Raw genomic sequence first — 196122 nt, 5'->3', positions numbered from 1 at the left:
CTAATCCACCCCGAAGGGCTTCATCGTTCGACTTGCATGTGTTAAGCACGCCGCCAGCGTTCGTCCTGAGCCAGGATCAAACTCTCCGTGAATGTCATCCCGTAATCGGGATTGCATCACGAGAGCGGAACCAGGAAGAGGAATAATCTTCCGGTTCACAGCGTCCTCGCTGATGTTTTCTTCAAAGGAACCTCAACTCACCGAAGTGAGTCGGGGTATCAACATATCTGGCGTTGACTTTTGGCACGCTGTTGAGTTCTCAAGGAACGGACGCTTCCTTTGTACTCACCCGCAGAACGTTGTCTGGGGCTTTCCTCCGGGCGCTTCCCTTCGGTATTTCGTGTTTCCAACCTTACCAGATCCGTTTTCCGTTCCGTTTCCGGTTCGGATTTCATTTCCGGTGGCCGTTGGAGGGCCTTTGCCTTTCGGCGTGTTCACTACTTTAGCGGATCCCCTCCGCAACTCATAATCGAGTTCCTCGAGTTCGAATTCGGGCATGCGGGCACGCCGAATAAGACCCCGCCGAGGGGAAGTTGTTAGGTAGTGGTTGGCCGCTTCCGTGCCGACAGATTGCCGAGCCCGGTTCAGGCGACTCGGACCACATTACGGAGGGGCCAGGGCCGCGTCAAGTTCGTCGGCGTCGGGGCGTATGGGCCCGATAAGGGCTCACCGTAGGGTCGTTGGCCGTCCAGAAGCGCCAGGGGTGGACACCGCCCTCCCCCGACACTCCCGTACGCGGGCCGCTCATGACCTGGTCGGAAGAGGGAGGGGTGCCCGTAAGGACGGTGAACGGGGAGTCCGGGTCCGCGCAGACGTCGCTGCCGTCGAGGCGGCGGTCCACGTCGAGGGCGGTGGCCAGGCGTGCGGGGCCTTTGGCCAGTTCCCTGTCCTTGCGGGCCGAGAGTCGACGGGTGCGGGCCAGCTCGGCGCCCTCCGTGATCTCACCCGCGCGCAGCAGGACCGCACCGGCCTTGCCCTCCGGACCGCACACCAGGTTCATGCAGTGCCACATGCCGTAGGTGAAGTAGACGTACAGGTGACCGGGCGGTCCGAACATCACGCTGTTGCGGGCGGTGCGGCCGCGATACGCGTGTGAGCCGGGGTCGGCCTCTCCCGCGTAGGCCTCCACCTCCGTCAGGCGGACCTCGATCGGGCCGTCCGACGAATCTCGTACGAGGATTCGGCCGAGCAGGTCCGGGGCGACCTCGAGGACAGGGCGGTCGAAGAAGTCTCGGGTCAGGGGCGTACGGTCAGTGGCCACGATCATGCCGTACGAGCGTAATACAGGTGGTGTCGGAACGTCGGTGGCCTTCGGGCCGCTCGGTCGTCAGGGTGACATCAGGGTGATGGCGCGGAACCGGGCACGGCCCCCTCGCGTTTGTACGGATCAAGGATTCAAGTCGAGACGAACCACAGGCGGCTGCCTGGGGGAGGAGAGTCATGGGGTTCAAGAAGCTGCTCGCGAGTATGGGGGCCGGCGGTGCCTCGGTCGAGACCGTGCTGACCGAGGTCAACGTGGTGCCGGGTGGCGTGGTCCAGGGTGAGGTGCGGATTCAGGGCGGGTCCGTGGACCAGGAGATCGAGGGGCTCTCCGTCGGCCTGCAGGCGCGGGTCGAGGTCGAGGGCAACGACCAGGAGACGAAGCAGGACATCGAGTTCACCAAGGTGCGGCTCGGCGGTGCCTTCACGCTCAAGGCGGGCCAGGTGCACGCGGTGCCGTTCGGGCTCGAGATCCCCTGGGAGACGCCGGTCACCTCCATCGACGGGCAGCAGCTGCGCGGGATGAACATCGGTGTGACCACCGAGCTGGAGATCGCGCGCGCCGTGGACTCCGGCGACCTTGACCCGATCAACGTGCACCCGCTGCCGGCGCAGCAGGCCATCCTGGACGCCTTCATCCAGCTGGGCTTCCGCTTCAAGAGCGCCGACATGGAGCGCGGTCGCATCCGCGGTACGCGGCAGAAGCTGCCGTTCTACCAGGAGATCGAGTTCTTCCCGCCGCAGCAGTACCGCGGTCTCAACCAGGTCGAGCTGAGCTTCGTCGCCGACGACCGGGAGATGGACGTCGTCCTGGAGATGGACAAGAAGCCGGGCCTGTTCAGCGAGAGCAGCGACTCCTTCCGCTCGTTCAAGGTGGGACTCAACGACTTCCAGGGCACGGACTGGGCCGCGTACCTGAACGAGTGGCTGTCCCAGGTCGGCAGCAAGCGGAACTGGTTCTAGGCTCGAAGAGGATCAGCGAGGTCCAGCAACCAACCAGGAGGTGCCGACGTGACCGAGCTCAAGAGGCCGCCGCTTCCCCATGACTTCCACCCGTCCGTGCCGTCGTTCACGGTCGTGAGCGAGGACTTCGAGCCGGGTGCGGTCCTGCGGGACGCGCAGGTCCACGCGGCCGGGAACACCTCGCCGCAGCTGCGGTGGGAGGGCTTCCCGCCGGAGACCAAGAGCTTCGCCGTGACGTGCTTCGATCCGGACGCCCCTACGGGGAGCGGGTTCTGGCACTGGACCGTCTTCGACATCCCGGTCTCGGCGACCGAGCTGCCGGGCGGTGCGGGCAGCGGCAAGTTCGAGGGGCTGCCCGAGGGCGCGGTGCAGGTGCGCAACGACTTCGGGACGAAGGACTTCGGGGGTGCGGCGCCGCCGCCCGGCGACCCGGCGCACCGCTATGTGTTCACCGTGTACGCGGTGGACCAGGAGAAGCTGGGCCCCGATGCGGATGCCGCTCCCGCGTTCGTCGGGTTCAACCTCCGGTTCCACACGCTCGCGCGTGCGCAGGTGATCGCCGAGTACGCCGCTCCCGCGGAGAGCTGAGCGTTCACCGATTGTTTGCCCGTCTCTGGTCATGGAAGTGATCGGAGGCGGGCATTTTTATTGCGTTGTCCATCTCGGCGCGCCCGGCCAAAGTTGATCCAAGCCCGCCAGGCGGTGGGCCGGTGCATACGGGAGGTGGGCAGGTTGATGCGGGACACGCTGGTGCTGAACGCGAGCTTCGAGCCGCTCTCGACGGTGTCGCTCAACCGGGCCGTCGTTCTGGTGCTCCAGGACAAGGCCGTGGTCGAGTACGCCCACCCCGGGCTCCGTGTGCGCGCGGCGGCGATCGACATACCCGTGCCGCAGGTGATCAGGCTCTGCAGGTATGTACGGGTGCCGTTCCGAAGACAGGCTCCGTGGTCGCGGCGGGGTGTGCTGGTCCGCGACCGGCACCGGTGCGCGTACTGCGGCAGGCGTGCGACGACCGTGGACCATGTGGTGCCGCGGTCGCAGGGCGGCGCCGACTCCTGGCTCAATACGGTGGCTTCGTGCGCCCTGGACAATCACCGCAAGGCGAACCGGACTCCGGACGAGGCCGGGATGCCGTTGCTGCGGCAGCCGTTCGAGCCGACGCCCGCGGACGCGATGCTGTTGTCCCTCGGGCGGGATGACTTGGCCTCGCTGCCCGAGTGGCTGGCGCAGCCTGCGGCGTAATGCCCTCGGGACGCTACGCGGAACGCCCGCTCAGTCGATCGTCGGCTGCTCGCGGCGCTCCTTGCCGGAGGAGCCGCTGCCCGAACCGCCGCCCATGGGGTTGAAGTTGCCGAGGGCGCCGCCCAGGCCCTTGAGCGCGTCGCCGATCTCGCTGGGCACGATCCAGAGCTTGTTCGCGTCGCCCTCGGCGATCTTCGGGAGCATCTGGAGGTACTGGTAGGAGAGGAGCTTCTGGTCCGGGTCGCCGGCGTGGATGGATTCGAAGACCGTGCGGATCGCCTGGGCCTCGCCCTCGGCGCGCAGGGCGGCCGCCTTGGCCTCACCTTCGGCGCGCAGGATCGCGGACTGCTTCTCACCTTCGGCGCGCAGGATCTCCGACTGCCGGACACCTTCGGCCTGGAGGATCGCGGCGCGCTTGTCGCGGTCGGCGCGCATCTGCTTCTCCATCGAGTCCTGGATGGAGGTCGGCGGCTCGATCGCCTTGAGCTCGACGCGGTTGACGCGGATGCCCCACTTGCCGGTGGCCTCGTCGAGGACGCCGCGCAGGGCCGCGTTGATCTCCTCGCGGGAGGTCAGCGTCCGTTCCAGGTCCATGCCGCCGATGATGTTGCGAAGGGTGGTGACGGTGAGCTGCTCGATCGCCTGGATGTAGCTGGCGACTTCGTACGTCGCGGCGCGTGCGTCGGTCACCTGGTAGTAGATGACGGTGTCGATGTTGACCACCAGGTTGTCCTGGGTGATCACCGGCTGGGGCGGGAAGGGGACGACCTGTTCACGGAGGTCGATGCGGTTGCGGATCGAGTCGATGAACGGGACGACGATGTTCAGTCCCGCGTTCAGCGTCCGTGTGTAGCGGCCGAATCGCTCGACGATGGCGGCGCTCGCCTGTGGAATGACCTGGATGGTCTTGATCAGGGCGATGAAGACAAGGACCACCAGAATGATCAGGACGATGATGATTGGTTCCATCGTGGCTCCCCGTACCCTTCATGCCTCGGCGTGTGTCCGCGGGATCTCAAAGATCTTGCTGGTCGAGTCTGTCAGACCGCTGTCCTGCCCGTGGGGCATTCACATGACGACGGCCGTCGCTCCGTCGATCTCGACGACGTCCACTTCCTGGCCCGCCTCGTAGGCGCGGTCGGTGTCGAGCGCGCGGGCCGACCAGATCTCCCCCGCGAGCTTGATGCGGCCGCCCGAGCCGTCGACCCGTTCAAGGACGACGGCGGATCTGCCCCTCAACGCGTCGATCCCGGTGGCCAGTTCGGGGCGTTGGGCGCGGTGTCTGGCCGCCACGGGGCGTACGACGCCGATGAGCGCGACGGAGACCGCCGCGAAGACCACGACCTGCAGCACGGTGCCGCCGCCGAGGCCCGCGGTCACGGACGCCGCGACGGCGCCCACGGCCAGCATGCCGAACTCCGGCATCGCGGTCAGTACCAGCGGAATTCCGAGCGCGACGGCGCCGATCAGCCACCACACCCATGCGTCGATGTCCACGAGGCCATGGTAGGACCGCCGGTCCTGTTCGGGACAGGGCGCCGATCAGCTCAGCGGAAGGCCCGTGGCGGTCCAGCGGTCGTTCTTCTGGTCGACGACGAGCGGGAGGCCGAAGCAGAGGGAGAGGTTGCGGGAGGTGAGTTCGAGCTCCAGCGGGCCCGCGGCGAGGACCTTGCCCTGCCGGATCATGAGGACGTGCGTGAAGCCGGGGGCGATCTCCTCGACGTGGTGCGTGACCATGATCATCGAGGGGGCGATCGGGTCGCGGGCGAGGCGGCCGAGGCGGCGTACGAGGTCTTCGCGGCCGCCGAGGTCGAGGCCGGCGGCGGGCTCGTCGAGGAGGAGCAGCTCGGGGTCGGTCATCAGGGCGCGGGCGATCAGGGTGCGCTTGCGCTCGCCCTCGGAGAGGGTGCCGAACCTGCGGTCCAGGTAGTCGCTCATGCCGAGGCGGTCGAGGAAGGCGCGGGCACGCTGCTCGTCCACGTCCTCGTAGTCCTCGTGCCAGCCGGCGGTCATGCCGTACGCGGCGGTGAGGACCGTCTGGAGGACGGTCTGGCGCTTGGGCAGCTTCTCGGCCATCGCGATGCCGGCGACGCCGATGCGCGGGCGCAGCTCGAAGACGTCGGTGCCGGGCTTGCCGAGGGTCTCGCCGAGGACGGTGGCGCTGCCGGTGCTCGGGAAGAGGTAGCTGGAGGCGAGGTTGAGGAGGGTGGTCTTGCCCGCGCCGTTGGGGCCGAGGATGACCCAGCGCTCCCCCTCCTTCACCGACCAGGAGACCTGGTCCACCAGAGCCCGGCCCTCGCGGACCACAGATACGTCCTCAAGCTCCAGTACATCGCTCATGAGCGCGCTGTCTCCCATTGCAGTCTCGGTCGTCGCTCGCGTCGGTGGACGCGGCCCCCGGATAAAACCTACGCCACCGGCCGACCGTTCCTGTCGTGAGCCCGGTCCTTAGGCTGTGTGCATGCTCTCGGAACCACGATCAGGACGCCTGGCCGCTTGGGGAAATGCCCTTTTGGCCGGACTTGTTTCTCCGGATGACGCGGTGCTCGCGATGGTCGGCGAGGACGCGGTGCACCGGGTCGAAGGACTGCCCGGGGAGTCGGGCCCGGTCGGGCTCACGCTCGCCCTGGGGCGGCTGCGCTCGCTGGGGGTGACCGGCCTGCGGGTGGCGCTGCCCGCGCCGGGGCATCCGCTCGGGCTGAGCGGTCCGCCCGAGTTCAACGCGCGGGCCCTGGAGGCGGAGGAGGCCGTCGTCGCGTTCGGCGCGCCGTACGGGCTCGTGCCCGAGGTGTACGAGGCGGGGCCGGAAGGCGACGTACACGTGGAGGTCGTCTGGCACTGCCTGCCCGTGCGCGAGGGGCCGCCCGCCGACGTGCCCTCGCTCGGGGAGGCGGAGCGCGAGCTGGCGGAGGCGCTGCGGGAGGCGACGGAGGTGCTGGCCCGGCTCGATGTCGCGGGGTCGGGTCCGGTCGCGGAGGCGGCGCTCGACGCGTACCGGGCGCGGGCGGAACGGGGCCGTGAGGTGCTTGCTCCCGGCTATCCGCCGCGTGCGGTGCGGGTGTTGGAGCTGGCGCAGCGGGTCGGTCTGCTGATCTCGCTGGCGTACGGGAACGGGCACGGCGGGGCCGTCAGCGCATCGGAGATGGCGGCGCGGGTGGAGGCTCTGCGGCCGGTGGAGCGGACCGCGCGCCGGGCGCAGGTCGCGGCGTACGACTCCGCCGTCGAGGAGCGGGAGCGGGGCGGGCACTGAGGAGCGGGAGCGGGGCGGGCACTGAGGGCGCACCCCCGGCGCGGGCACACGGCGCGTCCGCGGCGCGGGCACACGGCGCGTCCGCGGCGCGGGCACACGGAACGCCTCGGGCCCCGCGGACCTCAGTGGTCCGCGGGGCCCGTGCCGGGACCGGTGCGTCAGCGATTCACGGTCGCGTTGGCGAACGCGGGGTTGAGCAGGCCCACGACGTTCACGCTGTTGCCGGTCACGTTGACCGGGACGTGGACCGGGGCCTGGACGAGGTTGCCGGAGCCGACGCCCGGCGACTTGGTGGCGACGCCGTTGGCCTGGGCGTCGGAGGTGGCGGACGCGACTCCGGCGGAGGCGCCCGCGGCGAGACCGGCGGCGACGACGGCCAGGGCGGTCTTCTTGGCGATGCTGTTCATGGGAAGTGCTCCTCCTGCTGACATGGCGACCCCGGCTACGGGGTCAGAGCTGCGGGGTCAAAGCTGCGGGGTCAAAAGGGTGCGCGGCGCGCTGGCGCTGCGGAGAACGGGACCTCCCGCCCGGACCGGCCGCCAGGGAGCGGCCGGTGGGTCGGGGGGATGGTCAGACGTTCGCGCAGACGTTCCCGAACGTGGGGTTCAGGGCGCCGATGACCGTGACGGTGTTGCCGCAGGCGTTCACCGGGATGTGGATCGGGGCCTGGACCAGGTTGCCGGAGCCGACGCCGGGCGACTTGGTGGCGACACCGTCGGCGTGCGCGCCGCCGTGGCCGTGGGCCGAGGCCATACCGGCGCCGGCCGCAACCAGGCCACCGGCCACCATCGTGACAGCAGCGGCCTTCTTCAGGTTCTTCACTTCTACGTTCCTCCTGAGCGGAAACTGCGGCCAGCCGCCGCAGCACGCACTGGAGAACGCCGGAGCGCCCCAAGGGATACGCCAATCGGGGGACATCTACACGACGGTATGAATCTCAGTCCGGAAGGCGACGCTCCGCTCGCGGTCCGGTCAGCCCGCCGCACCGTTGCGGACGGCCCAGAGGGCGGCCTGGGTCCGGTCGGCCAGGTCCAGCTTCATCAGGATGTTCGAGACGTGGGTCTTGACGGTCTTCTCGGAGAGGACGAGGGCGCGGGCGATCTCGCGGTTCGAGCGGCCGTCGGCGATCAGGCCGAGGACCTCGCGCTCGCGCTCGGTGAGCGACCCTCCCCTGCCGTGGCTGTTGCCCGTCTCCTCCTGGGACAGCAGCGCGCCCGCCACCTCCGGCTGCAGCAGGACGTGGCCCGCGTGCACGGACCGGATGGCGCCGGCGAGGGCGTCCGGGTCGACGTCCTTGTAGACGTACCCCGCGGCGCCGGCGCGCAGGGCGGGGACGACCGTGCGCTGCTCGGTGAAGCTGGTGACGATGAGGACGCGCGCGGGGTTGGCCAGCTCGCGGAGCTTGCGCAGCGCCTCCACGCCGTCCATGCCGGGCATCTTGACGTCCATCAGGACGACGTCCGGCTTCAGCTCCTCGGCCTGTACGACGCCTTCGGCGCCGTCCGACGCCTCGCCGACGACGTCGATGTCGTCCTGGATCTCCAGGAACGTACGCAGACCGCGGCGGACCACCTGGTGGTCGTCGACCAGCAGTACCCGGATCCCTGTCTTCGTATTGAGCACGGCGTCAGCCACCGGGGACCTCCATCTTGATCGTTGTGCCCTTGCCGGGCTCCGATTCCACGGTCAGCCGCCCGCCGACCCCGCTCGCCCGGTCCCGCATGGAGACCAGGCCCAGATGCCGCCCCGCGCGGCGTACGCCCATGGGTTCGAACCCCGTGCCGTCGTCGGTGACGCACAGGACCGCGCCGGATCCGCGCTTGTCCAGGGTCACCTTGACGTGCTCCGCGCCGGAGTGACGCAGGGCGTTGTGCAGGGCCTCCTGCGCGACCCGCAGCGCGGCTTCCTCCTGCGAGGCGGGCAGGGCCCGCACGCCGTGGCTCTCGAAGGTGACCTGTGCGCCGTGGGCGCGGTGCAGCACCTGGATGTGGGTGCGCAACGTGGCGACCAGGCCGTCCTCGTCGAGCGCGGCGGGACGCAACTCCACGACGGCCGCGCGCAGTTCGTCGGCGGCTTCCGCCGCGAGCGCCGCCACCTGCTGCAGTTCGCCTTTGGCCCGGGACGGATCGCGGTCCACCAGGGCGGTGGCGGCCTGCGCGGTCAGGCGCAGCGAGAACAGCTTCTGGCTGACGGCGTCGTGCAGTTCGTGGGCGAGGCGGGAGCGCTCCTCGGCGATGGTCAGCTCGCGACTGCGTTCGTACAGGCGGGCGTTGGTGAGGGCGATGGCGGCGTGCTGGGCGAGGATGGAGAGGAGCTGCGTGTCGTCCTCGGTGAAGCCGCAACCGCCCTGCGGCTTGGGGCAGTTCTTGTTGGCGAGGAAGAGGGCGCCGAGCGTCTCGTCGTCGTAGTGGATGGGCACGCCGAGGAAGTCGGACATCTCCGGGTGGGCGGAGGGCCAGCCTCCGAAGCGGGGGTCCTCGCGCACGTCGCCGAGCCGGACGGTCTCGCCCTTCTGCAGCATCGAGGCGAGGATGCCGTGCTGCCGGGGCAGGGGGCCGATGGCCTTCCACTGGTCCTCGCTGACGCCGTCGACGACGAACTGGGCGAATCCGCCGTGGTCGTCCGGGACTCCGAGCGCGGCGTACTCGGCATCGAGCAGCTCACGGGCCGAGGCGACGATCGTCTTGAGGACGTCGCGCACCTCCAGGTGCCTGCTCATGGCGAGGAGCGCGGAACTCACCGCGGTCAGGCCGGATCGGGGTCCTTGACTCATGGTCACACCGTACCGGCGGGGTGTGACAGTCCGTATCCGACCTGTGGCGGCCTCCGCCTAGGCCGCGGGCCCTAGGCCCATGGTCCGGGACCAGGGCAAAGGGCTCCGCGCGGTCCTGGGCGTACCGCTGCGCGTGCCCGACGGGCGGTGGGCGGTCGAGCTGCGGGATCCGGACGGGAGCGGTGGCGGGCCGGGCGGCGATCGAGCGCGGTGATACGCAGGCGGTACGGCGTCTCTGCCTCTGGCACGAGTTCGGCGACAGCCACCTCATCCTCCCGGAGGAGACTCCTCACGGAGAGGGTTGCGTCGGCAACTCGCGGTGAGGCTGTTACGTGTCCGATGTGAGCCCGCGCATAGGACGCACATCACGTACGAAGGCTCCTAGTGGATGAGAGTTCCCTTTATGGGTAGGGGATCCGGGCTTGCTGCGGGCATCGTCGGATTCCTGATCCACTACCTGGCATCGTACGTCACTGCTTTGCCTCCGAATTTTGCGCCCGCTAACAATTGCTCCCGTCGCTCGGCGCCGCGGTCTGACCACCGCGGCGTTTGTGCCGGAGAAGCAATCTGTCCCCCCGCCGGACCAGAGCGACCTCCGCTATTCGAAGAGGTCCATCTCGCATGTCCAAGCACACCACCCCTGGTCATGATCGCGCTGCCGTGACCAAGACCCAGAAGTTCTCGATCGCCGGTGTCGCCACGCTCGGCGCCGCCGCCCTCGCGTTCTCCCTCGTGCCGGGCAGCGCCGATGCGGGTACCGAGACCCAGAGCCTCGATGCCGCCCCGGTGGCCTTCAAGCAGAACGTCGAGGCCGAGCAGGCCGTGCGCGCCGGTGTCATCAAGCAGCACGGCACCGCCGACAAGCAGGCCAAGGACGACGCCGCGAAGGCCGCCGAGGAGAAGAAGAAGGCCGAGGACGCCAAGAAGGCGGCCGACGAGGCCGCCGCGAAGAAGAAGGCCGAGGACGAGCGCAAGGCCCAGGAGGCCGCGAGCCGCGCCGCCGCCCGCAAGCCCGTCTACACCAACAACCTCGACGGCTGGATCCGCCAGTCCCTGGACATCATGAAGTCCAAGGGCATCCCCGGTTCCTACGAGGGTCTGCACCGCAACATCATCCGTGAGTCCGCGGGCAACCCGCAGGCCGTGAACGGCTGGGACATCAACGCCATCAACGGCACCCCGTCGGTCGGTCTGCTCCAGGTCATCAAGCCGACGTTCGACGCTTACCACGTCGACGGCACGTCCACGAACATCTACGACCCCGTCGCCAACATCACGGCCGCGGCCAACTACGCCGCCGACCGGTACGGCTCGATGGACAACGTGAACGGCGCCTACTGAGCCTTGATCGCCTGATCAATGGACCTCTTCAGCCGAAGCTGAGGCCCACGGACGCCGAAGGGCGGCACCCCGCACGGGGTGCCGCCCTTCTTCGCGTACGGAGCCGGGTCCGCTACTTGCGCATGACTTCCGGCTCGTGCCGGCGCAGCAGGCGCGCGACCGCGAAGCCGCAGATGACACCGAGCGCGAGCAGGATCGTGATGTTCATGCCCCACTGTGCGGCCGAGTGCTCCCACAGGGGGTCGAGGTCGCCCGGCTTCTTCGGGTCCCACGGCGGCATCAGGTGGGCGAGGTCGAGCGTGGCGCCCGAGCCCGCGATGGCCCAGCGCGACGGCATCAGCCAGGCGAACTGCTCCAGGCCCGGCGAGCCGTAGACCTGGAAGAGGACGCCGGTGAAGACGACCTGGACGATCGCGAACATCACCAGGAGCGGCATGGTCTTCTCGGAGGTCTTCACCAGCGAGGAGATGACCAGGCCGAACATCATCGACGTGAAGCCGAGCGCGATGATCGTCAGGCAGATCTCCACGGCCGGGGGCATGATCAGGCCCTCTGCCGGAAGCTCGCGGGGGGCGAAGCCGATGCCGCAGATGATGACGCCCTGGATGGCCGTGATGATGCCGAGGACGATGACCTTGGACATCAGGTACGCCGAGCGGGAGAGGCCGGTCGCCCGTTCCCGCTCGTAGATGACCCGTTCCTTGATCAGCTCACGTACGGAGTTGGCCGCGCCGGAGAAGCACATGCCGACCGCGAGGATCAGCATGATGGTGCCCGCGTCGGCGTTGAACTTCACCGGCGGCTTGGGCGGTCCCAGGCCGAAGTCGGCCGGGATCACGACGCTGACGATGCCGAGGACCGCGGGCAGGATCACCATCAGGCCCATGAAGCCCTTGTCGGAGGCGATCACCGACACATAGCGGCGGATCAGGGTCCACAGCTGCGAACCCCAGCCCTGCGGCTTCGGCGGGCGCACCGCCTGCGGCGGGGGCATCGGTACGGACTGCGCGGCGACGGCGTCGATGTCCGCCGCGTACATCTGGTAGTGCTGCGAGCCCTTCCAGCGGCCCGCCCAGTCGTAGTCGCGGTAGTTCTCGAAGGCGGAGAAGACGTCGGCCCAGGTGCTGTAGCCGAAGAAGTTGAGGGCTTCCTCCGGCGGGCCGAAGTACGCCACCGAACCGCCCGGCGCCATCACCAGGAGCTTGTCGCAGATCGCCAGCTCGGCGACCGAGTGTGTGACGACGAGGACCGTGCGGCCGTCGTCGGCGAGGCCGCGGAGCAGCTGCATGACGTCGCGGTCCATGCCCGGGTCGAGGCCGGAGGTCGGCTCGTCCAGGAAGATCAGCGAGGGCTTGGTGAGCAGTTCCAGGGCCACCGAGACGCGCTTGCGCTGGCCACCGGAGAGGGAGGTGACCTTCTTCTCCTTGTGGATGTCCAGCTTGAGCTCGCCGAGGACCTCGTCTATCCGCTGGTTGCGCTCCGCCTCGGAGGTGTCCGCGGGGAAGCGCAGCTTGGCCGCGTACTTGAGGGCCTTCTTGACGGTCAGTTCCTTGTGCAGGATGTCGTCCTGCGGGACCAGACCGATGCGCTGGCGCAGCTCGGCGAACTGCTTGTACAGGTTGCGGTTGTCGTAGAGGACGTCGCCCTGGTTGGCGGGCCGGTAGCCGGTGAGCGCCTTGAGCAGGGTGGACTTGCCGGAACCCGAGGGGCCGATGACCGCGATGAGCGACTTCTCCGGGACGCCGAACGAGACGTCCTTGAGGATCTGCTTGCCGCCGTCGACGGTGACCGTGAGGTGGCGGGCCGAGAAGGAGACGTCACCGGTGTCGACGAACTCCTCGAGCTGTCCGCCGACGAGGCGGAAGGTCGAGTGGCCGACGCCGACGATGTCGTTCGGGCCGATGAGGACCGTCGAGGACTTCGCGATGGGCTGGCCGTTGACGTACGTGCCGTTGTGGGACCCGAGGTCGTGGATCTCGAAACGGCCGTCGGGCGTCGCGGTGAACTCGGCGTGGTGGCGCGAGACCTGCAGGTCGGAGACGACGAGCTCGTTCTCCAGGGCGCGGCCGATGCGCATCTTGCGGCCGAGCGCCAGCTGGTGGAACGTCGTCGGACTGCGGTCGCCGTAGACCGGCGGGGCCCCCGCAGCCCCGCCGGAACCCGGAGTCTTCTGTGCGTACGCCTCGGACGGGCCGCCCTGTTGCTGGGGCACGTGCGACTGGTGCTGCTGCTGGGGCTGGTGCTGGGGCGGCTGATGCTGCTGGGGCTGCTGCTGCGGCCAGCCCTGTTGCTGCGCCTGGTACGGGGCCTGCTGGTGGGGTGCGTGCTGCTGGGGTGCCTGCGGCTGGGCGGCATGCTGCTGAGAGGCCTGCGCGGCCCAGCCGGGTGCCTCCTGCTGGTGCTGCTGGTGCTGCTGGGGCGCGTGCTGCGGCGCGACCTGCTGCTGGGCGTGCTGCGCCGCGGAGACGGCGGCCGCGCCCGCGGCGCCGCCGGACACGTTCACCAGCGGACCGTCGGTCGCGTTGCCGAGGTGCACGGCCGAACCGGGGCCGATCTCCATCTGATGGATCCGCTGGCCCTGCACGAAGGTGCCGTTGGTGCTGCCGTGGTCCTCAATGACCCAACTGCGCCCGCTCCAGCTGATCGACGCGTGCCGCCAGGAGACCCTGGCGTCGTCGAGCGAGATATCCCCCTGCGGATCACGTCCGAGGGTGTACGGCCTGGACGCGTCGAGCGTCCAGGTCCTGCCATTCAATTCCAGTACGAGTTCCGGCACTCCATGCCCCACTGAGTTGTCCCCCGAGCTAGCCCCCATCGATGGGGAGTCTAGGGATGTCGAACATCGGGAGGAACTATTTCAGGCGGAGGCCTCTGACCGAAAGTCGGGCCTTGTGAAGACTGCGTACGGGCGTGAAGGGTTGCCCCGTTGACGGGGCAGATACCGCCCCGGAGAGTAGTAAGAACCCATCAGTGCATACGGATCATGCTCATTCGGCGCATTTCACCCATCGCGTTCCTCAAGGCCATGTGTCCTATGACTTCTGTGAAACGCATGAAACGCCTGCGCCGTGCGATGGGGCGGCGCACCGCGGTTCGGGGGTTTCTCATGGCGACCGGCGCATACAAAAGTGAAGGCCAGGGCGTTCGTTGGGGTGATGTGCTGCTCTCCGCGATCGCCGCGGTGAGTTGGGCGCTGATCGGTATGGCGGGGACTGCCGCGCTCGGGCTGCACCTGCTCGGCGCCGACGCGGTCGGATCGCTCGGGCCGATGACGGCGGCGACCATCGCGCTGGGCGCGGGGGGATCGGTCACACCGTCCGGCGACGTCTCGGCCTTCGGCCTGAAGGGTGCCGAGGCGACCACGACGATCGATATCGCGCCACTCGGTGTGGGCCTGGTGGGGGCGCTGCTCCTCGCCCATTTCTTCCTGCGTTCCCTGCGTGGAGCGGGGGTTGTGATCACGCCCGCCGAACTCGTCGCGCGTGCGGCGGCGGTGCTCGCCCTCTTCGTGGCGATGCTCGCGGGGCTCGCCTGGGCCGGTCACGACCTCATCACGATCGACGGCGAGCGGCTCGGCGTCGACAAGGGGATCGGGGAAGGGGTCGGGGAGGGGCTCGACCGGCTGCCGGGCGGCATCGGAGACAAGCTGCCCGGCGGGATCGGGGACATCGGCGGGCTCCTGCCCGACCGGCTCGGGGACCTGGCCAAGGCGAAAGCGTCGGTCGGGTTCACCGTGGACACCGGTCCGACGCTGCTCGGCGGGGCGCTCTGGGTGGCGGGTGTCCTGCTCATCGCGCTGCTCGCGTCGCGGCGGACGCCGCTCCCCGCCGGGCTCGGCGGACTGCACCGGGTGGTGCGGCCCGCCGCGTCCGCGCTGGTCACGGTGGTGCTTGTGGCGGTCGCCGCGGGGCTCGCCGCGGCCGCGTACGCGATGGTCGGCGACGGCCACCCCAAGCGGATCGCGGGCGCCGCGCTCCTCGGGGCGCCGAACGGCGTGTGGCTCGGCGTCCCCGTGGGGCTCTTCGTGCCGTGGGACGGCCGGGCGACCGGCGCCCTCACGCGGTTCCTGCCGGACCCGGTGGACGACCTCCTGGCAGGGCCGTCCGACAAGGCGCTCACGCTCGGGAGGCTCGCCGAACTCGACGGCAGGGTGTGGCTGTTGGGCGTCGCGGCGGCCGTGATGATGCTGTTCGCGGGGGTGCTGACGGCGGTGCGGACGCCTCGGGTCCGTGATGCGGTGTCCGCGGTCGGGTTCGCGGGGCGGTGCGGGGTGCGTCTCGGGGTCGTGACGGCGCTCGGGCTTCCCCTCTTGGCGTGGCTGACCGAGGTGTCCGCCGACGCCTCGCTCTCCGTCCTCGGCTTCGACGCGTTCGGCGCGGGGATCGAGCTGCGCGGGCGACTGGGGGCGGCGGCGCTGCTCGGGGCGGTGTGGGGGCTGGGCGCCGGGGTGCTCGGGGCGTTGCTCGCGGTGGCCACGGGGGCGGCGGGGGGCCGGGCGGCGGGCCTCGCCGCGGTCGGGAAAGGGGTCGGAGTCGGGAACGGGGCCGGGAACGGGGTCGAGGTCGGGGCGGCGGCTCGGGCGCCGGGCGGGGCGGTCCCCAGTGCTCCGTCCGGCGCCGGACCACATGGCCCCGGTGCTCCGTCCGGCGCCGGACCGTACGGTCCTGGTTCCCCGGCCGGTGCCGGACCGTACAGCCCCGGCTCCCCGCACCGGCCGCCGAACCCCGACACGAACCCCTACCTGCGGCCGCCCCGGGACCTCTCCGGTGCGCCGACCGAGGTGGGACCGGTCGTGCGGCCACCGGCGCCTCCCCCCTCGGCGAGGCGGCCCCGCTCCCGCTCGACGGACTGGCCTCCCCCGCCACCGCCTCCCGGGCCACGCAGGCCGCACTGACCGAGGACCGCGGCCACCCTCTCCGCCCCCCCGGCTCGGTGCCGGAGCGCGCGGGCGGGAACGGCTGCCCACAACGGGCAGAAGCGGTGGGACAGGGGCAAGCCGCACCCCGGCGGAACCCGTACTGTCCGGCACGCGGACCGTGCCCGCGTCCGCGAGGAGCGTGCGGATACCGTAGGGATCACCATGAGTGCCTCGCAGCCCCCTCAGCCCGCCGACATCCCGACGCTTCTCGTCAAGATCTTCGGCAAGGACCGCCCCGGTATCACCGCCGGGCTCTTCGACACCCTCGCCGCCTACTCCGTCGACGTCGTCGACATCGAGCAGGTCGTCACCCGCGGCCGGATCGTGCTGTGCGCGCTCGTGACCGAGCCGCCCGCCGGTCTGGAGGGCGACCTGCGTGCCACCGTCCACAGCTGGGCGGAGTCCATGAAGATGCAGGCCGAGATCATCTCGGGCATCGGCGACAACCGGCCGCGAGGCCTCGGGCGTTCGCTCGTGACCGTCCTCGGCCACCCGCTGACTTCGGAATCGACGGCCGCGATCGCCGCCCGTATAACGGCCACCGGCTGCAACATCGACCGTATCTTCCGGCTCGCCAAGTATCCCGTCACCGCCGTCGAGTTCGCGGTGTCCGGCACGGAGACCGAGACGCTGCGCACCGCCCTCGCCATCGAGGCCGCGAAGCTCGGTGTGGACGTCGCGGTCGTCGCGGCGGGCCTGCACCGCCGGGCCCAGCGGCTCGTGGTGATGGACGTCGACTCGACGCTCATCCAGGACGAGGTCATCGAGCTCTTCGCCGCGCACGCCGGCTGCGAGGACGAGGTCGCCGAGGTGACGGCGGCCGCGATGCGCGGCGAGCTGGACTTCGAGCAGTCGCTGCACGCGCGGGTGGAACTCCTCGCGGGGCTCGACGCGTCGGTCGTCGACAAGGTCCGCTCGGAGGTCCGCCTCACGCCGGGCGCCCGCACCCTCATCCGCACCCTGAAGCGTCTCGGCTACCAAGTGGGCGTCGTCTCGGGCGGGTTCACTCAGGTCACCGATGATCTGAAGGAACGTCTCGGCCTCGACTTCGCCCAGGCCAACACCCTGGAGATCGTCGACGGCAAGCTCACCGGCAAGGTGACCGGCGAGATCGTCGACCGGGCGGGCAAGGCGCGGCTGCTGCGCCGCTTCGCCACGGAGGCCGGGGTCCCGCTGGAGCAGACCGTCGCGATCGGCGACGGCGCGAACGACCTCGACATGCTGAACGCGGCGGGCCTCGGCGTCGCCTTCAACGCCAAGCCCGTGGTCCGCGAGGCCGCTCACACCGCGGTGAACGTCCCCTTCCTTGACACCGTCCTCTATCTCCTCGGCATCACCCGCGAAGAGGTCGAGGCGGCGGACATGCACCTGGACTGAGCTCCGTAGAGCCTGTCTTCGAACCCCGTACGTCGAGGGGCCCGGCACCGCCACGGTGCCGGGCCCCTTCAGCATGGGCGGGGAGACGGGCTACTCGGACGGGGCCCAGTAGTCGACGAGGGTGGCCACGCCGGGCTCGAGCGCCTTCCACGAGCCGGAGTACGTCAGCACGGCGAAGGCGGCGGTGGGAAAGCCCCGGCGGTTGAGGCGCTCTCTGGCGTCGCCCTCGGAGCCCCCGGCGAGGACATCCGTCAGGCCCTGGACCGAGGGGTTGTGACCGATCAGGACGAGGTTCTGCACGTCGTCCGGGATTTCGTTGAGCACGGCGATCAGCTCACCGGGAGAGGCTTCGTACAGCCGCTCCTCGTAAACGGTCTTCGGCCGCTGCGGCAGTTCCTGGACGGCGAGCTTCCAGGTCTCGCGGGTCCGGGCCGCGGTCGAGCAGAGGGCTAGGTCGAAGGGGATGCCGCTGTCGGCCAGCTTGCGCCCGGCGACGGGGGCGTCCCGGCGGCCTCGATCGGCGAGCGGCCGCTCGTGGTCGGAAACCTGCGGCCAGTCGGCCTTCGCATGCCGGAAGAGGACAATCCTGCGGGGTTCTGCGACGCTCATGCGTCCCAGCTTCGCATGAAACGCGCCATGGGGCGCAGGGAGTTGGCGCGGTCCCCCGGCAGGAGTGACGGCACCGGTGCGAGGGGGCTCACGCGGCCGTGCGCAGGACCATCGTCTGTATGCGCTCCAGGAGGTTGGTGACGGCCGGATCGCCTGCCGCGGCGTGCGCGTCCACGGGGTTCAGGACGAGCAGGAGCAGGGCCGCGAAGGCGACGGCGGGGAGGGCGATCGCCCACCACGGGAGCTGGATCTCGACGCTGCCCGACTCCGCCGGGTCGCGCCGGGTGTGCGATCGGGCCGACATGCCGCCTCCGTGGTCCTTCGAGTCTCCGTGCCGCGTCTTCGCGGCCACAACTCGAAGTTAGGTGATCGGCGACCCTCAGCCCATCCGGAGACCCACCCACTTGACCCTGACACTGACCCCCTAGGGGATGGGGGTGCTAGCCCCACCATCGGCGGCCACCATCGGCGTTCGCCATCGACGTGCCGCCATCGGCGTCGGTTCAGGGAGAGGCGATGGAGGCGATGATGCCGATGATCACGGTGATGGCCAGCATCGCGCCGAGCACGATGAGCAGTTTCTTCTGGCCGTTCTGGGGGTTCGGATCGAGGACGGGCATACGGTCAGTCTCGCACCCTTTGCCCGTCCCCCGGCCGTCGGGGTCAGGCCGCCGCGGCCCTGGCCGCCACCTCGTCCTCGACCGTGCGGTTGCGGCCCGCGAAGGTGCCGACGACGATCTGCGGCACCATCAGGCCCGCCATGAGGGCGAGCGGCAGCCCCCAGCCGCCGCTGTGCTGGTAGAGCACGCCCACGAGGAGCGGCCCGGGGATCGAGATCAGATAGCCGGTGCTCTGCGCGAAGGCGGACAGCTTGGCGACGCCCACGCTGCTCTTGGCCCGCATCCCGACCATCGTGAGGGCGAGCGGGAAGGCGCAGTTGGAGATGCCCATCAGCACCGCCCAGCCCCAGGCGCCGCCGGAAGGTGCGAGGTAGAGGCCCGCGTATCCGGCGAGGCCGCACGCGCCGAGGAAGACCACGACGGGGCCCTGGTTGGTCAGGCGCGTGGCGACCCTCGGGATGACGAACGCCAGCGGCACGCCCATGGCCATGGTGACGGCGAGCAGCACGCCCGCCTCGCCCGCGGGAACGCCCGCGTCACGGAAGATCTGCGGCATCCAGCCCATCGTGATGTACGCGGCCGTGGCCTGGAGTCCGAAGAAGACGGCGAGCGCCCAGGCGGTCCGGCTGTGGGTGATGCGCAGTCCGGCGTCCTCCTGCCGCACGGTGGCGCTGACGTGCTCCGGGGCGGCGGCGGAGACCGGGCCCCGCTCGCGGACCAGCGGGATCCACGGCACGACGGCGACGACGGCGAGCGCGGCCCAGACGACGAGTCCGCCCTGCCAGCCCTTGCCCAGCGCGTCGGCCGTGGGGACCGTGAGGGCGGCCGCGAGGGAGGTGCCGAGCGCCAGCGCCATCGAGTACAGGCCCGTCATCGAACCGACCCGGTCGGGGAACCAGCGCTTGACGATGACCGGCATCAGGACGTTGCTGACCGCGATGCCCATGAGGGCGAGCGCGGTGGCGGCGAGGAAGCCCGCGGTGCCGCCGAGGAAGGGCCTGATCGCCAGCCCCGCGGCGATCGCGATCATGCCGACGCAGACCACCGCGCTCGGCCCGAAGCGCCGGGCGAACCGGGGGGCCATCACTCCGAAGACCGCGAAACAGAGGGGCGGTACGGAGGTGAGCAGTCCGGCGAGGGTGCCGCTCATGCCGAGGCCGTCGCGCACGTCTTCGAGCAGGGCGCCGAGGCTGGTGATGGCGGGGCGGAGGTTCATGGCCGCGAGGACGATGCCCACGACGACGAGTCGCGTCGCCCACGCGCGCGTGGGGGCCGGTTTCTCCGCGGCCCCGGCAGCGGCCCCCGGAGCGGCCCCGGACGGTGCGGGAGGTGTCGCCGCCGTCGGTGATATCGGTGCTGTCGGTGCTGTCGTCGTCCCGGTTTCCTCACTAGCCATGGAGCCATCATAGAATCATGGGATGATTGGCTGTCCAATCCGAATACGTCACACCCCGTCCCGGCACCCCGCCCCGCACGACTCCATCCCGCACGAACCCGTCCCGCACGAAGGAACGTCATGCCGCTGACCACTCCTCGCCGTTCGGCACTCTCCGAGCAGGTCATCACCGAGCTGCGCAACCAGATCTCTTCGGGCGAGTGGCCGGTCGGCTCCCGCATCCCCACCGAGCCCGAGCTGGTGGAGCAGCTGGGCGTGGCGAGGAACACCGTCAGGGAGGCCGTCCGCGCCCTCGCGCACAACGGCCTGCTCGACATCCGGCAGGGCTCGGGCACGTATGTGGTCGCGACGAGTGAGCTGGCGGGCGTGATGCAGCGCAGGTTCGCCGACGCGGACCCGCGCCACATCGCCGAGCTGCGCAGCACGCTGGAGTCGAGCGCCGCCGAGCTCGCCGCGGAGCGCCGTACCGAGCGCGACCTCAAGCAGCTCGACGCGCTCCTCGTGCGCCGCGAGGAGGCCTGGTCGTCGGGGGACGCGGAGGCGTTCGTGACGGCCGACGCGACGTTCCACATGGCCGTCGTCGCCGCGTCGCACAACGACGTCATGACGGCGCTGTACGCGGACCTCGGCGAGGTCCTGCGGGACTGGCTGCGCGAGGACATCGGCGAGGAGCTGACCCCCGAGTCTCACATGGACCACACCCGGCTGGTCGACGCGATCCGTGTGGGGGACACGGAGGCCGCCGCCACCGAGGCCGCGGGCTATCCGTTCCTGTGCCGCCCGGAGCGCCGCGCTACTTCTGGTGGCTGACCCAGACCGAACGGACCTCTTTCCAGCACCGCCCGGTGAGCCGCACGGTCATCGCGGGCCCCGCCTCGACGGGGCGCGAGTCGCTGTCGATGTCCCACCACCGGGCGCACTCCACGTGCAGCCGGACGCGGTCGGTCTCGGGGTAGGGGTTGTGGCAGTACGCGACGACGTCGGGGCCCGCCACGCCCGTTCGGCACTCCGAGCCGAAGGGCCGGGGCCGGGGCTTCTCCGCCGCCCCGCGCGCGTGGGGCTGTCCCCGCGGCGCGCCGCTCGGCGCGGCGACCACAAGAGCGAGAGCCACGAGCACCGCGGCACCGGAGAGACGCACACTCCAGAGTGCGCGCCGCTCCCCCGCCGCCGCCCGGCCAGGGGGCCGTACGGGTGAGGCCCCGCCTCCCGCGCGCTGCGGGGGACGGGGCCTCGAAAACGTACCCGTTGCCGGGTCTCGTGCCTGGTCAGGCACCCATCATGTGCACGCCGCCGTCGACGTGGATGATCTCGCCGGTGGTCTTCGGGAAGAAGTCCGAGAGCAGGGCGACGATGCCGCGGCCCGCGGGCTCCGGGTCGGCCATGTCCCAGTCCAGCGGGGAGCGGGTGTTCCAGATGTCCGCGAGCTCGCCGAAGCCCGGAATGGACTTGGCCGCCATGGAACCGAGCGGACCCGCGGAGATCAGGTTGCAGCGGATGTTCTCCTTGCCCAGGTCACGGGCGAGGTAGCGGCTGGTGGCCTCCAGGGCGGCCTTGGCCGGGCCCATCCAGTCGTACTTCGGCCAGGCGTACTGCGCGTCGAAGGTGAGACCGACGACCGAGGCGCCGTCCTCGAACAGCGGGCGGCAGGCCATGGTGAGCGACTTCAGGGAGAACGCCGAGACGTGCATCGCCGTCGACACGTCCTCGAAGGTCGCCTCCAGGAAGTTGAAGGCGCCCTGCGGCGCGAAGCCGATGGAGTGCACGATGCCGTCGAGGCCGCCGAGCTCCTCCTTCACGACGCCCGCGAGGCCGTCCATGTGCTCCTGGTTGGTCACGTCGAGCTCGATGACCTTGGCAGGCTTGGGAAGCTTCTTGGCGATGCGCTCGGTGAGGGTGGGCCGCGGGAAGGCGGTCAGGATGACCTCGGCGCCCTGCTCCTGGGCGACCTTGGCCGCGTGGAAGGCGATGGAGGCCTCCGTCAGCACACCGGTGATGAGGATGCGCTTGCCGTCGAGAATTCCGCTCATGTGATCAGTGACCCATGCCCAATCCGCCGTCAACGGGGATGACGGCTCCAGTGATGTACGAGGCGTCGTCCGACGCGAGGAACCGCACCGCGGAGGCGATCTCCTCGGGCTGCGCGTAGCGGCCGAGCGGCACCTGGGCGACGATGCCCTCGCGCTGCTCGTCCGTCAGCACCTTGGTCATGTCGGTGTCGACAAAACCGGGGGCGACGACGTTGAAGGTGAGGTTGCGCGAGCCGAGCTCGCGGGCGAGCGATCGCGCGAAGCCGACCAGACCCGCCTTGGACGCGGCGTAGTTCGCCTGCCCGGCGCCGCCGAGGAGGCCGACGACCGAGGAGATGAGGACGACGCGGCCCTTCCTGGCGCGCAGCATGCCGCGGTTGGCGCGCTTGACGACGCGGAAGGTGCCGGTGAGGTTGGTGTCGAGGACGGACGTGAAGTCCTCCTCGCTCATGCGCATCAGGAGCTGGTCCTTGGTGATGCCCGCGTTGGCGACCAGGACCTCGACGTTCCCGTGCTTCTCCTCGATCTCCTTGTAGGCCTGCTCCACCTGCTCGGGGTCGGTGATGTCGCACTTGACGGCGAGGACCCCGGCGTCGGTGAGCTCCTTCGGCGGCTCACCCGAGCGGAAGGTGATCGCGACCTTGTCGCCGGCGTCGGCGAAGGTGCGGGCGATGGCGAGGCCGATGCCCCGGTTTCCTCCGGTGACGAGAACCGAGCGGCTCAACGGATCACCCTTTCGATAGCTGTCTGGTACCTCGAAAACCTATCGGTACCGTCCTCGATACGGAGAATCGACGACCGACAGTGGCGCAGAGGACTCGCTGTCAGATCCCTACAGAAAGCCCTGGCCTCCGGGCCGGAACCGCTGGCCTCCGAGCCGCCGGGGCGACATGATCGGACGCGACCGGTGCCGAAAGCAGGGGAGACACGCGTGCCTCATTCCATAGATGAAGCCTTCACGGCGCTGCCGCTGCGGGCGCTCGCCGACGCCGCGCTGGCCCGCGCCCGGGCGCTCGGCGCCGACCACGCGGACTTCCGCCTGGAGCGGGTGCGCAGCGCGTCCTGGCAACTGCGCGACGCCAAGCCGTCCGGCTCCTCCGACAGCACGGACCTCGGGTACGCCGTGCGTGTGGTGCACGGCGGCTCCTGGGGCTTCGCCTCGGGCGTGGACATGACCATGGACGCGGCGGCGCGGGTCGCGTCCCAGGCGGTGGCGATGGCCAAGCTGTCCGCGCAGGTCGGCAAGGCCGCGGGCACGGACGACCGGGTCGAGCTCGCGGACGAGCCGGTGCACGCGGACCGGACGTGGGTCTCCTCGTACGAGATCGACCCGTTCTCCGTGCCGGACGAGGAGAAGGCGGGGCTGCTCGCCGACTGGAGCGCGCGGCTGCTCGCCGCGGACGGCGTCGCGCACGTCGACGCCTCGCTGCTCACCGTGCACGAGAACAAGTTCTACGCGGACACGGCGGGGACGGTGACCACGCAGCAGCGCGTGCGGCTGCACCCGGAGTTCACCGCGGTGGCGGTCGACGGGACGAGCGGTGAGTTCGACTCGATGCGGACGATCGCGCCGCCGGCGGGCCGCGGCTGGGAGTACCTCACGGGGACCGGCTGGGACTGGGACGGCGAACTCGCCGTGCTTCCCGAGCAATTGGCCGAGAAGATGCGGGCGCCGAGCGTCCGGGCGGGCTCGTACGACCTGGTCGTCCACCCCTCCAACCTCTGGCTGACGATCCACGAGTCCATCGGCCACGCCACCGAGCTGGACCGCGCGCTCGGCTACGAAGCGGCGTACGCGGGAACGTCGTTCGCCACCTTCGACCAGCTCGGCACGCTCGCGTACGGCTCGTCGCTGATGAACGTGACGGGCGACAGGACCGCCGAGCACGGCCTCGCGACCATCGGCTACGACGACGAGGGGGTGGCCGCGCAGTCCTGGGACCTGGTGAAGGACGGCACGCTGGTCGGCTACCAGCTCGACCGCCGCATGGCGAAGCTCACCGGCTTCGAGCGCTCCAACGGCTGCGCGTACGCGGACTCCCCCGGCCACGTCCCGGTGCAGCGCATGGCGAACGTGTCGCTCCAGCCGGACCCGGGCGGGCTCTCCACGGAGGATCTGATCGCGGGCGTCGACCGCGGGATCTACGTGGTCGGGGACCGCTCGTGGTCGATCGACATGCAGCGATACAATTTTCAATTCACTCAGCAACGTGCATACGAGATCCGCGACGGCCGCCTTCGCGGGCAGCTCCGGGACGTTGCCTACCAGGGGATCACCCCTGAGTTCTGGGGCTCGATGCAGGCGGTCGGAGGCCCTCAGACCTACGTACTCGGAGGCGCCTTCAACTGCGGAAAGGCCCAGCCGGGGCAGGTCGCCTCGGTGTCGCACGGGTGCCCCACGGCAATGTTCCGGGGAGTGAACATCCTGAACACCTCCGAGGAGGCCGGGCGGTCCTGACGCGGGGCCCGGACCGGCGCGAAGTCCGCACCAGGTCGACGCGCCGGCTCACCGAACGCGATGACGCCGCAGGAAGTTGTCGACGAGCAGGTCGGTGAAGGCCCGGTCGACGGGGCCCCCGGTGACCAGGACGCGGTGGTGGATCGGCCCCACGAGCTGGTCGACCTCGGCCACTGTGTCGATGTCTGCCGGGAGTTCGCCGCGTCGTACCGCGTTGTCCAGGGGAAGCCGGTCGCGGCGGCGCTGCTCGTCGAGATACCGGGCGCGCAGGACGGTGGCGAACGCGGGGTCGTGCTGTGCGTGGCCGAGCAGTGCGGTGAAGACGGCGCCCGCGTCGGACCCGGTGAGGAACTGGGCCAGCTGATGCAGGTGGGCGCTCAGATCTTCGGCCAGGTCGCCGTGGTCGGGCGGGGTCAGGGCCTCCGTCGCGTCCAGGAGGAAGGCGTCCAGGAGGATGTCGGTCTTGGTCTTCCACCAGCGGTAGATGGTCCGCTTGGCGACCCCGGCGCCGGCGGCGATGCCTTCGATGGTGACGCCGGAGAAGCCCTTCTCCACCAAGAGGCCGTCGGCGGCCTCCAGCACGGCCTGCCGCGCCGACTCGCTCCGCCCGTGCCGGTTGCCGTGGTGCTGCCGAGCCGTCCGGTCCCCGCCGGCGCCTTCGGCCACCGTGTCTCCTCGCTCCATGTCTGCCTTCACGGGGCAAGAATAAGTCCCTTGTGGGGGGAGTTGAGAGGAAGCCCCTCCAGGTGGCGCGGGCCGGCGCTACCGTGGACGTGGCGGCCGGCGCCGCACCGTGGATACGACGCGCCGGGTCCGCTCGGGATACCGAGGGGGGAGCCTGTGTGAACAATGGTGCGACTGTGCAGGAGTTGCTGGGCAGCCTGGATTCGGCGGAGAACGAGGAACAGCGCCGGACGTGGGCAGTTGACTGTGCACATGCCCTGGGACTTGATGGCGTGGCCGTCTCCATGAGGGGCGAGCTGATCTGGTTCAGCGACCAGACCAGCGCGCGTCTGGAGGATGTGCAGTTCGTCCTGGGACAGGGACCCGGTCTGCTTCTTCCCGAGGGGACAGAGGCGCGGGAAGTACCTGACCTCGACCGACTGCTGATGAAGTACTGGCCGCAGTTCGTGCCCGAGGCGCGGGAGCTCGGCGTGGGAGCCATGTTCGTGTGGCCCGTGCGCGTGGGAGCGGCGGCCCTCGGGACGCTGACCGGCTACCGGCGTTCGGTGGGCGCGCTGACCGAGAAGCAGCTGGCAGAGGGGTGGCTCGTGGCCGACAAGCTGGCCGCACATCTGCTGGTGCGTTGGCCGAACCCGGCCAACGGCAAGAACGGCCCCGGGCACGCGGGGGCGGTGGACCTGCACCGCGCCGAGGTCCATCAGGCCACCGGGGTCCTGAGCGAGAGACTCGGCGTCGCGATGCCCGAGGCCCTCATCAGGCTGCGGGGCCAGGCCTATTCGTCCGGTCAGTCCCTGACGGACACGGCCCGCGCCGTCATCGATCGCGAACTGCCTTGGTGACCGCCCGGAACTCCGGCCCCTCGGGGCGGCGGGCATCCCCCGAGCGGGATGTGGGAAGAAGGAGCATGAGCAGGGAAGAGCACATTGCACGCACGTTCGTGGAACTGGCCGACACCCTGGTAGCAGGCTTCGACCTCATCGACTTCCTCCAGCAGATGACCGTCCGCTGCACCGAACTCCTGGACATCACCGACGCGGCGGTCCTCCTCGTCCATCCCGGGTCCCACCTCCTGTACAGCCCCGCGCCCTGCGACCCCGGCCTCGGCCTGCAGCGCGTCCTGGACGTGGCCCTGGAGGAGGGCCCCGGCGTGGAGGCGTACCGGACCGCCCGGCAGGCCGTCCCCGACGTCCCGGCCGACGAGACAGCCGACAAGACGGCCGTGCGCTGGCCGCGGTGGAGCGCGCAGGTCCAGCGGGCCGGTTACGCGCCGCCCAGCGCCGTGCCGATGCGGCTGCGCGAGGACAGCATCGGCAGCCTGCTGCTCCTGCACACCGGCGACCGGATGCTGGCACCCGACGACCTGCGGCTCGCGCAGGCCCTCGCCGACGCGGCCACCATCGGACTGCTGCACGCCCGCACCGTCGGCCGGCAGGAGACCGTCAACACCCAGCTGCACACCGCCCTGCACAGCCGCATCACCATCGAACAGGCCAAAGGCATCCTGGCGGCCCGCCGCAACATCCCCCTCAACCAGGCCTTCGACACCATGCGCCGGTACGCACGCCGGCACCAGACCCTGCTCAGCAAGGTCGCCCTGGACGTCATCGACGCCGGACTGCTGCCCGATGTTCCCCCTGCCCGGCCGGAGTCGGCAGCGGAGGGATAGACCTGTAGCAGGCTCGACCAGAGTGCTGATGCCACGGGACGCGCCCACAGGCGGCTACGCTCACCGGCATGGCTGACCGCGTGCACATAGCGACCGCGACCGAACTGGTCCCGCCACATCCGTGTTCACCGCCGAGCGGAACCCTTGGGGAGGCCGGCCGATGAGCCCGTCGATGCGCAAGCCCAGGCCGCACGAGATCGTCGAGCGCGCCCTCGAACTGTCCACCGCCGACGGCTGCGTCGTGATCGCCGAAGAGCAGTCGACGGCCAACCTCCGCTGGGCGGGCAACTCGCTGACCACCAACGGCGTCACCCGCGGCCGCACCCTCACCGTCATCGCGACCGTCGACGGCAAGGAGGGCACCGCCTCCGGCGTCGTGACGCGCTCGGCCGTGACCGCGGACGACCTGGAGCCGCTGGTGCGGGCCGCCGAACAGGCCGCGCGCGGCGCCGGTCCCGCCGAGGACGCGCAGCCGCTGGTGACCGGCACCGCCACGTCCCCGGACTTCACCGAGGCCCCCGCCGAGACCTCCTCCGCCGTCTTCGCGGACTTCGCCCCCGCGCTCGGCGAGGCGTTCGCGCGGGCCCGCGCGGGCGGGCGCGAGCTGTACGGCTTCGCGAACCACGAGTGCGTATCGAGCTATCTCGGTACGTCGACGGGGCTGCGGCTGCGGCACGACCAGCCCAACGGCACCCTCGAACTCAACGCGAAGTCGCCGGACCGCACCAAGTCGGCGTGGGCGGGGCGGGCCACGCGGGACTTCAAGGACGTCGACCCGGCGGCGCTCGACGCGGAGCTCGCACAGCGCCTGGAGTGGGCGCGGCGGCGGATCGAGCTGCCCGCCGGGCGGTACGAGACGCTGCTGCCGCCGACCGCCGTCGCGGACCTGCTGATCTACCAGATGTGGTCGTCGTCGGCCCGTGACGCGGTGGAGGGCCGCACCGTCTTCTCCAAACCCGGCGGTGCGACGCGCCTGGGCGAGCGGGTCGCGGGGCTGCCGCTGACGATGCGCAGCGACCCGCACGAGCCGGGCCTGGAGTCGGCGCCGTTCGTGCTCGCGCACGCCTCGGGCGGGGACGCCTCCGTCTTCGACAACGGTCTGCCGCTGGCCGCCACCGAGTGGATCCGCGCCGGTGACCTCGCTCACCTGGCCACCAGTCGGCACAGCGCGGGCCTGGCCGGGCTGCCGGTGACGCCGGCCGTCGACAACCTCGTCCTTGACGGCGGCGGCGACCGCTCCCTGGCGGAGATGGTCGCGGCCACCGAGCGCGGACTGCTGCTCACCTGCCTCTGGTACATCCGCGAGGTCGACCCGGCGACCCTGCTGCTCACCGGCCTGACCAGGGACGGCGTGTACCTCGTCGAGCGGGGTGAGGTCGTGGGCGAGGTGAACAACTTCCGGTTCAACGAGTCGCCGGTCGACCTGCTCGGCCGGGCCACCGAAGCGGGCCGCACCGAGAAGACGCTGCCGCGCGAGTGGGGCGACTACTTCACCCGGGCCGCCATGCCCGCGCTGCGCGTCCCGGATTTCAATATGAGTTCCGTCAGCCAGGGCGTATAACCTCGGACCTTGCACTTCCGTGCGACGCACAGGCACACCCAAGGAGACACGAGACCGTGACGGACATCGTCGACGAGCTGAAGTGGCGGGGACTCTTCTCCCTGTCCACCGATGAAGACGCACTGCGCAAGGCGCTCGCGGACGGTCCCGTCACGTTCTATTGCGGCTTCGACCCGACCGCGGCGAGCCTGCACGTCGGGCATCTGGTGCAGGTCCTCACCGTCCGCCGGCTCCAGCAGGCCGGGCACCGCCCGCTCGCGCTGGTCGGCGGGGCCACGGGCCAGATCGGTGACCCGCGGCCGACCGCCGAGCGCACCCTCAACGACCCGGAGACGGTCGCGAACTGGGTGTCCCGGCTGCGCTCGCAGATCGAGCCCTTCCTGTCCTTCGAGGGCGAGAACGGCGCGACGATGGTGAACAACCTCGACTGGACCGCGGGCATGTCCGCGATCGAGTTCCTGCGCGACATCGGCAAGCACTTCCGGGTGAACAAGATGCTGACGAAGGACTCCGTGGCCCGCCGCCTGGAGTCCCAGGAGGGCATCTCCTACACGGAGTTCAGCTACCAGCTCCTTCAGGGCATGGACTTCCTGGAGCTCTACCGGCGGTACGGCTGCGCGCTGCAGACCGGCGGCAGCGACCAGTGGGGCAACCTCACGGCGGGCATCGACCTGATCCACCGCCTGGAGCCGGACGCCACGGTCCACGCGCTCGGCACCCCGCTGATGCTCAAGTCGGACGGCACCAAGTTCGGCAAGTCCGAGGGCGGCGCGGTCTGGCTCGACCCGACGATGACGACGCCGTACGCGTTCTACCAGTTCTGGTTGAACACGGACGACCGGGACATCTCGACGTACATGCGGATCCTGTCCTTCAAGTCCCGCGAGGAGCTGGAGGAGATCGAGAAGCAGACCGAGGAGCGTCCGCAGGCGCGTGCCGCGCAGCGCGCGCTCGCCGAGGAGCTGACCACGCTGGTGCACGGCGCGGACCAGTGCGCCGCGGTCATCGCCGCGTCGAAGGCGCTGTTCGGCCAGGGCGAGCTCGCCGATCTCGACGAGGCGACGCTGGCCGCGGCGCTCTCCGAGCTGCCGCGCACCGAGGTCGCCGAGCTGGGCCCGGTCGTGGATCTGCTCGCCGAGGTCGGCCTGGTGGCGAGCAAGTCGGCCGCCCGGCGCACGGTCAAGGAGGGCGGTGCCTACGTGAACAACGTGAAGGTCGCCGCCGAGGACGCCGTGCCGGACCGTGCGGAGCTGCTGCACGGCCGCTGGCTGGTCCTTCGCCGCGGCAAGAAGAACCTGGCCGCGGTCGAGGTCACGGCCGGCTGACCGGCCCCGCGCACACGAGAAGGCCGGGTCCGTCGGGACCCGGCCCTCTCCGCGCGGTCTCGGATACGGCCTAGGCCGTTCGTCGGTTGCCCTTGATCATCTTGTACGCCGCGTCACCCAGGCCGACGACGACCACCGCGGCCACCAGTTGCAGCGCGTGGCGGCCCCAGTCGATGCCCTTGGTCTCGTTGATGCCGAACTGCGTCGCGAGCCAGTTGCCCAGGACGGCTCCGATGATGCCGAACACCGTGGTCAGCCAGAGTGGACTGTGCTGCTTCCCGGGCAGGATCGCCTTGGCAATCAGCCCCAGTACGAATCCGACGATGATCGCCCACAACCAGCCCATAGCTGCCTCCTCGTAGCTCTACATGAGCGTTACGGACAGTGTCGTCCGGTCCGCCATACGGCGCATGTCGGGCACCGCCATACGTGGCACGGCGCAGCCGGAGCACCGAGGTGAGGGCTGCCCCGGTCTCGTAGGCTGCGCAGCCGCGGCGTAACGTTGAGCCGGTCGGACCCGGGGCAGGTATCAGGGAGAGTCCGGCACAGCGGACAGGGCGGTGGAGCGTGATGCGGAAGCAGAGCAGCGGCCAGGTCTTCCGGATCACGGGGGCCCGGCAGGGTCTCGCGGAGGATGTGCGGGGCAGGCAGCGCCGGTATGTGATCTCCATGTCGGTGCGGACCGTGTCCGTGGTGGCCGCGGCCACGCTGTGGAACGTCGAGCGGCACGTCGCGCTCGTCGCTCTGGTACTCGGCATTCTCTTGCCGTACGTCTCGGTCGTGATCGCCAACGCCGGCCGGGAGAACATTCCGTCCCTGCCGTCGACGTTCGTGCCCGCTCCTTCTCGGCCAATGCTGGCGCCGCCCGCCGCGGCCGGTGCCACGGAATCAGCCCAGGAAGATCCCGTGGAGCCCTCGCACGACCAGCGGCGGGGCGCCACGAGCGAGCAGAGCTGAGCGTCGACGTTGCGCCAAGCTCAAGAAAACCTCAGATCAATCATGTAGTTCCAGTGCCAGTCACCGGGTCCCCCATGACATACTTCGTACGCGCTCCGCATCCCCCGTCGGAGCGACAGACCGACGCCGGGCAGCTCCCCCCGTGGCTGCTCGGCGTCGCCTTGTTTGAAGCACTTGGACGCGACTGTGAGTGACGAAATCCCGATCTGTTCCGCCAAGGGCTGCCGCGTCGACGCGGTCTGGGTGCTCGCCTGGAACAACCCCAAGATCCATACGCCGGAGCGGCGCAAGACGTGGCTCGCGTGCGAGGAGCACCGGGAGCATCTCGCCCAATTCCTGAGTGTGCGCGGGATGTTGAAGGAAGTCGTGACCCTTGGGCAGTGGGAAGCCCGGGAGGGCTAGGCCCGGCCCGAACGTGCTAGCCGCCGATCGCCGACATCGGGCGGTCCGGCTGCAGGAACGACGGGTCGTCCAGGCCCGAGCCCGCCTTCTTGCCCCACATCGCGAGCTTCCAGATGCGGGCGATCTCCTCGTCCGAGCCGTCCGCGGTGTCCTCGGGGGCCGCGCGCAGTGCTCCGCGCAGATCGGTCTCCTCGGTGGCGAAGAGGCAGGTGCGCACCTGTCCGTCAGCGGTCAGCCGGGTGCGGTCGCAGGCCGAGCAGAAGGGGCGGGTCACCGAGGCGATGACGCCGACGCGGTGCGGGCCGCCGTCGACGACCCAGCGCTCCGCGGGGGCCGAGCCGCGCTCCGTGGAACCCTCTTCCGTGAGCTCGAAGCGGGTGCGCAGGGACTGCAGGATGTCACCGGCCGTGATCATGCCGTCGCGCTTCCAGCCGTGCTGGGCGTCGAGGGGCATCTGCTCGATGAAGCGGAGCTCGTAGTCGTTCTCGACGGCCCAGGCGAGGAGGTCGGGGGCCTCGTCGTCGTTCAGGCCCGGCATCAGGACGGTGTTGACCTTGACCGGGGTGAGGCCGGCGTCGCGGGCCGCTTCGAGGCCTTCGAGGACGTCCTTGTGGCGGTCACGGCGGGTGAGTGTCTTGAACACGTCGGGACGCAGGGTGTCCAGGGAGACGTTGACCCGGTCGAGGCCCGCGGCCTTGAGGGCCTTCGCGGTGCGCTTGAGGCCGATGCCGTTCGTCGTCAGGGACATCCTCGGGCGGGGCTCCAGCTGGGCGCAGCGCTCGACGATGCCGACGAGACCGGGGCGCAGGAGCGGCTCGCCGCCGGTGAAGCGGACCTCGGTGATGCCGAGCTGCGTGACGGCGATGCGCACGAGGCGGACGATCTCGTCGTCGGTGAGCAGGTCGGGCTTGGCCAGCCACTGCAGGCCTTCTTCCGGCATGCAGTACGTACAGCGCAGATTGCAGCGGTCTGTCAGTGAAACGCGCAGGTCAGTGGCTACGCGGCCATAGGTGTCGATGAGCACTGCGGCCCCTCCCCGGCGGTTGGTGCTGATGTTCGGCTACTGCTTTCGACCTTACGCCAGACCTCTGACATCACCATGGGCCATTTGCCACGAGGAACGGTGCGGCCGCGTCGTAGGACTCTACGACGCGGCCGCTATGGACGTGTGAACAAGGTCCGGCCGAGGGGGTCGGATCCAGCGTGAGGACTCAGTGGGCTCCGACGCCGGTGAGGGACTTGACCTCCAGCTCCGCGTACTTGCCCTTGTCCGGCTCCTCCTTGGACAGGAGCGAGCCGAGCCAGCCGAGCAGGAGGCCCAGCGGGATGGAGATCAGGCCCGGGTTCTCCAGCGGGAAGAAGTCGAAATTCGCGTCGGGGAACATCGAGCTGGGTTTGCCGGAGACGACCGGTGAGAACAGCACCAGGCCGACGGCGGCGACGAGGCCTCCGTAGATGGACCAGAGGGCGCCCTGCGTGGTGAACCTCTTCCAGAACAGGCTGTAGAGGATCGTCGGCAGGTTGGCGGAGGCCGCGACCGCGAAGGCGAGGGCGACCAGGCCCGCGACGTTCAGGTCGCGGGCCAGGGCGCCGAGGGCGATGGAGACGATGCCGATGAAGACGGTCGCCCAGCGGGCCGCCTTCATCTCCTCCTTCTCGGTGGCCTTGCCCTTGCGGATGACGTTGGCGTAGATGTCGTGCGCGAACGAGGACGACGAGGCCAGGGTGAGGCCCGCGACGACCGCGAGGATCGTGGCGAAGGCGACCGCGGAGATCACCGCGAGCAGGAGCGCGCCGCCGGTGGAGTCGCCACCGCCGCCGATCTCCATGGCGGCGAGCGGCGCCGCGGTGTTGCCCGCCTTGTTGGAGGCGATGATGTCGCCGGGCTTGAGCAGGGCGGCGGCGCCGAAGCCGAGGACGATCGTCATCAGGTAGAAGGCGCCGATGATGCCGATGGCCCAGTTCACGGACTTACGGGCGGCCTTGGCGGTGGGCACCGTGTAGAAGCGGATCAGGATGTGCGGCAGTCCTGCGGTGCCCAGGACGAGGGCGATGCCGAGGGAGATGAAGTCCAGCTTCGAGGTGCCGCTCGCGCCGTACTTGAGGCCGGGCTCCAGGAACTTCGAGCCGTGGCCGCTGTTGGAGGCGGCGGTGCCGAGCAGGTCGGAGACGTTGAAGTTGAACTTCAGGAGGATCAGGAAGGTGATGAGGATGGTGCCCGCGATGAGCAGGACGGCCTTCACCATCTGCACCCACGTGGTGCCCTTCATGCCGCCGATGGTGACGTAGACGATCATCAGGAAGCCGACGAGGGCGACGATGAGGATCTTGCCCGCGTCGGAGGTGATACCGAGCAGGAGCGAGACCAGGACGCCCGCGCCCGCCATCTGCGCGAGCAGGTAGAAGATCGAGACGACGATGGTGGAGGTGCCGGCGGCGGTGCGGACGGGTCGCTGGCGCATGCGGTACGCGAGGACGTCACCCATCGTGTACCGGCCGGAGTTGCGCAGCGGCTCGGCGACCAGGAGGAGCGCCACGAGCCAGGCGACCAGGAAGCCGATGGAGTAGAGGAAGCCGTCGTACCCGAAGAGGGCGATGGCGCCCGCGATGCCGAGGAAGGACGCGGCGGACATGTAGTCGCCGGAGATCGCCAGGCCGTTCTGGAAGCCGGTGAACTGGCGGCCGCCCGCGTAGAAGTCGGCGGCGCTCTTGGTCTGCCGGCCGGCCCATACGGTGATGAAGAGGGTCGCGACGACGAACACCGCGAAGAGGCTGATGATCAGCGTCCGGTGCTCGGAGGCGTCGGTCGCCGCCGCCAGGTCGATGACGGCGGGGTGCGCGGGGCTCATGCGTCGCCCTCCATGCGGGTCTCCATGCGGGACTTGATCGCCTCGGCCTTCGGGTCGAGCTGCGCGGCGGCGTGCCGCGAGTAGAGCCAGGCGATGAGGAACGTGGTCAGGAACTGCCCGAGGCCGAGGGCCAGGGCGACGTTGATGTTGCCGAACAGCTTGGTGCCCATGAATTCGCCCGCGTAGTTGGAGAGCAGGACGTACACGAGGTACCAGGTGATGAAGGCGACGGTGAGCGGGAAGGCGAACGAGCGGTGCGAGCTGCGCAGTTCGGCGAAGTCCGCGCTCTCCTGCACCTCGATGAACTCCTCCGTGGAGGGCGCGTGGGGAGCGGGTTCTTTTCCTGCGCCACCCTTCGAAGGGGGCGGTGCGTCGGTGGCCACGGAGTCTCCTCATGGGGCGGGTGGGGTGGGGACGGACAGTTGTTCCATGGGCTCTCGGGCCTCGCATCCGGAGTGACGCGGATCACGTGAGCCACGGATGGCGATGCTAAGGCCACGGGACGTGATCCGACAGGGGGTTGATGTTGCTTCCGTTGTCTGCTCAACGTCCTGCCGGAGCCCGCGACGTGGCCAAACTCCCCCATTTCTTCGGTAAGTCATTGCTGGCCTGGGAGTTTCAGGGTTAGCTTCACCCTGAACCACCCGTCATGTACCTGCCCGAGCACCAGCGTGTTCGGGCAGTTCCGTATGCAATTCCGTATGCGGTTCTCGTCTCCGGATGATGTGGAGATCCCATGGCTCATCTGCGTTCCAGACGTCGTACGGCGCTCACCGTGCCGCTCGGCCTCGCCCTCGCCGCCTCGGTCGGCTTCATGCCCGGCTCCGCCACCGCGGCCCCGGACGACTCCCCCGCCCCCGTGTCGGCGCAGGCCGCGCAGGACGCCCCCGTCTTCGCGTACGTCGTCAACACCCGTACGGACCGCAAGACGATCGCGTCCGTCAAGCGGGAGATAGCCAGGGCCGGCGGCACCGTCGTCGTCACCCACGAGAAGATCGGCGTCATCGTCGTCCACTCCGCGAACCCGGAGTTCGGCGAGCGGATACGCGACGTCCGCGGGGTGCAGTCCGCGGGCGCGACCCACACGTCACCGCTGAAGGCGGCGGGCACCACCGACGACGGCCCGGCGAAGCTCCTCGGCAAGGCCGCAGCCAAGTCGCTGAAGCAGCAGGCCGCGCCGGGCGACGAGCCCATGGAAGCGGATCAGTGGGACCTCAGGGCGATCGGCGCCGACAAGGCGGCGAAGATCAACCCGGGCAGCAAGAAGGTCACCGTCGCCGTGATCGACACCGGCATCGACGACACCCACCCGGACCTCGCCCCCAACTTCTCGGCGGCGCAGTCCGCGAGCTGCGTCGGCGGCAAGGCGGACACGTCGGCCGGGGCCTGGCGCCCGGCGTCGAAGGACAGCTACCACGGCACGCACGTCGCGGGCGAGATAGCCGCCGCGCGCAACGGCGTCGGCGTGGCCGGTGTGGCCCCCGGCGTGAAGGTCGCGGGCATCAAGGTGGCCGACCCGATCGACGAGCTGTTCTACCCGGAGAACGTGGTCTGCGCGTTCGTGTTCGCCGCCGAGCACAGCGTCGAGATCACCAACAACAGCTACTACGTGGACCCATGGCTGTACAACTGCAAGGACGACCCGGACCAGAAGGCCATCCTCGACGCGGTCAACCGCGCCCAGTTGTACGCCCAGAAGAAGGGCACCCTCAACCTGGCGTCCGCGGGCAACTCCAACCATGACCTGGACTCGGACGCGATCGTCGACGCCTCCAGCCCGAACGACTCCACTCCGGTGTCCCGCACCATCGACCCGCACGAGTGCCTCGACGTGCCGACCCAGCTGCCCGGTGTCGTCACCGTCAGCGCGACGGGCGTCAAGGACCTGAAGTCGATCTACTCCAGCTACGGCAAGGGCGTCGTCGACATCGCGGCCCCCGGCGGCGACAAGTTCCAGATCCCGGCCGACACCCCGTCGAAGAACGGCCGCATCCTCTCCACCATGCCGGGCGGCGAGTACGGCTGGCTCCAGGGCACGTCGATGGCCTCGCCGCACGCCGCGGGTGTCGCCGCGCTCATCAAGTCGACGCACCCCGAGGCGGGCCCGGCCGAGCTGCAGCGGCTCCTGAAGAAGCAGGCGGACCGAATCGACTGCCCGTCCGCGTACGACCCCGACGGTGACGGCGACATCGACGCCGTCTGCCAGAGCGGTGGCAAGCACAAGAACGGCTTCTACGGCAGCGGGCTCGTCGACGCGCTCGACGCCGTGAAGAAGAAGTGAAGAGGAGACAGCTCGTGACCAGGTCCCACACCACGGCCGCCGCCTTCCTGCGCTCGCGCCGCGCGCTCGCCCTGCCCCTCGGCGGTGCGATGGTCTGCGCCGTCGCCTTCCTGCCGGGCACGGCGTCGGCGCGCCCCGCGGCGCTGCCGGACGCCCCGGCCGCCGCTTCCGCCCCGGCGTCCGCGTCCGACGCCGCCTCGATGAGCTACGTCGTGAACGTCCGCCCCGGCAAGGGGACTTCGGCGCGCGTCGAGAAGGCCATCGCCAGGGCCGGCGGCTCCGTCGTCATCGCGTACGACCGGATCGGCGTCATCGTCGTCCACTCGGCCAACCCGGACTTCGCGAAGACGATCCGCGAGGTCAAGGGCGTCGACTCGGCGGGCGCGACCCGCACCGCGCCCCTCTCCGCCCAGGCCGACGACGCCTTGGAGTCGGAGCGGCCGCTGACCGCCGCGGAGGCCAAGACCGCGGCGGGCAAGGCGGCCGCGGGCCAGGACGAGCTGGAGCCCCTGCAGTGGGACCTGCCCGCCATGAAGGCGGACAAGGCGCACGAGGTCTCGCTCGGCAGCCGCAAGGTCACGGTCGGCGTGCTCGACTCCGGCGTCGACGACACGCACCCCGACATCGCGCCGAACTTCGACCGCGAGGCGTCGGCGAGCTGCCTGGGCGGCATACCCGTCCAGAAGGGCGACGCCTGGCGTCCGGTGACCGGGGAGAGCGACCACGGCATGCACGTGGCGGGCACCATCGCCGCCGCGAAGAACGGCACCGGCGTCACGGGCATCGCGCCCGGCGTGAAGGTGGCGAGCCTGAAGGTGGCCGAGCCCGCGACCGGCATGTACTACACGGAGGCCGTCGTCTGCGGCTTCGTGTGGGCGGCCGACCACGGCGTCGACGTCACCAACAGCAGCTACTACACCGACCCGTGGCTGTTCAACTGCACGACGGACGACGACCAGAAGGCGCTGGTCGACGCGGTCGGCCGGGCCTCCAGGTACGCCGAGCGCAAGGGCGCGGTGAACGTCGCGGCCGCGGGCAACGCCTCGACCGACCTGGCCCAGGACGAGATCCTCGACGACTCGAGTCCCGACGACACCACCCCGGTGCCGCGGACCGTCAAGACCAAGGACTGCTTCGACATCCCGTCGCAGCTGCCGGGTGTCGTGACGGTCTCCGCCACCGGCGCCAAGGGCATCAAGTCGTCGTACTCGAACTACGGCAAGGGTGTCGTCGACATCGCGGCGCCGGGCGGCGACTCCACCAAGTACCAGGCTCCGCAGGCACCGGCCGTCGACGGCCGCATCCTGTCGACGCTGCCGGGCGGCAAGTTCGGCTACAAGGCGGGCACGTCGATGGCGGCCCCGCACGTCGCGGGCCTCGCCGCGCTGGTCAAGTCCACGCACCCGCACGCCTCCGCGGCGCGGGTGAAGCAGCTCATGTACCGCCAGGCGGACCGGATGGCCTGCACCGATCCGTACGACTTCGACGGTGACGGCAAGGTCGACGCGGTCTGCGAGGGCAGCCGGAACAAGAACGGCTTCTACGGCGTGGGCATGGCCGACGCGCTGGACGCCGTGCGCAAGTAAGGCCGCCTCACGGTGGTGCGGGCCGGGCGGTCAGAGGGCCGCCCGGCCCTACGCGTGCGGCGCGGGAGAGGATGTCGAACCATGTACGAATACAGGGACGGGCAGTTCGTCACTTCCAGCACGGAGGCGTGGGTGGCGTGGCCCGCCCGCCCCCGGTGGCAGCTGGTGACGCGGTTCGTGGCGACCGTGCTGTTCATGCCGCTCTGGATCGCGTTCGGGATCGTGGTCTTCTGCGCCACCCTCGCCATCGGGCTGCTCACCGAGGTCGTCGCCGCGGTGAGCAGCTCGTACGAGAAGGGGTTCGACCGGTTCATGGACCGTGCGCTTGACCGGGTCACCACGCTCCCCCGCTGGTGCGTGCTCTGGTCCGAGGCGCGGTACGAGGGGGACGCCGACCACTACCGCGCCGAGGTCGACAAGCTCCTCGCCCGGTGGACCGCACGGGCCTCGGCCCCGCGCGTGCCCAACAAGTCGCAGCCGGTCGCCGAGTGCGAGATCCCGCGCCGCGCCTATCGCGGCGTAGGCGGCCACTACGTGGTGCAGGCCGCGACCGCCCAGGGGTGGGAACTGCGGCCGTCGGAACCGGAGAAGTCGATCAGGCTGTGGTGGTCGGCAGCCTCCGCGCCCCAGTCCTGAGGCACGCTTCTGCCCCGGCGCCCGCCGTCCGTAGCACCGCTCTGGCCAGCAGGAACTGGGCCGCGATGTACGTGATCATGATGGCGAAGTCGGGGCGGGGCAGTTGGGGCCAGTCGGCGACGCCGGTGGCGATGAGGGTGTCCGAGAGCAGGAACAGCGCTCCTCCGGCGGCGGCGGTGGCGCCGAGGGTGGTCGCTCCGAAGGCCATGGCGGTGAGCAGGAGGCTGTAGCCCGCGACCGGGCCCCGCATGTCCGACGGCAGATCGGGCCAGAGCAGGGTGACGGTGGAGGCGAGGGCAAGGGCGTACACGGCGACGAGGCCCGCTCCCCGCGCGCGGGGCGAACCGGTGGCGCCGCCGTACGCCGCGTACCGCTGGATGTCGCCGTACCGCCTGAAGAGCACGAGGTAGCAGACGTGTCCGGCGGCGAAGGAGCCCATTCCGGCGAGGAAGGCGGGCTCGGTGTCGAAGAGCAGGAGCGTGTCGCCGCCCCAGCCGAAGAGGAGGGCCGCGATCAGCGGCCGGGGGCCGCCGAGGGCGGCGGCGTACGCGGCGAGCAGGGGCATGAGCAGCGGCTTGAGGGCGGCGTGCCCGGGGCCGGAGTCCACCAGGAGCGCGAGGAGGTCGCCGGACGCGGCGACGCCGAAGGCGGCGAGCAGGAGCCTCGGCGCCGGCCTGCGCGTCACGCCGCCCGCTCCGGGACCGGCACGTCGGGGGCGGGGACGGCCGCCGGGGCCGCCTCGGGCGTCTTCGGCTGCCAGCCGGGGCCGCCGAAGACGCGTCCGGCCCGCTCGCGCCAACTGGCGGCCGCCTTCAGGTCCTTCGCGATGGCGGCGTACTCGTGGGTCGCCACGCGCAGCGGATTGAACGTGTCGATGTTCTTCGTCAGGCCGTACACGGGGCGGTCGGTCTCGGCGACCCAGGAGCCGAACAGGCGGTCCCAGATGATCAGGATGCCGCCGAAGTTGCGGTCCAGGTAGCCGCCCTGGGACGCGTGGTGCACGCGGTGGTGCGAGGGCGTGTTGAGGACGTACTCGAAGGGGCGGGGCAGCTTCCCGACGCGCTCGGTGTGGATCCAGAACTGGTAGACCAGATTGACCGCGGAGCAGAACGCGAGCGCCGCAGGGTGGACGCCGCAGGCGATGAGCGGCAGATAGAACGGCCACACCGTGAGACTCGTCCAGGGCTGGCGCAGCGCCGTCGTGAGGTTGAACTTGCGGCTGGAGTGGTGCACGACGTGGCAGGCCCACAGGATCCGGATGACGTGGTGACCCCGGTGCGACCAGTAGTAGAAGAAGTCCTGCGCCAGGAGCATCAGCGGGACCGTCCACCACAGGACCGGCACGCGCAGCGGGGTCAGCTCGTAGACCAGCGTGTAGACCGCGACGATCGGGATCTTCCACAGGAAGTCGAAGACGAGGCTGCCGAGCCCCATGCCGATGCTGGTGGCGGCGTCCTTGGTCTCGTACCCCGCCGCGTCGTCGTCGGGATGGATCCGGTGGCTCACGATCTCGACGACGGTCAGCAGCACGAAGGCGGGTATGGACCACAGCACGACATCGGGCAGGTTCGGGGACATGCGTGCACCGTAGAACGGCTATTCGTCCACGACTAGGGGTTGTTACCGACAAGTATTACCGCCGGTACGGGTCCGGATGTTGGTGATCCTCACCAAAGGCGGGCTCGCTCACCACACCCGCACCGACCCTCCCGCCGCGAAGACCGGGCTCGTCGCGGCGGCGGGCGGCTCCTTGAGGGGCTCGTCCAGTTCCTGGACCGTGGGTCCCACGCGTGCGGCGATCGTCCCGAGCCGCGCCAGGTCGAAGCCGTAGACGCGGGCCGCGTTGCCGCCGACCATGGCCTCGATCTCGGCCCGGGGCAGGCCCGCGTAGGAGATGCGCAGGCCTTCGCGCGTGTAGGGGTACGTCCCCTCGTCGTGCGGGTAGTCGCTGCCCCACATGATCTTGTCGAGGCCGATCCGCTCGCGCAGGGCCGCCTCGTGGGGCCGCATGAAACTGGCCCCCACGAAGCAGCTCTCGCGCCACACTTCGGAGGGCCCCTTGCCCATCGCGTCGGCGAGACCCGTGCCGAACTTGGCCTCGGCGGTGTCCGGGGTGCCGGCCTTCCGCGCCGCCGCGACGAGCCGCCCGTGGTAGTAGTCCAGCATGTCGAGCACGCCGGGTATCCACCCCGAGCCCTGTTCGGTGAGGACCAGCTTGAGCTCCGGGTGGCGGCGGAAGGCGCCGCCGAAGACGAGGTGCCACAGGGCCCGGTGCGAGAACCACGTCGTCTCGACCATGAACACCGCGCGCGCGGCAGGCTCCTCGCCCAGGGGCGGCGAGGCCGAGCCCGCGTGGTGGTTGACCGGTACGCCCAGCTCGGCGCAGGCCGCCCAGATGGGGTCGTACGCCGCCGAGTAGAGCTCGGGCAGGCCGGAGCCCGGCGGTGTGCCGGGGAGCATGAGGCCGCCCGTCAGGCCCGCCGCCACCGAGCGGTGGATCTCCTCGACGGCCCGGTCGACGTCGTTCAGTAGGATCTGGAAGACGCCCGCCCTGCGGCCCGGGGCGGCGGCGCAGAACTCCGCGAGCCAGCGGTTGTGGGCGCGCAGACCCGCCCAGCGCTGCTCGAACTCCTCGGGGGTCGGCGCCGGGGCCATCAGGGACGCCGAGGGGAAGAACGGCGGGATGGTGTTGGGGAAGACGACCTCGGCGACGATGCCGTCCGCCTCCAGTTCGGCGACGCGGCGGTCCGAGTTCCAGTTGCGGTCGGCGGTGTCCGCGAGGAGGTCCTCGTACGGGTTGACGTAGGTGGCCGCCCACGCGTCGAACGCGTCGTGGTGGCGCGACTCCAAGTAGGGCCGGTAGTCCAGGAGATCGGCGCCCGCGTGGCAGTCCGCGGAGATGACGGTGTAGCGGTCCTCGGTCATCGGGTCACCCCTAGCGTCGGAAAGTCGTGGTCGGTCAGCCAGTGGCGGCCCACGTCGCGCGAGCGCGCCCAGGAGGCCTCTACGGCCCGCTGGTCGTCGTCCTGGCCGAGGTCGGCCGGTGTCGGGCCGATGCGGCGGGCCAGCGGCGCGAGTGCCTCCGTGTCGAAGCCGAAGACCTCGGCGGCGGCGAGGCCGAGCATGCGGCGGGACTCCGCCACCGGGATGTCGTGGAAGGTTTTCCGCAGCCACGCGCGCGTGTCGGGCCAGGTGCCCTCCGGGTGCGGGAAGTCGCTGCCCCAGAGGATGTTGTCGACGCCGATCTCGTAGCGCTGGGCGAGTTCGCGGCGCTTGGTGTTGGTGGCGCAGACGAAGATCTGCCGGTCGAGGTATTCGTGCGGCGGGCGCTTCAGCTCCGCGAAGGGGGAGAGCTTCTTGCCGCCGTGCGCGCCCAGGTAGAGGCGGTCCATGAACCACAGGAGGTTCGGCAGCCACCAGCAGCCGGACTCCGCGACACCGAACTTCAGGCCCGGGTGGCGTTCGAAGACGCCCGACCAGAGCATGAACCACAGGGGCCGGGCGGGCCACCAGGTCACTTCGGAGACGTAGATCCCGAGGTGGTCGCCGTACTCGTGGCGGGGCGCCGCTCCGGAGTGCGTGACCACGGGCATCGCGCACTCGGCGGCCGCGGCCCACACGGGGTCGTAACGCCGGTCGTGGTAGGGCGCCTTGTCGACCCACATGGAGGGGATCATCAGCGCGCCGAGCCCGGACTCCTTGGCGCGGTACACCTCGGCGACGACGCGGCCGACCTCTCCGGTGATGGGCAACAGGGCGACGCCGCAGTGCCGTGCCGCGTTTTCGGCGTGCCCGCCGACGAATTCGGCGAGCCAGCGGTTGTGCGCCTGGGCGCCCGCCATGCCGAGCTCGGGGTCCTGGTCGCCGGAGAGGCCGAGGCCCACTCCGAAGGGGGCCGCCGTCTGACTGTCGACGGCGTCCGCGTCGGGGAAGACGACCTCGGCGGCCACGCCGTCGCCGTCCAGCTCCTTGAGGCGCTGCGCGGTGTCCCAGCCGCCTCGCAGGCCCTCTTCGTTGTCCTGGAACCACTTGGCGGCGAAGGCGTCGTTGCGAATGCCGAGCCGGGTCGCCTCCTCGCGGCGGGCGCCGCGCTCGCCGAGGAACGCGTCGAAGTCCCGGTGGAAGCGGCGGTCGAGGTAGGGCCGGTACTCCTCGGTGGGGAGCCCGGCGTGGCAGTCGGAGGAGATGATCAGGTACGGGTCGTTCTGCTGAGCCGTCATCACACGTCCCTCAGTCGGTCCCGGACGTCCCTCAGTCCAGGATGAAGCTTTCCAAGTACGCCGGGTCGGAGCGGTCGAGCATCGACTGCGACCTCGCCCTGATCTGCCGGTCGCTGTGCTCGCTCGGGGGCAGCAGCCAGAAGCGGCCGGCCGCGATGCCCTCCGCCACGAACTCCGCGACCTCCTCGACGGGCGTGAACTCCACCTCCTGGCCCGCCTCCTTCATCGCGGCCTCCCACTGGCCGAGGCTGCGGTAAGGGGCCTTGCGGGGGCGGGACTTGGCGTAGCGGTCGGGCCGGTTGCGGTGCGACTCCCACAGGCCGGTGCGGAGCATGTGGGGGCCGGGGAAGAGCACGGAGGCGCCCACGCGCGCGTGCTCCGCCTTCAGGTGCGCGTACAGCGACTCGGTCATCGTCACCACGGCCGCCTTGGTGACCGCGTACACGGAGGCGGTGGGCAGCGGGGCGATGCCGCCGTCCCCGGAGGAGGTGTTGACGACGTGGCCGGGACCGCCGCCCGCGATCATCCGGGGCACGAACGCCTGGATGCCGTGGAAGACGCCCCAGACGTTGACCTCGAAGGCCCACTTCCAGTCGTTCGGCTCGTGTTCCCACATGCGGCCCTCGGCGCCCGAGCCGACCCCCGCGTTGTTGCACAGCACGTGGACGGCGCCGAACTTCTCGTACGCCTCGTCGGCGAGGGCGAAGACCTGCTCGCGCGCCCCGACGTCGACCACGCGCGCGTGCACCGTCGCCCCGTCCTCCCGCAGCGAGGCGGCCGCCTTCTCCAGGGCGCTCTCCTCGACGTCCGCGAGGACCACCTTCAGGCCCTCGGCGGCGAACCGCCGGGCCATGGCGAGCCCGATGCCGCTCGCCGCGCCCGTGACCACGGCGACCTGTCCCGCGCGCAGCTCCATCTCAGGCGCTCCCCTCGGGCGGCCCGTCGAGGATCTGCGCGGGGTCGTCGTAGCGCTGGTGGATGTAGGGCAGCAGGGCCTGGGCGTCGACGCGCTCGACGACGCGGCCCTGCTGGTCGGTGGTCTTCTCGCCGATGGTGATCTCGACGAGCGCGTGCACCGGCAGGTCGGCCACCGGGTCGTACATCGACTCGCGCAGGACGACGTCCCCGGTGACGGCCTCCAGCTTGCGGACCTTCTCGTTGCGTACGCAGTGCACGAGCACCGGGTCCGCGTCGAAGCCCGAACCGTCCACCGCGGGCAGGAACTTGAAGTAGAAGTCGGTCTTCCGGGTCGGCTCGGGCAGCGGCAGGGCGCCGCTGACCGCGCCGCGCACCTCCACGAACGCGATGCCGTGCCGGGCGAGCCGGGCCCGCACCACCAGGCCGTCCCGCTCGACCTCCACCTCGCCGAGCTTCTTCGGCTCCCCGAAGACCTCGCGCCCGCCGATCAGCGCCCGCTCATGGGTCATCGGCATCACCAGCGGATACCAGCCCCGCACTCCCCCGTGCTCGGCGGCGACGGCGACCGAGCCCGCGCCCAGCGGATAGCCCGGCAGGTCGACCTTGCTGATGTTCGCCCGCACCAGGGGGCGCCCGGTGGGCTTCAGCGGCGGCGGCAGGACCGCGGCGACCGCGTCCGGGTCGCTCTCCCAGACGGCCACCACCCCCGTCGACCAGATGTCGGGGAGCTTGGAACTCGCGGTGCGCGCGGCGGCGATCTCCGTCTCGTCGCGCGCTCCGTAGCGAATGCGTGCCATGTCGTACCACCCTTCGTCAGCGCGGAACGGGGTCCGCGGCCGGGACTTGCGGCGGTTCTGTAACACAGTTACAACAGGTCTCGTGAAGGGTAAAGAGACGCGCGCACATCTGAATCGGGAAGACGTGCTCGACGCCGCCGCGCATCTGGTGAAGCAGCACGGCCCGGGGGCCCTGACCATGCGCAAGCTGGCAGCCGAACTCGGCACCGCCGTCACCTCGATCTACTGGCACGTCGGCAACCGCGAGTCGCTCCTCGACGCCCTTGTCGAGCGCACCGTCGCCGACCTCGGTGAGATCCGGCCCTCCGGAGCCACCCCCGACCGGCGCATCGTCTCCGTGGCGCGCGCCCTGCGCCGCCAGTTGCGCGACCATCCGCACCTCGTTGCGATGGTTCACGAACGGGGCCTCACGGAGCGGATGTTCCTGCCCGCCCAGCGCGCCCTGGTCCACGAGGTGCACGCGGCCGGGCTGCGCGGCGCCCGCGCGGCCGACGCCGTCCGCGCCGTCCAGGTGCACGTCGTCGGCCACGTTCTGGTCGAGCGCAACCGTGAACGCGCCCCCGTCCAGCACCCCGGCGAGGACGAACTGTGGACGACGGAGACGGCGGAGCGGGACGGCGCGCTCGCCCGCGCGCTGGCCGTACCCCTCGATCCGGACGCCGTGTTCACCGTCTCCGTCAAGGCTCTGGTGGCGGGGCTGCTCGGGCCGGGAGGCTGAAAGGGGCCTTTGCGGGAGGCGTCCCGCGCGGGCCAGGGGCATGACTGTCAGTCGCGGGCCGTATCCTCATGGACCATGCTCGAAGACCGCACGACCGCAGCGTCCGCAGCCCCCTGGCCGGCCGCGTACCCAACGGGGTACGCGGTCGTCGACGTGGAGACCACCGGCCTGGCCCGCGACGACCGCATAGTGTCGGCCGCCGTCTACCGCGTGGACGCCCGGGGCGAGATCGAGGACCACTGGTACACGCTGGTCAACCCCCAGCGCGATCCCGGGCCGGTCTGGATCCACGGGCTCACGACCGCCATGCTCGCCGATGCCCCTCTCTTCGGGGACATCGCCGAGGAGTTCGCGGCCCGTCTCGACGGCCGCGTCCTCGTCGCGCACAACGCCGTCTTCGACTGGTCGATGATCTCCAGGGAGTACGCACGCGCGGAGCGCACCGCTCCGGTGCGCCAGCGGCTGTGCACCATCGCGCTCTCCAAGGAGCTCGCGCTCCCGCTGCCCAACCACAAGCTGGAGTCGCTGGCCGCGCACTTCGGCGTCGAGCAGCGCCACGCGCACAACGCCCTGGACGACGCGCGCGTGCTCGCCGAGGCGTTCCGGCCCAGCCTGCTCGCGGCGGCGGGCGGCAATGTCCGCCTGCCGCTCCTCGAGTGCCTGCCGCTCACCGAGTGGTCCGACGGCGCGCCCCGCATCGGCCGCCAGTCGACGGGCCCGGCGCCCGCCTCCTCGTACCGGCCGGGGAGTTGGCGCCCCTCGCGCAAGCGGCAGCCGTGCCCGCACCCGAACCCCGGGCGGTACGAACCGGGCAAACCGCTCAAGCAGGGCATGCGGGTGGCGTTCTCCGGAGACACCTCCGTGGAGCGCGAACTCCTGGAGGACCGGGCGGTGGAGGCCGGGCTGCACATCGCCACCAGCGTGTCCCGCCTCACCAGCCTCCTCGTCACCAACGACCCGGAGTCCGGCACCTCCAAGACCGTCAAGGCGCGCTCGTTCGGTACGCCGGTGATCGACGAGGCCGCCTTCGGACAGCTCCTCCAGGACGTGACGCCCGCCACGGAGTCGTAACCGCACAGGAACCGCACAGGAACCGCACAGGCGTTCCTCGACGGGGCGCGCCGCCCGGCGTCAGACGGGTGATTGCCGCACGACTCGCCCGCCGACCGCTCGCCCCGCACCGCCGCGGCGCCCCACCCTGTGGCCCATGGCACGTTGCGAGGTCTGCGGAAACGACTACGGCATGTCCTTTGAAGTGCACGCACAAGGTGCGGTGCACGTCTTCGACTGCTTCTCCTGCGCCATCCACCGCATGGCGCCCATCTGCGAGCACTGCCGGTGCCGCATCATCGGCCAGGGCGTCGAGGTGGAAGGCCACTGGTACTGCGGCGCCCACTGCTCGCGCGCGGAGGGGATGGTGGGCATCGTCGACAACGTCTGACCGGCCCCCGCCGCGCGGCCCGGCGCTCATCCCGACCCCTCTCCCAGCACCCCACGACCCTGGATGTACGGTCGTGGGGTGTACCGCTTCCTGTTGTCCCGGCAGTGGGTGATCCTCACCCTCATCGCCCTCGTCCTCATCCCCGTGATGGTCGAGCTCGGCTTCTGGCAGCTGCACCGTCATGAGCACCGCGTCGCGCAGAACCAGCGGGTCACCGAAGCGCTGGCCGCCGCCCCGGTGCCCGCCGAGAAGATCACCTCGCCCGGCCACGAAGTGCCCAAGGCGGACCTGTACCGCCGGGTGAGCGCCAAGGGGACGTACGACACGAAGCACGAGGTCGTCGTGCGGCGCCGCACCAACTCCGACGACGAGGTCGGCTTCCACGTCCTGACGCCCTTCGTCCTCGGCGACGGCAAGGTCCTGCTCGTCAACCGCGGCTGGATCCCCGCCGACGGCCCGCAGACCGCCTTCCCGAAGATCCCCGCCGCCCCCAGGGGCGAGGTCACCATCACCGGACGGCTGAAGGCCGACGAGACCTCCGCGGCCAGCGGCATCAAGAACGTCCGCGGCCTGCCGGACCGTCAGATCATGCTGATCAGCAGCGGGCAGCAGGCCGACAGCCTCGGCAAGCAGGTCCTCGGCGGGTACGTCGAGCAGACCTCGCCCGAGTCGCCCGACAACTCCCCCGAGCTGATCGCCGAGCCCGACCACAGCGGCATCGGACCGCACATGGCGTACGCCGTCCAGTGGTGGCTGTTCGCCTCCGGCGTGCCGGTCGGCTGGGTCATCCTGGTCCGCAGGGAGCGGCGCGACCGCGCGGCCGCCGCGCAAGCCACCGCCGACGAGGCCGTGCCCGCCACCGCCTGAACCGGCTGCCCGGCCCCCTCCGCGGGACCGGATCACCGCCCGGATTGGCCGGGCCCCTTCCCGGGAAACCGTTCCCCGTGCATCACCCCATCGAGGATTACGCGCTCATCGGCGACCACCAGACCGCCGCCCTGATCGGCAGGGACGGTTCGATCGACTGGCTCTGCCTGCCCCGATTCGACTCCCCCTCCTGCTTCGCCGCGCTCCTCGGCGACGAGGAGAACGGCCACTGGCGCCTCGCCCCCCAGGGAGCGGGCGCCTGCACCCGCCGCGCCTACCGCCCCGACTCCCTCGTCCTGGACACGGAGTGGGAGACCGAGGAGGGCTCCGTCCGCGTCACGGACTTCATGCCGCAGCGCGACCGCGCCCCCGATGTCGTCCGCATCGTCGAGGGCCTCAAGGGCACCGTCACCGTGCGCAGCACGCTCCGGCTCCGCTTCGACTACGGCTCGGTCGTGCCGTGGATGCGCAGGAGGGACGGCCACCGCATCGCGGTCGCGGGGCCGGACTCCGTGTGGCTGCGCAGCGAACCGGCCGTGCACACCTGGGGCCACGACTTCGGCACGCACTCCGAGTTCACCGTCGAGGAGGGCGAGAAGGTCGCGTTCGTCCTCACCTGGCACCCCTCGCACGAGCCGCGCCCGCCGCTCGTCGACCCGTACGAGGCGCTGCGCGACAGCCTGGCGGACTGGCAGGCCTGGGCGTCCCGCTGCCACTACGACGGCCCGCACCGCGACGCCGTCGTCCGCTCCCTCATCACCCTCAAGGCCCTCACCTACGCCCCCACCGGCGGCATCGTGGCCGCCCCCACCACCTCGCTCCCCGAGGAGCCCGGCGGCGTCCGCAACTGGGACTACCGCTACTGCTGGCTGCGCGACTCCACGCTCACCCTGGGCGCGCTCCTCGCGGCCGGCTACTCCGAAGAGGCCGAGGCGTGGCGCGACTGGCTGCTGCGCGCGGTCGCGGGCGATCCGGCCGACCTGCAGATCGTGTACGGCCTCTCCGGAGAGCGGCGCCTGCCCGAGTACGAGATTCCCTGGCTGCCCGGATACGCGGACTCCGCCCCGGTGCGCATCGGCAACGAAGCCGTCGAACAGCTCCAGCTCGACGTGTACGGCGAGGTCGTCGACTCCCTCGCCCTCGCCGACCGTTCGGGCCTCGACACGCCTCCCCACGCCTGGCACCTCCAGCTCTCCCTGCTCGAATTCCTGCACGAGAAGTGGCGGGAGCCGGACCAGGGGCTGTGGGAGGTGCGCGGCCCGCGCCGCCACTTCGTGTACTCGAAGGTGATGGTGTGGGTCGCCGTCGACCGCACGGTGCGCTCCCTGGAGCAGAACCCGAAGCTGTGCGGCGACGTCGACCGCTGGCGCCGGCTCCGCGACGAGGTGCACCAGGAGGTCTGCGAACGCGGCTACGACCCGGCCCGCAACACCTTCACGCAGTCCTACGGCTCCACGGAACTGGACGCCTCGCTGCTGCTCATCCCGCGCGTGGGCTTCCTGCCGCCCGACGACCCGCGCGTCATCGGCACGATCGACGCGGTCCACGCCGAGCTCGGCCACAACGGTTTCCTGCGCCGCTACACCGCGGACCAGACGGTCATCGACGGGCTGCCCGGCCAGGAGGGCGTCTTCCTCGTCTGCTCGTTCTGGCTCGCGGACGCCCTGCACATGACGGGCCGCACCAAGGAGGCCCACGAGCTCTTCGACCGCCTCCTGTCGCTCCGCAACGACGTGGGGCTGCTCGCCGAGGAGTTCGACCCCGCGGCCGGTCTGCAGCTGGGCAATTTTCCGCAGGCATTCAGCCATATCGGTCTTGTCAATACCGCCCTCGCGCTCTTCGGGGAGAACGCGGGAGGATAGGGGCCATGGATCTTGGACTGAAAGACCGCGTGTACGTAGTCACCGGCGCCACCCGGGGCCTCGGCAACGCCACCGCCCGTGAACTGGTCGCGGACGGCGCGAAGGTCGTGATCACGGGCCGTGACGGGAAGACCGTCGCCGAGGCGGCCGCCGAGCTCGGCGAGCGAGCCGTGGGCATCGCCGCCGACAACGCCGACCCCGCCTCGGCAGCGGCGCTCGTCGCCGCGGCCCGCGAGCACTTCGGCCGCTTCGACGGCGTACTGATCAGCGTCGGCGGTCCCCCGCCCGGCTTCGTCGCGGACAACACCGACGAGCAGTGGCAGGCGGCGTTCGACGCGGTGTTCCTCGGCGCCGTGCGGCTCGCCCGTGCCGCGGCCGCCGAGCTCGGCGAGGGCGGCGTCATCGGCTTCGTGCTCTCGGGTTCGGTGTACGAGCCGATCGCGGGCCTGACGATCTCGAACGGCCTGCGCCCGGGGCTCGCCGGATTCGCCAAGTCCCTCGCTGACGAGCTCGGTCCGCGCGGCATCCGCGTACTCGGCGTGCTGCCCGGCCGGATCGGCACCGACCGCATGCGCCAGCTGGACGGCCTCTCCCCCGACCCGGAGGCCACCCGCGCCGCGAACGAGGCGGGCATCCCGCTGCGCCGCTACGGCACTCCCGAGGAGTTCGGCCGCACGGCGGCGTTCCTGCTCTCGCCCGCCGCGTCGTACCTGACGGGAATCATGGTGCCGGTGGACGGCGGGGCCCGCAGCGGCTTCTGACCGGGCCGAGAGCAGAGGGCGCAGAGGGCCCTCAGGACTCTCAGGGCTCTCAGGGCTCTCAGGGCTCTCAGGGCTCAACTCACGCGTTCGGCGCGGTGCTTGACCCCGCGCAGCCGCACCGTGGCCGGCAGGCTCGCGAGCCCCGCCGAGTCACGGGCGTGCGTGAGGGCCCGGTCGGAGAGCCGGTGCAGTGCGTCGGACGGCGTCGCGTCGGGTGCGAGCACGAGCTCCACGCGCGCCTTCGGCGTGCTGCGCCGCCCGGTCAGGGCGACCCGGGCGCGGTCCACGCCGTCCAGCGTCTCGGCCTCCGCGGCCAGTACGTTCTCCATGGCCCGGCCGCGCAGCAGCGCGCCCTCCCCGTCCCCGGTCTCCACCAGGACCTCGGCGAGGCGGTGCCTGCGCAGCTGGGCGGAGAGCCACCAGAGCGCGAGCAGGACGATCACCGCGAGCACGGCGATGACCGTGGGCCAGAACCAGCCCTCGTCCCGCCAGCGCGCCCGGTCGGCGGCGCTGACGAGCACGTCGTGCCGCCCGTCGTGGATCCACCACGAGGGCGGGGACGCGCCGAGGCCGACGGCGAGCACGGAGCCGCCGATGACGAGCAGCACGAGCCCGGCGAGGGCGAGGACCACACGGTTGACGGTGCGCAGCATCGCGCTCACCCCTTCCTGCCGGGCCGGGCCACGTGGACGGAGAGGCCGGGAGCCCGCGCGAGGCCCAGCTCGTGGATGCCATCGGTGAGTGTGGTGTCCAGGTCACCGCGTACGTCGTCGAGTTCACGGAAGTGCGACACGGCGCGCACGTCCACCTTGGAGCGCTTCATGCGGACCCGTACCGACTGCACGCCCGGCACGTCCATGGCCCGGTCGCGAAGGACCATCGCGGCCGCGCCGCGGTACAGACCCGCGCGCACGTCGGAGTGCGTGCGCCGCATCGGCAGGACGGCGCGCTGCCCGGGCGTCACCGCGAGCACGAGGAGCCAGAGGCCGATGAGGGCGGCCACGGCGGCGCCGACGAGCACGGCGGTGTCGTCGAGGGGCCGCTCACCGAGCTGGTGGGCCAGTTCGCGCCGCCACCGCATCGCGGGATGGTCGGCCCTGACGGCGACGACGTCGTACAGGAAGAGCGCGGAACCGCCGAGCACAAGGAGCGCGAGGACGGCCGCGGGAACCCGGCGGGCCGACCAGAAGCGGCGGGCCCTTTCGCCCTCGGCGAGCGTGGGCAGCGGCTGGTAGAGGGACGCGGAGGCCGACTGGTCGAGGTCGCTCCCGGCCTGCTCGACGACCGGCAGCGGCTGGGTGCCGCCGCCCTGGGGTTCACTCATCGGATCCTCCCCTGTGCCGCGGCCCGTACCTGCGCGGAGTGCAGCCGCTCCACCTGGACGGCCACCTCCGGCACGTCCATCCCCGCCAACGCCTTTACCCGCTCGGCGACATGGCGACGCACCGCACCGCACTGGCCGCCGATGTCGCAGGGGTAGTCCAGTTCGAGGCTGACCCGGATGCGGGCCGCCTCATGGCGGACGGAGACCGTGGCGCGGGGCGGCGGGCCGTCGGGCGGGACCGCGTCCACCGCCTCGCGGGCCGCCTGCGCGGCGATCTTCGCGACGACCCGGTCGGCGATCCGGGTCGCGCCGCGCTCGCCCGGTGCGACCTGTGCCGCCACCGCTCACCGCCGCCGGTCGCCGCGGCCGCGGAAGAAGTCGCCGGGCTCCAGGTCCCCCTCAAGGAACCTGCCGGCCACGAAACCGATGGCGCCCAAGGCGGCCACCAGCAGGAACGCCCCGAATCCGCCGAAGTATCCGGCGAACCCGAGAGCCATTCCGGCCACCATGCCGATCACGGCCATGCTCATCATGCGCTCCTTAGCGGGACGTCCTACTGGAGGCGTCCCTGGGGCTCGTCGTCATCCTCGTCGGGCAGTTTCACATCGCTGACGGCGATGTTGACCTCGACGACCTCGAGCCCGGTCATGCGCTCGACGGCCGCGATCACGTTCTCGCGTACGTCCTGTGCGACGTCCGCGATCGATACGCCGTACTCGACGACGATCTCCAGGTCGAGGGCGGTCTGTACCTCGCCGACCTCGGCCTTCACGCCGCGCGACACGGACTTCGAGCCGCCGGGGACCCGGTCGCGCACGGCCCCGAAGGTCCGCGCGAGGCCGCCGCCCATGGCATGCACGCCCTCGACGTCGCGTGCGGCGAGTCCGGCGATCTTCTCGACGACGCCGTCCGCGATGGTGGTGCGGCCCCGGCTCGCGGGATCACCGCCGCCCCGTCCGGGCGCGGGCCTCGCCGCGCTCTCGTCCGGGGAGTTCTTCTCCGGCGTCTGAGACGCCTTGCGCTGTCCGGTCTCGGTCATCGCCGTCCCGTTCCTTTCGACAGGTCGACAGGTCGACAGGGGAATGCGCTCCGTCGAATGAGGCTGCTTCTGCGCCCACAGTAAGCGCGGCCCCGCGCCCGCGCGCCCGGGATGGGGCAGGCTGAAGCCATGACGGGCGAGGGTTTGACGCAGGCGGTACGCCGACAACTGGGGCTCGGCCGGGTGCTGCCCCTCGGCGGCGCGCAGGACGGCGCCTGGGTGACGGAATCGGCGGTGGACGCCGCGTTGCGCCAGATGGCTGACGTGGTCTCCGGCGTACGCCTCGGCACCCTCCGCATCGCGTCGGCCCGGCCGGAGCAGGCGTACGTGACGGCGGTGCCCGCACCGCCGAGCGCGCTGCCGCCGGGGCCGCTGCGGATCACCGCGGAGTTCGCGGCCGCGGCGACCGGACCACTGCCCGCGGCGGCGGACCGGCTGCGGGCCGCGCTGACCGGAGCGGCGGACGGGCTCGGCCTGGTCACCGAGGCGGTGGATCTGAAGGTGACGGCCCTGCTCGACGAGGGCGCGGACCCCGTGCCCCCGAAGCCGCCCCGCGGCGAGAGCGACGGGACGGGCGAGGGAACGGATCAAGGGACGGGCGGCCTGGGAACGGACGGCCAGGGAACGGGCGACGGAGATGCGGCGCGCGTCGGGCAGGCCGCCCTTTCGGTGCCCGGAGTGGCCCGGCTGACCGGGGTGCTCGGCCGGGCGGTCCACATCGAGGAGCGTCCGGCCACGGGCGCACTGCCGCGCCGCCACGCGCGCGTGGAGCTCGCGACGGGCCGCGGGCACCGCGCTCTGGACGTGGCGCTCGCGGTGCGCGCGGCGGTCGGCGCCGCCCTGCCCGACCACCCGTCGGTGGCCGTGCTCGTCACCGAGGTGGGCTGCCGGGAAGAGGTGGGCCGGGAATCGGACCGGACGGAGCCGGGAGAGCGGGCCTGAAGCGGCCTGTCGTCAGTCGCCGAGGCCCGCGAGGTCGCGCAGTCGGCGGCCCTGGGCGGCGCGCTCGGCGACGCGCTGCTCCTCGTACGAGCGGCCTGCCGCACCCTGAAGGAGCGCCTTGGTCTCGATGACCGCGTCGCGCGGCGCGGCGATGAGCGCGGCGGCCAGGTCGTCAGCGGTCGCGTCGAGCTGGTCCACGGGCACGACCAGGTTGGCGAGGCCCGTCCGCTCGGCCTCGTCCGCGTGGACGAAGCGCCCGGTGGCGCAGATCTCCAGCGCGCGGGCATAGCCGACGAGCCCCACCAGCGGATGCGTGCCGGTGAGGTCGGGGACCAGGCCCAGGCTGGTCTCACGCATGGCGAACTGCACGTCGTCCGCCGCGATCCGCAGATCACAGGCGAGCGCGAGCTGGAAGCCGGCGCCGATGGCGTGGCCCTGGACGGCGGCGATGGACACGATGTCGCTCCGCCGCCACCAGGTGAACGCCTCTTGGTACTCGGTGATCGTGGCGTCGAGGAGGCCGTCCTCACCGCGTGCCAGATCGATGAAGGACGGCTCGCCGTCGAAGCCCTCGGGCGTGAACGCCTGCCGGTCCAGGCCCGCGGAGAAGGACTTGCCCTCACCGCGCAGCACCACGACGCGGACACTGCCCGGCAACAGCTGACCTGCCTCCGTCAACGCCCTCCACAGCGCGGGAGATTGGGCGTTGCGCTTGGCCGGATTGGTCAGCGTCACCGTGGCGACGGCCTCGTCGATGGTGAGGCGTACGCCGTCCTTGTCGAGAACCGGTGCGAGCTCGCTGTCGGACGAAGCCATGGGTGCCTCCGATGGGGTGCGGTCGGGCGGACGCACGGGAGCGCCCGTAAGTGACTGCACAGTAACCACCCGGTGGATCGGCTGACCTACCGGGTGGTCACCATCGGACCACTGGTACAGCGTGCCGCCTGCCGTCAGCCGGCGGCGGCCTTCTTGCCTCGCGTCGCCCCGCCGCGTCCCCGCAGCGTGACGCCGGATTCGCTGAGCATGCGGTGCACAAAACCGTAGCTACGGCCGGTCTCCTCGGCCAACGCCCGGATGCTCGCACCACCGTCGTACTTCTTCTTCAGGTCTGCCGCGAGCTTGTCGCGCGCGGCGCCGGTTACCCGGCTGCCCTTCTTCAGAGTCTCGGCCACCCGTGCCTCCTCATGGGAAGTGCGCTCTGGACTTCTCATGATCACCCCTCGCGGGCTTCCTGGCCACCCATTCGACAAGGTCCATACGACGAGGTTTGCCGCTCCATAAGCGGCAGACACGAGTGGACTTAACGATTCCGCGCGCCGAATTTCGATCAATCGACCGGACACTTCAGCGAATCGGCAGGTCAGGGCCCTGCCGGGCGATAAGGCAAACGTGTGCGCAGCTCAGCGCCGAAATCCGTGTATGACACACCTCGGTACGAGGAGAGCTCACACAGATGAGGGATCACCGATCGGCCGAATGATCCATACCCAGTGGATCAGTCATTCGATCAAGCGCGGTGGACGCCTCGGCACCGGGCGACCCAGGGCGTCAGGCGAGGGCGACCAGATCCGCGTAGTCCTGGCCCCACAGGTCCTCGACACCGTCGGGCAGCAGGATGATCCGCTCCGGCTGGAGCGCCTCCACGGCGCCCTCGTCGTGCGTGACGAGGACGACGGCCCCCTTGTAGGTGCGCAGCGCGCCGAGGATCTCCTCGCGGCTTGCCGGGTCGAGGTTGTTGGTGGGCTCGTCGAGGAGGAGGACGTTGGCGGACGAGACGACGAGGGTCGCGAGCGCGAGCCGGGTCTTCTCACCGCCGGAGAGCACAGCCGCCGGCTTGTCGACGTCGTCTCCGGAGAAGAGGAACGAGCCGAGCGTCTTGCGCACCTCGACGAGGTCGAGGTCGGGGGCGGCGGAGCGCATGTTCTCCAGGACCGTGCGCTCGGGGTCGAGGGTCTCGTGCTCCTGCGCGTAGTAGCCGAGCTTGAGGCCGTGGCCCTCGATGACCTGCCCGGTGTCGGCCTTCTCGGCGCCGCCGAGGAGCCGCAGGAGGGTGGTCTTGCCCGCTCCGTTGAGGCCGAGGATGACGACGCGCGAGCCCTTGTCGATGGCGAGGTCGACGTCGGTGAAGATCTCAAGGGAGCCGTACGACTTCGACAGGCCCTCGGCCATCAGCGGCGTCTTGCCGCACGGCGAGGGCTCGGGGAAGCGCAGCTTGGCGACCTTGTCGTTCTGGCGCACCGCCTCCAGGCCCGCGAGGAGCTTGTCGGCGCGCTTGGCCATGTTCTGCGCGGCGACGGTCTTGGTGGCCTTGGCGCGCATCTTGTCGGCCTGCGAGTGGAGCGTCGCGGCCTTCTTCTCGGCGTTCTGACGCTCGCGCTTGCGGCGCTTCTCGTCGGACTCGCGCTGCTGCTGGTAGAGCTTCCAGCCCATGTTGTAGACGTCGATCTGGGCGCGGTTGGCGTCCAGGTAGAACACCTTGTTGACGACCGTCTCGACCAGGTCGACGTCGTGGGAGATCACGATGAAGCCGCCGCGGTACGTCTTCAGGTAGTCGCGCAGCCAGACGATCGAGTCGGCGTCGAGGTGGTTGGTCGGCTCGTCGAGGAGGAGCGTGTCGGCGTCCGAGAAGAGGATGCGGGCCAGCTCGATACGGCGGCGCTGACCACCGGAGAGCGTGTGCAGGGGCTGGCCGAGCACGCGGTCGGGGAGGTTGAGCGCGGCGGCGATGGTGGCGGCCTCGGCCTCGGCGGCGTACCCGCCCTTGGTGAGGAACTCCGTCTCCTGGCGCTCGTACTGCTTCAGGGCCTTCTCACGGGTGGCGCCCGCGCCGCTCGCGATGCGCTGTTCGTTCTCGCGCATCTTGCGGATCAGGGTGTCGAGGCCGCGCGCGGAGAGGATGCGGTCGCGCGCGAGGACGTCGAGGTCGCCGGTGCGGGGGTCCTGCGGGAGATAGCCGACCTCTCCGGAGCGGGAGATCGTGCCGCCGGCGGGGATGCCCTCACCGGCCAGACACTTGGTGAGGGTGGTCTTGCCCGCCCCATTGCGGCCGACGAGGCCGATGCGGTCGCCCTTCGCGATGCGGAAGGTGGCGTTCTCAATGAGGATGCGGGCGCCGGCGCGCAGCTCGATGCCGGAAGCGGTGATCACGGGGTTCTCCTGAAACAGAGTGGACGGCGGGAGGGACGACTGAGGTACTCAGGAACCGGTGTCTATGCCGTCCAACTGAGGAGAGGTGCTGCCATGGCAACCAGTCTAACGGGCCGTCGCAACTACTTTTCCGGGCCGCTGCCGCCCCCGGGGCCCCGCCGCGCGTCCCCGTTGCCCAGCGGAGTGCGCCCCGGAACGATTCTTCCGTAGTCGTCCACCGCGATGACCTGCGCCGTCCAGGACGATCCCGCGCCCGCGCAGGGCTGGGCGACCAGGAGGGCCCCGCCGCGGCGCACGGAGCGCGCCGGTTCGAAGGCGCAGCCGGGGCGGGCGGGCAGCACCCAGCGCAGATCGCCGTCCGCGGTGCGGTAGGCGGCGATGCGGCGCGGAGTGACGACGGCCAGCATGCGGGCGTCCGGCGGGAGCGGTTGCAGGACCCCGGCGCCGCCGCGCGCGGCCGGGGTGCGCAGCCAGGCGGCGCTCTCGGGGACGGCCCGGTGCCAGCGCACGGAGCCGCCGTCGCCGCGCGCGGTGTCGGTGACCAGGCCGTCGTTCCAGAGCGTGAGCGCGTGCCCCGGTGCGGGCAGGAGCGCGACGGGACGGCGCCCCTGGCGCGTGTACGTCCAGCGGAGGCGGCCGCTCGCTGTGTCGTACGCCTCGACGGCCGGGCCCTTCGTGCGCAGCGCGGGGTCGGCGACGGGGGCCGCCGCCACGCGCGCGTGGACCGTGAGGCGGTCTCCGTAGGGGGCGGGCCGGGAGTGGTGGGCGGCGGTGATGAGCGGCAGCGCGAGCAGGGCGAGCGCCACGGGCAGGGCGATACGGGTGCCGCGGCGGGCCGGGGCCGACCACGGGACGGGTGCCTCGTGCGGCAGAGAGGTCGCGTCGTGCGGCAGAGCGGCCGAGTCGAGCGGCAGAGCGGACATGACGCCCCCCTTCGGTACCCACTGCCCACGGATCAGGCGCAGAGCGTAGCGGCGGGGGCCCGGGAGGGCCGTCGTGCGGCGGGGCGACACGGCGGCGGGCGGGCCGCGTCCCCCGTTCGGACCTCCGTCCGGCGCCCGGCGGCGGAGCTCGTACCAGGATGAGGAGGCCGGTAGCCCGGCGCGGGACGACGCGCGTCGTCCCGGATGCGCGGCAGAGGGGTGCGCCCATGCAGTTCGACGACGACGCCGACCTGGACACCTCGGAGGTGCAGGATGTGCGCGGCAGCCGCATCCCCGGCGGCCGGGCGACCGTGGGCGGCGGCATCGCCGGTCTGATCGCGCTGGTCCTGGGGCTGCTCTTCGGAGTGGGCCCCGACCAGCTGGGGCTCTCCTCCGGCAACGACGACCCCTCGGCCACGTCCTCCTCCCTCGCGCAGGTGCAGCAGACCTGCCACAAGGGGCGGGACGCGAACAGCAAGGAGGACTGCCGCATCGTGGCGGTGGTCAACAGCGTCCAGGACTACTGGCGCCCCGAGTTCCAGCGCCGACGGGGCACGTACTCCCCGGCGCGGACCGCCCTGTTCACCGGCCGCGTGGGCACGGCCTGCGGCACGGCCACCTCGGCGGTCGGCCCCTTCTACTGCCCCGGCGACAAGAAGGTCTACCTCGACCTGGGGTTCTTCGACGACCTGCGGACCAAGTTCGGCTCCAGCGGCGGCCCCTTCGCGCAGGCCTACGTGGTGGCTCACGAGTACGGGCACCACGTGCAGAACCTGATGGGGACCCTGCAGCGCTCCCAGGACGGGCGCACCGGCCGCGACAGCAACGCCGTCAAGGTCGAGTTGCAGGCCGACTGCTACGCCGGGGTCTGGGCGCGGCACGCGACCCGGAGCCCGGACGAGCGCACGGGCAAGCCGCTGATCAGCAGCCTCGACGACCGCGACATCCGCGACGGCCTGGACGCGGCGGCCGCGGTGGGCGACGACCGCATCCAGGAGAAGTTCCAGGGCCGGGTCACCCCCGAGTCCTGGACCCACGGCTCGGCCGAGCAGCGCCAGGACTGGTTCTACCAGGGCTACCGCACCGGCGATATGGGGCAGTGCGACACGTTCCGCCGAGGCTGAGAGGTAGTCCTCGCGGCTCTCACTCGCCGCCAGTGTGGACCTGGAAGGCGGCGCGGCGCACCGCCTTGGCGAGGGCCGGGTCGGGGTGGGCCGCGGCCAGGGCCACCAGGACCTGGACGGTGCGGGGGTGCCCGGCGCGGCGCACCTCGTCGAGGAGGGCGGGCACGGTGGGCTGCACCGCCGACTCCAGGTGCCGGACGAGGAGCTGCGTCTCGCCGTGGTCCGCGACGGCCGCCGCGGTGTCGATCCACAGCCAGGTGGACTCCTCGCGGGTCAGCACGAGGTGGACGTCCTCGGGGTCGGCGCCCTCCTGCTCGGCGAGCCACAGCAGGGCGTAGGGGCGCAGTGAGGCCTCGTCGACGACGGCCCTGACCTCCGCCTCGGCCGGTGCGCCGACCACCCGCAGGGCCTCGAAGGCCAGGCCGCGCAGGAGGGCGTCCTCGCCGCGTGCGGCGGTGAGGAGCTCGGTGACGGCGCTGGAGACGGTGCGGGCGGCGAGCCAGGCGCGGTACTCGGCGCGGGCCGCGTTGGGGCGCAGGCGGGCGCAGCCCCGGAGCATGTCCTCGGCGGACTGCTCGATGTGTCCGGCGGGGCTCTGTGCGGCGACGCAGATCTGCTCCAGCTTGACCCAGACCGCCCAGCTGCCGAGCGGCGTGAGCACGGCCTGCCCGTCGGCGCAGGTCAGCGCGCCGACGGCGGCGAGGCCGTGCAGGGCCCAGTCGAGGAGGGCGGGGAGCGGGGCGTTCTCGGGGCAGCCTGCCGGGACGGCGGGCTCCGGCTGGGGGCCGTAGGGGATCTCGCAGCGCTCGGTGCGCAGCTCCGTGACGCGCTGGTCGAGGAGGTCGAGCAGCTGCGGCACGGGCACGGGGCCTGCCGACAGCTGCAGCAGGGAGAGGACTTGTGGCATGGCCTCGACGACCTCGGCGACCGCCGCGGGGGCGAGGGTGTCGGGCGCGGGGTGGGCCAGCGACCAGGCGTCGAAGAGGGCGACCCAGCCGCGCAGCACGGCGGTGTCGTCGCGGTTCCAGGCGCGCAGCCGCCAGCCGGGCCTCGCGGTGTCGCCGTGCACCTCGATGAGGCCCGCGAGGCGTGCGGTGTCCCAGTCGGCGCGGACCTGAGCGGGGGTCAGCCCCAGTTCGGCGGCGGCCCGTTCGGCGGTGGCGTCGGAGAGCGTGCCCTTGCCGTCGGGCGAGCCGCCGGTGCGGCCGGGGCCCGGACGCAGGGCGTCGTCGGCCCAGCGGGCGACCCGCACGGCGTCGGCGAGGCCTGCGCGGGCCGCGCGGGCCAGTTCCGACGGGGCGGGCGTGCCCTCGGGTGGCCGGGGCGCGGGACGGCGCGTGCGGCGGTTGCTCATCGCGCCGGGGGCGGCCGAGAGGGGGCGTGTCGCGTCGCGCCGGGCTTCTCCTCGCTCTTCGGCCCTCTGGTAGGGCGCACGGACAAGTCGGAGCCTGGAGTCGCGCGGGGTACGGGACGTCACGGGAACAGTCTTCCTGTTGACGGTCCGAAAACCCAAACGGAATGGGGACGGGGGCCGTTCGCACGCCGCGCGCCGGGGCCGCGCGCGGTGTGCGGCACGGTGTACGGGAGGGTGTACCGGAGGGCGTGCGCAGCGTCACAGCACGTGCGCAGCGTCACAGCAAGGGCGTGAGGAAGCGCCTGAGCACCTCTTCGTAGCCCTGCGGATCGGCGTTCCACATGGCGCCGTGCGGCGCGTCCTGCACAGGGTGCAGGGTGACCAGATCGGGGCGCTGAGCAGCCAGTTGCCGGGAGAGGCCCCAGGGCGCGACGGCGTCGTCGGGGCCGTGCACGAGCAGCGTGGGCACGCGCAGCACGCCGGGGCCCGCCGCCGCCAGGATCCGGTCGCCGCGCAGCCCCGTGCGCCCCTGTGCCGCACGGACCGCAAGCGGAAGGAGCGGTCCGGGGGTGCGGCGGGCACCGGCGAGGGCGCGCAGGGTGGTCTCCCAGTTGAGGACCGGGGAGTCGAGGACGAGGCCGCTGATGCGGTCGCGCAGCGCCGAGTGCGCGGCGGCGTGCAGACACATGGCGGCGCCGGTGGACCAACCGTGCAGGACGACGCGCTCGGCGCCCCGGCGCACGGCGTAGCGCAGGGCGGCGTCCAGGTCGCGCCACTCCGTCTCGCCGAGGTGGCCGAGGCCGTCCGGGGAGCGGGGCGCGCCCGCGTCGCCGCGGTAGGCGAGGTCGAGGACCGGGACCCGCAGGCGGTTCAGGGAGTCCATGACGACCATGGGGTGTTCGCGGGTCGTGCCCAGGCCGTGCACGGTGATGACCCAGGTGTCCCGGGCGCCCGGCACGAACCAGGCGGGCAGTGTGCCGAGCTCGCCGGGGATGTCGACGTCGGTGTGGTCGATGCCGAGCGCGGAGCGCGGGTCCCCGATGTGGACCTGCGGGGTGAGCCAGACGCGGGCGCCGGGGTCCAGGGAGCCGTGGGTGACGGCTTCGAGGCGGCGTACGACCGTGTCGGCCTCGTGCGGGGCGGACTCCAGGACGGGTCCGACGATCGCGTGGGTGCCGTTGCCGCTCAGGCCGTACGTGCCGGGGCGGCGGCTCGCCAGGGCGCGGGTCAGGCTGATCTGGCCCGCGGCCGTGGCGTGCACGGTCAGGCGTGGCTCGGTCGGCAGGGGGCGGCCCGCGGGCGCCTTGAGGGCGGCGTCGCTGGCGAACCGGCCCGCCGCGATCGCGGCTGCGGCTGTTCCTAGGGCGGCTGTTACTGCGGTGACGGCCGCTGCCGTCGCTTTGGCTGGGCGCACCGTCCCAGTGTCCGGGGGCGAGGCCCTGGAGGCCAGTGGGCGGTACCCGCCGGGTGAGTCGTGGCTCAGGTGGCCGAAGCCGTGGCTCAGGTGGCCGACTGGCCGTATCCCCGCAGCTTCTGTGCCGCCTCGTGCAGCCGGTCCGGGGAGAGGAGCGTCGGGGTGTGGCCGGGAATCGCGGCGGCGGTGAGCCAGAGGCGGCACATCCACTCCAGCTGGGCCGTGCGGTCGTAGGCCTGGTCGAGGCTGTCCCCGTAGGTGACCGTGCCGTGGTTCTGCAGGAGGCAGCCGGTGCGCTCGCGCAGGGCGTGCAGCATGTTCTCGGCCAACTCCTCGGTGCCGTACAGCGCGTACGGGGCGACCCGGACCGGGCCGCCGAGGGCGCCGGTCATGTAGTGGACGGCGGGGAGCTCCGTGACCAGCAGGGAGACGGCCGTGGCGTGTACGGCGTGGGTGTGGACGACCGCTCTCGCGCCGGTGTCGCGGTAGATCGCGAGGTGCATGGGCAGTTCGCTGGTGGGCGTGAGGCCGCCGAGGACCCGGTGGCCTTCGAGGTCGACGCCGAGGGCGTCCTCGGGCCGCAGCCTGTCGTAAGGGACCCCGCTCGGGGTGACCAGGACGGTGTCGCCGACCCGTATCGAGACGTTGCCCGAGGTGCCGACGACCAGGCCGTCCCGCACCGTCCTGCGGGCGGTCCCGACCAGCTCGTCCCAGGCCCGCGCGAGCGCGTCCCCGTCCACCTGCTGCCCCTGTCCCTGGCCATGCCGCTGCCCCTGCCCCTGCCGCTGCTCAGTCATGCGGTGATCCTGCCAGCCCAAAAGGATTCCGGTTACGGCTTCGGGCCACCGGGTGACCAGCATCTCCCCACCGGATCCGGGCACCGGACCGAGAAGTGCGCGCCGGGCCGCCGCCGGATGGCGGAACCCGACACTCCGCCCCGTTTGCGGGGATCCCGCCCACGCTCCGTACGATCGGGATCAGACACCAGCTCAATACGGAGCAAGGGCACTCCGCTTCGGGTCACCGCACCGCCCGGCCCAGTTCACTTTCCGTTCACCCTGGTTGCCTACGTTCCACATGCCACTGACGTCCAACAGAAGCCTGGGTAAATGGAACACATCACGCTTCTCCTCGGGATCGTGATCGTTACCGCTCTCGTGTTCGATTTCACGAACGGTTTCCACGACACTGCCAACGCGATGGCGACGACCATCTCGACCGGCGCTCTCAAGCCCAAGACGGCGGTGGCCATGTCCGCCGTACTCAACCTCGTCGGCGCCTTCCTCTCCGTCGAAGTCGCCAAGACGATCTCCGGCGGCATCGTCAATGAGGACGGCCTCAAGACCGAGGTCATCTTCGCCGCGCTCGTCGGCGCGATTCTCTGGAACCTCATGACGTGGCTGGTGGGCCTGCCCTCCAGCTCCTCCCACGCCCTCTTCGGCGGACTCATCGGCGCCGCGGTCATGTCGCAGGGCTGGTCGTCGATCAACGGCGGCACCGTCGTCACCAAGATCCTGATCCCGGCCGTCGCGGCCCCGCTCGTGGCGGGCATCGCCGCGACGCTGGCCACGCGCCTGACGTACCGCATCGGCCGCAACACGGACCAGAAGGCCACCGCCAAGGGCTACCGCGCCGGGCAGATCGCCTCCGCCGGGCTCGTCTCGCTGGCCCACGGCACGAACGACGCGCAGAAGACCATGGGCATCATCACGCTCGCCCTGATCACGGGCGGCGTCCTGAACCCCGGCGCCAACCCCCCGATGTGGGTCATCGTCTCGGCCGGCATCGCCATCGCGCTCGGCACCTACCTCGGTGGCTGGCGCATCATCCGCACCATGGGCAAGGGCCTGACCGACCTCGCGCCGCAGCAGGGCTTCGCCGCCCAGACCAGCGCCGCGACCGCGATCCTCGCCTCCTCGCACATCGGCTTCTCGCTCTCCACCACCCAGGTCTGCTCGGGCGCCGTGATGGGCGCGGGCCTCGGCCGCAAGGGCGGCGTGGTCCGCTGGTCGACCGCCACCCGGATGTTCGTCGCGTGGGGCCTGACCCTGCCGGCGGCGGGCCTGGTCGGCGCGGGTGCCGAGTTCCTCACCAAGCAGGGCCCCTGGGGCATCACGGTCACCGCGGCGCTCCTGATCGCGGGGTCGGGCGTGATCTGGGCGCTCTCCCGGCGCAACGCCGTCGACCACACCAACGTCACGGACGACGAGATCCGCCACGACGCCATTGACGGCATTGACGGCATTGACGGCATTGACGGCCGCACGGTCGCCGAGCCCGCGGGCGTGGTGACCACCGCGATCGCCGCCGTCTCGCCGCCCCCCGTGGGCGCGATGGCCGCCTCCGCCCCCGCGGGCGGGACCGTCAAGGCCACCGTCTCGGCGGCCCCGACCACCACCACGACCGGCGCCATGGCGGACCCCGCCCGGCCCGCGACCGTGTAAGGACAGACCAGCATGAGCATCGACTGGGCAGCTCTCGGCTCCGTCTTCGGAGTCAGTCTCGCGGTGACCGTGGCCCTGGTGGGCCTCTTCACCCTCGGCATCGTCGGACTCTCCAAGCAGGGCACGGCGACCGCCACCGCCGGTGGCTCCGCCTCCCTCGCACGCACCGGCGCGTACGCCTGCTTCGCCCTGTGCGCGGCGGCGGTGGCCTACGGGATCTTCCTGATCGTCGCCTGACGGCAGCGGCCTTCCCGGGTGGGGCGCGGAGCGTGCGAACGCTCCGCGCCCCACGCGTGTGTCCGCACCCCGTATCTGGGCCCGGCATGTGGGGCCCAACACACTCTCCCGTCGCAGGTCAACAGCGAGTTGACGGGCCTTCGCGGGCCGTGGTGGACTGCCGGGGCCAACTACGGCGGCAGAAGAGGAAGCCGGTGCGAATCCGGCGCGGTCCCGCCACTGTCACCGGGGAGACACTCCCCGCGAGCCAGGAACTCTCGCCGCCGATCACGTCGAACCAGGGCGCGGACACCCTGAGTGAGGACATATCGCCATGCTCGGCCGCCCGGTGCCGCCTCTCCCCCTGAGTACGAGTCCTCTCCTCAGCGCAGCGGCGGGCTGAAGCGCATGAGTGCCGATCGCGACTTCGCGTACGGCGCCGCCGCCGGCCTCCTCGGTGACCTGCTGCTCGGCGATCCCCGCCGGGGCCATCCGGTCGCCGCGTTCGGCCGTGCCGCGGGTGCCGTCGAGCGGGTGCTGTGGCGCGACCACCGCGGGTGGGGCACGTTGCACGCCGTGGTGTGCGCCGGGGGCGCGGCGGGTGCCGCCGCGCTGGCTTCTTCTCTCGTACGTCGCTCGGCCGCCGGATCCGTCGCGCTGACCGCCGCCGCGACCTGGGCCGTGGTCGGCGGTACGTCGCTGACGCGGGAGGCGCGGGCCATCGGCGGGGCGCTGGAGGCCGGGGACATCGAGGTCGCGCGGGAGCGGCTGCCGCACCTGTGCGGGCGGGACCCGCAGGCGCTGGACGCCGACGGGATCGCGCGGGCCGTGGTGGAGTCCGTCGCCGAGAACACCTCCGACGCGGTCGTCGGCGCGCTCGTGTGGGGCGCGCTGGGCGGCGTCCCCGGGCTCGTCGGGTTCCGGGCCGTCAACACGCTGGACGCGATGGTGGGCCACAAGTCGCCCCGGTACCGGCGCTACGGCTGGGCCGCCGCCCGCCTCGACGACGTCTTCGGATGGCCGGGCGCGCGGCTCACCGCGGGCCTCGCGGCGCTGGCCGGTGACTCGCCCTCGGGAGCGGTACGGGCGTGGCGCGCGGACGCGGACGCGCACCCGAGCCCGAACGCAGGGCCCGTCGAGGCCGCCTTCGCCGGGGCACTGGGCGTACGGCTCGGGGGAACGCTCTCTTACGGGGGGCGGGTCGAGCACCGGCCCGTGCTGAACGCGGCGGGGCGCGACGTCGCCGCGGGGGACATCGAGCGGGCCGCCAAGCTGTCCCGACGGGTCGGCCTGCTCGCTCTCGGAGCCGTGGTGGGCGCGCGCTGGGCACTGCGGTCGGCAAGAGCAGGGGCAAGGGCAGGAGCGGGAGCAGGAGCGGGAGCGGGGAGAAGAGCATGAGTGGCGGACTGCTGGTCGCCGGGACCACCTCGGACGCCGGGAAGAGCGTCGTCACCGCGGGCATCTGCCGGTGGCTGACCCGCAAGGGTGTGTCCGTCGCGCCGTTCAAGGCGCAGAACATGTCCCTCAACTCCTTCGTCACCCGCGAGGGGGCGGAGATCGGCCGGGCGCAGGCCATGCAGGCGCAGGCCGCCCGCGTCGAGCCGAGCGCGCTGATGAACCCCGTACTGCTCAAGCCCGGCAGTGACCGCTCCAGCCAGGTCGTACTCATGGGCAAGCCCGTGGGTGAGATGAGTGCGCGTGGGTTCTTCGGGGGGTCCGGGGGGCCGTCCCCCGGGGAGAGGCTGCACGGGGGGCGGCAGGCGCAGTTGCTGGACACCGTCGTGGGGTGTCTGGAGGAACTCCGGGGCACGTATGACGCCGTGATCTGTGAGGGCGCGGGCAGTCCCGCCGAGATCAACCTGCGGCGCACCGACATCGTGAACATGGGCATCGCGCGCGCCGCCCGCTTCCCCGTCCTGGTGGTCGGGGACATCGACCGGGGCGGGGTGTTCGCGTCGTTCTTCGGGACGACGGCGCTGTTGAGCGCGGCCGACCAGGAACTCGTCGCGGGCTACCTGGTGAACAAGTTCCGGGGCGACGTCTCCCTCCTCGAACCCGGGCTCGACATGCTGCACGGGCTCACCGGGCGGCGCACGTTCGGTGTGCTGCCGTTCCAGCACGGGCTCGGCATCGACGAGGAGGACGGCCTGCGGGTGTCCCTGCGGGGCGCCGTCCGCGAGTCCGTGGTGGCCCCGCCGGTCGGCGATGACGTGCTGCGGGTCGCCGTGTGCGCGGTGCCGTTGATGTCCAACTTCACGGACGTGGACGCGCTGGCGGCCGAGCCGGGTGTCGTCGTGCGGTTCGTGGACCGGGCCGAGGAACTCGTCGACGCCGACCTCGTGGTCGTACCGGGCACGCGCGGGACCGTGCGCGCCCTGCGGTGGCTGCGCGAGCGCGGCCTCGCGGACGCGCTGGCGCGCCGTGCCGCCGAGGGCCGCCCGGTGCTCGGGATCTGCGGCGGGTTCCAGGTGCTCGGCGAGCGCATCGAGGACGAGGTGGAGTCGCGGGCCGGGTCCGTCGACGGGCTCGGGCTGCTGCCGGTGCGGGTGCGGTTCGCCCGCGAGAAGACCCTCGCCCGGCCGGTGGGCGCGGCCCTCGGCGAGCCCGTCGAGGGGTACGAGATCCACCATGGCGTGGCCGAAGTCCTGGGCGGGGAGCCCTTCCTGGACGGCTGCCGGGTCGGCGAGGTGTGGGGCACGCACTGGCACGGGTCGCTGGAGAGCGACGCGTTCCGGCGCCGGTTCCTCACCGAGGTCGCCCGCGCGGCCGGGCGCCGCTTCGTCCCCGCACCCGACACCAGCTTCGGGACGCTGCGCGAGGAACAGCTCGACCTGCTCGGCGACCTGATCGAGGAACACGCGGACACGGACGGCCTGTTGGGCCTGATCGAGAACGGCGCGCCGGGCGGGCTTCCGTTCATCGCGCCCGGCGCGCCGTCGTGACCCCCGTCATGAGCATCACCACGCACCACTCGCACCACTCGCACCACTCGCACCACCGCATCAAGGAGGCTCAGTGACCACCCCGTACCCGTTCACCGCTCTCGTCGGCCAGGACGACCTGCGGCTCGCGCTCCTGCTGAACGCCGTCTCGCCCGCCGTGGGCGGTGTGCTCGTACGAGGCGAGAAGGGCACCGCCAAGTCCACCGCCGTGCGCGCGCTCTCGGCGCTGCTTCCCGAGGTGCCGGTCGTCGCCGGGTGCCGTTTCTCCTGCGATCCGAAGGCCGCCGACCCGAACTGCCCGGACGGCCCGCACGAGGTGGGCGGCGCCACCGCGCGGCCCGCGCGGATGGTCGAGCTGCCCGTCGGCGCGTCCGAGGACCGGCTCGTCGGCGCCCTGGACATCGAGCGGGCGCTCGCGGAGGGCGTGAAGGCCTTCGAGCCGGGCCTGCTCGCCGACGCGCACCGCGGCATCCTCTACGTCGACGAGGTCAATCTGCTCCACGACCACCTGGTCGACCTCCTCCTGGACGCGGCCGCGATGGGCGCCTCCTACGTGGAGCGCGAGGGCGTCTCCGTACGGCACGCCGCGCGCTTCCTGCTCGTCGGCACGATGAACCCCGAAGAGGGCGAGCTGCGACCGCAGTTGCTCGACCGGTTCGGGCTCACCGTCGAGGTGGCCGCGTCCCGCGAGACCGACCAGCGCGTGGAGGTCGTACGGCGCAGGCTCGCCTACGACGACGACCCCGAGGGCTTCGCCGGGCGCTGGCACGAGGACGAGGGCGCGCTGCGCGACCGGGTCGTGGCGGCCCGCGCGCTGCTCCCCCAGGTCGTCCTGGGCGACGCGGCGCTCCGGCAGATCGCGGCGACCTGCGCGGCGTTCGAGGTCGACGGGATGCGCGCGGACATCGTGATGGCACGCACGGCGACGGCTCTTGCCGCGTGGGCGGGCCGTACCGACGTGCAGAGCGAGGACGTGCGCCAGGCCGCGCTGCTCGCCCTGCCGCACCGCAGGCGCCGCAACCCCTTCGACGCTCCGGGGCTCGACGAGGACAAGCTCGACGAGACGCTGGAGGAGGCGCGCGAGGACGAGGAGCCGGAGCCTCCGGAGGGCGGCGACGACCCCGACGGCGGCGGCCCGGACGGCGGCCCCGACGGGGGCGGCGGGCAGCCCCCCGCCGAAGGGCCCGACGGCCCCGACTCCCCCTCCCCCGAGCTCCCCGCGCAGAACCAGGGCCAGGGCCCCGACGAGACGACAGCCCCGCAGGAGCAGGAGCAGGAGCAGGAACAGGAGCAGCAGCCGGAGCAGCAGCCCGCCCCGGCCCCCGGCGGCGCCACCGGCGAGCAGCAGGCCGTGCGGGCCGCCGAGCCGTTCCGTACGAAGATGCTGAGCGTGCCCGGCATCGGTGAGGGCGCGGCGGGCCGACGCTCGCGCGCCCGCACCGACCACGGGCGTACGACGGGTTCGCGCCGCCCCCGGGGCGCCCTGACCAAGCTGCACCTGGCGGCCACGGTGCAGGCGGCGGCCCCGCACCAGAAGGCGCGCGGGCGCTCCGGCACCGGGCTCGTCGTGCGCCGTGACGATCTGCGGCAGGCGACGCGGGAGGGGCGCGAGGGCAATCTCGTGCTGTTCGTCGTGGATGCCTCCGGGTCGATGGCGGCGCGGCAGCGGATGAGCGCCGTCAAGGGCGCCGTGCTCTCGCTCCTCCTCGACGCCTACCAGCGGCGCGACAAGGTGGGGCTCGTGACGTTCCGGGGCGCGGGGGCCGAGGTGGCGCTGCCGCCGACGTCGTCGGTGGACGCGGCCGCGGCCCGTCTCGAATCGCTGCCGACCGGTGGCCGCACCCCGCTGGCCGCGGGCCTGCTGAAGGCGCACGACGTGCTGCGGGTCGAGCGGCTGCGGGACGCCGCGCGGCGGCCGCTCGTGGTCGTGGTGACGGACGGGCGGGCGACGGGCGGTGTGGAGCCGGTGGCCCACGCGGGGCGCGCGGCGCGGCTGTTCGCCGCCGACAAGGTCGCCTCGGTGGTCGTCGACTGCGAGTCCGGTTACGTACGCCTGGGCCTCGCGGGACAGTTGGCGGGTGAGCTCGGCGCGAGCGCCGTGACCCTCGACGAGCTGCGGGCCGATTCGATCGCCGGTCTCGTCAAGGACGTACAGACCATGAACTCGCCTTCCAGGAGGGCCGCTTAATGCCGCAGGGACAGCCGAACGTCGTACCGGACGACGGGCTCACGACGCGCCAGCGCCGCAACCGTCCGCTGGTCTTCGTGCACACAGGCATCGGCAAGGGCAAGTCGACCGCCGCGTTCGGGCTCGCGCTTCGCGCCTGGAATCAGGGGTGGCCTGTCGGGGTCTTCCAGTTCGTGAAGTCGGCGAAGTGGAAGGTCGGCGAGGAGAACGCGCTGAAGGTGCTCGGCGCCTCCGGCGAGGGCGGCACGGTCGACTGGCACAAGATGGGCGAGGGCTGGTCGTGGATCCAGCGCGCCCCCGCCGAGGGTGAGCAGACGAACGAGGACAAGGCCCGTGAGGGCTGGGAGCAGGTCAAGCGGGACCTCGCGCAGGAGACGTACAAGCTGTACGTCCTCGACGAGTTCGCCTACCCGATGCACTGGGGCTGGATCGACGTCGAGGAGGTCGTCGAGGTCCTGCGCGAGCGTCCCGGCACCCAGCACGTCGTCATCACCGGCCGCAACGCGCCGCAGCAGCTGATCGACTTCGCCGACCTGGTCACCGATATGTCGAAGGTCAAGCACCCGATGGACGCGGGCCAGAAGGGCCAGAGGGGCATCGAGTGGTAGCTCGCCTCGTCATCGCGGCGCCGTCGTCGGGCAGCGGCAAGACGACCGTCGCGACGGGCCTGATGGCCGCGTTCGCGGCGGCCGGGCTCGCCGTGTCGCCGCACAAGGTCGGTCCCGACTACATCGACCCCGGCTACCACGCGCTCGCGACCGGCCGCCCCGGCCGCAACCTCGACGCGTACCTGTGCGGGCCCGACCTGATCGCGCCGCTGTTCGCGCACGGGGCCGCGGGCTGCGACCTCGCCGTCGTCGAGGGCGTGATGGGGATGTACGACGGGGCCGCGGGGCAGGGCGAACTGGCTTCGACCGCCCACGTCGCGAAGCTGCTGCGGGCGCCGGTGGTGCTGGTCGTCGACGCGTCGTCGCAGTCACGTTCGGTCGCGGCGCTGGTGCACGGCTTCGCGTCCTGGGACCCCGAGGTGCGGATCGCCGGGGTGATCCTGAACAAGGTCGGCTCGGACCGGCACGAGGCGCTGCTGCGCGAGGCGCTCGACGCAACCGGTGTGCCGGTGCTCGGCGTGCTGCGCCGGGCGCCTCAAGTCAGCGCGCCCTCACGGCACTTGGGGCTCGTGCCGGTCGCCGAGCGGCAGCCGGACGCGGTGGAGTCGGTGGCCGCGCTGGCCGCGCAGGTACGGGACGGTTGCGACCTGGACGCTCTTCTCGGGCTCGCGCGCTCGGCGCCTGACTTGCCTGGGGAGGCGTGGTCCGCCGAAACGGGGCTCGGTTCATCACCGGCTACGCCGAGTTCGTCCTCAAGTGCCGGACGGGCTGGAAGCCGCCCCCGTATCGCCGTCGCCGGTGGGGCCGCCTTCACCTTCTCCTACGCCGAGCACGCCGAGCTGCTCACCGCCGCCGGGGCGGAGGTCGTACCGTTCGACCCGCTCCGCGACGAGCAACTCCCCGACGGCACCGCCGGGTTGGTCATCGGGGGCGGTTTCCCCGAGGTGTACGCGCCCGAGCTCTCCGCCAACGAACAGCTCAGGAAGGCCGTCGCCGAACTCGCCCTCTCCGGTGCGCCCGTGGCCGCCGAGTGCGCGGGGCTGCTGTACCTCTCCCGTGAGCTGGACGGCAAGCCGATGTGCGGGGTGCTCGACGCCGAGGCGCGGATGGCGGAGCGGCTGACGCTCGGGTACCGGGAGGCGGTGGCCGTGTCCGACAGCGTGCTCGCCGTCGCGGGCACGCGGATGCGGGGCCACGAGTTCCACCGCACCGCCGTCGAGCCCGGCGCGGGTCCTGCGCCCGCCTGGGGCCTGCACGCGCCCGAGCGGCGCGTCGAGGGCTTCGTCCAGGGCAACGTGCACGCCAGTTACCTGCACACGCACTGGGCGGCGGAGCCGGGCGTCGCACGCCGCTTCGTCGGGAGCTGCGCGCGGTGACCGCACGCGGCGGCTCAGCCCGCGATGCCCACCACGAGCCAGATGAACGCCGCGCCCGCCACCGTGCACAGCAGGGTCGAGCGGGCCGGGTGGTCGTGGTGCGCCTCGGGCAGGATCTCGGCCGCCGCGAGATACAGCAGCGCGCCGCCGAAGAACCCGAGATAGCAGCCGAGCAGTTGCTCCGGAATGGTGAACAGCAGGGTCGACGCGGCGCCCACCACCGGCGCCGCCGCGTCCGCGAACAGCATCGCGAGTGCCTTGCGGCGGGCGTTCCCGTACAGGCTGGTGATCGTGTACGTGTTGAAGCCGTCCGCGAAGTCGTGGGCGACGACGGCAAGGGCCACGGCCACGCCCATGCCCCCGCCGACCTGGAAGGCGGCGCCGATCGCGACGCCGTCCATGACGCTGTGCCCGACCATCGCGGCGGCGGCCGTGAGGCCGACCTGGGGGACGCGGCCGTGCCCGTGCTCGTCGGCGCCGTGCGCGGCCTGGCGGCCCGCGAGGAGGCGTTCGACCAGATGGGCGACGAGGAAGCCCCCCACGAACAGCAGCAACGCCGCCGGAACGCCGAAGACGGGGTCGCCCGCGGCGTCCAGCGCCTCCGGCAGCAGATCGAGGCCGACGACACCGAGCATGAGGCCGCCTGCGAGCCCCAGGACGAGATGGCGCCGGTCGGTGACCCGCTGGGCAGTCCAGCCGCCCACCAGGGTCATGAGAAAGGCGCCGAGCGCCACGAGCACCGCCATGGGCCCTTGCTATCCGATTGACCCCCTGCCGCGCACATCCATCGCCCTCCATCCCCCATCCCCCTCCCTCCCGTACGAAAGGACCCGTCCCATGTCCGGTGCCGGAAAGATGACACCCGCAGAGGACGTCGTTCTCGTCGTCGGCGTCGGCGCCTGTGAGGACGCCCCGGCCCAGGAGGTGCTCGGGCTCATCAGGGACGCGGTCCGCGAGGCCGGCTTCCCCGAGCGGGCGGTCGCGGAGCTCGCGACGGTCGACGTGAAGGGCGAGGAACCGGCGATCGTGCTTGCGGCGGAGCGGCTCGGGGTGCCGCTCGTGACGTACTCGGCACGGGAACTGGCCGGGGTCACGGTGCCCAACCCGACCGCGCGGGCCCGCGCCGCGGTCGGCACGCCGTCCGTGGCGGAGGCGGCGGCGCTGTGCGGCGGCGGCCGGCTCCTCGTTCCCAAGCGCAAGTCGGCGCCCGAAGGACGTCCGCCGATGGCGACGTGCGCGATCGTGGGCCGTCCGCGCGTCACCGCTCCCCCGTCTCCGGCCCACGACCTGCGCCACCACGGGGACGCGGAGGTACGGGACGACGGCGCGGACCTCACCGACCTGGCGGTCAACGTACGGTCCGACACTCCCCCCGCCTGGCTCAAGGAAGTGATCGCCGCGTCCCTCGACGGCCTGGCCGCCTACCCCGACGGGCGGGCGGCACGCGAGGCGGTGGCGGCACGGCACGGCCTCACCCCGGACCGGGTCCTGCTCACCTCCGGCGCGGCAGAGGCCTTCGTCCTGCTCGCACGGGCCCTGAAGGTCCGTCACCCCTACGTCGTGCACCCGCAGTTCACCGAGCCGGAGGCGGCCCTGCGGGACGCCGGGCACGAGGTCGGGCGCGTGCTGCTGCGGGAGGAGGACGGCTTCCGGCTCGATCCCTCCGCGGTGCCGGAGGAGGCCGACCTGGTGGTCGTCGGCAACCCCACCAACCCCACGTCCGTCCTCCATCCCGCGGCATCGGTCGCCGCACTGGCGCGCCCCGGGCGGATCCTGGTGGTGGACGAGGCGTTTATGGACGCGGTGCCGGGCGAACGGGAGGCCCTGGCCCACCGCACGGACGTCCCCGGCCTCGTCGTCCTGCGCAGCCTCACCAAGACGTGGGGCCTCGCGGGGCTGCGGATCGGCTATGTCCTCGCCGCGCCCGACGTCATCGCCGCCCTCGCGCAGGCGCAGCCGCTGTGGCCGGTCTCCTCGCCCGCGCTTGCCGCGGCGCGGGCGTGCGTGGGGCCGCGGGCGCTCGCGGAGGCCGGTCACGCGGCGCACCGGGTCGCCGCGGACCGGGCCCACCTGCTCGCGGGCCTCGCGGAGCTTGCGCCCCTGGGGGTCCGCGCGGTGGGGCCCGCGGAGGGGCCCTTTCTGCTGATACGGGTGCCGGGGGCGGCCGGGGTGCGTGAGCGGCTTCGGGGGCGGGGGTTCGCTGTGCGGCGTGGCGATACGTTTCCTGGCCTGGGGCCTGACTGGGTCCGGGTCGCCGTCCGGGACCGGGGCACGTCGGACCGGTTCCTGGCCGCGCTTGCCCGCGTGTGCGGGTCCGAGCAGGACCGCCGCTCCGCGGCGGAGGCCTCCCACCCACCCACCCGTTTGCCCCGCGACGCACAGCGGGAGTAGGGGCAGGTGGGCGGGACAACCCCGCGGCGTACTGCGGGGCCAGAAGCCAGCCCCGCCCGAGCGCGGCCGCCCGCGTCACCTCACCGGCGGCGTCCCCTCCGCGTCAGCGCCACCGTGCCTCCGCCCGCCGCCAGCAGTGCCAACGCACCGCCCGCCACGTACGGCGTCAGCGAACTGCCGCCGGTTTCCGCCAGGTTGGCCTCCTCCACCCCGCCCTGGGGCTTCGGCTCGGGCTTCGGCTTCGCTCCGTCGTCCTTCGGCGGTGCCGACGCCGGGGTCTCGCAACCCGCCCCGGCCAACCGCACCGTGCCCGTCACCTCCGCGACGTTCAGCTTCAGCGGGTTCACGGACACCGTCAGTTCCAGCGCGGACGCAGCGGCCGTACGTGACGTCACCCGGGTCCTGGAGAGGTCGAGGCGGACCTCGCCGACGCCCGGCACCTTCACCTCGGTCGTTCCTCGGGCGGTCAGCGTGACCTTCTTGCCGAGGACCGTCACCGCGCCGAGCAGATTCGATTCGGCAACGGGCCGCTCGCCCGCCGTGCAGACGGCCTTGGACGTCACCTGGTCGACCTCGACGAGGGAGAGCAGCGGCAGCCCCGGCACGTGCAGCCTGGCCCGCGCGATGTTGCTGTAGCCCTGCGCCGTGCCGCCCCGCACGGTCGCCTTCGCCGTGGCGACGTCCGCGCGCAGCACGCTGAACGGGCGGCCGCCGTCGACTCCGTTCACGTGGGCGGTGAGCGTGGTCTTCGAGGCGCTCGCGGGGGCCCGCACCTCGTTCAGGGCGACCTTGAGCGGGACGTTCAGGGTCTTGTTGAGCAGGGAGACGTTCAGGCCGGTGCGCAGTACGACGGCGTCGGCCCGCCCGCCCCGGTGGCCGTCTCCGCCCGTGGCCTGCGCGGCCCCCGCCCCTGCGAGCGCCGCGGGCCCCGCAGCGAGCGCGGTGACGGCGGCGACGGCGGAGAGGCGGCGTGCGGGCATGCGGAAGGTGTTGCTGTTCAAAGTGGTGGAACCCCCACAAGAGTTACGGGCCACCGGCGGCGTACGCCACAAGGGGACAACACGTGCGCACCGTCCGATGGCGTCGCCCGGATAGGTGAGGGCGACGTCGGAATCTTTACGCACGGAGAGTGAACGGTCAGCAACCTGACGTCAGTTCACCCAAAAGGGCGTTCCCCGTCCCTGCATTCGAATCGCGCGACACACGCGTTCCCCCGCACCACCGGAGCATCCCGCCCGTACCACCGGAGCATCCCGCTCCCCGACTACACCCGCCCCCCGGCCACACCCGCGCCTGGCAGGCGACGGCCGACCCTCACCCCACCACCCGCCCGTTCAGCACCACCCTGCGCGGCGCCGCGAGGACCCGTACGTCCTCCCGGGGGTCCGACGCGTACACCACGAAGTCCGCCGGCGCGCCCTCGGTCAGTCCGGGGCGCCCGAGCCACTCCCGCGCGCCCCACGTCGTCGCCGAGAGCGCGTCAACCGCGGGGATGCCCGCGAGAGTCAGCTCGGCGACCTCAGCGGCCACCAGGCCGTGGGCCAGGGAGCCGCCCGCGTCGGTGCCCGCGTAGATCGGGACGCCCGCGTCGTACGCGGCCCGCACCGTGTCGTAGCGGCGCTCGTGGAGTCGGCGCATATGGGCCGACCAGCGGGGGAACTTCTGCTCGCCGCCCGCGGCCAGGTGCGGGAACGTGGCGATGTTGACCAGCGTCGGGACGATCGCGACGCCGCGCTCCGCGAAGAGCGGGATCGTGTCCTCCGTAAGCCCCGTGGCGTGCTCGATGCAGTCGATGCCCGCCTCGACCAGATCGCGCAGGGAGTCCTCGGCGAAGCAGTGGGCCGTGACGCGGGCGCCCAGGCGGTGGGCCTCCGCGATCGCCGCCCGCACCGCGTCGCGCGGCCAGCACGCCGTCAGGTCACCGGCCTCGCGGTCGATCCAGTCGCCGACGAGCTTGACCCAGCCGTCCCCGCGCCGCGCCTCCCGGGCGACGTACTCCACCAGGTCCTCGGGCTCGATCTCGTGGGCGTAGTTGCGGATGTAGCGCCGGGTGCGCGCGATGTGGCGGCCCGCCCGGATGATCTTGGGGAGGTCCTCGCGGTCGTCGATCCAGCGGGTGTCGGAGGGCGATCCCGCGTCCCGGAGCAGCAGGGCGCCGATCTCGCGGTCGGTGAGCGCCTGCTTCTCCGCGGTGTCGGCGTCGACCGGGCCGTGCGCGTCGAGGCCGACGTGGCAGTGCGCGTCGACCAGGCCGGGCAGGGCCCAGCCGTCGACGGTGCGCATGTCGTCCGCCGCCGCGCCGACGGGGCGGTCGTAGGTCACCCTCCCGCCGACCACCCACAGTTCGTCCCGTACGTCATCGGGCCCGACGAGCACCCGCCCCTTCATGTGCAGCACCGCGTGATCGTTCATGGGCAGCAGCTTAGGAGGCACTCGGAACGCCCGGTACGGGGCCGGTCGGTACGCTCAGTCCGGCAGCCCGAACGAACTCGTGAGCGAAGTGAGCAGTGACGTGAGCAGTACTGTGACGCACCCCTTTCTGGATCTGGCGCCGCTGAGCGCCCAGCACTTCGCCGCCATCGAGGCGCGGGTGGCGGGGCTGCTGGCCACCGAGCAGGACGTCGTGATCATGCAGGGTGAGGCGCTGCTGCCCCTGGAGGGGTGCATCCGGGGCGTGGCGCGGCCGGGCACGACCGCGCTGAACGTGATCACAGGGCCGTACGGCCAGACCTTCGGGAACTGGCTGCGGGACTGCGGCGCGACCGTCATCGACCTCGCCGTGCCGTTCCACACGGCCGTCACCGCCGAGCAGGTGCGCCGGGCTCTCGCCGAGCACCCCGAGATCGACTTCGTCTCGCTGGTGCACGCCGAGGCCGCGACGGGCAACACCAACCCGGTCGCGGAGATCGGCGAGGTCGTGCGCGCGCACGGCGCGCTGTTCATGCTGGACGCGGTCGCCTCGGTGGCCGCGGAGCCGCTGCTGCCGGACGCGTGGGGCGTGGACCTGTGCGTGATCGGTGCGCAGAAGGCGATGGGCGGTCCCGCGGGCGTCTCCGCGGTGTCGGTGAGCGAGCGGGCCTGGCAGCGCATCGCGGCCAATCCGCAGGCGCCGCGCCGTTCCTACCTCTCGCTCCTCGACTGGAAGGAGCGCTGGATCGACGGCGGCCGCAAGGCCCTGCTGCACGCGCCCGCCCAGTTGGAGATGCTCGCGCTCGAGGCGTGCGTGGAGCGCATCGAGACGGAGGGCCTCGACGCTCTGATGGCGCGGCACGCCACCGCCGCGGGCGCCACCCGCGCGGGCGCGCTCGCGTTGGGCGGCGGCTTGGAGCCGTACGTGTACGAGGCCATGGACGCGGCTCCGGTCGCCACCACCCTGCGGGCGCCCTCGGGCGTGGACGCCTCGGACCTCGTCGCGCGGGCGCTCGCCGCGGACCCGGTGCTTCCACTGGTCGCCGGGGGCGGGGCCCTGGCCAAGGAGATGATCCGGGTCAACCACTACGGGCCGGACGCCACCCGTGGCGTGGTGCACGCCTGTCTCGCCGCTCTGGGCGCCGCGATGGGCGAGGCCGGTCTCCCGGTCGACCTGGAGTCGGCCCGCCGCGCGGTGACGGACGCCTGGCGCTGAGCCACGCCGGACGAGGCAGCAGTTCGGAGGACCGTACAGACCACCCCCGGACTGCCGCCTCGTCGACAACCTGTACGAAATCCCTGCGGCCGCCCACCGTCCCGTGGCAACGTGCCTGTCATGAGCACTCTTCCGGACGGCCGCCGCATCCCGCCCCTGACCGCCGACGAACCGGCGATGCTGGCGGGCTGGCTCGATCTGCAGCGGGCCACCCTGGCGCTGAAGTGCGCGGGGCTCGACGACGAGCAGACGCTGCGCACGCCCGTGGAGCCGTCCGGGCTTTCGCTCTTCGGGCTCGTGCAGCATCTCGCCGAGGTGGAGCGGGAGTGGTTCCAGCAGGTGTTCGCCGGGCGTGACGCCAAGCCGCTCTACGAGGGCGAGCCGGGAGGCTTCACCCTGGACCGGACGCGGAGCTTCGCCGAGGTGCTCGGGGTGTGGGAGCGGGAGGTCGCCGTGAGCCGGGAGATCTGTGCGGGGCGCTCGCTCGACGAGACGGGGCGGTTCGACGCGGAGGTGGCGGCTCTCGTGGGCGGCGAGCAGGTCAGCCTGCGCTGGATCCTGATCCATCTGATCGAGGAGTACGCACGGCACAACGGCCACGCGGATCTCCTGCGGGAACGCATCGACGGCGTGACGGGAACGTGAATCGCGCGCGCGTGGACATGAATCGGGCGCGCCTAAAAAGCACTCACCGAACATCATCCGCCAATTCATCCGCGAATTCTCACGAATTCTTTATCAACACAGCATACCGTGTTCTTCTGCCCGCTTTCTCGAGACCTAAACACTAAGATTTCGACAGTACTAATCACCAGAATTCGGACACCTACCGGAGTGGCTGCTTCCGTGTGACGTACTCCACACCGCGCCCGTTTCGCGAAGAATCACCCAGTCAAACACGGACATACCGCCGGAGTTTCATGCGGGCGCGCACCCCCGCGCGATAACATATGAGGCGCGCTGACGTAACCCCTTCCCCCGATGCAATTCCAGAAATTGCTCGGTAAATTCAATCCGCATGACCGCTGCACAAGCCGATCTACCGACCGACCTGCAAGCGAAATTCTTGGAAATGCCTGAGGGGCTGCGACTCGACAGTCCCGCTGTCGCCGACGGCGCCGCCATCTGGCGTATCGCCCGCGACTCCAAGGTGCTTGACCTCAACTCTTCGTACAGCTACCTGCTGTGGTGCCGCGACTTCGCGGCGACCTCCGTGGTGGCCCGGGGCGCCGACGGCGAGCCGGTCGGTTTCATCACCGGCTTCATCCGGCCCGAGCACCCGGACACCCTCCTCGTCTGGCAGGTGGCCGTCGATCACGGACAGCGCGGCCGAGGACTGGCCGGCGCGCTGCTCGACGGGCTGACCGCGAAGGTCGTCGCCGGGCGCGCGCCGCTGACGGTCGAGACGACCATCTCGCCCGGGAACACCGCGTCCGAGCGTCTTTTCCTCTCCTACGCACGGCGCCACGGCGCGTCGGTCGAGCGGAAGACCCTCTTCGACGCGGGTCTTTTCCCGGATGACGGGCATGAGCCCGAGGTGCTCTACCGCATCGGTCCGATCAACCCCTGAGCTTCGCTCCCCCCACACCCGTAACCCCCCACTCCACGCCTTTCCATCTCCCAGGAGATCTGCTGTGACCATCACCCAGCCCGACCTGAGCGTCTTCGAGACCCTGGAGTCGGAGGTGCGCAGCTACTGCCGCGGTTGGCCTACGGTCTTCGACCGCGCGCAGGGCAGCCGCATGTACGACGAGGACGGCCACGAGTACCTCGACTTCTTCGCCGGAGCCGGTTCACTCAACTACGGCCACAACAACCCGGTCCTGAAACGCGCACTGATCGACTACCTGGAGCGCGACAGCATCGTCCACGGTCTCGACATGTCGACGACCGCCAAGCGCGCCTTCCTGGAGTCGTTCCAGAACATCATCCTGCGCCCGCGCGACCTGCCGTACAAGGTCATGTTCCCGGGCCCGACGGGCACCAACGCCGTGGAGTCGGCGCTGAAGCTGGCCCGCAAGGTCAAGGGCCGCGAGTCGATCGTGTCCTTCACGAACGCCTTCCACGGCATGTCGCTCGGCTCGCTCGCGGTGACCGGCAACGCCTTCAAGCGGGCGGGCGCCGGCATCCCGCTGGTGCACGGCACGCCGATGCCGTTCGACAACTACCTCGACGGCCGCACGCCCGACTTCATCTGGTTCGAGCGCCTGCTCGAGGACTCCGGCTCGGGCCTGAACACCCCGGCGGCCGTGATCGTCGAGACGGTCCAGGGCGAGGGCGGCATCAACGTGGCGCGCGCCGAGTGGCTGCGCAAGCTCGCCGACGTGTGCGAGCGCTGGGACATGCTCCTGATCGTCGACGACATCCAGATGGGCTGCGGCCGTACCGGCGCGTTCTTCTCCTTCGAGGAGGCGGGCATCACGCCGGACATCGTGACGGTGTCGAAGTCCATCAGCGGCTACGGCATGCCGATGTCGCTGTGCATGTTCAAGCCGGAACTCGACGTGTGGGAGCCGGGCGAGCACAACGGCACGTTCCGCGGCAACAACCCCGCGTTCGTGACGGCCGCCGCCGCCCTGGAGACCTACTGGACCGACGGCCCGGCGATGGAGAAGCAGACCCGCGCCCGCGGCGAGCAGGTCGAGCAGGCGCTGGCCGCGATCGTCGAGGAGAACCGTTCGGCCATCAAGGAGTGGCGCGGCCGCGGTCTGGTCTGGGGCGTCGAGTTCCTGGACAAGGCCCGCGCGAGCGCCGTGGCGAAGCGGGCCTTCGAACTGGGCCTGCTCATCGAGACTTCCGGCCCCGAGGGCGAGGTCGTCAAGCTCCTTCCGGCGCTGACGATCACCCCCGACGAGCTGGACGAGGGGCTGCGCACGCTGGCCCGCGCGGTCCGCGAGACCGCCTGACCGAAAAGCGACCCGGCAGCCCCCGGCACCGTAAGAGAAAAGGAACCAACTCACCGTGATCGTCCGTTCGTTCAAGGACATAGAAGGCACCGACCGGCATGTGAAGGCTGCTTCGGGCACCTGGGAGAGCAAGCGCATCGTTCTCGCCAAGGAGCGGGTGGGCTTCTCCGTCCACGAGACCATCCTGTACGCGGGTACCGAGACGTCGATGTGGTATGCGAACCACATCGAGGCCGTCGTCTGCACCAAGGGTGAGGCGGAGCTGACCGACGACACGACCGGCGAGAAGTACACGATCACGCCGGGCACCATGTACCTGCTCGACGGGCACGAGAAGCACACGATGCGGATCAAGGAGGACTTCCACTGCATCTGTGTCTTCAACCCGCCCGTCACGGGTCGTGAGGACCACGACGAGAACGGCGTGTACCCGCTGCTCACGGAGCCGGACGCGGACTGACGCCACCTACATCCCGAACAGGGCCGTACGAGAGGAGAGGCAGGCAACACCATGACCACCGCACCCGAACGCACCAGTGACCTGTACCCGACCCGTGGCGCCGAAGAGGTGCTGATCGAGCGCAAGGACCCCGTCGTGTGGTCCGAGCCGGGTACAGCGGGGCCGATGACGGCCGGGGATCTGGCCGGGTTCGAGCGGGACGGTTTCCTGGCGATCGACCAGTTGATCACCCCGGACGAAGTGGGCGTGTACCACGCCGAGCTCGAACGGCTCATGAACGATCCGGCGATGCGCGCGGACGACCGCTCCATCGTCGAGCCGCGCACGCAGGAGATCAGGTCGCTCTTCGAGGTGCACAAGATCAGCGAGCTCTTCGGCAGGCTGGCGGCGGACCCGCGGGTCGTCGGCAGGGCGCGGCAGATCCTCGGCTCGGACGTGTACGTCCACCAGTCGCGGATCAACGTGAAGCCGGGCTTCGGCGCCTCCGGGTTCTACTGGCACTCGGACTTCGAGACCTGGCACGCGGAGGACGGCCTGCCCAACATGCGGACCGTCTCGGTGTCGATCGCGCTGACGAAGAACTACGACACCAACGGCGGCCTCATGATCATGCCGGGGTCGCACCGGACGTTCCTCGGCTGTGCGGGCGCCACGCCGGAGGACAACTACAAGCGGTCGCTGCAGATGCAGGACGCGGGCATCCCGTCGGACGGCACGCTCACGCACCTCGCATCCGACTACGGCATCCGCCTGTTCACCGGTGAGGCCGGCTCGGCCACGTGGTTCGACTGCAACGCCATGCACGGCTCGGGGGACAACATCACCCCGTACCCGCGCAGCAACGTCTTCATCGTGTTCAACAGCGTGGAGAACACGGCGGTGGAGCCGTTCTCCGCGCCGGTGCGGCGGCCCGACTACATCGGGGCGCGGGACTTCACCCCGGTGAAGTGACGCAGTGAAGTGACGCAGTGAAGTGACGTAGTAGGCACGCGAGTTCGGCCCGGCTCCCGGTGGGAGCCGGGCCGTTCGCCGTGGGTCACAGCGCCGCGTAGTCCGTGTAGCCCTTCTCGGTGCCGCCGTAGTAGGTCGCCCGGTCCGGTGTGTTGTACGGGCCTTCGGTGCGAAGGCGGGCCGGCAGGTCGGGGTTGGCGAGGAACAGCGCGCCGAAGGTGATGATGTCCGCGGTGCCGTCCTCGATCAGCGCCAGCGCGTCGGGGCCCGTGGGGCCCTCGCTCCGCGGGTTCAGGACGAACGTGCCGCCGAAGTCCCGCCGCAGCCGTACGGTGAGCTCGCGGACGTCCCCCACCTCCATGACGTGCAGATACGCGAGGTCAAGGGCGGCCAGTTCCTTCGCGAGCGCGGTGTACACCGGCTCCGGGTCGGGTTCGGAGATGCCGTTGGCGGGGTTGCCGGGCGAGACGCGGAAGCCGGTGCGGTGCGCGCCGATCTCCGCGGCGACGGCCGCGGCCGCCTCGACGGCGAAGCGGATGCGGTTCTCGACCGTGCCGCCCCATGCGTCGGTGCGGTGGTTGGAGCCGGGCGCGAGGAACTGGTGGATCAAGTAGCCGTTGGCGCCGTGCAGTTCGACCCCGTCGAAGCCCGCGTCGACGGCGCCGCGCGCGGCGGCGGCGAAGTCGGCGACGGTGGCGCGGATCTCGTCGCCGGTCAGCTCGCGCGGGGTGATGAAGTCCTTCGGGCCTTCGGCGGTGTAGACCTGCCCCTCGGCGGCGACGGGCGAGGGGGCGACGTTGATCAGGCCGTCGGGCAGCAGGACGGGGTGGCCGACGCGGCCCGCGTGCATGAGCTGGGCGAAGATCGTGCCGCCCGCGGCGTGCACGGCGTCGGTGACCTTGCGCCAGGCGGCCACCTGCTCCGCGCTGTGCAGGCCCGGGGTGTCGGGATATCCCTGGCCGACCACAGAGGGCTGGATTCCCTCGGTGACGATCAGCCCGGCGGAGGCGCGCTGGGCGTAGTACTCCGCCGTCAGCTCCGTGGCGACACCCCCCTCACCGGCGCGGCTTCGGGTCATCGGGGCCATGGCGATGCGGTTGCGGAGTGTGCGGCCGGACAGGTCGATGGGGTCGAACGCGGTGCTCATCAGGGACTCCCGGGCTAATTTATGTGGTCGGCCAATTAATTGGCCTTAGGCCACTGTAACCCATTCCTTGGCCGACCAAGGTAAACTTTTCGAAGACGTATCACGCACGACATCCGCGGCCCGGCGCAGCAGCCGGACCGGGCCTGCGACGACCGACAGGAGCCCCAGATGAAGGCCGACACCGCGCAGGCCCCGCCGGCCGACCCCGTCTGTACCCCCGGCGCGTCCGGTGTCGCCGCGGCCGGTCCTGTGAGTCTCACCGTCAGCCGGGTGGCCCGGCTGCACCGCATCGCCGCGGGCAAGGTCCTCAAGGAGCTCGGCCTCTACCCCGGCCAGGAGTTCGTGATGATGCACCTGTGGGAGGCGGGCGCGGTGCGGCAGGCCGAGCTGATCAAGGCGGTCGACCTCGACCCCTCGACGGTCACGAAGATGCTCCAGCGCCTGGAGCAGGCCGGGCACGTACGGCGCCGCCCCGACCCCGCCGACCGCCGTGCGGTACTCGTCGAGGCCAGCGCGGCCAGTTGCGGTCTGCTGGCCCAAGTAGAGCGTGCCTGGGCGGAGTTGGAGGGTCATACGCTGGCCGGTCTGGACGAGGGTGAACGCGCGGACCTCGCCAGGCTGCTCGCCAAGGTTGAGACGAACCTCTGCAAGGAGACCGAGGACTGCCCGGAGCGCAAGGGTCGTCCGTAGGGCGTGCCCCCGGCCCTACAGCCACGCCAGCGAGGCCGCCCGGGTCAGCACGCGCCGGGCCGCGGCGGCGTCGCCCGACATGCCGCGCGGCACCTGGTCCGGCGTGCGCCTGCCGCCCACCAGCAGACAGAAGTCGACGGGGTCGAGGACGAGTTCGGCCCGTACCGGGTCGTCCGCGCTGCCGAGCACCCATTCGGTCTCGCCGCCCTCCCCCGAGACGGTGAGCGCGACGGGCGCCGCCCGCGGGCCGAGGGCGGGACCGAGCAGCCGGACGGCAAGGCGTACGAGCTGCCACAGGTGCGGGGGCGGCGGCGGGGGCACGACACGGTCGAGCGCGCCGCCGATGTCGTCGGCGTGCACCCAGGTCTCGAAGGCCCGCGCCAGGAAGTGGTCGGCGACGGGCAGCCGCATCCCCGCGACGTCTGTGGCGCGGGCGGCCCGTTCGGCGTCGTGGGCGGCCCGGGACGAGAGCAGCCCGGCGGCCTGCGCCCGCCACGCGGAGACGGTCTGGGCGGGGGTGCGGGCCCGCTCGCGACGGATCACCTCGCGGGTCCGCGCCTCCCACGCCGTACGCCACGGTGTGCCGTCCGGTGTGCGGGAGACCGGCGCCCGCGCGTGCGGGCCCGCTCCCACGTGCCGGGCGAGCGGTTCGTCGGCGGCGATGAGATGGGCGACGGTGTCGTGCACGTCCCAGTCGTGCACGACCGGCGTGCCCCAGGGGCCGCGCTCGTCCAGCTCCGCGAGCAGCGCCTGCAGTCCGGCGACCGCCGCGGCGTAGGGCGCCGCGTGCGGGGCGGTGCGCAGGGCGGGGGCGCGGGTCCGCAGGGCCAGCGAGAGGCCGTGCTCCGCGGGGGGCGCGGACGGCGCGGGGTCGGGCACGGCGGGGCCGTCCAGGTGGCGCACCGTGGCCCGCAGCCGGGCGGCCTCCGCGGTACAGGGCCCGCACTCGCGGAGGTGTCGGCCGACCTCGGCCTCGTCGCCCGGCATCAGGGCGTGCACGGCCCAGGCGCCGAGCAGGTCACGTACCGTCTCGTGGTCGGTCGTCATGGGCGTTCACCTCGCAGGGGTGGGTCCGCGAGGGTCTCGGCCAGGGTGCGCAGGGCCGTCCTCAGGCGGGTCTTGGCGGTGCCTTCGGGGATGCCGAGTTCGACGGCGGTCTGCCGGTAGGTGCGGCCCGCGAAGTAGGCCAGGTGCACCACCTGTTGCTGGGGCAGCGGGAGCCGGGCGACGGCGGAGTGCAGGAGGAGGGAGCGCTCCTGCTCCAGTATCGCCTCGTCCGGGGCGGGCGCCGGTGCCGGGGCCGCCCGCAGGGCCGCTTCGTCGGCGTGCACGGCCTTGCGGTGGCGTTCCTCGCCGCGCACCCAGTCCACGGCGCGCCGGTGGGCGAGCATCGAGAGCCAGCTGCGCAGGCTGCCCCGGCGTACGTCGAAGGCGTAGGGCCTGCTCCACAGGTGGGCGAAGACCTCCTGCGCCACGTCCTCGGCGGCGGTGTGGTCACGGGTGACGCGCGTCGCGACGCGGCGGACGAGCGGGCCGTACGCGGCGTAGGCCTCGGCGAGGGCCGCCTCCTCGCCGTAGACGAGGCGCCGGTGCAGTCCCGCGTCGGCGGGGGGTCTGCCGGGTCCGGCCCGCAGGTCCGACGTGCTCGGCTCCTCGAAGGACGGCTCCATCGGCACCACCACCTCGCGCGGGCCACCTCGTTGCGCCAAGCCTGGCGCCCCGGGGCCCGTCGCGCCAGGCTTCAGCCGGACAGGACGTCGAGGAGCCGGTCCACGTCCGCCTCCGTGTTGTACAGATGGAACGTCGCCCGCAGGAGTCCCGCCCGTGCCGAGGTGAGGATGCCCGCACGGGCCAGCTCGGGGGCGCGCTCCGCCAGTCCGGGCACCGAGACGATGGGGGTGGTACCCGGCACCGGGGCGTGGCCGAGATGCGCGAGTCCGGCGCGGTAGCGGGCGGCGAGTGCCGTGTCGTGGGCGTGGATCGCGCCGATGCCCGTCTCCTCGACGAGGGTGAGCGCCGCGGCGGCGCCGTGGTAGGCGAGGAAGGGTGCGGGCTCGTCGAACCGGCGGGCGTCCGGGGCGAGTTCGGTGAGCGGGCCGTAGGTGGAGTGCCAGCCGTCCGCCGACGCGAGCCAGCCGCCGTGCAGTGGCACGAGGGATTCCTGCGTCTCCTCGCGCACCGTCAGGAACGACACTCCGCGCGGGCAGAGCAGCCATTTGAAGGCCCCGGTCACGGTGTAGTCGTAGGCGCCCGCGTCGACGGGCAGCCAGCCCACCGCCTGGGTCGCGTCGAGCAGCGTGCGCGCGCCGTGGGCCGCCGCCGCGGCGCGGATGGCCGCGAGGTCGGCGGTGCGGCCGTCGGCGGACTGGACACAGGAGAAGGAGACGAGCGCGGTCGTCGGCGCCATCGCCTCGGCGAGCCCGTCCAGCGGCGCGTACCGCACCTTCAGGTCGCCGCGGACCACGAAGGGGTTCACGATCGACGCGAACTCGCCCTCGGGCAGCAGGACTTCGGACCCGGCGGGCAGGGAGGCGGCGATCAGCCCCGCGTGCACGGCGACGGAGGTGCCGACGGCCACCCGGCCGGGTGCCACCGAGACGAGCCGGGCGAAGGCGGCCCGGACCGCGTCCACCACCTCGAAGTCGCCGGGGCCGCCCGCCCGTCCCGCGCCGTTCTCGGCGGCGAGCGCGCAGACCGCCTCGATGGCGCGGCGGGGCAGCAGACCGCAGACGGCGGTGTTCAGGTAGGTCGACGCGGGCGCGAACTCGGTGCCGCCGCCTATCGCGCCATTGATCCCCATGGACTCCATGGGGATCAACCTATGCGGCGGTTCAGGCCTGCGGAACCGCGCATCCGTCGGGCCCGCAGGCGTCGCCGCCTTCGGTGTGGGCGAGGGTGGTCAGCGGCGCGCGGTCGCCCCACGCCTGCTCCAGGGCCTGGGTGAAGACCTCGGCGGGCTGGGCGCCGGAGATGCCGTACTTGCGGTCGAGGACGAAGAACGGCACGCCGTTGGCGCCCAGCTCGGCGGCCTCGCGCTCGTCGGCGCGGACGTCATCGGCGTACCGCTCGGGGTCGGCGAGGACGGCCCGCACGTCGCCCTCGTCAAGACCCGCCTCGACGGCGAGCTCCACGACGCGCGCCTCGTCCGCGAAGACGGACCGCTCCTCGGCGAAGTTCGCGCGGTACAGCAGGCCGATCAGCTCGTCCTGCCTGCCCTGCTCCGCGGCGAAGTGCAGGAGGCGGTGCATGTCGAAGGTGTTGCCGTGGTCGCGGCCCTCGGTGCGGTAGTCGAGGCCTTCGGCGGCGGCGTTCTCCCCGAGCCGCCGCTCGCCCTCGCGGGCCTGCTCCTCGCTCATGCCGTACTTCTGCATGAGCATCGGCAGCACGAGCCCGGTCTCGCCCTTGGCGCGAGAGGGGTCCAGCTCGAAGGAGCGGTGCACGACCTCGACGCCGTCGCGGTGCGGGAAGGCGGCGAGCGCCTTCTCGAAGCGGGCCTTGCCCACGTAGCACCAGGGGCAGGCGATGTCGCTCCAGATCTCGACGCGCATGTGTGTGGCTCTCTTCAGGTCGTACGTGGGGTGGACGCGGAGGCGGCCTCCGCTCCCGACGTCAACACCCGCGTGATGCGTCGCATTCCTCCGGCCCGCGAGAGGGCGTCGACGGCCCGTCGTCCCCCGCCCCGAACCTCCCTGTGTTCCCCCTGATCCAGGTGCGCAGGTGGGCCAGGGGCTCCAGAGCGCCGCGGCCCAGGTCGGTCAGTTCGTATTCGACGCGGGGCGGGACCTCCGCGTAGACCGTGCGCCGGACCAGTCCGTGGTCCTCCAGGCGGCGCAGGGTCTGGGTGAGCACCTTGGGGCTCACCCCCTCCAGCTTCCGGCGCAGCTCGCCGAAGCGGCGCGGGCCGTCCTCCAGGGCGGTGATCGCCAGGCCCGTCCACTTGTTGACGAGCAGCTCGAAGATCGCGCGGCCGGGGCAGAGCAAGCCGTAGATGTCGTGGCGGGTGTGGTGCTCGCCGAGGTCCTGACCAGTCATGGTTTCCAAAATATAGTTGGGGCCCTTGCGGGTGATCAGGGGGTCCCTCCTACCGTCCCGGCCATGGTTCCCTTCACCGCTCCCGCCCCCTCCCCCCTCCGCGTCGGCCTCGTCGGACTCTCCGCCCGCGGCGGCTGGGCGCCCCACTCCCACCTCCCCGCGCTGACCCGCCTCAAGGGCTACGAGCTGCGCGCCCTGGCCGCCTCCGGCGAGGCCTCCGCGCGGGCCGCGGGTGAGAAGTACGGCGTGCCGCTGGCCTTCGGCTCGGCCGCGGAGCTCGTCCGCAGCGACGAGGTCGACCTCGTCGTGGTGAGCGTGCGGGTGCCGCTGCACCGCGAGGTGATCCTCGCCGCCCTCGGCGCGGGCAAGGCCGTGCTGTCCGAGTGGCCGCTCGGCAACGGCCTCACGGAGGCCGAGGAGCTGGCGGCGGCCGCCGACCGGGCGGGGGTGCGGACGTTCGCGGGGCTACAGGCCCGCTCCGCGCCCGCGGTGCGGTTCCTCCGCGATCTCGTCGCCGACGGCTACGTCGGGGAGGTCCTTTCGAGCAGTGTCGTCGCGTCGGGACGGCGCTGGGGCCCGACGTTCGAGCCGTCCGGGGAGTACCTCCTTGACAGGCGGAACGGCGGCACCATGCTGACGATCCCCTTCGGCCACACGATCGACGCCGTCGCCCTGGTGCTCGGCGAGTTCACCGAGGTCTCGGCGACCCTGGCGACCCGGCGGCCGGTCGTGCGCGAGGAGGGCACGGGGCGCCCCGCGGCCATGACCGTCGACGACCAGATCGCGGTGAGCGGCAGGGTCGGCTCGGGCGCCGTCGCCTCCCTGCACTTCAGGGCCGGGCTGTCCCGGGGCACCGACTTCCACTGGGAGATCAACGGCACCGAGGGAGACGTCGTGGTCAGCGGCGGCTCCGGGCACCTCCAGCAGGCCTCGCTCACCCTCCGCGGCGGGCGCGGCACGGACCAGTCGCTCACCGAACTCCCCGTGCCCGCACGCTACTTCGACGTACCGGAGATCGCTGAGCTGCGCGGGCTGCCCGCGTACAACGTGGCGGCGCAGTACGCGCGGGTCCGCGCCGACCTCACCGAAGGCACCGCGCACGCACCCGACTTCGCGCACGCGGCGCGGCGCCAGCGGCTGCTCGACGCCATCGAGCGGTCGGCCGCCACCGGCCGCCGCGTCACCCTCTGAAAAGACCTCTACGAACCGTCCCGCAGCCCCTTCGGCCAGCTGGGGCGGAACTCGATGCGGTCGTACGTCACCACGCAGCCCTCGCCCACCGGTGACTGCGCCAGGAAGCCGACCAGCGCGGCGCTCGCCGACTCCTCGTCGCCGAGCGAGAAGATCCGCACGAAGGTCCACCGCTCGCCGTCCGTCGAGGCGTGGAACGCGAACGCCGACCCCGTACGGCTGATGCGCAGCCAGGCGCTGCTGCCGTCCACCACGAAGGCGTTGGCGTCGTCGGAGTGGCCGCGGGTGACGACCGTGCAGATCGTCGGCTCGTCCGGGGAGCGCTCCAGGCAGAGCTTGGCCCACTCCCGCTCGCCCACGTGCAGGTACAGCACGCCCGCGTCGAAGGCGGCGGCGAAGCCGACCGTGACGCGGGCGATCAGCTGGAAGTCGCCCTCGGGGGCCCCGAGGAGGCGCGGCGCGTCGGACGCGGGCTCCAGCGCCTCGCCCGTCGGGGGCACGAAGCGGTCCTGGCGGGCGCCCGCCCAGCCGGTGAGCACGCCGTCCTCGTGGGACCAGTGGCCGTCGGGGCCGTATGTGCGCAGCGGGAAGGGCAGTTCGGGCAGGGTGACGTCCATGGCCTCAGTGTTCCAGGCGTCCGTCGATGCGGCGCGGCAGCCCGAGCGGGTTGCCGTCGCGCAGCTCCGGCGGGAGCAGCGCCTCGGGAGTGCTCTGGTACGCGACGGGCCGCAGCCAGCGCTCGACGGCCGTGCCGCCCACGGACGTCGAGGTCGACGTCGTCGCGGGGTAGGGGCCGCCGTGGTGCTGGGCCGGGGCGACGGCGACGCCGGTGGGCCAGCCGTCGACGAGGACGCGCCCGGCGAGCGGCGTGAGCTCGGCGAGCAGCTCCGCGCCCCGGCCGCTCTCCCCCGCCGCCTCGTCCGAGGACAGCTGCACGGTGGCGGTGAGGTTGCCGGGCAGCCGGGAGAGTACGGCGGTGATCTCCGCGGCGTCGGCGTAGCGCGCGACGACGGTGACCGGGCCGAAGCACTCCTCCAGGAGCAGGTCGTGGGCGCCTTCCCGGGCGAGGCGCGCGGCCGGGACGGTCAGGAACCCCGCGCTGACGGTGTGCTCGCCGCCCGCGCCGGGGGTCACCGGGGCCTCGACGTCGGGGAGTTCGGCGCGCTCGCGCACCCCGGCGACGAAGTTGTCCCGCATCCGGTGGTCGAGGAGCACCCCGGACCCGGTGTTGCTGACCGCGTCGGTCAGGGACTTCACGAGCTGGTCGCCGCCCGATCCCTCGGGGGCCAGGACCAGGCCCGGCTTGACGCAGAACTGGCCGACGCCCAGCGTCATGGAGCCCGCGAGTCCGGCGCCGATCTGCTCGCCGCGCTCGGCGGCCGCGGCCTCGGTGACCACGACGGGGTTGAGGGAGCCGAGCTCGCCGTGGAAGGGGATCGGCACGGGCCGGGCCGCGGCGGCGTCGAAGAGGGCGCGTCCGCCGCGGATGGAGCCGGTGAAACCGGCGCCTGCGACCAGCGGGTGCCCGACGAGTCCGACGCCCGCGTCGAAGCCGTGCACGAGGCCGAGGACACCCTCGGGGATGGAGTGCCGGGCGGCGGCCCTGCGCAGCACGGAGGCGACCAGCTCGGAGGTGCCCGGGTGGTCGGGGTGGGCCTTGACGACCACGGGGCAGCCCGCGGCGAGCGCGCTCGCGGTGTCGCCACCGGGCACGGAGAAGGCGAAGGGGAAGTTGGAGGCGGAGTAGACCGCGACGACGCCGAGCGGGATCTTGTAGCGGCGCAGGTCGGGGACGGGCGGGGTCGCCGAGGCGTCGGGGTGGTCGATCACGATGCCGAGGAAGGCGCCCTCGTCGACGATGTCCGCGAAGGAGCGCAACTGGTAGCAGGTGCGGGCGAGTTCGCCGGTGAGGCGGACCGGGCCGAGCGCGGTCTCCGCGTCGGCGGCCTCCACGAGGTGGTCCTTCGCCTCTTCGAGGAGCTCCGCCGCGGTGCGCAGGAAGGCGGCGCGGACCGCGCGGTCGGCCAGTGCGGGCGCGGCGTCCCGGGCGGCGCGGACCGTCAGGTCGACCTCCTCGGCCGTGGCTTCCACCGCAACCTGCTCGCGCTGCTTCCCGGTTCGGGGGTCGACACTCCAGACTGGTGCTGCTGCCACCGCGAATTCCCTTTCCAGAGGTACTGCCAGGGCCGTACGGATCGTATGAGGGGTCTTGCCGGAGGTATGCCACTCACCAGGGCCGTTCGATATGCTGAACGCTGTCTTCGTCGGTGAATGTACGGGGACTCGGAGACTATTTCTCGGCGTTCAAAGGGGTCAAGGGCGATGTCGGCTGGCGAGACCGGAGGCGGTGCGCAGGTCAAGTCCGCGGTGCGGACGGTGGAATTGCTCGAGTACTTCGCGGGCCGCCCCGGAATGCACTCGCTCGCCGCAGTCCAGGAGGCCGTCGGCTATCCCAAGTCGAGCCTCTACATGCTGCTGCGCACCCTGGTCGAGCTCGGCTGGGTCGAGACGGACGCGACCGGCACGCGGTACGGGATCGGGGTCCGGGCCCTGCTCGTCGGCACGTCGTACATCGACGGCGACGAGGTCGTGGCCGCCGCCCGGCCGACCCTGGACCGGCTCTCCGACGACACCACGGAGACCATCCACCTCGCGCGGCTCGACGGCACGAACGTCGTCTACCTCGCCACCCGCCAGTCGCAGCACTACCTGCGGCCCTTCACCCGGGTGGGCCGCCGCCTGCCCGCGCACTCCACGTCGCTCGGCAAGGCGCTGCTCGCCACCCACACCGACGAGCAGGTCCGCAAGCTGCTCCCGGAGACACTGCCCGCGCTCACCGAGCACACCATCACCGACCGCGAGAAGCTCATCGAGGAGCTGCACGCGGTGCGCGAGCAGGGCTTCGCGGTGGACCGCGAGGAGAACACGCTGGGCCTTCGCTGCTTCGGCGTCGCCATTCCCTACCGCACGCCCGCGCGCGACGCGATCAGCTGCTCGGTGCCGGTGGCGCGGCTCACGCCCGCGCACGAGCAGATGGTCAAGGACGCCCTCTTCGACGCGCGCGACCGGCTGACACTGGCAACTCGTAGGCTCTGAAGCATGGATGTCAGCCTGCGCGAAGTACATGACAGCGATCTGCCCGTCTTCTTCCGGCAGATGAACGATCCCGAGTCCCACCACATGGCGGCCTTCACCCCCGAGGACCCCGCCGACCGCGACCGTTTCGACGCCCTCTGGACGAAGATGCGCTCCGCCGCGGACACCGATGTGCGCACGGTCCTCGCCGACGGGGACGTGGTGGGAAGCGCCGGGGTGTACGGGACACCGGGCGAGCGCGAGGTCACGTACTGGATCGACCGCGCGTACTGGGGGCGCGGCCTGGCCACAGCGGCCCTGCGCGGCCTCCTGGAGCTGGAGCGGGACCGGCCGCTCTACGCCCGCGCGGCGGCGGACAACGCGGGCTCCATCCGGGTCCTGGAGAAGTGCGGGTTCCGTGTCTCGGCCACCGAGCGGGGGTACGCCCCGGCGCGCGGGGCGGAGATCGACGAGGTCGTCCTCGTCCTGCACAGCGGCTCCGTATGAGGAGTTCCTGAGAAAACAGCCGTAAGCGCACCAGAAGGGAACGAATCCCTCCCCTCCGCTCGTCTTCCCACGGGATGAACAAGACGATCAGGCGGGCCTCGGTCTTCGCGCTGCTGCTCGTGCTCGCCCTGCTGATGCGGGCGACATGGGTGCAGTTCCACGACTCGACGGCGCTCGCGGACGACAAGCACAACCGGCGCAACGCGATCGAGCAGTACGCGAACCCGCTGGGCGACATCATCGTGGGCGGTGAGGCCATCACCGGCTCCGAGCGGACGACAGGATCAGATCTCGCGTACAAACGCACGTACAAGAACGGCGACCTCTACTCACCCGTCACGGGCTACAGCTCCCAGGTCTTCGGCGCCACTCAGCTCGAAGGCATCTACAAGGACCTGCTCGACGGCACCGACAACCGCCTGAAGACGCCCCTCGACACGCTCACCAACAAGCGTGCCGACCCCGGTGACGTCGTGACGACGATCGACCCGGCGGTGCAGAAGGCCGGGTACAAGGCGCTGGGCGACACCAAGGGCGCCGCAGTGGCCATCGACCCCGAGAGCGGCAAGATCCTCGGCATGGTCTCGACGCCGTCGTACGACCCGTCGAAGATCAGCGGTTCCACCGACTCCGAGGCGTGGCAGAAGCTGACCACCGACAAGGAGAAGCCGATGGTCAACCGCGCGATGCGCCAGCCGCTCCCGCCCGGCTCGACCTTCAAGCTGGTCGTCGCGGCGGCGGCCCTTGAGGACGGTCTCTACGACTCGGTGGACGCGAGGACGAGCAGCCCGAACCCGTACAGGCTGCCCGGCACAAGCCAGGACCTCAACAACGAGAACCGGTCGGCCCCTTGCGAGAACGCGAACATCCGCACGGCGCTGCAGTACTCCTGCAACAACGTCTTCGCGAAGATGGCCGTCGACCTGGGCCAGGACAAGGTCAAGGACATGGCGGACAAGTTGGGCTTCAACACCGACAAGCTGGACGTCCCGGTGCGCGCGTCCAAGAGCGTCTACCCGTCCGGCATGGACAAGGCGCAGACGGGCCTCAGCGGCATCGGCCAGTTCGACGTGACGGCGACGCCGCTGCAGATGTCGATGGTGTCGGCGGCCATCGCCAACGGCGGCGAGCTCGCGAAGCCGCACATGGTCTCCCAGATCAGCGACTCCGGCGGCGACGTCCTGGAGAAGTACGACGACAACGAGTCCCAGAGCGTCATGGACAAGTCCACCGCCGAGGGCCTGCAGTCCGCGATGCAGACGGTCGTCGAGAAGGGCACCGGTTCGAACGCGAAGATCGCCGGAGCGACGGTCGGCGGCAAGACGGGCACGGCCCAGCACGGCGAGAAGAACAGCAAAACGCCGTACGCCTGGTTCACGTCGTACGCCAAGGGCAGCGACGGCAAGCAGGTGGCGGTCGCGGTGATGATCGAGTCGTCGAGCGCGGCCCGCGACGAGGTCAGCGGCAACGGCCTTGCGGCCCCGATCGCGAAGGCGATGATGTCGGCGGCGCTGAAGTCCTGACGCGCGCTCTTCACGCCTGACGAGCGCGCTGCACGCCTGACGCACGCATCGCACGCCTGACGACCCCCGAGGCGTCGCCCCGACCCGCCCTCCCCCGGGTCAGGGGCGGCGCCCGCGCCGCATCTGCAGGGCCCACACCACGGCCGCGACCGCTCCCGCCCCGGCGAGCAGCCCCACCACGAAGCCGATGCCCGAGTTCGCGTCTCCGTCGTCGACGGCCACCGCGACGCCTGCCGCGACCGCCGCGACGGTGAGCACGGCGAGCAGCGCGTAGAACTTGCCGCTGAAGAAGCTGGTCCGCTCCGGCACCGGCGGCGGCGACGCCACCCGGGCCGCGGGCCCGAGGCTCGCCGCGCGCGGGCGCTTGAACCACGCGTAGATCACCCAGGTCCCGCACGCCTCCCAGCCGTCGGGCGCGAGCCGCTCGTCGAGGCCCTCGCGCCCGCGCGTGACCAGCTCGCGCCGGTACTCCCAGCGCTGCGGCTGCGCCAGGTCGCGGTGGCTCACGAAGCGCCCGACGGCGTCGACCCGCTCGACCTCCCAGCCCTCGTCGCCGAAGCGGTTCAGGAGCTCCTCGTCGACGTAGGTGTCGGCGGTCCAGCGCCAGGTCTCCACCGTCTCGTCCGGCGCCGCCGGTGCCCGCTCCCCCGCGGTGGGCACCAGCTGCCGGGCGAACTCGTCCGCCGGGCCGAACTCGGCCTCCGCGTCCTCGGTCCCGGCCTCCTCCAGGTGGGCGGCGAGGTCCGTGACGGTCGCCTCGACGCGGTCGGCGGGCAGGCCGTGCGCCCGCAGCAGCTCGGCGAGGCCGATGAGGTAACCGTCGTTCTCGTACCGCGTGTTCATCGTGGGGTCACTCCCGCCTTCGCGAGGACGTCGCGTACGGATCCGTCGAAGGCGAGCCAGAGGCCGCCCTGTTCGCCGAGGGTCTCGCGGCCGGCGTCGGTGAGTTGGTAGTAGCGGCGGCCCGGCCCCTTCTCGGTCGCGCGGAACTCCGCGGAGACCAGTCCCGCCTCCTCCAGGCGGTTCAGTACGGGGTAGAGCGTGCCGCCCTTGATCTGGCCGAAGCCGGCGGCGTCGAGCAGCTTGGCGATCTCGTAGCCGTAGCTCTCGCCGTCGGTGAGACCGGCGAGCACGAGGAGGTCGAGTACGCCCTTGAACCAGCTGGCGCGGCGGTCGGTCACTTCACTCTGCCTTTCGGAGGGCGGGCCTCTCAGACGGCGGGCCTTTGGACGGCGGGCACGGCGTGCGGCTTGTCCGGCGCGGGCAGCGTCAGATCGCGTACGGAGAGGGCGATGTGCACGGCGACGGGGAGCAGCAGGCTGCCCGTCCCGAGGTAGAGGCCGGTGAGCACCGCGCCGAAGAGCGCGAAGCCGAGGACGCCCCGGCGGCCCTGGTAGAACCCGGCGACCGCGTAGACGAGGACGGAGAGGGCGGCCGCCGCGTAGAGGTCGAGCCCGAGGGCGCCGACGCCGAAGGCGATGAGGAGGCCGCGGTAGACCAGTTCGGAGCAGAGGCCGTCGCTGACGGCGACGGCGACGGCGAGCCTGCGCTCCTCCGCGGTGCGCGGCAGCATCGCCTCGATGGCGGCGAGCCCCGGCACGTTCTTGCCCTGCCGTGCGAGGTCGTGGAAGTTGCGTCCGGAAGCCACGGCGACCGCGGTGCAGACGAGGATTCCGGCGACGGCGTAAATGGGCCGCTCGGGCAGGGCCAGGCCGAGGTCGGCGGCGTCCGTGCCGGGCGAGAGCAGCAGCGCCACGACGGCGAGGGCGGCGAAGGCCCAGGTGAGGGCGAGCAGGAGGCCGAAGTAGCGGACGAGGGCGCGGGGTTCGGTGTCCCTGCGGCGGGCCAGCGAGCCGTACACCCGGCGGCCGGTCCAGGGCTCGCCGAGCAGCAGGTAGGCGGCGAGGGTGGCGGTGACGGCGGTCGATGCCGTCGAGAAGTCCGGCGAGATGGTCATGGGATCCCCGTTTCCCGAAGGGGCCGCGCGGCGCGTGCGATGGGGCGCACGCCGCGCGGTCCCCGAGCGTCTGAGCTACCTAGACCGTATGGCGACCTAGTCAGGAATGCAACCTATCCTGCTCACCCCGCGTAGCCGGCTCAGCCCACGTAGTACGTCGGGTTGGGGAGCTTGTACGTCTTGTCGGCGTAGCCGCCCGCGAGGTCGGACGTCTGGTCACCGAAGCTGCCGACGATGTTGTAGCCGGTCGACTCGATGTACTTGCGGGTGCCTTCCTTGAACTGGACGGTGGTGCAGTTCCAGGCGGTGGCCGTCGCGCAGTTCTTGAGGTACGCGGGCGGGTTCGCCTTGTCCTTGGTGAACACGTGCGTACGGTCGAGCGCGGTGCCGTAGCCCGCCCTGGCGAGGTTGGTCACGGCGCCCTCGCGCAGCGGCTCGGCGAGCCCGGTGAGGAAGAAGACCTCGACGCCCTTGCGCTTGGCGTACTTCACCAGCTGGGGCATGCCGAAGACCGCGGGGCGCTTGGCCTCGTTGACGTAGGCGTTCCAACTGCCGTTGTTGTACGTGTAGTTCGTCGACTTCTCGTAGTCGAGGCTGAGCAGCGCGGTGTCGTCGACGTCGAGGACGATCGCCGGCTTCTTGCCGTGCCGGGTGTGGTGCGCGGCCTTCTTGATGTCCTTCTTCGCCTTGGCCTGGATGCGGGCCAGATCCTTGGCGTACGGGCTGTCGGGCGAGGACTTCCACACGCCGTCGGCGTCCTTGGCGGCGCCGTAGTAGGCATCGATCTCGCCGACGAGGAGGCCTATGTTGTGGGGCTCCTTGGTGGGGCGCGCCTCGGCCTGGTCCGCGCTGGCGGCACCGGTGGCGTAGAGGGCGGCTCCGGCGACGGTGCAGGCGGTGGCCAGGCCGGCCACGCGTAGGGACTTCCGCATGTATTGCGTCTCCGCATCAGGGTTCGGGCAGGTCAAGGACTGTCTACGCGCATCAACCCGGATGTGGGGAGGGGGCGGAGTGACCCTTTACCTGATCCATACCTGCGGGGCGCGTCAGCCCTTCGGCCGCCAGCCCGGGTCGCGGCCGCTCAGGCCGATCACCCGGTCGAGCAGCGGCGCGCCGACCGGCACGGGCACCGGCGTCCCGAACAGACCGGCCCCGTCCGCGGGGTCCGCCGCGGAGTCCGCCGCGGGGTCCGCCTGCGCCGCGGGGCTCAGCAGGGCCCGCGCACCCTCCAGGCTCGCCTCGTCCGGCGCGTACTCCTGCCCCGTGGCGCGCGCCAGGTCCCAGCCGTGGACGACGAGTTCGTCGAGCGCGACGAGCCCCGCGACCTCGCCCGGCAGGTCGATGCCGCCCGCGCGGGTCATGCCCTGCCAGGCCGCCGGGTCGCGCCACGCCCCGGCCATGCCGTCGAGCGCCTTGGGCAGCTCCTCGCGCCAGCCGGGGCCGACGTCGGGCAGGACGCTGCCGGGGTTCCGGTCGAGGGCGGGGTTCCGGTCGAGGGCGGGCCCGAATTCCTTGCGGGCGGCCTCCTCGAAGGCACCGGCGAGGCCGAGGACATGGCCGAGGAGTTGGCGTACGGCGTAGTCGGGACAGGGCGTGGGCGCCGCGAGCTGCTCGTCCGTGACGTGCGCGGCGATCCGGGCCATGAGGCGGGCCTGCGGGCCGAGGTCGGGAACGGCATCGTCGGCGGAGCGGGTAGCCCCTGCGTTGCTGGTGGTGGGGCTGGTGTCGGTCATGGGGACTCCCTGCTGCGTCCTGCGTACGGGGCATGGGCGGACGGCCCGGTCCGGCCCGAGGCATAAGGCGGCCGTCTCGGTACCTCTCCCCTGTAGACCCGCCCCGCCCCGCGAACTCATCGCCGTCGCCCTAGGGAAAGCGCCCGATACCGCCATCGGGGCCTTAGAAGCCAGCATCACCAGGCATGACATCGATGACCGGGCGCGTCCTGCGGGACCGCAACGCCGGGCTGTACCTCGGGGCGGTGGTGGTCTCCGGCTTCGGGAGCTCCGCGCTGTGGCTGGCCTCCGGGATCTGGGTGAAAGAGCTGACCGGGTCCGACGGACTCGCCGCGCTCTGCCAGTTCGCGCTCTGGGCGCCCACCCTCACCGGCCCCCTGCTCGGCACGCTCGCCGACCGCACCCGCCGCAGACCGCTCCTCGTGGCCGCCAATCTCGCCCTCGGCGCCCTGCTCCTGTCCCTCTTCGCCGTCGACACCGCGGGACGGCTGTGGATCCTCTTCGCCGTCCTGGTGCTGTACGGGGCGTGCGGCGTCGTCACGGACGCGGCGGAGGCCGCCCTGGTCGCGACGGCCGTCGACAAGGAGCTGCTCGGCGACTTCAACGGCCTGCGGATGACCGCGAACGAGGGCATGAAGCTAGTGGCTCCGCTCGCCGGTGCGGGCCTGTTCGCCGCGTACGGGGGCGCCCGGGTGGCCCTCCTGGACGCGGTGACGTTCGCCCTCGCGGCAGGGATGTTCGCGCTGCTGCGGGTGCGGGAGAGCGTGCCGGTGCCGGACCGGTCGTCGCTGCGGGCGCGGACCGCGGAGGGGGCACGGTACCTGTGGGGGCACGCACGGCTGCGGCCCCTCGTGCTCGCGGGCGGCCTGACGATGCTGAGCTCGGGGATCAGCGGGGCGGCCCTCTTCGCGATCGTCGAGGGCCTCGGCCGCTCCCCCTCGTACACGGGCGTGCTGTACGTCGCGCAGGGCGCCGGTTCCGTGGCGGTGGGCGTGGCGTCCGGGGCGCTGATGCGGCGGATCGGGGCGCGCGGGTTCGCGGGCGTGGGCATCGCGCTGACCGCGGCGGCCGCGGTCCTGAACGCGCTGCCGAACGACGCGGCGGTGCTCGTGGGCAGCTTCACGAACGGCGTCGGGCTGCCCTGCGTGCTCATCGCCGGTCTGACGGCGGTCCAGCGGGAGACGCCGGACGCGCTCGTCGGCCGGGTGGCGGCGACCGCCAACACCCTGATGTTCACACCGACCGCGCTCGGCATCGCGGCGGGCGCGGCCCTCGTGGAGAGCGTCGACCATCACGTACTCCTTCCGGTGCTCGCGGGGGCGCGACTGCTGATCGCCGCGCCCCTGCTGAGGCCCCGGGAGTGGGTTACTTCACGTCCGCCCAGCGCTTGATGGTGGCGACGGCCTTCGCCTGTTCGGCCTCGGGGAGCTTGGCGATGGACGCGCCGTGGTTGGCGCCCGGCACCACGTAGCGGTAGGAGTCGTGGCGGCTGGGCGTGAACTTCTCGGCGCTCCACGGATCGTTCTCGCCGTAGACGAACATCATGTGGCGGCCGCGGTTCTTCACCCAGCGGTCCACGTCGGCGGTGGTGCTGTTGTCGTACGTGCCGCGCATGGCGGCGGGAAGGACCGAGTTGGGCTGGTAGATGCCCGGGTAGTGGCGGACGTCCTTGAGGTGGCTGAACTTCAGGTCGGCCCAGCCGAGTTGGGTCGCGGCCTGACGGTAGTAGGGGCCCGTGCCGTTGGTGCCGAGTTCCTGGTCGTGGTAGACGCTGAAGCCGTGCTCCTTCGACCAGTTCCAGAGCTCGTCGTCGGTGGCCTTCTTCGCGTCGGGGACGCCTGCGCAGTCGGCCTCGGTGCCGCTCTGCCAGAAGTTCCACACCTGGTCGAGGACGGCGAACTCGTAGGCGCGGTCCGTGGTGCCGAGCGTTGCGTCGAAGGTGTGCCCAGCGTCCTTCTGCTCCGTCTCAAACCTGGGCAGGAGGGTGTCGCGGCGTACGAGCATCTCGCGCTGCACGCCGTTCAGCGCGGTGCGGCACTCCTTGGTGCCGACCGTCTTGAAGAAGCGTTCGTACCCCCGGTCGTCACGGTTGTCCGCGTCGTTGGGCGCGACGAACGCGACGACCGCGTCGAGGTCCCCGGGGTAGAAGCGCTCGTGGTACGTCGCCGTCATGCCGCCCTTGCTGGCGCCGGTGCCGAGCCACTTGCCCTTCTCGACGGTGCGCAGGGCGCGGGTGAGGCGGTGCTCGTCGGCGGCCTCCTGCTGAATGGTCATCTTGGACCAGTCGTCGCCCGCCGGGCCCGTGGGCCGGGACTCCGCGAAGTAGCGGTGCTCGACGCTGACCTGGTTGGCGTCGATCAGCTTGGTGAGCGCGGTGGTGCCGCCGGGGAGGGTGTAGCCGCCGGTGTACAGGACGGTCGGCTTGTCCGTGGCCTTGTGCCAGAGCGTGGCGCGCTGCGTGAAGGTGGCGCCGTGGGGCTTGCGGTGGTCGACGGGCTGCTTGTACGTGAGCGTGTAGAAGGGGTGGCCCTCCTTGCCCGCGACCGAGACCACCGTCATGCCCGGTATTCGTTCGAGCCGTGCACGGATGTCCGAGGAGCCGGAGCCCGTCGAGCCCGTCGTGGCGGTGTCCTGCCGGTCAGCTGACGTCGCCTGCGCGACGGCCGGGACCGCTCCCCCGAGCACCGCGGCGCCCGCCATCAGTCCGGCGCAGACCAGCGCGGATATCCCCTTGTTGCGCACCTTGCTCCCTCTGTCCCCTGTTGCTGAAGTATTGCTGGAGTGACGCTTGTGGTCTCGCGGATCGTAGCGGCGATCACTCCGGGCGCGACAGGGCTTCTTCGACCAGGGCGAGGTCGCTGTCCGAGGCCAGGCCCGCGTGGTAGAGCCGCAGTTCGGTGGCGCCGAGCTCGGCGGCACGGGCCGCGTCGGCGGCGAGCGTGGCGGGACTGCCGCCCATGCCGCTCACCACGGTGAGGTTGGCGGCCAGGACCACGCCGTCCCCCTTCTTGCCGTGCATGCTCTGCTCGTCCCGCTTGCTCTGCTCGGCGAACGGCGTCAGCAGGCGCGGGCTGCCCGTGCAGGGCACGACCACCCCGTCGGCCACGGAGAGGATGTGCGCCGGGTCGACGCCCGCGTTCGCACCGCAGTGGTACGGCACCGGGTCGGCGTGGAGCAGCACTTGGAAGCCGGGCCGCTCGACGAGCGCCGCCGCGCGGACCGCGGCGACGGCGGCCTCCTGAAGGGTGCGGGCGGCCGTCCCGCGCCACGCGCGCGTGGCCGCCGCCCGGTCCGGGCCGATCAGCTTCTCCACGGCGGCCCAGCGTCCGTCGCTCTCTCCCTCGCCCGCACCGCGCCACACGGGCTCCAGCGCGCCGCGGACGACGGCCGCGAGCTCGTCCGGGTCGAGGCCCTGCCCGGCGTACCCCTCCCGGCAGGAGGCGCAGAAGCACAGCGACATCAGGTACTGCCCGGCCTCGCCGAGGGGGACACCGGCGATCTTGTCGTGGGCGTGCAGATGCGCGAGGCCGTACCAGCCGCAGGACTCCAGTTCGGTGCCGTGCGTGCCGGGGCGCACGGCGGCCTCCGCCGCGAGGTCGACCAGGTACGCGCGCGTGGCGGGCTGTGCGATGCAGGGCGCCCAGGGATAGCGGTCTCCGTAGGCGTTCACCACGGAGGTCGCCGGATGCTCCTCACCCATACGGGAGTTGTGGGCGAGGACGACCCAGCTGTGCACCTCGATCCCGGCGTCGCCGAGCGCCCGCGTCGCCTCTCCGTAGGCGTCGCCCGGCGCCCACTCCCCGGCGGCGTACGGCCGTGGCGCGCGTCCCTGCCAGTGGTCGCCCGGCGGGTAGAGGACGGCGGCGTGCGCGGCGGTGACGACGCGGTGGCGGGGGTGGCGCGGGGTCAGGGCGCGCGTGGAGTGGTAGGCGGCGGCCAGAGTGACCTGGCGGATGCCCAGGCCGACGAGGCGGGCGGGCGCGCCGGGGTCGCCGACGACGTCCCAGGGGTAGAGGAACGCGGCGGCCTTCACACGCCCTGCCCGAAGCCGCCGGGCAGCCCGCCCCGCAGCAACTCCCGGCCCCGCTCGACGAGTTCCGCGAGCCGCTTGACGTGTTCGGCGTCCGGCTCGTGCAACGGCGGCCGTACGTGGCCGACATCGAGGCCGCCGAGCCGCACGCCCGCCTTGACCAGGGAGACGGCATAGCCGCGGCCGAGGGCGCGCAGCTCCACGAAGGGCCGGTAGAAGCCGTCGACGAGCCGGTCGACGGCGGCGTCGCCCTCCGGCGTGCCCGCGTTGAACGCGCGGTGGAAGGCGAGCGCGATGTCGGGCGCGAAGCAGAAGACGGCCGAGGAGTAGAGGGTCACGCCGATGCCGCGGTAGGCGAGTCCGGTCAGCTCCGCGGTCGGCAGGCCGTTGAAGTACAGGAAGTCGCCCGGCACTTCGCTGCGCACCGCGCTGACCGTGCGCTGCATCAGGTCCATGTCGCCGAGGCCGTCCTTGAAGCCGATGACGCCGTCCGCGCGCGCGAGCGCGACGACCGTCTCCGGGGTGAGGACGGCGTTGTCGCGCTGGTAGACGATGACGTCGAGGGAGGTGGCCGCGGCCAGTTCGGTGTAGTGCCGGAGCAGCCCCGCCTGTCCGGCGACGACGAGGTAGGGCGGCATGGCGAGGAGGCCGTCGGCGCCGGCCTCCTCGGCGAGGCGCGCGTACCGCACGGCGAGCGCGGTGCCGTACCCGGCGCCCGCGACCACCGGTACCCGCCCCGCCGTCTCGTCGACGGCGGCGGCGACGCACTCCTGGAACTCCTCGGGGGTCAGGGCGTGGAACTCGCCGGTGCCGCAGCAGGCGAACACGGCCGCCGCCCCGGCGTCGATGCCGTCGCGCACATGGTCGCGGAAGGTGTCCAGGTCGAGAGCGCCGTCGGGCCCGTACGCGGTGACCGGGAAGAAGAGCGGCCCGCTGGGGACGCGGAGTCGGGAAGCGAGGGGGGCTGTCGTCACGGGCTCTCCCTAGGCGTGCGGTGTGCGGCGTGCGGCGTGCGCGCTGCGAAGCGTGCATGTTTCTGATCCATGTCCATATCTCTGAACGCGACCACGCTAAGGCGCCCGATCGAGCCCGGTCAAGCGGACGAACTCCTCGCGCGGGAGCGGATTCGCCCCCTCCACGGGCACTTGACGCCGTGCGACGGAGATCCCTAGCGTGTCTGAGCGTCCATACATGTGAATCCTGTACGCGGATACATACGCCGCCCGAGGAGACCCGCCATGCCCGCTCCCCGCACCGTCCTGCTCACCGGCGCCGCAGGCGGCCTCGGCACCCTGATGCGCGGACTCCTGCCGGGGACATACGGCTACGACCTGCGCCTGCTCGACGTGCGCCCCGTCGAGGGCGAACCCGGCGCCGTCACGGCCGACCTCGCCGACACGGCGGCACTGCGCGAGGCCGTGCGCGGGGTCGACGCGGTCCTCCATCTGGCGGGCATCTCCCTGGAGTCCACCTTCGACAAGATCCTGCGCGCCAACATCGAAGGCACGTACAACCTCTACGAGGCGGCCCGCGAGGAAGGCGTCCGCCGGATCGTCTTCGCCTCCTCCAACCACGCGGTGGGCTTCACCCCGCGCCCCCGGGGCGACGACCCGCTGATCCCGGTCGACACCCCGCGCCGCCCCGACACCTTCTACGGCCTGTCGAAGTCCTTCGGCGAGGACCTCGCCCAGCTCTACTGGGACAAGCACGGCATCGAGACCGTCTCGGTCCGCATCGGATCGTGCTTCCCGGAGCCGTCGAGCGTGCGGATGCTGTCGATCTGGCTGAGCCCCGAGGACGGCGCGCGGCTCTTCCACGCGGCGCTCACCGCCGAGGGCGTCGGGCACACGGTGGTCCACGGCTCCTCCGCCAACACCCGCCTGTGGTGGGACCTCTCGTCCGCGCGGGCGCTCGGCTACGAGCCGCGGGACGATTCCGAGCGATACGCGGAGCGGCTGATCGCCGAGCAGGGCGAACCGGATCCGGCCAATCCCGACCACACCCGCCTGGGGGGTCACTTCTGCACGAACCCCCCGGTGTGGCCGTACTGACCGAACCGGCCGCCGCCCGCCCCCGCCCGGTGCCCGCCCGCCACCATCCGGGCACCGAACGGGCAGCCCGACCCCCCGAAGCGGGCACGCCCCCGGCCCGCCGCACAGGCCGTCGCCCCGCCAAGCGGGCACAAACGGGCAGCATCGAGCCCGCTGCGACCCTGGTCACCCCCCGGTCCGGGCTGTAGAACTTCCCCACAGGGCCCGAACGGGCACGCACCGACCCAGGGGAAGAAGGTGGCGCCGATGACCGCGGAGGAACGTCAGCGGCGGATCGTCAACGCGGCCCGCCACTCCGGCTCCGTCGACGTGTCGGTGCTCGCCGGGCAGCTCGGGGTCGCGAAGGAGACCGTCCGCCGCGATCTGCGGGCCCTGGAGGACCACGGCCTGGTCCGCCGCACCCACGGCGGCGCCTACCCCGTGGAGAGCGCGGGCTTCGAGACCACCCTCGCCTTCCGCACCACCATGCACGTCCCCGAGAAGCGGCGCATCGCGGCCGCCGCGGCGGAGCTGCTCGGCGACGCCGAGACCGTCTTCGTCGACGAGGGCTTCACCCCGCAGCTGATCGCCGAGGCCCTGCCCGGCGCCGCGGCGGGCCGCGCCCTGACCGTGGTCACCGCCTCACTCGCCACCGCGGGCGCCCTCGCCGAGGCCGAGAACATCACCGTCCTGCTGCTCGGCGGCCGGGTGCGCCCCGGCACGCTCGCCACCGTCGACCACTGGACGACCCGCATGCTGGCCGGCTTCGTCATCGACCTGGCGTACATCGGCGCCAACGGCATCTCCCGCGAACACGGCCTGACGACGCCCGACCCGGCGGTCAGCGAGGTGAAGGCGCAGGCCATCAGGGCGTCGCGGCGCACCGTGTTCCTGGGCGTGCACACCAAGTTCGGGGCGACGAGCTTCTGCCGGTTCGCGGGGATCGGCGACCTGGACGCGATCGTCACGAGCAGTCGGCTGCCCACGTCCGAAGCGCACCGCTACTCACTCCTGGGCCCGCAGGTCATCCGCACCTGACCGACACCTGACCGATCACCCGCCCTCTCCCACCCCTCCCCTTTCCCCTCCCCTCCCTCTCTGCGCACCTCGCGGGCTTCCGCACGCCTCGGCGCGCCCCGAACACCCCTATTGCCCCTCTATGTTCAGGAGCGATTCATGCGAACCCCGAGCCGACGGAGGCCGCGCACGCTCGCCGCGGCCGCCGCAGGGGCGCTGCTCGCCCCGCTGCTCGCCGGCTGCTGGGCCGGTGCCGGCGGGGCCGGTTCAGGCGGCGACTCCATCAACGTCCTCATGGTGAACAACCCGCAGATGGTGGAGTTGCAGAAGCTCACCGCCGCCCACTTCACCAAGGAGACGGGCATCAAGGTGAGCTTCACCGTCCTGCCGGAGAACGACGTCCGCGACAAGATCAGCCAGGACTTCGCCAACCAGGCGGGCCAGTACGACGTCGCGACGCTCAGCAACTACGAGATACCGATCTACGCCAGGAACGGCTGGCTGCACGAGGTCGGTTCGTACGCGCGAAAGGACCGGGCGTACGACGAGAAGGACATCCTGGCGCCCATGCGCCAGTCGCTCACCGGCAACGACGGCAAGCTCTACGGACAGCCCTTCTACGGAGAGTCGTCCTTCCTGATGTACCGCAAGGACGTCTTCAAGAAGGCCGGTCTGACCATGCCCGAGCACCCCACCTGGCAACAGGTGGCCACGCTCGCCGCCCGCGTCGACGGCGAGGAGCCGGGGATGAAAGGCATCTGCCTGCGCGGGCTGCCCGGCTGGGGCGAGGTCATGGCGCCGCTGACGACCGTGGTGAACACCTTCGGAGGCACCTGGTTCGACAAGGAGTGGAAGGCCCGCCTGGACTCCCCCGAGTTCGAGAAGGCGACCCGCTTCTACGTGGACCTCGTTCGCAAGCACGGCGAGTCCGGCGCCGCGCAGTCCGGCTACGCGGAGTGCCTCAACAACCTCACCCAGGGCAAGACCGCCATGTGGTACGACGCTACGGCCGCCGCGGGTTCCCTGGAGTCCGCCAAGTCCCCGGTCAAGGGCAAGATCGGCTACGTACCCGCCCCGGTGGCGCGGACCGGGAACTCGGGGTGGCTCTACACCTGGGCCTGGGGCATGCAGAAGGCCTCCCCCAACCCGGACAAGGCCTGGAAGTTCATCTCCTGGGCGTCGGGCAAGGAGTACGAGAAGCTCGTCGGCGAGAAGACCGGCTGGTCGAACGTCCCCGCGGGCAAACGCGCGTCGACCTACGCGAACCCCGCCTACCGCGCGGAAGCCGCCGCCTTCCAGGACGTCACCCGCGCCGCCATCGAGGGCGCGCGGCCCCGCGACCCTGGCATGCAGCCCCGCCCGGCGCCCGGCATCCAGTTCGTCGGCATCCCCGAGTTCACCGACCTCGGCACCAAGGTCTCCCAGGAGATCAGCGCGGCCATCGCCGGACGCCAGTCCGTCGAGTCGGCCCTTCAGAAGTCGCAGGAGCTCGCCGAGAAGATCTCCGAGGAGTACGAGGGACGATGACCGCCACCGCAAGCACCACCGCCGTGGGGCACGCGCGCGTGCCCGGCACGACGGCGTCGAAGCCACCGGGACGGCTGCGCGCCTGGGCGACCCGGGCGCCCCTGCTGCCCGCGCTCATCTTCATGATCGCCGTGACCCAACTGCCCTTCGTGGCGACCCTGGTGATCTCCTTCTTCGACTGGAACGCCCTCTATCCGGACGCCCGCAGCTTCACCGGGTTCGCCAACTACACCGAGGTCCTCACCGACTCCGACCTGCGCAAGTCCGTGCTGACCACGATCGTCCTCACGGCCACCGTGGTGCTGGTGAGCCTGGTCGCGGGACTCGTCCTCGCGCTGCTCCTGAACCGGAAGTTCCGCGGCCGGGGCCTGGTGCGCACGCTCCTCATCGCGCCGTTCCTGCTGGTCCCCGTGGCCGCCGCGCTGCTCTGGAAGCACGTGCTCTACAACCCCGAGTACGGGCTCTTCAACGGCCTGCTGCACTGGGTCGGCGGGGACTCGGCGGCCCAGCCCGACTGGATCTCCAACACCCCGCTCCTCGCCGTCGAGGCCTCCCTGGTGTGGCAGTGGACGCCCTTCATGATGCTGATCCTGCTCGCGGGGCTGCAGAGCCGCGACCCCGAGCTGATCGAGGCGGCCCGGATGGACGGCGCGAGCAACTGGCAGGTCTTCCGCCATCTGACGCTGCCGCACCTGCGCCGCTACCTCGAACTGGGCGCACTGCTCGGCTCGATCTACATCGTGCAGAACTTCGACGCCGTCTTCACCCTCACCTCGGGCGGCCTCGGCACCGCCAACCTGCCGTACACCGTCTACCAGAGCTTCTACCAGGCCCACGAGAACGGCCTGGCCTCCGCGGCGGGCGTGCTCGTCGTCATCGGCTCGCTCGTCATCGCGACCTTCGCGCTGCGGGTCGTCTCGTCCCTGTTCCGCGAGGAGGTGTCCCGCTGATGCGCAACGTACGCGGCAAGGGAATCGGCCTGGGGCTCACCGCCTGGCTCGCCGGCATCCTGTTCTTCCTGCCCATCGCCTGGATGGCGCTGACCTCCTTCCACTCGGAGGAGGACGCGGCGACCAACCCGCCCTCGCTCGCCGCCTCGCTCACCCTCGACGGCTACCGCGAGTTCTTCGGCTCGGGCGGCGGCGCCAGCCCCTGGCCCTCGCTCATCAACTCGACGGTGGCGTCCGTCGCCTCGACCCTGTGCGTCCTTGTCCTCGCCCTCCCGGCGGCGTACGCGCTGTCCATCAGGCCGGTGAAGAAGTGGACGGACGTGCTCTTCTTCTTCCTGTCCACGAAGATGCTGCCGGTCGTGGCGGGCCTCCTGCCGATCTACCTCTTCGCCAAGAACACCGGCCTCCTTGACAACATCTGGCTCCTCGTCCTCCTCTACACCTCGATGAACCTGCCGATCGCGGTGTGGATGATGCAGTCGTTCCTCGCCGAGGTGCCGAAGCCGGTCATCGAGGCCGCGCAGATCGACGGGGCGCGGCTGCCCACGATCCTCACGCGCGTGGTGGCGCCCATCGCGCTGCCCGGCATCGCCGCGACCTCCCTGATCTGCTTCATCTTCAGCTGGAACGAACTGCTCTTCGCCCGGGTGCTCACGGGCGTCGTCGCCCAGACCGCACCCGTCTTCCTGACCGGCTTCATCACCAGCCAGGGCCTGTTCCTGGCGAAGGTGTGCGCCGCGTCGCTCATGATCTCCCTGCCGGTGCTCGCCGCGGGGTTCGCCGCCCAGGACAAGCTGGTCCAGGGCCTGTCGTTGGGAGCCGTCAAGTGAAGGCCGCCATCATCGAGTCCGTCGGCAAGGCCGTCGTCGGGGAGCTGCCCGACCCCACGCCGGGGCCCCGAGAGGTCGTCGTCGAGGTCGCCGCGTGCGGCCTGTGCGGGACCGATCTGCACATCCTCCAGGGTGAGTTCGCGCCCACCTTGCCGGTCGTGCCGGGGCACGAGTTCGCCGGTGAGGTCGTCGGGCTCGGCAGCGACGTGCGCACGCTCGCCGTGGGCGACCGGGTCGCCGTGGATCCCTCGCTGCACTGTCACGAGTGCCGCTACTGCCGGGACGGGCGGGGCAACCTCTGCGAGCGGTGGGCCGCGATCGGCGTGACCACCGCGGGCGGCGCCGCCCAGTACGCGGTGGCGCCCGCCGCGAACTGCGTACGCCTCCCCGACCACGTGCGCACCGAGGACGCCGCCCTGATCGAGCCCCTCTCGTGCGCCGTGCGCGGCTACGACGTGCTGCGCACGCGGCTCGGCTCGCACGTGCTGATCTACGGCTCGGGGACGATGGGCCTGATGATGCTGGAGCTCGCCAAGCGCACCGGTGCGGCGAGCGTGGACGTCGTGGACCTGAACGCGGACCGGCTCGCCACGGCGCGGCAGTTGGGCGTCTCGGGTTCCGCGGCGCACGCGGACGAGCTCGACCGGCCGCAGGGCTGGGACGTCGTGGTCGACGCGACCGGCAACGCGGCCGCGATCCAGGACGGGCTCGAACGGGTCGCCAAGGCGGGCACGTTCCTGCAGTTCGGCGTCGCCGACTACGCCACGCGCGTGAACATCGACCCGTACCGGATCTACAACCAGGAGATCACCATCACCGGCTCGATGGCGGTCCTGCACAGCTACGAGCGGGCCGCCGAACTGTTCGCGGGCGGCGTGCTCGACCCGGACGTGTTCATCAGCGACCGGCTGCCGCTCGCGGAGTACCCGCAGGCCCTCGACCGGTTCGCCGCAGGGGTGGGGCGCAAGATCGTGGTGGTGCCGTAGTCCGGACACAGGGTCCGGGCACAGGGTCCGGACACAGGCCCTCGGCGGGGCCGGGACGTGCGCTTCCGGCCCACCGGGATGCCAGGATTCGCGTGCTCCCGGCATGCCGGAAAAACCTTCTCCGAGTAAGGGAACGGCAAAGAGGGATCGTTCGTTACCCCGGCATGACAGCTATGACCCCTGGCTCGAACATCCCGCTGACCGCCGCCCGCGTGGCGGTGGACGTCGCCGCTCCGGTGCGGCTCGACGTATCGGGCCTGCTGCTCACCGCCGACGGCAAGGTGCGCTCCGACGACGACTTCATCTTCTTCAACCAGCCCTCCGGGCCCGGCGTGACCTACCAGTCGGGCGGGGGCACGACGCCCGACAAGGTCACCGTCGACACCTCCGCCGTGCCGTCCGGCATCGAGAAGATCGTCGTGACCGCCAGCCCGGACGCGGCGGGCCAGACCTTCCAGGGCGTCGAGCCCACCGCCACGATCCGCAACGCCGACGACGGCTCGGTCCTCGCCACGTTCACCCCGCCGCAGCTCGGCGCCGAGACGGCCCTCGTGATCGTCGAGATCTACCTGCGCAACGGCGCGTGGAAGGCCCGCGCGGTCGGCCAGGGCTATGCGAACGGCCTCGCGGGCATCGCGACGGACTTCGGCGTCTCCGTGGAAGAGCCCGCGCCCACCCCCGCCCCGGCCCCGCCGGTCGCCGCCCCCATGGCGCCGCCCGCAGGAGCGCCCGTGCAGGGTCCGCCCCCGCCGGTCGCCGACCCGCGCCTCGCGGCCACCGCCCCGGCCGCTCCGGCAGCTCCCCCGGCCCCCGCCGCGCCCGCGCCCGGCGCCGGGAAGATCAACCTGGACAAGGGCCGCGTCAGCCTCCAGAAGAACCAGACGGTGTCCCTGGTCAAGGGCGGCCGCCCGCTCCTTTCGCAGGTCAAGATGGGCCTCGGCTGGGAGCCCGCGTTCCGCGGCAAGGACATCGACCTGGACGCCTCCGTCATCGCGTACGGCCCGCAGCGCAATCACGTCGACAGCTGCTATTTCGGCAAGCTCTCGATCGTGAACGGCGCGATCAAGCACTCCGGCGACAACCTGACGGGCGAGGGCGGCGGTGACGACGAGGTGATCGTCGTCGACCTCGGCCGTCTCCCCCAGGACGTCACGGGCCTGGTCTTCACGGTGAACTCGTTCTCCGGCCAGAAGTTCACCGAGGTCGCGAAGGCCTACTGCCGCCTGATCGACGCGGCATCGGGCGAGGAGCTGGTCCGCTTCGACCTGACCAACGCCGAGGCGCAGACGGGCGTCATGATGGCGAAGCTGATCAAGCAGTTCACCGGCGAGTGGGAAATGACCGCGATGGGGCAGTTCGTGAAGTCCCGCACGGTACGCGGCATGGTGAAGCCGTCGGCACAGGCCCTGTAGGGCGGCCGGTCCGGACATGACGAGGGGTGGCGGACCGCACATACGGTCCGCCGCCCCTGAGAGCCTGTCTTTGAACCCCCGCCTGCGCCCCGACGCCCGGCACGCACGCTCGGCGCCCGGGGTCTCAGGACAGGTGGCTCCGCCACATGACCTGAGACCCCGCACACCGATCGCACGCACCGACCGCCGCTGCGCCCGCGCTCCGCGCGGACGACGAGGGTTCAAAGACAGGCTCTCACTCGTATCAAATCGTTATCAGAATCAGAGCTTGGCCAACTTCGGATAAGGGCTCAGGAAGCGTCCCTGGCGGCCCGCGAAGTCGATGACCACCGCGTCCTCTCCTTCGACGCCCACGATCCTTCCGAGGCCGTACTGGTCATGGGAGACCCTGTCACCCACCTCGAAGTGCTCCACGGGTGGCGCGGGCGGGGCGGGCACGTTGAAGGGACTGTTCGGCAGGTGGCGGCGCGAGCCGGGGGGCCTCGTCATGTTCGCAGTATGAGGCTTCGGGAGGGTGCGGCACCATGCTCCGTGCTCACACCGCCCTCACATCGGTATGGAACAGACACACAAGTCACGGTGTGCGGCACCCGCACCGGTGGGCGGATACGACCCGAACGGGGGATGCGGGTGACGCACCGCTCCGTTTCGACCACCGGCCGTGACCGAAGGGACCCTCTGATTTCCCGGCGGGCGCAACCGTACGATGCCTCACGGGCGTCGCACAGTATGGACAGGTCTTCCTGTCGCCCTGTCGTCCCGAGGATCTTCTCGGGGTCTCTGGAAGGAGCATCCGTGGAGGTCGGCGGGTATCGGATCGTCGCATCGCTCAGCGAGGGCGGAAGGGGCCGCGTCCAGCTGGCGCGGTCCGCGTCCGGGCAGCCGGTGGCCGTCAAGACGGTGCACGGGCGCCTCGCGGCGGACCCGGAGTTCCGCGCGCGCTTCCGCCGCGAGGCGGCCGCCGTGCGCACCGTCACCGGCCGCTGCGCGACCGCCGTGCTCGACGCCGATCCGGACGCCGCACAGCCGTGGTACGCCGTCGAGTTCTGCGCGGGCCCCGGCCTGCCGAAGGCAGTGGCCGCGCACGGCCCGCTCGGCGGCGCCGAACTCGCCGCCCTCGGGGCCGCGCTCGCCGAGGCGCTCGCGGCGTTGCACGCGGCGCGCCTCGTGCACCGCGACCTGAAGCCGTCCAACGTCGTCATCACGCGCGACGGGCCCCGGATCATCGGCTTCGGCCTCGCGAGGAGCGCGGCCGACGAGGACCCCACGGCCGAGCGCAGGGCCGTCGGCTCGCCCGGCTTCGTCTCCCCCGAGCGCCTCACACCGGGCTTCCGCCCTGGGCCCGCCGCCGACGTCTTCGCACTCGGCGCGGTCCTCACCGTGGCGGCGACCGGGCGCGGCCCCTTCGGGTCGGGCGGCGCCCCCGAGGTGCTCCACAGCACGCTGCACGACGAGCCGGACCTCCTTGGCGTGCCCGACGCCGCCTGGGAGGACTTCCTCGGCCGCTGTCTGGCCCGTAACCCCGCGGACCGGCCGACGGCCGCCCAGGTGCTCGCCTGGTGCGCCGGGCGGGCGGGCGGCGAGCCGTGGTGGGAGCAGGAGCCGGTCGCCGGGCAGATCCGGCGTCAGGAGGACAAGGTCGCGGAGCAGCTGCGGCAGGCGGAGGGCGGCACGACGGACGACGGGGCACAGGACGCGCCGGAGGACGGCACCGGCCGGGGCCCCGACGACGGCTGGCCCATGCCCGCGCCCGGCCCCCCGGCTCCCGGCCCCGGTGCCGGCTTCGGTGCCGGCTTCGGTGCCGGGTCCGAGCCCCCCGCGGACAACCGCCCCACCGACCCGTGCGACGACATCACACAGCCCTCGCACCGCCCCTCCCGGCGCCGTCTCTTCGGCTGGGGCAGCGCGGCGCTCGCGGCCGTGGGCGCCACCGCGGCGGCCGTCTTCCTCGGCGACGAGGGCGGGCCGGGCGCCGGGGGCGAAGGCTGACGGGCCGTGCTCAGCGCCGCTGGCGCCGCCATGGACCGGTGATCGCGAGCATGATGCCGGGCGTCTGGATGTTGGCGTAGAGCGTCCTGCCGTCGGGCGAGAACGTGACGCCCGTGAACTCGCTGTACGCGGGCTTCTCCGGGGTGCCCGCGTTGAGTTCGTTGCGTGCGATCGGGTACGTGCGGCCGCTCTCCGTCGAGCCGAAGAGGTGCTGGACGCCCTCGCCGTCCTCCGCGATGACCAGTCCGCCGTAAGGGGAGACGGTGATGTTGTCGGGGCCGTCGAAGGCGCCGTCCTCGCCGGGGTCCTTGTTCACGCCCAGCAGCACCTTGAGGGTCAGGGTGCGGCGGCCCGGGTGGTAGAACCACACCTGTCCGTCGTGCGGGACGGGGCTCTCGCCGCGGGCGAACGAGGAGACGACGTAGACGCCGCCGTCGCCCCACCACATGCCTTCGAGCTTGCGGGCCCGCGTGATGTCGCCGTCGTCGAACTGCTGGCGCACGGGTACCGTCCGCGCGTCGCGGTCGGGCACCTCCACCCAGTCCACGCCGTACACCGTGCCGGTCTTCGTGGCGCGGGACAGATCGTCGACGAAGCGGCCGCCGGAGTCGAAGCACTTGGGGGCCTTCAGGACGCCCGCGTCGTCGGCGAGGGTGCGCAGCTTGCCGCGGCCGTGCCCGAAGCCGTGCGGCGGGGTCCAGCGGTAGAGGAGGCCGTTGGGTCCCGCGGCGTCCTCGGTGAGGTAGAGGTGGCCGCGCTTGGGGTCGACGACGACGGCCTCGTGGGCGTAGCGGCCGAGCGCCTTGACGGGCTTGGGGGCGCGGTTGGCCCGTCTGTCCAAGGGGTCGACCTCGAAGACGTAACCGTGGTCCTTGGTCATGCCGTTGTGGCCGGCCTTGTCCTCGGTCTCCTCGCAGGTGAGCCAGGTGCCCCAAGGGGTGCTGCCGCCCGCGCAGTTGGTGGCGGTGCCGGCTATGCCGACCCACTCCGCGACCTGCCCGTCGGGCCGGACCTCGACGACGGTGCAGCCGCCGGACGCGGCGGGGTCGTACACGAGGCCCTCGGTGAGGGGCACGGGGTGCTGCCACTTGCTGCGGGGGCCGCCCAGTTCGTGGTTGTTGACGAGCAGGGTGGTGCCGCGGGGGCCGCGGAAGGCGGCGGTGCCGTCGTGGTGGGACGGGGTGAACTCGCCGCTCTCCAGTCTCGTCCGCCCGCTGTGCGTGAGGACGCGGTACGAGAATCCGGCGGGCAGCGCGAGCAGTCCCGCCGGGTCGGGGATCAGCGGGCCGTAGCCGGGTCCGTGGCCGTGGCCGTGGCCGTGGCCGTGGCCGTGGCCCGGGGCGGCGCCCGCCGTATCGGCCGTGTCCTCAGCGGACTGGAAATCCGTCGCGGCCAGGGCGCCGGGTGCGGTGGCGAGCGCTCCGACACTGCCGGCCAGGGCGACCCCGGCGCCGGAGAGCGCGGAGCGTCTGGCGAAATCCCTGCGGGTGAGCGGCATGGTGTCTCCTGAGGGCCGGGGTGCGATGGCGGGTGCGTACGACCGGGCTGCTTCCGGCGCCACCGTCCCGCTCGCGTATAAACGGCGGTTGAACACTGTTCGACGTCGAGGGGCCACCTTCCATGAACCTGCCTGTGAACCTGTCGGCATCCGGCCGCCGCGTCCTGATCAGCGGAGCCTCCCGGGGCCTCGGCCGTGCGCTCGCCCGCGCCTTCGCGGACAACGGCGACCGGGTCGCCGTGCACTACGGCTCGCGCGAGGAGGAGGCGCGGGTGACGCTCGACTCGCTGGCCGGTGAGGGGCACGTCCTGGTCGGCGGCGACCTGTCGGACCCGGCGGGCGCCGCGGACGTCGCGGGGCGGGCGGCCGACGCGCTCGGCGGCATCGATGTGCTGGTGAACAACGCGGCCGTGAACCTTCCGCACCCTCTAGCCGACACGTCGTACGAGGAGTGGGCGGCGCTGTGGCAGCGGCACGTCTGCGTGAACCTCCTCGCCACGGCGAACCTCAGCCACCTCGCGGCCCGTCGCATGATCGACCAGGGCACGGGCGGGCGGATCGTGAACATCGGCTCGCGCGGCGCCTTCCGCGGCGAACCCGACCACCCGGCCTACGGCGCCACGAAGGCCGCCGTCCACGCGCTCGGCCAGTCCCTCGCCGTCTCCCTCGCGCCGTACGGGATCGCGGTGGCGTCGGTGGCGCCCGGGTTCTTCGAGACGGAACGGGTGGCGCACCGCCTCGCCGGGGCGGAGGGCGAGGCGATCCGCGCGCAGAGCCCGTTCGGGCGGGCCGGCACGGCGGACGAGATCGCGGCGGCGGTGCTGTGGCTGGCGTCGCCGGTCGCCGAATGGGCGTCGGGCTCGGTGCTCGACCTCAACGGGGCTTCACATCTGCGCACCTGAGACCGGAACGATTGAGACCGGAACGGATCACCCGTAAAGGCAAGAATCACCGCAGAACATCTTGACCTGCGCCGCCCACGGCAATAGACAGCACATACGTGCAAACGCACCACCCGCGCGGGGAGGCGAGCCGAGTGGACGCACATCAGGCACGCAGCCTCCATGAGGGCCGGCTGATGCGGCTGGCCAATGTCACCGGAGTCGGCACCGGGAGGGATGAGCACTCGGGTCAGGACGTCATCGTCGTCTTTGTCACGCACCGAGTGCCCCGTGACCGCCTCCGGGACGAAGACGTGGTTCCGGACACGCTCGACGGCGTCCCCGTACGCGTACTCGCCATCGGCGAAGTCGACGCGCAGGACGGCGGTTCGTAGCGGGAGCGACGCCCGTGCGCTGTCCGGAGCTCCCACCCTTCGAAGGGGAAGAGGTGGTCTGGCGTGGTGAGCCAGCCCGAACTGATGCGAGGACCCACCGGCGGTCAGCTGAGCGACAGCTCCCGTCAGCAGGCGATGTCCGACTTCCTGCGGCCCCAGCAGCCGCTGGCCAACGTCGTCGGCTTCGGCCACGGCGTGAAGTGGAGCGAGGGGGAGCCCACCGGCGAGCCCGCCGTCATCGTGTTCGTCACCCAGAAGGTCCCGGAGTCCATGCTCCCTGAGCGGGACGTGGTCCCGCGCCAGATGGACGACGGCACCCCGACCGACATCGTCGCGGTGGGCCACATCGCGGCACAGCGCAGCAGGCAGAGCAGGCCCGGCGGCCGGCGGGCCGAGGACCGCGCACCGGGCGCGTATGACCCGGACGTCAGCATCAGCGAGCAGCTCTCGGGGCTCGGACAGCCACAGCTCGAAGAGCTCGCCGGGCACGGCGCGTTCGAGCCGCAGCTCCTCAAGCGCCGGATGCGCCCGTGCCCTTCCGGCTTCTCGGTCGGCAACGTCCGGGTGACCGCGGGCACGCTCGGCAGCGTGGTCTACGACTTCCTGCCCGGCGCCTCCGTCGACCCGCCGGGCTCCGGTCTCGGCATCCCGGCGAAGTTCTACATCCTCTCCAACAACCACGTGCTCGCCGACTCCAACCGGGCGCAGCTCGGCAGCGCGATCGTGCAGCCCGGCGTCTTCGACGGCGGGCAGGACCCGGCGGACCGCATCGCGACCCTGGAGCGCTTCATCACGATCCAGTTCGCGCCGCAGATTCCGCTGGAGCGGCACAACAACGTGGTGGACGCGGCGCTCGGCGCGGTCGACTTCCAGGACGCGACACGGGAGCAGTACTTCAGCGGCGCCCCGCGCGCCTGGCGGCGCAAGGCCAACGTGGCCGTCGGCGACCTGGTGAAGAAGTCCGGCAGGACGACGAACATCAGCTTCGGCCGGATCATCGCGGTCGACGCGACCGTCGACGTGAACTACGGCACCGCGGGCACGGCCCGGTTCAAGGACCAGATCGTCACGACGAACATCTCGGCGGGCGGCGACTCCGGTTCCCTTGTCACCTCGCAGGACGACGTCGCCGTGGGTCTGCTCTTCGCCGGGTCATCGGTCGCGACCATCGTCAACCACATCGAGAACGTCCGCGCGCTGCTGCGTGTGGAGATCGCCGAGCTGCTGGCCTGACGGTCAGGACGGAAGGAGGGTTTCCCATGACCACTCAGGCACGTAAGCAGAGGGGCGGCCAGTCGCGGATGTCGGAGCACCGCTTCCACAATCCGCAGGGCGCCGAGGTCAAGACGCGCGACGAGGCGTTCGCCGCGCCGACCGCCGAGGTATCGGCCGAGGCCCTGTCGACGGACTGCAAGCTGACGCTCCACAACGGCGCCGTCACCTTCGCCATCGAGGTGAAGTACAACCCGAACACCTACCCGCACGTGGTGACCGGGGGCCAGATCACGTCCGGCATCTGTGGCGCGCCGTGGGACATCACGGGCGGCACGATCGGCGAGACGATCCGGCTCGACGCCAAGCGTGCCGGGCAGGGCTCGTGCGCGAACACGATCACGGTCGTGGGTGAGTTCCAGAATCCTCCGGCGTACCGGGGGACGTACGGGTTCGACGGCGCGACGTCGTCGTTCAAGCACACGACTCGCTACGAGTGCTGAGGCCTCCGGCGGGGTGAGCAGATTCCCGGGTGGGCCTGAGGGTCAGGTCCACCCGGGGTGCCGTTCATCGCCCTGCGGGCTCGTCCTCAATCGCCGGACGGGCTCAAATATCTCGATCGCCGGACGCGCTTGAACTCGCTACAGGTTCCGCGCCTTGAAAGCCGCCTTGCGGGCCTCCTTGGCGATCTTCTTGTCCGGGTGGAGGCGGCCCATGGCCTCCAGGACGTCCGCCGTGGCGGGGTGCTCGACGCGCCAGGCGGTGGCGAAGAAGCCGCTGTGCTGCTGTGCGAGGCCCTCGACCAGGCCCTGCAGCTCGTCCGAGTTGCCCTCGGCGGCGAGCTGCGCGGCGAGCGTGTCGATGGTCAGCCAGAAGATGAGGCCCTCGGACGGCGCGGGCACGTCCGCCGCGTCGTGCTCGGCGAGCCAGACCCGGGCGAGACCGCCCAGCTCCGGGTCGTCGAGTACGTCGCGCAGCGCGGGCTCCGCCTCGTTCCCGACCAGGGAGAGCGCCTGCTGGCAGCGGAGCCTGCGCAGCGGTGCGCCCTCGTCGCCGCCGCGCGCCGCGGCCAGCAACTCAGCGGCGGCGCCCAGCGGTTCGTGCCGGGTGAGCCACTGCTCGATCTCCGCCTGCGCGGCGTGCTGCGGGAAGCCGGAGGTACCGGCGAGCAGCACGTCCGCTCCCTTGTCCGCGAGGTCGCCGACGGCGGGCGCGTCGACGCCTGCCTCCAGCATGCGGGCGCGGACGCCGTACAGGCCGAGCGGGGTGAGGCGAACCATGCCGTACCGGCTGACGTCCTCGTCGTCGAGCGGGGCGGGCTCTTCGGCGCTCTGGTCGTCGATGTCGGCCATGAGGGCCTCGTCGACCGGCTGGTACTCGACGAGGCCGAGCGGTTCGAAGAGCCGGAACTGGTCGTCGAGCTTCATCATCGCGTCCGACACCTGCTCCAGGACGTCGTCCGTGGGCTCGCCCATGTCGTCGGGGACGATCATCGAAGCGGCGAGGGCGGGCAGCGGTACCGGCTCCTCACCGCCCGCGGCGTCGCCCACGGTGAGCAGGTAGAGGTTGCCGAGGACACCGTCGAGGAAGTCGGCCTCGGCCTGCGGGTCCCAGCCGAGCTCGTCGAAGTCGACCTCGCCGTTCTCCTCGAGGACGTCCAGGAGGTTCTCCATGTCGGGCACGGTGGCGTCCGCGTACACGGTGTCGAGGGCGCCGAGCCAGACGCCGAGGACGTCCTGCGGGCTGCCCGCGGAGAGCACCGCGAGGTCCTCGCCCTGGGTGACGGTGCCGTCCGCGCCCTCCTCCTCGGCGTCCGTGACGTCGACGAGGCCGGTGTCCACCGCGACCCGCCAGGCCTCGCTCGCGTACGCGGCGGCGTCCGGGTCGTCCGCCGACAGGCCCAGCTCGGCCGCGGCGGCCGGGAGCTGCGCGTCGACGAGCTCGCCGCCCGCGCCGACCCGGGTCTCGGGCCCCGCCCAGCGGGCGAGCCGCACGGCACGGGACAGCAGCGGAGTGGCGAGCGCGGCCCGCGCGAGTTCCGCTTCGGAGTGCAGCAGCACCGGCGGCAGGGTGGCGGGACTTACGGACATCGTCTGGTTCTCCTCCGAAGGTGCGGGGCGCCGAGTGTTCGGGTCGGCAGAGCGCAAGCCTAGACAATTTGGCAGCATGCCGCCCGTTCATGTCCCTGTCAGAAGACGTACAGGGAATGCGCCCTCGGAGAACCTTGACAACTCCCCTGGTCACACAAGAGATTGACGCGCGTAGAGCACCCGTCAGGGCGCCTGCTGTCCCCTCCGTCTTCCCTCACCCGGAGTTACCCGATGCCGCACATACCCGCGTCCCGCGTCCCGAGATCCGCCGCCGTCGGCGCCGTGGTCGCCACCGCCCTCGCGGCGGGCCTCCTCGTGGCCGGCTCCCCGGCCGCCTCCGCCGACGAGGTCCGCGTCCACGACATCCAGGGCACCACCCGCGTCTCGCCCCTCGCGGGGCAGCAGGTCACAGATGTCACCGGCGTCGTGACCGGCGTCCGCGGCTACGGCTCCAAGGGCTTCTGGATCCAGTCGGCCGACGGCGACGCCGACCGGGACCCGGCCACCAGCGAGGCGGTCTTCGTCTTCACCGGCTCGGCGGCGCTCACCGTGCGGCCGGGCGACGCGGTCCGGGTCTCCGGGACGGTCGGGGAGTACGTCCCCGGAGGCGCGGGCTCCGGCAACCAGTCCCTCACCCAGATCACCAAGCCGACGGTGACCGTGGAGTCGTCCGGCAATCCGCTGCCCGAGCCGGTCACGCTCGGCGCGAAGTCCGTGCCCGCCGCGTACGCGCCGGCCGGCGACCCCGCGCAGGGCGGCAGCATCAACGCGCTGCCCCTGAAGCCCCGTTCGTACGCCCTCGACCTGTACGAGTCCCTTGAGGGCATGAACGTGCGGGTCGGCAGCTCGCGCGTCGTCGGCGCGACCGACGCGTACAACGAGATGTGGGTGACGGTGAAGAAGCGCGAGAACCCCAGCCGGCGCGGCGGCACCGTCTACGGCTCGTACGGCGCGCAGAACGGCGGCCGGTTGCAGATCCAGCAGCTCGCCCCCGTCTCCGAGCGGCCCTTCCCCAAGGCGGACGTCGGTGACGTGCTGCGCGGCGGCGCCGAAGGGCCCCTGGACTTCAACCAGTTCGGCGGCTACACCCTCGCGGCCCGTGAGCTCGGCGAGGTCGCGGGCAAGGGCCTCACCCGCGAGAAGACGCGGCGCCAGGCCAAGGGCGAGCTCGCCGTGGCCACGTACAACGTCGAGAACCTCGACCCGACCGACCCCCAGAAGAAGTTCGACGCGCTCGCCGGGGCCGTCGTCTCGAACCTCTCCTCGCCCGACATCGTCGCCCTGGAGGAGATCCAGGACGACAACGGCGCGAAGAACGACGGCACGGTCTCCGCGGAGGCGACCCTGAAGAAGTTCACCGACGCGGTCGTCGCCGCGGGCGGGCCGCGCTACGCGTGGCGCTCCGTGGACCCGGCGAACAACAAGGACGGCGGCGAGCCGGGCGGCAACATCCGGCAGGTCTTCCTCTACAACCCCGAGCGGGTCTCCTTCACCGAGCGCGCGCCCGGCGACGCCACGACCCCCACCGAGGTCGTGCGCGCGGGCAAGCGGGCCGCGCTGAGCCACTCGCCGGGACGCGTGGACCCGGCGAACCCGGCGTGGGAGGACAGCCGCAAGCCGCTGGCCGGCGAGTTCGTCTTCCGCGGCCGCACGGTCTTCGTGATCGCCAACCACTTCGGGTCCAAGGGCGGCGACGAGGGGCTGACCTCGCACCACCAGCCGCCGAAGCGTTCCTCCGAGGCCAAGCGGCTGCTCCAGGCGCAGGCCGTGAACGGCTTCGTGAAGGACCTCCGCAAGGCCCAGCGCGACGCCGACGTCGTCGTGCTCGGCGACATCAACGACTTCGAGTTCTCCGCGGCCACCAAGGCCCTGGAGGACGGCGGTGCGCTGCGCTCCGCCGCCAGGTCGCTGCCGAAGAGCGAGCGCTATACGTACGTCTACCAGGGCAACTCGCAGGTCCTCGACCAGATCCTGACCAGTCCGGGGGTGGGCGACGCGGACGACTTCAGCTACGACAGCGTGCACATCAACGCGGAGTTCGCGGAGCAGAACAGCGACCACGACCCGCAGGTGCTGCGCTTCCGGCCGTAGTCCGGGGGCTGTCGGCCGCCTCAGCCGTAGAGGTGGTCCAGCCAGTCCTGCCAGGCCAGTTCGGCGCCCTTGGCGTCCGCGTGCGCGCCGAAGTCGTGGACGCTGATGCCGACCGGGGCGCCGAAGTGGTTGCGGCCGAAGAACCGGTGGAGCGTCTCGTCCGTGCGCAGGCCGATGAAGTACCGGCTGCGGAAGTCGATCACCGCGTCCAGTTCCGCGCCCGGGGCCTGGGCGCGGACGCGGGCGCCGTCCGTGGCGTCGTCGGGCAGGCCGAGGGCGCGGGCTAGCCTGCCGAAGGCGTCCGGGGCGAGGGAGGCGCGCGGGCCGTTGACGGCGGAGAAGGCGACGGGGCGGCCCGCGAAGTACGCCATGTACTGGCCCAGGGTGTGCAGGTGGAAGTCGGTGTGCCGGACGGCGCTCTCGTACCGCGTGTCCGCGCCGCCGGTGAGGACGCCGCTGCCGGTGAAGACGCCGCTGCCGGTGAAGACGCCGCTATGGGTGAAGACGCCGCTGCGGGCGTAGCGCAGCCAGGAGCGGCGACCGCCGTCGCGCGGCTCGATGGTGTGGTCGAGCTGGCTGAGGGTCTGGCCCGGCACGCCGTCCGGGTCCTCGACGCGGGCGGTGAGGCGGTGGGGCGGGTCCCAGCGGGTGACGGTGCCGCCGGAGGGGGCGGCGCCGCCCTCGCGGGGCTCGTACTCCATGGGCCAAAGCCAGCCGCCTGTGCCGGTGGTGAGGGCGGCCCAGAGCTGGGCCGCGGACCCCTCGACCTCCAGCTCCCTGACGATCTCGAACGCCTCGCCCGCCCCGTCCGCCGCACCGGCCTCCCCGGGGGCGGCGGGACTGCCACCGTCGGCCTTCCCCCGGCCTGCCCTGCGCCTGCCCGGCCTGCCCCTGCCCGTCCTGTCGTCACCGCTCATGCTCCACCGTCCCGCCGACCCCATGCGCTGTCCAGGCGAGCGAGGCGGTCAGCGGGAGTGCGCCGGGAAACTACGCCGTGCTCGGTACGAAGCCGTACGCGAACCGCTGTCGTTCATCGAGCCGCAGGCCTCTGTGTCCGTCCGGCCTGTCGGCGCCTGTCCGGCCTCTCGGCGCCCGCGTCGATGATGCCGACGGTCAGCCGGGCCAGCGGCCGGTCAGGCGCCGCACGCCGACCGCGCCGCCGCGGTCCACGGCCGCCCTGACCACGGCGAAGATCGCGCCTTGCAGCGCCGCGGCGGCGAGGATCTCGCCCCATGCGCGGTCCTCGTCGTGCGCGTCCGGGGCGTCGTCCTCGCCCGCCACCGCCTTCCAGGTGCGCTGGAACAGCGCGCTCGCGGCCAGGCCGCCCACCATGCCGAAGGCCATGCCGAGCGGCTTGTAGAGCAGCCGGACCCCGCTCATCAGCGGCCCGCCCGCTTGCGGCGGCGCAGCGCCGCGTAGGCGATCAGGACACCCGCGCCCGCCGCGAGGAAGGCCCGCGGGTGGCGGCCGCCGGTCCGTACGACGCCGCTCGCGGCAGCCCGCACGGGCTCGGGCGTGCCGTCCTGCACCCGGCGCGCGGCCTCGGCCACCTTCTCCTCGGCCTGCACCACGGCGCGGTGCTGCTCCGCGCGGGCCTTGCCGTCGAGCACGGCGCCCTTGGCCCGCTCGGCGCTCTCCGCCGCCTTGCCCTTCACCAGGGCCGCGCCCTCGGCGGCCTTGCCCTTGGCGCGGGCCGCGCCCTCGGCCGTCACGCTCTTCGCGTGTCCCGCCTCGTCCGCGGCCTTGCCCTTCGCGCGCGCCGCCTGTTCCGTCACCTTGTCCTTCACCTGTGCCGCCGTCCCTTGTACCTGGTCCTTGACCACTGCCGCCCGGTGCCGGGCGCGGGCCTTCACGTCCGCTTTCGCCGCCAGTTCCTCGACGGTCTCGCCGAGGCGGCCGCGGGTGTCCTCTATCTGCCGGCGCAGTTCGTCCGGCCCCTTCACGCCCGTGTTCTCGGAATCCTTCGGCGTATTCGTCATCGGTGGGCCCTTTCCTTGATCTCTTCGACGTCCGCCTTGACGCTGCCCATCGCCTCCTGCGGTACGGGCGGTACCGCGCGGGCCAGTTGCCCGCGGCCCACCACGGCGAGGACCGCGGCCACGACGAAGAGCACGCCGGTGACGATCAGCGCGGCGGCCCATACGGGCATCGCCAGGGAGAGGGCCGCGGCCGCCGTGGCCGACAGCGCCATGAGGCCGACGTACGAGACCGCGCCGGCCGCTCCGAGGAGCCCTCCGCCGCGTCCCGCGCGTTTGCCCTTCTCGGTCATCTCCTGGGCGGCGAGCCGCATTTCCTGCCGTACGAGTTCCGAAATCTGCGCGGTGGCCTGCTCGACGAGTTCTCCCACCGAGTGCTGCGCGTGGTCGCGCGTCGGCTGCTCCTTCATGGTCCCGGTCACAGTTTCGCCTCCCTCCTTCTGGGAGGCCCGGGTACCCGGGCAGGGCCGCGCTATCCCCGCTGGTCCCCGGTGAACCGCGCCAACTCTGCTTGGAACCAGTCCAGTCGTGCCTGCAGGAGCGCCGCCTCGGCCATCAGCTCGGGCATCCCGAGGGCGGCTGGGCCGCTCCCGGCCGCGGGCGGTGCGGCCGCGGCCACCCGCAGCCCTTCCCCCGCGATCCGGGCGAACTCCGCGACGGACAGCGCCTGCCGCCCGCCCCGGCACCGCCCGCACGCCGCCTCGACCACCCGCCAGCCGGGCACGCCCCGCCCCGCGTCGGCGAGCAGCGAGGCCGCGGCGCCGCACGGGCAGGGCGGCAGAGTCGCGCCGCGCACCCGCTGCCGCGCGTACCGGAAGCCGCGTTCGAAGCGGATGTACGCGCCGAGCACCGTCACTTCGAGGACGGCCGCCCCGCGGTGCTCGGCGGTGCACAGCAGGGCCTCGGCGGTGGCGCGGTCGTGGACGCAGTGGAAGCCGCAGTCGCAGCGGCGGTGCGGGGCGCGGTGTCGTCTGCCGTAGCCGCAGCTCGCCTCGTCGAGCACCCCGTACGGCAGGCCCGCGCCGAGGGAGACGCCGGTGAAGCCGGCCCGGGTGCCGTCGTGGGACAGCACCGGGCGGGCGATCTTGTATCCGGTGGGCGGCTCCGTCGGGCGTTCCTCGGCGAGCCGCAGCCTCATCGGGCGGCCGTGGCCTCGACCGGCCGTTCCGCGTCGGGTGCGGGCACGGACTTTCCGGGCTCCGTGGGCTGCTCCTCGTGGTGCGGGGGCTGATGCGGCTGGTGCGCGGGCCGGTGCGCGGGCCGCTCTTCGGCGATGCCGGTGGAGAGTGCCTTGCCGAGCTTCATGACGCCTCCTGGGGACCGACTGTCCCGCCATAGTGGCCCACACGGGGGCGAGTTGGCACTAGCGCCTACCTCATCTCGTAGCTCTACTGTCCATTACCTCGTAGAAGAATTAAGTGGAGCTTCAGCGACGGTGTGCCGAGACTGCACTCATGACCTCCCGACCCGCAGCACCCCTCGGTCGCGCCCTCTGCGCGATGATCACGCCTTTCACCGCCGAGGGCCTCCTCGACCTCGACGGCGCCCAGCGCCTCGCCGACCACCTGGTGTCCGGGGGCTGCGACGGACTCGTCCTGTCCGGCACCACCGGCGAGTCTCCGACCACCTCCGACGACGAGAAGGCGGCGCTGGTGCGGGCCGTGGCCGACGCGGTCGGCGGGCGCGCGACCGTCGTCGCGGGCGTCGGCAGCAGCGACACCCGGCACGCCGTCGAGCTGGCGCTGCGGGCCGAGAAGGCGGGCGCCGACGGCCTGTTGGTCCTCACGCCGTACTACAGCCTGCCGCCGCAGGACGCCGTCGAGGCGCACTTCCGCACGGTCATCGACGCCTGCGGGCTGCCGGTCCTGCTCTACGACATCCCGGGCCGCACCGGCACACGCATCGCGACGGAGACGGTGCTGCGGCTCGCGGACCATCCGCGGATCGTCGGCGTGAAGGACTGCGCGTACGACCTGCTCGGCAGTCAGAAGGTCATGCACGAGACGGAGTTGGCGTACTACGCGGGCTGCGACGAGTTCAACCTCGCGCTGTACGCGGTGGGCGGCGCGGGCTGCGTCAGCACGGTGGCCAACGCGCTGCCCGGCCTGCCGCGGGCGGTCTTCGACGCGTTCGACGCCGGTGACACGGAGCGAGCGCGGCGGCTGCAGTTGGCCGCCACCCCGCTGATCGAGGCGATGATGGCGTCGGGCCTGCCCGGCGCGGTCACCGCGAAGGCGTTGCTCGGCGCGGGCGGCCTGCCCGCGGGCCCGGTCCGGGCACCGCTGCTGCCCGCCGGCCGCGAGGCGACCGACGGGCTGCTCGCCGTCCACGGGGAGGCGCGGGCGGCGGTGCGGTGATCAGCGCCGGGCGAAGAGCGGTGTCCAGCGCCCGCCGGAACCGTCCTTCGGCGAACGGTAGCCGCTGAGGGGAACCGTCTTCTTGCTTCCGACGGTGATCAGCACGAGCCGCTGGCGGTACTCGCTCGTGCCGGGCGCGCTGTCCCAGGCGATGAGCCGCTTGTCGTCGGCCCAGGCGAGGAGCTGCTGGCCGGGCAGCTTGGCGACCCGCTTGCCGGTGAGGGGGTCGAGCACCTCGGTGGCGGTGGTCTCGGCGCCGCCCGCGAAGTCACCGGCGGCGAGCTTCCCGTCCGGGGAGAGCCGGGCCTCGACGAACCAGTTCAGGTGCTGCTCCCGCGCGGGCGTGCTCTTCTTGTGCCCCGCGAAGTCGTAGTACTGCTGGCTCGGCTCGCGGATGCGGCCCGAGTAGACCAGCGAGCCGTCCGCACTGAACTCGAAGTCCTGCCGGCTGTTGATGTCCGACATGCCGAACCCGCCGCTCTTGGTCTTCACCTCGCTCCAACTGCCCTTCCCCGAGGCCACGTCGAGGACGTAGAAGCCGGTCCTGCTCGGATCGGAGGGCCCCGGCTCCTCGTGCTTGCCGTCGTTGATCGGCCGGTCCTTGTCGAGCCGGTCCGGGTCCTTCGCGTACGTCGTCGCGACGAGTTTCCTGCCGTCGGGCGAGAACACGACGCCGCCGACCCCGCGGTCCACGGTGATCCAGCGCTCGACCTTGCCCGTGATCAGGTTCAGCAGGCCGATCCGCTTCGTGGGCAGACCGCGCTCCAGGACGGCGGCGGTCCGCATGCCGGGCGCGACGTCGAGCAGCGACCAGCGCGACGCCTCGCGGTAGGTGCCGGTCTTCTGGTCGAGCAGCCGGTAGGTGCGGGTCATGACGGCGTCGCCGTCGGGCTGCTTGACCCTCTTGTTCGTGCTGTACGCGGCGAGGGCCGTGTCACCCGCGGCGATCAGCTCCCGCGGCGGCGTCTGGCCGGGGTGCGCGACGACGTCGCCGCTCTGCAGCTCACTGGCCGGGCGCGGCTCCTGACTCCCGGAGTCGGCGCCGAGGACCGGCACGGCCACCGCGACGACGGCGGCCGTCGCCACGGCGAGCGAGGTGCCCACGACCGCCCGGTTCCTGCGCCGCTTCCGCGCGGCCAGCACGCGGTCGGCGAAGTTCCCCGGCACGGGCGGGCCCTGGTCCGCCTCCTCCCGCAGCGACTCGCGCACGAGATCGGTCACGTTCACGGTCGTACCTCCATGGGCGAGAAGTCGTGAGAAGCGGGCCGCTCCGCGGTGTCGTGCCCGCCGAGGCGCGCGAGCTCGGGCGCGAGGCCCCGCAGCCGGGCGAGCGAGCGGTGCGTGGTGCTGCGCACGGTGCCGACGGAGCAGCCGAGGGCGGCGGCCACCTCCGCCTCCGGCAGATCCTCGAAGTAGCGCAGTACGAGCACGGTCCGCTGTCGCGCGGTGAGTTTGGCGAGGGCCCCGCGCATCACGATGCGCAGTTCCGCCGCGGACGTGCCGTCCCCCGACGCGGCACGTTCGGGCGGTTCCGCGACGGCCAGTTCGCGGCGCGGCCACTTCAGCCGCCACCTGCTGACCTGCTGCCGGTACAGGATCCGGCGGACGTACGCCTCCGGCTCGTCGATGCGCTGCCACCGCCCGGCCGCCTTGACGAGCGCGTTCTGCAGCAGGTCCTCGCCCGCGTGCCGGTCGCCCCCGCTGAGCAGTACGGCCGTCTTCAGCAGCGCCGACGATCTGGTCTCCACGAACTCCCGGAAACTGTCCTGCTCATGGGCATTCATCGTCACCTTCGCTCCCTGGTGGGCCTGTTGCCCTCCCGCATGGATAGGGACGGGTCCGGGCGCCTCCCGCTATGCCTGTGTCCGAAGAAATGTGTGTCCCCAAAAAAGAGCGGCCGCCCCGAGTGGGGCGGCCGCTCCGGTGGAACGCGTTCAGGCCGCGGCCGGGAAGCCCGCCGCCTTGGTCCAGCGCAGCGTGTCACTGCCCCGGCTGAAGGTGACCTTCTTGCCTCCGGGAGCGACGACGATCTTCTCCCAGCCGTCGAAGTCCTTCGTGAGGTGCTTGGCCCACTTCGTCAGCGGTCCGACGGCGACCGCGGCGACCGACTCGGTCGGCGGCTCGCCGTCCGCGCAGTACGGACCGAAGTCGCCGAAGGCCGCGACGGTGCCGTCCTTGGCCTTGAGGGTGATGCCCTGACAGGCGTCGGTCCTCGTTTTGTACACGACGGCGGGCTTGGACCACCCCTTGGCGCTGGGGCTGTAGTCCTGCACGTAGAGCCCCTTGCCCCGCAGGTAGTACATGGCCACGCGCCGCTTGTCGGCGAGCTTGACCGACGCGTCGAACGGGCTCGGGCTGCCGCTCCACGGGATGTCGCTCCTGCCCAGCGGATGGCTGTGGTCGCCGGTCGCCCGGGGCTGCCCCACGCTCTGTCCGCACCCGATGACCAGGCCGAGCACCGCGACGGCGCCGAGGGCCACGGCCCGCGCACCCGTTCTGTTCATGTCGCTCCCCATGGACCTCAGTTGTGGCTGTGCAGGACGTCGTTCAGGCCGCCCCACACCGCGTTGTTCGGGCGGGCCTCGACGGCACCGGTGACCGAGTTGCGGCGGAAGAGGATGTTCGAGGCGCCGGAGAGCTCACGGGCCTTGACGATCTGGCCGTCGGGCATGGTCACGCGAGTGCCCGCGGTGACGTACAGACCGGCCTCGACGACGCACTCGTCGCCCAGCGCGATGCCGACGCCCGCCTCGGCGCCGATCAGGCAGCGCTCGCCGATGACGATGCGGACGTTGCCGCCGCCGGAGAGCGTGCCCATCGTGGAGGCGCCGCCGCCGATGTCCGAGCCGTCACCGACGACGACACCGGCGGAGATGCGGCCCTCGACCATGGAGGTGCCGAGCGTGCCCGCGTTGAAGTTCACGAAGCCCTCGTGCATGACCGTCGTGCCCTCGGCGAGGTGCGCGCCGAGCCGCACCCGGTCGGCGTCGGCGATGCGGACGCCCTTGGGCGCCACGTAGTCCGTCATGCGCGGGAACTTGTCGACGGACGTCACGGCGAGGTGCAGGCCCTCGGCGCGGGCGTTGAGCCGCACCTTGTCGAGGTCGTCGACGGCGACCGGGCCGAGCGAGGTCCAGGCGACGTTGGCGAGGAAGGCGAACTGGCCGTCGAGGTTCACGCCGTGCGGCTTGACCAGGCGGTGGCTGAGCAGGTGCAGGCGCAGGTAGACGTCGTGGGCGTCCAGCGGCTTGTCGTCGAGGGACCCGATGACCGTACGTACGGCGACGATCTCCACGCCACGGCGGGCGTCCGGGCCGATGGCCTTGGCCGCGCCCTCGCCGAGCAGCTCCACGGCGCGCTCGGCGGTCAGCCGCTCGCTGCCGGCCGGGCCGGGCTCGGCGACGAGCTCGGGGGCGGGGAACCAGGTGTCGAGAACGGTGCCGTCGGCGGTGACGGTGGCGAGGCCTGCGGCGACGGCGCCGGTGGTGCGGGAAGCGTTCGTGTCGGTCATGGGTGAAACCTAACCGGAGGTGCGGCGCGCGGGCGAACCGGTCTCAGCGTCCGGGCCGCGTACGGCGACGGCGACCGATCCCGCCCCCGTCCAGCCCCGCACGCACCCCGCCGTTGGCCGCGAACCGGGTGACCGCGAAGCCCTGGCGGCGGGCGCCCTCGGGCACGGTGACGGCGACGCGGCTGCACGCTGGAGTCCTGCACCTACCGCGACCAGCTCGCGGAGTTGACCGCGGCGGTCGCGGTAGGTGCACGGGGTGTCGTCACAGCGCCCCGACGAACAGCGGGCGTTCGCCGAAAAGGAGGGCCTGCGCTTCCCGCTGCTCTCGGACGCGGACCTGGCCCTGACGGCGGCCCTGCGCCTGCCGACGTTCCGCGCGGCGGGCGTGAGCAGGCTGAAGCGGCTCACGCTGGTGTCACGGCGAGCGTCGAGGCGGCGCTCCGGACGGTACGGCGCCCGGGGTCCCGCACCGGCTGAGCGTGTGCCGGAGCGGGCCCCATGACCGCGAATGCCCGAGTGTCACTGCGAATGTGTGCGCGCCCGCAGATGGAGTCGACCGAAGTAAAGCATTCCCACTATTCCGCCCGCCGCACCGACGGCGCACAATACGGTCGCCCACCGAGCCATTCCCTGGGTCATCCACAGCAGGCTCACCGCGACCAATGCCAGAGAAAGCAGAAATCGCTCTCCATATCCCGGGCCGCGGCGGCCCATCAGTCCCTGCTGGCGGTGCACGAGTACTTGACGCCCTTCATTTTGATGGTCCGCCATCCTGCCATCACCCCTACCGTCGAATTCGTCGGGGCGACGTCGGTTCCGCCACCGCCGCCACCCTCCTTCCGGCAGTAATAGCCGAGGGCGTCAAGCTTCTTGATGGCGCTCATCGCCTGGTACTTCTTGTACGACTTGATCATGGCTGCCCGCTTCTGGGCAGGCGTCGCTTCCTTTGCCTTCGTGTACGCGTAGCACCCGACGCTGGCGCCGATCCCTACCCACGATGCCCCCTTGGCCAGGGCTTTGGCAAGGCCTGCCGCGCCACTGCCGATCCCCAGGACGGCACAGATCTCATCAGCGCCGAGAGCCTGCCGGTCCGCCGCCGCAGGCGCGGCCACCGAATTCCCCTCTTCGTGTTCCGCAGCCGCATACGCCGCATTACCCGCCACCCCGGTCAAGGCGCAGGCAATCACGACGGAAATTCCCTTATTGCGCATGCTCACGAACTACTCCCCGAACTTCGGTGCAATTGCTTGGTCAATGCACTCGGGACGCTATCAGCGGGTACTCGGCACACGCAATGGTCTTGTTTGCACAGTGGGAATCCTTAACGTGGCCCATTCGACGGAGCACTCGGCGCAAGGAGTCGGCCGAGCATCTCCCGCGCGCACTCCTCGTCGTACTCGCCCCCCGTGAGCAGCACCTGCAGGCTTATCCCGTCCATCAGGGCGACGAGGGCGCGCGCGGTGACCGGGTCGGTGCGCCGCTCCACCAGCTCGGCGATCCCGGCGCACCACTCGGCGGCCACCGGGCGCAGGGCGGGCCTGCGCAGCGCGGCGAGGTAGAGCTCGTACTCCAGCTCGAGTCCGGCGCGCTCCCCCGCGAACCACTCGCCGAGCAGCCGGGCGAGCTCCCCCGCGATGTCGGCCCGCGGGTCCTCGAACGCGCCACCGGCCTCCATCACCTTCGCGAAGCCCTCGTTGCTCTGCCGCAGCGCCGCCACCATCAGCTCGTCGAGCGTCTTGAAGTGGTACGTGGTCGAGCCGAGCGGCACGTCCGCCTCGGCGGCGACCGAGCGGTGACTGAGCCCGCCGATTCCCTTCACCCCGACGACCCGGATCGCGGCGTCGATGATCCGCTGGCGGCGCTCGGGATCGTAGCGGCGGGCCATCAGTGGGCCCCGCCCAGGTTGAGCACGATGACGCCCGCGATGACGAGTGCGATGCCCGCGACCTTGATCAGGTTGGCCGACTCCCCCAGGAACATCATGCCGATGGCGGCGACGGCCGCGGTGCCGATACCGGCCCAGATCGCGTAGGCGGTGCCCACGGAGAGGGTCTTCAGGGTCTGTGCGAGCAGCGTGAAGGCGAGCAGATAGCCCACGACGGTGATGAGCGAGGGCCACAGCTTGCTGAACCCCTCGCTGAACTTCATGGCCGTGGTCCCGGCCACCTCCGCCGCGATCGCCGCGGCCAGCAGTGCGTATCCCATGCGTACGAGTGTACATATCGTTGTGTACGACCGTACGCAACGGAGGCGGCCTCCCGCCCGGCGCTTTCCAGCAAAATGGGGCCCACGTCGTCGAAGCGGGGACCCTCCATGGCAACTACGCAGCATCCGGAGTTCGGAGCGGCGGTCCGGCAGCTCATACGTGACTCGGGCCTGACACTCGACCGCATCGTGTCGGCCAGCCGCACCCGGCGCCGCGTGGCGCTCTCCCGGACCGTGTTGAGCAGTTGGCAGAACGGCAGGTCCCGGCCCGCGACGTGGGCGTCACTGCAGACTTTCCTGAGCATCGTCGGCGAACTGTCGAGCCTGCCCCGGGCCCGGATCGATCCCCGCGAATGGGAAGCTCGCTACCGCGCCTCCGGAGCGGTCCCGCTGCCCACGCGCAGGGCCGTCCCCACGCTCCGGGACGCACCGCTCGTCCGGGACACGGACCCGATCCTGCTGGGCGTCCGCCAGGCCCGGAAGAACGACGATGTCGACCCGGTGCCCCCGTACGTGGAGCGTGATGTCGACCCGGCCGTGGATGACGCTCTGCGCGCGGCGGCCGCGGCAGGCGGCATGGTTCTCCTCAAGGGTGACTCGACGGCAGGCAAGACCCGGACGGCCTTCGAGGCCATGAGCCGGGTCCTGCCGGACCTGCCTCTGCTCTGCCCGCCCCGGGAGAGCTCCTTCGACTCCTGCGTCGAGAACGCCCGCGTCCTGGCCGAGCAGGGCAGGCAGTGCGTGGTCTGGCTGGACGAACTGGAGCACTTCCTGGGGTCCGGTCGGCTCGATACCGACGCGCTGCGGCGGCTCGTCGACTGCCGGTCCGTACTTCTGGCGACCATGCGTCTCGCCGAGTACAACAGCCGCAGGCCCCGCCCCACCCGTACGGCCAAGGGCAGCGACGCCTATACGCGGATCGACGTCAGCGACCCCGTGCTCAAGGCCGCCGAAGCGATCGATCTGCCCCGCGTGTGGAGCGCGCCGGAACTGGCACGCACCGCGGCGGAGATCGATCCGCGGCTGGTCGACGCCCTGCGCCACCATCGGCGACACGGCATCGCCGAGTACCTGTCGGCGGGCCCGCACCTCTGGGACCGCTGGCGCAACTCCCGTTACGTAGGCGGGAATCCGCGCGGTCATGCCCTGGTGGCCGCCGCCGTCGACCTCGCACGGTCGGGTCTGAGCGGTCCGCTCCCGACGGGCCTCATCACTTCTCTGCACACCGGGTATCTCTCCGGCGAAGCCGACGCCCTGCTCACACCGGAACCCCTCGATGAAGCGTTGGCCTGGGCGAGCCAGGACCCGATCGGCGTCAGCCGTCTCCTGCTGCCCGTCGGAGAGGACACGTGGCGCCCCTTCGACTACCTGGTCGACATGCTCTCCCTCAGCGGTACCGCCCCGGTGGTGCCGGACGAGGTCAGGGAAGCGGCCGTCGCCCATGCCTCCTCCGTGGAGGAGCGTTACGGCGTGGGCGTCTCCTGCTACCGCGCCGACCGGGGCGACCTCGCGTTGCGTTCCCTCCTGCCGTCCGCGGAAGCCGGACACATCGGCTCGATGCTGTACGTCGGGTCGATCCTCCTGGACCGGGACGAGGAAGCGGCCGCGGCCGCGTGGTGGCTGCGCCTCGCGAAGGCGGGCAACGCCAAGGGCATGCTCAACCTCGGGGTGCGGTACTCGCGCCAGGGCCGGGCGAAGAAGGCCGAGAAGTGGTGGCGCCGAGCCTACGGACTGGGCCTCGTGGAGGCAGGCGCCAAGCTCGCGAACATGCACGAGGACCGCGGAGAGCACGACGAGGCCGAGCGGCTCTGGGCTCTGGCGCTCGAAGCGGAAGTCCCGGACGCCTTCTTCCGCTTCGGCATCCTCGCGTACCGGAAACGGGACTTCGACGAGGCGACGAGGCTCTACCTCGAAGCAGCCAGGAAGGGGCACCGGGAGGCGACCACCAACCTCGCCCAGGTCTACTTCGCCGAGGGACGCCAGGAGGAGGCCGAGAAGCTCTATGTCATCGCCGCGGAGGCGGGAGACCACGTCGCCATGCGTGCCCTCGGGCTGCTCAACGAATGGCGGGGCAAGTTCTCCCCACCGGACGAAGCCCCCGAGGACCGGACGCGCCGCATGTCCGATGCGCTGCAGAAGCTGTTCGACCAAGCCGAGCAGGAGGGCAAGTGGAACGAGCAGGCCAAGTCCGCCAAGGAGTGGTATCGCCGGGCCGCCGCCCACGGCGACCTGATGTCGCTCCGGCTCCTCGGGAACCTCTACCACCGGCGCCACAAGTACGAGAAGGCCCACAAGTGCTACCGGCGGGCGGCGAAGCTCGGAGATCCACTTTCCGCCGCGTACTTCAGGCAGCCCGTGCTCGCCGGAGTCCGGCCGCCGGACCGGCCGCCGGACGTGGATCCGGACCGCCCCGACGACGAGTTCGAGGACGACGGCCCCCGGCAGCCCACTCCGCGCACACTGGCCGTCCTGAAGGCCGCACTGGAGATCGAGGCCGACGCCGCCGTGGATGTGCTGGCGGAGATCGAGGGCCGTCCCGTCACCACCGAGGAATCATTCATCGGCTGCTTCGACATGCTGCCGGCCCAGACCTGGCAGCAGGGAACCCAGTGGCGCCGGGAGATGATCCGCTGCTTCGACGACCTCGCGCACGACATCGCCGACAGCCGCCTCCCGCTGCCGTGCTGCACCGGCGAGGAGATGGCCCTGCATCTGGCGCTGGAGCACGCGGCTGCCATTACGGAGGACTCGCCGGATCTGGCCGAGGAATTCTGCGAGGGCGCACCGGCCCGGCCCGGTGACTACGACTGGTGGGCCTGCAAGCGGGCGCTCCTCGAAGACGACGACGTGCTGATGCTCTACCAACCCTGGATGGAAGGCATCGAGGAGCCCGACAACGACGTCAACCAGCGGCTCGGGATGGCGAATCTCGCTCCCGACGACTGGTTCACACCCTTCCGCGACGACCGGCCCCGTGCCGTCGACCGCGGATTCCGGTCCCGGCCCGGACCCCACAGAAATTCCGGTTCATAGCATGTGACCTGCGCAGACAGAGGTTCCGAGGGATCAGGACCACTCCGTACGACAGCACGCGGGGCTTCGATCGGCCCATCAGGCCATCAAGCCACCAGGCCGTCAAGCCATCAGTCCGCAAGTGCCGTCGAAAGGGCCGTCATGCCGTTGACCGAGCTGGTCTTCGTGATCCTCATCCCGCTGGTCTCTGCCCTCGCTCTGCTCATCGGGTTCCTCGCCGCGCTGCGGGGGCTGCACGGTGAGCAACGGATCAGCGCCTTCCGTACGTTCGTCCGTGCGCTGCGCCGCTGAACATGGAGAGGCCCCCCGGAGAATCCTCCGGGGGGCCTCGAAAGCCTCGAAGCAGGGCGGTCTCCGCCCGGCTCAGGCCGTCTCAGACGTTGAACCCCAAGGCCCGCAGCTGCTCGCGTCCGTCGTCCGTGATCTTGTCCGGGCCCCACGGCGGCATCCAGACCCAGTTGATCCGGAGTTCGTTGACGATGCCCTCCGTCGCCGACTTCGCCTGGTCCTCGATGACGTCGGTCAGCGGGCAGGCCGCGGACGTCAGCGTCATGTCGATCGTGGCGATGTTGGCGTCGTCGACGTGCACGCCGTAGATCAGGCCGAGGTTGACGACGTCGATGCCCAGCTCGGGGTCGACGACGTCGTACAGCGCCTCGCGGACCTCTTCCTCCGAAGCGGGCTTCGTCGTGAGTGTCTCGTTCTCGCTCATGCCGTCTTCCTTTCAGCGGCCCCGTCGGTCTCGCCCAGTGCCTGGGCCGTCGCGTCCTTCCAGGCCATCCAGCTCAGCAGGGCGCACTTCACACGCGCCGGGTACTTGGAGACCCCGGCGAACGCGACCGCGTCCTCAAGGACCTCCTCCATCGCGTCGTCCGGCTCCAGCTTGCCCTTGGACTGCATCAGTTCCAGGAAGACTTCCTGGATCTTCTGCGCCTCGGCGAGCTCCTTGCCGACCAGGAGGTCGTTCAGGACGGACGCGCTGGCCTGGCTGATGGAGCAGCCCTGGCCCTCGTACGACACGTCGGCGATCGTCGACCCGTCGTACTTCACGCGCAGCGTGATCTCGTCGCCGCACGTCGGGTTGACGTGGTGCACCTCGGCGTCGCCATCGCGCAGACCACGCCCGTGCGGGTGCTTGTAGTGGTCCAGGATGACTTCCTGGTACATCGAATCCAGCTTCACGTTGCCCAGCAGCCCCTCAGCCGAAGAAGTTCCGTACGTGCTCCAGGCCGTCGACGAGCGCGTCGATCTCGCCGGGCGTGGAGTACAGATAGAACGACGCTCGCGTGGTCGCAGGAATTCCGTAGCGGAGGCAGACGGGGCGCGCGCAGTGGTGGCCGACGCGGACCGCGATGCCTTCCTCGTCGAGCACCTGGCCCACGTCGTGCGGGTGGATGTCGCCGAGCGTGAAGGAGATCGCGGCGCCGCGCTCCTCGGCCGTGGTGGGGCCGATGATGCGGAGGTCGGGGACCTCAAGGAGGCGCTTGACCGCGTACTCGGTGATCGCGTGCTCATGCGCGGCGATCTTGTCCATGCCGATGGCGGACAGGTAGTCCACGGCCGCGCCCAGGCCCACGGCCTGGGAGACCGGGGGCGTGCCCGCCTCGAACTTGTGCGGCGCGGGAGCGTACGTCGACGAGTTCATCGACACCGTCTCGATCATCTCGCCGCCGCCGAGGAAGGGCGGGAGGTCCTCCAGGAGCTCCTGCCGTCCCCACAGGACGCCGATGCCCGTCGGGCCGCACATCTTGTGGCCGGTGAAGGCCACGAAGTCGGCCTGCAGCGCCTGCACGTCGAGCGGCATGTGCGGGGCGGCCTGCGAGGCGTCGATCAGGACGAGCGCGCCGACCTCCTGGGCGCGGCGCACGATGGCCTCGACCGGGTTGTGCGTGCCCAGGATGTTGGAGACCAGCACGAAGGAGACGATCTTCGTCTTCTCCGTGATGACCTCCTCGATGTTCGAGAGGTCGAGGCGGCCGTCGTCCGTGAGGCCGAACCACTTCAGCTTCGCGCCGGTGCGCTGCGAGAGCAGCTGCCACGGGACGATGTTGGAGTGGTGCTCCATCTCCGTGATGACGATCTCGGTCTCGTGGTCCACGCGGTAGGGCTCATCGGCCCAGCCGAGCATGTTGGCCACGAGGTTGAGCGACTCCGAGGCGTTCTTGGTGAAGATCACCTCGTCGCGGGAGGGCGCGTTGATGAACGCCGCCACCTTGTCGCGGGCGCCCTCGTACAGCGCCGTGGCCTCCTCGGCGAGGACGTGCACGCCGCGGTGGACGTTGGCGTTGTGCTGTTCGTAGTACTCGTTCAGCACGTCGAGGACCTGGCGCGGCGTCTGCGAGGTCGCCGCGTTGTCCAGGTACACGAGCTTCTTGCCGTCGTGGATCGTGCGATCCAGGATCGGGAAGTCCTTGCGGATCGCCTCGGTGTCGAGGAGGCCGGAGAGCCCCTGGTGGGCCACTGTCACGCGGATGCGCCACCCTTCGTGTAAGCCTCGTAGCCCTCGGCCTCGAGCTTGTCGGCGAGCTCGGCGCCGCCGGACTCGGCGATGCGGCCGTTCGCGAAGACGTGCACGAAGTCGGGCTTGATGTAACGCAGGATGCGCGTGTAGTGGGTGATGAGGAGCGTGCCCACCTCACCCGTCTCGCGGACGCGGTTGACGCCGTCCGAGACCTGGCGCAGCGCGTCGACGTCCAGGCCGGAGTCCGTCTCGTCGAGGATCGCGATCTTCGGCTTGAGGAGCTCCATCTGCAGGATCTCGTGGCGCTTCTTCTCACCGCCGGAGAAGCCCTCGTTCACGTTGCGCTCGGCGAAGGCCGGGTCCATCTGGAGCTGCTCCATCGCGGACTTGACCTCCTTCACCCAGGTGCGCAGCTTGGGGGCCTCGCCGCGGATCGCCGTCGCCGACGTACGCAGGAAGTTGGAAACCGAGACGCCGGGGACCTCGACCGGGTACTGCATGGCGAGGAACATGCCGGCGCGGGCACGCTCGTCGACGGACATCTCCAGGACGTCTTCGCCGTCGAGGGTCACGGTGCCCTGCGTGATCGTGTACTTGGGGTGGCCCGCGACGGAGTAGGCGAGGGTCGACTTGCCGGAGCCGTTCGGGCCCATGATGGCGTGGGTCTCGCCCTGCTTCACGGTCAGGTCGACGCCCTTGAGGATCTCCTTGGTGGAGTTGTCGGCCTCGACGGTGACGTGCAGGTCCTTGATTTCAAGCGTTGCCATGGGTGCCTCAGGACTCCTGGGAAGGGGAGGCGTGCACATCAACGAGTACATCGCCCCCTTCGATCTTTACGGGGTATACGGGGACGGGGCGCGTCGCGGGGAGGCCGGACGGCTTGCCGGTGCGGAGGTCGAAGCTGGAGCCGTGCAGCCAGCACTCGATCTGGCAGTCCTCCACCTCGCCCTCGGAGAGGGAGACGTTCGCGTGCGAGCAGATGTCGTGGATCGCGTACACCTCGCCCTCGGTGTGGACGACCGAGACGGGCGTGCCGTCGAGTTCCACCCGCTTGGGGGTGTCCTCCTCCAGCTCGCTCAGTCCGCAGGCCCGAACGAAGCGGGCTTGGTCGAGGCTCATGCGGTGGTCGCCTCCAGCTCCTCTTCGATCTTGGCGATGAGGCGCTCCTCGACGTCGGGCAGGCCGATCTGCTGGACCAGCTCGGCGAAGAAGCCACGGACGACGAGGCGGCGGGCCTCTTCCTCCGGGATGCCGCGCGACTGCAGGTAGAAGAGCTGCTCGTCGTCGAAGCGGCCGGTCGCCGAGGCGTGGCCCGCGCCGACGATCTCGCCGGTCTCGATCTCGAGGTTCGGCACCGAGTCGACCCGGGCGCCGTCGGTCAGAACCAGGTTGCGGTTCATCTCGTACGTGTCCGTGCCCTCGGCGGCGGCCTCGATGAGGACGTCGCCGATCCACACCGCGTGGGCGTCGTCGCCCTGGAGCGCGCCCTTGTAGACGACGTTGGACTTGCAGTGCGGGGTGTTGTGGTCGACCAGGAGGCGGTGCTCCTGGTGCTGGCCCGCGTCGGTGATGTACAGGCCGAAGAGCTCGGCCTCGCCGCCGGTGCCCGCGTAGTGCACGCGCGGGTGGAGACGGACCAGGTCGCCGCCGAAGGTGACGACGACGGACTTGAAGGTGGCGTCGCGGCCGACCAGCGCGTTGTGCTGGGCGACGTGCACCGCCTTGTCGTCCCAGTCCTGGACGGAGACGACGGTGAGCTTGGCGCCGTCGCCGACGACGAAGTCGACGTTGGCGGCGAGCACGGCGTCACCGGTGTGGTCGATGACGACCAGGGCCTCAGCGAACGCGCCCAGCTCGATGACCTGGTGCGCGAAGGCGGTGCCGCCCTCGCCGTGCACGGCGATGCGGATCGGCTCGGTGAGCACCGTCTCCTTGGGGACGGTGACGACCGAGGCCTTCTCGAAGGACGAGTACGCCTGGGCGGCGACGCGGTCTACGGGCTTGCCCGCCTTGCCGACGCGGGCGTCGTCGCGGCCGACGGTCTCCTGGGTGACGCCCTCGGGGGCGCTCACCTCGACGCGGATGCCGCCGTCGGCGACAGCGGTGCCGTCGTGCAGGCCGCGCAGGCGCTCCAGCGGGGTGAACCGCCACTCCTCCTCGCGCCCGTGCGGCACGGGGAAGCTGTCCACGTCGTAGGACGGGGGCGCGCTCATGCGGGTGGCGACGGTGGACTCGGCGGCCACCGCGATGGACCCGGCGGTCGTCGACCCGACCGGAATATTCTGAGCCTCAGCCATGGCTGTCGTCGTGCTCTCTCTCTGCGTAAGAAGTCAGTCGCTGCGAAGGATGGTCGCCGGAATTAACCGACCGAACCCTCCATCTGCAGCTCGATCAGCCGGTTCAGCTCCAGGGCGTACTCCATGGGCAGCTCCTTGGCGATCGGCTCGACGAAGCCGCGGACGATCATCGCCATGGCCTCGAACTCCGTCATGCCGCGGCTCATCAGGTAGAAGAGCTGGTCGTCGGAGACCTTGGAGACCGTGGCCTCGTGCCCCATGGAGACGTCGTCCTCGCGGACGTCGACGTAGGGGTAGGTGTCCGAGCGGGAGATCGTGTCGACGAGCAGGGCGTCGCAGAGCACGTTCGACTTCGATCCGGCGGCGCCCTCACCGATCTCGACGAGGCCGCGGTACGACGTACGACCGCCGCCGCGCGCCACCGACTTGGAGACGATGTTGGAGGACGTGTTCGGCGCCATGTGGACCATCTTGGAGCCGGCGTCCTGGTGCTGGCCCTCGCCCGCGAAGGCGATGGACAGCGTCTCGCCCTTGGCGTGCTCGCCCATGAGGTAGACGGCGGGGTACTTCATCGTCACCTTGGAGCCGATGTTGCCGTCGATCCACTCCATGGTCGCGCCCTCGTACGCCACGGCGCGCTTGGTGACCAGGTTGTAGACGTTGTTCGACCAGTTCTGGATCGTCGTGTAGCGGCAGCGGCCGCCCTTCTTCACGATGATCTCGACGACGGCCGAGTGCAGCGAGTCCGACTTGTAGATCGGCGCGGTGCAGCCCTCTACGTAGTGGACGTAGGCGTCCTCGTCGACGATGATCAGCGTCCGCTCGAACTGGCCCATGTTCTCCGTGTTGATACGGAAGTAGGCCTGGAGCGGGATCTCGACGTGTACGCCCTTGGGGACGTAGATGAACGAGCCACCGGACCACACGGCGGAGTTCAGCGACGCGAACTTGTTGTCACCGACGGGGATGACGGTCCCGAAGTACTCCTTGAAGAGCTCCGGGTGCTCCTTCAGCGCCGTGTCGGTGTCCATGAAGATGACGCCCTGCTCCTCCAGGTCCTCACGGATCTGGTGGTAGACGACCTCGGACTCGTACTGGGCCGCGACACCGGCGACGAGGCGCTGCTTCTCCGCCTCGGGGATGCCGAGCCTGTCGTACGTGTTCTTGATGTCCTCGGGCAGGTCCTCCCAGGACTCCGCCTGCTTCTCCGTGGACCGCACGAAGTACTTGATGTTGTCGAAGTCGATGCCCGACAGGTCCGAGCCCCAGTTGGGCATGGGCTTCTTGTCGAAGAGCCGCAGGCCCTTGAGGCGCAGCTTGGTCATCCACTCCGGCTCGGACTTCTTCGCCGAGATGTCCTTGACGACGTCCTCGTTGATGCCGCGCTTGGCGGAGGCACCCGCCGTGTCGGAGTCGGCCCAGCCGTATTCGTACGTGCCCAGACCCTCGAGTTCGGGGTGGGCAGTCTCCGTGGGGAGCGTCATGCGGGGTTCCTCCCGGCCGTGCTTGCTGATGCTGATGTGGTGGTCCGTGTGGTGCTGTCGCCGCCGCTGCCACTGCGCGGGATGAACGTCGTGCAGACGCCGTCTCCGTGGGCGATCGTGGCGAGGCGCTGCACATGCGTGCCGAGCAGCGTGGAGAACATTTCCGTCTCCGCCTCGCACAGCTGCGGGTACTGCTCGGCGACATGGGCGACAGGGCAGTGGTGCTGGCAGAGCTGCTCGCCGACCGGTGCGCTACGCGCCGTAGCAGCGTACCCGTCGGCGGTCAATGCCTTCGCGAGAGCCTCGGTGCGCTGTTCGGGGGGTGCGGCGGCCATCGCCTTGCGGTACGTCTCGGCCTGGGCCGCGATCCTCGCCCGGGCGAATTCGACGACCGCGCCCTCGCCGTGCTGCTCGGTGATCCAGCGGAGCGCGTCCGCGGCCAGCTTGTCGTACGACTGGTCGAAGGCGTCGCGTCCGCAGTCGGTCAGGGCGAAGACCTTGGCGGGCCTGCCCCGGGTCCTTGCGCCGTAGACGCGCTGCTCACGGGGCTCGACGACGTTCTCATGGGCGAGGGCGTCGAGGTGCCGGCGGACGGCCGCCTGGGTGAGGCCGAGGCGCTTCGCGAGGTCGGCGACGGTGGACGGGCCGTGATCCAGGATGGACCGCGCGACACGGTTGCGCGTCGAACGCTCACCGGTCGCGAGTTCCTCCTGCGGAGCCTCGCCAACGTTTTTCACAACGCCATTGTTGCGTAATTCCTCAGAGCCTGACAACCCGCGCCCTCAGCGACCCCTGGTGCGCTGCATCACTTAGGCATACCTAAGCTGACCTGCGGAAACGATCACCGATCGATCAAACCGGTGGCGCCCCCGAGCCCCGTCGAGCAGAGTCGACAACCATGCCGACACCCCCTCCGACCGGCCCTTTGTGCACCCGCGCGACGCTCGCCGACGAGCTCCTGAAGCTCGGTGTGCTCCCTGGTGAGACCCTCCTCGTCCACACCTCGCTCAGCGCCCTCGGCTGGGTCGCGGGCGGCGCGGTCGCCGTCGTCCAGGCGCTGCTCGACACGCTGGGCCCGGACGGCACGCTGGTGGCCCCCGCCCACTCCGGCGACAACTCCGACCCCGCGCTGTGGCAGAGCCCGCCCGTGCCCGCGACGTGGCAGCCCGTGATCCGCGCGTCGCTGCCCGCGTACGACCCGCTGACCACGCCACCTCCGGGCACGCCCACGACTGCCGCCTCGGTGAGCGCAGCCCCCTGGCGCGCCTGGAGAAGGCGGGCGCCCGCGTCCTGCTCCTCGGAGCCGGGTTCGACGCCTGTACGGCCTTCCATCTGGCCGAGTACCGGATCCCCGGCCCCTCGGCGGAGAACTCCTTCGCCGTCATGACGTCCAAGGGGCGCCGCTGGCAGACCGTGCGGGAACGCTCGATCTCCGAGGACGGCTTCGCGGAGCTCGGCGCGGCGTACGAGAAGGACTCCCCCGTCGTACGCGGCCACGTCGGCGCCGCACTGTCGCGCGTCTTCCCCGTGGCGGACGCGGTCGCTTACGCCGAACGGTGGCTTGCGGACAACCGGCCGCAGACGTAGCGGCGCGCGGCGGAACTCCGCCGACCCGCCCGACCGGGACCCCGGCCCCGTCCCTAGACTGGCTCACCATGCGAAACGAGCCCGTCGTCCAGATCCGGAATCTGGTCAAGCGGTACGGAACCAAGACCGCGGTGGACGGTCTCGACCTGACGGCCGGGGCGGGCATCACGGCCGTCCTCGGCCCCAACGGCGCGGGCAAGACCACCACGATCGAGACCTGCGAGGGCTACCGGAAGCCGGACTCCGGCACCGTGCGCGTCCTCGGCCTCGACCCGGTGCGCGAGGCGGACCGCCTGCGGCCCCGCATCGGCGTGATGCTCCAGTCCGGCGGCGTCTACTCCGGCGCCCGCGCCGACGAGATGCTCCGGCACGTGGCCAAGCTGCACGCACGCCCCCTCGACGTGGCCGCGCTCATCGAGCGCCTCGGCCTGGAGAGCTGCGGCCGCACCACCTACCGGCGGCTCTCCGGCGGCCAGCAGCAGCGCCTCGCGCTCGCCATGGCCGTGGTCGGCAGGCCCGACCTCGTCTTCCTCGACGAGCCGACCGCGGGCCTCGACCCGCAGGCGCGCCGGGCCACCTGGGACCTCGTACGCGATCTGCGGCGCGACGGCGTCGGCGTCATCCTCACCACGCACCACATGGACGAGGCCGAGGAGCTCGCCGACGACGTCGCGATCATCGACGCGGGCAAGGTCATCGCCCAGGGCAGCCCCGACGAGCTGTGCCGCGGCGGCGCCGAGAACACCCTGCGCTTCACCGGCCGCCCCGGCCTCGACGTCGCCTCGCTGCTCAAGGCCCTGCCCTCGGACTCGGCCGCCGCCGAACTGACCCCCGGCTCCTACCGGGTGAGCGGCACGGTCGACCCGCAGCTGCTCGCCACCGTCACCTCGTGGTGCGCGCAGCACGGCGTGATGCCGGAGAAGATCTCGGTCGAGCGCCACACCCTGGAGGACGTCTTCTTGGAGCTGACCGGTAAGGAGCTGCGCGGATGAGCGCCGCTGGTACCTACACGCCGGAGCCGGGCGCCGCCCCGCTCCCCCGCATGATCACCGCGCAGGCGGCGTTCGAGACGAAGATGCTGCTGCGCAACGGCGAGCAGCTGCTCCTGACGGTCATCATTCCGGCCCTGCTGCTCGTGCTGTTCAGCGCGGTCGACATCGTGACTGTGCCCACTGAAACCGCGGGCGGTGAGGGCGAGGCCGTGGACTTCCTCGCGCCCGGCATCCTCGCGCTCGCCGTGCTCTCGACGGCCTTCACGGGACAGGCCATCGCGACGGGCTTCGAGCGCCGCTACGGCGTGCTCAAGCGGCTCGGCGCCTCGCCGCTCCCCCGCTGGGGCCTGATGACCGCCAAGACCCTCTCGGTCCTGGTCACCGAGGTCCTGCAGATCGTGCTGCTGACGGTCATCGCGTTCGCCCTCGGCTGGTCGCCGCACGGCAACCCCTTCTCCGTACTCCTGCTCCTGGTGCTCGGCACGGCCGCGTTCTCCGGCCTCGGCCTGCTGATGGCGGGCACCTTCAAGGCCGAGGCGACGCTCGCCGCCGCGAACCTCGTCTTCCTGCTCCTCCTCATGGGCGGCGGCGTGATCGTCCCGCTCGACAAGTTCCCCGACGCGGCCCAGAGCGTGCTCGGCCTGCTGCCCGTCTCGGCGCTCTCGGACGGGCTGCGCGACGTGCTGCAGCACGGTGCGGGCGTGCCGTGGGGCGACCTCGGGATCCTCGCGGTGTGGGCGGTGCTCGGGCTCGGCGCGGCGGCGAAGTTCTTCCGCTGGGAGTGACGGCGGAGGGGACGGCGGGAGGGACGGCGGGAGCGACCGCGGCATGACGTGAGGGCGCAGCGGGCACTCCCGTTCCGTGGCCGACATCCCGGAATTACCCGCACCGCACCGGGCCCTCGCCCTGCAGCCGCTGCTGCACGACGTGGTGATCTGCGTCGCGGCACCCGCCTTCACCGCATCGGGCCGTGACGGCCAGCTCCGCGGCGCGCGGGCCGACGGCTTCTACGACCACGACCGGCGGCTCCTGCACACCCTGGTGCTGCTGATCGACGGCCGCGAGCCCGATCCCGTCGGCGTCCAGCCGCTCGGCCCCGACCGGGTCCGCTTCACCGCCGTGCACCGCTATCCGGGCGACGGCACGGACGACCCGACGCTGATCGTCGAGCGCGTGCGCACCGCAGGTGAGGGCGAGACGGTCCTGCTGCGCAACGTGGGCACCGTCGCCCGTCAAGTGCGGGTCGAGCTGGCCGCCGCCACCGACCTCGCCGACATCGCCGACGTGAAGCACGGGCTCACCGGCCCCGCCGTGCCGCCGTCCGCCGCGCGGACCGGCGCGGCGGAGCTCTCCTGGTGTTCCGCCACGGGCCGCGCCGGGATCCTCGCCACCGGGTGCCCCGAGCGTCCCAGGACCTCCGCGGGCCCGGCGGGCGGCACCTTCACCTGGTCCCGGGTCGACCTGCCGCCGGCCGGCTCCTGGCTGATCCGGCTCACCGTCACGGGCCGCGCCGTCCCCGCCCCGCCCGGCCACCCGGTCGCCGCTTCCCCGCACGTGCCCTGGTCGGAGCCCGTGGTCCAGGGCGACCGGCGCCTTGTCGCCCTGGTCCGCCAGGGGCTCGCCGATCTGCGGGCGCTGCGCCTCGCGGACGGGACCGAGCGCCGGGCCGCATCCCACGACGACCAGTTCATCGCCGCGGGCTGCCCCTGGTACCTGACGCTGTTCGGCAGGGACTCGATCTGGTCGGCCCGCATGCTGCTGCCGCTCGGCACGGAGCTGGCCCGCGGCACCCTGAGGACGCTCGCCCGGCGGCAGGGCACGGTCCACGACGAGTTCCGTGAGGAGGCTCCGGGGCGCATCCTGCACGAGCTGCGGCCCGCGCAGTCGCAGCACGGCCACGGCCTCCTCCTCCCCTCCCACTACTACGGCTCCGTCGACGCGACCCCGCTCTTCGTCTCGCTCCTCGTCGACGCCTGGCGCTGGGGCCTGCCCGCGGCCGACGTCGACGACCTCCTGCCGTACGCGGAACGCGCGATGGACTGGATCATCGCCGTCTGCGGCAAGGACAAGGACGGGCTGCTGCGCTACTACCCGCGCCCCGGCGGGCTGCTCCACCAGTCGTGGAAGGACTCCGCCGACGCGGTGCGCGACGCGGCGGGCCGCCGCATCGAGCCCCCGCTGGCCCTCTGCGAGGTGCAGGGGTACGCCTACGAGGCGGCGACGGGCCTGGCCGCCCTCCTGGAATCGCGCGGGGCCGCCGGGCGCGCCCGCGATCTGCGCGGCTGGGCCGCGGCCCTCCGCGACCGTTTCGCCGACGCCTTCTGGATCACCGGCGAGGACGGCCCCGCTCCCCGCTACGCCGCCATCGCGGTCGGCCGGGACCTCGACCCGGTCACCGGGCCCGCCTCCAACATGGGCCAGCTGCTCGCCACCGGCATCCTCGACGCGGAGGGCTGCGCCGATGTCGCCGCCTGGCTTGCCTCCCCCGAACTGAACTCCGGCTGGGGGCTGCGCAGCCGGTCCGCGGCCGTGCCCGGCTTCAACCCCATGAGCTACCACGGCGGTTCGGTGTGGACCCACGACACGGCGATCGCCGTGCAGGGCCTCTGCGCGACGGGCCGCCAGGCCGAGGCCGCGGCACTCACCGACGGCCTCCTCGACGCGGCGGTGCACTTCTCGTACCGGATGCCGGAGCTGTACGGCGGCGACGCACGGACCGAGACCTCCCCCGCCCCCCTCGCCTACCCGGCGGCCTGCCGCCCGCAGGGCTGGTCGGCGGCGTCCGGCGTCGCGGTGCTCACGGCGCTGCTCGGGCTGCGCCCTGACGCGGCACGGCAGAGACTCGCTCTGCGCCCGCTCCACCCGGCGCCGCTCGGGCCGCTCACCGCGTCGGGGCTGCGTCTCGCGGGCGCGGACCTCTCGGTACGGGTCGGCCGGGACGGGCGGACGGCGGTGGCGGGGCTGCCCGGGGGCTGGCGGGTCGACACGGGCGCGGAGGGGGGCGCGGGCGCCGGTTCAGACACCGGCGCGGGCGCCGGTCCGGGTACCGCCCGCTGACGCTCCGTCCGCTCGGGAGAGCAGTGTGCGGTACTCCTCGCGCATCCGCTCCAGGTAGATCTCGCGCAGGTCGAAGTGGTCCCTGACGTGGTCCCGTCCGCGCAGCCCCATCCGGCGCCCGGTCTCACGGTCGTCGAGGAGTTCGGCGAGGCGCGCGGCGACGTGCTCCGCGTTCCTGTGCGGCACGAGGTAGCCGATCACTCCGTCGGCGTCGACGCCCTCGTCGAGGCCGCCCATCCGCGTCACCACGACGGGCCGCGCGGCCGCCATGGCCTCCAACGGGGCGAGTCCCATCGGCTCGTCGAAAAGCGAGGGGTAGACGACGACCGTGGACTCGGCATAGAGATCAGGCATTTGCTCGACGCCGGCCTCCACGAAATCCACGTATGGCTTCAGATCGCGCTTCTCGATCTCCTTTTCCAGGCTTTCCCGGAAGCCGATCTTCTCGCCGTGGAAATCGACCGTCCGACGGGTGTCCGTGAGGACGAGCCGGGGCTCGAATGCGCACATGCGGCGCTTGACGATCAGGTCGAGGGCGGCCACCGCGAGCATCGCGCCCTTGTCCGGGATGAGCCGCGCGGGCAGCAGGACCGTGCCCTGCCGCGGGGCGCCGTCGAGCGGCGCGACCGCCGTGTACGGAGCGGTGTCGATGCCCAGGTAGGTGCGCTCCGCCCGCACGCCGAGCACGTCGGCGCAGGCGGTCCGCAGGAACTCCGAGACCGCGTAGTGGCCGTCCCACTCCGCCGCCGTGAGCGCGGATCTGCCGCTTCCCGGCGCCCCCCAGATGCTGTGGTACGTGTGACAGAGCACCAGACCGAGCGGCCCCCGCAGCGCCTGCAGGGCCTTGGCCGGGGCGTCGCTGAAGTGGTGCAGGTTGTGGCCGTGCACCACGCGTACGCCGCGCTCCCCCAGGACGTCGGCGAACCACCGGGTGAGGCGGCGCAGGTCGCCGGGGTCGCGCTCGACTCTCGCGAGGTCGAGCGCCGGGTGGGTGAGCAGTTCCACGCCCGGCTGATCCGGTGTCTGCGCGCCGGGCGTGCCGGTGAGGACGGTGACGCGGTGGCCGCGCCGCGCCAACAGCCGCGAGTAGTCCCACAGGTGGGATTCGACCCCGCCCACACAGGGCGGAAACGACCAGTGGACCAGCGCGATATGCACCCCGGCTCCCGGGGATTGATCCTGCGCGTCGAGATCCATTCCGCCTCCGTGCCGTCGAATCCGCGAAGCGCAGACTAGCCGCAATTTCCCTTGCGGCCGTATTCCGATGAGCGCGGGCTTTCCCCGAGAATGGGACTGTACTGCGCATTGACGGGGTGGGGGCAGACAGGGGGAACAAATGTCCGCATTGCTTTCCGGTTTAGTCGTCGACGCCCGCAAGCGGATCGTCCTGACCCGCAAGCGCCTCACCGTCACCATGAAGCGGCTCGCCGCCGGCGCCACCGCGCTCTCGGGGGTCGCCGTCGCCCTGGTCGCCCTCTTCAAGGACAAGACGACCGGCCCGGTGATGTGGGGCCTGGTCGGCTTCGTCGTGCTGGTCATGGTCTCCCTCGTCGTCATGGCAGCCCCCTCACCCGGACGGACCACCGGGGACACCGCGTCGGCCGCCTTTCCCCCGAACAACCTCCCCTTCCGCTCCCGCTACTTCGTGGGCCGCACGCAGGAGATGGCCCGGATCGAGCGGACCCTGAGCCCCGGCAAGGGCACCAAGGGCCGCCGCGTCTGCGTCCTGCACGGCACCGGAGGCATCGGGAAGTCCCAGCTGGCCACGGTGTACGCGCACGACAAGCTCGAGGAGCACAGCCTCACCCGGTGGCTCAACGCCACCAGCTCCGACCGGCTCCTGTGCGACCTCCTCGAACTGGCCGCCCTGATCGGCATCGCCTACCACGAGTCCAAGACCGTGGTCCTCTCCCGCCTGTGGAGCTGGCTGCGCGACCACCCGGACTGGCTTCTCGTCTACGACAACGTCCAGCTCGACGGCGCCGAGGCCGACAGTGGACCCATCGACCGCCTGCAGCGGCTACAGCCCCTGCTGCCGCCCGAAGGCGTCGGCAAGGTCCTCATCACCACCCAGCAGCGCGAGGGCTGGACCGGCCTGTGCCCCGACCCCGTCGAGCTGACGGTCTACGCCGAGGCCGAAGGCATCGAGTTCCTGCGGCTCAGGACGGGCTCGGCGGCCGACGAGCGCCTCGCCCGGCTCGGCCGGCTCCTCGGCTGGCAGCCCCTCGCCCTGGAGCAGGCCGGCGCCTACATCGAGCAGGCCGAGATCAGCGTGGAGAGCGAGGACTTCGAGGACTATCTGCAGCGGCTCTCCGAGCAGACCGCCGACAGCGACGCCAAGACCTTCGAGCTGGCGATCGAACGGATCGGGCGGCAGTCACCCGCCGCCGAGGACCTGCTGCGGCTCTGCTCCTTCCTCGCCTCCGAGGACGTGCCCCGCACCACGCTCTTCCGGTACCGCTCGGTCCTGCCCGACCGGCTGCGCCTGGTCATGGAGGACCAGCTCGCCTTCACCCGGCTCGTCCTCAAGCTCGTCCAGCACTCCCTGATGACCCGCCACGGCGACGGCCGCACGGAGCCGGTGACGTACGGGATCCACCCCCGGGTGCAGATCTTCATCCGCTCCCGGCTGACCGGCCACGAGCGCCTGGAGTGGTCGCAGGCCGCCGTCCGGCTGATCGAGGCGGCCTTCCCGCTCGCCCCCGAACAGCTCGACTCGCGCCTCGCCTGTGAGCGCCTGATGCCGCACGTCGACGCCGTGACGGCCGAACCCGCCTGGGCCGACGACAATGACGGCGAACTGGGCGCGGCCCGGGACCCGGAGGGGCTCGTACGGCTGCTGCACCGCGCGGGCAGCTACCAGAGCCACCGCTGCGACTGGAAGAGCGCCCTGGCCTTCTTCGCCCGCGAGGTGGAACTGCGCGGCCTCGGCACCGGCTCCGAACACAGCCTCGCGACGGCCCACCTGGCCATCGCCCGCCAGCACTACCTCCTCGCCCGTCTGGACCCGGCGGAGGCGGCCTGCGGCAGGGCGCTCGCGCTGTGCGACGCGCACAAGGACGACGACGCCTTCCAGCAGGTACGGGCGCAGTGCTGCCGTCAGTTCGGCGGCATCCTGCGGGAGCGCAACCGCTTCCGGGAGGCGGGCGGCTATCTGGAGGCCGCCCTGCGGATCTACGAGCACCAGGGCTCCGGCTGGGAGGTGAGCGACTGGGCGGTCACCGAGCAGGAGGCAGGCATGATCCACCGCAACGCGGGCCGGCTCACCGCCGCGCTCGACTGCTACCGGCGGGCCGGCGAGCTGATCAGCAGCGGCGGCTCCACCGGCCTCGAGGAGAACGTGGTGTTCCGCGCCGCGCTCCGGCGCGACGTCGGCATCGTCGCGCAGGACCGCGGCGACCTGGACACCGCCCAGACCGAGCTGACGGCCGCGCACGCCGTCTTCCGCAGCAAGCGCGGCGAGGAGGACTTCGAGACCGCGCAGGTCGCCAAGTTCCTCGCGGACGTGGAGCGCCGCAAGGGCCAGCAGTGCAGGGCCGCCTCCCGGCAGGCCCGCAGCCCCCTGCGCAAGCGCGGCCTGCGCGCCAAGGCCCAGGCCCATCTCGCCCGGGCGCACGAACTCCTCGGCCCCGTCCTGACCCTGCTCGGTGAGCGCCGGGCGACGGAGGCCCACACGTACGCCGCCTGTCTCAACAAGCTCGGCTCGCTGCAGTGGGCCGAGGGACACCTCAACAAGGCGATCGACACCCTCCGTGAGGCCGAGGCGATCTACGTCACCGCGTACGGCCCCGACCACCACTACCGGGCGAAGACCCTGTGCAGGCTCGGCCCCGTGCTGCGGGCCGCGGGCTACCGGACCCGCGCCGAGCAGGAGCTGCGCACGGCCGAGGGGATCTTCGTCACCAGTCTGGGCGAGGAACACCCCTCACTCGTGGCGGTGTACGCGTTCCTCGCCGACTGCGCCACGGACCCCGTGCGCGCGGCGGATCTCCGGGCCAGGGCCGACCGCATCCACCGGTCGCTCTGGGACAACTCGTCCCCCTCGTGAAGACATGCACAAGCGGCCCCCTACGATGGTGCGCGTGCCAAATGTGACCCGAGCCGACATCGCTTCAGCCGTGCGGAACCCGCTCGCCTTCATCGCCGAGCGCTGGACCCCCACTCAGCGGACCGTCCAGCAGGCGGCCGTGATCTCCGTCGTCATGACGGTGTTCATCGTGGTGACGGGCGGTGCCGTCCGGCTGACCGGATCCGGCCTCGGCTGCCCGACCTGGCCCAAGTGCACGGACCAGTCCCTCACCGCGACGAGCGAGATGGGCTTCCACGGCGCCGTCGAGTTCGGCAACCGCATGCTGGCGTACGTGCTGAGCGCGGCCGTCGGCTGGGCGATCATCGCGGCCCGCTCCCAGAAGCCGGTGCGCCGCAGCCTCACCCGGCTCGGCTGGGCCCAGTTCTGGCTGGTCATGGGCAACGCCGTGCTCGGCGGCATCGTGGTCCTCGTCGGCCTCAACCCGTGGACGGTCGCGGCGCACTTCCTGCTCTCCTCCGCGCTGATCGCCGTCGCCGTCACCATGTGGCAGCGGACCCGCGAGGGCGACGGCGAGCCGCGCCCGCTGGTCGGCAAGGCCGTGGTGCAGCTCGTGTGGGTCCTCGTCGCGGTATCCGCGCTGCTGATCGCGGTGGGCACGGTCGTCACCGGATCGGGACCGCACGCGGGTGACTCCAGCGACGTGCCGCGGATGGGCTTCGACTGGGAGACGGTCAGCAAGCTGCACGCCGTACTGGCCTGGATCGTGGTGACGCTGGCGTTCGCCCTGTGGTTCGTCCTCAAGGCGGTCGACGCGCCGCCCGGCCCGCTGGCCCGCACCCGCCAGCTGTTCCTGGTCCTCCTCTCGCAGGGCGCGATCGGTTACGTCCAGTACTTCACGGACCTGCCGGAGATCCTGGTCGGCCTGCACATGCTCGGCTCGTGCCTGGTGTGGATCGCTGTGGTGCGGGTGCTGCTCGCGATGCGGGAACGGCCGCTCACGACCGCCGACGTGCCCGCCCAGGCGGACGACTCCCGCCTCTCGGCCGTCTGAGAGCCTGTCCTACCGTTCGAGGCCGTAGACCCGGCGGGCGTTGCCGGCGGCGATCAGTCCCGCCACGCGCTGCGCGTCGGTGAGCGACCAGGCGCCCTCCGCGACCCAGGTACCGAGCACCCGCCCCAGCGCCTCCCGGAACAGGTGCGCGCCGACGACGTGCAGTTCGGGCAGCCCGTGGGCGCCGCTGGAGAACAGCAGCTTGCCGAAGGGCGCGAGTTCGAGGATCTCGGCGAGCACGGCGGCCGCGCGGGCTCCGGTGCGTACGAGCGCCGGTCCGAGGTCGGCGTACACGTGCGGGAAGACGGCCGCGAGGTGCGCGGCGCTGCGGTGGTACGGATAGCCGTGCAGCAGCACCAGATCGGTGCCGAGCCCCGCGGTGGCCCGCGCGAAGTCCCCGAGGTACGTCTGCGGGTCCCCGGCCCCCGCGTGCAGCTGCAGCGGCCGCCCCGAGGCCACCGCGATCCACAGCAGGTGCCGCAGCAGGACGGGATCGGCGAGCGCCCCGCCCACCTGCCGCCCGGCCAGCCAGCGCCCGACCGCCCCCCGCACCTCACCGGGGCCCGGCGGCTCCGCGGCGAGGGCGAGCGGATGGCGCACCCCCGCGACCGAGGTGAAGGCGACGGCGCCCTCGGCGGCGGCGTGCACGGACTCGGCGAGATTGGCGAGGAACGCGTCCGCGGTGCCGGAGGTGTCCGCGACCTGTTCGGCGAGTAATTCCAGGCGGACGATCTCGCGGGCGTCGGCGTCGCCGGTGCAGGCCATCTCGGCGGGCCCCGTCAGGTCCCCCGGCAGCCCGGTGTCGACGAGGTACGTGGTGATGCCGCTGCCCCGGAGCAGGCGCCGCCCCGACTCCAGTACGCCGAGTTCACGGCGCCGGGCGAGATAGCGGGCGGGCGGGCAGTGCGGCTCCAGGCCGAGCAGCGGCGGACACCAGCGGCGCACCGCGAAGCCGGTCTGGGTGTCGAAGAAGGTGGTGCCGGGGGCGGGCGGCCCCTCGCCCCGGCCGAGGTGGGCCTCGAAGGTGCCGAGGCCCAGCTCCGTACGGAGGACGCCATGGCAGTACTGGTCCACCAGGGACGGCGTTTCGATCATCCGGACTCCCGATGAGTGGACCTTGCTCCTACGGTCCTAACGGGTGACCCGGGCGTCAGGTGTTGCTTTCGGCCGGTCTCGGTCGAACGTACGGCGGGGCGTCAGCCGTTGCTCGGGCCGCCGAGCTGGATGCCGGCCATCCGCTTCCACTCGTAGGGACCGGTCTTCACCTTGGCCGCGAACTCCCCGGCGAACTCCTCGTGGACGGTGACCCCGGCCTTCTCGACGGCGCTCTGCGCGATGGCGTAGGTGGGCGCGACGAGGTCGCCCCAGCCGCCGTCCTCGCCCACGAGGACGATCCGGGTGCCCTCCTGCCCGATGTACGCGACCTGCGCCTCGGCGCCGCCGTGCGCCCGCGCGAAGGTGCCGATCTGCTTGGCGAGCCTGGCCGCCCTGCGCTCGGCCTTGGCGGCCTGCCTGCTGTCGCCCTTGCTCTCGTCCACCTGCTGTGTGTCTGCCATGGGCAGGATGCTACCGACGGGTAGATCAACTGGCGACGGGCGGGGCGCGTGGCGTTCAACACCACGTGCCCCGCCCGTCGGCGGAGTGGGGGTTCAGCGGAGGAAGGGATCCACCGCGACCGCCACGAAGAGCAGTGAGACGTAGGTGATGGACCAGTGGAAGAGCCGCATCTCCTTGAGCTTGGCGCCCGCGACCTCGGCCTTGGCACGGCTTTGCAGCCCGTGCGCCTCCCACAGCCAGAAGCCGCCGGTGACCAGCGCGACCGCCGTGTAGAACCAGCCGGTGTAACCGAGCGGCTGGAGCAGCAGCGAGACGGCGACCATCATCCAGCTGTAGAGGACGATCTGGCGGGCGACCACCTTGTTCGAGGCGATGACCGGCAGCATCGGCACGCCGACGCGCGCGTAGTCGTCCTTGACCTTCATGGACAGCGGCCAGTAGTGCGGCGGCGTCCAGAAGAACATCACGAGGAAGAGGATGACCGGGGCCCACGACATGGAGTCGGTGACCGAGGACCAGCCGATGAGGACCGGCAGACAGCCCGCGATGCCGCCCCAGACGATGTTCTGGGAGGTGCGCCGCTTGAGGATCATCGTGTAGACGACCACGTAGAAGAGCAGCGCGCCGAGCGAGAGCCAGGCGGAGAGCCAGTTGACGGCGAAGCCGAACAACAGGGTGGAGACGACCGCGAGGGTGATGCCGAACACGAGGCACTCGCGCGGGCTGACCATGCCGGTCACCAGCGGACGCTGCGACGTGCGGTCCATCAGGGCGTCGATGTCGCGGTCGATGTACATGTTGAGCGCGTTCGCACCCCCCGCGGAGAGGTAGCCGCCCAGGCAGGTCACGAAGACCAGCCACAGGTCGGGCACCCCCTGTTCGGCGAGGAACATCACCGGAACGGTGGTGATGAGCAGCAGCTCGATGATCCGCGGCTTCGTCAGCGCCACGAACGCCTTGACGCGGGCCCCGAACGGCCGATGGCTCGGGCTAAGGTCCGTCCCGGAAACCCCCGCTGGACGGGATTCAACGGCCGTCACGCACACCCCTGACAGAGACATCCCAGCGGGCCGACCAGCACCTTCTGACATGAAGATCCGGTAAAGGCCCGCGCGTACCACGCCACTGTAGACGTTGCCCATACCTCGCCCTTCGCGGGGGTGGGGTCGTGTTGGCCCGGCCGGTCGAACGACGTCCGTGGCGAGTTGAGCCGCCAGATGAGCGGAACCATGCGTTCATTGAGCGGACATATGGGCGATACCGGTGGCCTTTTGAGCAGACATATGAGCGAGCCCATATTCACTTGCCTAATGCCCCTCCTTTCCTTTCGGGAGGCGCATCCTCGCGTGTCACTGCAGTCTGGAATGACTCGAAAAAATGAGCGTTCTCGCAGCGGTAGGCTCGACAGCGGCCGGTGGGATCTACACCGCCGGCATTCGACATGTGGAGAGGAGCCCTGACTCAGGGTGAGCACCAAGCCGACCACCACAGACCTCGAGTGGACCGAACTGGACCAGCGGGCCGTTGATACCGCTCGCGTCCTGGCCATGGATTCCGTACAGAAGGTCGGCAACGGCCATCCCGGTACGGCCATGAGCCTCGCGCCCGCCGCGTACACCCTCTTCCAGAAGGTGATGCGCCACGACCCGGCGGACGCCCAGTGGACCGGCCGCGACCGGTTCGTCCTCTCTGCGGGCCACTCGTCCCTCACGCTCTACACCCAGCTCTACCTGGCCGGTTTCGGCCTGGAGCTGGACGACCTGAAGGCCTTCCGCACCTGGGGCTCGAAGACCCCGGGCCACCCGGAGTACGGCCACACGACGGGCGTGGAGACGACGACGGGCCCGCTGGGCCAGGGCGTCGCCAATGCCGTGGGCATGGCGATGGCCGCCCGCTACGAGCGTGGTCTGTTCGACCCGGAGGCGGCCGACGGCTCGTCCCCGTTCGACCACTACATCTACGCCATCGCCGGTGACGGCTGCCTCCAGGAGGGCATCTCCGGCGAGGCGTCGTCGCTGGCCGGGCACCAGAAGCTCGGCAACCTGGTCCTGCTGTGGGACGACAACCACATCTCGATCGAGGGCGACACGGAGACCGCGGTCTCCGAGGACACCATGAAGCGGTACGAGGCGTACGGCTGGCACGTCCAGCGCGTGGCGCCCAAGGAGGACGGCGACCTCGACCCGGCCGCCCTCTACGCCGCGATCCAGGCCGCCAAGGCCGAGACCGAGCGCCCCTCCTTCATCGCGATGCGCTCGATCATCGCCTGGCCCGCCCCGAACGCGCAGAACACCGAGGCCGCACACGGCTCGGCGCTCGGCGACGACGAGGTGGCCGCCACCAAGCGCGTCCTCGGCTTCGACCCGGAGCAGAGCTTCGAGGTCTCCGACGAGGTCCTCGCGCACACCCGCAAGGCCCTCGACCGGGGCCGTGAGGCCAAGGCCGAGTGGGAGAAGGGCTTCGCCGCCTGGCGCACCGCCAACGGCGAGCGCGCCGCGGAGTTCGACCGCATCCGCGCGGGCGAGCTGCCCGAGGGCTGGGAGGAGAAGCTCCCCGAGTTCGAGACCGGCAAGGGTGTCGCCACCCGCGCCGCGTCCGGCAAGGTCCTGCAGGCGCTCGGCGCGGTCATCCCCGAGCTGTGGGGCGGCTCCGCCGACCTCGCGGGCTCGAACAACACGACGATCGACAAGACGTCGTCGTTCCTGCCCGCGGGCAACCCGCTGCCCGAGGCCGACCCGTACGGCCGTACGGTCCACTTCGGTATCCGCGAGCACTCCATGGCCGCGGAGATGAACGGCATCGCGCTGCACGGCAATACGCGCATCTTCGGCGGCACCTTCCTGGTGTTCTCCGACTACATGCGCAACGCCGTCCGCCTCTCCGCGCTGATGCACCTCCCGGTGACGTACGTGTGGACGCACGACTCCGTCGGTCTCGGCGAGGACGGCCCGACCCACCAGCCGGTCGAGCACCTGGCCTCGCTGCGCGCCATCCCGGGCCTGAACGTCGTGCGCCCGGCCGACGCCAACGAGACCGTCGTCGCATGGCGCGAGATCCTCAAGCGCTTCACCAAGGAGTTCGGCAAGGGGGCCCCGCACGGTCTCGCGCTGACCCGCCAGGGCGTGCCGACGTACGAGCGCAACGAGGACGCCGCCAAGGGTGGCTACGTCCTCTTCGAGGCCGAAGGGCCCAACGGAAAGAGCACAGCGCCCGAGGTCGTGCTCATCGGCACCGGCTCCGAGGTCCAGCTCGCCGTCGAGGCGCGCGAGCAGCTGCAGGCCGCGGGCGTCCCGACGCGCGTCGTCTCGATGCCGTCGGTGGAATGGTTCGAGGAGCAGGACCAGGGGTACCGCGACAGCGTCCTGCCGCCGTCCGTCAAGGCGCGTGTGGCGGTCGAGGCCGGCATCGGTCTGACCTGGCACCGCTTCGTCGGCGACGCGGGACGCATCGTCTCGCTGGAGCACTTCGGTGCCTCGGCGGACGGCAAGGTGCTGTTCCGCGAGTTCGGGTTCACCGCCGACGCAGTGGCTCAGGCGGCACGGGAATCGATCGACGCCGCTCAGCGCTGACGCCCATATACGACCAAGTAGGAGATGTAATTCCATGACAGACGCACTCAAGCGCCTTTCCGAAGAAGGCGTCGCGATCTGGCTGGACGACCTGTCGCGCAAGCGGATCACGTCCGGCAACCTCGCCGAGCTGATCGACCAGCAGCACGTCGTGGGCGTCACGACCAATCCTTCGATCTTCCAGAAGGCCATCTCGCAGGGCGACGGTTACGACCAGCAGCTCTCCGACCTGGCGGCCCGCAAGGTCACCGTCGAAGAGGCCATCCGGATGATCACGACGGCGGACGTCCGTGACGCCGCCGACATCCTGCGCCCGGTCTTCGACGCGACGGGCGGCCAGGACGGCCGGGTGTCCATCGAGGTCGACCCGCGCCTGGCGCACGACACCAAGGCCACGACGGCCGAGGCCAAGCAGCTCGCCTGGCTGGTGGACCGGCCGAACGCGCTCATCAAGATCCCGGCCACCGAGGCGGGCATCCCGGCGATCACCGAGGTCATCGGCCTCGGCATCAGCGTCAACGTCACGCTGATCTTCTCGCTCGAGCGCTACCGCATGGTCATGGACGCGTACCTCGCGGGCCTGGAGAAGGCCAAGGAGCGCGGCCTGGACCTCTCGAAGATCCACTCGGTGGCGTCCTTCTTCGTGTCCCGCGTGGACACCGAGATCGACAAGCGCCTGGACGCCATCGGCACGGACGAGGCCAAGGCCGCCAAGGGCAAGGCCGCGCTCGCCAACGCCCGCCTGGCCTACGAGGCGTACGAGGAGGTCTTCTCCTCCGACCGCTGGGCCGCCCTCGACAAGGCGCAGGCCAACAAGCAGCGTCCGCTGTGGGCCTCGACCGGCGTCAAGGACCCGTCGTACAAGGACACCCTGTACGTCGACGACCTGGTCGCCCCGAACACGGTGAACACGATGCCGGAGGCCACCCTGGAGGCCACCGCCGACCACGGGTCGATCACCGGCAACACCATCGCGGGCACCTACGACCAGTCGCGCGCTGAGATCGCCGCCGTGGAGAAGCTCGGCATCTCGTACGACGAGGTCGTACAGCTGCTCGAGGACGAGGGCGTCGAGAAGTTCGAGGCGTCCTGGACCGACCTGCTCAAGTCGACCGAGGCCGAGCTCGAGCGCCTCGCTCCTTCGAAGGGCTGACCCACTTTGTCAAGCAGCAATCCGCTGCGTGACGCCGCAGACCGACGGCTCCCGCGCATCGCGGGGCCGTCGGGCCTGGTCATTTTTGGCGTCACGGGCGATTTGTCCCGTAAAAAGTTGATGCCTGCCGTCTACGACCTCGCCAACAGAGGCCTGTTGCCGCCGGGCTTCTCGCTCATCGGCTTCGCGCGTCGCGACTGGGAGGACGAGGACTTCGCCCAGGTCGTCCACGACGCGGTCAAGGAGCACTCGCGCACGCCGTTCCGCGAGGAGGTCTGGCAGCAGCTCATCCAGGGGATGCGCTTCGTCCAGGGCAACTTCGACGACGACGACGCCTTCGAGCAGCTCAAGGCCACCATCCAGGAGCTCGACAAGGCCCAGGGCACCGGCGGCAACTTCGCGTTCTACCTCTCGGTGCCGCCCAAGTTCTTCCCGCAGGTCGTCCAGCAGCTGAAGAAGCACGAGCTCGCGGACGCCCCGCAGGGGGCCTGGCGCCGTGCGGTCATCGAGAAGCCGTTCGGCCACGACCTGGCGTCGGCCCAGGAGCTGAACGCGATCGTGCACGAGGTGTTCGCCCCGGACCAGGTGTTCCGGATCGACCACTACCTCGGCAAGGAGACCGTCCAGAACATCCTGGCGCTCCGCTTCGCCAACCAGATGTTCGAGCCGATCTGGAACCGGTCTTACGTCGACCACGTGCAGATCACCATGGCCGAGGACATCGGCATCGGCGGCCGCGCCGGGTACTACGACGGCATCGGCGCCGCCCGTGACGTCATCCAGAACCACCTGCTCCAGCTGATGGCGCTCACCGCGATGGAGGAGCCCGCCTCCTTCGACGCCAACGCGCTGGTCGCCGAGAAGGCCAAGGTCCTCGGCGCCGTCCGGCTCCCCAAGGACCTCGGCAAGAACACGGTCCGCGGGCAGTACGCCGCGGGGTGGCAGGGCGGCGAGAAGGCCGTCGGCTACCTCCAGGAAGACGGCATCGACCCCAAGTCGAAGACCGACACCTATGCCGCGGTCAAGCTGGAGGTGGACAACCGCCGCTGGGCGGGCGTGCCCTTCTACCTGCGGACGGGCAAGCGCCTCGGCCGCCGGGTCACGGAGATCGCGGTGGTCTTCCAGCGCGCGCCCCACTCCCCCTTCGACCACACCGCCACCGAGGAGCTCGGGCAGAACGCGATCGTCATCCGCGTCCAGCCGGACGAGGGCATCACGGTCCGGTTCGGCTCGAAGGTGCCCGGCACCTCCATGGAGATCCGGGACGTCTCGATGGACTTCGCCTACGGCGAGTCCTTCACCGAGTCCAGCCCGGAGGCGTACGAGCGCCTGATCCTGGACGTCCTGCTCGGCGACGCCAACCTCTTCCCGCGCACGGAGGAGGTCGAGCTGTCCTGGAACATCCTCGACCCGATCGAGGAGTACTGGGACAAGCACGGCAAGCCCGCGCAGTACCCGGCCGGTACCTGGGGCCCGACCGAGGCGGACGAAATGCTCGCACGAGACGGACGGAGCTGGCGCCGGCCATGAAGATCGACCTTACGGACACCACCTCCAGCAAGATCAACAAGGCGCTCGTCAAGGGCCGCAGGGCGATCGGCACCCCCGCCGTCGGCATGGTGCTCACCCTCGTCATCGTCACCGACGAGGAGAACGCCTACGACGCCCTGAAGGCGGCCAACGACGCCTCCCGCGAGCACCCCTCGCGCACCCTCGTGGTCATCAAGCGGGCCGCGCGCTCGCCCCGTGACCGCACCACCTCGCGCCTTGACGCCGAGGTACGGGTCGGCGTCGAGGCCGGCACGGGCGAGACCGTCGTCCTGCGCCTGTACGGCGACGTCCTCAACCACGCCCAGTCGGTCGTGCTCCCGCTGCTCCTCCCCGACGCCCCCGTGGTCGTCTGGTGGCCGGTGAACGCCCCGCTTGACCCGGCGAACGACCCGCTCGGCGCCCTGGCGCAGCGGCGCGTCACGGACACGTACGCGGCCGAGGAGCCGATCCGCGAGCTGACCGCCCGCGCCGAGGCCTACCATCCCGGCGACACGGACCTGTCCTGGACCCGCATCACCCCGTGGCGCTCCATGCTCGCCGCGGCCCTGGACCAGGTCACGTGCAAGGTCACCGAAGTGCAGGTGGACGGCGAGGAGTTCAACCCGAGCTGCGAGCTGCTCGCCATGTGGCTCGCGGACCGCCTCGACGTGCCGGTCAAGCGCGCGCTTTCGCCGGGCCCCGGCCTGACCGGCGTCCGGATGGAGACCACCTGCGGTCCCATCGTGCTCGACCGGGCGGACGGCTCGCTCGCCACGCTCTCCATCCAGGGGCAGCCCGACCGCGCGGTGGCGCTCAAGCGCCGCGAGACGGCCGAACTGATCGCGGAGGAGCTGCGCCGCCTCGACCCGGACGACACCTACGCCTCGGCGCTGAAGTACGGCGTGGACCGCCTGGCGGCCCCGCCGTCGCAGCCGGTGACCGAGACGGCGGAGGAGGCCAAGGCCTCCGGGGAGGGCGCCGCGCCGCAGAAGGCACCGGCGAAGAAGGCCCCGGCCAAGAAGGCGGCCGCGAAGTGAGCGCGACCCCGCAGCTCGTCATCCACCGCGACAAGGAGCTGATGGCACAGGCCGCGGCGGCCCGCCTCATCACGAAGATCGTCGACGCGCAGGCCGCCCGCGGCAGCGCGTCGGTGGTCCTCACCGGCGGCCGCAACGGCAACGGCCTGCTCGCGGCGCTCGGTTCGTCCCCCGCGAAGGACGCGATCGACTGGTCGCGTCTCGACCTGTGGTGGGGCGACGAGCGCTTCCTGCCGGACGGCGACCCGGAGCGCAACTACACCCAGGCCAAGGAGGCGCTGCTCGACTCGGTGCCCCTCAACCCGGCCCGGGTGCACCCGATGCCCGCGTCGGACGGCGCGTACGAGGTGGACGCGGCGGCGGAGATCTACGCCGCCGAACTCACCGCGGCCGCGACCCCGGAGGACCATGGCCCGGTGCCGACCTTCGACGTCCTGATGCTCGGCGTCGGCCCGGACACGCACGTCGCGTCGCTCTTCCCCGAGCTGCCCGCGGTGCGCGAGACGGTGCGCACGGTGGTCGGCGTGCACGGCGCGCCGAAGCCCCCGCCGACCCGCATCTCGCTCACGCTCCCGGCCATCCGGTCGGCGCGTGAGGTGTGGCTGCTCGCGGCGGGCGAGGACAAGGCGCGGGCCGCGGCCATCGCCCTGTCGGGCGCCGGTGAGGTGCAGGCCCCCGCGGCCGGTGCCTACGGCCGCTCGCGCACGCTGTGGCTGCTCGACTCCGCGGCGGCCTCCGAGCTCCCTCCGGAGCTCTACCCGCCGGCCGTGGCGTAGCCGCTTCCCGTCGTACGTCCTGAGGGCCCCGCACCGACCGGTGCGGGGCTCTCAGGCATCGACAAGTGCGCGGCGGTAACTGCTGCCGTCCTCCTCGCGCTCCAGGAGGCCGTCGGAGACGCAGTACCTGCGCAGCGCGGCGCTGTCGTCGTGGACGGTGCCGAACGCGTCGTTGACCTCGCGCTCGCTGTAGCTGCGGCCGGTGTCGAAGAGGCTGTCCGTGAGGTGGACGAGGAGTTCGTGGCGTACGACGGGGCGTACGGGGATCGCGGTGAGGCGGCCGTGCGCGAAGAAACCGGTGAGGCGGCGCGGCACGGTGGGGTGGGCGTCCACCGGTCCCGCTGACCGCCGGAAGACGGCCGCGTCGGCCCGCAGCGACCCGTCGGGCAGCCGCTCCACGAGCCCGGCGGCGAGGAGGCGCCCCAGGTGTTTGCGGGCGACGGCGGAGTCGGCCTCGCGCGGCGGCAGCTCGTCGAGGACTATGCGCGCGTACAGCCTGAGTCTCTCCGGATCGGCGAGCACGGCAAGTAGCTGGTCCATGACAAGGTCCCTCCCGGCGGGTGACAGAGCCGAAGCAGTGTCACCCGCCGGGCGGTGCGCCCGCATCCGATTAACACCAGGTGAGACTCAACGGCCGCGCAGATCCCGGTACTTGTCGACCAGGGCCGTGGTCGAACCGTCCAGGTCGGGCACCTCGGCGCCCTCGGTAAGGGCGGGCTCGACGCGCTTGGCGAGGACCTTGCCGAGCTCGACGCCCCACTGGTCGAAGGAGTCGATGTTCCAGACGGCGCCCTGGACGAAGACCTTGTGCTCGTAGAGCGCGACGAGCTGACCGAGGACCGAGGGCGTCAGCTCCTTGGCGAGGATCGTCGTCGTCGGGTGGTTGCCCTTGAAGGTCTTGTGCGGGACGAGCTCCTCCGGGACGCCCTCGGCACGCACCTCGTCGGGCGACTTGCCGAACGCGAGCGCCTGGGTCTGGGCGAAGAAGTTGGCCATCAGCAGGTCGTGCTGGGCGACCAGGCCGGGCAGCAGGTCGGCGACCGGCTGCGCGAAGCCGATGAAGTCCGCCGGGATCAGCTTCGTGCCCTGGTGGATGAGCTGGTAGTAGGCGTGCTGGCCGTTGGTGCCCGGCGTGCCCCAGACGACCGGGCCCGTCTGCCAGTCGACCTCCTTGCCGTCCCGGCCGACGTACTTGCCGTTGGACTCCATGTCCAGCTGCTGCAGATACGCGGTGAACTTGGAGAGGTAGTGCGAGTACGGCAGGACGGCGTGCGACTGCGCGTCGTGGAAATTGCCGTACCAGATGCCCAACAGGCCCATCAGGAGCGGCACGTTGGACTCGGCGGGCGCGGTGCGGAAGTGCTCGTCGACGAGGTGGAAGCCGTCGAGCATCTCGCGGAAGCGGTCGGGCCCGATGGCGATCATCAGGGAGAGGCCGATCGCCGAGTCGTAGGAGTAACGGCCGCCGACCCAGTCCCAGAACTCGAACATGTTGGCCGTGTCGATGCCGAACTCCGACACCTTCTCGGCGTTGGTCGACAGCGCCACGAAGTGCTTGGCGACGGCGTCCTGACCAGCCTTCAGCTCCGTGAGCAGCCAGTCGCGCGCGGACGTGGCGTTCGTGATCGTCTCGATGGTCGTGAAGGTCTTCGAGGCGATGACGAACAGCGTCTCGGCGGCGTCCAGGTCCCGCACGGCCTCGTGCAGGTCCGCGCCGTCCACGTTCGACACGAAGCGGACCGTGAGCCCGCGGTCGGTGAAGGCGCGCAGCGCGTCGTACGCCATCGCGGGCCCGAGGTCGGAGCCGCCGATGCCGATGTTGACGATGTTCTTGATGCGCTTGCCGGTGTGACCGGTCCACTCGCCGGAGCGGACCTTCTCCGAGAAGGCGCTCATCTTGTCGAGGACGGCGTGCACCGCGGGCACCACGTTCTCGCCGTCGACCTCGATGACGGCGTCACGCGGGGCGCGCAGCGCCGTGTGCAGGACCGCGCGGTCCTCCGTCGTATTGATCTTCTCGCCGCGGAACATGGCGTCCCGGAGCCCGAAGACGTCCGTCGCGGCGGCGAGCTCGCGCAGCAGCCGCAGCGTCTCCTCCGTGACGAGGTGCTTGGAGTAATCGAGGTGCAGGTCACCGACCTGGAGGGTGTACGCCGTGCCGCGTGCCGGATCGGCGGCGAACAGCTCGCGCAGCTGCACCTCCCCGAGCTGTTCGCGGTGCTTGGTGAGCGCCGTCCACTCGGGCGTCTGATTGAGCCTGGCGCGGCTTTCTGCATTCATCTCGGACTTCAGCCTTCTCTCGTACCCATGTACGTGTATTGCCCCGCTGCACTCTCCAACCTAATGGATCGATGAGCGATATGAGATGTCTGAAACTGATCGTCCGCACACGTGCCGGGATAAAGAAACCGGCCGGACACCTCTCGGTGTCCGGCCGGTTCGCAAGTACTAGATCTCGCCCCGCAGTTTGGCGAGTGCTTCCGCGAGGATGGCCTCTCCGTCCTCGTCGCTGCGCCGCTCGCGTACGTACGCCAGATGCGTCTTGTACGGCTCGGTGCGCGGCGGGTCCGGCGGGCTGTCCCGGTCCTGACCTGCCGGGAAGCCGCAGCGGGGACAGTCCCACGTATCGGGGACCTGCGCGTCGCTGGCGAAGCTCGGCTGCGTCTCGTGCCCGTTGGAGCACCAGAAGGAGATGCGCAGTCGCGGCGCGGACTCACCGCGCTCGGCCTCGCCCATCGGCCCCGCCCCGACCCGACTTCCTCGGATCGCGTTGCCACTTGCCACGGTCGTAACTCCCTGCGTGATGGTGCTGCTGCGGGCGCCTCAGTTTACGTAAGGCCCAACGCGCGTCCAGTGGTGGGAGTTACACCCGACCGCCGGACGCAAGCCCCATGATAAGCCGCGCACGCGGGCTCGCACCGGACAAGCGACCAGTGCCTGGCGCTAGTTGTTCGCCTTCATCAGCAGACCCAGCGCGACAATGCACGCGAACCACAGCAGACCGACCACGACCGTGATGCGGTCGAGGTTGCGCTCCGCGACGGAGGAGCCACCGACGGACGACTGCATGCCGCCACCGAACATGTCGGAGAGACCGCCGCCCTTGCCCTTGTGCATCAGCACCAGCAGCATCATCAGAGCGCTGAAGACGATGAGGGCGATCGAGAACCCCATAACCACGGCTGGACCAACTTCCTCGGAACTGAATCGACGGCGGGGGCCGGGGGCTTTGCGTGCGGGCTTTCAAGCCAGCTTCGAGAGCCTCCGACCCCCGCAAGGGTACGACGTATCGCCGCTACCGCATACTCACTGGTCGCGGAACCGGACGATCTTGACGAACTCGTCCGTGTCCAGCGCCGCGCCGCCCACCAGGGCGCCGTCGACGTCGGGCTGCGCCATGATGTCGGCGACGTTCTTAGCCTTCACGGAGCCGCCGTACTGGATGCGGACCTTGTCGGCGAGGTCCTGCGAGTACAGCTCGGCGAGACGGCCGCGGATCGCGCCGCAGACCTCCTGCGCGTCCTCGGGGGTCGCGACCTCGCCGGTGCCGATCGCCCAGACCGGCTCGTAGGCGATGACGATGGTCTCGGCCTGCTCGGCCGGGACGTCCTTCAGGCCGCCGTCGAGCTGGTTCAGCGTGTACTGGACCTGCTGGCCGGCCTTGCGGATGTCCAGGCCCTCGCCGATGCAGAGGATCGGGGTCAGGCCGTGCCTGTAGGCGGCCTTCACCTTGGCGTTGCAGATCTCGTCGGTCTCGTTGTGGTACTGGCGGCGCTCGGAGTGGCCCACGGCGACGTAGGTGCACTTCAGCTTGGCCAGCATCGGGCCCGAGATCTCGCCGGTGTAGGCACCGGAGTCGTGCGCCGAGATGTCCTGGGCGCCGTACTTGATCTTGAGCTTGTCGCCGTCGACCAGGGTCTGCACGGAGCGCAGGTCGGTGAAGGGCGGCAGGACGGCGACCTCGCAGGCGTCGTAGTCCTTGTCGGCCAGGGCGAAGGCGAGCTTCTGGACGTGGGCGATGGCCTCGAGGTGGTTGAGGTTCATCTTCCAGTTGCCCGCCATCAGCGGGGTACGCGTAGTCATCAGGTCTCAGTTCTCCAGTGCGGCGAGGCCGGGGAGCATCTTGCCCTCGAGGTATTCGAGGGAGGCGCCGCCACCGGTCGAGATGTGGCCGAAGGCATTCTCGTCGAAGCCCAGGTTGCGGACGGCCGCGGCGGAGTCGCCGCCGCCGACCACGGTGAAGCCGTCGCAGTTGAGCAGGGCTCGCGCGACGGCCGAGGTGCCTTCGGCGTAGTCGGGGTGCTCGGCGACGCCGACCGGGCCGTTCCAGAAGACGGTCTCGGCGTCGGCGATCTTCGTGGCGAAGAGCTCGCGGGTCTTGGGGCCGATGTCCAGGCCCTCCATGTCCGCGGGGATCCGGTCCGCGTCGACGGTCTTGAAGTCGGCGGGGGCCTTCGTCTTCAGGTCGGGGAAGTCCGTGGAGACCAGGACGTCGACGGGCAGGACGAGCTCGACGCCGTTCTTCTCGGCGCGCTCCATGTACTCCTTGACGACCGGGATCTGGTCCTCCTGGAGGAGGGAGATGCCGACCTCGTGGCCCTGGGCCTTGAGGAAGGTGTACGCCATGCCGCCGCCGATCAGCAGGCGGTCGGCCTTGCCGAGCAGCTCGTCGATGACGGCGAGCTTGTCGGAGACCTTGGCGCCGCCGAGGATGACGGTGTACGGGCGCCGCACGTCCGCGGTGAGCTTCTTGAGGACGCCGACCTCGGTGGCGATGAGGTAGCCCGCGTAGTGCGGCAGCTTGGCCGGCAGGTCGTACACGGACGCGTGCTTGCGGTGCACGGCGCCGAAGCCGTCGCCCACGTAGACGTCCGCGAGGGCGGCGAGCTGCTCGGCGAACCCGGCGCGCTCGGCGTCGTCCTTGGAGGTCTCGCCCGCGTTGAAGCGGAGGTTCTCGATGACGGCGACCTGACCGGGCTGCAGGCCGTCCACCGCGTCGTGCGCGGCGGGGCCGACGGTGTCCTGCGCGAACGCGACCGGCGCGCCCAGGAGTTCGCCGAGCCGCTCGGCGGCGGGCAGCAGCGAGAAGGCCGGGTCCGGGGCGCCCTTGGGGCGGCCCAGGTGCGAGGCCACGACCACCTTGGCGCCCGCGCCGACGAGAGCCTTGACCGTCGGCAGGACGGCGCGGATGCGGCCGTCGTCAGTGATGGTGCGGCCGTCGAGCGGCACGTTGAGGTCGGCGCGGACGAAGACCCGCTTGCCGTCGACTCCTTCGCCGAGAAGTTCGTCGATCGTCTTCATGAACTGGACTCCTTGGGTGGCTGACGCACAACAGGGCCCGGAGCGCGCGGCGTTGCGCGGTCCGGACCCTGTGCTCACATCTAGGTGTCTGCTCTGATGATCAGAGCTGACCGCCGACGAAGACGGTGAGGTCGACGAGGCGGTTGGAGTAGCCCCACTCGTTGTCGTACCAGCCGAGGATCTTCACCGTCTTGCCCTCCTGGACCATGGTCAGGGAGGAGTCGAAGGTGCAGGAGGCCGGGTCGCCGACGATGTCCGACGACACGATCGGGTCCTCGGTGTAGGTGAGGAAGCCCTTGAGGGCGCCGTCGTCGGAGGCCTTCTTGAACGCGGCGTTGACCTCGTCCTTGGTGACCTCGCGCTGCAGGTCGACGACGAGGTCGGTGGCGGAACCGGTCGGGACCGGGACGCGCATCGCGATGCCGTCGAGCTTGCCCTTGAGCTGGGGCAGGACCAGAGCGGTGGCCTTGGCGGCACCGGTCGTGGTCGGGATGATGTTCTCGGCGGCGGCGCGGGCGCGGCGCAGGTCCGAGTGCGGGAAGTCCAGGATGCGCTGGTCGTTGGTGTACGCGTGGACCGTCGTCATCAGGCCCTTGACGATGCCGAAGTTCTCGTCGAGAACCTTGGCCATCGGCGCCACACAGTTGGTGGTGCAGGAGGCGTTGGAGATGACGTGGTGGTTGGCCGCGTCGTACTTGTCCTGGTTGACGCCCATCACGATGGTGATGTCTTCGTCCTTGGCAGGAGCCGAGATCAGGACCTTCTTGGCGCCACCGGCGATGTGCTTCTCGGCATCGGCCTTCTTGGTGAAGATACCGGTGGACTCGATCACGATGTCGACGCCCAGCTGACCCCACGGGATGTCGGCGGGGTTGCGCTCGGACAGCACCTTGATGGTGTGACCGTCGACGGTGATGGTGTCCTCGGTGTGCGACACCTCGGCCTTGAGGCGGCCCAGGATGGTGTCGTACTTCAGAAGGTGTGCGGTGGTCGCGGTGTCACCCAGGTCGTTGACAGCCACGATCTCGATGTCCGCACCCTGCTCCAGCAGTGCGCGGAAATAGTTGCGACCGATGCGGCCAAAGCCGTTGATGCCTACGCGGATCGTCACGAAACCGATCTCCTCGTTGGTACGCCGGTTTTAGACGCCGGCGAGTTGTATGGGATGTCCCCGACCGCCTCCGACCCTACCTCTCTGAAGCCTCTGAAGTGACATCGAGAGGGCCCATGGGCGACACAGAAGCCCGTACCCCCCAGTAGGGGTACGGGCCACCGGGACCTTGGTCCCGATTACGCACTGTCAGCTGCGCAGATGTGCCAGGGAGGCGCCCATAAGAGCGGCCCGTTCGGCGTTTCCGGCGATGTGCTCGAACCCGAAGCCGAGCAGCACGCTGTCACGCGCTGTGACGGCCGCATAGGACTTGAAGAGCTCGCCGGTCCGCTCCCAGTCGCCTGTGATAGAGGGGCTTCCGGCCGGGGGCGGCGCGACGGTCCAGGAGCCGAGCGACGTCTCGAATCCCTCGCTCTCCACGACGTTGCCGCCGACGACCAGCTGCGCGTTGTCCGCGAAGAGGCCGCGACCGCCGGTGGAGGGGTCGCTGACGGAGCTGAGCGACACCTCGATCTTCTTGCCCGCGTAGGCGCTGAGGTCGAAGGCGACGGGCTTCCAGCCCCCGGAGGAGCCGGTGAAGCTGTTCCAGGCGCCGCTGGTGCCGGACGCCGTGCAGGCGCCCGCGCCGAGGGTCAGGTAGTGGCGCAGGAAGGGATGGCCGTTGAGGAAGAAGCCGGCCTCGCACTCGGCGGGCACGGCGGCGGACGAGTTGCCGTTCTTGTCCGGCAGCGTGGTCCAGTCCTCCGCGCCGGTGGTGTGCGCCTCCAGGAGGCCGTGGTCGTAGCCGGTCTCCAGGTTCCAGTTGAGGGCGAGGCGCAGCTCGGGCGCGTCGGCGGCCGTGACACCGGTCAGATCGATGGTGTGCGTGAGCCGCTTGTAGTCCTGGTCCGCGTGGGTGGCCGAGGCCATGCCTTGGCCCTCGAAGGGCGCGAACGGGTTGGGCAGGTTGGGGTAGGAGCCCGCTGCCGCGCTCTTGAACTGCGGGAACTCCGTGGCGGGCAGGGTCTCGGAGGTGACGGTGAAGCGGCCTGCCTTGTCGAGCGGGTTGGTGTCGGCGGCGGCGAGCGGTGTGCTCACCCCGTCGAGTGCTCCCGCGCCCTTGAAGCTGTTGGCGCCGACCGCGGAGAGGCGCTGGTAGGCGCCGAGGTAGTACTGCGCGAAGTCGTCGGTCAGGGCCTCGCCCAGGTCGACGTTGCCGCCGGTGCGCTCACCGGACTCGATGAGCTTGCCGCCCTCGTTGAGGTAGGCGCGCAGGGCGAGTTGGGTGGGTGCGCCGGGGACGGGGTCGCCGGTGTAGTGGACGACCGCGGAGAAGTGCGACAGGACGCCGAGCGGGTGCGGGGCGCCCTGCTTCGCGACGTCCCAGACCGCGGCGGAGCGGCCGTTGGCCTTCAGCGCGTCGACGTACTTCTGCGTCTGGGTGGCCGTCGCGCCCTCCTCGGCGACGACGAGCGTGTTCGCCTTCGGGCGTTCGGCGACGGTGTACGTGAAGTGCTCGCTCTGGGTGCGGCCCTTCTTCGTACGGCCGGTGAACCACACCTCGACCTTGTCGCCCACGCGCGCGTCCTCGATCTCGGCGCGGTACTGGTCGAAGTGGAGGTTGTCCTCGCCGCCGTAGGTCTCGCCGCCCTTCCAGGCCGTGAGCTTCTCGCCGTGCGTACGGCCGCCGTTGATCCGGTAGTTGAGCTCCTTCTCGCGCACCGACTTGCGGGCGATGACGGCTGCTTCCTGGTCGCCGCCGCGCGCGTAGGAGGTGGCGAAGGCGTCGGGGGTGAAGTCCGGGGCCTCGATGCCGGTGACGGAGACCGGCTGGTCGGGGTGGAGCGCCGTCTCGGCGACGGCGAGCGCGAAGGGCACGTTCTTCGCGAACTCCTGCTGGATCAGCTTCTCGTCGTCGGGGAAGGTGAAGACGGACGCGCAGTCCTCGGGCTTCCAGACGTCGTTCGGGTCGATGTTCGACGCGGTCTGGCAGGTGGACATCTCCGGCGTGAACATCGAGATGCCGTTGACGTTGCCCGCGTGGCCGTCGGCCTCGCCGTTGGTGGTGTAGAGCTCGGAGGCGATCTGCGGGTGGTAGCCGGGGACCGCGGGCTTCTCCGGGGTGCCGTTCAGCGCCCTGTAGAGCACGTCGTCCGGGGTCGGCGTGGCGACCTGCCAGCCCACTCCGTAGAGGAGCAGTTCGGCCGCGGAGTGGTAGTTGACCCCGTACGTGAAGCCGATGCGTTTCTGGAAGCCGTCGATGGCCTTGGTCTCCGGCTCGGATATCGGGCCGGTGCCGCGGTAGGTCTCCGAGGAGGAGTCGGGGGACGAGCCCTCGTTGTCGTAGCCCCACTTGTAGGAGAAGTTGCGGTTGAGGTCGACGCCGTCGCCGGGGGTGATCTTGCCGTCGCCGTCGACGTCACGGAGGTTCTTGCGCCACTGGCGGTTGGCGGCGGCGGCGTGGGTGAAGTCGTAGCCGTCGGGGTTGGCGGAGAGGACGAACCACAGCTCGGTGGAGTCCACGAGCTTGGTGACGCGCTGGTCCTTGCCGTAGTTGTCCAAGTAGTAGTGCATCAGGCGGCGGGTCATCTCGGGGGTGATCCACTCGCGCGCGTGCTGGTTGGACATGTAAAGGGTGGAGGGCTTGGCGCCGTCCTTGGTCTTCTTGGCGCCCTTGGAGAGCTTCAGGGCGAGGATGTCCTGGCCCTTGAGGGTCTTGCCGATGGAGACGACCTTGGTGAGACCGGGGTTGGCTTGCCCGGTCTTGACTATCTCCTCCTTGAGACCGCCCTGCCCGCTGTACGGCCGGTAGACGCCGTCCCCCGCGGCCTCGGTCCGCTTCCGCGCCGCCGCCGACACCTTGTGCTCGCTGAGTTCGATGCCCTTGCGCTCGATCGTCTTGGCCTGGCCCTCGGTGAGGTACAGCTCCACACGGCCGGTGCCGCGCTCGGGCATCTGCCCGGCGAGTTCGTGGGCGTCCTGACCGGCCTCGACCAGGGTCGGTATCTGCTTTTCGGTGACCTCTGCCTCGTAGACCTGCACGGCCGCCGGGTCGTCGGCGGCGGGCACCGCGTCCGGCCCGCTCGCCTGAGCCTGCGGTGCGGCGGCGAGACCGCCGATGAGCAGTGCACTGGCCGCGAGAACGGATCTCGCGCTCGCTCTTCGTCTCATGAGCCCCCCTTGCGGTTGTCCGGCACAGATGTGCGGGATGCCAGGCTCGTGACGGGGCATGATCATGTCAATACAGCGGGTGAGGGCGAGTGGAACGGACACACGAAAGCCGCCAGCGTCCCGTGGGACACCAGCGGCTTACGGGGGTGCGGGGGGCCTGAGTGACCTCGGCGTGGCCTCTGCGTGGCCTCTGCTGTGGGACCGGGCGCGGGACCGGGCGTCAGACCGCCATGTTGTCCGCGAGCTCCTCGGTCAGGTTGGATTCCGTACCCGCGATCCCCAGGTCCTGCGCCCGCTTGTCGGCCATCGCGAGGAGGCGGCGGATGCGGCCCGCGACGGCGTCCTTGGTCAGCGGCGGATCGGCGAGCGCGCCCAGTTCCTCCAGGGAGGCCTGCTTGTGCTCCATCCGCAGCCGACCGGCCGCCGCGAGGTGCTCGGGCACCTCGTCGGCGAGGATCTCCAGGGCGCGCTGCACGCGGGCGCCCGCCGCGACGGCCGCGCGGGCCGAGCGGCGCAGGTTCGCGTCGTCGAAGTTGGCCAGGCGGTTGGCGGTGGCGCGCACCTCGCGCCGCATCCGCCGCTCCTCCCAGGCGAGCACCGACTCGTGCGCCCCGAGCCGGGTGAGCAGCGCGCCGATCGCGTCGCCGTCGCGCACGACGACCCGGTCCACGCCGCGCACCTCGCGCGCCTTGCTCGCGATCTGTAGCCGGCGCGCCGCGCCGACCAGCGCGAGGGCGGCCTCCGGGCCCGGGCAGGTCACCTCGAGGGAGGAGGAGCGGCCGGGCTCGGTGAGCGAGCCGTGCGCGAGGAAGGCGCCGCGCCAGGCGGCCTCCGCGTCGCAGGTGGCCCCCGAGACCACCTGCGGCGGGAGACCACGGATGGGGCGGCCGCGACCGTCGACGAGGCCCGTCTGGCGGGCCAGCTGATCGCCGCCCGCAACCACCCGTACGACGTAGCGCGAGCCGCGCCGCAGGCCGCCGGGGGCCATCACGATCAGCTCCGAGCTGTGCCCGAAGATCTCCAGGATGTCCCGCTTGAGGCGGCGCGCCGCCATCGCGGTGTCCAGCTCCGCCTCGATCACGATGCGGCCACTCACCAGGTGAAGGCCGCCCGCGAACCGCAGGATCGCCGAGACCTCTGCTTTTCTGCAGCAGGTCCGGGTGACGGGGAGCCGGGAGATCTCGTCCTTCACCGCTGCCGTCATCGCCATGGGCCGATCCTTCCATGCATCCGAAAAATACGGTCGTACGCGGCTGCCAGGAGCTCCGGGTCGTGCCGCGGAGTTCCGTCGGGCCGGGCCACCGGCGCCAGCTCGACCGTGGCGCCGAACCGCTTGGCGGCATCGGTGAGTGACTCACGGTCGGGCACGGCGGCCTCGTCGGCCAGCACCACGTCCAGGGCGAGTTTAGGGGCGTGTCGGGCCAAAACCTCCAAATGACGCTGCGGAGAGAAGCCTTCGGTTTCTCCCGGTTGCGGCGCGAGGTTGAGCGAGAGGACCTTGCGGGCCTTCGTCTCGGTGAGCGCGTCGAGCAGTTCCGGGACGAGCAGGTGCGGGATCACCGAGGAGAACCAGGAGCCGGGGCCGAGCACCACCCAGTCCGCGTCGAGGACGGCGGCGACCGCCTCCGGGACCGCCGGCGGGTCGTGCGGGACGACGTGCACGGACTGGACCTCGCCCGGGGTGAGGGCCACCGTGGCCTGGCCGCGGACGGTGTCCACGTCGTCGGGCCGCTCCGGGTCATGGCCCCTGACGAGGGCCTGGAGCTCCAGCGGCACGGCCGACATGGGCAGGACCCGGCCCTGCGCGCCGAGCAGCCGGCCGACCAGGTCGAGGGCCTGGACGTGGTCGCCGAGCTGCTCCCACAGGGCGACGATCAGCAGATTGCCGACCGCGTGCTCGTGCAGGTCGCCCTTGGACTGGAAGCGGTGCTGGATGACGCGCGACCACGTCTGGCCCCAGTCGTCGTCGCCGCAGAGCGCGGCGAGGGCCTTGCGCAGGTCGCCGGGCGGCAGCACGCCGAGCTCGTCGCGGAGGCGGCCGCTGGAGCCGCCGTCGTCGGCGACCGTGACGACGGCGGTGAGGTCTCCGGCCCCGGTGATGCGGCGCAGCGCCGCGAGCGAGGCGGACAGGCCCATGCCCCCGCCGAGCGCGACCACCTGCGGCTGGGTGCCCCGCTTGCGGCCCAGTCGGCTCAGGCGGACGGTCCGGCGGTGGGGTTTCATTCGCGCCCCATGTCCCGGTGGACGATGACGGTCTCCACGCCCTCGGGCGCCAGGCGCGCCGCGAGCTTCTCCGACATGGCCACCGAGCGGTGCTTGCCGCCCGTGCAGCCGACCGCGATCGTCACGTACCTCTTGCCCTCGCGGCGGTAGCCCGCGGCGATGAGCTGGAGCAGCTCGGTGTACCGGTCGAGGAACTCCTTGGCGCCGGGCTGGCTGAGGACGTACGCCGAGACCTCCTCGTTCTGGCCGGTGTACTGGCGCAGCTCGGGGACCCAGTGCGGGTTGGGCAGGAAGCGCATGTCCACGACCAGGTCGGCGTCGACCGGCAGGCCGTACTTGAAGCCGAAGGACATGACGGTGGCCCGCAGCTCGGGCTCCTCCTCGCCCGCGAACGAGGCGTCCATCTTGGCGCGCAGCTCGTGCACGTTGAGGCTGGAGGTGTCGATCACCAGGTCGGCGTCGCCGCGCAGCTCGCGAAGCAGGTCGCGCTCGGCCGCGATGCCGTCGACGATGCGGCCGTCGCCCTGCAGGGGGTGCGGGCGGCGGACCGACTCGAAGCGGCGGACCAGGGCCTCGTCGGAGGACTCCAGGAAGACGATGCGCCGTGTGACGTTCTTCGACTCCAGCTCGGCGAGCGACTCGCGGAGGTTGTCGAAGAAGCGCCGGCCGCGGACGTCGACGACCACGGCGATACGGGCGACGTTGCCCTGCGAGCGGGCTCCGAGCTCCACCATGGTGGGGATCAGCGCGGGCGGCAGGTTGTCGACCACGAACCAGCCGAGGTCCTCCAGACACTTGGCCGCCGTACTGCGGCCCGCGCCCGACATCCCGGAGATGATCACCAGCTCGGGAATCGCGGCGTCCGGTACGCCCGGCGTCTCGATCGGCGTGCCCGCACTCACTTGCTGTTCACCTTCGTCGTGCTCGCTCATGTCTCCTGCCCCCGTCGTTCTTCCGAGGGGCCCGCGGTCGCGGGCTCCTCCTCTTCCATGATCTCTCCGGTCGCCGTGTTCACGGCGGGTGCGGCGGGTGCCGCCTGCGCGAGGGCCACGGCGATGGCCTCGGCCGTCTTGCGGCCCACGCCCGGTACCTCGCAGATCTGGTCGATTGTCGCGGATCGCAGCTTCTTCACCGAACCGAAGTGCTTGATCAGCGTCTGCTTGCGCGCGTCCCCGAGACCGGGCACGGCGTCCAGCGGACCCGCCCGGAAGCGCTTGGCCCGCTTGTTGCGCTGGTAGGTGATGGCGAAGCGGTGGGCTTCGTCACGTACCCGCTGAAGGAGGTACAACCCCTCGCTGGTGCGCGGCAGGATCACCGGGTCGTCCTCGTCGGGGACCCAGACCTCCTCCAGGCGCTTGGCGAGGCCGCACACCGCGATGTCGTCGATGCCGAGCTCGTCGAGGGCCCTCTTGGCGGCCGCGACCTGCGGCTGGCCGCCGTCCACGACGACGAGCTGCGGCGGATACGCGAACCGCTTGGGGCGGCCGTCCTCCTCGGTCGGGCCGAGATCGGAGACCTCACCGGTCTCCTCGTCCACCCACTCCCCCGTCTTCTCCTTCTCCGCGAGGTAGCGCCTGAAGCGGCGGGTGATGACCTCGTGCATGGAGCGGACGTCGTCCTGCCCCTCGAAGCCCTTGATCTGGAAGCGGCGGTACTCGCTCTTGCGGGCGAGGCCGTCCTCGAAGACGACCATCGAGGCCACCACGTCGTCGCCCTGCAGGTGCGAGATGTCGAAGCACTCGACGCGCAGGGGCACGCTGTCCAGCTCCAGGGCGGCGGCGATCTCCTCCAGGGCGCGGGAGCGGGTGGTGAGGTCGGAGGCGCGCTTGGTCTTGTGCAGGACGAGGGACTGCTGCGCGTTGCGCGCGACGGTCTCCATGAGGGCCTTCTTGTCGCCGCGCTGCGGGATGCGCAGCGAGACGGATCCGCCGCGGCGCTCGGTCAGCCACTCCTGGACCGGCTCTATGGGGTCGGGCAGCGCGGGGACGAGCACCTCCTTGGGCACGGCGTCGCCGCTCTCCTCGCCGTACAGCTGCTGGAGGGCGTGCTCGACGAGGCCGGCGCTGGTGACCGCCTCGACCTTGTCGGTGACCCAGCCGCGCTGGCCGCGCACGCGCCCGCCCCGGACGTGGAAGATCTGGACGGCCGCCTCGAGCTCGTCCTCGGCGAGGGCGATGAGGTCGGCGTCGGTGGCGTCGGCGAGGACGACGGCGCTCTTGGCCATCGCCTTCTTCAGGGCCTCGATGTCGTCGCGCAGGCGCGCCGCGCGCTCGTACTCCATCTCCTCTGCCGCCTCCGCCATCTGGCGCTCAAGGCGCCGGATGTACGTACCGGTACGGCCGGCCATGAAGTCGCAGAAGTCCTCGGCGAGTTCACGGTGGACGTCGGCGGTGACGCGCTCCACGCAGGGCGCCGAGCACTTGCCGATGTACCCGAGCAGGCAGGGGCGGCCGGTGCGGGTGGCGTTCTTGAACACGCCCGCCGAGCAGGTGCGTACGGGAAAGGCGCGCAGCAGGAGGTCGACGGTGTCGCGGATCGCCCAGGCGTGGCCGTACGGACCGAAGTAGCGCACGCCCTTCTTCTTCTGGCCGCGCATCACCTGCACGCGGGGGTACTGCTCGTTCATCGTGACCGCGAGGTACGGATAGCTCTTGTCGTCGCGGTACTTGACGTTGAACCGGGGGTCGAACTCCTTGATCCAGGTGTACTCCAGCTGCAGCGCCTCGACCTCGTTGGAGACGACGGTCCACTCGACGGAGGCCGCCGTCGTCACCATGGATCGGGTGCGCGGGTGGAGCCCGGCCAGGTCCTGGAAGTAGCTGGCCAGGCGCTGGCGCAGGCTCTTGGCCTTCCCGACGTAGATCACCCGGCGGTGCTCGTCGCGGAATTTGTAGACCCCCGGGGCGTCGGGGATCTGTCCCGGCTTGGGGCGGTAGCTGGAAGGGTCGGCCATGTCGGACAGCCTACTGGCGGGTGCTGACAGTGCGGGTCAGCGTCCGGTCCCACCGGTGCGGACGGTGATCACGTCGCCCGGTTCCAGCCGGTCGTGGAGCGTACGGGCGTCGTCGGTGCGCAGGCCGATCCAGCCCTGGGTGACGTCCATGTGCCCCGGCGCCTTCTCGTTGTAGGTCAGCGCGACGATGTGGTTGATGTCGCCGTCCGGGGTGCGCAGCTCGACGACCCACGGCAGCGTCATGTCGTACTTGTCGAGGCCCACTGTCTGGGCGGTCATGCGCAGCTTGCGGTGGGTGGCGACGACCGTCATCCGGCCGGTCGGTGTGGGGTGTTGCGCGGTGCCCGCCGAGACGGGCAGCTCCCGGCCGCCGAGCGTCATCCGGTGCCGGGACAGGTCGACCGTGGCGGCCGGTTCGCGGGCGCCCTCGGTGGCGACAGGCGCGGGGGTCCGGTGCGGGCGGTCGTCGTCGGAGCCGGTGAGGAGCCCGGCCACGACGGTCACGACGACCGCAGCAGTGGCGAGGGTCACGCCCGCGACGGCGGCACGGCGCCGACGACCGCGCGCGACGGCGCGACGGCGGATCTCCGCGCCCGGTACGGGAGGAGGCGTGCGGTGGTCGGCCGCGAGGTCGTGCAGCGCGGACGTCAGGTCATCGGACACGGCCACTCCCCTTCGCGCGCGGCTCGTCGCCGTCGGCGTCCGGGCCCGCGCCTTCGCCGGCCCGCTCGGGCTCGGCGGAAAGCTGCGCGGCGAGCGCCGCACGGCCGCGCGACAGGCGGGCCTTGACGGTCCCGACGGGCGAGCCGGTCTCGGAGGCTACCCGCTCCACGCTCAGGTCGCACAGATGGTGCAGCACGACGGCCGTGCGCTGCGCCTCCGGGAGGGCACGCAGCGCCTGCACCAGGGCGGTGTGCTCGGGTCCCGGGCCGGGGACGCGGTCGGCGGGCGGGTTTCTGCGCACGAGGTCGAGCCAGCGCCGGGCACGGCGCCAGCGGCTCACGGCCAGGCGCATGGCGACGGTACGGATCCATGCCTCGGGCGCCTCGTCCGCGAGGAAGCTCCGGCGGCGGTCCCAGGCGCGTACGAACGCCTCCTGGACGACGTCCTGCGCCTCGCCGTGATCGCCGGTCAGGGCGTACAACTGGCCGACCAGACGCGGAAAGGCGGCGGTGTAGAACGCGTCGAACTCGTCCTCCGTCATGCCCCGTGCCCCCGCCCGGCCCCGCCGGATCACCCGGTCCGAAAATGTCGCGCCTCGTGTGCAACCTGTCGCGCCGCCCGTGCGTACAGGTCGCGTACATCGAAACACAGCCCAGGGGGGACCCATGACCACAGAGAACACAGAGAACACAGGGATCACGATGAGGCGCGCCACGCGCGCGTGGGGCACGGCGGCGCTCTGTTCGCTCGCGCTGGCGGGCTGCTCGCTCGCACTGGCGGGCTGCTCGGCGCAGGGCGGGGCGGACGACGGGCGGGCGGCCGGGCCAAAACCCGCGCCGACCGCGGCGGACCGTGCGTCCTCCGCACGGCAGAAGCCCACGGAGAGGACCGTTCCGGAGCCCGCGGCCCTCAAGGGGGCGCGGATCAACGTCTCCGAAGGACAGACCGTCGGTGTCGGCATGCCGGTGTCGCTGACCTTCGACCGCCCGGTGCCCGTCGCGGAACGGGCGGCGGTCGAGCGGCGTCTGAAGGTCGGGGCCGACCCCGTCGTGACGGGATCGTGGAGCTGGGTCAAGGACCGCAACCTGCACGACGGGCAGCGCATCGACTACCGGCCACGGGAGCCGTGGCAGCCCGGCACGAAGGTCACCGTCCGGGCGGGCGCCGGGATCACCCGGACGTTCGAGGTGGGCCGTTCGCTCGTCGCCACCGTGGACGTGCGGACCCACACCATGACGGTGGTGAAGGACGGCAGGACGCGCGAGGTGAAGGTCACCGCGGGCGCCCCGGGCATGGACACCTGGAACGGCACCATGGTCGTCCTCGACAAGCAGTCCCGGGTGCTCATGGACTCGCGGACGGTGGGCTACGGGAAGGCGTACAAGGACTACTACAACTTCGCTGTGCACCTGACGACTTCGGGCACCTACCTGCACGAGAACCCGAACGCGAACGCCACCGCGGGCGAGAGCAACGTCACGCACGGCTGCATAGGCCTGGCCACCGACGGCACCGCGCGGCGCTTCTACGCGGAGGTGATCCCCGGTGACATCGTGCGGGTCGTCGGCTCCAGGGAGACCGTGGACCCGGGCAACGGCTACGGCGGCTGGAACGTCGGCTGGAAGCAGTGGCGGGCGGGCAGCGCGCTGAGCTGACGGGCGGGATGGGAGGGAGGGGCGGCCGGTGTTCCGGCCGCCCCTCCCCCGGGTCAGCCCTCCCGCCGGGTGGTGCGGCGCCGGACGAGCACCGCCCCGGAGAGGCCGAGGGCGGCCAGGGCGCCCGCTCCGGCCAGCGAGGAAGCGACGGTGACGGGGCCCTCGGCGGCCGGCCGGGCCGCCTCCGCTCCCGCCCCCGGCTCCGTCTCCTCGTAGCCGCCCGCCTTGCCCGACTTCTCGTACGCGGAGCCCGGCAGCTTGTCGCCGTACGCCTTCTGGACGCGCTTGCGGTAGGCGGCGAGCGAGGTCCCCTCGGCTCCCACGGCGCGCACCGCGTCCTTGTCGAGGGGCAGCACGCGCGCGTGCTCCGCGTCCTGGACGTACCAGGCGTTGATCTGCGGCTCGTGGAAGACGGTGCCTCCGGGGAGCTTGTCGGCGCCCACGCGCGCGTAGTGGGTCTCGTCGTCCCCGGTGGCGATGTTCACGACCTGCCAGGAGCCGCCCTTGTCGACCATCCAGAGGGAGGCCTCCTGCCCGTCGGAGGAGACCGCCTTTCCGGCGAGGAACTCCACCCGGGCGACGGGCGCGCCCTTCTTGCCCGCGACGAAGTCCGGGGAGAGATAGCGGACGGGCACGGCCTTGCCCTCGACCCGCGGGTCGGCCGCGGCCACGGTGACCGCACCCTCCCGCGCGAAGAACCGGGAGAGCGTGTCGAGGGTCTTCGGCGCCTCGGCCGCCCGGAGCGCGGCGGCCCGGGAGGCGGCGGAGGGCGCGGCGGGACCGGAGTCGGCGGAGGCGGCCGGGGCCACGACGCCGAGGACCAGGGTGGCGGCGGCACCCGCGAGCGCGGCCTTGACCAGGTGACGGGAATCCAGGTGGCGGGGAAGGTGACGGGTCATCGCTCTCACGCCCCGATCCGGTAGAGCGAGTGGGTCCAGGAGAAGGTGTTGTTGTTGATGTACCAGTCGTGCGAGGCCCAGTTGTAGCGGTCGTTGGAGGGCCAGGGATCGCCCCAGTAGACCCAGCTGCTGGCGTCGTCGTAGCCGTAGAGGACATGCATGTGGCCGCCGCCGTTGGACCACTGGATGCGCGTCTCGACCGGGCGGCCCGCGTCGATCTCGGCCTTCACGGTCGGGTAGCGCAGCCAGCCGGTGACGTACGAGCCGGGGTTGATGCCCGCCCAGCGCAGACCGCTCTGCACATTGCCGAGCGTCGCCTGGTTGTTGGGGCACTCGGTGTTCTGGTTGCGGCCGAAGGCGGCGTTGCAGAACTGGTTCTGGCTGTAGTTGCGGCCCATGAAGGTCGCGATGGTGTTGCCGCCTGCGGCCCAGCACCAGTTGGTCTTCTGCTGGGACTGCATGGTGATGTTCAGCCGCCTGGCGGCCAGTACGGACGGGTCCGCAGTGGTGGCGGTGCTCGCCGTGCGGGCCTCGGGCGCGGCCGACACGGCGGGGGCGGAGTCGAGCGGAGCTGCCGTGGCCGTGGCCACGGGTGCGGCGAAGAGTGCTGCCGCGACGACGGCGAGTGCGGAGAGGTGTCTCCGTCTGCCGGCGCTGCTGCTCCTTGAGTGGGGTGGGCGCATCGCGTTCCTCCCGTGCGGGGTGGGGTGTGGAGGAGCGCGTCCGGACGCTGCGATTGAGCATCGAGTGTTGTCGAGTGCAGGTCAACACGCTTCAATGCGGAATTACTTGGGCCGTGAACGGCGGCGTACGGATGTGAACATCGGCCGTACGCCCACCTGGCAGCCCGCCCCCACCGGCGCGAACGCCGGAACGGCAGAAGTGAACGTTCACAGAAGGAGTCCGCTTTGCGGCACGGCACACGACTCGCGGACGAGCGGCACGAACGGCAGGAACAGGACGGGCGGCACGAACCGCACGAGCGGCACGAGCGGCACGAACAGCGCGCGGAGCTCGGCGCGGCCGAGGACCACGAAGCGCCCGCGGACCTGGAAGCCGCCCTGCGCACCGGCCCCTTCCACCTCGCGCTGCGCACCGCGATCGCCGCACGGCGCCTCCCCCTGCAACGCATACGCCACCACCTGACCCAGCACGGCGTCAACGTCGGTGTGACGAGCCTGAGTTACTGGCAACAGGGCGCCCGCCGCCCCCAGCGCGCCGAGTCCCTGCGCGCCGTCCGCGCCCTGGAGGAGATCCTCCAGCTCCCGGCGGAGTCGCTGATCCGGCTGCTCGTCCAGCCGGACCAGCGCGCCGACCGGGCCCGGCCCGCCGCCCGCTCGTACCGCTCCCTGGTCGAGGCCTCCGACGTGCTGCGCTCGCTCCTGGCCGAGCTCGGTTCACCGGTCGACGGCGGACTGCACACCATCGGCCACCACGAACGGGTACGGATCGGCGCGCTCCGCGAGATGGTCGGACGCGAGTCGCAGCACATCGTGCGCGCCCACCGGGACGGCGTCGACCGCTACGTGGCCATCCACCACGGGGATCCCGGATGCGCCCCCGACCGGGTGCGCGTTCGGGCCCTGGAGAACTGCCGCACGGGGCGCGTGCGCTGGCACCAGGGCACGGGGGTCCTGGTCGCCGAGCTGCTCTTCGACGCGCGCCTGCGCGCGGGCGACACCCACCTGTTCGGCTACGGCTTCGAGGACGGCACGGCAGGACCCGCCACCGAGTACATGCGCGGGTTCACCTACGCGGGCGGCCAGTACGCACTGCAGATCCGCTACGACGACGCTGCCCTGCCCGTACGCTGCCACCGCTTCGCACAGCACTCGGCCGCGGCCCCGCGCGGCGGCCGGCAGGAGCTGACACTGAACGGCAGCCACCGCTCGGTGCATGTGGTCGAGCCGCAGGTGCGGGCGGGGATCCTGGGGATCGCGTGGGACTGGGAGTGAGCCGGGCTCTACGCCTTCTTCGCCGGGCCCGCGATGATCTTGCCGTTCGCCACCTTCACCGGCAGCTCGGCGAGCGGCCGCACGGCCGGTTCGTGCAGCACCTTGCCGTTCGTGGCGTCGAACTCACTGCCGTGGCACTGGCAGACCAGCTTGTGCCCCTCCAGGTGTCTGATCGGGCAGCGCTCGTGGGTGCAGATCGTGCTGTACGCCTTGTACTCGTCCTCGGAGATCCGGCTGACGACGACGTTCTGGTCCGTGTACAGCTTCGAGGCGCCCACCTTGACGTCGTCGGACTTCCCGAGATCCACCGGCGCGGTCGGCGCCGACCGGTTCGGCCCGTTGCCGGACGAACAGGCGGTGAGCCCGAGCCCGACGGCCGGGGCGAGGGCGGCGGCCCGCAGCACGGTGCGGCGGGCGTGGGGCGTGCCGGACATGGTGTCTCCACAGGTCAGGTGCGTCGGTGACGGATCAGACACTACCGGCGCGAAGGGCTGCGACCGGGTCGGGCACGAGCGCGCCCGAGTGGTGCCCGCTTCCGCCCGCCGCCTCGCGCACGGCCTAGCCTGAGCGGAACGCCGAGCTCGATCCGCACCACCCGCACCACCCGCACCACCCGCACCGCACCCCACCGCACCGCACCCCACCGCGCCCGAGAGGAACCGCCCGTGATCGTCGTCGCAGGAGAGGCCCTGATCGACCTCGTGCCGCAGCGGACGGACAGCGGCCCCGGGCTGCCCGCGCTCGCGCCGCGCCCCGGCGGCGGCCCGTACAACACCGCCGTGGCGCTCGGCCGGCTGGGCTCACCGGTCTCCTTCTGCTCGCGCGTCTCGCGCGACGCCTTCGGCGATGCGCTGCTCGACGGGTTGCGGGCGGCCGGGGTCGACGTCTCGCCCGTGCAACGCGGCCCGGAGCCGACGACGCTCGCCGTCGCCTCGATCGGCGCGGACGGCTCGGCCGGGTACTCCTTCTACGTCGAGGGCACGGCCGACCGGCTCTTCGAGGCCCCCGAGCAGCTGCCCGACGGCGTACGGGCGATGTCGTTCGGCACCTGCTCGCTCGTCCTGGAGCCGGGCGCGAGCGCGTACGAGGAGCTGATGCGCCGGGCGGCGGCGCGCGGCGTCTTCACCACGCTCGACCCGAACATCCGGGCCGGGCTGATCCCCGACGCCGACGCCTACCGCGCGCGGTTCAAGAGCTGGCTGCCCTCCGTCTCGCTGCTCAAGCTGTCGCGGGAGGACGCCGACTGGCTCGGGGGCACCCCGCGCGAGTGGCTGTCCGCGGGGCCCGCCGCCGTGGTGGTCACCCACGGCGGCGACGGCCTGTCGCTGTACACGCGGGACGGTACGGAGCTGCGGGTGCCCGGCGAGGCGGTCGACGTGGTGGACACGATCGGGGCGGGCGACACCGTCAACGCGGCGCTGCTGCACGGGCTCTCCGCACGCGGCGCGCTGTCGCCCCGGGCACTGGCGGAGCTGGGCGCGAAGGGCTGGAGCGACGTACTGCGCTTCGCGGCGCGGGCGGCCGCGCTCACCTGCTCGCGGGCGGGCGCGGAGCCGCCGTACGCGGCCGAACTCGCGTAGTCGGCGGGCCTGATGGTCGCACTGGCAGGCACCGGCCGCCCCTGCCTGCCTCAGCGGCCCGTGCCTGCCTCAGCGGCCCGTGAACACGCCGTGCCGGCCGGCTCCCGCCGCGAAGCGTTCCGCGCCCGCGGCCGCCTCGGCCAGGGAGTGCAGACCGTGGCTCAACTCGACCGCCATCGCCTCCTCTTCGGGCAGGCCGCCCTGGTCGAGGAGAGCGAGCCGGTCGCGCCGCAGGCAGGTCTGCGGGAACCCGGCGATCTCGGCGGCGAGCTGCTCGGCCGCGGCGCGCGAGGTGCCGGTGGGCACGGTCCGGTTGACCAGGCCCATGCCGAGCGCCTCCGCCGCGCCCACGGGGCGGCCGGTCATGATCAGGTCCAGGGCGCGGCCCTCGCCGATCAGCCGGGGCAGCCGCACCGTACCGCCGTCGATGAGCGGGACACCCCAGCGGCGGCAGAACACCCCGAGGACGGCGTCCTCCTCGGCGACCCGCAGATCGCACCAGAGAGCCAGTTCGAGGCCGCCTGCGACGGCGTGGCCGGAGATCGCCGCGATCACCGGCTTGGACAGGCGCATCCGGGTGGGGCCCATGGGGCCGTCCCCGTCCTCGGTCACCGCGTTCCCGTCGGGGGTGCCGATGGCCTTGAGGTCCGCGCCCGCGCAGAAGGTGCCGCCCGCGCCCCACAGGACGGCGACGGCGGCGTCCGGGTCGGCGTCGAAGGCACGGAAGGCGTCGGCGAGGGCGCGGGCGGTGGGCCCGTCGACGGCGTTCCGCGCGGCGGGGCGGCACAGCACGATGGTGGTGACGGGGCCTGCGCGTTCGCTGCGTACGGGCATGGGAGAAGCCGACCACGGAGTCGGGGCGCCGGGCAAGGGGCGTTCGGGCCGCCCCGGCCCGCCCCTCGCGTACGGAGAAGCGCCCCGTCCCTGGTGGGGGGCGGGGCGCTTCGGTCGGGTCCGTACGTCGGCCGGGAAGCCGTGCGCCGGGTCCCTGAGGACGGCGGTCGTCAGGCCTTGCGGGCCCGCGTCGTCTTCTTGGCGGCGGCCTTCTTCGTCGTGGCGGCAGCCTTCTTCTTCGTGGCGGCAGCCTTCTTCGAAGCAGCCGCCTTGTTCCCAGCAGCCGTCTTCTTGGCGGGCGCGTCCGTCCTGACCGTGGCCGTCCGCTTCGTGGCCGTGGCGGTCGCCGCCACCGTCTTCTTGGCGGCGGTCTTCTTGGCGGGCGCCTTCCTGGCGGCCGTCTTCTTGGCGGGCCGTCCCCGCGAGGGCACCGCGTCGCTGATCCGGTCCGCCGAGATGATGTCCCGCAGGAACTTGCCGGTGTGGCTGGCCGGCACTCCGGCGACGTCCTCGGGCGTGCCTTCGGCGATGACGAGGCCACCGCCGTTACCGCCCTCGGGGCCCATGTCGACGACCCAGTCCGCGGTCTTGACCACGTCGAGGTTGTGCTCGATGACGATGACCGTGTTGCCCTTGTCGACCAGGCCGGAGAGGACCGTGATCAGCTTGCTGATGTCCTCGAAGTGCAGACCGGTGGTCGGCTCGTCCAGGACGTACACGGTCCGGCCCGTCGAGCGCTTCTGGAGCTCGGAGGCCAGCTTCACGCGCTGGGCCTCGCCTCCGGAGAGCGTGGGTGCCGACTGGCCGAGGCGTACATACCCGAGGCCGACGTCGTTGAGGGTCTTCAGGTGCCGGGCGATGGCGGGCACGGCCTCGAAGAAGTCGAGCGCCTCCTCGATCGGCATGTCGAGGACCTCGGCGATGGACTTGCCTTTGTAGTGCACGTCCAGCGTCTCGCGGTTGTACCGCGCGCCGTGGCAGACCTCGCACGGGACGTACACGTCCGGCAGGAAGTTCATCTCGATCTTGATGGTGCCGTCGCCGGAGCAGTTCTCGCAGCGGCCGCCCTTGACGTTGAAGGAGAAGCGGCCGGGCAGATAGCCGCGGACCTTCGCCTCCGTCGTCTCCGCGAAGAGCCTGCGGACGTGGTCGAAGACTCCGGTGTACGTCGCCGGGTTCGAGCGCGGGGTGCGGCCGATGGGCGACTGGTCGACGTGCACGACCTTGTCGACCAGGTCGTCGCCCTCCACGCGCGTGTGGCGGCCGGGGACGGACCGGGCGCCGTTGAGCTCGCGGGCCAGGTGCGTGTACAGGATGTCGTTGACGAGCGTCGACTTGCCCGAGCCCGAGACGCCCGTGACGGCCGTCAGGACGCCGAGCGGGAAGGAGACGTCGATGTCCTGGAGGTTGTTCTCACGGGCGCCGTGCACCGTGAGCTGCCGGGAGGGGTCGACGGGACGGCGCACGTCCGGGACCGGGATGGCCCGCTTGCCCGAGAGGTACTGGCCGGTGATCGACTTGTCGTTGGCCAGGAGCTCCTTCATGGAGCCGCTGTGCACGACCTTGCCGCCGTGCTCGCCCGCGCCGGGGCCGATGTCGACGACCCAGTCGGCGACCTTGATGGTGTCCTCGTCGTGCTCGACGACGATGAGCGTGTTGCCCATGTCGCGCAGGCGGACGAGGGTCTCGATCAGTCGGTGGTTGTCGCGCTGGTGGAGGCCGATGGACGGCTCGTCCAGGACGTAGAGCACGCCGACCAGGCCGGAGCCGATCTGGGTGGCCAGGCGGATGCGCTGGGCCTCGCCTCCGGAGAGGGTGCCCGCCGCGCGGTTCAGCGAGAGGTAGTCCAGGCCGACGTCGACCAGGAACCGCAGCCGCTCATTGACCTCCTTGAGGACCCGCTCGGCGATCTTCTTGTCACGGGCGCCGAGCTTCAGCCGGGCGAGGAAGTCCGCGCAGTCGCTGATGGACATCGCGGAGACCTCGGCGATCGACTTCCCCATGACCGAGACGGCCAGGACGATCGGCTTGAGGCGGGTGCCCTCACAGGTGGGGCAGGGCACCTCGCGCATGTAGCCCTCGAAGCGCTCGCGGCTGGCGTCGCTCTCGGCCTCGCTGTGGCGGCGCTTGACGAAGGGGACGGCGCCTTCGAAGGCGGTGGTGTAGACCCGCTCGCGGCCGTACCGGTTGCGGTAGCGCACCTCGATCTGCGTCTTGTGGCCGTTGAGCAGGGCCTTCTTGGCGCGCTGCGGAAGTCCGGCCCAGGGCATCTCGGTGGAGAAGCCGAGCGCGTCGGCGAGGGCGCCCACGAGCCGGCCGAAGTACTCCTTGGTGTGGCCGTGCGACCAGGGGTGGATGGCACCCTCGTCGAGCGACTTGTCCGGGTCCGGAATGATCAGCTCCGGGTCGACCTCCATGCGCGTGCCGATGCCGGTGCAGTCCGGGCAGGCGCCGAAGGGCGAGTTGAAGGAGAAGGAGCGGGGCTCGAGCTCCTCGAAGGACAGGTCGTCGTACGTGCAGTAGAGGTGCTCCGAGTACATGCGCTCGCGCTCGGGGTCGTCCTCGGGGAGGTCGACGAAGTCGAGCACGATCATGCCTCCGGAGAGGCCGAGTGCGGTCTCCACGGAGTCGGTCAGACGGCGCTTGGCGGAGTCCTTCACCGTGAGGCGGTCGACGACGACCTCGATGGTGTGCTTCTCCTGCTTCTTGAGCGTGGGCGGCTCGGAGAGCTGGATCGTCTCGCCGTCGACCCGCGCGCGGGAGTACCCCTTCGTCTGGAGGTCGGCGAAGAGGTCGACGAACTCGCCCTTGCGCTCGCGCACCAGCGGCGACAGGACCTGGAAGCGGCTGCCCTCGGGCAGCTCGAGGACCTTGTCGACGATGGCCTGCGGCGACTGCCGGGAGATGGGGCGCCCGCACTCGGGACAGTGCGGCTTGCCGATGCGCGCGAAGAGCAGGCGCAGGTAGTCGTAGACCTCGGTGATGGTGCCGACCGTTGAGCGCGGGTTGCGCGAGGTCGACTTCTGGTCGATGGAGACCGCGGGCGAGAGGCCCTCGATGAAGTCGACGTCGGGCTTGTCCATCTGGCCGAGGAACTGCCGGGCGTACGAGGAGAGGGACTCCACGTACCGCCGCTGGCCCTCGGCGAAGATCGTGTCGAACGCGAGCGAGGACTTGCCCGACCCGGAGAGTCCGGTGAAGACGATGAGGGAGTCACGCGGGAGGTCGAGCGAGACGTTCTTGAGATTGTGCTCGCGCGCGCCACGGACGATGAGACGGTCGGCCACGCCGGTCCGCACCTTTCTAGAGAGATGTGACGAGGGGCAGAACCCCCGTCGTTCACAGACTAGGGCGAGCCACTGACAACGCCGGGCTGCTTCCCTGGTTCCACCTGCACAACAAACCGGGACCTTCAAGAATGCCCGATGCCACCCTCGACCATATAGGACGTACATTCGATTTGCGGCCTGTCCTGGAGTCTTCACTCGAACGTGTGACCCAGCTATCGTCGGCCTCATGATTGATCATGTGCGCGACCTGGCGTCTGTACGTGACGCGACCGACCGGCTGCTCACCGCAGCCGCGAAACAGAACAACGATTCGACCGCCGCACCGTCGCGGCTGCCGGGCTGGACCCGGGGCCACGTCCTCGCCCACCTCGCGCGGAACGCGGACGCCCTGGTGAACGTGCTGGCCGGCCGCCCGATGTACGTCAGCGCCGAGGCGCGGGACGCGGACATCGAGCGGGACGCCCCGAGGCCCCTGGCCGAGCAGCTCGACGACGTCCGTCAGAGCATGGCCCGCTTCGAGGCCCAGGCCGCGCTCCCCGCCGACTGGTCGCGCACCATCACCATGCGCAACGGCGTCACCGACTCCGCCTCCAGGGTGCCGTTCCGGCGGTGGGTCGAGGTGGAGCTGCACCACGTCGACCTCGGTACCGGCTACGAACTCGAGGACCTGCCCGCCGAGTTCCTGCAGCGCGAGGCCGTGTTCCTGACGGCGCGCTTCACGGGCAGCCCCGGCGTACCGCCCACGCGGATCACGGACGGCACGCACACGTGGAGCACCGGCGGGGAGGGCACCCCCGAGGTGACCGTCTCCGGCCCGGCGCCGGACGTCGTCGGCTGGCTCTCCGGCCGCCGCGACGGCTCCGCACTCACCGCCGAAGGCGGCCTCCTGCCCACCCTGCCCTCGCTATAGGCTGGCGTACATGACGTACAGCGGAGCGGTGAAGGTCGGCGGCGGCGCGGACGTGCACGAGCTGCAGGACCTGATGATCTCGAAGGTCGCGGTCGGGCCGATGAACAACAACGCCTACCTGTTGCGCTGCCGGACCACCGGCGAGCAGTTGTTGATCGACGCGGCCAACGACGCCGAGACGCTGCTGACGCTGATCGGCGACGACGGCATCGCGTCGGTCGTCACCACGCACCAGCACGGCGACCACTGGCAGGCTCTGGCCGCCGTCGTCGAGGCGACCGGGGCGCGGACGTACGCGGGCCGCGAGGACGCCTCGGGCATCCCCGTCCCGACGGGCGTCCTGGTCGACGACGGCGACACGGTCACGGTCGGCCGCGTCACGCTGACCGCACGCCATCTGGTGGGCCACACCCCGGGCTCGATCGCGCTCGTCTACGACGACCCGCACGGCCACCCGCACGTCTTCACCGGCGACTGCCTCTTCCCGGGCGGCGTCGGCAACACGTGGAAGGACCCGAAGGCCTTCGCGAGCCTCATCGACGACGTCGAGACGAAGATCTTCGGGACGCTGCCGGACGAGACGTGGGTCTACCCGGGCCACGGCGGCGACACGACGCTCGGCGCCGAGCGCCCGCACCTCGCAGAGTGGCGCGAGCGGGGCTGGTGAGGGACAGGGGTACCGGGGTACGCGTCACGCGCCGGCGGCGGCGATCAGCGCCGCCACCCGCTCCACCGCGAACGCGTACCCCTGCACACCGCATCCCGCGATGACACCGTCGGCACGCTGCGATACGTAGCTGTGGTGCCGGAACGCCTCGCGCTGATGGATGTTGGAGACGTGCACCTCCAACACCGGCATCCCGTCACAGGTGTTGAGGGCGTCCAGGATCGCGACGGACGTGTGCGAGTAGGCTGCGGGGTTGATGACGATGCCCGCGTGGTGCTCGCGCGCCTCGTGGATCCAGTCCACCAACTCGCCCTCGTGGTTGCTCTGTCGCAGGTCGACGGTCCCGCCGTGCGCGGCGGCCACCCCGGCGCACAGGGCCTCGACGTCGGCGAGCGTGTCCGAGCCGTAGATCTCGGGCTGGCGCTGCCCGAGCAGGTTCAGGTTCGGGCCGTTCAGGATCATGATCGGGGCGGTGGCGAGGCTGCGCGTCATACGGGAGGTCTATCACGCCCCCCGCGGCACCCCCGCACCACCGCACGCCCCCCGCGACTCCACGTAGCCGATGGTCACTGTGGGTAGTTGACGCACCATGCGCTCAACCGAACCACCCTCACTGCCGCGCCTCGCGGCCGCCTCCCTCGCCGGGACCGCCATCGAGTTCTACGACTTCTTCATCTACGGGACGGCCGCGGCACTGGTCCTTGGACCGCTGTTCTTCCCCACCTTCTCGCCGCTCGCGGGCACCCTCGCCGCCTTCGCGACCTTCGGGGTGGGGTTCGTCGCGCGGCCGCTGGGCTCCGTCCTCTTCGGGCACATCGGCGACCGGCACGGGCGGCGGCCCGTGCTCGTCGGGTCGCTGCTCCTGACCGGCGTCGCCACGGTCGCCGTCGGCTGCGTACCGGCGTACGGATCGATCGGGATCGGCGCTCCCCTGCTGCTCCTGGCGCTGCGTTTCCTGCAGGGCCTCGGGCTCGGCGGTGAGTGGGGCGGCGCCGTGCTGCTCACCGCGGAGCACGCCCCGGCCGAGCGGCGGGGGCTGTGGGCGAGCTTCCCCCAGATCGGTCCCCCGGTCGGCTTCCTGCTGGCCAACGGCATCATGCTGGTCCTTTCGGCGACGCTCACCGACGCGCAGTTCGCGGCCTGGGGGTGGCGCGTGCCGTTCTGGGCGGCGGGCCTGCTCGTGGCGGTGGGACTCGCGCTGCGCTCCTCGCTCGCGGAGAGCCCGGACTTCCTCCGGGTGCGCGGGCACGCCCGCGTGCCGCTCGTCGAAGTGGCGCGCGGGCACTGGAGGCTGGTCCTTCTGACGGCGGGCGCGCTCGCCTTCGGGTACGCGGTGTTCTACGCGGTGACGACGTGGTCCCTCTCCTACGGAGTGGAGCGGCTCGGTGTGAGCCGCACCGTCATGCTGGCCTGCATCATGGCCGCGGTGGTGGTGCTGGGCGTGCTGACGCCGGTGGTGGCCGTGCTCGGCGACCGGTACGGACGGCGGCCGCTGTGCCTGCTCGGCTGTACCGCGTCGGCGCTCTGGATGTTCCCGATGATCGCGTTGTTCTCGACCGGCCAGCCGCTGCTGATGTTCCTCGCGTTCCTGGTGGCGATGGTCGCCTTCATCATGGTGTTCGCCGTGGTCGCCGCGTATCTGCCCGAGCTGTACGAGCCCCGGCTGCGCTGCACGGGCGCCGCGGTCGGCTACAACCTCGGCGGGGTGCTCGGGGGTGCGCTCACCCCGATCGTGGCGACAGCCCTGGCGGCCGGGGACGGGACGCCGTGGGGCGTGGCCGCGTATCTGACGGGCATCGCGCTGCTCAGTCTCGGCTGCTTCGCGCTGCTTCCGGAGACGCGGCCGGTGAGGGTGGCCGACGGTTCGGTGGCCACTACGGGGTGATGGCCACTATGGGTTGATGGCCAGCTCCAGGTAGGCCGCGAACAGCACCAGGTGGACGCCGCCCTGGAGCGGTGTGGCGCGCCCCGGGACGATCGTGAGCGTGCTGACGACCACCGTGAGGGCGAGCAGCACCATGTGCGTCGAGCCGAGGCCGAGCACGAGCGGCCCGGACAGCCACACGGACGCGACGGCGACGGCCGGGATGGTCAGTCCGATGCTGGCCATCGCCGAGCCGAGGGCGAGGTTGAGGCTCGTCTGGACGCGCTCGCGCCGGGTCGCGCGGACGGCCGCGATCGTCTCCGGGAGCAGCACGAGCAGCGCGATGATCACGCCGACCACGGCGTGCGGCATACCGGCGCTCTCGACGCCCGACTCGATCGTCGGGGAGACCCCCTTGGCGAGGCCGACCACGCCGACCAGTGCGAGGGCGAGCAGTCCGAGGCTGGTCAGCGCCTTCCGGGCGGAGGGACCCTCGGCGTGGCTGTCGGCGTCGATGACGTCGCCCTGCCGGGTGAGGGGCAGGAAGTAGTCGCGGTGGCGCACGGTCTGGGTCGTCACGAAGAGGCCGTACAGGATGATCGAGGCGATCGCGGCGAAGGTGAGCTGGGAGGTGGTGAACTCCCCGCCCTCCTTGGTGGTGGTGAAGGTCGGCAGGACCAGGCAGAGCGTGGCCAGGGTGGCGACGGTCGCGAGGGCGGCGCCGGTGCCCTCCGGGTTGAAGACGGCGGTGCGGTGGCGCAGGGCGCCCACCAGGAGGCAGAGCCCGACGATGCCGTTGCAGGTGATCATCACGGCGGCGAAGACGGTGTCCCGCGCGAGGGTGGCGCTCTTGTCGCCGCCGTCGGCCATGAGGGTGACGATCAGCGCCACCTCGATGATCGTCACCGCGACCGCGAGGACGAGGGAGCCGAAGGGTTCGCCCACGCGGTGCGCGATCACCTCGGCGTGGTGGACGGCGGCGAGCACCGCCCCCGCGAGGATCACCGTCACCAGGGCGACGAGCAGGCCTGGCAGGTCCCGCCCCCAGGTGAACGCGAGAAGGACGATCGCGAGGATCGGCACCACGGCAGTCCACTGCATGCCGAGCGCCCGGAGCCGAGTGACCATGACTCGATGCTGCCCCGGGCGCTCGGGTGCCGCGACTCGGTGCCGCCCGCCCGGTGCCGCGCGGGCGGCTGGGGGTGGGCGGCGTGAGGGTCAGGCGTCGATGCTGTCCTTGCGCTGGTCGTCGGCGGCCTCGGCCGCCGCCTGCTCCTGCTTCTTGGAGGCGATGAGGCTGGTGATCGTCGTGATCACCAGGACGCCGCAGATGACGCCGAGCGAGACCGGGATGGAGATCTCGGGGACGTGCACCCCGTTCTCGTGCAGGGCGTGCAGGACGAGCTTCACGCCGATGAAGCCGAGGATCACCGACAGGCCGTAGCTGAGGTGGACCAGCTTCCTGAGGAGGCCGCCGATGAGGAAGTACAGCTGCCGCAGGCCCATCAGGGCGAAGGCGTTGGCGGTGAAGACGATGTACGGGTCCTGGGTGAGGCCGAAGATCGCCGGGATGGAGTCCATCGCGAAGAGCACGTCGGTGGTGCCGATGGCGAGCATGACGACCATGAGCGGCGTCATGATCTTCTTGCCGTTCTTCCGGATGAAGAGCTTCGTGCCCTCGTACCGGTCGGAGACGCCGAACTTCTTCTCGATGGACTTCAGGAGGCGGTTCTCCTCGAACTCCTCCTCCTCGTCGTCGGAGCGCGCCTCCTGGATGAGCTTCCAGGCGGTGTAGATCAGGAACGCGCCGAAGATGTAGAAGACCCACGAGAAGTTGGCGATGACCGCGGCACCGGCGGCGATGAAGATCGCGCGCAGGACCAGGGCGATCAGCACACCGAACAGCAGCACCCGCTGCTGGAGGTGGGAGGGGACCGAGAACTTCGCCATGATCAGGATGAAGACGAAGAGGTTGTCGACGGAGAGCGACTTCTCGGTGACGAAGCCCGCGAAGAACTCGCCGGACGCCTGGCTCTCACCGGCGACCAGCAGGCCGATGCCGAAGAGCGCCGCGAGGACGATCCAGACGACCGTCCAGATTCCGGCTTCCTTGATCGACACGTCATGGGGCTTGCGCCCGATGAAGAAGTCGACCGCGATCAGGGCACACAGACCGAGAACGGTCGTCACCCACAGAGTCATTGAAACGTCCACTGCGCCTCCGGCGTCGTACGGCTACTGATCAGCGTCGTCGCTGCCGGAGGTCTCTTCCACCCGAGGCGGCCGCTGCCGCCGTACGGGCCGACGCCCCGGGACCGATGGCGGTCCGTATTGACGGGTACGTCGCAGTCGGGAGTACTCCCCTCCGCAGGTAGAAGCGTACGCGAAGCACCAAGGTTTGGTAAAGGAGATGGCAAACAAGAGCCAAAAGCCCTGGTCAGGGCAGTACAAAAGTCGCTTTAACGTCAACGACCGCCGTTGCGCCGGGCCGTCGCGACCCGGTCGAGGACCTGCCGCAGGACCTGGCTGCCCTGCGGCATCACCGGCGGATCGTACGTCCACGCGTGGCCGACCCAGGGATCGGCGAGGTGGTCGTCGGGCACCGGCGTCAGCCGCAGCAGCGCGCGCCACAGGGGGTCGAGCAGCGGCCCGTAATCGGCGGCGTCCTCACGGTCGGCGACCATCATGAGGTGGACGCCGACGGCCGGGCCCTCGTCCGCGAGATAGCGCAGCCGCGTCACGGCGCGGTCGTCGAAGCCGTGCGGGAAGTCGTTGACGATCAGGAGCTGCTCGGCGGTGTCCACGTCCGGGGGCAGCGCGTCGGCCGCGCCGCCGCGGACCGCCATCTGGACCAGGTCCACGCGCTGCGTCAGCCTGACGAGTACCTCGGAGACACCGGCCGCACCGGCCGCCGGGGGCCCGGCGAGCACGCCGGAGGCCACCAGTGGTGCGAACGCGTCCGTCGCGGCGCCCGCCGCGTCGATCACGTGCACCTGGAACTCGCCCGCCGGATAGGCCGCGAGCAGCCGCGCCGCGTGCGCGACCGCGGTGTCCACGGCAAGGCGGCGCAGCTCGGCGGGGTCGGTGAAGGAGTTGGTGAGCGCCTTGCCGCTGTCGATCCACATGCCGCGCTCGAGGGGCAGCCGGACGAGCAACGGGATGCGCAGGCCGATGCGCTCGGGGAGGTGGAGATCGCCGAGGCGCAGCGCCATCGGGATCTCCATCGGCGCGCGGTAGGCCTGCCAGACCGGGCTGCTCCACGCCGCGTACGCGGGAGGCAGGGCGGGCTCGACGACGTCGGACTCGGCGGCGAGCTGGGCGAGGTCGCGGTCGAGGGCGGCCCTGGCCTGGCCGACGAGGTCCGCGTGCCGGGCGCGGGCGGTCTCGCGCGCGGCGTCGCCCGTGCCGCCGATGCGGCTGCGCGGGTCGGACAGGACCTTGTCGAGCTCCTGCTCCATGCGGGAGTCGGCGAAGTCGATGGCGCTGCGGTACGCCGCCGTGGTGCGGGCCAGGTCCTCGAACATGCCCCACACCTGGTTGTAGAGCCGCTCCTCCATCGACCAGCCGGTGGCGTCGCCCGCGACGGGCTGGGCGGGCTCCCCGGGCCTGGCCGGGGGCGCGGTGGGCGGCGGCGTCGGCGGCGCGGACGTCCGACGGCTGGGATGGGTGTAGTCGACGGGGCCGCCGCCGCTCTGCGGGCCGGTGGGCGGGGCGGACTGCGGCTGGCCGTGCGGCTGGTTCTGCGGCTGCCCGTGTGCGGGGGCGGTCCGCCCCTGGGCCGCGGTGCGGACGCGGGTGTCGTCGGCGGCGCGGGGCGGCGGCGACGCGGCCACGGAGCGGGCCGCGCCCCTGGCGACCGCGTCGTCGATCGCGCCCGCCAGTTCGCGGGCCTCGGGCAGGCCCTGGTCGGTGAGCATCTCGGCGAGGCCGCCCGCGTACCCCTGGCCGACCGCGCGGACCTTCCAGGCGCTCTGCCTGCGGTAGAGCTCCAGGGCGACGACCGCCGACTCGGCGTCCAGGTCGGTGATGGTGTAGCTGGCGACCTCGGCGCCGTCGAGCGTGGTGACCGCGACGAAGGGGGCGGCGAGGGCGCGGAAACTGGCCGGGTCCCCGGCGCCGACGGGCAGCGCGAGCAGCACGCTGACCCGGTGGACGGTGTCCGGCAGGGCCCCGAGGTCCACGGCGAGACGGTGGTCGGCCGCCGCCTGCTGGGACACCTCCAGGCCCGGCAGGGTGGGCGAGCCGGGGTGGGCCACCCACTCCACGCCCTGGACCCGGCCCCGGTCGTCGCCGAGCGTGGCGCCGGCCACGACCGGGTTGCCCGCCGACACGCGGATCTCCAGGCGGGTCCCGGGTAGCGGGTGGTTCTGCCCTCGCACCAGCTCGGCCGTCATCGCGTTCGTTCCCCCTCAAGGGCTCCCGCGAGCCCCGTACCTCGTACGTACTGCGGACCGGCGTGCCGTCAGGCGCGGTCCATGGGCGTGCTCACAGGTGCGGCAGGATCGACGGCATCAGGTCCTGGAAGGTGCGGCCGTTGGCGGGGTTGCCGATGGCCGTCATCTGCCAGCCCTTGCCCGCGCGGTGGACCTTCGCCATGATCTGCGCGGTGTACTGGCCGCCGCCGTCCAGGGTGTAGCGGGCGAGCTCCTGGCCGTTGGTCTCGTCGACCAGGCGGCAGAAGGCGTTCTGCACCTCCTGGAAGGTCTGGCCGGTGAAGGAGTTCACGGTGAAGACGATCTGGTCGATGTGGACGGGAACCCGCTGGAGGTCGACGAGGATCGCCTCGTCGTCGCCGCCCTTGCCGACGCCGCCCACGAGGTTGTCGCCGGTGTGCCGCACCGAGCCGTCGTCGCTGACCAGGTGACGGAAGAAGACGACGTCGAGCGGCTGCTTGTCCGCGAACAGCACCGCCGAGGCGTCCAGGTCGACCTCTCGGGTGCGCGAGCCGAACAGGCCACGGCGCGGGGCCGCCTGCCACCCCAGTCCCATGCGCACCGCGGTCAGGGCGCCCCCGTCGTCCTTCTGCAGGCTGATGGCCTGACCCTTGGTCATGTTGACCGTCACGCGCTGTCCCCTCTCGAGCTGCCTGGGCAACCGCCTCTTGCGGTTGCCCAGCACCCTATGCAGTGCGACCTGCGGAACCGCACTCCGGGCAGCACTTTGTGGCGGCTTTGCAACAGACCGCGCAGTACGCCGTTTCCCCTGCCCCGGGGTTGGTTCTAGGCCTGGCCGGCCTCCCTCATCTGACGGAGCTCCTTCTTCATCTCGGACACCTCGTCGCGCAGTCGGGCGGCGATCTCGAACTGCAGGTCGGCGGCGGCTCCGCGCATGCGCTCGGTCATCTCCTCGATCTGCTCGGCCAGTTCGGCCGCGGGACGGTTCGTCGGGACGGTCTCGGCGCCCTTCTTGCCCTTCGCCTTGGTCTTGGCGGGCGCGGCCGCCTTGCCTGCCTTGGCCGTCTCGCCGCCGAGCGAGGGCACCGGGGCCTTGGCGCCCTTGCCCGCCTTCGGGTTGCGGTAGTCGGAGCCGAGGAGCTGCTCGGTGTCGACCTCTTCGCGCGCGATCGCCGACACGATGTCGTTGATCTTCTTACGGAGGGGCTGCGGGTCGATGCCCCGCTCCGTGTTGTACGCGATCTGCTTCTCCCGGCGGCGGTTGGTCTCGTCGATGGCCTTCTCCATCGCCGGGGTGATCTTGTCCGCGTACATATGGACCTGACCGGAGACGTTGCGCGCGGCGCGGCCGATGGTCTGGATCAGGGAGGTCCCGGAGCGCAGGAAGCCCTCCTTGTCGGCGTCGAGGATCGCCACCAGGGAGACCTCGGGCAGGTCGAGGCCCTCACGGAGGAGGTTGATGCCGACCAGGACGTCGTACTCACCGGCCCGCAGTTCGCGCAGGAGCTCGACGCGGCGCAGGGTGTCGACGTCGCTGTGCAGATAGCGGACCTGAATGCCCAGTTCGAGGAAGTAGTCGGTGAGGTCCTCGGCCATCTTCTTGGTGAGGGTGGTGACCAGGACGCGCTCGTCCTTCTCGGTGCGCGTGCGGATCTCGTGCACCAGGTCGTCGATCTGGCCCTCGGTGGGCTTGACGACGACCTCGGGGTCGACGAGGCCGGTGGGGCGGATGATCTGCTCGACGAAGCCGTCGCCGCGCGAGAGCTCGTACTTCCCGGGGGTCGCCGAGAGGTAGACCGTCTGTCCGATGCGGCCGAGGAACTCCTCCCACTTCAGCGGGCGGTTGTCCAGGGCGGACGGCAGCCGGAAGCCGTGGTCGACGAGGGTGCGCTTGCGGGAGGCGTCGCCCTCGTACATCGCGCCGATCTGGGGGACCGTGACGTGCGACTCGTCCAGGACGAGGAGGAAGTCCTCGGGGAAGTAGTCGATGAGCGTGTGGGGCGCCGTGCCCGGAGCGCGGTCGTCGAAGTGCATCGAGTAGTTCTCGATGCCGGAGCAGGAGCCGATCTGGCGGAGCATCTCCAGGTCGTACGTGGTGCGCATGCGCAGGCGCTGGGCCTCCAGCATCTTGCCCTGCTTCTCCAGCTCGGCGAGGCGCTCGGCGAGCTCCTTCTCGATGCCGTTGATCGCCTTCTCCATGCGCTCCGGGCCCGCCACGTAGTGCGAGGCCGGGAAGATGTAGAGGTGGTCGTCGTCGCTGATGACCTCGCCGGTGAGCGGGTGGAGGGTGGAGAGCGCCTCGATCTCGTCACCGAACATCTCGATGCGGACGGCCAGCTCTTCATAGACCGGGAAGATCTCGATGGTGTCGCCGCGGACCCGGAAGGTGCCGCGGGTGAACGCCAGGTCGTTGCGCGTGTACTGGATGTCGACGAAGCGGCGCAGGAGCTGGTCGCGGTCGATCTCCTCGCCGACCTTGAGCGACACCATGCGGTCCACGTACTCCTGGGGGGTGCCGAGGCCGTAGATGCAGGAGACGGAGGCGACCACGATCACGTCGCGCCGGGTGAGCAGCGAGTTCGTCGCGGAGTGGCGCAGGCGCTCGACCTCCTCGTTGATCGAGGAGTCCTTCTCGATGTAGGTGTCCGACTGCGGGACGTACGCCTCGGGCTGGTAGTAGTCGTAGTACGAGACGAAGTACTCCACCGCGTTGTTCGGCAGGAGTTCGCGGAACTCGTTCGCCAGCTGGGCGGCCAGCGTCTTGTTCGGCGCCATCACCAGGGTGGGGCGCTGGAGCTTCTCGATCATCCACGCGGTGGTGGCCGACTTGCCGGTGCCGGTCGCGCCGAGGAGGACGACATCCTTCTCACCTGCGCGGATACGTCGTTCGAGCTCGGCGATGGCCGCCGGCTGGTCACCGCTGGGCTGGTACGGACTGACGACCTCGAAGGGTGCCACCGTGCGTTCGATCTTGGATACGGGCCGCATGGAATCCACCGTACGACCCACCACTGACAACCGGGCCGGATCAGCCGCTCAATGGCCTCTTGCGCCCCGCTCGGGTCGGCTCACCAGTTC

The 196122-nt window shown here is 71.3% G+C and carries 191 protein-coding genes, 1 rRNA gene, 3 pseudogenes and 1 riboswitch (1 of these 196 only partly in view); of the genes and pseudogenes, 82 read left to right on the top strand and 113 right to left on the bottom strand.

Features of this window, described 5'->3' with window-relative positions; genetic code table 11:
- Nucleotides 1-92, bottom strand: a 16S ribosomal RNA gene (locus tag ABZ953_RS24555); the annotation flags it as partial.
- Between the two features lie 533 nt (nucleotides 93-625).
- A complete protein-coding gene (locus ABZ953_RS24550; RefSeq protein ID WP_361727346.1) occupies nucleotides 626-1267 on the bottom strand; it encodes a DNA-3-methyladenine glycosylase in 642 nt (213 codons plus the stop codon).
- A gap of 173 nt (nucleotides 1268-1440) precedes the next feature.
- On the opposite strand from ABZ953_RS24550, the gene ABZ953_RS24545 reads away from it, so the two are divergent.
- The 3 genes from ABZ953_RS24545 (at nucleotide 1441) to ABZ953_RS24535 (ending at nucleotide 3465) form a co-directional block, all read left to right on the top strand.
- Nucleotides 1441-2223: a sporulation protein gene (locus tag ABZ953_RS24545; RefSeq protein WP_361727344.1), complete on the top strand. Its 783-nt coding sequence runs from the start codon at nucleotides 1441-1443 to the stop codon at nucleotides 2221-2223.
- A gap of 48 nt (nucleotides 2224-2271) precedes the next feature.
- Nucleotides 2272-2811 carry a YbhB/YbcL family Raf kinase inhibitor-like protein gene (locus tag ABZ953_RS24540; RefSeq protein WP_361727343.1) on the top strand — a complete coding sequence of 180 codons (540 nt, stop codon included), beginning with the start codon at nucleotides 2272-2274 and terminating at the stop codon, nucleotides 2809-2811.
- 147 nt (nucleotides 2812-2958) lie between these two features.
- A complete protein-coding gene (locus ABZ953_RS24535) occupies nucleotides 2959-3465 on the top strand; it encodes an HNH endonuclease (RefSeq protein ID WP_361727341.1) in 507 nt (168 codons plus the stop codon).
- A gap of 30 nt (nucleotides 3466-3495) precedes the next feature.
- Here ABZ953_RS24535 and ABZ953_RS24530 read toward each other — a convergent pair whose 3' ends face one another.
- From ABZ953_RS24530 to ABZ953_RS24520, 3 genes are all read right to left on the bottom strand, one after another.
- Entirely contained in the window at nucleotides 3496-4434 is a 939-nt protein-coding gene (locus ABZ953_RS24530) for an SPFH domain-containing protein (protein ID WP_361727339.1), read from the bottom strand.
- A 99-nt stretch (nucleotides 4435-4533) separates the two neighbouring features.
- Complete coding sequence (locus ABZ953_RS24525; protein ID WP_361727337.1) at nucleotides 4534-4962, bottom strand: NfeD family protein; 429 nt, start codon at nucleotides 4960-4962, stop codon at nucleotides 4534-4536.
- Between the two features lie 45 nt (nucleotides 4963-5007).
- On the bottom strand, nucleotides 5008-5805 hold the full coding sequence (locus tag ABZ953_RS24520; protein WP_361727335.1) for an ABC transporter ATP-binding protein: 798 nt from the start codon (nucleotides 5803-5805) through the stop codon (nucleotides 5008-5010).
- Nucleotides 5806-5926: 121 nt separating this feature from the next.
- Here ABZ953_RS24520 and ABZ953_RS24515 point away from each other — a divergent pair, with 121 nt between their 5' ends.
- Nucleotides 5927-6715: a hypothetical protein gene (locus tag ABZ953_RS24515; RefSeq protein ID WP_361727333.1), complete on the top strand. Its 789-nt coding sequence runs from the start codon at nucleotides 5927-5929 to the stop codon at nucleotides 6713-6715.
- A 158-nt stretch (nucleotides 6716-6873) separates the two neighbouring features.
- On the opposite strand, the gene ABZ953_RS24510 is transcribed toward ABZ953_RS24515, so the two are convergent.
- The 4 genes from ABZ953_RS24510 to ABZ953_RS24495 all read right to left on the bottom strand — a co-directional run bounded on the left by ABZ953_RS24510 (nucleotide 6874) and on the right by ABZ953_RS24495 (nucleotide 9488).
- Complete coding sequence (locus ABZ953_RS24510; RefSeq protein ID WP_361727331.1) at nucleotides 6874-7122, bottom strand: chaplin; 249 nt, start codon at nucleotides 7120-7122, stop codon at nucleotides 6874-6876.
- Nucleotides 7123-7285: 163 nt separating this feature from the next.
- Nucleotides 7286-7537 carry a chaplin gene (locus ABZ953_RS24505; protein WP_361727329.1) on the bottom strand — a complete coding sequence of 84 codons (252 nt, stop codon included), beginning with the start codon at nucleotides 7535-7537 and terminating at the stop codon, nucleotides 7286-7288.
- A 150-nt stretch (nucleotides 7538-7687) separates the two neighbouring features.
- The gene (locus ABZ953_RS24500) at nucleotides 7688-8350 is read right to left on the bottom strand and encodes a response regulator transcription factor (protein WP_361727327.1); all 663 of its coding nucleotides are present in this window, start codon (nucleotides 8348-8350) and stop codon (nucleotides 7688-7690) included.
- Nucleotides 8343-9488, bottom strand: coding sequence for a GAF domain-containing sensor histidine kinase (locus ABZ953_RS24495; protein WP_361727325.1), 1146 nt, complete (start codon nucleotides 9486-9488; stop codon nucleotides 8343-8345). Before ABZ953_RS24495 ends, ABZ953_RS24500 begins: the two co-directional genes overlap by 8 nt.
- A 79-nt stretch (nucleotides 9489-9567) precedes the next feature.
- On the opposite strand from ABZ953_RS24495, the gene ABZ953_RS24490 reads away from it, so the two are divergent.
- The 3 genes and pseudogenes from ABZ953_RS24490 to ABZ953_RS24480 all read left to right on the top strand — a co-directional run bounded on the left by ABZ953_RS24490 (nucleotide 9568) and on the right by ABZ953_RS24480 (nucleotide 10829).
- Complete coding sequence (locus ABZ953_RS24490; RefSeq protein WP_361727324.1) at nucleotides 9568-9702, top strand: hypothetical protein; 135 nt, start codon at nucleotides 9568-9570, stop codon at nucleotides 9700-9702.
- Nucleotides 9668-9811: pseudogene (locus ABZ953_RS24485) on the top strand (S-adenosylmethionine:tRNA ribosyltransferase-isomerase); the annotation flags it as partial. The gene ABZ953_RS24490 and the pseudogene ABZ953_RS24485, both read left to right, overlap by 35 nt.
- A gap of 298 nt (nucleotides 9812-10109) precedes the next feature.
- On the top strand, nucleotides 10110-10829 hold the full coding sequence (locus ABZ953_RS24480) for a transglycosylase SLT domain-containing protein (RefSeq protein ID WP_361727322.1): 720 nt from the start codon (nucleotides 10110-10112) through the stop codon (nucleotides 10827-10829).
- Between the two features lie 112 nt (nucleotides 10830-10941).
- Here the strand turns inward: ABZ953_RS24480 and ABZ953_RS24475 are convergent, their stop codons facing one another.
- Nucleotides 10942-13605: an FHA domain-containing protein gene (locus tag ABZ953_RS24475; RefSeq protein WP_361727320.1), complete on the bottom strand. Its 2664-nt coding sequence runs from the start codon at nucleotides 13603-13605 to the stop codon at nucleotides 10942-10944.
- Nucleotides 13606-13935: 330 nt separating this feature from the next.
- Here ABZ953_RS24475 and ABZ953_RS24470 point away from each other — a divergent pair, with 330 nt between their 5' ends.
- Nucleotides 13936-15723 carry a streptophobe family protein gene (locus ABZ953_RS24470; RefSeq protein WP_361727318.1) on the top strand — a complete coding sequence of 596 codons (1788 nt, stop codon included), beginning with the start codon at nucleotides 13936-13938 and terminating at the stop codon, nucleotides 15721-15723.
- A gap of 186 nt (nucleotides 15724-15909) precedes the next feature.
- Entirely contained in the window at nucleotides 15910-17124 is a 1215-nt protein-coding gene (gene serB / locus ABZ953_RS24465; protein WP_361727316.1) for a phosphoserine phosphatase SerB, read from the top strand.
- A gap of 90 nt (nucleotides 17125-17214) precedes the next feature.
- Here the strand turns inward: serB and ABZ953_RS24460 are convergent, their stop codons facing one another.
- The 4 genes from ABZ953_RS24460 to ABZ953_RS24445 all read right to left on the bottom strand — a co-directional run bounded on the left by ABZ953_RS24460 (nucleotide 17215) and on the right by ABZ953_RS24445 (nucleotide 19749).
- The gene (locus tag ABZ953_RS24460; RefSeq protein WP_361727314.1) at nucleotides 17215-17733 is read right to left on the bottom strand and encodes a histidine phosphatase family protein; all 519 of its coding nucleotides are present in this window, start codon (nucleotides 17731-17733) and stop codon (nucleotides 17215-17217) included.
- Nucleotides 17734-17821: 88 nt separating this feature from the next.
- The gene (locus ABZ953_RS24455) at nucleotides 17822-18037 is read right to left on the bottom strand and encodes a hypothetical protein (RefSeq protein ID WP_361727312.1); all 216 of its coding nucleotides are present in this window, start codon (nucleotides 18035-18037) and stop codon (nucleotides 17822-17824) included.
- Nucleotides 18038-18236: 199 nt separating this feature from the next.
- A complete protein-coding gene (locus tag ABZ953_RS24450) occupies nucleotides 18237-18353 on the bottom strand; it encodes an SGM_5486 family transporter-associated protein (RefSeq protein WP_107059069.1) in 117 nt (38 codons plus the stop codon).
- Nucleotides 18354-18396: 43 nt separating this feature from the next.
- Complete coding sequence (locus tag ABZ953_RS24445) at nucleotides 18397-19749, bottom strand: MFS transporter (protein ID WP_361727310.1); 1353 nt, start codon at nucleotides 19747-19749, stop codon at nucleotides 18397-18399.
- A 120-nt stretch (nucleotides 19750-19869) separates the two neighbouring features.
- Here ABZ953_RS24445 and ABZ953_RS24440 point away from each other — a divergent pair, with 120 nt between their 5' ends.
- The gene (locus ABZ953_RS24440) at nucleotides 19870-20559 is read left to right on the top strand and encodes a FadR/GntR family transcriptional regulator (RefSeq protein ID WP_361727308.1); all 690 of its coding nucleotides are present in this window, start codon (nucleotides 19870-19872) and stop codon (nucleotides 20557-20559) included.
- Here the strand turns inward: ABZ953_RS24440 and ABZ953_RS24435 are convergent.
- The 3 genes from ABZ953_RS24435 to fabG form a co-directional block, all read right to left on the bottom strand.
- Nucleotides 20543-20887 carry a hypothetical protein gene (locus tag ABZ953_RS24435; RefSeq protein WP_361727306.1) on the bottom strand — a complete coding sequence of 115 codons (345 nt, stop codon included), beginning with the start codon at nucleotides 20885-20887 and terminating at the stop codon, nucleotides 20543-20545. The genes ABZ953_RS24440 and ABZ953_RS24435 overlap by 17 nt on opposite strands.
- Before the next feature lie 127 nt (nucleotides 20888-21014).
- Nucleotides 21015-21776, bottom strand: a complete 762-nt coding sequence (fabI, locus tag ABZ953_RS24430) for an enoyl-ACP reductase FabI (RefSeq protein WP_361727304.1) — start codon at nucleotides 21774-21776, stop codon at nucleotides 21015-21017.
- A 4-nt stretch (nucleotides 21777-21780) separates the two neighbouring features.
- Nucleotides 21781-22500 carry a 3-oxoacyl-[acyl-carrier-protein] reductase gene (gene fabG / locus ABZ953_RS24425; RefSeq protein ID WP_361727302.1) on the bottom strand — a complete coding sequence of 240 codons (720 nt, stop codon included), beginning with the start codon at nucleotides 22498-22500 and terminating at the stop codon, nucleotides 21781-21783.
- 207 nt (nucleotides 22501-22707) lie between these two features.
- Between fabG and ABZ953_RS24420 the strand changes: the two genes are divergently transcribed.
- The gene (locus ABZ953_RS24420; protein ID WP_361727300.1) at nucleotides 22708-24234 is read left to right on the top strand and encodes a TldD/PmbA family protein; all 1527 of its coding nucleotides are present in this window, start codon (nucleotides 22708-22710) and stop codon (nucleotides 24232-24234) included.
- A gap of 48 nt (nucleotides 24235-24282) precedes the next feature.
- Here ABZ953_RS24420 and ABZ953_RS24415 read toward each other — a convergent pair whose 3' ends face one another.
- Entirely contained in the window at nucleotides 24283-24930 is a 648-nt protein-coding gene (locus ABZ953_RS24415; protein WP_361727298.1) for a TetR/AcrR family transcriptional regulator, read from the bottom strand.
- A 260-nt stretch (nucleotides 24931-25190) separates the two neighbouring features.
- On the opposite strand from ABZ953_RS24415, the gene ABZ953_RS24410 reads away from it, so the two are divergent.
- The 4 genes from ABZ953_RS24410 to tyrS all read left to right on the top strand — a co-directional run bounded on the left by ABZ953_RS24410 (nucleotide 25191) and on the right by tyrS (nucleotide 29470).
- Nucleotides 25191-25757: an ANTAR domain-containing protein gene (locus ABZ953_RS24410; protein ID WP_361727296.1), complete on the top strand. Its 567-nt coding sequence runs from the start codon at nucleotides 25191-25193 to the stop codon at nucleotides 25755-25757.
- A gap of 65 nt (nucleotides 25758-25822) precedes the next feature.
- Nucleotides 25823-26584, top strand: a complete 762-nt coding sequence (locus tag ABZ953_RS24405; RefSeq protein ID WP_361727294.1) for a GAF and ANTAR domain-containing protein — start codon at nucleotides 25823-25825, stop codon at nucleotides 26582-26584.
- A 160-nt stretch (nucleotides 26585-26744) separates the two neighbouring features.
- On the top strand, nucleotides 26745-28145 hold the full coding sequence (locus ABZ953_RS24400) for a metallopeptidase TldD-related protein (protein ID WP_361727292.1): 1401 nt from the start codon (nucleotides 26745-26747) through the stop codon (nucleotides 28143-28145).
- Nucleotides 28146-28201: 56 nt separating this feature from the next.
- Nucleotides 28202-29470 carry a tyrosine--tRNA ligase gene (gene tyrS / locus ABZ953_RS24395; RefSeq protein ID WP_361727290.1) on the top strand — a complete coding sequence of 423 codons (1269 nt, stop codon included), beginning with the start codon at nucleotides 28202-28204 and terminating at the stop codon, nucleotides 29468-29470.
- Nucleotides 29471-29540: 70 nt separating this feature from the next.
- Here the strand turns inward: tyrS and ABZ953_RS24390 are convergent, their stop codons facing one another.
- Complete coding sequence (locus ABZ953_RS24390) at nucleotides 29541-29816, bottom strand: GlsB/YeaQ/YmgE family stress response membrane protein (RefSeq protein ID WP_361727288.1); 276 nt, start codon at nucleotides 29814-29816, stop codon at nucleotides 29541-29543.
- 224 nt (nucleotides 29817-30040) lie between these two features.
- Between ABZ953_RS24390 and ABZ953_RS24385 the strand changes: the two genes are divergently transcribed.
- Both ABZ953_RS24385 and ABZ953_RS24380 read left to right on the top strand, forming a co-directional pair.
- Entirely contained in the window at nucleotides 30041-30427 is a 387-nt protein-coding gene (locus ABZ953_RS24385; RefSeq protein WP_361727286.1) for a DUF3099 domain-containing protein, read from the top strand.
- A 186-nt stretch (nucleotides 30428-30613) separates the two neighbouring features.
- Nucleotides 30614-30829, top strand: coding sequence for a hypothetical protein (locus ABZ953_RS24380; RefSeq protein WP_361727284.1), 216 nt, complete (start codon nucleotides 30614-30616; stop codon nucleotides 30827-30829).
- 16 nt (nucleotides 30830-30845) lie between these two features.
- Here the strand turns inward: ABZ953_RS24380 and moaA are convergent, their stop codons facing one another.
- The 3 genes from moaA to ABZ953_RS24365 form a co-directional block, all read right to left on the bottom strand.
- Entirely contained in the window at nucleotides 30846-31853 is a 1008-nt protein-coding gene (gene moaA / locus ABZ953_RS24375) for a GTP 3',8-cyclase MoaA (protein WP_361727282.1), read from the bottom strand.
- Between the two features lie 187 nt (nucleotides 31854-32040).
- Nucleotides 32041-33678, bottom strand: a complete 1638-nt coding sequence (locus ABZ953_RS24370; protein WP_361727280.1) for a cation acetate symporter — start codon at nucleotides 33676-33678, stop codon at nucleotides 32041-32043.
- Complete coding sequence (locus ABZ953_RS24365) at nucleotides 33675-34061, bottom strand: DUF485 domain-containing protein (RefSeq protein ID WP_361727278.1); 387 nt, start codon at nucleotides 34059-34061, stop codon at nucleotides 33675-33677. Before ABZ953_RS24365 ends, ABZ953_RS24370 begins: the two co-directional genes overlap by 4 nt.
- A 353-nt stretch (nucleotides 34062-34414) precedes the next feature.
- Between ABZ953_RS24365 and ABZ953_RS24360 the strand changes: the two genes are divergently transcribed.
- The 3 genes from ABZ953_RS24360 to ABZ953_RS24350 all read left to right on the top strand — a co-directional run bounded on the left by ABZ953_RS24360 (nucleotide 34415) and on the right by ABZ953_RS24350 (nucleotide 38181).
- Entirely contained in the window at nucleotides 34415-35959 is a 1545-nt protein-coding gene (locus ABZ953_RS24360) for a S8 family serine peptidase (RefSeq protein WP_361727276.1), read from the top strand.
- A gap of 89 nt (nucleotides 35960-36048) precedes the next feature.
- Nucleotides 36049-37545 carry a S8 family serine peptidase gene (locus ABZ953_RS24355; RefSeq protein ID WP_361727380.1) on the top strand — a complete coding sequence of 499 codons (1497 nt, stop codon included), beginning with the start codon at nucleotides 36049-36051 and terminating at the stop codon, nucleotides 37543-37545.
- Nucleotides 37546-37626: 81 nt separating this feature from the next.
- On the top strand, nucleotides 37627-38181 hold the full coding sequence (locus tag ABZ953_RS24350) for a hypothetical protein (protein WP_361727274.1): 555 nt from the start codon (nucleotides 37627-37629) through the stop codon (nucleotides 38179-38181).
- Here ABZ953_RS24350 and ABZ953_RS24345 read toward each other — a convergent pair.
- The 6 genes from ABZ953_RS24345 to ABZ953_RS24320 all read right to left on the bottom strand — a co-directional run bounded on the left by ABZ953_RS24345 (nucleotide 38141) and on the right by ABZ953_RS24320 (nucleotide 44116).
- On the bottom strand, nucleotides 38141-38866 hold the full coding sequence (locus ABZ953_RS24345) for a lysoplasmalogenase (protein WP_361727272.1): 726 nt from the start codon (nucleotides 38864-38866) through the stop codon (nucleotides 38141-38143). The genes ABZ953_RS24350 and ABZ953_RS24345 overlap by 41 nt on opposite strands.
- Nucleotides 38863-39759: a sterol desaturase family protein gene (locus ABZ953_RS24340; RefSeq protein WP_361727270.1), complete on the bottom strand. Its 897-nt coding sequence runs from the start codon at nucleotides 39757-39759 to the stop codon at nucleotides 38863-38865. Before ABZ953_RS24340 ends, ABZ953_RS24345 begins: the two co-directional genes overlap by 4 nt.
- Before the next feature lie 108 nt (nucleotides 39760-39867).
- The gene (locus ABZ953_RS24335) at nucleotides 39868-41106 is read right to left on the bottom strand and encodes an amidohydrolase family protein (protein WP_361727268.1); all 1239 of its coding nucleotides are present in this window, start codon (nucleotides 41104-41106) and stop codon (nucleotides 39868-39870) included.
- On the bottom strand, nucleotides 41103-42401 hold the full coding sequence (locus ABZ953_RS24330; RefSeq protein WP_361727266.1) for an amidohydrolase family protein: 1299 nt from the start codon (nucleotides 42399-42401) through the stop codon (nucleotides 41103-41105). The genes ABZ953_RS24335 and ABZ953_RS24330 overlap by 4 nt, the downstream gene beginning before the upstream one ends.
- Before the next feature lie 31 nt (nucleotides 42402-42432).
- On the bottom strand, nucleotides 42433-43317 hold the full coding sequence (locus ABZ953_RS24325) for an SDR family NAD(P)-dependent oxidoreductase (protein WP_361727264.1): 885 nt from the start codon (nucleotides 43315-43317) through the stop codon (nucleotides 42433-42435).
- A gap of 1 nt (nucleotide 43318) precedes the next feature.
- Nucleotides 43319-44116: an acetoacetate decarboxylase family protein gene (locus tag ABZ953_RS24320; RefSeq protein ID WP_361727262.1), complete on the bottom strand. Its 798-nt coding sequence runs from the start codon at nucleotides 44114-44116 to the stop codon at nucleotides 43319-43321.
- Between the two features lie 82 nt (nucleotides 44117-44198).
- Between ABZ953_RS24320 and ABZ953_RS24315 the strand changes: the two genes are divergently transcribed.
- From ABZ953_RS24315 to ABZ953_RS24290, 6 genes are all read left to right on the top strand, one after another.
- Nucleotides 44199-44834: a TetR family transcriptional regulator gene (locus ABZ953_RS24315; protein ID WP_361727261.1), complete on the top strand. Its 636-nt coding sequence runs from the start codon at nucleotides 44199-44201 to the stop codon at nucleotides 44832-44834.
- A 75-nt stretch (nucleotides 44835-44909) separates the two neighbouring features.
- Nucleotides 44910-45905 (top strand): DEDDh family exonuclease, encoded by a 996-nt coding sequence (locus ABZ953_RS24310; RefSeq protein WP_361727259.1) that lies wholly within the window; start codon nucleotides 44910-44912, stop codon nucleotides 45903-45905.
- A 136-nt stretch (nucleotides 45906-46041) separates the two neighbouring features.
- Complete coding sequence (locus tag ABZ953_RS24305) at nucleotides 46042-46275, top strand: hypothetical protein (protein ID WP_361727257.1); 234 nt, start codon at nucleotides 46042-46044, stop codon at nucleotides 46273-46275.
- A 78-nt stretch (nucleotides 46276-46353) separates the two neighbouring features.
- On the top strand, nucleotides 46354-47142 hold the full coding sequence (locus ABZ953_RS24300; protein WP_361727255.1) for an SURF1 family protein: 789 nt from the start codon (nucleotides 46354-46356) through the stop codon (nucleotides 47140-47142).
- A gap of 77 nt (nucleotides 47143-47219) precedes the next feature.
- The gene (locus ABZ953_RS24295) at nucleotides 47220-49004 is read left to right on the top strand and encodes a glycoside hydrolase family 15 protein (protein WP_361727253.1); all 1785 of its coding nucleotides are present in this window, start codon (nucleotides 47220-47222) and stop codon (nucleotides 49002-49004) included.
- Between the two features lie 5 nt (nucleotides 49005-49009).
- The gene (locus ABZ953_RS24290) at nucleotides 49010-49765 is read left to right on the top strand and encodes an SDR family oxidoreductase (protein WP_361727251.1); all 756 of its coding nucleotides are present in this window, start codon (nucleotides 49010-49012) and stop codon (nucleotides 49763-49765) included.
- Between the two features lie 74 nt (nucleotides 49766-49839).
- On the opposite strand, the gene amaP is transcribed toward ABZ953_RS24290, so the two are convergent.
- Genes amaP through ABZ953_RS24265 form a run of 5 tightly spaced genes read right to left on the bottom strand, consistent with a single transcriptional unit; the run spans nucleotide 49840 to nucleotide 52128 of the window.
- A complete protein-coding gene (gene amaP / locus ABZ953_RS24285; protein WP_361727250.1) occupies nucleotides 49840-50418 on the bottom strand; it encodes an alkaline shock response membrane anchor protein AmaP in 579 nt (192 codons plus the stop codon).
- Nucleotides 50419-50423: 5 nt separating this feature from the next.
- The gene (locus tag ABZ953_RS24280) at nucleotides 50424-51089 is read right to left on the bottom strand and encodes a DUF6286 domain-containing protein (RefSeq protein ID WP_361727248.1); all 666 of its coding nucleotides are present in this window, start codon (nucleotides 51087-51089) and stop codon (nucleotides 50424-50426) included.
- Nucleotides 51086-51430 carry a hypothetical protein gene (locus ABZ953_RS24275; RefSeq protein WP_361727246.1) on the bottom strand — a complete coding sequence of 115 codons (345 nt, stop codon included), beginning with the start codon at nucleotides 51428-51430 and terminating at the stop codon, nucleotides 51086-51088. Before ABZ953_RS24275 ends, ABZ953_RS24280 begins: the two co-directional genes overlap by 4 nt.
- Nucleotides 51431-51433: 3 nt before the next feature.
- Nucleotides 51434-51619, bottom strand: coding sequence for a hypothetical protein (locus tag ABZ953_RS24270; RefSeq protein WP_355818703.1), 186 nt, complete (start codon nucleotides 51617-51619; stop codon nucleotides 51434-51436).
- 23 nt (nucleotides 51620-51642) lie between these two features.
- On the bottom strand, nucleotides 51643-52128 hold the full coding sequence (locus tag ABZ953_RS24265) for an Asp23/Gls24 family envelope stress response protein (RefSeq protein WP_361727244.1): 486 nt from the start codon (nucleotides 52126-52128) through the stop codon (nucleotides 51643-51645).
- Nucleotides 52129-52257: 129 nt separating this feature from the next.
- Between ABZ953_RS24265 and ABZ953_RS24260 the strand changes: the two genes are divergently transcribed.
- Entirely contained in the window at nucleotides 52258-53070 is an 813-nt protein-coding gene (locus ABZ953_RS24260; protein WP_361727242.1) for a nucleopolyhedrovirus P10 family protein, read from the top strand.
- Between the two features lie 12 nt (nucleotides 53071-53082).
- Here the strand turns inward: ABZ953_RS24260 and ABZ953_RS24255 are convergent, their stop codons facing one another.
- The 4 genes from ABZ953_RS24255 to ABZ953_RS24240 all read right to left on the bottom strand — a co-directional run bounded on the left by ABZ953_RS24255 (nucleotide 53083) and on the right by ABZ953_RS24240 (nucleotide 57140).
- Nucleotides 53083-53886, bottom strand: a complete 804-nt coding sequence (locus tag ABZ953_RS24255; RefSeq protein ID WP_361727240.1) for an enoyl-CoA hydratase/isomerase family protein — start codon at nucleotides 53884-53886, stop codon at nucleotides 53083-53085.
- A gap of 134 nt (nucleotides 53887-54020) precedes the next feature.
- Complete coding sequence (locus ABZ953_RS24250) at nucleotides 54021-54242, bottom strand: helix-turn-helix domain-containing protein (RefSeq protein ID WP_055550175.1); 222 nt, start codon at nucleotides 54240-54242, stop codon at nucleotides 54021-54023.
- Between the two features lie 376 nt (nucleotides 54243-54618).
- Nucleotides 54619-56217, bottom strand: a complete 1599-nt coding sequence (locus ABZ953_RS24245; protein WP_361727238.1) for an ABC-F family ATP-binding cassette domain-containing protein — start codon at nucleotides 56215-56217, stop codon at nucleotides 54619-54621.
- Nucleotides 56218-56339: 122 nt separating this feature from the next.
- Complete coding sequence (locus ABZ953_RS24240; RefSeq protein ID WP_361727236.1) at nucleotides 56340-57140, bottom strand: hypothetical protein; 801 nt, start codon at nucleotides 57138-57140, stop codon at nucleotides 56340-56342.
- 227 nt (nucleotides 57141-57367) lie between these two features.
- On the opposite strand from ABZ953_RS24240, the gene ABZ953_RS24235 reads away from it, so the two are divergent.
- Nucleotides 57368-58264, top strand: coding sequence for a neutral zinc metallopeptidase (locus ABZ953_RS24235; RefSeq protein ID WP_361727234.1), 897 nt, complete (start codon nucleotides 57368-57370; stop codon nucleotides 58262-58264).
- Nucleotides 58265-58283: 19 nt separating this feature from the next.
- Here ABZ953_RS24235 and ABZ953_RS24230 read toward each other — a convergent pair whose 3' ends face one another.
- The 3 genes from ABZ953_RS24230 to ABZ953_RS24220 form a co-directional block, all read right to left on the bottom strand.
- Nucleotides 58284-59741 carry a hypothetical protein gene (locus ABZ953_RS24230; protein WP_361727233.1) on the bottom strand — a complete coding sequence of 486 codons (1458 nt, stop codon included), beginning with the start codon at nucleotides 59739-59741 and terminating at the stop codon, nucleotides 58284-58286.
- Nucleotides 59742-59895: 154 nt separating this feature from the next.
- The gene (locus ABZ953_RS24225) at nucleotides 59896-61032 is read right to left on the bottom strand and encodes an alpha/beta fold hydrolase (protein WP_361727231.1); all 1137 of its coding nucleotides are present in this window, start codon (nucleotides 61030-61032) and stop codon (nucleotides 59896-59898) included.
- 86 nt (nucleotides 61033-61118) lie between these two features.
- Nucleotides 61119-61829 carry a class II aldolase/adducin family protein gene (locus ABZ953_RS24220; RefSeq protein ID WP_361727229.1) on the bottom strand — a complete coding sequence of 237 codons (711 nt, stop codon included), beginning with the start codon at nucleotides 61827-61829 and terminating at the stop codon, nucleotides 61119-61121.
- 312 nt (nucleotides 61830-62141) lie between these two features.
- On the opposite strand from ABZ953_RS24220, the gene ABZ953_RS24215 reads away from it, so the two are divergent.
- The 7 genes from ABZ953_RS24215 (at nucleotide 62142) to ABZ953_RS24185 (ending at nucleotide 70806) form a co-directional block, all read left to right on the top strand.
- Entirely contained in the window at nucleotides 62142-63476 is a 1335-nt protein-coding gene (locus tag ABZ953_RS24215; protein ID WP_361727227.1) for an inorganic phosphate transporter, read from the top strand.
- 12 nt (nucleotides 63477-63488) lie between these two features.
- Nucleotides 63489-63713 (top strand): hypothetical protein, encoded by a 225-nt coding sequence (locus ABZ953_RS24210; RefSeq protein WP_361727225.1) that lies wholly within the window; start codon nucleotides 63489-63491, stop codon nucleotides 63711-63713.
- A 144-nt stretch (nucleotides 63714-63857) separates the two neighbouring features.
- A riboswitch (cobalamin riboswitch) is annotated at nucleotides 63858-63990 on the top strand.
- A 110-nt stretch (nucleotides 63991-64100) separates the two neighbouring features.
- The gene (locus ABZ953_RS24205; RefSeq protein ID WP_361727223.1) at nucleotides 64101-65090 is read left to right on the top strand and encodes a cobalamin biosynthesis protein; all 990 of its coding nucleotides are present in this window, start codon (nucleotides 64101-64103) and stop codon (nucleotides 65088-65090) included.
- Nucleotides 65087-66634 (top strand): cobyric acid synthase, encoded by a 1548-nt coding sequence (locus tag ABZ953_RS24200; protein WP_361727221.1) that lies wholly within the window; start codon nucleotides 65087-65089, stop codon nucleotides 66632-66634. The genes ABZ953_RS24205 and ABZ953_RS24200 overlap by 4 nt, the downstream gene beginning before the upstream one ends.
- 73 nt (nucleotides 66635-66707) lie before the next feature.
- Nucleotides 66708-68822, top strand: a complete 2115-nt coding sequence (locus tag ABZ953_RS24195) for a putative cobaltochelatase (RefSeq protein WP_361727219.1) — start codon at nucleotides 66708-66710, stop codon at nucleotides 68820-68822.
- Nucleotides 68822-69430 carry a cob(I)yrinic acid a,c-diamide adenosyltransferase gene (cobO, locus tag ABZ953_RS24190; RefSeq protein WP_361727217.1) on the top strand — a complete coding sequence of 203 codons (609 nt, stop codon included), beginning with the start codon at nucleotides 68822-68824 and terminating at the stop codon, nucleotides 69428-69430. Before ABZ953_RS24195 ends, cobO begins: the two co-directional genes overlap by 1 nt.
- The gene (locus ABZ953_RS24185; RefSeq protein WP_361727215.1) at nucleotides 69424-70806 is read left to right on the top strand and encodes a cobyrinate a,c-diamide synthase; all 1383 of its coding nucleotides are present in this window, start codon (nucleotides 69424-69426) and stop codon (nucleotides 70804-70806) included. The genes cobO and ABZ953_RS24185 overlap by 7 nt, the downstream gene beginning before the upstream one ends.
- Nucleotides 70807-70820: 14 nt before the next feature.
- On the opposite strand, the gene ABZ953_RS24180 is transcribed toward ABZ953_RS24185, so the two are convergent.
- Entirely contained in the window at nucleotides 70821-71552 is a 732-nt protein-coding gene (locus ABZ953_RS24180) for a ZIP family metal transporter (protein ID WP_361727213.1), read from the bottom strand.
- A 91-nt stretch (nucleotides 71553-71643) separates the two neighbouring features.
- On the opposite strand from ABZ953_RS24180, the gene cobC reads away from it, so the two are divergent.
- Entirely contained in the window at nucleotides 71644-73197 is a 1554-nt protein-coding gene (gene cobC / locus ABZ953_RS24175; protein ID WP_361727211.1) for an Rv2231c family pyridoxal phosphate-dependent protein CobC, read from the top strand.
- An 80-nt stretch (nucleotides 73198-73277) separates the two neighbouring features.
- Here the strand turns inward: cobC and ABZ953_RS24170 are convergent, their stop codons facing one another.
- Entirely contained in the window at nucleotides 73278-74198 is a 921-nt protein-coding gene (locus tag ABZ953_RS24170) for an SCO1860 family LAETG-anchored protein (protein WP_361727209.1), read from the bottom strand.
- 313 nt (nucleotides 74199-74511) lie between these two features.
- The gene (locus tag ABZ953_RS24165; RefSeq protein WP_361727207.1) at nucleotides 74512-75609 is read right to left on the bottom strand and encodes an amidohydrolase family protein; all 1098 of its coding nucleotides are present in this window, start codon (nucleotides 75607-75609) and stop codon (nucleotides 74512-74514) included.
- A 112-nt stretch (nucleotides 75610-75721) separates the two neighbouring features.
- Here ABZ953_RS24165 and ABZ953_RS24160 point away from each other — a divergent pair, with 112 nt between their 5' ends.
- The 6 genes from ABZ953_RS24160 to thpD all read left to right on the top strand — a co-directional run bounded on the left by ABZ953_RS24160 (nucleotide 75722) and on the right by thpD (nucleotide 81139).
- Nucleotides 75722-76822, top strand: coding sequence for an aminotransferase class V-fold PLP-dependent enzyme (locus ABZ953_RS24160; protein ID WP_361727378.1), 1101 nt, complete (start codon nucleotides 75722-75724; stop codon nucleotides 76820-76822).
- Between the two features lie 120 nt (nucleotides 76823-76942).
- Nucleotides 76943-77467, top strand: a complete 525-nt coding sequence (locus ABZ953_RS24155) for a DinB family protein (RefSeq protein ID WP_361727205.1) — start codon at nucleotides 76943-76945, stop codon at nucleotides 77465-77467.
- A gap of 373 nt (nucleotides 77468-77840) precedes the next feature.
- A complete protein-coding gene (ectA, locus tag ABZ953_RS24150; RefSeq protein ID WP_361727203.1) occupies nucleotides 77841-78392 on the top strand; it encodes a diaminobutyrate acetyltransferase in 552 nt (183 codons plus the stop codon).
- Between the two features lie 64 nt (nucleotides 78393-78456).
- Entirely contained in the window at nucleotides 78457-79728 is a 1272-nt protein-coding gene (ectB, locus tag ABZ953_RS24145; RefSeq protein WP_361727201.1) for a diaminobutyrate--2-oxoglutarate transaminase, read from the top strand.
- Nucleotides 79729-79783: 55 nt separating this feature from the next.
- Complete coding sequence (locus ABZ953_RS24140) at nucleotides 79784-80188, top strand: ectoine synthase (RefSeq protein ID WP_361727199.1); 405 nt, start codon at nucleotides 79784-79786, stop codon at nucleotides 80186-80188.
- Nucleotides 80189-80239: 51 nt separating this feature from the next.
- A complete protein-coding gene (thpD, locus tag ABZ953_RS24135) occupies nucleotides 80240-81139 on the top strand; it encodes an ectoine hydroxylase (protein WP_361727197.1) in 900 nt (299 codons plus the stop codon).
- Between the two features lie 85 nt (nucleotides 81140-81224).
- On the opposite strand, the gene ABZ953_RS24130 is transcribed toward thpD, so the two are convergent.
- On the bottom strand, nucleotides 81225-82286 hold the full coding sequence (locus ABZ953_RS24130; RefSeq protein ID WP_361727195.1) for an alkene reductase: 1062 nt from the start codon (nucleotides 82284-82286) through the stop codon (nucleotides 81225-81227).
- Nucleotides 82287-82454: 168 nt separating this feature from the next.
- Here ABZ953_RS24130 and ABZ953_RS24125 point away from each other — a divergent pair, with 168 nt between their 5' ends.
- Nucleotides 82455-82976, top strand: a complete 522-nt coding sequence (locus ABZ953_RS24125; protein WP_361727193.1) for a MarR family winged helix-turn-helix transcriptional regulator — start codon at nucleotides 82455-82457, stop codon at nucleotides 82974-82976.
- Between the two features lie 15 nt (nucleotides 82977-82991).
- Here the strand turns inward: ABZ953_RS24125 and ABZ953_RS24120 are convergent, their stop codons facing one another.
- The 5 genes from ABZ953_RS24120 to ABZ953_RS24100 form a co-directional block, all read right to left on the bottom strand.
- Nucleotides 82992-84023: a maleylpyruvate isomerase family mycothiol-dependent enzyme gene (locus tag ABZ953_RS24120; RefSeq protein ID WP_361727191.1), complete on the bottom strand. Its 1032-nt coding sequence runs from the start codon at nucleotides 84021-84023 to the stop codon at nucleotides 82992-82994.
- The gene (locus ABZ953_RS24115; protein WP_361727376.1) at nucleotides 84020-84646 is read right to left on the bottom strand and encodes a sigma-70 family RNA polymerase sigma factor; all 627 of its coding nucleotides are present in this window, start codon (nucleotides 84644-84646) and stop codon (nucleotides 84020-84022) included. The genes ABZ953_RS24120 and ABZ953_RS24115 overlap by 4 nt, the downstream gene beginning before the upstream one ends.
- 71 nt (nucleotides 84647-84717) lie before the next feature.
- Complete coding sequence (locus tag ABZ953_RS24110; protein WP_361727189.1) at nucleotides 84718-85785, bottom strand: aminotransferase class V-fold PLP-dependent enzyme; 1068 nt, start codon at nucleotides 85783-85785, stop codon at nucleotides 84718-84720.
- Between the two features lie 22 nt (nucleotides 85786-85807).
- Entirely contained in the window at nucleotides 85808-86524 is a 717-nt protein-coding gene (locus tag ABZ953_RS24105; protein WP_361727187.1) for a DsbA family oxidoreductase, read from the bottom strand.
- 61 nt (nucleotides 86525-86585) lie between these two features.
- The gene (locus ABZ953_RS24100) at nucleotides 86586-87008 is read right to left on the bottom strand and encodes a helix-turn-helix domain-containing protein (protein ID WP_361727185.1); all 423 of its coding nucleotides are present in this window, start codon (nucleotides 87006-87008) and stop codon (nucleotides 86586-86588) included.
- Nucleotides 87009-87071: 63 nt separating this feature from the next.
- Here ABZ953_RS24100 and ABZ953_RS24095 point away from each other — a divergent pair, with 63 nt between their 5' ends.
- A complete protein-coding gene (locus ABZ953_RS24095; protein WP_361727184.1) occupies nucleotides 87072-88199 on the top strand; it encodes a Gfo/Idh/MocA family oxidoreductase in 1128 nt (375 codons plus the stop codon).
- 8 nt (nucleotides 88200-88207) lie between these two features.
- Here ABZ953_RS24095 and ABZ953_RS24090 read toward each other — a convergent pair whose 3' ends face one another.
- Entirely contained in the window at nucleotides 88208-88816 is a 609-nt protein-coding gene (locus ABZ953_RS24090) for a DUF1349 domain-containing protein (protein ID WP_361727182.1), read from the bottom strand.
- Between the two features lie 4 nt (nucleotides 88817-88820).
- On the bottom strand, nucleotides 88821-90353 hold the full coding sequence (locus ABZ953_RS24085; protein ID WP_361727180.1) for an aldehyde dehydrogenase (NADP(+)): 1533 nt from the start codon (nucleotides 90351-90353) through the stop codon (nucleotides 88821-88823).
- Nucleotides 90354-90521: 168 nt separating this feature from the next.
- On the opposite strand from ABZ953_RS24085, the gene ABZ953_RS24080 reads away from it, so the two are divergent.
- The 3 genes from ABZ953_RS24080 (at nucleotide 90522) to ABZ953_RS24070 (ending at nucleotide 93304) form a co-directional block, all read left to right on the top strand.
- Complete coding sequence (locus tag ABZ953_RS24080; protein WP_361727178.1) at nucleotides 90522-91295, top strand: IclR family transcriptional regulator; 774 nt, start codon at nucleotides 90522-90524, stop codon at nucleotides 91293-91295.
- Nucleotides 91296-91298: 3 nt separating this feature from the next.
- A complete protein-coding gene (locus ABZ953_RS24075; RefSeq protein WP_361727176.1) occupies nucleotides 91299-91781 on the top strand; it encodes a GNAT family N-acetyltransferase in 483 nt (160 codons plus the stop codon).
- Between the two features lie 74 nt (nucleotides 91782-91855).
- Nucleotides 91856-93304 (top strand): penicillin-binding transpeptidase domain-containing protein, encoded by a 1449-nt coding sequence (locus ABZ953_RS24070; protein WP_361727174.1) that lies wholly within the window; start codon nucleotides 91856-91858, stop codon nucleotides 93302-93304.
- Nucleotides 93305-93403: 99 nt separating this feature from the next.
- On the opposite strand, the gene ABZ953_RS24065 is transcribed toward ABZ953_RS24070, so the two are convergent.
- From ABZ953_RS24065 to ABZ953_RS24045, 5 genes are all read right to left on the bottom strand, one after another.
- Nucleotides 93404-94147 (bottom strand): hypothetical protein, encoded by a 744-nt coding sequence (locus ABZ953_RS24065; RefSeq protein WP_361727173.1) that lies wholly within the window; start codon nucleotides 94145-94147, stop codon nucleotides 93404-93406.
- Complete coding sequence (locus ABZ953_RS24060) at nucleotides 94144-94485, bottom strand: PadR family transcriptional regulator (protein ID WP_361727171.1); 342 nt, start codon at nucleotides 94483-94485, stop codon at nucleotides 94144-94146. Before ABZ953_RS24060 ends, ABZ953_RS24065 begins: the two co-directional genes overlap by 4 nt.
- A gap of 29 nt (nucleotides 94486-94514) precedes the next feature.
- Complete coding sequence (locus ABZ953_RS24055) at nucleotides 94515-95261, bottom strand: CPBP family intramembrane glutamic endopeptidase (protein ID WP_361727169.1); 747 nt, start codon at nucleotides 95259-95261, stop codon at nucleotides 94515-94517.
- A 140-nt stretch (nucleotides 95262-95401) separates the two neighbouring features.
- Nucleotides 95402-96193, bottom strand: a complete 792-nt coding sequence (locus tag ABZ953_RS24050) for an HAD family acid phosphatase (RefSeq protein ID WP_361727167.1) — start codon at nucleotides 96191-96193, stop codon at nucleotides 95402-95404.
- 114 nt (nucleotides 96194-96307) lie between these two features.
- On the bottom strand, nucleotides 96308-96994 hold the full coding sequence (locus ABZ953_RS24045; RefSeq protein WP_361727165.1) for a TIGR03086 family metal-binding protein: 687 nt from the start codon (nucleotides 96992-96994) through the stop codon (nucleotides 96308-96310).
- Nucleotides 96995-97179: 185 nt separating this feature from the next.
- Here ABZ953_RS24045 and ABZ953_RS24040 point away from each other — a divergent pair, with 185 nt between their 5' ends.
- Entirely contained in the window at nucleotides 97180-98385 is a 1206-nt protein-coding gene (locus ABZ953_RS24040; RefSeq protein ID WP_361727163.1) for an MFS transporter, read from the top strand.
- Here ABZ953_RS24040 and ABZ953_RS24035 read toward each other — a convergent pair.
- From ABZ953_RS24035 to ABZ953_RS24025, 3 genes are all read right to left on the bottom strand, one after another.
- A complete protein-coding gene (locus ABZ953_RS24035) occupies nucleotides 98360-99736 on the bottom strand; it encodes a S28 family serine protease (protein ID WP_361727161.1) in 1377 nt (458 codons plus the stop codon). The two genes, ABZ953_RS24040 and ABZ953_RS24035, sit on opposite strands and share 26 nt — an antisense overlap.
- Nucleotides 99737-99809: 73 nt before the next feature.
- Complete coding sequence (locus ABZ953_RS24030; protein WP_361727160.1) at nucleotides 99810-101027, bottom strand: hypothetical protein; 1218 nt, start codon at nucleotides 101025-101027, stop codon at nucleotides 99810-99812.
- Complete coding sequence (locus ABZ953_RS24025; protein ID WP_361727158.1) at nucleotides 101024-101998, bottom strand: 5-dehydro-4-deoxyglucarate dehydratase; 975 nt, start codon at nucleotides 101996-101998, stop codon at nucleotides 101024-101026. The genes ABZ953_RS24030 and ABZ953_RS24025 overlap by 4 nt, the downstream gene beginning before the upstream one ends.
- Before the next feature lie 264 nt (nucleotides 101999-102262).
- On the opposite strand from ABZ953_RS24025, the gene ABZ953_RS24020 reads away from it, so the two are divergent.
- The 7 genes from ABZ953_RS24020 (at nucleotide 102263) to ABZ953_RS23990 (ending at nucleotide 109776) form a co-directional block, all read left to right on the top strand.
- Nucleotides 102263-103075, top strand: coding sequence for an NAD(P)-dependent oxidoreductase (locus ABZ953_RS24020; protein ID WP_361727156.1), 813 nt, complete (start codon nucleotides 102263-102265; stop codon nucleotides 103073-103075).
- Nucleotides 103076-103321: 246 nt separating this feature from the next.
- Complete coding sequence (locus ABZ953_RS24015; RefSeq protein WP_361727154.1) at nucleotides 103322-104092, top strand: DeoR/GlpR family DNA-binding transcription regulator; 771 nt, start codon at nucleotides 103322-103324, stop codon at nucleotides 104090-104092.
- A 138-nt stretch (nucleotides 104093-104230) separates the two neighbouring features.
- Nucleotides 104231-105598 (top strand): sugar ABC transporter substrate-binding protein, encoded by a 1368-nt coding sequence (locus ABZ953_RS24010; RefSeq protein WP_361727153.1) that lies wholly within the window; start codon nucleotides 104231-104233, stop codon nucleotides 105596-105598.
- Nucleotides 105595-106548, top strand: a complete 954-nt coding sequence (locus ABZ953_RS24005; protein ID WP_361727151.1) for a sugar ABC transporter permease — start codon at nucleotides 105595-105597, stop codon at nucleotides 106546-106548. The genes ABZ953_RS24010 and ABZ953_RS24005 overlap by 4 nt, the downstream gene beginning before the upstream one ends.
- Nucleotides 106548-107378, top strand: coding sequence for a carbohydrate ABC transporter permease (locus ABZ953_RS24000; RefSeq protein ID WP_361727149.1), 831 nt, complete (start codon nucleotides 106548-106550; stop codon nucleotides 107376-107378). The genes ABZ953_RS24005 and ABZ953_RS24000 overlap by 1 nt, the downstream gene beginning before the upstream one ends.
- Nucleotides 107375-108364, top strand: a complete 990-nt coding sequence (locus tag ABZ953_RS23995) for a zinc-dependent alcohol dehydrogenase family protein (protein WP_361727147.1) — start codon at nucleotides 107375-107377, stop codon at nucleotides 108362-108364. Before ABZ953_RS24000 ends, ABZ953_RS23995 begins: the two co-directional genes overlap by 4 nt.
- A 173-nt stretch (nucleotides 108365-108537) precedes the next feature.
- Nucleotides 108538-109776 (top strand): TerD family protein, encoded by a 1239-nt coding sequence (locus ABZ953_RS23990; protein ID WP_361727374.1) that lies wholly within the window; start codon nucleotides 108538-108540, stop codon nucleotides 109774-109776.
- A gap of 261 nt (nucleotides 109777-110037) precedes the next feature.
- Here the strand turns inward: ABZ953_RS23990 and ABZ953_RS23985 are convergent, their stop codons facing one another.
- Nucleotides 110038-110265, bottom strand: coding sequence for a CarD family transcriptional regulator (locus ABZ953_RS23985; protein ID WP_055564387.1), 228 nt, complete (start codon nucleotides 110263-110265; stop codon nucleotides 110038-110040).
- A gap of 306 nt (nucleotides 110266-110571) precedes the next feature.
- Here ABZ953_RS23985 and ABZ953_RS23980 point away from each other — a divergent pair, with 306 nt between their 5' ends.
- Entirely contained in the window at nucleotides 110572-111765 is a 1194-nt protein-coding gene (locus ABZ953_RS23980) for a serine/threonine-protein kinase (protein WP_361727145.1), read from the top strand.
- A gap of 10 nt (nucleotides 111766-111775) precedes the next feature.
- Here ABZ953_RS23980 and ABZ953_RS23975 read toward each other — a convergent pair whose 3' ends face one another.
- Entirely contained in the window at nucleotides 111776-113263 is a 1488-nt protein-coding gene (locus ABZ953_RS23975; RefSeq protein WP_361727143.1) for an alkaline phosphatase PhoX, read from the bottom strand.
- A 122-nt stretch (nucleotides 113264-113385) separates the two neighbouring features.
- On the opposite strand from ABZ953_RS23975, the gene ABZ953_RS23970 reads away from it, so the two are divergent.
- The 4 genes from ABZ953_RS23970 (at nucleotide 113386) to ABZ953_RS23955 (ending at nucleotide 116254) form a co-directional block, all read left to right on the top strand.
- A complete protein-coding gene (locus ABZ953_RS23970; RefSeq protein WP_361727141.1) occupies nucleotides 113386-114165 on the top strand; it encodes an SDR family oxidoreductase in 780 nt (259 codons plus the stop codon).
- A gap of 134 nt (nucleotides 114166-114299) precedes the next feature.
- On the top strand, nucleotides 114300-114539 hold the full coding sequence (locus ABZ953_RS23965) for a hypothetical protein (protein ID WP_361727140.1): 240 nt from the start codon (nucleotides 114300-114302) through the stop codon (nucleotides 114537-114539).
- Between the two features lie 66 nt (nucleotides 114540-114605).
- Nucleotides 114606-115772, top strand: coding sequence for a hypothetical protein (locus ABZ953_RS23960; protein ID WP_361727138.1), 1167 nt, complete (start codon nucleotides 114606-114608; stop codon nucleotides 115770-115772).
- A 26-nt stretch (nucleotides 115773-115798) separates the two neighbouring features.
- A complete protein-coding gene (locus ABZ953_RS23955; RefSeq protein ID WP_361727136.1) occupies nucleotides 115799-116254 on the top strand; it encodes a hypothetical protein in 456 nt (151 codons plus the stop codon).
- Between the two features lie 138 nt (nucleotides 116255-116392).
- On the opposite strand, the gene ABZ953_RS23950 is transcribed toward ABZ953_RS23955, so the two are convergent.
- Complete coding sequence (locus ABZ953_RS23950) at nucleotides 116393-117841, bottom strand: hypothetical protein (protein ID WP_361727134.1); 1449 nt, start codon at nucleotides 117839-117841, stop codon at nucleotides 116393-116395.
- Nucleotides 117842-118072: 231 nt separating this feature from the next.
- On the opposite strand from ABZ953_RS23950, the gene ABZ953_RS23945 reads away from it, so the two are divergent.
- Nucleotides 118073-119932, top strand: coding sequence for an endonuclease/exonuclease/phosphatase family protein (locus ABZ953_RS23945; protein ID WP_361727132.1), 1860 nt, complete (start codon nucleotides 118073-118075; stop codon nucleotides 119930-119932).
- 20 nt (nucleotides 119933-119952) lie between these two features.
- Here the strand turns inward: ABZ953_RS23945 and ABZ953_RS23940 are convergent, their stop codons facing one another.
- The 6 genes from ABZ953_RS23940 to ABZ953_RS23915 form a co-directional block, all read right to left on the bottom strand.
- Entirely contained in the window at nucleotides 119953-120849 is an 897-nt protein-coding gene (locus ABZ953_RS23940; protein ID WP_361727131.1) for an SRPBCC domain-containing protein, read from the bottom strand.
- Nucleotides 120850-121045: 196 nt separating this feature from the next.
- A complete protein-coding gene (locus tag ABZ953_RS23935; RefSeq protein WP_361727129.1) occupies nucleotides 121046-121312 on the bottom strand; it encodes a DUF4235 domain-containing protein in 267 nt (88 codons plus the stop codon).
- Nucleotides 121312-121911: a DUF3618 domain-containing protein gene (locus ABZ953_RS23930; RefSeq protein WP_361727127.1), complete on the bottom strand. Its 600-nt coding sequence runs from the start codon at nucleotides 121909-121911 to the stop codon at nucleotides 121312-121314. Before ABZ953_RS23930 ends, ABZ953_RS23935 begins: the two co-directional genes overlap by 1 nt.
- On the bottom strand, nucleotides 121908-122330 hold the full coding sequence (locus ABZ953_RS23925) for a phage holin family protein (RefSeq protein WP_361727126.1): 423 nt from the start codon (nucleotides 122328-122330) through the stop codon (nucleotides 121908-121910). Before ABZ953_RS23925 ends, ABZ953_RS23930 begins: the two co-directional genes overlap by 4 nt.
- Before the next feature lie 50 nt (nucleotides 122331-122380).
- Entirely contained in the window at nucleotides 122381-123046 is a 666-nt protein-coding gene (locus ABZ953_RS23920; protein ID WP_361727124.1) for a hypothetical protein, read from the bottom strand.
- On the bottom strand, nucleotides 123043-123213 hold the full coding sequence (locus ABZ953_RS23915) for a hypothetical protein (RefSeq protein WP_361727122.1): 171 nt from the start codon (nucleotides 123211-123213) through the stop codon (nucleotides 123043-123045). Before ABZ953_RS23915 ends, ABZ953_RS23920 begins: the two co-directional genes overlap by 4 nt.
- 149 nt (nucleotides 123214-123362) lie before the next feature.
- On the opposite strand from ABZ953_RS23915, the gene dapA reads away from it, so the two are divergent.
- On the top strand, nucleotides 123363-124265 hold the full coding sequence (dapA, locus tag ABZ953_RS23910; RefSeq protein WP_361727120.1) for a 4-hydroxy-tetrahydrodipicolinate synthase: 903 nt from the start codon (nucleotides 123363-123365) through the stop codon (nucleotides 124263-124265).
- Here dapA and ABZ953_RS23905 read toward each other — a convergent pair whose 3' ends face one another.
- The 4 genes from ABZ953_RS23905 to dapD all read right to left on the bottom strand — a co-directional run bounded on the left by ABZ953_RS23905 (nucleotide 124266) and on the right by dapD (nucleotide 127776).
- Nucleotides 124266-125492, bottom strand: coding sequence for a WD40 repeat domain-containing protein (locus ABZ953_RS23905; RefSeq protein WP_361727118.1), 1227 nt, complete (start codon nucleotides 125490-125492; stop codon nucleotides 124266-124268).
- Complete coding sequence (locus tag ABZ953_RS23900; RefSeq protein WP_361727372.1) at nucleotides 125489-126049, bottom strand: SigE family RNA polymerase sigma factor; 561 nt, start codon at nucleotides 126047-126049, stop codon at nucleotides 125489-125491. The genes ABZ953_RS23905 and ABZ953_RS23900 overlap by 4 nt, the downstream gene beginning before the upstream one ends.
- A gap of 150 nt (nucleotides 126050-126199) precedes the next feature.
- Nucleotides 126200-126769, bottom strand: a complete 570-nt coding sequence (locus ABZ953_RS23895) for a hypothetical protein (RefSeq protein WP_361727117.1) — start codon at nucleotides 126767-126769, stop codon at nucleotides 126200-126202.
- A gap of 17 nt (nucleotides 126770-126786) precedes the next feature.
- The gene (dapD, locus tag ABZ953_RS23890; RefSeq protein ID WP_361727115.1) at nucleotides 126787-127776 is read right to left on the bottom strand and encodes a 2,3,4,5-tetrahydropyridine-2,6-dicarboxylate N-succinyltransferase; all 990 of its coding nucleotides are present in this window, start codon (nucleotides 127774-127776) and stop codon (nucleotides 126787-126789) included.
- Nucleotides 127777-127953: 177 nt separating this feature from the next.
- Here dapD and ABZ953_RS23885 point away from each other — a divergent pair.
- A pseudogene (locus ABZ953_RS23885) lies at nucleotides 127954-128191 on the top strand (redoxin domain-containing protein); the annotation flags it as partial.
- Nucleotides 128192-128489: 298 nt separating this feature from the next.
- On the opposite strand, the gene ABZ953_RS23880 reads toward ABZ953_RS23885, so the two are convergent.
- The 3 genes from ABZ953_RS23880 to ABZ953_RS23870 all read right to left on the bottom strand — a co-directional run bounded on the left by ABZ953_RS23880 (nucleotide 128490) and on the right by ABZ953_RS23870 (nucleotide 129981).
- Nucleotides 128490-128987, bottom strand: coding sequence for a hypothetical protein (locus tag ABZ953_RS23880; protein WP_361727370.1), 498 nt, complete (start codon nucleotides 128985-128987; stop codon nucleotides 128490-128492).
- A 110-nt stretch (nucleotides 128988-129097) separates the two neighbouring features.
- Nucleotides 129098-129661, bottom strand: a complete 564-nt coding sequence (locus ABZ953_RS23875; RefSeq protein WP_361727113.1) for a TetR family transcriptional regulator — start codon at nucleotides 129659-129661, stop codon at nucleotides 129098-129100.
- Nucleotides 129661-129981: a multidrug efflux SMR transporter gene (locus ABZ953_RS23870; protein ID WP_361727111.1), complete on the bottom strand. Its 321-nt coding sequence runs from the start codon at nucleotides 129979-129981 to the stop codon at nucleotides 129661-129663. Before ABZ953_RS23870 ends, ABZ953_RS23875 begins: the two co-directional genes overlap by 1 nt.
- Before the next feature lie 108 nt (nucleotides 129982-130089).
- Here ABZ953_RS23870 and ABZ953_RS23865 point away from each other — a divergent pair, with 108 nt between their 5' ends.
- Both ABZ953_RS23865 and ABZ953_RS23860 read left to right on the top strand, forming a co-directional pair.
- Nucleotides 130090-133014, top strand: a complete 2925-nt coding sequence (locus ABZ953_RS23865; RefSeq protein ID WP_361727109.1) for a tetratricopeptide repeat protein — start codon at nucleotides 130090-130092, stop codon at nucleotides 133012-133014.
- A 141-nt stretch (nucleotides 133015-133155) separates the two neighbouring features.
- Nucleotides 133156-133305: a hypothetical protein gene (locus tag ABZ953_RS23860; RefSeq protein WP_361727107.1), complete on the top strand. Its 150-nt coding sequence runs from the start codon at nucleotides 133156-133158 to the stop codon at nucleotides 133303-133305.
- An 82-nt stretch (nucleotides 133306-133387) separates the two neighbouring features.
- Here ABZ953_RS23860 and ABZ953_RS23855 read toward each other — a convergent pair whose 3' ends face one another.
- The 8 genes from ABZ953_RS23855 to ABZ953_RS23820 form a co-directional block, all read right to left on the bottom strand.
- The gene (locus ABZ953_RS23855) at nucleotides 133388-133726 is read right to left on the bottom strand and encodes a metal-sulfur cluster assembly factor (RefSeq protein WP_361727105.1); all 339 of its coding nucleotides are present in this window, start codon (nucleotides 133724-133726) and stop codon (nucleotides 133388-133390) included.
- Complete coding sequence (gene sufU, locus ABZ953_RS23850) at nucleotides 133723-134196, bottom strand: Fe-S cluster assembly sulfur transfer protein SufU (RefSeq protein ID WP_361727104.1); 474 nt, start codon at nucleotides 134194-134196, stop codon at nucleotides 133723-133725. The genes ABZ953_RS23855 and sufU overlap by 4 nt, the downstream gene beginning before the upstream one ends.
- A gap of 16 nt (nucleotides 134197-134212) precedes the next feature.
- Complete coding sequence (locus tag ABZ953_RS23845; RefSeq protein WP_361727102.1) at nucleotides 134213-135481, bottom strand: cysteine desulfurase; 1269 nt, start codon at nucleotides 135479-135481, stop codon at nucleotides 134213-134215.
- The gene (sufC, locus tag ABZ953_RS23840; protein WP_361727100.1) at nucleotides 135478-136242 is read right to left on the bottom strand and encodes a Fe-S cluster assembly ATPase SufC; all 765 of its coding nucleotides are present in this window, start codon (nucleotides 136240-136242) and stop codon (nucleotides 135478-135480) included. Before sufC ends, ABZ953_RS23845 begins: the two co-directional genes overlap by 4 nt.
- A 7-nt stretch (nucleotides 136243-136249) precedes the next feature.
- Complete coding sequence (locus tag ABZ953_RS23835) at nucleotides 136250-136594, bottom strand: bifunctional 3-phenylpropionate/cinnamic acid dioxygenase ferredoxin subunit (RefSeq protein WP_355817992.1); 345 nt, start codon at nucleotides 136592-136594, stop codon at nucleotides 136250-136252.
- Complete coding sequence (gene sufD, locus ABZ953_RS23830; RefSeq protein WP_361727098.1) at nucleotides 136591-137772, bottom strand: Fe-S cluster assembly protein SufD; 1182 nt, start codon at nucleotides 137770-137772, stop codon at nucleotides 136591-136593. The genes ABZ953_RS23835 and sufD overlap by 4 nt, the downstream gene beginning before the upstream one ends.
- A 62-nt stretch (nucleotides 137773-137834) precedes the next feature.
- Nucleotides 137835-139256, bottom strand: a complete 1422-nt coding sequence (gene sufB, locus ABZ953_RS23825; protein WP_361727096.1) for a Fe-S cluster assembly protein SufB — start codon at nucleotides 139254-139256, stop codon at nucleotides 137835-137837.
- Nucleotides 139253-139993, bottom strand: a complete 741-nt coding sequence (locus ABZ953_RS23820) for a metalloregulator ArsR/SmtB family transcription factor (RefSeq protein WP_361727095.1) — start codon at nucleotides 139991-139993, stop codon at nucleotides 139253-139255. The genes sufB and ABZ953_RS23820 overlap by 4 nt, the downstream gene beginning before the upstream one ends.
- A gap of 161 nt (nucleotides 139994-140154) precedes the next feature.
- Between ABZ953_RS23820 and ABZ953_RS23815 the strand changes: the two are divergent.
- The 4 genes and pseudogenes from ABZ953_RS23815 (at nucleotide 140155) to ABZ953_RS23800 (ending at nucleotide 144892) form a co-directional block, all read left to right on the top strand.
- Nucleotides 140155-140843: pseudogene (locus tag ABZ953_RS23815) on the top strand (AAC(3) family N-acetyltransferase).
- A gap of 68 nt (nucleotides 140844-140911) precedes the next feature.
- Nucleotides 140912-141835, top strand: coding sequence for an ABC transporter ATP-binding protein (locus tag ABZ953_RS23810; protein WP_361727093.1), 924 nt, complete (start codon nucleotides 140912-140914; stop codon nucleotides 141833-141835).
- On the top strand, nucleotides 141832-142620 hold the full coding sequence (locus tag ABZ953_RS23805) for an ABC transporter permease (RefSeq protein ID WP_361727092.1): 789 nt from the start codon (nucleotides 141832-141834) through the stop codon (nucleotides 142618-142620). Before ABZ953_RS23810 ends, ABZ953_RS23805 begins: the two co-directional genes overlap by 4 nt.
- A gap of 76 nt (nucleotides 142621-142696) precedes the next feature.
- Nucleotides 142697-144892, top strand: a complete 2196-nt coding sequence (locus ABZ953_RS23800; RefSeq protein ID WP_361727090.1) for a glycogen debranching N-terminal domain-containing protein — start codon at nucleotides 142697-142699, stop codon at nucleotides 144890-144892.
- Here ABZ953_RS23800 and ABZ953_RS23795 read toward each other — a convergent pair.
- Nucleotides 144851-146089, bottom strand: a complete 1239-nt coding sequence (locus tag ABZ953_RS23795; protein WP_361727088.1) for a glycosyltransferase family 4 protein — start codon at nucleotides 146087-146089, stop codon at nucleotides 144851-144853. The two genes, ABZ953_RS23800 and ABZ953_RS23795, sit on opposite strands and share 42 nt — an antisense overlap.
- Nucleotides 146090-146228: 139 nt before the next feature.
- Here ABZ953_RS23795 and ABZ953_RS23790 point away from each other — a divergent pair, with 139 nt between their 5' ends.
- Together ABZ953_RS23790 and ABZ953_RS23785 are read left to right on the top strand one after the other, a co-directional pair.
- Complete coding sequence (locus ABZ953_RS23790; RefSeq protein ID WP_361727086.1) at nucleotides 146229-148940, top strand: tetratricopeptide repeat protein; 2712 nt, start codon at nucleotides 146229-146231, stop codon at nucleotides 148938-148940.
- A gap of 4 nt (nucleotides 148941-148944) precedes the next feature.
- Nucleotides 148945-149973, top strand: coding sequence for a COX15/CtaA family protein (locus tag ABZ953_RS23785; RefSeq protein WP_361727084.1), 1029 nt, complete (start codon nucleotides 148945-148947; stop codon nucleotides 149971-149973).
- Nucleotides 149974-149982: 9 nt separating this feature from the next.
- Here ABZ953_RS23785 and ABZ953_RS23780 read toward each other — a convergent pair whose 3' ends face one another.
- From ABZ953_RS23780 to ABZ953_RS23770, 3 genes are all read right to left on the bottom strand, one after another.
- Nucleotides 149983-151068, bottom strand: a complete 1086-nt coding sequence (locus ABZ953_RS23780; protein ID WP_361727082.1) for an amidohydrolase family protein — start codon at nucleotides 151066-151068, stop codon at nucleotides 149983-149985.
- Between the two features lie 101 nt (nucleotides 151069-151169).
- Nucleotides 151170-151529, bottom strand: coding sequence for a hypothetical protein (locus tag ABZ953_RS23775; RefSeq protein WP_361727080.1), 360 nt, complete (start codon nucleotides 151527-151529; stop codon nucleotides 151170-151172).
- A gap of 93 nt (nucleotides 151530-151622) precedes the next feature.
- Entirely contained in the window at nucleotides 151623-152576 is a 954-nt protein-coding gene (locus tag ABZ953_RS23770; protein ID WP_361727368.1) for a heme o synthase, read from the bottom strand.
- Nucleotides 152577-152996: 420 nt separating this feature from the next.
- Here ABZ953_RS23770 and tkt point away from each other — a divergent pair, with 420 nt between their 5' ends.
- Genes tkt through pgl form a run of 5 tightly spaced genes read left to right on the top strand, consistent with a single transcriptional unit; the run spans nucleotide 152997 to nucleotide 159595 of the window.
- The gene (gene tkt / locus ABZ953_RS23765) at nucleotides 152997-155099 is read left to right on the top strand and encodes a transketolase (protein WP_361727078.1); all 2103 of its coding nucleotides are present in this window, start codon (nucleotides 152997-152999) and stop codon (nucleotides 155097-155099) included.
- A gap of 34 nt (nucleotides 155100-155133) precedes the next feature.
- Nucleotides 155134-156252, top strand: coding sequence for a transaldolase (gene tal / locus ABZ953_RS23760; protein ID WP_361727076.1), 1119 nt, complete (start codon nucleotides 155134-155136; stop codon nucleotides 156250-156252).
- Nucleotides 156253-156258: 6 nt separating this feature from the next.
- Nucleotides 156259-157782 carry a glucose-6-phosphate dehydrogenase gene (gene zwf, locus ABZ953_RS23755; protein ID WP_361727074.1) on the top strand — a complete coding sequence of 508 codons (1524 nt, stop codon included), beginning with the start codon at nucleotides 156259-156261 and terminating at the stop codon, nucleotides 157780-157782.
- Nucleotides 157779-158819 carry a glucose-6-phosphate dehydrogenase assembly protein OpcA gene (gene opcA, locus ABZ953_RS23750; RefSeq protein WP_361727072.1) on the top strand — a complete coding sequence of 347 codons (1041 nt, stop codon included), beginning with the start codon at nucleotides 157779-157781 and terminating at the stop codon, nucleotides 158817-158819. The genes zwf and opcA overlap by 4 nt, the downstream gene beginning before the upstream one ends.
- A complete protein-coding gene (gene pgl, locus ABZ953_RS23745) occupies nucleotides 158816-159595 on the top strand; it encodes a 6-phosphogluconolactonase (protein WP_361727070.1) in 780 nt (259 codons plus the stop codon). The genes opcA and pgl overlap by 4 nt, the downstream gene beginning before the upstream one ends.
- Before the next feature lie 51 nt (nucleotides 159596-159646).
- On the opposite strand, the gene ABZ953_RS23740 is transcribed toward pgl, so the two are convergent.
- The 14 genes from ABZ953_RS23740 to ABZ953_RS23675 form a co-directional block, all read right to left on the bottom strand.
- Nucleotides 159647-159928: a DUF2087 domain-containing protein gene (locus ABZ953_RS23740; protein ID WP_361727366.1), complete on the bottom strand. Its 282-nt coding sequence runs from the start codon at nucleotides 159926-159928 to the stop codon at nucleotides 159647-159649.
- Nucleotides 159929-160222: 294 nt separating this feature from the next.
- Nucleotides 160223-161875: a glucose-6-phosphate isomerase gene (gene pgi, locus ABZ953_RS23735; RefSeq protein ID WP_361727068.1), complete on the bottom strand. Its 1653-nt coding sequence runs from the start codon at nucleotides 161873-161875 to the stop codon at nucleotides 160223-160225.
- A gap of 168 nt (nucleotides 161876-162043) precedes the next feature.
- A complete protein-coding gene (locus tag ABZ953_RS23730) occupies nucleotides 162044-162379 on the bottom strand; it encodes an RNA polymerase-binding protein RbpA (RefSeq protein ID WP_361727066.1) in 336 nt (111 codons plus the stop codon).
- A 159-nt stretch (nucleotides 162380-162538) separates the two neighbouring features.
- Nucleotides 162539-162769: a preprotein translocase subunit SecG gene (gene secG / locus ABZ953_RS23725; RefSeq protein ID WP_030784160.1), complete on the bottom strand. Its 231-nt coding sequence runs from the start codon at nucleotides 162767-162769 to the stop codon at nucleotides 162539-162541.
- Nucleotides 162770-162901: 132 nt separating this feature from the next.
- Entirely contained in the window at nucleotides 162902-163678 is a 777-nt protein-coding gene (gene tpiA, locus ABZ953_RS23720; RefSeq protein ID WP_361727064.1) for a triose-phosphate isomerase, read from the bottom strand.
- Between the two features lie 6 nt (nucleotides 163679-163684).
- Entirely contained in the window at nucleotides 163685-164896 is a 1212-nt protein-coding gene (locus ABZ953_RS23715; RefSeq protein WP_361727062.1) for a phosphoglycerate kinase, read from the bottom strand.
- A 100-nt stretch (nucleotides 164897-164996) separates the two neighbouring features.
- Nucleotides 164997-166007 (bottom strand): type I glyceraldehyde-3-phosphate dehydrogenase, encoded by a 1011-nt coding sequence (gene gap / locus ABZ953_RS23710; protein WP_361727061.1) that lies wholly within the window; start codon nucleotides 166005-166007, stop codon nucleotides 164997-164999.
- A gap of 189 nt (nucleotides 166008-166196) precedes the next feature.
- Nucleotides 166197-169157 (bottom strand): M14 family zinc carboxypeptidase, encoded by a 2961-nt coding sequence (locus ABZ953_RS23705; RefSeq protein ID WP_361727059.1) that lies wholly within the window; start codon nucleotides 169155-169157, stop codon nucleotides 166197-166199.
- Nucleotides 169158-169377: 220 nt separating this feature from the next.
- Nucleotides 169378-170367, bottom strand: coding sequence for a DNA-binding protein WhiA (whiA, locus tag ABZ953_RS23700; protein WP_361727057.1), 990 nt, complete (start codon nucleotides 170365-170367; stop codon nucleotides 169378-169380).
- The gene (gene yvcK, locus ABZ953_RS23695) at nucleotides 170358-171380 is read right to left on the bottom strand and encodes a uridine diphosphate-N-acetylglucosamine-binding protein YvcK (RefSeq protein WP_361727055.1); all 1023 of its coding nucleotides are present in this window, start codon (nucleotides 171378-171380) and stop codon (nucleotides 170358-170360) included. Before yvcK ends, whiA begins: the two co-directional genes overlap by 10 nt.
- Nucleotides 171377-172312: an RNase adapter RapZ gene (rapZ, locus tag ABZ953_RS23690; RefSeq protein WP_361727053.1), complete on the bottom strand. Its 936-nt coding sequence runs from the start codon at nucleotides 172310-172312 to the stop codon at nucleotides 171377-171379. The genes yvcK and rapZ overlap by 4 nt, the downstream gene beginning before the upstream one ends.
- A complete protein-coding gene (gene uvrC / locus ABZ953_RS23685; RefSeq protein ID WP_361727051.1) occupies nucleotides 172309-174333 on the bottom strand; it encodes an excinuclease ABC subunit UvrC in 2025 nt (674 codons plus the stop codon). Before uvrC ends, rapZ begins: the two co-directional genes overlap by 4 nt.
- A gap of 36 nt (nucleotides 174334-174369) precedes the next feature.
- On the bottom strand, nucleotides 174370-174996 hold the full coding sequence (locus ABZ953_RS23680; protein WP_361727049.1) for a L,D-transpeptidase: 627 nt from the start codon (nucleotides 174994-174996) through the stop codon (nucleotides 174370-174372).
- Complete coding sequence (locus tag ABZ953_RS23675; RefSeq protein ID WP_361727047.1) at nucleotides 174986-175537, bottom strand: SigE family RNA polymerase sigma factor; 552 nt, start codon at nucleotides 175535-175537, stop codon at nucleotides 174986-174988. The genes ABZ953_RS23680 and ABZ953_RS23675 overlap by 11 nt, the downstream gene beginning before the upstream one ends.
- 124 nt (nucleotides 175538-175661) lie before the next feature.
- Between ABZ953_RS23675 and ABZ953_RS23670 the strand changes: the two genes are divergently transcribed.
- Nucleotides 175662-176651, top strand: a complete 990-nt coding sequence (locus ABZ953_RS23670; protein WP_361727045.1) for a L,D-transpeptidase — start codon at nucleotides 175662-175664, stop codon at nucleotides 176649-176651.
- Between the two features lie 53 nt (nucleotides 176652-176704).
- Here ABZ953_RS23670 and ABZ953_RS23665 read toward each other — a convergent pair whose 3' ends face one another.
- Together ABZ953_RS23665 and ABZ953_RS23660 are read right to left on the bottom strand one after the other, a co-directional pair.
- The gene (locus ABZ953_RS23665) at nucleotides 176705-177550 is read right to left on the bottom strand and encodes a hypothetical protein (RefSeq protein WP_361727043.1); all 846 of its coding nucleotides are present in this window, start codon (nucleotides 177548-177550) and stop codon (nucleotides 176705-176707) included.
- Between the two features lie 5 nt (nucleotides 177551-177555).
- Entirely contained in the window at nucleotides 177556-178233 is a 678-nt protein-coding gene (locus ABZ953_RS23660; protein WP_361727041.1) for a papain-like cysteine protease family protein, read from the bottom strand.
- Between the two features lie 366 nt (nucleotides 178234-178599).
- Between ABZ953_RS23660 and ABZ953_RS23655 the strand changes: the two genes are divergently transcribed.
- On the top strand, nucleotides 178600-179505 hold the full coding sequence (locus ABZ953_RS23655; protein ID WP_361727364.1) for a hypothetical protein: 906 nt from the start codon (nucleotides 178600-178602) through the stop codon (nucleotides 179503-179505).
- A gap of 8 nt (nucleotides 179506-179513) precedes the next feature.
- On the opposite strand, the gene ABZ953_RS23650 is transcribed toward ABZ953_RS23655, so the two are convergent.
- Nucleotides 179514-179939: a Rieske (2Fe-2S) protein gene (locus ABZ953_RS23650; protein WP_361727040.1), complete on the bottom strand. Its 426-nt coding sequence runs from the start codon at nucleotides 179937-179939 to the stop codon at nucleotides 179514-179516.
- 231 nt (nucleotides 179940-180170) lie between these two features.
- Here ABZ953_RS23650 and ABZ953_RS23645 point away from each other — a divergent pair, with 231 nt between their 5' ends.
- On the top strand, nucleotides 180171-181085 hold the full coding sequence (locus ABZ953_RS23645) for a carbohydrate kinase (protein ID WP_361727038.1): 915 nt from the start codon (nucleotides 180171-180173) through the stop codon (nucleotides 181083-181085).
- Nucleotides 181086-181154: 69 nt separating this feature from the next.
- Here ABZ953_RS23645 and ABZ953_RS23640 read toward each other — a convergent pair whose 3' ends face one another.
- Nucleotides 181155-181919, bottom strand: coding sequence for a crotonase/enoyl-CoA hydratase family protein (locus ABZ953_RS23640; protein WP_361727036.1), 765 nt, complete (start codon nucleotides 181917-181919; stop codon nucleotides 181155-181157).
- Between the two features lie 170 nt (nucleotides 181920-182089).
- Entirely contained in the window at nucleotides 182090-185206 is a 3117-nt protein-coding gene (gene uvrA, locus ABZ953_RS23635) for an excinuclease ABC subunit UvrA (protein WP_361727034.1), read from the bottom strand.
- Between the two features lie 229 nt (nucleotides 185207-185435).
- Between uvrA and ABZ953_RS23630 the strand changes: the two genes are divergently transcribed.
- Together ABZ953_RS23630 and ABZ953_RS23625 are read left to right on the top strand one after the other, a co-directional pair.
- Nucleotides 185436-186119 (top strand): maleylpyruvate isomerase family mycothiol-dependent enzyme, encoded by a 684-nt coding sequence (locus tag ABZ953_RS23630; protein ID WP_361727032.1) that lies wholly within the window; start codon nucleotides 185436-185438, stop codon nucleotides 186117-186119.
- A 10-nt stretch (nucleotides 186120-186129) separates the two neighbouring features.
- Nucleotides 186130-186786 carry an MBL fold metallo-hydrolase gene (locus ABZ953_RS23625; protein ID WP_361727030.1) on the top strand — a complete coding sequence of 219 codons (657 nt, stop codon included), beginning with the start codon at nucleotides 186130-186132 and terminating at the stop codon, nucleotides 186784-186786.
- Between the two features lie 24 nt (nucleotides 186787-186810).
- On the opposite strand, the gene aroQ is transcribed toward ABZ953_RS23625, so the two are convergent.
- Nucleotides 186811-187278, bottom strand: a complete 468-nt coding sequence (gene aroQ / locus ABZ953_RS23620) for a type II 3-dehydroquinate dehydratase (protein ID WP_361727029.1) — start codon at nucleotides 187276-187278, stop codon at nucleotides 186811-186813.
- A 121-nt stretch (nucleotides 187279-187399) separates the two neighbouring features.
- On the opposite strand from aroQ, the gene ABZ953_RS23615 reads away from it, so the two are divergent.
- Nucleotides 187400-188671: an MFS transporter gene (locus tag ABZ953_RS23615; RefSeq protein ID WP_361727363.1), complete on the top strand. Its 1272-nt coding sequence runs from the start codon at nucleotides 187400-187402 to the stop codon at nucleotides 188669-188671.
- A gap of 6 nt (nucleotides 188672-188677) precedes the next feature.
- Here ABZ953_RS23615 and ABZ953_RS23610 read toward each other — a convergent pair whose 3' ends face one another.
- The 6 genes from ABZ953_RS23610 to ABZ953_RS23585 form a co-directional block, all read right to left on the bottom strand.
- Nucleotides 188678-189778: an ionic transporter y4hA gene (locus ABZ953_RS23610; protein ID WP_361727027.1), complete on the bottom strand. Its 1101-nt coding sequence runs from the start codon at nucleotides 189776-189778 to the stop codon at nucleotides 188678-188680.
- A gap of 90 nt (nucleotides 189779-189868) precedes the next feature.
- Nucleotides 189869-190864, bottom strand: coding sequence for a TerC family protein (locus ABZ953_RS23605; protein WP_361727025.1), 996 nt, complete (start codon nucleotides 190862-190864; stop codon nucleotides 189869-189871).
- 251 nt (nucleotides 190865-191115) lie between these two features.
- Nucleotides 191116-193044, bottom strand: a complete 1929-nt coding sequence (locus ABZ953_RS23600) for a TerD family protein (RefSeq protein ID WP_361727024.1) — start codon at nucleotides 193042-193044, stop codon at nucleotides 191116-191118.
- 91 nt (nucleotides 193045-193135) lie between these two features.
- Nucleotides 193136-193714: a TerD family protein gene (locus ABZ953_RS23595; protein ID WP_361727022.1), complete on the bottom strand. Its 579-nt coding sequence runs from the start codon at nucleotides 193712-193714 to the stop codon at nucleotides 193136-193138.
- Between the two features lie 155 nt (nucleotides 193715-193869).
- Entirely contained in the window at nucleotides 193870-196032 is a 2163-nt protein-coding gene (gene uvrB / locus ABZ953_RS23590) for an excinuclease ABC subunit UvrB (RefSeq protein WP_361727021.1), read from the bottom strand.
- Nucleotides 196033-196112: 80 nt separating this feature from the next.
- A protein-coding gene (locus ABZ953_RS23585; RefSeq protein ID WP_361727019.1) for an MHYT domain-containing protein crosses the window boundary here: on the bottom strand, nucleotides 196113-196122 show its 3' portion. The gene runs 875 nt beyond the window's last position; the window shows 10 of its 885 coding nt (coding positions 876-885); its start codon lies off the right edge, out of view; it ends in the stop codon at nucleotides 196113-196115.

This window comes from Streptomyces sp. NPDC046465, assembly GCF_040646035.1.
Lineage (GTDB): Bacteria > Actinomycetota > Actinomycetes > Streptomycetales > Streptomycetaceae > Streptomyces.
Note: the sequence above shows the minus strand (reverse complement) of the source record. Positions and strands in the feature narration are given on the sequence as shown.

What these genes read in the sequence shown, in the direction of transcription:
- ABZ953_RS24310 (WP_361727259.1), top strand. Translation starts at nt 44,910, where the DNA reads ATGCTCGAAGACCGCACGACCGCAGCGTCCGCAGCCCCCTGGCCGGCC.
- ABZ953_RS24400 (WP_361727292.1), top strand. Translation starts at nt 26,745, where the DNA reads ATGAGCCCGTCGATGCGCAAGCCCAGGCCGCACGAGATCGTCGAGCGC.
- ABZ953_RS23795 (WP_361727088.1), bottom strand. Translation starts at nt 146,089, where the DNA reads ATGGATCTCGACGCGCAGGATCAATCCCCGGGAGCCGGGGTGCATATC.
- ABZ953_RS23855 (WP_361727105.1), bottom strand. Translation starts at nt 133,726, where the DNA reads ATGAGCGAGAACGAGACACTCACGACGAAGCCCGCTTCGGAGGAAGAG.
- ABZ953_RS24355 (WP_361727380.1), top strand. Translation starts at nt 36,049, where the DNA reads ATGGTCTGCGCCGTCGCCTTCCTGCCGGGCACGGCGTCGGCGCGCCCC.
- ABZ953_RS24510 (WP_361727331.1), bottom strand. Translation starts at nt 7,122, where the DNA reads ATGAACAGCATCGCCAAGAAGACCGCCCTGGCCGTCGTCGCCGCCGGT.
- ABZ953_RS24210 (WP_361727225.1), top strand. Translation starts at nt 63,489, where the DNA reads ATGAGCATCGACTGGGCAGCTCTCGGCTCCGTCTTCGGAGTCAGTCTC.
- ABZ953_RS23945 (WP_361727132.1), top strand. Translation starts at nt 118,073, where the DNA reads ATGCCGCACATACCCGCGTCCCGCGTCCCGAGATCCGCCGCCGTCGGC.
- ABZ953_RS24130 (WP_361727195.1), bottom strand. Translation starts at nt 82,286, where the DNA reads ATGAGCACCGCGTTCGACCCCATCGACCTGTCCGGCCGCACACTCCGC.
- sufD (WP_361727098.1), bottom strand. Translation starts at nt 137,772, where the DNA reads ATGGCTGAGGCTCAGAATATTCCGGTCGGGTCGACGACCGCCGGGTCC.
- rapZ (WP_361727053.1), bottom strand. Translation starts at nt 172,312, where the DNA reads ATGAGCGAGCACGACGAAGGTGAACAGCAAGTGAGTGCGGGCACGCCG.
- ABZ953_RS24440 (WP_361727308.1), top strand. Translation starts at nt 19,870, where the DNA reads ATGCCGCTGACCACTCCTCGCCGTTCGGCACTCTCCGAGCAGGTCATC.
- ABZ953_RS24075 (WP_361727176.1), top strand. Translation starts at nt 91,299, where the DNA reads ATGGATGTCAGCCTGCGCGAAGTACATGACAGCGATCTGCCCGTCTTC.
- ABZ953_RS24450 (WP_107059069.1), bottom strand. Translation starts at nt 18,353, where the DNA reads ATGCCCGTCCTCGATCCGAACCCCCAGAACGGCCAGAAGAAACTGCTC.
- ABZ953_RS23915 (WP_361727122.1), bottom strand. Translation starts at nt 123,213, where the DNA reads ATGAAGCTCGGCAAGGCACTCTCCACCGGCATCGCCGAAGAGCGGCCC.
- ABZ953_RS23630 (WP_361727032.1), top strand. Translation starts at nt 185,436, where the DNA reads ATGATTGATCATGTGCGCGACCTGGCGTCTGTACGTGACGCGACCGAC.
- whiA (WP_361727057.1), bottom strand. Translation starts at nt 170,367, where the DNA reads ATGGCGATGACGGCAGCGGTGAAGGACGAGATCTCCCGGCTCCCCGTC.
- ABZ953_RS23880 (WP_361727370.1), bottom strand. Translation starts at nt 128,987, where the DNA reads ATGCGCAATAAGGGAATTTCCGTCGTGATTGCCTGCGCCTTGACCGGG.
- aroQ (WP_361727029.1), bottom strand. Translation starts at nt 187,278, where the DNA reads ATGACGCGCAGCCTCGCCACCGCCCCGATCATGATCCTGAACGGCCCG.
- ABZ953_RS23670 (WP_361727045.1), top strand. Translation starts at nt 175,662, where the DNA reads ATGACCACAGAGAACACAGAGAACACAGGGATCACGATGAGGCGCGCC.
- sufC (WP_361727100.1), bottom strand. Translation starts at nt 136,242, where the DNA reads ATGGCAACGCTTGAAATCAAGGACCTGCACGTCACCGTCGAGGCCGAC.
- ABZ953_RS23895 (WP_361727117.1), bottom strand. Translation starts at nt 126,769, where the DNA reads ATGAACAGAACGGGTGCGCGGGCCGTGGCCCTCGGCGCCGTCGCGGTG.
- fabI (WP_361727304.1), bottom strand. Translation starts at nt 21,776, where the DNA reads ATGAGCGGAATTCTCGACGGCAAGCGCATCCTCATCACCGGTGTGCTG.
- ABZ953_RS23975 (WP_361727143.1), bottom strand. Translation starts at nt 113,263, where the DNA reads ATGCCGCTCACCCGCAGGGATTTCGCCAGACGCTCCGCGCTCTCCGGC.
- ABZ953_RS24480 (WP_361727322.1), top strand. Translation starts at nt 10,110, where the DNA reads ATGTCCAAGCACACCACCCCTGGTCATGATCGCGCTGCCGTGACCAAG.
- tpiA (WP_361727064.1), bottom strand. Translation starts at nt 163,678, where the DNA reads ATGACTACGCGTACCCCGCTGATGGCGGGCAACTGGAAGATGAACCTC.
- ABZ953_RS24055 (WP_361727169.1), bottom strand. Translation starts at nt 95,261, where the DNA reads ATGACCATCTCGCCGGACTTCTCGACGGCATCGACCGCCGTCACCGCC.
- ABZ953_RS24010 (WP_361727153.1), top strand. Translation starts at nt 104,231, where the DNA reads ATGCGAACCCCGAGCCGACGGAGGCCGCGCACGCTCGCCGCGGCCGCC.
- ABZ953_RS23835 (WP_355817992.1), bottom strand. Translation starts at nt 136,594, where the DNA reads ATGAGCCTCGACCAAGCCCGCTTCGTTCGGGCCTGCGGACTGAGCGAG.
- ABZ953_RS23865 (WP_361727109.1), top strand. Translation starts at nt 130,090, where the DNA reads ATGGCAACTACGCAGCATCCGGAGTTCGGAGCGGCGGTCCGGCAGCTC.
- ABZ953_RS23665 (WP_361727043.1), bottom strand. Translation starts at nt 177,550, where the DNA reads ATGACCCGTCACCTTCCCCGCCACCTGGATTCCCGTCACCTGGTCAAG.
- ABZ953_RS23660 (WP_361727041.1), bottom strand. Translation starts at nt 178,233, where the DNA reads ATGCGCCCACCCCACTCAAGGAGCAGCAGCGCCGGCAGACGGAGACAC.
- dapA (WP_361727120.1), top strand. Translation starts at nt 123,363, where the DNA reads ATGACCTCCCGACCCGCAGCACCCCTCGGTCGCGCCCTCTGCGCGATG.
- ABZ953_RS24515 (WP_361727333.1), top strand. Translation starts at nt 5,927, where the DNA reads ATGCTCTCGGAACCACGATCAGGACGCCTGGCCGCTTGGGGAAATGCC.
- ABZ953_RS23640 (WP_361727036.1), bottom strand. Translation starts at nt 181,919, where the DNA reads ATGCCCGTACGCAGCGAACGCGCAGGCCCCGTCACCACCATCGTGCTG.
- ABZ953_RS24490 (WP_361727324.1), top strand. Translation starts at nt 9,568, where the DNA reads ATGGTCCGGGACCAGGGCAAAGGGCTCCGCGCGGTCCTGGGCGTACCG.
- ABZ953_RS24065 (WP_361727173.1), bottom strand. Translation starts at nt 94,147, where the DNA reads ATGAACACGCGGTACGAGAACGACGGTTACCTCATCGGCCTCGCCGAG.
- ABZ953_RS23985 (WP_055564387.1), bottom strand. Translation starts at nt 110,265, where the DNA reads ATGACGAGGCCCCCCGGCTCGCGCCGCCACCTGCCGAACAGTCCCTTC.
- ABZ953_RS24205 (WP_361727223.1), top strand. Translation starts at nt 64,101, where the DNA reads ATGAGTGCCGATCGCGACTTCGCGTACGGCGCCGCCGCCGGCCTCCTC.
- ABZ953_RS24445 (WP_361727310.1), bottom strand. Translation starts at nt 19,749, where the DNA reads ATGGCTAGTGAGGAAACCGGGACGACGACAGCACCGACAGCACCGATA.
- ABZ953_RS23935 (WP_361727129.1), bottom strand. Translation starts at nt 121,312, where the DNA reads ATGAGCGGGGTCCGGCTGCTCTACAAGCCGCTCGGCATGGCCTTCGGC.
- ABZ953_RS24015 (WP_361727154.1), top strand. Translation starts at nt 103,322, where the DNA reads ATGACCGCGGAGGAACGTCAGCGGCGGATCGTCAACGCGGCCCGCCAC.
- ABZ953_RS24180 (WP_361727213.1), bottom strand. Translation starts at nt 71,552, where the DNA reads ATGGCGGTGCTCGTGGCGCTCGGCGCCTTTCTCATGACCCTGGTGGGC.
- ABZ953_RS24390 (WP_361727288.1), bottom strand. Translation starts at nt 29,816, where the DNA reads ATGGGCTGGTTGTGGGCGATCATCGTCGGATTCGTACTGGGGCTGATT.
- ABZ953_RS24455 (WP_361727312.1), bottom strand. Translation starts at nt 18,037, where the DNA reads ATGTCGGCCCGATCGCACACCCGGCGCGACCCGGCGGAGTCGGGCAGC.
- ABZ953_RS23875 (WP_361727113.1), bottom strand. Translation starts at nt 129,661, where the DNA reads ATGGCCCGCCGCTACGATCCCGAGCGCCGCCAGCGGATCATCGACGCC.
- ABZ953_RS24200 (WP_361727221.1), top strand. Translation starts at nt 65,087, where the DNA reads ATGAGTGGCGGACTGCTGGTCGCCGGGACCACCTCGGACGCCGGGAAG.
- ABZ953_RS24020 (WP_361727156.1), top strand. Translation starts at nt 102,263, where the DNA reads ATGCCCGCTCCCCGCACCGTCCTGCTCACCGGCGCCGCAGGCGGCCTC.
- ABZ953_RS24520 (WP_361727335.1), bottom strand. Translation starts at nt 5,805, where the DNA reads ATGAGCGATGTACTGGAGCTTGAGGACGTATCTGTGGTCCGCGAGGGC.
- ABZ953_RS24240 (WP_361727236.1), bottom strand. Translation starts at nt 57,140, where the DNA reads ATGTCCGCTCTGCCGCTCGACTCGGCCGCTCTGCCGCACGACGCGACC.
- uvrB (WP_361727021.1), bottom strand. Translation starts at nt 196,032, where the DNA reads ATGCGGCCCGTATCCAAGATCGAACGCACGGTGGCACCCTTCGAGGTC.
- ABZ953_RS24255 (WP_361727240.1), bottom strand. Translation starts at nt 53,886, where the DNA reads ATGGCTTCGTCCGACAGCGAGCTCGCACCGGTTCTCGACAAGGACGGC.
- ABZ953_RS24280 (WP_361727248.1), bottom strand. Translation starts at nt 51,089, where the DNA reads ATGAGTGAACCCCAGGGCGGCGGCACCCAGCCGCTGCCGGTCGTCGAG.
- serB (WP_361727316.1), top strand. Translation starts at nt 15,910, where the DNA reads ATGAGTGCCTCGCAGCCCCCTCAGCCCGCCGACATCCCGACGCTTCTC.
- ABZ953_RS24320 (WP_361727262.1), bottom strand. Translation starts at nt 44,116, where the DNA reads ATGGCACGCATTCGCTACGGAGCGCGCGACGAGACGGAGATCGCCGCC.
- ABZ953_RS24290 (WP_361727251.1), top strand. Translation starts at nt 49,010, where the DNA reads ATGGATCTTGGACTGAAAGACCGCGTGTACGTAGTCACCGGCGCCACC.
- ABZ953_RS24330 (WP_361727266.1), bottom strand. Translation starts at nt 42,401, where the DNA reads ATGACGGCTCAGCAGAACGACCCGTACCTGATCATCTCCTCCGACTGC.
- cobO (WP_361727217.1), top strand. Translation starts at nt 68,822, where the DNA reads ATGCCGCAGGGACAGCCGAACGTCGTACCGGACGACGGGCTCACGACG.
- ABZ953_RS23810 (WP_361727093.1), top strand. Translation starts at nt 140,912, where the DNA reads ATGCGAAACGAGCCCGTCGTCCAGATCCGGAATCTGGTCAAGCGGTAC.
- ABZ953_RS23625 (WP_361727030.1), top strand. Translation starts at nt 186,130, where the DNA reads ATGACGTACAGCGGAGCGGTGAAGGTCGGCGGCGGCGCGGACGTGCAC.
- amaP (WP_361727250.1), bottom strand. Translation starts at nt 50,418, where the DNA reads ATGCTGCGCACCGTCAACCGTGTGGTCCTCGCCCTCGCCGGGCTCGTG.
- ABZ953_RS24110 (WP_361727189.1), bottom strand. Translation starts at nt 85,785, where the DNA reads ATGGAGTCCATGGGGATCAATGGCGCGATAGGCGGCGGCACCGAGTTC.
- ABZ953_RS24370 (WP_361727280.1), bottom strand. Translation starts at nt 33,678, where the DNA reads ATGAGCCCCGCGCACCCCGCCGTCATCGACCTGGCGGCGGCGACCGAC.
- ABZ953_RS24235 (WP_361727234.1), top strand. Translation starts at nt 57,368, where the DNA reads ATGCAGTTCGACGACGACGCCGACCTGGACACCTCGGAGGTGCAGGAT.
- ABZ953_RS24385 (WP_361727286.1), top strand. Translation starts at nt 30,041, where the DNA reads ATGCGGAAGCAGAGCAGCGGCCAGGTCTTCCGGATCACGGGGGCCCGG.
- ABZ953_RS24090 (WP_361727182.1), bottom strand. Translation starts at nt 88,816, where the DNA reads ATGGACGTCACCCTGCCCGAACTGCCCTTCCCGCTGCGCACATACGGC.
- ectA (WP_361727203.1), top strand. Translation starts at nt 77,841, where the DNA reads ATGACCGCTGCACAAGCCGATCTACCGACCGACCTGCAAGCGAAATTC.
- ABZ953_RS23610 (WP_361727027.1), bottom strand. Translation starts at nt 189,778, where the DNA reads ATGGTCACTCGGCTCCGGGCGCTCGGCATGCAGTGGACTGCCGTGGTG.
- ABZ953_RS24405 (WP_361727294.1), top strand. Translation starts at nt 25,823, where the DNA reads ATGAGCAGGGAAGAGCACATTGCACGCACGTTCGTGGAACTGGCCGAC.
- ABZ953_RS24125 (WP_361727193.1), top strand. Translation starts at nt 82,455, where the DNA reads ATGAAGGCCGACACCGCGCAGGCCCCGCCGGCCGACCCCGTCTGTACC.
- ABZ953_RS23775 (WP_361727080.1), bottom strand. Translation starts at nt 151,529, where the DNA reads ATGGCAGACACACAGCAGGTGGACGAGAGCAAGGGCGACAGCAGGCAG.
- ABZ953_RS24220 (WP_361727229.1), bottom strand. Translation starts at nt 61,829, where the DNA reads ATGACTGAGCAGCGGCAGGGGCAGGGGCAGCGGCATGGCCAGGGACAG.
- ABZ953_RS23650 (WP_361727040.1), bottom strand. Translation starts at nt 179,939, where the DNA reads ATGTCCGGCACGCCCCACGCCCGCCGCACCGTGCTGCGGGCCGCCGCC.
- ABZ953_RS24550 (WP_361727346.1), bottom strand. Translation starts at nt 1,267, where the DNA reads ATGATCGTGGCCACTGACCGTACGCCCCTGACCCGAGACTTCTTCGAC.
- ABZ953_RS24000 (WP_361727149.1), top strand. Translation starts at nt 106,548, where the DNA reads ATGCGCAACGTACGCGGCAAGGGAATCGGCCTGGGGCTCACCGCCTGG.
- ABZ953_RS24495 (WP_361727325.1), bottom strand. Translation starts at nt 9,488, where the DNA reads ATGAGTCAAGGACCCCGATCCGGCCTGACCGCGGTGAGTTCCGCGCTC.
- ABZ953_RS23705 (WP_361727059.1), bottom strand. Translation starts at nt 169,157, where the DNA reads ATGAGACGAAGAGCGAGCGCGAGATCCGTTCTCGCGGCCAGTGCACTG.
- ABZ953_RS23950 (WP_361727134.1), bottom strand. Translation starts at nt 117,841, where the DNA reads ATGTCCGTAAGTCCCGCCACCCTGCCGCCGGTGCTGCTGCACTCCGAA.
- ABZ953_RS23955 (WP_361727136.1), top strand. Translation starts at nt 115,799, where the DNA reads ATGACCACTCAGGCACGTAAGCAGAGGGGCGGCCAGTCGCGGATGTCG.
- ABZ953_RS23790 (WP_361727086.1), top strand. Translation starts at nt 146,229, where the DNA reads ATGTCCGCATTGCTTTCCGGTTTAGTCGTCGACGCCCGCAAGCGGATC.
- ABZ953_RS23870 (WP_361727111.1), bottom strand. Translation starts at nt 129,981, where the DNA reads ATGGGATACGCACTGCTGGCCGCGGCGATCGCGGCGGAGGTGGCCGGG.
- ABZ953_RS24165 (WP_361727207.1), bottom strand. Translation starts at nt 75,609, where the DNA reads ATGAACGATCACGCGGTGCTGCACATGAAGGGGCGGGTGCTCGTCGGG.
- ABZ953_RS23805 (WP_361727092.1), top strand. Translation starts at nt 141,832, where the DNA reads ATGAGCGCCGCTGGTACCTACACGCCGGAGCCGGGCGCCGCCCCGCTC.
- ABZ953_RS24340 (WP_361727270.1), bottom strand. Translation starts at nt 39,759, where the DNA reads ATGTCCCCGAACCTGCCCGATGTCGTGCTGTGGTCCATACCCGCCTTC.
- pgi (WP_361727068.1), bottom strand. Translation starts at nt 161,875, where the DNA reads ATGAATGCAGAAAGCCGCGCCAGGCTCAATCAGACGCCCGAGTGGACG.
- ABZ953_RS24305 (WP_361727257.1), top strand. Translation starts at nt 46,042, where the DNA reads ATGGCACGTTGCGAGGTCTGCGGAAACGACTACGGCATGTCCTTTGAA.
- ABZ953_RS24350 (WP_361727274.1), top strand. Translation starts at nt 37,627, where the DNA reads ATGTACGAATACAGGGACGGGCAGTTCGTCACTTCCAGCACGGAGGCG.
- ABZ953_RS23930 (WP_361727127.1), bottom strand. Translation starts at nt 121,911, where the DNA reads ATGACGAATACGCCGAAGGATTCCGAGAACACGGGCGTGAAGGGGCCG.
- secG (WP_030784160.1), bottom strand. Translation starts at nt 162,769, where the DNA reads ATGGGGTTCTCGATCGCCCTCATCGTCTTCAGCGCTCTGATGATGCTG.
- ABZ953_RS24005 (WP_361727151.1), top strand. Translation starts at nt 105,595, where the DNA reads ATGACCGCCACCGCAAGCACCACCGCCGTGGGGCACGCGCGCGTGCCC.
- dapD (WP_361727115.1), bottom strand. Translation starts at nt 127,776, where the DNA reads ATGACCGACACGAACGCTTCCCGCACCACCGGCGCCGTCGCCGCAGGC.
- ABZ953_RS23785 (WP_361727084.1), top strand. Translation starts at nt 148,945, where the DNA reads ATGCACAAGCGGCCCCCTACGATGGTGCGCGTGCCAAATGTGACCCGA.
- ABZ953_RS23780 (WP_361727082.1), bottom strand. Translation starts at nt 151,068, where the DNA reads ATGATCGAAACGCCGTCCCTGGTGGACCAGTACTGCCATGGCGTCCTC.
- ABZ953_RS24070 (WP_361727174.1), top strand. Translation starts at nt 91,856, where the DNA reads ATGAACAAGACGATCAGGCGGGCCTCGGTCTTCGCGCTGCTGCTCGTG.
- ABZ953_RS23860 (WP_361727107.1), top strand. Translation starts at nt 133,156, where the DNA reads ATGCCGTTGACCGAGCTGGTCTTCGTGATCCTCATCCCGCTGGTCTCT.
- ABZ953_RS23940 (WP_361727131.1), bottom strand. Translation starts at nt 120,849, where the DNA reads ATGAGCGGTGACGACAGGACGGGCAGGGGCAGGCCGGGCAGGCGCAGG.
- ABZ953_RS24050 (WP_361727167.1), bottom strand. Translation starts at nt 96,193, where the DNA reads ATGCGGAAGTCCCTACGCGTGGCCGGCCTGGCCACCGCCTGCACCGTC.
- ABZ953_RS24325 (WP_361727264.1), bottom strand. Translation starts at nt 43,317, where the DNA reads ATGGAGCTGCGCGCGGGACAGGTCGCCGTGGTCACGGGCGCGGCGAGC.
- ABZ953_RS24470 (WP_361727318.1), top strand. Translation starts at nt 13,936, where the DNA reads ATGGCGACCGGCGCATACAAAAGTGAAGGCCAGGGCGTTCGTTGGGGT.
- ABZ953_RS24360 (WP_361727276.1), top strand. Translation starts at nt 34,415, where the DNA reads ATGGCTCATCTGCGTTCCAGACGTCGTACGGCGCTCACCGTGCCGCTC.
- ABZ953_RS24270 (WP_355818703.1), bottom strand. Translation starts at nt 51,619, where the DNA reads ATGAGCATGGCCGTGATCGGCATGGTGGCCGGAATGGCTCTCGGGTTC.
- ABZ953_RS24530 (WP_361727339.1), bottom strand. Translation starts at nt 4,434, where the DNA reads ATGGAACCAATCATCATCGTCCTGATCATTCTGGTGGTCCTTGTCTTC.
- ABZ953_RS23600 (WP_361727024.1), bottom strand. Translation starts at nt 193,044, where the DNA reads ATGACGGCCGAGCTGGTGCGAGGGCAGAACCACCCGCTACCCGGGACC.
- ABZ953_RS24460 (WP_361727314.1), bottom strand. Translation starts at nt 17,733, where the DNA reads ATGAGCGTCGCAGAACCCCGCAGGATTGTCCTCTTCCGGCATGCGAAG.
- thpD (WP_361727197.1), top strand. Translation starts at nt 80,240, where the DNA reads ATGACCACCGCACCCGAACGCACCAGTGACCTGTACCCGACCCGTGGC.
- ABZ953_RS24155 (WP_361727205.1), top strand. Translation starts at nt 76,943, where the DNA reads ATGAGCACTCTTCCGGACGGCCGCCGCATCCCGCCCCTGACCGCCGAC.
- ABZ953_RS24545 (WP_361727344.1), top strand. Translation starts at nt 1,441, where the DNA reads ATGGGGTTCAAGAAGCTGCTCGCGAGTATGGGGGCCGGCGGTGCCTCG.
- ABZ953_RS24335 (WP_361727268.1), bottom strand. Translation starts at nt 41,106, where the DNA reads ATGACCGAGGACCGCTACACCGTCATCTCCGCGGACTGCCACGCGGGC.
- ABZ953_RS23920 (WP_361727124.1), bottom strand. Translation starts at nt 123,046, where the DNA reads ATGAGGCTGCGGCTCGCCGAGGAACGCCCGACGGAGCCGCCCACCGGA.
- ABZ953_RS24535 (WP_361727341.1), top strand. Translation starts at nt 2,959, where the DNA reads ATGCGGGACACGCTGGTGCTGAACGCGAGCTTCGAGCCGCTCTCGACG.
- ABZ953_RS24040 (WP_361727163.1), top strand. Translation starts at nt 97,180, where the DNA reads ATGACATCGATGACCGGGCGCGTCCTGCGGGACCGCAACGCCGGGCTG.
- yvcK (WP_361727055.1), bottom strand. Translation starts at nt 171,380, where the DNA reads ATGAAACCCCACCGCCGGACCGTCCGCCTGAGCCGACTGGGCCGCAAG.
- uvrC (WP_361727051.1), bottom strand. Translation starts at nt 174,333, where the DNA reads ATGGCCGACCCTTCCAGCTACCGCCCCAAGCCGGGACAGATCCCCGAC.
- ABZ953_RS23900 (WP_361727372.1), bottom strand. Translation starts at nt 126,049, where the DNA reads ATGAATGCCCATGAGCAGGACAGTTTCCGGGAGTTCGTGGAGACCAGA.
- ABZ953_RS24265 (WP_361727244.1), bottom strand. Translation starts at nt 52,128, where the DNA reads ATGACCGAGACCGGACAGCGCAAGGCGTCTCAGACGCCGGAGAAGAAC.
- ABZ953_RS23970 (WP_361727141.1), top strand. Translation starts at nt 113,386, where the DNA reads ATGAACCTGCCTGTGAACCTGTCGGCATCCGGCCGCCGCGTCCTGATC.
- ABZ953_RS24260 (WP_361727242.1), top strand. Translation starts at nt 52,258, where the DNA reads ATGACGGGCGAGGGTTTGACGCAGGCGGTACGCCGACAACTGGGGCTC.
- ABZ953_RS24120 (WP_361727191.1), bottom strand. Translation starts at nt 84,023, where the DNA reads ATGACGACCGACCACGAGACGGTACGTGACCTGCTCGGCGCCTGGGCC.
- opcA (WP_361727072.1), top strand. Translation starts at nt 157,779, where the DNA reads ATGAAGATCGACCTTACGGACACCACCTCCAGCAAGATCAACAAGGCG.
- ABZ953_RS24095 (WP_361727184.1), top strand. Translation starts at nt 87,072, where the DNA reads ATGGTTCCCTTCACCGCTCCCGCCCCCTCCCCCCTCCGCGTCGGCCTC.
- ABZ953_RS23990 (WP_361727374.1), top strand. Translation starts at nt 108,538, where the DNA reads ATGACCCCTGGCTCGAACATCCCGCTGACCGCCGCCCGCGTGGCGGTG.
- ABZ953_RS24080 (WP_361727178.1), top strand. Translation starts at nt 90,522, where the DNA reads ATGTCGGCTGGCGAGACCGGAGGCGGTGCGCAGGTCAAGTCCGCGGTG.
- cobC (WP_361727211.1), top strand. Translation starts at nt 71,644, where the DNA reads ATGTCCGGTGCCGGAAAGATGACACCCGCAGAGGACGTCGTTCTCGTC.
- ABZ953_RS24115 (WP_361727376.1), bottom strand. Translation starts at nt 84,646, where the DNA reads ATGGAGCCGTCCTTCGAGGAGCCGAGCACGTCGGACCTGCGGGCCGGA.
- tal (WP_361727076.1), top strand. Translation starts at nt 155,134, where the DNA reads ATGACAGACGCACTCAAGCGCCTTTCCGAAGAAGGCGTCGCGATCTGG.
- sufB (WP_361727096.1), bottom strand. Translation starts at nt 139,256, where the DNA reads ATGACGCTCCCCACGGAGACTGCCCACCCCGAACTCGAGGGTCTGGGC.
- ABZ953_RS23715 (WP_361727062.1), bottom strand. Translation starts at nt 164,896, where the DNA reads ATGAAGACGATCGACGAACTTCTCGGCGAAGGAGTCGACGGCAAGCGG.
- ABZ953_RS23675 (WP_361727047.1), bottom strand. Translation starts at nt 175,537, where the DNA reads ATGACGGAGGACGAGTTCGACGCGTTCTACACCGCCGCCTTTCCGCGT.
- ABZ953_RS24105 (WP_361727187.1), bottom strand. Translation starts at nt 86,524, where the DNA reads ATGCGCGTCGAGATCTGGAGCGACATCGCCTGCCCCTGGTGCTACGTG.
- ABZ953_RS24215 (WP_361727227.1), top strand. Translation starts at nt 62,142, where the DNA reads ATGGAACACATCACGCTTCTCCTCGGGATCGTGATCGTTACCGCTCTC.
- ABZ953_RS24100 (WP_361727185.1), bottom strand. Translation starts at nt 87,008, where the DNA reads ATGACTGGTCAGGACCTCGGCGAGCACCACACCCGCCACGACATCTAC.
- ABZ953_RS24045 (WP_361727165.1), bottom strand. Translation starts at nt 96,994, where the DNA reads ATGACCGACACCAGCCCCACCACCAGCAACGCAGGGGCTACCCGCTCC.